Source organism: Pseudomonas sp. sp1636 (assembly GCF_030376615.1).
Taxonomy (GTDB): Bacteria; Pseudomonadota; Gammaproteobacteria; order Pseudomonadales; family Pseudomonadaceae; genus Aquipseudomonas.
This window is the reverse complement of record NZ_JARRAB010000006.1, coordinates 1-225,798: the sequence shown is the minus strand read 5'-3', so window position 1 is coordinate 225,798 and position 225,798 is coordinate 1. Positions and strand designations below refer to the sequence as shown.

General features: G+C 65.3%; 196 protein-coding genes, 5 pseudogenes and 2 riboswitches (1 of these 203 only partly in view). Of the genes and pseudogenes, 105 read left to right on the top strand and 96 right to left on the bottom strand.

The genetic code is table 11. The annotated features are described in order from the left end of the window. The 9 genes from P8H27_RS08735 to glyQ form a co-directional block, all read right to left on the bottom strand. Positions 1–558, bottom strand: the 5' portion of a protein-coding gene (locus P8H27_RS08735) for a 1-acyl-sn-glycerol-3-phosphate acyltransferase (protein ID WP_289636815.1). 63 nt of this gene lie to the left of the window's left edge; the window shows 558 of its 621 coding nt (coding positions 1–558); its start codon is at positions 556–558; the stop codon falls past the left edge of the window. Between the two features lie 10 nt (positions 559–568). Then, a complete protein-coding gene (locus tag P8H27_RS08730; RefSeq protein ID WP_289636813.1) occupies positions 569–1,024 on the bottom strand; it encodes a hypothetical protein in 456 nt (151 codons plus the stop codon). Further along, a complete protein-coding gene (locus P8H27_RS08725; RefSeq protein WP_289636811.1) occupies positions 1,014–2,372 on the bottom strand; it encodes a phosphatase PAP2/dual specificity phosphatase family protein in 1,359 nt (452 codons plus the stop codon). Before P8H27_RS08725 ends, P8H27_RS08730 begins: the two co-directional genes overlap by 11 nt. After that, positions 2,372–4,126, bottom strand: coding sequence for a bifunctional alpha/beta hydrolase/class I SAM-dependent methyltransferase (locus P8H27_RS08720; RefSeq protein ID WP_289636810.1), 1,755 nt, complete (start codon positions 4,124–4,126; stop codon positions 2,372–2,374). Before P8H27_RS08720 ends, P8H27_RS08725 begins: the two co-directional genes overlap by 1 nt. Before the next feature lie 13 nt (positions 4,127–4,139). Continuing rightward, a complete protein-coding gene (locus P8H27_RS08715) occupies positions 4,140–4,754 on the bottom strand; it encodes a CDP-alcohol phosphatidyltransferase family protein (protein WP_289636809.1) in 615 nt (204 codons plus the stop codon). Between the two features lie 268 nt (positions 4,755–5,022). Next, on the bottom strand, positions 5,023–5,796 hold the full coding sequence (locus P8H27_RS08710) for a 1-acyl-sn-glycerol-3-phosphate acyltransferase (protein ID WP_289636808.1): 774 nt from the start codon (positions 5,794–5,796) through the stop codon (positions 5,023–5,025). 26 nt (positions 5,797–5,822) lie between these two features. Then, positions 5,823–6,353: a D-glycero-beta-D-manno-heptose 1,7-bisphosphate 7-phosphatase gene (gene gmhB / locus P8H27_RS08705; RefSeq protein WP_289636807.1), complete on the bottom strand. Its 531-nt coding sequence runs from the start codon at positions 6,351–6,353 to the stop codon at positions 5,823–5,825. 95 nt (positions 6,354–6,448) lie between these two features. After that, positions 6,449–8,503, bottom strand: a complete 2,055-nt coding sequence (gene glyS / locus P8H27_RS08700; protein ID WP_289636806.1) for a glycine--tRNA ligase subunit beta — start codon at positions 8,501–8,503, stop codon at positions 6,449–6,451. Then, entirely contained in the window at positions 8,500–9,447 is a 948-nt protein-coding gene (gene glyQ, locus P8H27_RS08695) for a glycine--tRNA ligase subunit alpha (protein WP_289636805.1), read from the bottom strand. Before glyQ ends, glyS begins: the two co-directional genes overlap by 4 nt. An 83-nt stretch (positions 9,448–9,530) precedes the next feature. Between glyQ and P8H27_RS08690 the strand changes: the two genes are divergently transcribed. The 4 genes from P8H27_RS08690 (at position 9,531) to P8H27_RS08675 (ending at position 12,284) form a co-directional block, all read left to right on the top strand. Next, entirely contained in the window at positions 9,531–10,094 is a 564-nt protein-coding gene (locus tag P8H27_RS08690; RefSeq protein WP_289636804.1) for a DNA-3-methyladenine glycosylase I, read from the top strand. 151 nt (positions 10,095–10,245) lie between these two features. After that, the gene (locus tag P8H27_RS08685; RefSeq protein WP_289636802.1) at positions 10,246–11,133 is read left to right on the top strand and encodes a lysophospholipid acyltransferase; all 888 of its coding nucleotides are present in this window, start codon (positions 10,246–10,248) and stop codon (positions 11,131–11,133) included. A 99-nt stretch (positions 11,134–11,232) separates the two neighbouring features. Further along, positions 11,233–11,496: a PilZ domain-containing protein gene (locus P8H27_RS08680; RefSeq protein WP_289636800.1), complete on the top strand. Its 264-nt coding sequence runs from the start codon at positions 11,233–11,235 to the stop codon at positions 11,494–11,496. 128 nt (positions 11,497–11,624) lie between these two features. Then, positions 11,625–12,284, top strand: a complete 660-nt coding sequence (locus P8H27_RS08675) for a 7-cyano-7-deazaguanine/7-aminomethyl-7-deazaguanine transporter (protein ID WP_289636798.1) — start codon at positions 11,625–11,627, stop codon at positions 12,282–12,284. Between the two features lie 26 nt (positions 12,285–12,310). Here P8H27_RS08675 and P8H27_RS08670 read toward each other — a convergent pair whose 3' ends face one another. The 5 genes from P8H27_RS08670 to def are packed head-to-tail and all read right to left on the bottom strand — an operon-like array spanning position 12,311 to position 16,862. After that, a complete protein-coding gene (locus P8H27_RS08670; RefSeq protein ID WP_289636796.1) occupies positions 12,311–12,634 on the bottom strand; it encodes a tetratricopeptide repeat protein in 324 nt (107 codons plus the stop codon). A 14-nt stretch (positions 12,635–12,648) separates the two neighbouring features. Further along, positions 12,649–14,022, bottom strand: a complete 1,374-nt coding sequence (gene trkA, locus P8H27_RS08665) for a Trk system potassium transporter TrkA (protein WP_289636795.1) — start codon at positions 14,020–14,022, stop codon at positions 12,649–12,651. A gap of 10 nt (positions 14,023–14,032) precedes the next feature. Then, positions 14,033–15,355 (bottom strand): 16S rRNA (cytosine(967)-C(5))-methyltransferase RsmB, encoded by a 1,323-nt coding sequence (rsmB, locus tag P8H27_RS08660; RefSeq protein ID WP_289636793.1) that lies wholly within the window; start codon positions 15,353–15,355, stop codon positions 14,033–14,035. Beyond that, on the bottom strand, positions 15,352–16,296 hold the full coding sequence (gene fmt, locus P8H27_RS08655) for a methionyl-tRNA formyltransferase (protein WP_289636791.1): 945 nt from the start codon (positions 16,294–16,296) through the stop codon (positions 15,352–15,354). The genes rsmB and fmt overlap by 4 nt, the downstream gene beginning before the upstream one ends. 59 nt (positions 16,297–16,355) lie before the next feature. Continuing rightward, complete coding sequence (def, locus tag P8H27_RS08650; protein WP_289636790.1) at positions 16,356–16,862, bottom strand: peptide deformylase; 507 nt, start codon at positions 16,860–16,862, stop codon at positions 16,356–16,358. Positions 16,863–17,014: 152 nt separating this feature from the next. On the opposite strand from def, the gene P8H27_RS08645 reads away from it, so the two are divergent. The 3 genes from P8H27_RS08645 to P8H27_RS08635 all read left to right on the top strand — a co-directional run bounded on the left by P8H27_RS08645 (position 17,015) and on the right by P8H27_RS08635 (position 19,867). Beyond that, positions 17,015–18,040, top strand: coding sequence for a LysM peptidoglycan-binding domain-containing protein (locus tag P8H27_RS08645; protein WP_289636788.1), 1,026 nt, complete (start codon positions 17,015–17,017; stop codon positions 18,038–18,040). Positions 18,041–18,153: 113 nt separating this feature from the next. Continuing rightward, positions 18,154–19,266, top strand: coding sequence for a DNA-processing protein DprA (dprA, locus tag P8H27_RS08640; protein WP_289636787.1), 1,113 nt, complete (start codon positions 18,154–18,156; stop codon positions 19,264–19,266). A gap of 43 nt (positions 19,267–19,309) precedes the next feature. Beyond that, positions 19,310–19,867 carry an L-threonylcarbamoyladenylate synthase gene (locus tag P8H27_RS08635; RefSeq protein ID WP_289636785.1) on the top strand — a complete coding sequence of 186 codons (558 nt, stop codon included), beginning with the start codon at positions 19,310–19,312 and terminating at the stop codon, positions 19,865–19,867. Positions 19,868–19,948: 81 nt separating this feature from the next. On the opposite strand, the gene P8H27_RS08630 is transcribed toward P8H27_RS08635, so the two are convergent. Next, complete coding sequence (locus P8H27_RS08630; RefSeq protein WP_289636784.1) at positions 19,949–20,926, bottom strand: NADPH:quinone reductase; 978 nt, start codon at positions 20,924–20,926, stop codon at positions 19,949–19,951. A 188-nt stretch (positions 20,927–21,114) separates the two neighbouring features. On the opposite strand from P8H27_RS08630, the gene hemF reads away from it, so the two are divergent. Together hemF and aroE are read left to right on the top strand one after the other, a co-directional pair. Beyond that, positions 21,115–22,032, top strand: a complete 918-nt coding sequence (gene hemF / locus P8H27_RS08625) for an oxygen-dependent coproporphyrinogen oxidase (RefSeq protein ID WP_289636783.1) — start codon at positions 21,115–21,117, stop codon at positions 22,030–22,032. A 142-nt stretch (positions 22,033–22,174) separates the two neighbouring features. Next, positions 22,175–22,993 (top strand): shikimate dehydrogenase, encoded by an 819-nt coding sequence (aroE, locus tag P8H27_RS08620; RefSeq protein WP_289636781.1) that lies wholly within the window; start codon positions 22,175–22,177, stop codon positions 22,991–22,993. Positions 22,994–23,012: 19 nt separating this feature from the next. Here aroE and P8H27_RS08615 read toward each other — a convergent pair whose 3' ends face one another. The 4 genes from P8H27_RS08615 to betC form a co-directional block, all read right to left on the bottom strand. Then, a complete protein-coding gene (locus tag P8H27_RS08615) occupies positions 23,013–24,581 on the bottom strand; it encodes a SulP family inorganic anion transporter (RefSeq protein WP_289636827.1) in 1,569 nt (522 codons plus the stop codon). 182 nt (positions 24,582–24,763) lie between these two features. Then, the gene (locus P8H27_RS08610) at positions 24,764–26,119 is read right to left on the bottom strand and encodes an anaerobic sulfatase maturase (RefSeq protein ID WP_289636779.1); all 1,356 of its coding nucleotides are present in this window, start codon (positions 26,117–26,119) and stop codon (positions 24,764–24,766) included. Positions 26,120–26,209: 90 nt separating this feature from the next. Further along, the gene (gene choX / locus P8H27_RS08605; protein ID WP_289636778.1) at positions 26,210–27,136 is read right to left on the bottom strand and encodes a choline ABC transporter substrate-binding protein; all 927 of its coding nucleotides are present in this window, start codon (positions 27,134–27,136) and stop codon (positions 26,210–26,212) included. Positions 27,137–27,202: 66 nt separating this feature from the next. Further along, positions 27,203–28,711, bottom strand: a complete 1,509-nt coding sequence (gene betC, locus P8H27_RS08600; RefSeq protein ID WP_289636776.1) for a choline-sulfatase — start codon at positions 28,709–28,711, stop codon at positions 27,203–27,205. Between the two features lie 110 nt (positions 28,712–28,821). On the opposite strand from betC, the gene P8H27_RS08595 reads away from it, so the two are divergent. Next, the gene (locus P8H27_RS08595) at positions 28,822–29,742 is read left to right on the top strand and encodes a choline sulfate utilization transcriptional regulator (RefSeq protein ID WP_289636774.1); all 921 of its coding nucleotides are present in this window, start codon (positions 28,822–28,824) and stop codon (positions 29,740–29,742) included. 134 nt (positions 29,743–29,876) lie between these two features. Continuing rightward, positions 29,877–30,788 carry a D-alanyl-D-alanine endopeptidase gene (gene pbpG, locus P8H27_RS08590; protein WP_289636773.1) on the top strand — a complete coding sequence of 304 codons (912 nt, stop codon included), beginning with the start codon at positions 29,877–29,879 and terminating at the stop codon, positions 30,786–30,788. Between the two features lie 67 nt (positions 30,789–30,855). Here the strand turns inward: pbpG and trpA are convergent, their stop codons facing one another. Together trpA and trpB are read right to left on the bottom strand one after the other, a co-directional pair. Beyond that, the gene (gene trpA / locus P8H27_RS08585; protein ID WP_289636771.1) at positions 30,856–31,665 is read right to left on the bottom strand and encodes a tryptophan synthase subunit alpha; all 810 of its coding nucleotides are present in this window, start codon (positions 31,663–31,665) and stop codon (positions 30,856–30,858) included. Then, positions 31,662–32,873 carry a tryptophan synthase subunit beta gene (gene trpB / locus P8H27_RS08580; protein ID WP_289636769.1) on the bottom strand — a complete coding sequence of 404 codons (1,212 nt, stop codon included), beginning with the start codon at positions 32,871–32,873 and terminating at the stop codon, positions 31,662–31,664. Before trpB ends, trpA begins: the two co-directional genes overlap by 4 nt. Before the next feature lie 132 nt (positions 32,874–33,005). On the opposite strand from trpB, the gene P8H27_RS08575 reads away from it, so the two are divergent. Both P8H27_RS08575 and P8H27_RS08570 read left to right on the top strand, forming a co-directional pair. After that, positions 33,006–33,893 carry a LysR family transcriptional regulator gene (locus P8H27_RS08575; RefSeq protein ID WP_289636767.1) on the top strand — a complete coding sequence of 296 codons (888 nt, stop codon included), beginning with the start codon at positions 33,006–33,008 and terminating at the stop codon, positions 33,891–33,893. A 300-nt stretch (positions 33,894–34,193) separates the two neighbouring features. Further along, positions 34,194–34,409: a dodecin gene (locus P8H27_RS08570; protein WP_289636765.1), complete on the top strand. Its 216-nt coding sequence runs from the start codon at positions 34,194–34,196 to the stop codon at positions 34,407–34,409. A 158-nt stretch (positions 34,410–34,567) separates the two neighbouring features. Here P8H27_RS08570 and P8H27_RS08565 read toward each other — a convergent pair whose 3' ends face one another. After that, complete coding sequence (locus P8H27_RS08565; protein WP_289636764.1) at positions 34,568–34,981, bottom strand: hypothetical protein; 414 nt, start codon at positions 34,979–34,981, stop codon at positions 34,568–34,570. A gap of 63 nt (positions 34,982–35,044) precedes the next feature. On the opposite strand from P8H27_RS08565, the gene P8H27_RS08560 reads away from it, so the two are divergent. Beyond that, on the top strand, positions 35,045–36,124 hold the full coding sequence (locus P8H27_RS08560) for an aminopeptidase (protein WP_289636763.1): 1,080 nt from the start codon (positions 35,045–35,047) through the stop codon (positions 36,122–36,124). Between the two features lie 60 nt (positions 36,125–36,184). Continuing rightward, positions 36,185–36,415: a DUF1161 domain-containing protein gene (locus tag P8H27_RS08555; RefSeq protein ID WP_289636762.1), complete on the top strand. Its 231-nt coding sequence runs from the start codon at positions 36,185–36,187 to the stop codon at positions 36,413–36,415. 32 nt (positions 36,416–36,447) lie between these two features. Here P8H27_RS08555 and P8H27_RS08550 read toward each other — a convergent pair. The 3 genes and pseudogenes from P8H27_RS08550 to P8H27_RS08545 all read right to left on the bottom strand — a co-directional run. After that, positions 36,448–36,881: pseudogene (locus tag P8H27_RS08550) on the bottom strand (HAD hydrolase-like protein); the annotation flags it as partial. A gap of 15 nt (positions 36,882–36,896) precedes the next feature. Continuing rightward, positions 36,897–37,028, bottom strand: a pseudogene (locus tag P8H27_RS20635) (HAD hydrolase-like protein); the annotation flags it as partial. Continuing rightward, a complete protein-coding gene (locus P8H27_RS08545) occupies positions 37,025–37,570 on the bottom strand; it encodes a gamma carbonic anhydrase family protein (protein ID WP_289636761.1) in 546 nt (181 codons plus the stop codon). The gene P8H27_RS08545 and the pseudogene P8H27_RS20635, both read right to left, overlap by 4 nt. 88 nt (positions 37,571–37,658) lie before the next feature. Between P8H27_RS08545 and prlC the strand changes: the two genes are divergently transcribed. After that, entirely contained in the window at positions 37,659–39,743 is a 2,085-nt protein-coding gene (prlC, locus tag P8H27_RS08540; protein WP_289636760.1) for an oligopeptidase A, read from the top strand. Continuing rightward, positions 39,740–40,027, top strand: coding sequence for a YheV family putative zinc ribbon protein (locus tag P8H27_RS08535; RefSeq protein ID WP_289636759.1), 288 nt, complete (start codon positions 39,740–39,742; stop codon positions 40,025–40,027). The genes prlC and P8H27_RS08535 overlap by 4 nt, the downstream gene beginning before the upstream one ends. 220 nt (positions 40,028–40,247) lie before the next feature. Here the strand turns inward: P8H27_RS08535 and P8H27_RS08530 are convergent, their stop codons facing one another. Together P8H27_RS08530 and P8H27_RS08525 are read right to left on the bottom strand one after the other, a co-directional pair. Next, on the bottom strand, positions 40,248–40,583 hold the full coding sequence (locus P8H27_RS08530; protein ID WP_289636758.1) for a hypothetical protein: 336 nt from the start codon (positions 40,581–40,583) through the stop codon (positions 40,248–40,250). A 441-nt stretch (positions 40,584–41,024) separates the two neighbouring features. Then, positions 41,025–41,099: pseudogene (locus tag P8H27_RS08525) on the bottom strand (hypothetical protein); the annotation flags it as partial. 771 nt (positions 41,100–41,870) lie between these two features. Between P8H27_RS08525 and P8H27_RS08520 the strand changes: the two are divergent. The 8 genes from P8H27_RS08520 (at position 41,871) to pgi (ending at position 51,509) form a co-directional block, all read left to right on the top strand. Then, entirely contained in the window at positions 41,871–42,776 is a 906-nt protein-coding gene (locus P8H27_RS08520; protein ID WP_289636756.1) for an AraC family transcriptional regulator, read from the top strand. Positions 42,777–43,003: 227 nt separating this feature from the next. Next, positions 43,004–44,314 (top strand): sugar ABC transporter substrate-binding protein, encoded by a 1,311-nt coding sequence (locus P8H27_RS08515; protein ID WP_289636755.1) that lies wholly within the window; start codon positions 43,004–43,006, stop codon positions 44,312–44,314. Positions 44,315–44,406: 92 nt separating this feature from the next. Beyond that, positions 44,407–45,339 (top strand): carbohydrate ABC transporter permease, encoded by a 933-nt coding sequence (locus P8H27_RS08510; protein ID WP_289636753.1) that lies wholly within the window; start codon positions 44,407–44,409, stop codon positions 45,337–45,339. 10 nt (positions 45,340–45,349) lie between these two features. Then, on the top strand, positions 45,350–46,183 hold the full coding sequence (locus P8H27_RS08505; protein WP_289636752.1) for a carbohydrate ABC transporter permease: 834 nt from the start codon (positions 45,350–45,352) through the stop codon (positions 46,181–46,183). 15 nt (positions 46,184–46,198) lie between these two features. Next, complete coding sequence (locus P8H27_RS08500; RefSeq protein ID WP_289636751.1) at positions 46,199–47,302, top strand: ABC transporter ATP-binding protein; 1,104 nt, start codon at positions 46,199–46,201, stop codon at positions 47,300–47,302. Between the two features lie 32 nt (positions 47,303–47,334). After that, on the top strand, positions 47,335–48,807 hold the full coding sequence (locus P8H27_RS08495) for a mannitol dehydrogenase family protein (RefSeq protein ID WP_289636750.1): 1,473 nt from the start codon (positions 47,335–47,337) through the stop codon (positions 48,805–48,807). A gap of 45 nt (positions 48,808–48,852) precedes the next feature. Continuing rightward, entirely contained in the window at positions 48,853–49,794 is a 942-nt protein-coding gene (locus P8H27_RS08490) for a carbohydrate kinase (RefSeq protein WP_289636748.1), read from the top strand. A gap of 50 nt (positions 49,795–49,844) precedes the next feature. Then, positions 49,845–51,509: a glucose-6-phosphate isomerase gene (gene pgi, locus P8H27_RS08485; protein ID WP_289636746.1), complete on the top strand. Its 1,665-nt coding sequence runs from the start codon at positions 49,845–49,847 to the stop codon at positions 51,507–51,509. A 391-nt stretch (positions 51,510–51,900) separates the two neighbouring features. Here pgi and P8H27_RS08480 read toward each other — a convergent pair whose 3' ends face one another. After that, complete coding sequence (locus P8H27_RS08480) at positions 51,901–52,557, bottom strand: hypothetical protein (RefSeq protein ID WP_289636744.1); 657 nt, start codon at positions 52,555–52,557, stop codon at positions 51,901–51,903. A gap of 353 nt (positions 52,558–52,910) precedes the next feature. Between P8H27_RS08480 and coxB the strand changes: the two genes are divergently transcribed. Genes coxB through P8H27_RS08460 form a run of 4 tightly spaced genes read left to right on the top strand, consistent with a single transcriptional unit; the run spans position 52,911 to position 57,086 of the window. Further along, positions 52,911–54,035, top strand: coding sequence for a cytochrome c oxidase subunit II (coxB, locus tag P8H27_RS08475; RefSeq protein ID WP_289636742.1), 1,125 nt, complete (start codon positions 52,911–52,913; stop codon positions 54,033–54,035). 4 nt (positions 54,036–54,039) lie between these two features. Further along, complete coding sequence (gene ctaD / locus P8H27_RS08470) at positions 54,040–55,623, top strand: cytochrome c oxidase subunit I (RefSeq protein WP_289636741.1); 1,584 nt, start codon at positions 54,040–54,042, stop codon at positions 55,621–55,623. 12 nt (positions 55,624–55,635) lie between these two features. Then, positions 55,636–56,187, top strand: coding sequence for a cytochrome c oxidase assembly protein (locus tag P8H27_RS08465; protein ID WP_289636740.1), 552 nt, complete (start codon positions 55,636–55,638; stop codon positions 56,185–56,187). Positions 56,188–56,198: 11 nt separating this feature from the next. Next, positions 56,199–57,086 carry a cytochrome c oxidase subunit 3 gene (locus tag P8H27_RS08460; RefSeq protein ID WP_289636739.1) on the top strand — a complete coding sequence of 296 codons (888 nt, stop codon included), beginning with the start codon at positions 56,199–56,201 and terminating at the stop codon, positions 57,084–57,086. Positions 57,087–57,104: 18 nt separating this feature from the next. Here P8H27_RS08460 and P8H27_RS08455 read toward each other — a convergent pair whose 3' ends face one another. Next, the gene (locus tag P8H27_RS08455; protein ID WP_289636737.1) at positions 57,105–57,308 is read right to left on the bottom strand and encodes a twin transmembrane helix small protein; all 204 of its coding nucleotides are present in this window, start codon (positions 57,306–57,308) and stop codon (positions 57,105–57,107) included. A 75-nt stretch (positions 57,309–57,383) separates the two neighbouring features. Here P8H27_RS08455 and P8H27_RS08450 point away from each other — a divergent pair, with 75 nt between their 5' ends. The 5 genes from P8H27_RS08450 to P8H27_RS08430 are packed head-to-tail and all read left to right on the top strand — an operon-like array spanning position 57,384 to position 61,312. Next, positions 57,384–58,115: an SURF1 family protein gene (locus P8H27_RS08450; protein WP_289636826.1), complete on the top strand. Its 732-nt coding sequence runs from the start codon at positions 57,384–57,386 to the stop codon at positions 58,113–58,115. Beyond that, entirely contained in the window at positions 58,090–58,674 is a 585-nt protein-coding gene (locus tag P8H27_RS08445; protein WP_289636735.1) for a hypothetical protein, read from the top strand. The genes P8H27_RS08450 and P8H27_RS08445 overlap by 26 nt, the downstream gene beginning before the upstream one ends. A gap of 27 nt (positions 58,675–58,701) precedes the next feature. Beyond that, positions 58,702–59,742: a heme A synthase gene (locus P8H27_RS08440; RefSeq protein ID WP_289636734.1), complete on the top strand. Its 1,041-nt coding sequence runs from the start codon at positions 58,702–58,704 to the stop codon at positions 59,740–59,742. Positions 59,743–59,767: 25 nt separating this feature from the next. Continuing rightward, complete coding sequence (gene cyoE, locus P8H27_RS08435; protein ID WP_289636732.1) at positions 59,768–60,667, top strand: heme o synthase; 900 nt, start codon at positions 59,768–59,770, stop codon at positions 60,665–60,667. Positions 60,668–60,679: 12 nt separating this feature from the next. Beyond that, positions 60,680–61,312 carry an SCO family protein gene (locus tag P8H27_RS08430; protein WP_289636731.1) on the top strand — a complete coding sequence of 211 codons (633 nt, stop codon included), beginning with the start codon at positions 60,680–60,682 and terminating at the stop codon, positions 61,310–61,312. Here the strand turns inward: P8H27_RS08430 and P8H27_RS08425 are convergent, their stop codons facing one another. Continuing rightward, entirely contained in the window at positions 61,313–62,692 is a 1,380-nt protein-coding gene (locus P8H27_RS08425; RefSeq protein ID WP_289636729.1) for a PLP-dependent aminotransferase family protein, read from the bottom strand. A gap of 125 nt (positions 62,693–62,817) precedes the next feature. Here P8H27_RS08425 and P8H27_RS08420 point away from each other — a divergent pair, with 125 nt between their 5' ends. The 6 genes from P8H27_RS08420 (at position 62,818) to P8H27_RS08395 (ending at position 67,252) form a co-directional block, all read left to right on the top strand. Then, positions 62,818–63,588 (top strand): transporter substrate-binding domain-containing protein, encoded by a 771-nt coding sequence (locus tag P8H27_RS08420; protein WP_289636728.1) that lies wholly within the window; start codon positions 62,818–62,820, stop codon positions 63,586–63,588. 61 nt (positions 63,589–63,649) lie between these two features. Then, positions 63,650–64,762, top strand: a complete 1,113-nt coding sequence (locus P8H27_RS08415; protein WP_289636726.1) for a succinylglutamate desuccinylase/aspartoacylase family protein — start codon at positions 63,650–63,652, stop codon at positions 64,760–64,762. A 90-nt stretch (positions 64,763–64,852) separates the two neighbouring features. Then, complete coding sequence (locus P8H27_RS08410) at positions 64,853–65,539, top strand: ABC transporter permease (RefSeq protein ID WP_289636724.1); 687 nt, start codon at positions 64,853–64,855, stop codon at positions 65,537–65,539. Positions 65,540–65,541: 2 nt separating this feature from the next. Then, on the top strand, positions 65,542–66,246 hold the full coding sequence (locus P8H27_RS08405) for an ABC transporter permease (RefSeq protein WP_289636722.1): 705 nt from the start codon (positions 65,542–65,544) through the stop codon (positions 66,244–66,246). Positions 66,247–66,278: 32 nt separating this feature from the next. Then, complete coding sequence (locus tag P8H27_RS08400; protein ID WP_289636720.1) at positions 66,279–67,043, top strand: ABC transporter ATP-binding protein; 765 nt, start codon at positions 66,279–66,281, stop codon at positions 67,041–67,043. A 53-nt stretch (positions 67,044–67,096) separates the two neighbouring features. Continuing rightward, positions 67,097–67,252 carry a hypothetical protein gene (locus P8H27_RS08395; protein ID WP_289636719.1) on the top strand — a complete coding sequence of 52 codons (156 nt, stop codon included), beginning with the start codon at positions 67,097–67,099 and terminating at the stop codon, positions 67,250–67,252. An 83-nt stretch (positions 67,253–67,335) separates the two neighbouring features. Here the strand turns inward: P8H27_RS08395 and P8H27_RS08390 are convergent, their stop codons facing one another. The 7 genes from P8H27_RS08390 to P8H27_RS08360 all read right to left on the bottom strand — a co-directional run bounded on the left by P8H27_RS08390 (position 67,336) and on the right by P8H27_RS08360 (position 73,072). Beyond that, positions 67,336–68,112, bottom strand: a complete 777-nt coding sequence (locus P8H27_RS08390; protein ID WP_289636717.1) for a MetQ/NlpA family ABC transporter substrate-binding protein — start codon at positions 68,110–68,112, stop codon at positions 67,336–67,338. 123 nt (positions 68,113–68,235) lie between these two features. Continuing rightward, positions 68,236–68,913, bottom strand: coding sequence for a methionine ABC transporter permease (locus tag P8H27_RS08385; protein WP_289636715.1), 678 nt, complete (start codon positions 68,911–68,913; stop codon positions 68,236–68,238). After that, positions 68,913–69,920 (bottom strand): methionine ABC transporter ATP-binding protein, encoded by a 1,008-nt coding sequence (locus P8H27_RS08380; RefSeq protein WP_289636713.1) that lies wholly within the window; start codon positions 69,918–69,920, stop codon positions 68,913–68,915. Before P8H27_RS08380 ends, P8H27_RS08385 begins: the two co-directional genes overlap by 1 nt. Positions 69,921–70,070: 150 nt before the next feature. Then, positions 70,071–70,904, bottom strand: coding sequence for a tetratricopeptide repeat protein (locus tag P8H27_RS08375; RefSeq protein WP_289636711.1), 834 nt, complete (start codon positions 70,902–70,904; stop codon positions 70,071–70,073). A gap of 98 nt (positions 70,905–71,002) precedes the next feature. Next, on the bottom strand, positions 71,003–71,791 hold the full coding sequence (gene znuB / locus P8H27_RS08370) for a zinc ABC transporter permease subunit ZnuB (protein WP_289636709.1): 789 nt from the start codon (positions 71,789–71,791) through the stop codon (positions 71,003–71,005). Beyond that, on the bottom strand, positions 71,784–72,590 hold the full coding sequence (gene znuC / locus P8H27_RS08365) for a zinc ABC transporter ATP-binding protein ZnuC (RefSeq protein ID WP_289636707.1): 807 nt from the start codon (positions 72,588–72,590) through the stop codon (positions 71,784–71,786). Before znuC ends, znuB begins: the two co-directional genes overlap by 8 nt. Next, positions 72,587–73,072: a Fur family transcriptional regulator gene (locus tag P8H27_RS08360; RefSeq protein ID WP_289636705.1), complete on the bottom strand. Its 486-nt coding sequence runs from the start codon at positions 73,070–73,072 to the stop codon at positions 72,587–72,589. Before P8H27_RS08360 ends, znuC begins: the two co-directional genes overlap by 4 nt. Positions 73,073–73,138: 66 nt before the next feature. Here P8H27_RS08360 and P8H27_RS08355 point away from each other — a divergent pair, with 66 nt between their 5' ends. From P8H27_RS08355 to P8H27_RS08345, 3 genes are all read left to right on the top strand, one after another. After that, on the top strand, positions 73,139–74,110 hold the full coding sequence (locus P8H27_RS08355) for a zinc ABC transporter substrate-binding protein (protein ID WP_289636703.1): 972 nt from the start codon (positions 73,139–73,141) through the stop codon (positions 74,108–74,110). Positions 74,111–74,496: 386 nt separating this feature from the next. After that, positions 74,497–74,859: a hypothetical protein gene (locus tag P8H27_RS08350; protein WP_289636701.1), complete on the top strand. Its 363-nt coding sequence runs from the start codon at positions 74,497–74,499 to the stop codon at positions 74,857–74,859. 15 nt (positions 74,860–74,874) lie between these two features. Beyond that, entirely contained in the window at positions 74,875–75,936 is a 1,062-nt protein-coding gene (locus P8H27_RS08345; RefSeq protein WP_289636699.1) for a DNA cytosine methyltransferase, read from the top strand. Here P8H27_RS08345 and P8H27_RS08340 read toward each other — a convergent pair. Together P8H27_RS08340 and P8H27_RS08335 are read right to left on the bottom strand one after the other, a co-directional pair. Then, positions 75,881–76,290 (bottom strand): annotated as a pseudogene (locus P8H27_RS08340) (very short patch repair endonuclease). The gene P8H27_RS08345 and the pseudogene P8H27_RS08340 overlap by 56 nt on opposite strands. Positions 76,291–76,321: 31 nt before the next feature. Next, the gene (locus tag P8H27_RS08335; RefSeq protein WP_289636697.1) at positions 76,322–78,370 is read right to left on the bottom strand and encodes an ATP-binding protein; all 2,049 of its coding nucleotides are present in this window, start codon (positions 78,368–78,370) and stop codon (positions 76,322–76,324) included. Positions 78,371–79,321: 951 nt separating this feature from the next. On the opposite strand from P8H27_RS08335, the gene P8H27_RS08330 reads away from it, so the two are divergent. Together P8H27_RS08330 and P8H27_RS08325 are read left to right on the top strand one after the other, a co-directional pair. Next, on the top strand, positions 79,322–81,472 hold the full coding sequence (locus P8H27_RS08330; protein WP_289636695.1) for an adenosylcobalamin-dependent ribonucleoside-diphosphate reductase: 2,151 nt from the start codon (positions 79,322–79,324) through the stop codon (positions 81,470–81,472). Positions 81,473–81,535: 63 nt separating this feature from the next. Then, positions 81,536–82,234: an NrdJb gene (locus P8H27_RS08325; RefSeq protein ID WP_289636693.1), complete on the top strand. Its 699-nt coding sequence runs from the start codon at positions 81,536–81,538 to the stop codon at positions 82,232–82,234. Positions 82,235–82,273: 39 nt separating this feature from the next. Here P8H27_RS08325 and P8H27_RS08320 read toward each other — a convergent pair whose 3' ends face one another. Together P8H27_RS08320 and P8H27_RS08315 are read right to left on the bottom strand one after the other, a co-directional pair. Further along, the gene (locus P8H27_RS08320; RefSeq protein ID WP_289636691.1) at positions 82,274–83,224 is read right to left on the bottom strand and encodes a homoserine kinase; all 951 of its coding nucleotides are present in this window, start codon (positions 83,222–83,224) and stop codon (positions 82,274–82,276) included. A 15-nt stretch (positions 83,225–83,239) separates the two neighbouring features. Beyond that, positions 83,240–83,524 (bottom strand): DUF2782 domain-containing protein, encoded by a 285-nt coding sequence (locus P8H27_RS08315; protein WP_289636689.1) that lies wholly within the window; start codon positions 83,522–83,524, stop codon positions 83,240–83,242. A gap of 205 nt (positions 83,525–83,729) precedes the next feature. On the opposite strand from P8H27_RS08315, the gene polA reads away from it, so the two are divergent. Beyond that, a complete protein-coding gene (gene polA, locus P8H27_RS08310; protein WP_289636687.1) occupies positions 83,730–86,543 on the top strand; it encodes a DNA polymerase I in 2,814 nt (937 codons plus the stop codon). Between the two features lie 301 nt (positions 86,544–86,844). On the opposite strand, the gene yihA is transcribed toward polA, so the two are convergent. Then, entirely contained in the window at positions 86,845–87,507 is a 663-nt protein-coding gene (yihA, locus tag P8H27_RS08305) for a ribosome biogenesis GTP-binding protein YihA/YsxC (protein ID WP_289636686.1), read from the bottom strand. Between the two features lie 248 nt (positions 87,508–87,755). Between yihA and P8H27_RS08300 the strand changes: the two genes are divergently transcribed. The 5 genes from P8H27_RS08300 to P8H27_RS08280 all read left to right on the top strand — a co-directional run bounded on the left by P8H27_RS08300 (position 87,756) and on the right by P8H27_RS08280 (position 92,088). Continuing rightward, positions 87,756–87,893, top strand: a complete 138-nt coding sequence (locus tag P8H27_RS08300; protein WP_289636685.1) for a hypothetical protein — start codon at positions 87,756–87,758, stop codon at positions 87,891–87,893. Positions 87,894–87,939: 46 nt separating this feature from the next. Further along, positions 87,940–88,545 carry a cytochrome c gene (locus P8H27_RS08295; protein WP_289636683.1) on the top strand — a complete coding sequence of 202 codons (606 nt, stop codon included), beginning with the start codon at positions 87,940–87,942 and terminating at the stop codon, positions 88,543–88,545. A gap of 159 nt (positions 88,546–88,704) precedes the next feature. Beyond that, the gene (locus P8H27_RS08290) at positions 88,705–89,331 is read left to right on the top strand and encodes a thiol:disulfide interchange protein DsbA/DsbL (RefSeq protein ID WP_289636681.1); all 627 of its coding nucleotides are present in this window, start codon (positions 88,705–88,707) and stop codon (positions 89,329–89,331) included. 19 nt (positions 89,332–89,350) lie between these two features. Continuing rightward, positions 89,351–90,232, top strand: coding sequence for an endonuclease/exonuclease/phosphatase family protein (locus P8H27_RS08285; RefSeq protein WP_289636679.1), 882 nt, complete (start codon positions 89,351–89,353; stop codon positions 90,230–90,232). Further along, positions 90,229–92,088 (top strand): GGDEF domain-containing protein, encoded by a 1,860-nt coding sequence (locus P8H27_RS08280; protein WP_289636677.1) that lies wholly within the window; start codon positions 90,229–90,231, stop codon positions 92,086–92,088. The genes P8H27_RS08285 and P8H27_RS08280 overlap by 4 nt, the downstream gene beginning before the upstream one ends. Positions 92,089–92,110: 22 nt before the next feature. On the opposite strand, the gene P8H27_RS08275 is transcribed toward P8H27_RS08280, so the two are convergent. Continuing rightward, the gene (locus P8H27_RS08275) at positions 92,111–93,529 is read right to left on the bottom strand and encodes a DASH family cryptochrome (protein ID WP_289636675.1); all 1,419 of its coding nucleotides are present in this window, start codon (positions 93,527–93,529) and stop codon (positions 92,111–92,113) included. A gap of 135 nt (positions 93,530–93,664) precedes the next feature. Between P8H27_RS08275 and P8H27_RS08270 the strand changes: the two genes are divergently transcribed. From P8H27_RS08270 to P8H27_RS08260, 3 genes are all read left to right on the top strand, one after another. Further along, positions 93,665–94,258 carry a MarC family protein gene (locus tag P8H27_RS08270; protein WP_289636673.1) on the top strand — a complete coding sequence of 198 codons (594 nt, stop codon included), beginning with the start codon at positions 93,665–93,667 and terminating at the stop codon, positions 94,256–94,258. Further along, positions 94,255–95,031 carry an N-acetylmuramoyl-L-alanine amidase gene (locus P8H27_RS08265; RefSeq protein ID WP_289636671.1) on the top strand — a complete coding sequence of 259 codons (777 nt, stop codon included), beginning with the start codon at positions 94,255–94,257 and terminating at the stop codon, positions 95,029–95,031. The genes P8H27_RS08270 and P8H27_RS08265 overlap by 4 nt, the downstream gene beginning before the upstream one ends. Positions 95,032–95,149: 118 nt before the next feature. Next, on the top strand, positions 95,150–96,379 hold the full coding sequence (locus tag P8H27_RS08260; protein ID WP_289636825.1) for a nucleoside recognition domain-containing protein: 1,230 nt from the start codon (positions 95,150–95,152) through the stop codon (positions 96,377–96,379). Here P8H27_RS08260 and P8H27_RS08255 read toward each other — a convergent pair. From P8H27_RS08255 to P8H27_RS08245, 4 genes and pseudogenes are all read right to left on the bottom strand, one after another. Then, the gene (locus tag P8H27_RS08255) at positions 96,361–97,461 is read right to left on the bottom strand and encodes a DUF5924 family protein (RefSeq protein ID WP_289636669.1); all 1,101 of its coding nucleotides are present in this window, start codon (positions 97,459–97,461) and stop codon (positions 96,361–96,363) included. The genes P8H27_RS08260 and P8H27_RS08255 overlap by 19 nt on opposite strands. 68 nt (positions 97,462–97,529) lie before the next feature. After that, positions 97,530–98,645, bottom strand: a complete 1,116-nt coding sequence (locus P8H27_RS08250) for a methyl-accepting chemotaxis protein (RefSeq protein ID WP_374761340.1) — start codon at positions 98,643–98,645, stop codon at positions 97,530–97,532. Between the two features lie 144 nt (positions 98,646–98,789). After that, positions 98,790–99,119 (bottom strand): annotated as a pseudogene (locus tag P8H27_RS20630) (PAS domain-containing protein); the annotation flags it as partial. Positions 99,120–99,145: 26 nt separating this feature from the next. Further along, positions 99,146–99,580: a hypothetical protein gene (locus tag P8H27_RS08245; protein ID WP_289636665.1), complete on the bottom strand. Its 435-nt coding sequence runs from the start codon at positions 99,578–99,580 to the stop codon at positions 99,146–99,148. 204 nt (positions 99,581–99,784) lie between these two features. On the opposite strand from P8H27_RS08245, the gene P8H27_RS08240 reads away from it, so the two are divergent. Together P8H27_RS08240 and P8H27_RS08235 are read left to right on the top strand one after the other, a co-directional pair. Next, positions 99,785–100,756 carry a TAXI family TRAP transporter solute-binding subunit gene (locus P8H27_RS08240; protein WP_289636664.1) on the top strand — a complete coding sequence of 324 codons (972 nt, stop codon included), beginning with the start codon at positions 99,785–99,787 and terminating at the stop codon, positions 100,754–100,756. 117 nt (positions 100,757–100,873) lie between these two features. Then, positions 100,874–103,447: a TRAP transporter permease gene (locus tag P8H27_RS08235; protein WP_289636662.1), complete on the top strand. Its 2,574-nt coding sequence runs from the start codon at positions 100,874–100,876 to the stop codon at positions 103,445–103,447. Positions 103,448–103,498: 51 nt separating this feature from the next. Here the strand turns inward: P8H27_RS08235 and P8H27_RS08230 are convergent, their stop codons facing one another. Together P8H27_RS08230 and P8H27_RS08225 are read right to left on the bottom strand one after the other, a co-directional pair. After that, a complete protein-coding gene (locus tag P8H27_RS08230) occupies positions 103,499–105,145 on the bottom strand; it encodes a Na/Pi cotransporter family protein (RefSeq protein WP_289636660.1) in 1,647 nt (548 codons plus the stop codon). A 170-nt stretch (positions 105,146–105,315) separates the two neighbouring features. Continuing rightward, on the bottom strand, positions 105,316–105,996 hold the full coding sequence (locus P8H27_RS08225) for a haloacid dehalogenase type II (protein WP_289636658.1): 681 nt from the start codon (positions 105,994–105,996) through the stop codon (positions 105,316–105,318). Between the two features lie 251 nt (positions 105,997–106,247). Between P8H27_RS08225 and recC the strand changes: the two genes are divergently transcribed. The 8 genes from recC (at position 106,248) to P8H27_RS08185 (ending at position 122,271) form a co-directional block, all read left to right on the top strand. Next, positions 106,248–109,514: an exodeoxyribonuclease V subunit gamma gene (gene recC, locus P8H27_RS08220; protein ID WP_289636656.1), complete on the top strand. Its 3,267-nt coding sequence runs from the start codon at positions 106,248–106,250 to the stop codon at positions 109,512–109,514. A 160-nt stretch (positions 109,515–109,674) separates the two neighbouring features. Then, the gene (locus P8H27_RS08215; protein WP_289636655.1) at positions 109,675–111,399 is read left to right on the top strand and encodes an RNA-binding domain-containing protein; all 1,725 of its coding nucleotides are present in this window, start codon (positions 109,675–109,677) and stop codon (positions 111,397–111,399) included. Between the two features lie 143 nt (positions 111,400–111,542). Further along, a complete protein-coding gene (recB, locus tag P8H27_RS08210; RefSeq protein ID WP_289636654.1) occupies positions 111,543–115,079 on the top strand; it encodes an exodeoxyribonuclease V subunit beta in 3,537 nt (1,178 codons plus the stop codon). Positions 115,080–115,185: 106 nt separating this feature from the next. Next, complete coding sequence (gene recD / locus P8H27_RS08205; protein WP_289636653.1) at positions 115,186–117,012, top strand: exodeoxyribonuclease V subunit alpha; 1,827 nt, start codon at positions 115,186–115,188, stop codon at positions 117,010–117,012. A 150-nt stretch (positions 117,013–117,162) separates the two neighbouring features. Next, positions 117,163–117,918 (top strand): PspA/IM30 family protein, encoded by a 756-nt coding sequence (locus P8H27_RS08200; protein WP_289636651.1) that lies wholly within the window; start codon positions 117,163–117,165, stop codon positions 117,916–117,918. A 3-nt stretch (positions 117,919–117,921) separates the two neighbouring features. After that, the gene (locus P8H27_RS08195) at positions 117,922–119,568 is read left to right on the top strand and encodes an ATP-binding protein (RefSeq protein ID WP_289636649.1); all 1,647 of its coding nucleotides are present in this window, start codon (positions 117,922–117,924) and stop codon (positions 119,566–119,568) included. Then, positions 119,565–120,422, top strand: coding sequence for a hypothetical protein (locus P8H27_RS08190; protein ID WP_289636648.1), 858 nt, complete (start codon positions 119,565–119,567; stop codon positions 120,420–120,422). Before P8H27_RS08195 ends, P8H27_RS08190 begins: the two co-directional genes overlap by 4 nt. Before the next feature lie 166 nt (positions 120,423–120,588). Then, the gene (locus P8H27_RS08185; RefSeq protein WP_289636647.1) at positions 120,589–122,271 is read left to right on the top strand and encodes a phosphate ABC transporter substrate-binding/OmpA family protein; all 1,683 of its coding nucleotides are present in this window, start codon (positions 120,589–120,591) and stop codon (positions 122,269–122,271) included. A gap of 75 nt (positions 122,272–122,346) precedes the next feature. Here P8H27_RS08185 and P8H27_RS08180 read toward each other — a convergent pair whose 3' ends face one another. Both P8H27_RS08180 and P8H27_RS08175 read right to left on the bottom strand, forming a co-directional pair. Next, positions 122,347–123,135, bottom strand: coding sequence for a gamma-glutamyl-gamma-aminobutyrate hydrolase family protein (locus P8H27_RS08180; protein WP_289636646.1), 789 nt, complete (start codon positions 123,133–123,135; stop codon positions 122,347–122,349). A gap of 355 nt (positions 123,136–123,490) precedes the next feature. Beyond that, complete coding sequence (locus tag P8H27_RS08175) at positions 123,491–124,429, bottom strand: AEC family transporter (protein ID WP_289636645.1); 939 nt, start codon at positions 124,427–124,429, stop codon at positions 123,491–123,493. 76 nt (positions 124,430–124,505) lie between these two features. Here P8H27_RS08175 and P8H27_RS08170 point away from each other — a divergent pair, with 76 nt between their 5' ends. After that, positions 124,506–124,910 (top strand): GFA family protein, encoded by a 405-nt coding sequence (locus P8H27_RS08170; protein WP_289636644.1) that lies wholly within the window; start codon positions 124,506–124,508, stop codon positions 124,908–124,910. A 96-nt stretch (positions 124,911–125,006) separates the two neighbouring features. On the opposite strand, the gene P8H27_RS08165 is transcribed toward P8H27_RS08170, so the two are convergent. The 9 genes from P8H27_RS08165 to P8H27_RS08125 form a co-directional block, all read right to left on the bottom strand. Further along, entirely contained in the window at positions 125,007–126,962 is a 1,956-nt protein-coding gene (locus tag P8H27_RS08165) for a DUF4105 domain-containing protein (protein WP_289636643.1), read from the bottom strand. Beyond that, positions 126,959–127,279 carry a DUF2388 domain-containing protein gene (locus P8H27_RS08160; RefSeq protein WP_289636642.1) on the bottom strand — a complete coding sequence of 107 codons (321 nt, stop codon included), beginning with the start codon at positions 127,277–127,279 and terminating at the stop codon, positions 126,959–126,961. Before P8H27_RS08160 ends, P8H27_RS08165 begins: the two co-directional genes overlap by 4 nt. 94 nt (positions 127,280–127,373) lie before the next feature. Beyond that, complete coding sequence (locus P8H27_RS08155; protein ID WP_289636640.1) at positions 127,374–127,691, bottom strand: DUF2388 domain-containing protein; 318 nt, start codon at positions 127,689–127,691, stop codon at positions 127,374–127,376. A 96-nt stretch (positions 127,692–127,787) separates the two neighbouring features. After that, positions 127,788–127,994: a DUF1127 domain-containing protein gene (locus tag P8H27_RS08150; protein WP_289636638.1), complete on the bottom strand. Its 207-nt coding sequence runs from the start codon at positions 127,992–127,994 to the stop codon at positions 127,788–127,790. Positions 127,995–128,238: 244 nt separating this feature from the next. Next, a complete protein-coding gene (locus P8H27_RS08145; RefSeq protein WP_289636636.1) occupies positions 128,239–128,454 on the bottom strand; it encodes a DUF1127 domain-containing protein in 216 nt (71 codons plus the stop codon). A gap of 528 nt (positions 128,455–128,982) precedes the next feature. Further along, a complete protein-coding gene (locus tag P8H27_RS08140) occupies positions 128,983–130,422 on the bottom strand; it encodes an NAD(P)(+) transhydrogenase (Re/Si-specific) subunit beta (protein WP_289636634.1) in 1,440 nt (479 codons plus the stop codon). Between the two features lie 2 nt (positions 130,423–130,424). Further along, positions 130,425–130,739: an NAD(P) transhydrogenase subunit alpha gene (locus P8H27_RS08135; RefSeq protein WP_289636632.1), complete on the bottom strand. Its 315-nt coding sequence runs from the start codon at positions 130,737–130,739 to the stop codon at positions 130,425–130,427. An 11-nt stretch (positions 130,740–130,750) separates the two neighbouring features. Then, positions 130,751–131,875, bottom strand: coding sequence for a Re/Si-specific NAD(P)(+) transhydrogenase subunit alpha (locus P8H27_RS08130; protein ID WP_289636631.1), 1,125 nt, complete (start codon positions 131,873–131,875; stop codon positions 130,751–130,753). Positions 131,876–132,420: 545 nt separating this feature from the next. After that, positions 132,421–133,329, bottom strand: a complete 909-nt coding sequence (locus P8H27_RS08125) for a LysR family transcriptional regulator (protein WP_289636630.1) — start codon at positions 133,327–133,329, stop codon at positions 132,421–132,423. Positions 133,330–133,521: 192 nt separating this feature from the next. On the opposite strand from P8H27_RS08125, the gene P8H27_RS08120 reads away from it, so the two are divergent. From P8H27_RS08120 to rpoS, 4 genes are all read left to right on the top strand, one after another. Next, positions 133,522–134,700 carry an acyl-CoA dehydrogenase gene (locus P8H27_RS08120; protein ID WP_289636629.1) on the top strand — a complete coding sequence of 393 codons (1,179 nt, stop codon included), beginning with the start codon at positions 133,522–133,524 and terminating at the stop codon, positions 134,698–134,700. Between the two features lie 213 nt (positions 134,701–134,913). Next, on the top strand, positions 134,914–135,663 hold the full coding sequence (locus P8H27_RS08115; protein ID WP_289636628.1) for an amidotransferase: 750 nt from the start codon (positions 134,914–134,916) through the stop codon (positions 135,661–135,663). 174 nt (positions 135,664–135,837) lie between these two features. Beyond that, positions 135,838–137,061: a CaiB/BaiF CoA-transferase family protein gene (locus P8H27_RS08110; protein WP_289636627.1), complete on the top strand. Its 1,224-nt coding sequence runs from the start codon at positions 135,838–135,840 to the stop codon at positions 137,059–137,061. Positions 137,062–137,274: 213 nt separating this feature from the next. Further along, positions 137,275–138,201 carry an RNA polymerase sigma factor RpoS gene (gene rpoS / locus P8H27_RS08105; protein ID WP_289636823.1) on the top strand — a complete coding sequence of 309 codons (927 nt, stop codon included), beginning with the start codon at positions 137,275–137,277 and terminating at the stop codon, positions 138,199–138,201. Positions 138,202–138,228: 27 nt separating this feature from the next. On the opposite strand, the gene betA is transcribed toward rpoS, so the two are convergent. From betA to betI, 3 genes are all read right to left on the bottom strand, one after another. After that, positions 138,229–139,914, bottom strand: a complete 1,686-nt coding sequence (betA, locus tag P8H27_RS08100; RefSeq protein ID WP_289636626.1) for a choline dehydrogenase — start codon at positions 139,912–139,914, stop codon at positions 138,229–138,231. A gap of 37 nt (positions 139,915–139,951) precedes the next feature. Beyond that, entirely contained in the window at positions 139,952–141,424 is a 1,473-nt protein-coding gene (gene betB / locus P8H27_RS08095) for a betaine-aldehyde dehydrogenase (protein ID WP_289636625.1), read from the bottom strand. Between the two features lie 286 nt (positions 141,425–141,710). Further along, positions 141,711–142,301: a transcriptional regulator BetI gene (gene betI / locus P8H27_RS08090; RefSeq protein ID WP_289636624.1), complete on the bottom strand. Its 591-nt coding sequence runs from the start codon at positions 142,299–142,301 to the stop codon at positions 141,711–141,713. 210 nt (positions 142,302–142,511) lie between these two features. Here betI and P8H27_RS08085 point away from each other — a divergent pair, with 210 nt between their 5' ends. Further along, positions 142,512–142,700 carry a CopG family transcriptional regulator gene (locus P8H27_RS08085; RefSeq protein WP_289636623.1) on the top strand — a complete coding sequence of 63 codons (189 nt, stop codon included), beginning with the start codon at positions 142,512–142,514 and terminating at the stop codon, positions 142,698–142,700. Positions 142,701–142,730: 30 nt separating this feature from the next. Here the strand turns inward: P8H27_RS08085 and P8H27_RS08080 are convergent, their stop codons facing one another. Further along, complete coding sequence (locus P8H27_RS08080) at positions 142,731–144,392, bottom strand: SulP family inorganic anion transporter (RefSeq protein WP_289636622.1); 1,662 nt, start codon at positions 144,390–144,392, stop codon at positions 142,731–142,733. Between the two features lie 113 nt (positions 144,393–144,505). On the opposite strand from P8H27_RS08080, the gene P8H27_RS08075 reads away from it, so the two are divergent. Further along, positions 144,506–144,736, top strand: coding sequence for a hypothetical protein (locus P8H27_RS08075; protein ID WP_289636621.1), 231 nt, complete (start codon positions 144,506–144,508; stop codon positions 144,734–144,736). A 98-nt stretch (positions 144,737–144,834) separates the two neighbouring features. On the opposite strand, the gene P8H27_RS08070 is transcribed toward P8H27_RS08075, so the two are convergent. The 5 genes from P8H27_RS08070 to choX (P8H27_RS08050) form a co-directional block, all read right to left on the bottom strand. Continuing rightward, complete coding sequence (locus P8H27_RS08070; protein WP_289636620.1) at positions 144,835–145,692, bottom strand: glycine betaine ABC transporter substrate-binding protein; 858 nt, start codon at positions 145,690–145,692, stop codon at positions 144,835–144,837. Between the two features lie 144 nt (positions 145,693–145,836). Next, positions 145,837–146,781: a choline ABC transporter substrate-binding protein gene (locus P8H27_RS08065; RefSeq protein ID WP_289636618.1), complete on the bottom strand. Its 945-nt coding sequence runs from the start codon at positions 146,779–146,781 to the stop codon at positions 145,837–145,839. Positions 146,782–146,817: 36 nt separating this feature from the next. Next, positions 146,818–147,699, bottom strand: coding sequence for a proline/glycine betaine ABC transporter permease (locus tag P8H27_RS08060; RefSeq protein WP_289636617.1), 882 nt, complete (start codon positions 147,697–147,699; stop codon positions 146,818–146,820). Position 147,700: 1 nt separating this feature from the next. Next, positions 147,701–148,897, bottom strand: a complete 1,197-nt coding sequence (locus P8H27_RS08055) for a glycine betaine/L-proline ABC transporter ATP-binding protein (RefSeq protein ID WP_289636616.1) — start codon at positions 148,895–148,897, stop codon at positions 147,701–147,703. A 660-nt stretch (positions 148,898–149,557) separates the two neighbouring features. Further along, entirely contained in the window at positions 149,558–150,496 is a 939-nt protein-coding gene (gene choX / locus P8H27_RS08050; RefSeq protein ID WP_289636615.1) for a choline ABC transporter substrate-binding protein, read from the bottom strand. Between the two features lie 347 nt (positions 150,497–150,843). Between choX (P8H27_RS08050) and P8H27_RS08045 the strand changes: the two genes are divergently transcribed. Together P8H27_RS08045 and P8H27_RS08040 are read left to right on the top strand one after the other, a co-directional pair. Beyond that, entirely contained in the window at positions 150,844–152,223 is a 1,380-nt protein-coding gene (locus P8H27_RS08045; RefSeq protein ID WP_289636614.1) for an L-serine ammonia-lyase, read from the top strand. A gap of 491 nt (positions 152,224–152,714) precedes the next feature. Then, positions 152,715–153,815, top strand: a complete 1,101-nt coding sequence (locus tag P8H27_RS08040) for a GlxA family transcriptional regulator (RefSeq protein WP_289636612.1) — start codon at positions 152,715–152,717, stop codon at positions 153,813–153,815. 52 nt (positions 153,816–153,867) lie between these two features. Here the strand turns inward: P8H27_RS08040 and P8H27_RS08035 are convergent, their stop codons facing one another. The 4 genes from P8H27_RS08035 to purU (P8H27_RS08020) form a co-directional block, all read right to left on the bottom strand. Continuing rightward, complete coding sequence (locus P8H27_RS08035) at positions 153,868–154,614, bottom strand: class I SAM-dependent methyltransferase (RefSeq protein WP_289636611.1); 747 nt, start codon at positions 154,612–154,614, stop codon at positions 153,868–153,870. 140 nt (positions 154,615–154,754) lie between these two features. Continuing rightward, the gene (locus P8H27_RS08030; RefSeq protein ID WP_289636610.1) at positions 154,755–156,311 is read right to left on the bottom strand and encodes a trimethylamine methyltransferase family protein; all 1,557 of its coding nucleotides are present in this window, start codon (positions 156,309–156,311) and stop codon (positions 154,755–154,757) included. 82 nt (positions 156,312–156,393) lie between these two features. Beyond that, on the bottom strand, positions 156,394–157,311 hold the full coding sequence (gene folD / locus P8H27_RS08025; protein WP_289636609.1) for a bifunctional methylenetetrahydrofolate dehydrogenase/methenyltetrahydrofolate cyclohydrolase FolD: 918 nt from the start codon (positions 157,309–157,311) through the stop codon (positions 156,394–156,396). A 71-nt stretch (positions 157,312–157,382) separates the two neighbouring features. Next, entirely contained in the window at positions 157,383–158,258 is an 876-nt protein-coding gene (purU, locus tag P8H27_RS08020; RefSeq protein ID WP_289636822.1) for a formyltetrahydrofolate deformylase, read from the bottom strand. A gap of 377 nt (positions 158,259–158,635) precedes the next feature. Here purU (P8H27_RS08020) and P8H27_RS08015 point away from each other — a divergent pair, with 377 nt between their 5' ends. From P8H27_RS08015 to P8H27_RS07980, 8 genes are all read left to right on the top strand, one after another. Beyond that, entirely contained in the window at positions 158,636–159,334 is a 699-nt protein-coding gene (locus P8H27_RS08015; protein ID WP_289636607.1) for a B12-binding domain-containing protein, read from the top strand. A 17-nt stretch (positions 159,335–159,351) separates the two neighbouring features. Further along, positions 159,352–159,960, top strand: a complete 609-nt coding sequence (locus tag P8H27_RS08010) for a DUF1638 domain-containing protein (protein ID WP_289636605.1) — start codon at positions 159,352–159,354, stop codon at positions 159,958–159,960. Beyond that, positions 159,948–160,259 carry a virulence factor gene (locus P8H27_RS08005; protein WP_289636604.1) on the top strand — a complete coding sequence of 104 codons (312 nt, stop codon included), beginning with the start codon at positions 159,948–159,950 and terminating at the stop codon, positions 160,257–160,259. Before P8H27_RS08010 ends, P8H27_RS08005 begins: the two co-directional genes overlap by 13 nt. A gap of 76 nt (positions 160,260–160,335) precedes the next feature. Beyond that, complete coding sequence (locus tag P8H27_RS08000) at positions 160,336–160,803, top strand: methylenetetrahydrofolate reductase C-terminal domain-containing protein (RefSeq protein ID WP_289636602.1); 468 nt, start codon at positions 160,336–160,338, stop codon at positions 160,801–160,803. Further along, entirely contained in the window at positions 160,800–161,861 is a 1,062-nt protein-coding gene (locus P8H27_RS07995; RefSeq protein ID WP_289636601.1) for a methylenetetrahydrofolate reductase, read from the top strand. Before P8H27_RS08000 ends, P8H27_RS07995 begins: the two co-directional genes overlap by 4 nt. A gap of 57 nt (positions 161,862–161,918) precedes the next feature. Continuing rightward, entirely contained in the window at positions 161,919–162,830 is a 912-nt protein-coding gene (locus P8H27_RS07990; protein WP_289636600.1) for a dihydropteroate synthase, read from the top strand. A gap of 87 nt (positions 162,831–162,917) precedes the next feature. Further along, positions 162,918–164,951 carry an ASKHA domain-containing protein gene (locus P8H27_RS07985; RefSeq protein ID WP_289636598.1) on the top strand — a complete coding sequence of 678 codons (2,034 nt, stop codon included), beginning with the start codon at positions 162,918–162,920 and terminating at the stop codon, positions 164,949–164,951. A 310-nt stretch (positions 164,952–165,261) separates the two neighbouring features. Continuing rightward, positions 165,262–167,379: a hydantoinase/oxoprolinase family protein gene (locus tag P8H27_RS07980; RefSeq protein WP_289636597.1), complete on the top strand. Its 2,118-nt coding sequence runs from the start codon at positions 165,262–165,264 to the stop codon at positions 167,377–167,379. Here P8H27_RS07980 and P8H27_RS07975 read toward each other — a convergent pair. From P8H27_RS07975 to P8H27_RS07965, 3 genes are all read right to left on the bottom strand, one after another. Then, positions 167,363–168,130 carry an ABC transporter ATP-binding protein gene (locus P8H27_RS07975; RefSeq protein WP_289636595.1) on the bottom strand — a complete coding sequence of 256 codons (768 nt, stop codon included), beginning with the start codon at positions 168,128–168,130 and terminating at the stop codon, positions 167,363–167,365. The genes P8H27_RS07980 and P8H27_RS07975 overlap by 17 nt on opposite strands. After that, positions 168,130–169,044 (bottom strand): iron ABC transporter permease, encoded by a 915-nt coding sequence (locus tag P8H27_RS07970; RefSeq protein WP_308446819.1) that lies wholly within the window; start codon positions 169,042–169,044, stop codon positions 168,130–168,132. Before P8H27_RS07970 ends, P8H27_RS07975 begins: the two co-directional genes overlap by 1 nt. 85 nt (positions 169,045–169,129) lie before the next feature. Beyond that, positions 169,130–170,032 carry a cobalamin-binding protein gene (locus P8H27_RS07965; protein WP_289636592.1) on the bottom strand — a complete coding sequence of 301 codons (903 nt, stop codon included), beginning with the start codon at positions 170,030–170,032 and terminating at the stop codon, positions 169,130–169,132. A 282-nt stretch (positions 170,033–170,314) separates the two neighbouring features. Then, a riboswitch (cobalamin riboswitch) is annotated at positions 170,315–170,712 on the top strand. Between the two features lie 117 nt (positions 170,713–170,829). Between P8H27_RS07965 and P8H27_RS07960 the strand changes: the two genes are divergently transcribed. The 14 genes from P8H27_RS07960 to P8H27_RS07895 all read left to right on the top strand — a co-directional run bounded on the left by P8H27_RS07960 (position 170,830) and on the right by P8H27_RS07895 (position 187,386). Continuing rightward, entirely contained in the window at positions 170,830–175,155 is a 4,326-nt protein-coding gene (locus P8H27_RS07960; RefSeq protein ID WP_289636590.1) for a cobaltochelatase subunit CobN, read from the top strand. 2 nt (positions 175,156–175,157) lie between these two features. After that, positions 175,158–175,634: a MotA/TolQ/ExbB proton channel family protein gene (locus P8H27_RS07955; protein ID WP_289636589.1), complete on the top strand. Its 477-nt coding sequence runs from the start codon at positions 175,158–175,160 to the stop codon at positions 175,632–175,634. Then, positions 175,612–175,911, top strand: a complete 300-nt coding sequence (locus P8H27_RS07950) for a DUF2149 domain-containing protein (RefSeq protein WP_289636588.1) — start codon at positions 175,612–175,614, stop codon at positions 175,909–175,911. Before P8H27_RS07955 ends, P8H27_RS07950 begins: the two co-directional genes overlap by 23 nt. A gap of 81 nt (positions 175,912–175,992) precedes the next feature. Continuing rightward, positions 175,993–176,285, top strand: a riboswitch (cobalamin riboswitch). A gap of 118 nt (positions 176,286–176,403) precedes the next feature. Beyond that, complete coding sequence (gene btuB, locus P8H27_RS07945; RefSeq protein WP_289636587.1) at positions 176,404–178,254, top strand: TonB-dependent vitamin B12 receptor; 1,851 nt, start codon at positions 176,404–176,406, stop codon at positions 178,252–178,254. A gap of 126 nt (positions 178,255–178,380) precedes the next feature. Beyond that, entirely contained in the window at positions 178,381–178,992 is a 612-nt protein-coding gene (cobO, locus tag P8H27_RS07940; RefSeq protein WP_289636586.1) for a cob(I)yrinic acid a,c-diamide adenosyltransferase, read from the top strand. A 52-nt stretch (positions 178,993–179,044) separates the two neighbouring features. Continuing rightward, a complete protein-coding gene (locus P8H27_RS07935) occupies positions 179,045–180,352 on the top strand; it encodes a cobyrinate a,c-diamide synthase (protein ID WP_289636585.1) in 1,308 nt (435 codons plus the stop codon). After that, a complete protein-coding gene (gene bluB / locus P8H27_RS07930) occupies positions 180,349–180,999 on the top strand; it encodes a 5,6-dimethylbenzimidazole synthase (protein ID WP_289636584.1) in 651 nt (216 codons plus the stop codon). Before P8H27_RS07935 ends, bluB begins: the two co-directional genes overlap by 4 nt. 33 nt (positions 181,000–181,032) lie before the next feature. Further along, a complete protein-coding gene (gene cbiB, locus P8H27_RS07925; RefSeq protein WP_289636583.1) occupies positions 181,033–181,941 on the top strand; it encodes an adenosylcobinamide-phosphate synthase CbiB in 909 nt (302 codons plus the stop codon). Beyond that, a complete protein-coding gene (gene cobD, locus P8H27_RS07920) occupies positions 181,934–182,926 on the top strand; it encodes a threonine-phosphate decarboxylase CobD (RefSeq protein ID WP_289636582.1) in 993 nt (330 codons plus the stop codon). The genes cbiB and cobD overlap by 8 nt, the downstream gene beginning before the upstream one ends. Next, the gene (locus P8H27_RS07915) at positions 182,923–184,374 is read left to right on the top strand and encodes a cobyric acid synthase (RefSeq protein WP_289636581.1); all 1,452 of its coding nucleotides are present in this window, start codon (positions 182,923–182,925) and stop codon (positions 184,372–184,374) included. Before cobD ends, P8H27_RS07915 begins: the two co-directional genes overlap by 4 nt. 107 nt (positions 184,375–184,481) lie before the next feature. Beyond that, entirely contained in the window at positions 184,482–185,003 is a 522-nt protein-coding gene (gene cobU / locus P8H27_RS07910; RefSeq protein ID WP_289636579.1) for a bifunctional adenosylcobinamide kinase/adenosylcobinamide-phosphate guanylyltransferase, read from the top strand. Then, positions 185,000–186,061 carry a nicotinate-nucleotide--dimethylbenzimidazole phosphoribosyltransferase gene (gene cobT / locus P8H27_RS07905; protein WP_289636577.1) on the top strand — a complete coding sequence of 354 codons (1,062 nt, stop codon included), beginning with the start codon at positions 185,000–185,002 and terminating at the stop codon, positions 186,059–186,061. Before cobU ends, cobT begins: the two co-directional genes overlap by 4 nt. Further along, positions 186,058–186,645, top strand: a complete 588-nt coding sequence (cobC, locus tag P8H27_RS07900) for an alpha-ribazole phosphatase family protein (protein WP_289636575.1) — start codon at positions 186,058–186,060, stop codon at positions 186,643–186,645. Before cobT ends, cobC begins: the two co-directional genes overlap by 4 nt. 12 nt (positions 186,646–186,657) lie before the next feature. Then, positions 186,658–187,386 (top strand): adenosylcobinamide-GDP ribazoletransferase, encoded by a 729-nt coding sequence (locus P8H27_RS07895; RefSeq protein ID WP_289636821.1) that lies wholly within the window; start codon positions 186,658–186,660, stop codon positions 187,384–187,386. 226 nt (positions 187,387–187,612) lie between these two features. Here the strand turns inward: P8H27_RS07895 and P8H27_RS07890 are convergent, their stop codons facing one another. The 8 genes from P8H27_RS07890 to P8H27_RS07855 all read right to left on the bottom strand — a co-directional run bounded on the left by P8H27_RS07890 (position 187,613) and on the right by P8H27_RS07855 (position 196,896). Then, complete coding sequence (locus P8H27_RS07890; protein WP_289636573.1) at positions 187,613–187,858, bottom strand: hypothetical protein; 246 nt, start codon at positions 187,856–187,858, stop codon at positions 187,613–187,615. A gap of 31 nt (positions 187,859–187,889) precedes the next feature. Beyond that, entirely contained in the window at positions 187,890–188,669 is a 780-nt protein-coding gene (locus tag P8H27_RS07885; RefSeq protein WP_289636571.1) for an electron transfer flavoprotein subunit beta, read from the bottom strand. Further along, positions 188,659–189,882 carry an electron transfer flavoprotein subunit alpha/FixB family protein gene (locus P8H27_RS07880; RefSeq protein ID WP_289636569.1) on the bottom strand — a complete coding sequence of 408 codons (1,224 nt, stop codon included), beginning with the start codon at positions 189,880–189,882 and terminating at the stop codon, positions 188,659–188,661. The genes P8H27_RS07885 and P8H27_RS07880 overlap by 11 nt, the downstream gene beginning before the upstream one ends. Next, positions 189,882–191,843 (bottom strand): dimethylglycine demethylation protein DgcB, encoded by a 1,962-nt coding sequence (dgcB, locus tag P8H27_RS07875; RefSeq protein WP_289636819.1) that lies wholly within the window; start codon positions 191,841–191,843, stop codon positions 189,882–189,884. The genes P8H27_RS07880 and dgcB overlap by 1 nt, the downstream gene beginning before the upstream one ends. 160 nt (positions 191,844–192,003) lie before the next feature. Then, positions 192,004–194,064, bottom strand: coding sequence for a dimethylglycine demethylation protein DgcA (gene dgcA, locus P8H27_RS07870; protein WP_289636567.1), 2,061 nt, complete (start codon positions 194,062–194,064; stop codon positions 192,004–192,006). Positions 194,065–194,079: 15 nt separating this feature from the next. After that, positions 194,080–194,610 (bottom strand): 4-vinyl reductase, encoded by a 531-nt coding sequence (locus tag P8H27_RS07865; RefSeq protein ID WP_289636566.1) that lies wholly within the window; start codon positions 194,608–194,610, stop codon positions 194,080–194,082. 169 nt (positions 194,611–194,779) lie between these two features. Beyond that, positions 194,780–195,757: a dipeptidase gene (locus tag P8H27_RS07860; RefSeq protein WP_289636565.1), complete on the bottom strand. Its 978-nt coding sequence runs from the start codon at positions 195,755–195,757 to the stop codon at positions 194,780–194,782. A gap of 182 nt (positions 195,758–195,939) precedes the next feature. After that, positions 195,940–196,896 carry a GlxA family transcriptional regulator gene (locus P8H27_RS07855; protein WP_289636563.1) on the bottom strand — a complete coding sequence of 319 codons (957 nt, stop codon included), beginning with the start codon at positions 196,894–196,896 and terminating at the stop codon, positions 195,940–195,942. A gap of 217 nt (positions 196,897–197,113) precedes the next feature. On the opposite strand from P8H27_RS07855, the gene choX (P8H27_RS07850) reads away from it, so the two are divergent. The 4 genes from choX (P8H27_RS07850) (at position 197,114) to P8H27_RS07835 (ending at position 200,733) form a co-directional block, all read left to right on the top strand. Continuing rightward, entirely contained in the window at positions 197,114–198,049 is a 936-nt protein-coding gene (choX, locus tag P8H27_RS07850; protein ID WP_289636562.1) for a choline ABC transporter substrate-binding protein, read from the top strand. A gap of 66 nt (positions 198,050–198,115) precedes the next feature. Then, positions 198,116–199,003: a 3-keto-5-aminohexanoate cleavage protein gene (locus tag P8H27_RS07845; protein ID WP_289636561.1), complete on the top strand. Its 888-nt coding sequence runs from the start codon at positions 198,116–198,118 to the stop codon at positions 199,001–199,003. 109 nt (positions 199,004–199,112) lie between these two features. Further along, entirely contained in the window at positions 199,113–200,078 is a 966-nt protein-coding gene (locus P8H27_RS07840) for an L-carnitine dehydrogenase (RefSeq protein ID WP_289636560.1), read from the top strand. A gap of 190 nt (positions 200,079–200,268) precedes the next feature. After that, entirely contained in the window at positions 200,269–200,733 is a 465-nt protein-coding gene (locus tag P8H27_RS07835; protein ID WP_289636559.1) for a thioesterase family protein, read from the top strand. A 111-nt stretch (positions 200,734–200,844) separates the two neighbouring features. Here the strand turns inward: P8H27_RS07835 and fdhA are convergent, their stop codons facing one another. The 8 genes from fdhA to P8H27_RS07795 form a co-directional block, all read right to left on the bottom strand. Beyond that, positions 200,845–202,044, bottom strand: coding sequence for a formaldehyde dehydrogenase, glutathione-independent (fdhA, locus tag P8H27_RS07830; RefSeq protein WP_289636558.1), 1,200 nt, complete (start codon positions 202,042–202,044; stop codon positions 200,845–200,847). A gap of 164 nt (positions 202,045–202,208) precedes the next feature. After that, positions 202,209–203,072 (bottom strand): formyltetrahydrofolate deformylase, encoded by an 864-nt coding sequence (gene purU, locus P8H27_RS07825; protein ID WP_289636556.1) that lies wholly within the window; start codon positions 203,070–203,072, stop codon positions 202,209–202,211. A gap of 80 nt (positions 203,073–203,152) precedes the next feature. Beyond that, the gene (locus tag P8H27_RS07820; protein WP_289636555.1) at positions 203,153–203,782 is read right to left on the bottom strand and encodes a sarcosine oxidase subunit gamma; all 630 of its coding nucleotides are present in this window, start codon (positions 203,780–203,782) and stop codon (positions 203,153–203,155) included. An 86-nt stretch (positions 203,783–203,868) separates the two neighbouring features. Then, positions 203,869–206,886: a sarcosine oxidase subunit alpha gene (locus P8H27_RS07815; protein ID WP_289636554.1), complete on the bottom strand. Its 3,018-nt coding sequence runs from the start codon at positions 206,884–206,886 to the stop codon at positions 203,869–203,871. Further along, entirely contained in the window at positions 206,883–207,212 is a 330-nt protein-coding gene (locus P8H27_RS07810; RefSeq protein ID WP_289636553.1) for a sarcosine oxidase subunit delta, read from the bottom strand. Before P8H27_RS07810 ends, P8H27_RS07815 begins: the two co-directional genes overlap by 4 nt. 15 nt (positions 207,213–207,227) lie before the next feature. Next, positions 207,228–208,478 (bottom strand): sarcosine oxidase subunit beta family protein, encoded by a 1,251-nt coding sequence (locus P8H27_RS07805; RefSeq protein ID WP_289636551.1) that lies wholly within the window; start codon positions 208,476–208,478, stop codon positions 207,228–207,230. A gap of 33 nt (positions 208,479–208,511) precedes the next feature. Next, positions 208,512–209,765, bottom strand: coding sequence for a serine hydroxymethyltransferase (gene glyA, locus P8H27_RS07800; RefSeq protein WP_289636550.1), 1,254 nt, complete (start codon positions 209,763–209,765; stop codon positions 208,512–208,514). Positions 209,766–209,947: 182 nt separating this feature from the next. Next, positions 209,948–210,691 carry a TraX family protein gene (locus tag P8H27_RS07795; RefSeq protein ID WP_289636548.1) on the bottom strand — a complete coding sequence of 248 codons (744 nt, stop codon included), beginning with the start codon at positions 210,689–210,691 and terminating at the stop codon, positions 209,948–209,950. 188 nt (positions 210,692–210,879) lie between these two features. Here P8H27_RS07795 and P8H27_RS07790 point away from each other — a divergent pair, with 188 nt between their 5' ends. Next, a complete protein-coding gene (locus tag P8H27_RS07790; protein WP_289636547.1) occupies positions 210,880–211,923 on the top strand; it encodes a low specificity L-threonine aldolase in 1,044 nt (347 codons plus the stop codon). Positions 211,924–211,977: 54 nt separating this feature from the next. Here P8H27_RS07790 and P8H27_RS07785 read toward each other — a convergent pair whose 3' ends face one another. The 3 genes from P8H27_RS07785 to P8H27_RS07775 are packed head-to-tail and all read right to left on the bottom strand — an operon-like array spanning position 211,978 to position 217,851. Further along, positions 211,978–213,870: a bifunctional diguanylate cyclase/phosphodiesterase gene (locus P8H27_RS07785; RefSeq protein WP_289636546.1), complete on the bottom strand. Its 1,893-nt coding sequence runs from the start codon at positions 213,868–213,870 to the stop codon at positions 211,978–211,980. Then, complete coding sequence (locus P8H27_RS07780) at positions 213,863–216,169, bottom strand: EAL domain-containing protein (protein WP_289636545.1); 2,307 nt, start codon at positions 216,167–216,169, stop codon at positions 213,863–213,865. The genes P8H27_RS07785 and P8H27_RS07780 overlap by 8 nt, the downstream gene beginning before the upstream one ends. Continuing rightward, positions 216,166–217,851: a sensor histidine kinase gene (locus tag P8H27_RS07775; RefSeq protein WP_289636544.1), complete on the bottom strand. Its 1,686-nt coding sequence runs from the start codon at positions 217,849–217,851 to the stop codon at positions 216,166–216,168. Before P8H27_RS07775 ends, P8H27_RS07780 begins: the two co-directional genes overlap by 4 nt. A 363-nt stretch (positions 217,852–218,214) precedes the next feature. Between P8H27_RS07775 and fusA the strand changes: the two genes are divergently transcribed. The 4 genes from fusA (at position 218,215) to P8H27_RS07755 (ending at position 222,573) form a co-directional block, all read left to right on the top strand. After that, positions 218,215–220,260 (top strand): elongation factor G, encoded by a 2,046-nt coding sequence (gene fusA / locus P8H27_RS07770; RefSeq protein WP_289636543.1) that lies wholly within the window; start codon positions 218,215–218,217, stop codon positions 220,258–220,260. A gap of 206 nt (positions 220,261–220,466) precedes the next feature. Continuing rightward, positions 220,467–221,654, top strand: a complete 1,188-nt coding sequence (locus P8H27_RS07765) for a hypothetical protein (RefSeq protein ID WP_289636542.1) — start codon at positions 220,467–220,469, stop codon at positions 221,652–221,654. Positions 221,655–221,720: 66 nt separating this feature from the next. Next, on the top strand, positions 221,721–221,900 hold the full coding sequence (locus P8H27_RS07760; protein WP_289636540.1) for a hypothetical protein: 180 nt from the start codon (positions 221,721–221,723) through the stop codon (positions 221,898–221,900). A 73-nt stretch (positions 221,901–221,973) separates the two neighbouring features. After that, positions 221,974–222,573: a pyridoxal 5'-phosphate synthase gene (locus P8H27_RS07755; protein WP_289636539.1), complete on the top strand. Its 600-nt coding sequence runs from the start codon at positions 221,974–221,976 to the stop codon at positions 222,571–222,573. A gap of 160 nt (positions 222,574–222,733) precedes the next feature. Here P8H27_RS07755 and gbcB read toward each other — a convergent pair whose 3' ends face one another. Then, the gene (gbcB, locus tag P8H27_RS07750; RefSeq protein WP_289636537.1) at positions 222,734–223,834 is read right to left on the bottom strand and encodes a glycine-betaine demethylase subunit GbcB; all 1,101 of its coding nucleotides are present in this window, start codon (positions 223,832–223,834) and stop codon (positions 222,734–222,736) included. 366 nt (positions 223,835–224,200) lie between these two features. Here gbcB and gbcA point away from each other — a divergent pair, with 366 nt between their 5' ends. Then, positions 224,201–225,490, top strand: coding sequence for a glycine-betaine demethylase subunit GbcA (gene gbcA, locus P8H27_RS07745; RefSeq protein ID WP_289636536.1), 1,290 nt, complete (start codon positions 224,201–224,203; stop codon positions 225,488–225,490). The last annotated feature ends 308 nt before the right edge of the window (positions 225,491–225,798 follow it).

Genomic DNA, 225,798 nt, shown 5'->3' with positions numbered 1-225,798 from the left:
GCTTTCGCTTTCGAGCCACGGCAGCGGGGCACCGAAACTCAGGGTGCACAGCAGTGGCAACGGCAGCGCCCTGCCCTTGGGCATGACCCGGTTGAGGTTGGCGATCCAGACCGGAATCAGCTCGACCTGGGGGCGCGCCTTGGCCAGGTGGTACAGGCCGCTTTTGAATGGCAGCAGGCCGTCTTCCAGATTGCGCGTGCCCTCGGGAAACAGAATCAGCGAGTCGCCGTTATCCAGGGCATCGAGCATGGGCTGCAAGGGGTTGCCCCCCGGCGAACTGCGCTCGCGGTCGATCAAGACACCGTTGAACACCTTGTCGATCAGATAGCGCCGCAGCTTGTCGCGCCGCCAGTAGTCGGCACCGGCTACCGGGCGGGTCGTGCGCCGTAGCTCCTCGGGTAGCGAAGCCCAGAGCAGGACGAAATCGCCATGGCTGCTGTGATTGGCGTAGTACAGCCGTTGCACCGGCTGCGCCGTGCAGCCGAGCCAGAGGGCGCGGGCACCGGTGAGCAGGCGTGCCGTTGAGGTAATGGCAAAAGCGGTCAGGGAAGCGAGCATGGACGGTTCCTTATCCGGTGATGGAAAGCCAGGGCAGGCTGAGCATGATCAGCACAGCCAACAGCAGTTGAGCCAGCAGCCAGACAGCTTGCATGCGCAAGAGTCGCAGCGCGCCGCGGCAGCGTTGATCCCAGGCGCGTGCAGCCTGGTTTGCCGGTTGCAGACCAAGCTGGCCGAGGGCCCGATCGAGATCGAGGGTGCGGCCGTGCAGTTGCGCAACGGAGTCGCCCAGATGCTGAAACAGCTCGGCATCCAGGGCGACACGCACGGCCCAGTACTTCTCGATCAGACCGAGGATGACCAGCAAGGCGCAGAGCAAGGCGCTTAACGGATGTGCTGCTGTGTTCAGCAGCGGGGCCAGGCCGATCAGCAAGGCGAGCAGGGTCAGCCCAGCGGACAGCCAATCCAGCGTTCGCCCCCGGCGCAGGAGGCTGGCCATCAGCTGAAGCTGCATTTCAGTAGCCATGGGTTACCGCCAGTTGATCCTGCGACTGTTGGCGGCTTAGCAGCAGCATGTCGTCGAGTGCTTGCTGGTGGGGCTCGCCCAGGACTAACTGTGGACGCGCCAGACGCAAGCGTTCGATTGCCCCGGGCACATCCTGGCAGCGTCCGCTATGCAGCAGCCAGGCCGCCACTGCAGTAGCGCTGCGCGAATAGCCGAGGGCGCAATAGACCAGCAATGGGCCGTGCTGGCGCAGGGTTTCGATGGCTTGCGCGGCGGCAAGGCAGGTTTGCGCACTGGGCGCAGTCAGGTCGAGCACCGGTAGCGCGCGATAAACCTTGGCTCGAACGGTTGCCGGCAGTTCGGCGCAGAGATCGAGCAGGGCGTTGAACTGGTCAGCCTGCCCGGCGGTGGGAATGCGTCCGAGCCAGACGCCCTCGGCCACTTCATTGGCGTGCGCATGGCGGCCGGTCCACAGCCGCGAGTTGAGCCAGGCGGCGGCCAGATAAGGTGCGAACAACCAGCAGGCGGCGCTGCTCAGGCGGCCTTCGGCATCCTTCTGGAAGCCTTCGGCACCGAACAGGGCATAGTTCAGCGCGACCAGCAGCAAGGAGACGCTCGGCCATAACAACCATAGCCAGGCGCCCGCGAGATTGACCGCCAGCGCCGTAGCCAGGGCAGCGGCAACGCCATAGCACAAAGCCAGCCGCCAGCGTTTGGGGGCGCGTGCCAATTGCCAGCGCTGCAGCGGTTCAGGGCCATCGATGGGCCACAGCCAGACGCATAACCAGCCGACCAGCACCCCGGAGGGGACATCAATGAAATGATGTTGCCAGGTGGTCAGCACCGACAGGCCGATGAGGAAAAACCAGGCATGCAACAGCACTCGCCAGAGCCCGCTGGCGTAGCGGGCGAAGCACACCCAGAGCACCACCAGCAGGGCGATATGCAGGGACGGCGCCTGGTTGAACGGTTTGTCGAAGCCCATCAGCACATCGAACAGACCGCCGAACAGGCCATCCAGCTCGGGGCGCTCGAAGGTGAAGCGCAGCGGCCAGAGCAGGAAAGCCGTGATGCACAGCAGCTGTACGCTCAGCAGGCGCAGGCCATGGCGATCCATTTCCCGCCGTGTAGCCGGCAGCAGAAAGGACAAACCATATAGCAGATCAATCGACCAATAAGGCACGATAGTCCACGGCCATAGCGGTATTTGGCGTTCCCAGGCGAACACCAGGCTACCGACATCCGCCCGCTGCGCGCTTAGCCAGTTGGCCAAGCCGTAACTGGCGAAGAACAGCGGGGCCAATAGCAGCAGCCATAACAGGCCGCGCTGCCACAGCCCCGCTTCGCGACCAAGCGCAACGCCTGCCATCAGGACACCCGTTGCGCCAGGGAGACGCTGAAAATGCCCCATTCATCGATGCGTTGGGTCAATTTGCGAAAACCCGCAGCTTCGACCAGTTGATCCATCTCTGCCTGGCTGCGCCGGCGCATCACCCAGGCTTCGCCGCCGCGGTGGCTGGTCAGGGCGCGGGCGATCAACGCCAACTGCGGGTGCCAGGGTTGTCCGGTGTACAGCAGATAGCCGCCCTCTTCCACGGCGGCCGCCAGCCCGGCCAGGGAGTCGCCGACCAGTTGGTTGCTGGCGAACAGTTCATACAGGCCGGAGACCACCGCCAGGGTCGGCTTGGGCTCGAGTGCGGCCAGGTCGTCGCGGTCGAAGGCGTCGCCTTGGACGAAGCGGGCAATCCCGCCCAGGCCTTTCTGCTCGATCAGCGCGGCACCGTCACGCACGTTGATATCGCTGTAATCGCGCAGCAGGATCGAGTCCGGTTGCTGTTCCATGCCTTCCAGGGCGTCGAGGATGTAGCGGCCATGGCCGGCGGCGATATCGACAATACGCACGGCGCGGCCTTGGGTGCGCAGTTTGCCCATGGCCAGGCGCAGCAGTTCTTCGGCATGCAGTTTGCGCTGGCGGATGCCGCGCCAGCCGATCGAGTTCAGGTAGTTCCGGTCGATCAACCTGCCGATAGCCGACTTGCCGCCGGGTCGATTGCGGTAGACGTAATCGAGGGTACTGCCGGAGTCGAAGCCCGTGCTGAAGCCCAGCTTGAGCCCATCGGCCAGGCGGCTGCCGAATTTGAGGCCGGCACGGGTGGCGCGCCAGTAGAGGTCGCGCAGCGAATTAGGCGGCAGCGGCGCGGCCAGGCTCTCGGCCTCGGCGCAGGTCGCGCCCAGGCGATCGGCATCCAGCAACGAGGGACGCAGAACCGGTTCGGCGAAACAGTGCAGAAGAAAGCGCCGGGCCCGGCTCAGGGCATGGCTACGCTCGCGTTCGCCGAGGGTGTCGTGAAAGAAGCCGGGCAGGATGTGGATTTCCTTGCGCAAACTGCCGAGGCGCTCGAAGAACTGCTGCTGCGGCTGGCGCTGTACCACGAAATCGGCGCCGGAGATCAGCACTTGGGTGGGAATCTGGATCGCCTGGGCGTCGGCCACCACGCGCTCGGCGGCGGCGTACAGGCCGAGCAGCATATTCACCGAGATCGGCCGGGCAATCAGCGGGTCGCCGTCGAACGAGGCGATGCGCTCGGGGTCGTGGCTGAGGTACTTGGCTTTCACATAGCTGTTGACGAAGAAATTGCCGCGCCAGGCGCGCAGCAGTTTCAGCCCGGTTCGGGCAAAGGGCACGTAGAGCTTGACCTTGAACGCCGGTGAGGCCAGTACCAGGGCGCGGATCTGCGGTGCGTAGTCATGGGCCCAGGTGGCAACCAGCACGGCGCCGACGCTCTGCGCGAGCACGGCGAGGTCTTGCTCGAGCAGCCCGTGGCTGGCGACGATGTGTTCGATGAAGGTCTGCACGTCGCGCACGCTGGTGGCGAAACTCGGGCTGTCGCCGCGCGCGCCCGGCGATTGGCCATGACCGCGGGCATCCCAGGCGAAGAAGTCGAAATCGGCCAGATCCAGCTCATCGACCAGATGAGCCATGCGCCCGCCATGCTCGTGACCGCGGTGGAACATCACGATGGCGCGTCGTGCTGCGGTGCTGTCGGTGGCGGCGGGCCAGTGGCGGTAGCGCAGTTCCACGCCGTCATGGGTGGTAAAGCTGAGTTCAAGGGCTTCGCGCATCGAAATGTCCTTATTACGCAACAGAGGTTGCCGCTTCGGCCAGGCCTTGGCGCACGCGGTTATACAGGGTGTAGAGCAGCAGGACGGCCATCAGCGCGAACAGGCCGTTGCTCCAGCTGGCGGGCAGCAGGCCGCTGACCACCCCGGCAGCGACTACGCCGAAGCAGAAGGCGCGGTCGCTCTTGCCCATGGGCCCGTCGTAACGCCGTGACGCTCCGACCATGGGGCCGAGTACGCCGGCGTATTCGCTGATCAGGGCCAGCAGCACCAGCAATACCACCAGCAGAGGCGAGACGCCGGGCAACAGGGCGAAGGGCAGATACAGGGCGCTGTCGGCGATCAGGTCGCAGAGTTCGTTGAGGTAGGCGCCGAGTTTCGATTGCTGGCCGAACTCGCGGGCGAGCATGCCGTCCACCGCGTTGAGCGCCATGCGCAGCAGCATCCACAGGGGGATCAGGGCAAACAGCCAGCGCTGCTGGAAGAGCGCCAGCATGACGCCGAGCAACACGGAAACCACGGCCGCCGCCAGGGTCACCTGATTGGCGCTCACGCCTCTGGCGTAGAGGCGCTTTACGCCGGGGCGCAGCAGGTTCTGGAAGTGTGGTTTGAGTTGGTAAATGGACGGCATCGGCCTGAATTCCCTTTCAGCGCGCTGGAGTGGCCTAGCTTAGCCGCTTTGCCCGCCCCGTTGGCGGCGAAGACTGTGCGCCAGTGCCGGATTAGCTCAACGGGTAAAACTTATACCCAGTCGCCGAGCGTTCCATGCTCAAGACAAAGTGTTTAATAATCAGTTGGTTATATCGAATAAATGGACTTTCTCGATATTTCGCGCACAGGTTATCCACAATTTATGAAAAAACGGCTGGGCTCGGCACGCTGCCAAATCCAGCCGTGTTCTAGACGCTTTCGTGGACGTCGCAGGCGGTATCCTCGGCGGCCAGCGCACCGATGTCGCGTTGTGCCTGGCTGATCCAGGCGAAGGCGCGCTCATTCAACTCGGCAATCGCCCGTGGCCCCGTGCCTTCGGCGTGCATGACCGGGCCTATCACCACCTGAACGGTGCCGGGAGTCTTGCTCCAGCCCTGCTTGGGCCAGAACTCGCCGGCATTGTGCGCAATGGGCAGCACCGGCAGGTCGGCGTTGACCGCCAGGGAGGCGCCGCCACGGGAGAACTTGCCGATCTGGCCGCTGGCAATCCGCGTGCCTTCCGGGAAGATCAGCACCCAGGCGCCCTGCCTCAGGCGCTCGTGACCTTGCTTGGCCAGTTGCTTGAGGGCGGCTTTCGGGTTGCTGCGGTCGATGGCGATGGGTTTGAGCATGGCCATGGCCCAGCCGAAGAACGGCACATAGAGCAGTTCGCGTTTGATCACCTGGCTCAGCGGCTCGAACAGCGCCGAGAGGAAGAAGGTTTCCCAGGTGCTCTGGTGCTTGGCGAGGATCACGCAGGGGCGCCGCGGAATGTTTTCCAGGCCTTTGACCTCGTAGCGGATGCCCAGCACCACCTTGGCCAGCCACACGGCGCAACGGCACCAGGTCTGGTTGACGAAACGGTAGCGCGCCCGAAACGGCAGGAAGGGCGCGACGAACACGCTGAGGATGCACCAGAAACAGGCGCTGACAGACAGCAACAGGTAGAAGAGGAAGGTTCTGATGGTCTGCATTGTCGACATGGGAGCGTTTACCGTCCTGCTGTATTTCAGTGGATAAGTTGGCTGGCGAGCGCCGCCAGATCATCGAACACCAGGGTGCCTGCCGGCAATGCCTGAGCCAGGGTCCGCAGGCCTTTGCCGGTCTTGACCAATACCGGCTGACAATCGACGGCCAGCGCGGCGTTCAGGTCACCGCGGCTGTCACCGACGAACCATACCCCGGCCAGGCTGACGCCGTAATGCGCGGCTATCTGCCGGAGCATACCGGGCTTTGGCTTGCGGCAGTCGCAGCCGTCGTCCGGGCCATGCGGACAATGCACGATCAGGCCCAGTTCGCCGCCCTGCTCGGCCACCAGTTGGCGCAAGCGCGCGTGCATCGCCTCGAGCGCGGCCCGATCGTAATAACCGCGCGCCAGGCCGGACTGGTTGGTGGCCACCGCGACCGTCCAGCCGGCCTTGGACAAGCGCGCGATGGCTTCGATGGCACCGGGCAGCGGAATCCACTCGTCGAGGGTCTTGATATAGGCGTCGGAGTCGTAATTGATCACGCCGTCGCGGTCGAGAATCAGCAGTTTCATGGGACGTCCGTGGCCGGGTGGCGGTGGTGGCCGCCACCCGGCGAAGGTGATGATGGGTGTCGCTAGGCTCAACCCATTTTACGATCAGGCAAGCCTCAGCCCAGCACCGAGATATCGGCGACGCCGAGGAACAGGCCGCGCAGTTTGGCCAGCAACGCATAGCGGTTGGCCCGTACTGCAGGGTCTTCGGCGTTGACCAGCACCGCCTCGAAGAAGGCGTCCACCGGTGCGCGCAAGCCGGCCAGTTGCGCCAGGGCGGCGCTGTACTGACGCGCCTGCGCCAGAGGTTGCACCGCCTGCTCGGCCTGCTGGATGGCGGCGTTGAGGGTGAACTCGCTCGGCGTATCGAACAGGTGCGCCTCGATGCTCGCGGCGACCTGACCCTCGGCCTTGCCCAGCAGATTCGACACGCGCTTGTTGGCGGCGGCCAGGGCCGCAGCTTCAGGCAGGCTGCGGAAGACCTGTACGGCCTGCACGCGCTGGTCGAAGTCCAGCGGCGAGACCGGATTGACCGCCCGCACCGCCTGATAGACGGCGACATCGACGCCTTCGTCTTCATAGCGCGCGCGCAGGCGGTCGAAGATGAAGTCCTGCACCTGGGAGGCCAGATCGCCGGCTTTGACCTTGCCCTCGAACTGTTCGATGGCGAAGGCGATGGTCGCCGCCAGATCCAGCTCCAGGTGTTTCTCGATCAGGATGCGCAGCACGCCCAGGGCGGCCCGGCGCAGGGCATAGGGATCCTTGCTGCCGGTGGGCAGCATGCCGATACCGAAGATGCCGACCAGGGTATCCAGCTTGTCGGCCAGGGCCACCGCGGCGCCGGTCAGGGTGCTCGGCAATTCGGCGCCGGCACCGCGCGGCATGTATTGCTCGTTCAGCGCCAGGGCGACGTCTTGCGCTTCGCCGTCGTGCTTGGCGTAGTAATAGCCGGCGATGCCCTGCATCTCCGGGAACTCGCCGACCATCTCGCTGGCCAGGTCGCACTTGCACAGCAGGCCGGCGCGCGCGGCGCGAGTAGCGTCGCCGCCGATGCGCTGGGCAATGAAGCCGGCCAGGGCGGAAACCCGCTTAGCCTTGTCATAGACCGAGCCGAGCTGGGCCTGGAACACCACGTTGGCCAGGCGCTGGTTGAAGGTCTCGAGCTTGTGCTTCTGATCCTGCTTGAAGAAGAACTCGGCGTCGGTCAGGCGTGGGCGCACCACCTTCTCGTTGCCGGAAATGATCTGCTGCGGATCCTTGCTTTCGATGTTGGCCACGGTGATGAAGCGCGGCAGCAACTTGCCGTCGGCATCGAGCAGGCAGAAGTACTTCTGGTTGTCCTGCATGGTGATGATCAGCGCTTCCTGGGGCACCTCGAGGAAGCGCTCCTCGAAGGAGCAAACCAGCGGCACCGGCCATTCGACCAGGGCGCTGACTTCATCCAGCAGCGCCGGCGGCACTATCGCGCGGCCCTGCTGTTCGACGGCCAGTTGCTCGATGCGCGCGGCGATCTGCGCGCGGCGCTCGGCGAAGTCGGCGATCACATAGGCGCTGCGCAGGTCTTCGGCGTAGTTGGCCGGCGTCGAGATGCGCACTTCCTGGTTGGCGTGGAAGCGGTGGCCGCGCGAGACCCGGCCGGACCTCTGGGCGAGGATTTCGCAATCGATCACCGCATCGCCGAACAACATCACCAGCCACTGGCTCGGGCGGACGAACTCGGTCTTGCGTGCGCCCCAGCGCATGCGCTTGGGAATCGGCAGCTCGTTCAGCGAGGTTTCGACGATGCACGGCAACAGGCCGGCGGCGGCCTGGCCGGGAATGCGCTGGCTGAATCTCAGCTTCGGCCCGCTGCGGTCGATCTCGGCCAGCTCGACGCCACATTTCTTGGCGAAGCCCAGGGCCGCCTGGGTCGGTTTGCCCTCGGCGTCGAACGCCGCTTGCAGCGGCGGCCCGTCGAGGTTCTGGGTGCGATCGGCTTGTTGCTCCTGCAGTTGCTCGATCAACACCGCGAGGCGCCGCGGCGCGGCGTAGTAGCGCACCTGGCCATAGCTCAGGCCGGCGGCCTTCAGGCCTTTTTCGATACCGGCGAGAAAGGCCTCGCCCAGGCTGTTCAGGGATTTCGGCGGCAGCTCTTCGGTGCCCAGTTCTACCAGGAAATCGTGCGCACTCATTCTGCTGCCTCCAGCTTGGCTAAAACTTCATCACGCAGGTCGGGGGCGGCGAGCGGGAAGCCGAGTTTGCGTCGCGCTTGCAGGTAGCTCTGCGCCACCGAACGGGCCAGGGCGCGCACGCGCAGGATGTACTGCTGACGGGCGGTCACCGAGATGGCGCGGCGCGCATCCAGCAGGTTGAAGGTGTGCGAGGCCTTGAGCACCATCTCGTAGGTCGGCAGCGGCAGCTCCAGTTCGATCAGGCGGTTGGCTTCCGACTCGTAGAAATCGAACAGCTCGAACAGCTTGTCGACGTTGGCGTGCTCGAAGTTGTAGGTCGACTGCTCCACCTCGTTCTGGTGGAACACGTCGCCGTAGGTGACCTTGCCGAACTGGCCGTCGGTCCACACCAGGTCGTAGACCGAGTCGACGCCCTGGATGTACATGGCCAGGCGTTCCAGGCCGTAGGTGATCTCGCCGGTCACCGGGTAGCACTCGATGCCGCCGACCTGCTGGAAGTAGGTGAACTGGGTGACTTCCATGCCGTTCAGCCAGATTTCCCAGCCCAGACCCCAGGCGCCGAGGGTCGGCGATTCCCAGTTGTCTTCGACGAAGCGAATGTCGTGCACCAGCGGATCGATGCCGATGGCCTGCAGCGAGCCGAGGTACAGCTCCTGGAAGTTTTCCGGGTTCGGCTTCAAGACTACCTGGAACTGGTAGTAATGCTGCAGGCGGTTGGGGTTCTCGCCATAGCGGCCGTCGGTGGGGCGACGCGAAGGTTGCACGTAGGCGGCGTTCCAGGTCTCCGGACCGATGGCACGCAGGAAAGTGGCAGTGTGGAAGGTGCCGGCGCCCACTTCCATATCGTAAGGCTGCAACACCACACAACCCTGTTCGGCCCAGTATTGTTGCAGGGCGAGGATCAAGTCTTGGAAGGTGCGCACGGCAGGCGTAGTCTGGCTCACGGAAAATTCACCTGTTGGGGCTGCGACAGAAAGGGCGGGAGTATACCCCAATCGACGCGGCCTCCACCGCCCTGGAAGGCCCTATGCCGCGCTGCTTTTGGTGTACCGACGACCCGCTCTATCAGGCCTATCACGATCGGGAATGGGGCGTGCCGCAGCGCGATCCCCAGGCCCTGTTCGAGCTGTTGCTGCTGGAGGGCTTCCAGGCCGGCCTGTCCTGGATCACCGTGCTGAAGAAGCGCGAACGCTACCGCGAGGTGCTGTTCGGCTTCGATCCCCGGCGCCTGGCGGTGATCAGCGATGAGTACCTGGAAGGCCTGATGCAAGACCCCGGCATCATCCGCAATCGCCTGAAACTCAAGGCCGCGCGGCAGAACGCCCAGGCCTGGCTGCGGCTGGAGGATCCAGTGGCGCTGCTCTGGTCGTTCGTCGGCGGCGCGCCCAAGATCAACCACTTCAGCGAGCGCAGCCAGGTGCCGGCCATCACCGAGGAGGCCGAAGCGATGAGCCGCGCGCTGAAGAAGGCCGGCTTCACCTTCGTCGGCCCGACCATCTGCTATGCCTATATGCAGGCCGCGGGCATGGTCATGGATCACACCACCGATTGCGAACGCTATGCCGTGCTGGCCGGGCGTAGGTTGGTCTGACGCTGGACTGTATGCCGGGCCGGCGCTTGGCGCAGGATCAGGGTTACCGCTCGGCGCCTGTGCGATCCGCCAGCCGCGATCTTGGGGGGCGTTGTTCAGCCCAAGCCACTCTTGGTTACACTAGGCGCCTTTTGGCCTTATGGAGTTGCCTGTGGAAAAGCTCAAAGGTGCCTTGGTGGTGGGTTTCTTGCGATTGTTCGCCCTGCTCCCCTGGCGTGCGGTGCAAGGCTTGGGCACGGCCATCGGCTGGTTGATGTGGAAGCTGCCCAATAGCTCGCGCGCGGTGGTACGGATCAATCTGGCCAAGTGCTTCCCCGAACTGAGCGAGGCCGAGCGCGAGCGCCTGGTCGGGCAGAGCCTCAAGGGCATCGGCAAGACATTCACCGAAAGCGCCTGCGCCTGGATCTGGCCGGCACACAAATCCATCGCTCTGATCCGCGAGGTCGAGGGTCTGGAAGTCCTCGAGCAAGCCCTGGCCAGCGGCAAGGGCGTGGTCGGCATCACCAGCCACCTGGGCAACTGGGAAGTGCTCAATCACTTCTACTGCGCGCAGTGCCAACCGATCATTTTCTACCGACCGCCCAAGCTCAAGGCGGTCGACGAGTTGCTGCGCAAGCAGCGGGTGCAGCTGGGCAACCGGGTGGCACCCTCGACCCGCGAAGGCATCCTCAGCGTCATCAAGGAAGTGCGCAAAGGCGGCGTCGTGGGTATTCCCGCCGACCCCGAGCCGAGCCTGTCTTCCGGGGTGTTCGTGCCCTTCCTCGCCACCCAGGCGCTGACCAGCAAGTTCGTCGCCGGCATGCTCGCCGGCGGCAAGGCCCGCGGCGTGTTTCTGCATGCCTTGCGTCTGCAAGATGGCAGCGGTTTCAAGGTGATATTCGAGGCCGTACCGGAGGAGATGTACAGCGAGGATGTGGAGACCGCGGTGGCGGCCATGAGTGCGGTCATCGAAAAATACGTGCGGGCCTACCCGAGCCAGTACATGTGGAGCATGAAGCGCTTCAAGAAGCGCCCGCCAGGCGAGCCGAAGTGGTATTGAGTCGAGGCGCCCAGCCGGCGTCTTTTGCGGATTATTGCCCGGTGGTTAGAGGAATTTGCGCTATTAATCGCAGCTCGCCTGCTAAGGACGATCACGTTTATGCCCAGTCAGCGTCAACATCCACGTACCTTGATGAAGTGCCGGATCAAGATCTGCCACCCGAGTTTCGCTGAAGTGGTGGCGCAGACCCGTGATCTCTCCGATGGCGGCGTCTATGTCAAACACCCGGATCTGCTGGCCCTGTCCCAGGGCACGATAGTCACCGGCCAGGTGCAGGATCTGCCGATCGAGGCGCCGGTGCTGCACATGGAAGTGGTGCGGGTGGATGCCGAGGGGGTCGGGCTGCGCTTTATCGAGCGCTGAGCAGCGCTCCTGACCCGAGAGGAAACCCACCCTGTCGGTCAAGAAATCGCTAAAATGCCGCGTGCGCTGAATTTCCCCCGCCGCCGCAATGGGTTCCCTAACCCCATCTCATTCAAAAAGGACAGGCCATGCCAACGCTCTCCCCGCTGATCCGGCGCCCGGCCCTGGCCGGCCTGATCGCCTTTCACCTGCTGATCATCATTGCCAGCAATTACCTGGTGCAGCTGCCCATGACCCTGTTCGGCTGGCAGACCACCTGGGGGGCGTTCAGCTTTCCGTTTATTTTCCTGGCCACCGACCTCACCGTGCGCCTGCTGGGCAAGGCGTCCGCGCGTCAGGTAATCGCGCGGGTCATGCTGCCCGCCTTGGTCGCCTCTTATGGGGTGTCGGTGCTGTTCCAGAGCGGCAGTTTCGCCGGTGTCAGCGCGCTGCTGGCGTTCAACCTGTTCGTCGCGCGCATCGCTCTGGCCAGCTTTATCGCTTATGGCCTCGGGCAACTGCTGGATATCCAGGTATTCGAGCGCCTGCGCGGCTTGCGTCAATGGTGGGTGGCCCCGGCCGCCTCGACGGTAGTGGGCAACCTGCTGGATACCTTGGCCTTCTTTTCCATCGCCTTCTGGCACAGCAGCGACCCGTTCATGGCCGCGCACTGGGTCGAGATCGCCAGCGTGGATTACGCGATCAAGCTGGCGGTCAGCCTGCTGCTCTTCGTGCCGCTCTACGGCATGCTGCTCAACGCCATCGCCCGGGCCGTGCCCAGGCGCGAGGTGCTGTCTGGCCGGGTTTGATGGGGAGCAGGCCGGGCGATCGACTGCTAGTCGGGCTGCGGCTGGTGTTTGTCCAGCTTGCGCAAAAATACCGTCATTTCCTTTTCCGCCTGCTTGTCGCCATGCGCGCGCGCGGCCTGCAGGCCCTGCTCCCAGGCCTGGCGCGCCGCCAAGGGTTGCGCGGCGGCCAGCCATGCTTTGCCGAGCAGCTTCCAGGCGGCCGAATACTTGGGATCGAACTCGACGCAGCGCTGCAGGTGTTCGGCGGCGCGCGCCGGCTCGCCGGCATCCAGGTAGCCCTTGCCCAGGCCGAAGCGCAACAGGGCGTTGTCCATGCCTTGGGCCAGCATTTTTTCCAGGGATTCGAGCATAAAACCTCCTCCGCTCAGAAAAACGTCAGGCCGACCTGGAACAGCCGCTCGACATCGCGGATGTACTTCTTGTCGACCAGGAACAGGATCACGTGGTCGCCGGATTCGATCACGGTGGTGTCGTGGGCGATCAGCACTTCCTCGGCACGGATGATCGCGCCTATGGTGGTGCCCGGCGGCAGCGGAATGTCCTGGATGGCGCGGCCGACCACCTTGCTCGACTTGGCGTCGCCGTGGGCGATGGCCTCGATCGCTTCGGCGGCGCCGCGGCGCAGCGAGTGCACGCTGACGATATCGCCGCGGCGCACGTGGGTCAGCAGGGCGCCGATGGTGGTCAGCTGCGGGCTGATGGCGATGTCGATCTCGCCGCCCTGAACCAGGTCGACGTAGGCCGGGTTGTTGATGATGCTCATCACCTTGCGTGCGCCGAGGCGCTTGGCCAGCAGCGAAGCCATGATATTGGCCTCGTCGTCGTTGGTCAGGGCGAGGAAGATGTCGGCATCGTTGATGTTCTCCTCGACCAGCAGATCCTTGTCCGAGGCGCTGCCTTGCAGTACCACGGTGCTGTCGAGATTCTCCGACAGGTAACGGCAGCGCGCCGGGTTCATTTCGATGATTTTGACCTGGTAGCGGCTCTCGATGGCCTCGGCCAGGCGCTCGCCGACATGCCCGCCGCCGGCGATGACGATGCGCTTGTAGCTGTCTTCCAGGCGGCGCATTTCGCTCATCACCGCGCGGATATGGCCCTTGGCGGCGATGAAGAACACCTCGTCATCGGCCTCGATCACCGTATCGCCATGGGGAATGATCGGCCGGTTGCGCCGGTAGATCGCCGCCACCCGGGTATCGACGTTGGGCATGTGCTCGCGCAGCTGGCGCAGTTGCTGGCCGACCAGCGGGCCGCCGTAGTAGGCGCGCACGGCCACCAGCTGGGCCTTGCCTTCGGCGAAGTCGATCACCTGCAGGGCGCCGGGGTATTCGATCAGGCGCTTGATGTAGTTGGTCACCAGCTGTTCCGGGCTGATCAGCACGTCGATCGGGATGGCTTCGTTGGTGAACAGGCCGGAGCGGGTCAGGTAAGCCGGCTCGCGCACCCGGGCGATCTTGGTCGGGGTGTGGAACAGGGTGTAGGCCACCTGACAGCCGATCATGTTGACTTCGTCGCTGTTGGTCACCGCGATCAGCATGTCGGCATCGTCCGCGCCGGCCTGGCGCAGGACGGTGGGGAAGGAGCCGCGGCCCTGCACGGTGCGGATGTCCAGGCGGTCGCCGAGGTCGCGCAGGCGGTCGCCGTCGGTGTCGACCACGGTGATGTCGTTGGCCTCGCTGGCCAGGTGTTCGGCCAGGGTGCCGCCGACCTGGCCGGCGCCGAGAATGATGATTTTCAAGCAATCACTCCTACAAACCTGATTTAGGGGAAGACGCGGCGATCTTGCTCAGCTTGGCATAGTAGAAACCATCGTGGCCGTCGATTTGTGGCAGCAACTGGCGACCATGGGCCGGTTTGAGGCCAAAGTCGGCGCTGATCTCCAGCTCGCGTGCGCTTGGCGTGCGGGCGAGGAAGGCGGCGATGGTGTCACTGTTTTCCATGGGCAGCACCGAGCAGGTGGCGTAGAGCAGGATGCCGCCGACTTCCAGGGTCGGCCACAGGGCATCCAGCAACTCGCCCTGGAGCTGGGCCAAGGCGGGAATATCGGCGGCCTGACGGGTCAGCTTGATGTCCGGGTGGCGGCGAATCACCCCGGTGGCCGAGCACGGCGCGTCGAGCAGAATCCGCTGGAACGGTTGGCCATCCCACCAGGTCGCGGTATCACGGCCATCGGCGGCGATCAGCTCGGCGTCGAGATTGAGGCGTTTGAGGTTTTCGCGCACCCGCAGCAGGCGCTTTGCTTCCAGATCCAGCGCCACCACGCCGGCCAGTGCGGGCTCGGCCTCGAGCACATGACAGGTCTTGCCGCCCGGTGCGCAGCAGGCATCCAGCAGGCGTTGCCCGGGGGCCAGTTCGAGCAGGTCGGCGGCCAGTTGCGCGGCTTCGTCCTGCACGCTGAGGCGGCCTGCGGCGAAGCCCGGCAAGCTGGTGACATCGCAGGCCTGGAGTAAACGGATGCCGTCGCGGCTGAAGGCGCAGGGCTCGGCCTCGAAGCCGCTGCGGCGCAGCTCGGCCAGGTAGTCCGCACGGCTGCCGAGGCGGCGATTGACCCGTAGGATCAGTGGTGGGTGGGCGTTGTTGGCCGCGCAGATGGCTTGCCAGTGTTCCGGCCACTGGGCCTTCAGGGTTTTTTGCAGCCAGCGCGGATGGGCGCTGTGCAGCACCGGATCGCGATCCAGGCTGGCAATGATGCTTTCGCTGTCGCGCTGGGCATTGCGCAGCACGGCGTTGAGCAGGCCCTTGAGCGACGGCTTCTTCAGCTTGTCGACACAGGCCACCGTCTCGCCGATGGCGGCGTGGGCCGGGATGCGGGTGTAGAACAACTGGTACAGGCCGACCAGCAGTAGCGCTTCGACATCCTTGTCCGCCGCCTTGAACGGCTTTTGCAGGAGTTTTTCTGCCAACAGCGCCAAGCGCGGTTGCCAGCGCGCGGTGCCGAAGGCCAGCTCCTGAGTCAGACCACGGTCGCGCGCCTCGACCCTGTCCAGTAGCGGCGGCAGGCTGCTGCCCAGCGAGGCCTTGCCATTGAGCACGGCGGCTAGGGCGCGGGCGGCGGCGAGACGCGGGTTCATTGATCCAATACCGTGCCGACGGCGAACTGCTCGCGGCGGCTGTTGTACACATCGGCGAAGGCCAAGGCTTTGCCGCCGGGCAGTTGCAGGCGGGTCAAGCGCAGCGCGCCCTGGCCGCAGGCAACCGTCAGACCCTGTTTGTCGGCCGACAATATGCTGCCAGGTGCCCCACTGCCCTCGCCCAGCTCGGCGGCATGGATCTTCAGGGTTTCGCCACTCAGCGTGCTGTGGCAGATCGGCCAGGGGTTGAAGGCACGGATCAGCCGCTCCAGCTCAACGGCCGGACGCGCCCAGTCGAGACGGGCTTCTGGCTTGTTCAATTTGTGCGCGTAAGTCGCCAGGCGGTCGTCCTGCGCTTCGCCGACCAGGCTGCCCGCAGCCAGGCCGGCGATGGCTTCGATCACCGCCTGCGGGCCGAGCTGGGCCAGACGGTCATGCAGGCTGCCGCCGCTGTCGTCGGCAGCAATCGGCGTGCTGACTTTCAGTAGCATCGGCCCGGTGTCCAGGCCCGCCTCCATCTGCATCACGGTGACCCCGGATTCAGGGTCGCCGGCTTCGATGGCGCGCTGGATCGGCGCGGCGCCGCGCCAACGCGGCAGCAAGGAGGCGTGGCTGTTGATGCAGCCCAGGCGCGGGGTATCCAGCACCTGCTGCGGCAGAATCAGGCCGTAGGCCACCACCAGCATCAGGTCGGCTTCGAGTGCGGCCAGTTCGGCCTGAGCGGCCGGGTCGCGCAGGGTTTGCGGCTGATACACCGGGATCGCGTGTTGCAGGGCCAACTGCTTGACCGGGCTCGGCGTGAGTTTCTGCCCGCGGCCGGCCGGGCGATCCGGCTGGCTATACACCGCAATGACCTGGTGCGGGCTATCGAGCAGGGCCTTGAGGTGTTCGGCGGCAAACTCGGGGGTGCCGGCGAAGACGATGCGCAAAGACTCGGACATGGGTTCTCGCTGCTAAAAAGAAAAAGGCTTGCCGCAGCAAGCCTTTGTAAAGGTGTGGCTCAAGCCTGCTGGCGATGGAGCTTTTCCAGCTTCTTCTTGATGCGGTCACGCTTGAGGGTGGACAGGTAGTCGACGAACAACTTGCCGTTGAGGTGGTCGCATTCGTGCTGAATGCACACCGCGAGCAGGCCTTCGGCGATCAGCTCAAAGGGCTGGCCATCGCGATCCAGGGCCTTGATCCGAACCTTCTGCGGGCGCTCGACGGTTTCGTAGAAGCCCGGCACCGACAGGCAGCCTTCCTGGTATTGCTCGACCTCATCGGTCAGCGTCTCGAACTCGGGGTTGATAAACACCCGGGGTTCGCTTCTGTCTTCCGACAGATCCATCACTACCAGGCGCTTGTGCACGTTGATCTGGGTCGCGGCCAAACCGATGCCTGGGGCTTCGTACATGGTTTCAAACATGTCGTCGATCAGTTGACGCAAGGCGTCGTCGACCGTGTCCACCGGCTTGGCGATGGTGCGCAAGCGTGGATCGGGAAATTCGAGGATGTTCAAGATAGCCATATGCGTTTGTGATGCACTTGTGGAATAAAGTCAAAATCCGCTGCTAAGATGATGAGCAGCATTGAAAAACGGCTTCACGCCGCAGCACAACTGGGTTTCGTCGCGGCGCTAGGGCGCTCCACGTGAAGGCACATAATAAAGGGATTCACCGCATGAGGAAATCACTACTCGCCCTGCTGCTGCTTGCCGCTAGCGGCTTGGCCCAGGCCGAAGTGCAACTCAAGGACGGTCACCCAGACCGTTATACCGTGGTCAAGGGCGATACCCTGTGGGATATTTCCGGGCGGTTTCTCCGCCAACCGTGGAAGTGGCCGGAAATCTGGCACGCCAACCCGCAAGTGGCCAACCCCCACCTGATTTACCCCGGCGATCAACTCAGTCTGGTCTACATCGACGGCCAGCCACGCCTGATGCTCAACCGTGGCGAATCGCGCGGCACCATCAAACTGTCGCCGCAGGTTCGCAGCACGCCGATGGCCGAAGCCATTCCGACCATTCCGCTGGGGGCGATCAACAGCTTCCTGCTGAGTAACCGTATCGTCGATACCCCTGAACAGTTCGCCGGCGCGCCCTATATAGTCGCCGGCAACGCCGAGCGCGTGGTCAGTGGTGCCGGGGATCGCATCTACGCGCGTGGAGCCTTTGACGCGGCCGCGCCGGTGTACGGCATCTTCCGTCAGGGCAAGACATACGTCGACCCGGATACCCAGGAATTTCTCGGGATCAACGCCGATGACATCGGCGGCGGTGAGATCGTGGCCGAAGAAGGCGATATCGGCACCATGAGCCTGACCCGCTCGACCCAGGAAGTGCGCCTCGGCGATCGCCTGTTCGCCACCGAAGAACGGGCGATTAACTCGACCTTCATGCCCAGCGAGCCGAGCCGCGAAATCAACGGCCTGATCCTCGACGTCCCGCGTGGCGTGACCCAAATCGGCCAGTTCGACGTGGTCACCCTGAACAAGGGCGCGCGCGATGGCCTGGCCGAGGGCAACGTGCTGGCGGTGTACAAGACCGGCGAAACCGTGCGCGACCGGGTCACCGGCGAGTCGGTGAAGATCCCCGATGAGCGGGCCGGTCTGCTGATGGTGTTCCGCACCTATGAAAAGCTCAGTTATGGCCTGATTCTTAGTGCTAACCGCCAGCTCGCGGTGATGGACAAAGTACGTAACCCGTAACGACCCGGACGCCAGCCTTGCGCGTGCATGGCTGGCGTTTTCTGCTTCATCGCAAGCTGCCGCCCGCCAAGCCTGCCCCGGTTGTTGGGCGCGACCGATCAAGGATGATCGCCATGGCGCAATGCCCCCGCTACAGCATTTCCCCTGCCGAACTCGAAGCCCGCCTGCGCCTGCACAGCCTGCCGGAGCTTGGGCCGCGGCGTTTTCGCAAATTGCTCAGCGCCTTCGACAGCGCCTCCGCCGCCCTCAGCGCGCCCGCCAGCGCCTGGCGTGCGCTGGGGTTGCCGGCCGCTTGTGCCGAGCCCCGGCGCAGCAGCGCGGTGCGTGAGCGCGCCGCTGCCGCCCTGGCCTGGCTGGAGGCCGAGCGCCATCATCTGTTGATGTGGGACGACCCCGGTTATCCGGGCTTGCTCGCCGAACTCGGCGATGCGCCGCCCTTGCTCTACGTGGCCGGCGATCCCGGGTTACTGGAACAGCCGCAACTGGCCATGGTCGGCAGTCGCCGCGCCTCACGGCCCGGGCTGGATACCGCGCACAGCTTCGCCCGCAGCCTGGCTGCCGGTGGCTTCGTCATCACCAGCGGCCTGGCGTTGGGCATCGATGGCGCCGCCCATCGAGGCGCACTGGATGCGGCCGGGAAAACCATCGCGGTACTCGGCACCGGTTTGCAGCGCCTGTATCCGGCGCGGCACCGGCAACTGGCCGCGGACATCGTCGAGCACGGCGGCGCGCTGGTCTCCGAGTTGCCGCTGGATTGCCCGCCGCAGGCGAGCAATTTCCCCCGGCGCAACCGCATCATCAGTGGCCTGTCCCTCGGCGTGCTGGTGGTCGAGGCCAGTCCGTCCAGCGGCTCGCTGATCACCGCGCGGCTGGCGGCCGAGCAAGGCCGCGAGGTCTATGCCATTCCCGGCTCGATCCACCACCCCGGGGCGCGCGGCTGTCATCAATTGATCCGCGATGGCGCCGTGCTGGTGGAAAGCATCGCGCATATTCTCGAAGCGCTGCGCGGCTGGCAGCTGCAGCCGCCGTTGGCGAGCGAGGCGAGTCCGGCTCAATCCTTCGCGCATCCCCTGCTCGACTTGCTGCATGCGGCGCCACACAGCAGCGAAGCCCTGGCGGCGGCCAGCGGCTGGCCGTTGTCGGCGGTGCTGGCGGCCCTCACCGAGCTGGAGCTGGACGGCCGTATCGCCTGCGAAGCCGGGCGCTGGGTGGGCCGCGCCCGCTAGCTTGGGTACACTGCGCGGCATTCCTTCAGCGGGAGAGCAGTGAATGGTCAGCAGTTGGCAGGTACAGCAGGCAGCGCGGGTGGTGCGTCAGGGCGGGGTCATCGCTTACCCGACCGAGGCGGTGTGGGGCCTGGGTTGCGACCCGTGGAACGACATCGCGGTGGAGCGCTTGCTGGCGCTGAAAGAGCGGCCGATGGGCAAGGGCCTGATTCTGGTGGCGGACTGCATTGAGCAGTTCGATTTTCTCCTCGAAGATCTGCCGGATATCTGGCAAGAGCGCCTGGCCAGCACCTGGCCGGGCCCCAATACCTGGCTGGTACCGCATCAGCAGCGCCTGCCCGAGTGGATCACCGGCGAGCACCGCAGCGTCGCTTTGCGCGTCAGCGATCACCCGCTGGTGCGCGAGCTCTGTGCCCTCACCGGCCCACTGGTGTCGACCTCGGCCAACCCGGCCGGGCGCCCGGCGGCGCGATCCCGGCTGCGGGTCGAGCAGTACTTCCCGCGGCAACTGGACAAGGTGCTCGGCGGCGCCCTGGGTGGGCGCAAGAATCCTAGTCTGATTCGTGACCTGGTCACGGGCGATGTGATCAGGCCGTCCTGACGCTTTCCGCTTTGCTAGGGTGGGCGGCGCATTGTCACGAAATCGATAGCGGTGCGGGGTGTGAGCGCCGCCTAACCCACCCTACGGCAGCAGAATGGTCGAGCCGGTGGTCTGCCGGGCGCTCAGGGCGGCCTGCGCTGCGGCGGCGTCCTGGAGTGCGTAGCGATTGCCGATATCGACCTTGAGCTGACCGCTTTCGATCATCTTGAACAACTCGTCGGCCATCGCTTGCAGGCGCTCGGGGGTGTCGGCGTAGCCGGCCAGGGTCGGCCGGGTGACGAACAGCGAGCCCTTCTGCGCGAGGATGCCCAGGTTGACCCCGCTGACCGCTCCCGAGGCGTTGCCGAAGCTGACCAGCAGACCGCGCGGGGCAACGCAGTCCAGCGAGGTTTCCCAGGTGTCCTTGCCGACGCCGTCGTAGACCACCGGGCACTTGTGCCCATCGGTCAGCTCCAGCACGCGCTGGGCCACGTTCTCATGGCTGTAGTCGATGGTCGCCCAGGCGCCCTGCTCCTTGGCCCGCGCGGCTTTCTCGGCCGAGCTGACGGTGCCGATCAGCTTGACCCCCAGGGCTTTGGCCCACTGGCAGGCGAAGGAGCCGACGCCGCCGGCGGCGGCATGGAACAGGATGGTTTCGCCGCCCTTGAGGGCGAACACCTGGCGCAGCAGGTATTGCACGGTCAGGCCCTTGAGCATTACCGCCGCGGCCTGCTCGAAGCCGATCGCATCCGGCAGCTTGACCAGCTTGTCGGCCGGCAGCACGTGCAGTTCGCTGTAAGCCCCCAGCGGCCCGGTGGCGTAGGCCACACGGTCGCCGACCTGGAACTGGCTGACCTGTGCGCCCAGCGCTTCGACGATGCCGGCGCCTTCATTGCCCAGGCTCGACGGCAATGCCGGCGGCGGGTACAGACCGCTGCGAAAGTAGGTGTCGATAAAATTCAGGCCGATTGCCCGATTCTGCACGCGCACCTCATGGGGCCCGGGCGTGGCGGGTTGGTAGTCGCGGTACTCGAGCACTTCGGGGCCGCCGTGACGGCTGAACTGGATACGCTTGGCCATCTCAGGCTCCTTGCTGCAGGGGGGCGATCAAGCCGCCGCCGATGACGGCGGCGGGCTGGGCTATCCATCCAATCGCTTTGCTTGCGCGGCGTCAACTGCGGGCACGCATTGGCAAATGTTATGCTGGCGCCGATTGCGCCGGCTGGCCAAAGCCGCCGGCTGGCCTGACTGTTTTTCAAGGTGCCGCCGTGAGTGACCGTACTGAGGCCGTGAAGGCCTACCTGCTCGACCTGCAAGACCGTATCTGTAGCGCCCTGCAAGCCGAGGACGGTGGCGCCGAGTTTTTCGAGGATGCCTGGCAGCGCCCGGCCGGCGGTGGCGGGCGCACGCGGGTGATCGAGAATGGCGCGCTGATCGAGAAGGGCGGGGTGAACTTCTCCCATGTGTTTGGCGCCGGCCTGCCGCCTTCGGCCAGCGCCCATCGGCCGGAGCTGGCCGGACGTGGTTTCGAGGCGCTCGGCGTGTCCCTGGTGATCCACCCGGAAAACCCCTACGTGCCCACCTCGCATGCCAACGTGCGCTTCTTCAGCGCCGAGAAGCCAGGCGAGGAGCCGGTCTGGTGGTTTGGCGGCGGTTTCGACCTGACCCCCTATTACGCCAATGAAGAAGACTGCGTGCACTGGCACCGCGTCGCCCGTGATGCCTGTGCGCCCTTCGGTGCCGAGGTCTACCCGCGCTTCAAGGCCTGGTGCGACCGCTACTTCCAGATCAAGCACCGCAATGAACCGCGCGGCATCGGCGGCTTGTTCTTCGATGATTTGAACCAGTGGGACTTCGCCACCAGTTTCGCCTTTATCCGCGCGATCGGCGATGCCTACCTCGGCGCTTACCTGCCCATCGTGCAGCGCCGTAAGCTGACCCCCTACGGCGAGCGCGAGCGCGAGTTCCAGGCGTTCCGTCGCGGTCGTTACGTCGAGTTCAACCTGGTCTACGACCGTGGCACCCTGTTCGGCCTGCAGTCCGGTGGGCGTACCGAGTCGATTCTGATGTCGCTGCCGCCGCAGGTGCGCTGGGGCTACGACTGGAAGGCCGAGCCGGGCAGCGAGGAAGCGCGCCTGACCGAGTATTTTCTAACGGATCGCGACTGGCTGGAAAATTTACCCTGAACGCTGTTGCGTTCGGCCATGCTGCGTTGAAAGCGAACTCGGAATGCTCATTTACCTGGGTAAACTCCGCTTCCTCGCCCGCTTTCGCCTTGCCTTCACTCACGACGCGTTCAGCGCAAATTTTGACGCGAGGAATTTTCACATGGATCGCTACGGCGTATTCGGCAACCCCATCGGCCACAGCAAGTCGCCGCTGATCCACCGCCTGTTCGCCCAGCAGACCGGCCAGCAGTTGAGCTACGAGGCCTTGCTGGCGCCGCTGGAGGACTTCCCCGGGTTTGCCAAGGCGTTCTTCAGCGCCGGCAGGGGCGCCAACGTCACGGTGCCGTTCAAGGAACAGGCCGTTCAACTGGCCGACCGCCTGACCGCCCGTGCCCAGCGTGCCGGCGCGGTGAACACTTTGAAGAAGCTGGAGGACGGCAGCCTGCTCGGCGACAACACCGACGGCGCCGGCCTGGTGCGCGACCTGAGCGTTAATGCCGGCTGCGCCCTGCGCGGCAAGCGCATCCTCCTGCTCGGCGCCGGCGGGGCCGTGCGTGGCGTGCTCGAGCCGTTGCTGGCCGAGCAGCCGGCGGCGCTGGTGATTGCCAACCGCACGGTGCAGAAGGCCGAACAGCTGGCCCGCGAGTTCAGCGACCTCGGCCCGGTGGCGGCCAGCGGCTTCGACTGGCTCGATGCGCCGGTCGACCTGATCGTCAACGGCACCTCGGCCAGCCTGGCCGGCGAGCGGCCGCCGATCGCCGCGAGCCTGATCGCGCCGGGTCATACCCTGTGCTACGACATGATGTACGCCAAGCAGCCGACCGCGTTCAACCGCTGGGCTGCCGAGCAGGGCGCGGCGCGCACCCTGGATGGTCTGGGCATGCTGGTCGAGCAGGCCGCCGAGGCCTTCTACCTGTGGCGCGGCGTGCGTCCGGACAGCGCGCCGGTGCTGGCCGAGTTGCGCCGTCAGTTGGCCTGACGCGGCAGCCGCCAAGGTTTCAATCCTCGAACTGCACCGGGCAGCGCTCGGCGCCTTCGAGCTTGTGGATTTCCTCGATCACCTGGGGCCGGGCGCGGCGCAGGATCAGGCAGCGGTTTTGCGCCAGCAGCCGGCGGGCTTCCTGGTGGAGCATGGCCACCCCGGCGTAGTCGATGAAATTGACGTGGTGGGCATCGATGATCACCCGCTCGCCTTTGCTGCGCTGGATCAGCTGCTGCAGGTAATGGCAGGCGCCGAAAAAGATCGACCCTTCAACGCGCAGCAACTCCTCCTCGCCCTCCTGCCAGAACTTCACCCGTGGCTGCGAGGTGCGCTTGAGGTAGAAGAACAGCGAAACCAGTACCCCGGCGTAAATCGCCGTTTGCAGCTCCAGCAGCAGGGTGGCCAGCAGGGTCAGCAACATCACCAGGAACTCCGAGCGACTGACCCGGAACAGCGCACGCACCCCGGCCATATCGACCAACCCCCAGCAGATCAGGAGGATGCCGGCGGCCATGCTCGGCAGCGGGATATGCGCGATCAGGCGGGCGCCAAGCAGGGCGAACAACGCCACCAGCAGCGCGGAAAATACCCCGGCCAGGGGCGAGCGCGCACCGGCCTGCAGGTTCAACGCCGAGCGGGTGAAGGAACCGGCCGACAGCGAGGCGGAGAACCAGGGGCCGAGCAAGTTGGACAGGCCCTGGGCGCGGACTTCCTGGTTGGCGTCGAGAAACTGCTGGGATTGGCTGGCCAGGGCGCGGGCGATCGACAGGCTGGTGACCAGGCCGAGCATGCCGCAGGCCACTGCGGCGGGCAGCAGCTGGAGAATGCTCGACAGTTTGAAGGTCAGTGGGCTGAACGGCGGCAAACGGCCCTCGAAGGCGCTGACCAGGGCGATGCCGCCAAGCTGAGCCGGCCACGCCAGCACCGCCAGGCTGGCGGCGACGATGCCGATCAGCAGGGCCGGCAAGCGCGGCCACAGGCGTCTGACCAGCAGGCTGACGCCGAGGGTGAAGCCGGCCAGGGCCAGGGCGCGCCAGTCGCTTTCCAGCAGGTGCTGACCGATATTGAGGACGGTCGCCAGCGCCGTGGCCTGACTGGGCACGCTGAGGCCGAGCAGGTTGGGCAGTTGGCCGAGGGCGATGACCACGGCCGCGCCCAGGGTGAAGCCGAGCACCACCGAGTGGGAGACGAAATTCACCAGGGCGCCGAAGCGCAGCAGGCCGAGCAGCCACTGGAACAGCCCGGCGAGAAAGCTCAGCAACAGGATCAACGCGATAAAGTCGTCGCTGCCCGGCGTGGCCAGAGGGCTGACGCTGGTGAACAGGACGATGGAAATCGCCGCGGTCGGCCCGCAGATCAGGTGCCAGGACGAGCCCCATAGGCAGGCGATGATCACCGGCACTATCGCCGCGTACAGGCCATATTCGGCCGGCAGCCCGGCGATCAGGGCGTAGGCGATGGATTGCGGCAGCGCCAGGATGGCGCCGCTGAGCCCCACCAACAGGTCGTTGGCGAGGCTGCGCTTGCTGGTGCTGGGCAGCCAGCGCAGGAACGGCAGCAGGGTCTGGCGGCTGGGTAGCGGCATGCGGTGTCGCTCTTCGGTGGCGTGGACAGTGCTCATGCGATGCTCGCGAGGGCGCCCGCTGCGGGCGAGATCCGTGCGCAGCGGTGGGATCAACCCTACGCAATCCAGGCGGTTAATTCAAAGCCGGTTCGGCTGGCCGATGTCTTCGCGGGTGGCATCAAGCCCGGCAAGGCAGCGGCCGCTCATCCTGGCGATCCCCTGCAGGGGGCTGCCGGCGCAGGAGCGCAGCACTGCCTGAGCGCCCGCCCGCTGCCGCAAGGGCAGGTTCGGTTGAGGGCGGATGCCGAGCGGCCCCGGCGGGCGGCCAGTAGCGGCATGATCGCGGCTGCGGGGCGGCCATGGCGAACGAGGTGTGCCATCGCATCGAGAAAGGGGCCGGCGTGGGCGAAGAAACGGCGGTAGGCGGCACAGAAATAGTTGAGCCCTTGCTCGCCGTCGGCGTCGCTCGCCAGGAACCGATGTTTGGGGCAGCCGCCGTTGCACGCGAAGCGGTATGGGCATTCGCGGCACTGGCGCGGCAGGCTCGCGCGCTTGTCCTCGCCGAAGCGGCGCAATGCCGCGCTGGCGGCCAGCTGGCCAAGCGGCTGCTGCATGATGTTGCCCAGGCGGTACTCGGGGTAGACGTAGTGGTCGCAGGCGTAGAGGTCGCCATTGTGCTCAAGCGCCAGGCCCCGCCCGCAGGTTTGCGCGAAGATGCACAGCGCGGCGGGCCTGCCCAGCCACAGGCCCAGTTGCACCTCGAAGTGTTGCACGAAGACCCGCCCGACGTCATGGCGAACCCATTCGTCGAAAATGGCGCAGAGAAAATCGCCGTACGCCAGGGCGGACACGCTCCAGGGCGTCACCTGCATGGAAGCGCTGTCCATCGCGCCCTCCGTCGGGCCGGCGAGGCATCCCTGCGGGTCGCGGCGTTCGACCAGCGGAATAAATTGCATGAAAGTGACGCCGCACTCGCGTAGGAAGCGGTAGACCTCGAGCGGCCGACTCACGTTGTCGTGGTTGACCACCGCCAGCACGTTGAACTCGACCTGCTGGGCGCGCAGCAGCTCGAGCGCCGCCATCACCCGGCTCGAGGTCGGCTGGCCGCGCCGGTCGCGGCGATGGCGGTCGTGCAGGCTGGGCGGCCCGTCGATGCTGAGACCGACCAGAAAATTATGTTGGCGCAGGAAGCTCGCCCATTGCACGGTCAGCAGCGTGCCATTGGTCTGGATGCTGTTGCGCACCGTGGTTCCCGCGGGCTTGTACTTTTCTTGCAGCGTCACGATGCGGGCGAAGTAGCCGAGCCCCAGCAGGCTGGGTTCGCCGCCCTGCCAGGCAAACCAGATCTCGGCAACCCCGGCGGCGGCCTGGGAGGCGATGTAATCGGCAATGAAGCGTTCGAGCACGGCGTCGTCCATCCGGAACTTCTGCTCCTGCGGATAGAGGCGTTCCTTCTCCAGGTAATAGCAATAAGTACAGGCGAGGTTGCAACGCGGGCCGATCGGTTTGCTCATGACATGAAAGGGCCCGGCCGCGGGCTGCCCGGCAATGGATGACATCAGGCTTTCCTCGCTCTGTTGTGCTTGTCGCAAATGCCCCGTGCCCGTCCCGGGCGGCGGACGCCGCAGGGGAGCCTGGCGGTGGTTGCTTCAAAACCGCGCCTTCACCGCCGCCAGAGCGTCGCCGCCATCGCGGGTGGTGACTCCTTGCAGCCAGCCGTCGATGACCGTCGGGTTGGCTTGCAGCCAGTTCTTGACGGCTTGTTGGTTGCTCGCCTGCTTGCTCAGTACCTGGTTCATGATGGCGTTCTCCATCTCCAGGGTGAAGCTCAGGTTGCTCAGCAGCTTGCCGACGTTCGGGCACTGGCTGGCGTAGCCCTTGCGCGCCAGGCTGTTGACGTGACCGCTGGCGCCGAAGTACTGCTCGCCGCCCTTGAGGTAGCGCATGTCGTGCTGCACGTTCATCGGATGCGGGGTCCAGCCGAGGAACACCACGAACTTGTCGCGCTTCACCGCGCGCCCGACCTGAACCAGCATGGCCTGCTCGCTGGACTCCACCAGTTGCCAGTCGCCGAGGCCGAACTCGTCGGCTGCGATCATCTTCCTGATCGATTCGTTGGCCGGTGAGCCGGCGGCAATGCCGTAGAGTTTTCTGTCGAACTGCTCGGCGAACTTGTCCAGATCGGCGAAGGTTTTCACCCCGGCCGCATAGGCGTAGCTGGGCACGGCCAGGGTGTATTCGGTGCCGCTGAGGTTTTCGGCCAGCTTGTCGACGATGCCGCTGGCGACGAACTTGTCGTAGTTATCCTGCTGTGCCGGCATCCAGTTGCCGAGGAAGGCATCGACCTGACCCTTCTGCAGTCCGGCATAGATGATCGGCACGGCGAGGATCTGCGTCTCGGTCTTGTAGCCCAGACCGTCGAGGAGGAACTGGGCGATGCCGTTGGTCACGGCGATGTCGCTCCAACCGGGATCGCCCAGCCTGACCGTCGCGCAACTGGCGTCTTCGGCTTGGGCGGTGAGTGCGACTGTGCTCAGCAGCAGGCTGGCGGCGCAGGCGTGTTTAATTGTTTTCATGGCACTTTCCTCGGAGTTTGGTTCGGCGCGGGCAGGGCGCGCGCCGAATAATGGAGTGGCTCAGGATCAGGGCTGCGGAAAGCGTGCACGGCGCTCCAGATCATCCAGGTCGATGTGGTTGCGCATGTACTGCTGGCTGGCATCGACCATGGGTTGATGGTCCCAGCTCTTCAGTTTGCCCTTGCTCAGCGACTCGGCGACGAAACGCCGGCGGCGCTGGCTGGCCAGGGTGGCCTGATGGATCGCCGGGATATCCCAGCGTGCGCGGGCGTCCGCGAGGAACTCGGCGAGCACGGCCTGGTGCTCGGGCGACTGGGCCAGGTTCTCCAGTTCCTGCGGGTCATCGCTCAGGTTGAACAACAGCAACGGATCGACTTCGGAGTAGATGAACTTCCACTCGCCGCGGCGGATCATCATCAGCGGGCTGTTGCTGCCTTCGGCCATGTACTCGCCGAACACTTGGTCGTGGCCGCCGCTGCCTTGCAAGTGGGGCAGCAGGGAGCGGCCATCGAGCGGCAGGCTCGGGTCTAGCGCGCCGCCGGCCAGCTCCACCAGGGTCGGCAGCAGGTCGGCGGTGGACATCGACTGGCTGACCCGATGGGCGGCGAATTGGCTCGGCGCATGCACCACGAAGGGCACCCGTGCGGCCATCTCGAACCAGTGCATCTTGTACCAGAGGCCGCGCTCGCCGAGCATGTCGCCGTGGTCGCCGGAGAAGACGATGATGGTGTCGTCGGCCAGGCCGCAGTCGCCCAGGGTTTTCAGCAGTTTGCCGATGTTCGCGTCGACGTAGCTGCAGGCGCCGAAGTAGGCGCGCCGCGCGTCCCTGATTTTCTCCTCGGGCAGCTCCTTGCCCCACAGGTCGACGACCTTGAGGATGCGTTGCGAGTGCGGGTCGAGATCCTGTTGCTCGATCTTGACCCCGGGCAGCGGGACGTCCTCATCGCGGTACAGGTTCCAGAACTCTTCCGGGATGCAATAGGGGTCGTGCGGGTGAGTCATCGACACGGTCAGGCAGAACGGCTGCGCGGCGTTCTCGCGGACATGGTCGTAGAGGTATTGCTGGGCCTTGAACACCACCTCCTCGTCGAAGTCCAGCTGGTTGGTGCGCACGGTGGGGCCGGCCTGCAGCACCGAAGACATGTTGTGGTACCAGGAGAGGCGCTCCTCGGGTGCGTCCCAGTTCACCGCCCAGCCGTAGTCGGCCGGGTAGATGTCGCTGGTCAGGCGCTCCTCGTAGCCATGCAGCTGATCCGGGCCGCAGAAGTGCATCTTGCCCGACAGCGCGGTGTGATAACCGAGCTTGCGCAGGTAGTGGGCATAGGTCGGCACGTCGCCGGGGAAGTCGGCGGCGTTGTCGTAGGCGCCGATCTTGCTCGGCAACTGGCCGCTGACCAGGGTGAAGCGCGACGGTGCACAGAGCGGGCTGTTGCAATAGGCGGAATCGAATACCACGCCGGTTTCGGCCAGGCGCACCAGGTTGGGCATCTTGATCGGCGACGCCGGGTCATGGATCGGCAGGAGCGGCGCGGCCATCTGGTCGGCCATGATGAACAGAATGTTGGGGCGCTTCATGGCGGCTATTCCATATGAAAGATTTATGCGACAGTGCTGGCACCATCATCAGGCCGAAACAAAACCACGGTAAACCCGGCAGGAACACATAGCTTGGATAAGTACAGCTTATGCTAAGGGCAACCGAAGGCATCTCTCTGGATGCTTTGCGGGTGTTCGCGTCCGCCGCCCGCCAGCTGAGTTTCACCGCGGCGGCCGCCGAGTTGGGCAGCAGTCAGCCGGCGATCAGCCAGCAGATCAAGCGCCTGGAACAGCAACTGGCGACCCGCCTGTTCGACCGGGTGTATCGCGGCATCGTCCTCACCGAAGCCGGTGAGTTGCTGCTGCGCCATGTGCAGGAAGGCCTCGAGGTGCTCGATGCCGGCCTGGCTGCGGTGACCGCCGGCCAGCAGCATGAAGTGCTGCAGGTGGCCACCGATTTCGCCGTGGCCGCCTATTGGCTGATGCCGCGCCTGCACCGTTTTCACCAGGCCCACCCGGATGTGGACGTCAGCCTGATCACCAGCGAGCGCGACTTCGGCAGCATGCCCCCGGAGATCGACGTGGCCATCGCCTTCGGTGATGGCCGCTTCAAGCACGGCGAGGCCCACCTGTTGTTTGCCGAAGCGGCCTTCCCGGTGTGCAGCCCGCAACTGCTCAAGGGCCAGACATTGCCGCTGCCAGCGGCGGCATTGGCGCAGCTGCCCCTGCTGCATCTGCGGCCCGAGGTGCACACCCGCTGGTTCGACTGGAAGGGCCTGTTCCGCGCCTTGGACATCGCCGAGGCGCCCAGCTCGGGCAGCCTGCGCTTCGACAACTACACCCTGTTGATTCAGGCCGCCATCGCCGGGCAAGGGGTGGCGATCGGCTGGCGCCATCTGGTCGATGACCTGCTGGCGCAGAACCTGCTGTGCCGCGTCTGCACCCAGGAGGCCCGCTCCGAGCTCGGCTATTACGTGGTGCTGCCCGAACGTAAGCGTCGCCAGCGCTTGACCCAGCGTTTCGTCGACTGGTTGCAGGTCGAACTGAGGGATGCCGGCGCCCCCGTCTGACGCCTTCCGCCGAACGGACAAAATGCGGCGCCATAGGCGCCCTACACTCTAAGAGCGCTAGCCGTTTTTCGTATACTACGGCGGCTAGAACGCACAGTTCTGCCCTTCCCTCACCTAATCTTGTGAAGCATCCCGTGAAAATTCGTCATTCGATAGTAAGTCTGTTGCTGCTGTGCAGCGCGGCTGTAGTTGCGTCGAACCTCTCCGCCGCCGAGAAGGCGCCGGCGCGGCAGGAGCTGGCCTCGGGCAGCGCCCTGCTGGTCGACCTGCAAACCGACCAGGTGCTGTACTCCAGCAACCCCGATGTGGTGGTGCCGATCGCCTCGGTGACCAAGCTGATGACCGCCATGGTCGCCCTGGATGCCCAGCTGCCGCTGGATCAGCAGTTGCCGATCGTGATCCGCGACACCGCAGAGATGCGCGGGGTGTTCTCGCGGGTGCGGGTGGGCAGCGAAATCAGCCGTCGCGAGATGTTGCTGCTGGCGCTGATGTCCTCGGAAAACCGCGCGGCCGCCAGTCTGGCCCATCACTATCCGGGGGGCCACGCGGCCTTCGTCGCGGCGATGAACGCCAAGGCCCGCGCCTTGGGTATGAGCCGCAGCCACTTCGTCGAGCCGACCGGCTTGTCGGAGCGCAACGTCTCCAGCGCCAACGACCTGGTCAAGCTGCTCAAGGCCAGTCAGCAGTACCCGCTGATCGAGCAGTTCAGCACCACCCGCGAGCGCAGCGTGACCTTCCGCAAGCCCAATTACAGCCTGGGTTTTCGCAATACCAATCGCCTGGTGCACAAGGCCGATTGGAGTATTCAGTTGACTAAGACCGGTTTCACCGACGAGGCCGGCCACTGCCTGGTGATGCGCACGGTGATGGCCAAGCGCCAAGTGGCGTTCGTGGTGCTCGATGCCTTCGGCAAATACACCCACATGGCCGATGCCAACCGCCTGCGCCGCTGGCTGGAAACCGGCAAGGTCAGCGCCGTGCCGGCGGCGGCGCTGAGCTACAAGAAGCAGAAACTGGCGCAGCGCCAGTTGCAGGCGGTGCAGTGAGCGGGGCAAGCCAACCCGCACCCATTCCGTAGGGTGGGCCGAAGCCCACCCTACGCGCGGTGTGGCCTCAAAGGCGCGCGTTGCGCACCCCGTCGGCCAGGTCGCGGCACAGGCTCAGCACGCCCTGCACGGCCTGCTCGCTGTCCTCGGCATGGGCGATCTGGTCGATCAGCGCCGAGCCGACCACCACGCCGTCGGCCAGGCGGGCGATGGAGGCGGCCTGTTCCGGGGTGCGGATGCCGAAGCCGATGCTGATCGGCAGGTCGGTGTGGCGGCGCAGGCGCGCCACCGCCTGCTCGACGTGTTCCAGGGTAGCCGCGCCGGCACCGGTGACGCCGGCCACCGAGACGTAGTAGACGAAGCCGGAGCTGCCGCCCAGCACCTTGGGCAGGCGCGCATCGTCGGTGGTCGGGGTGGTCAGACGGATGAAGTCCAGGCCCGCCGCTTGCGCCGGGTCACAGAGGTCGGCGTTATGTTCCGGCGGCAGGTCGACCACGATCAGGCCGTCGACGCCCGCTGCTTTCGCGTCGGCGATAAAGCGCGGCACGCCGTAGTGATGGATCGGGTTGAAATAGCCCATCAGCACCAGCGGCGTGTCCTGCTCGCCTTCGCGGAATTCGCGAACCATCTGCAGGGTCTTGGCCAGGTTCTGCTTGGCGGCCAGGGCGCGGATGTTGGCCAGCTGGATCGCCGGGCCGTCGGCCATCGGGTCGGTAAAGGGCATGCCCAGCTCGATCACGTCGGCGCCGGCGTGCGGCAAACCTTTGAGGATCGCCAGGGAGGCATCGTAGTTGGGGTCGCCGGCGGTGACGAAGGTCACCAGGGCGGCGCGGTTCTGTTGCTTCAGCTCGGCAAAGCGGCTCTGCAGGCGGCTCATGCTTGGTTCTCCAGTTCGCCCATATGGTGCATCACGGTTTGCATGTCCTTGTCGCCGCGGCCGGACAGGTTGACCACCATCAGGTGTTCCTTGGGCAGCGTCGGCGCGCGCTTGAACACTTCGGCCAGGGCGTGGGCGCTTTCCAGCGCCGGGATGATGCCTTCCAGGCGGCAGCACTGGTGGAAGGCGTCGAGCGCCTCCTGGTCGGTCACCGAGGTGTATTCGACCCGGCCGATGTCGTGCAACCAGGCGTGTTCCGGGCCGATGCCGGGATAGTCGAGGCCGGCGGAGATCGAGTGGGCGTCGATGATCTGGCCGTCGTCGTCCTGCAGCAGGAAGGTGCGGTTGCCGTGCAGCACGCCCGGTACGCCGCCGTTGAGGCTGGCCGCGTGCTTGCCGGTGTCGATGCCGTAACCGGCCGCTTCGACGCCGACGATCTGTACGTCTTTATCGTCGAGGAACGGATGGAACAGGCCCATGGCATTGGAGCCGCCGCCGATGCAGGCGACCAGGCTGTCCGGCAGGCGGCCTTCTTGCGCCATGATCTGCTCGCGGGTTTCCTTGCCGATCACCGCCTGGAAGTCGCGCACCATCGCCGGGTAGGGGTGCGGGCCGGCCACGGTGCCGATCAGGTAGAAGGTGTTGTCGACGTTGGTCACCCAGTCGCGCAGGGCCTCGTTCATCGCATCCTTGAGGGTGCCGGTGCCGGCAACCACCGGAATCACGGTGGCGCCGAGCAGCTTCATGCGGAACACGTTGGCTTGCTGGCGCTCGATGTCGGTGGTGCCCATGTAGATCACGCAGTCCAGGCCGAAGCGCGCCGCTACTGTGGCGGTGGCCACGCCGTGCATGCCGGCGCCGGTCTCGGCGATGATGCGTTGTTTACCCATGCGCCGGGCCAGGAGGATCTGGCCGATGCAGTTGTTGATCTTGTGCGCGCCGGTGTGGTTGAGCTCTTCGCGCTTCAGATAGATCTTCGCCCCGCCGCAGTGCTCGCTCAGGCGTTCGGCGAAGTACAGCGGGCTGGGCCGGCCGACGTAGTCGCGCTGGAAGTAGGCCAGCTCCTTGGCAAACTCCGGATCGAGCTTGGCCTTTGCGTACTCGGCGGCCAGGTCGTGGATCAGCGGCATCAGGGTTTCGGCGACGTACTGGCCGCCGAACGAGCCGAACAGGCCGTTGGCGTCGGGGCCGCTGCACAAAGAGGTCATGGCGTTCTCCTGCGGGTGTTGGGCATGTAGGCGCCAGCGTGCGGGCTGCCTACGACAATGGCCACAGGATAAGGCTGTGTGGCTCGGGACAAAAGCGATAAGATCGCCGCAACCTGTCAGGAAATCTCACAGATGACTCAGGAGCTACCCCCGCTCAATGCCCTGCGTGCGTTCGAGGCGGCGGCCCGTTTACAGAGCGTCAGCCAGGCCGCCGAGCAGCTGAATGTCACCCATGGCGCGGTCAGCCGGCAGATACGGATGCTGGAAGAGCACCTCGGCCTGGCCTTGTTCGTCAAGGACGGACGCGGCGTTAAACTCACAGACGCGGGCAGCCGGTTGCGCGATGTCAGCAGCGAGGCCTTCGCGCGTCTGCGCGCGGTGTGCAGCGAGTTGCAGCGGGGCCAGGCCGAGGCACCGTTCGTCCTCGCTTGTCCCGGCAGCCTGCTGGCGCGCTGGTTCATCCCGCGCCTGGATCGGCTCAACCGTGAGCTGCCGGAGTTGCGCCTGCAGCTGTCGGCCAGCGAAGGCGAGCTGAACCCGCGCCGCGCCGGGGTCGACGCCACCCTGTGGTTTGCCGAACCGCCCTGGCCGGCGGACATGCGGGTGTTCGAGCTGGCCGCCGAGCGCATCGGCCCGGTGCTGAGCCCGCGCTACGCCCGGTTCGCCGAGCTGCATCGGGCACCGGCCGCGGCGTTGCTGGGCGAACCCTTGCTGCACACCAGCTCGCGGCCGCAGGCCTGGCCGAGTTGGGCGACCGGCAATGGCCTGGACGCCGAGGGGCTCAGGCTGGGCCAGGGTTTCGAGCATCTTTACTACCTGCTGGAGGCCGCTGCCGCCGGCCTCGGGGTGGCCATCGCGCCGCAACAGCTGGTCGCCGATGACCTGGCGGCGGGCCGCCTGGTGGCGCCCTGGGGCTTCGTCGCAACCCCGGCACGCCTGGCCTTATGGGTGCCGGCGCGGCACCTGGATCAGCGCGCGCAACGCTTGGCCGAGTGGCTGCGCGGCGAGTTGGCGGGTTGAGCCGGGGTTGGACATCGCCTTTAGTTTGGCTGGAGAGGGCGAATACAGGTCGCAAAAATCTCGTGCTCGACTAGCGTTTCATTAGGCTCTGTACCTGTTAGGTGTTGTATCACCAGGCGCGAACTGCCTGCGGTTCGTAGGAGGCCCGACCTCGGGGCGAGCTTTGGCTATATCCGCGAAACGATGAGCAGGCAGCCCTGCGGGCTGCATTCGCCGCGGGGTCGCGCCTCCTACAAGAGATCGCGCATGCAACACATAATTGGGACATAGCCTTTCATTACCCCTCGTGGAGAAACCGCCATGTCTGACCATCACACCTACAAGAAAGTCGAAGTAGTCGGGTCGTCGAAAAACAGCATCGATGAAGCGATCAACAATGCCCTGACCGAGTGCGCCAAGTCGATCCGCAACCTCGACTGGTTCGAGGTTCTGGAAACCCGCGGGCATATCGAGGGCGGCAGGGTCGGCCACTACCAGGTGACCCTCAAGGTCGGTTTCCGCATCAGCGAAAGCTGAGAGCCCCTCGGCTGCTTGGTTCCGGCTGCTGTTGCCTGCTGGTCGCTTGCCCATGGCAACCGTAGCCTGAAGCCTGCTCGATTGCGCCGCCCGTTTGCGCGTCGGCGAGACCCTCGCGCAGTTGCGTGCCGGGCCGCTCGCGGCGCACTGGTGCCGCCTCAGAAGACGCCGCAGCGCAGCACCTTGGCGCGCGCCAGGACATTGCGCTGCTCATCGTAGAGCCACGCCTGGGCGCTCATCGCCAGCTCCCGGGCTTCAAACAGGTAACGTTGGCCGGCGGCGAAGTCGTCGTAGCGCACGCGAACCTCGCAGGTGCGTTGCACCGGTTCGGCCATCAGGCTCCCGCCGCCCTGCACTTCGAACCGATAGCGCGCGATCAGCTCGTGGGCGCCAGGCGTCACCTGGAAGTAACGGCCATCGGTGAGGCGCTTGCCGTCGAGTTCTTCGGCCATCAGCAAATCGCTGGCGGTGGTGTACAGCTCGACCCAAGCCATGCCGGAGTCGCGCGGCGGCAACGGCGAGGCACAGGCGCTGAGAATCAACAAGCTGACGATCAGAACCAGGTGACGCATGGCAGCCTCCGGAATTGACGCCGATAGTGCGGGCACTAGCGCCAATGCGCTAGTTTGGTGGGCATGACATTATGCCTTGCTCGCTTCTCTATCGACTTCCTCTACCGGCGCGGAGTTCCGCTGCTGGCCGCGCTGCTATTGCTCGGCGGTTGCAGCAGCCTGGATTACTACAGCCATCTGGCCCGAGGGCAGCTGCAGGTGTTGCACGCGAGCCAGCCGGTCGATGCCTTGCTGCGCGATCCGCGGGTGGATGCCGGGCTCAAGCAACGCCTGGGCCTGAGCCAGCAGGCGCGCGACTTCGCCAGTGCCCGGCTGGGCCTGCCGGATAACCGCAGCTACCGCCGCTATGCCGACATCCAGCGGCCCTTCGTGGTGTGGAACCTGTTCGCCACGGCGGAGTTTTCCGTCAAGCCGGAGCTGCACTGCTTTCCCATCGCCGGCTGTGTGGCCTATCGCGGTTACTACAGCCAGGGCCGTGCCCGTGGCGCGGCGGCGCGGCTCCAGCTGCGCGGCTTCGACACCTACCTGGGCGGGGTCGAGGCCTATTCCACCCTGGGCTGGTTCGACGACCCGTTGCTCAACAGCATGCTGCGCTGGAACGATGAACGCCTGGTGGCGGTACTCTTCCACGAACTGGCCCACCAGCAGCTGTATGTGGCCGATGACACCGCGTTCAACGAGTCCTTCGCCACCTTTGTCGAGCGTGAAGGTCTGCGCCAGTGGCAACAGGCGCACGGCGTAACGCTCGTCGATGGGGGTGAAGCCAAACAGCGTGAGCAGTTCACCGCGCTGGTGCTGGCCAGTCGTGCGCGGCTGGAGCAGTTGTATGCCAGCGACCTGGCGGCGGATGCCATGCGCGTGGCCAAGCAGGCCGAGTTCGAGCGCTTGCGCCGGGAGTACCGGGCTCTGCGTGAGCGCGAGTGGGGCGGCCGTGGCCGCTACGATGGCTGGATCGAGGCGCCACTGAACAACGCCAAACTGCTGCCGTTCGGTCTCTACGATCACTGGGTGCCGGCGTTCGCCGCCTTGTTCGCCGAAGCCGGAGGGGATTGGCCACGCTTCTATCGCCGCGCCGCCGCGCTGGGGCGACTGCCGAGCGTGGCACGAGCCGCGGCGCTGGACGCCTTGCAGAATGCCGGCTAGAACTTGCCGGGGAAATTATCAGTCCAACTTACTGGGCTAACGAGACAGAGGCGGTGTGCAATGACCAGATGGACAGTGGCTGTGTTGCTCGGGATCCTCGGTAGTGCTGCATGGGCGGCGCCCAAACCCTGCGAAGAACTGAAGCAGGAAATCGAAGTGAAGATCCAGGCCGCTGGCGTGTCCAGCTACACCCTGGAGATCGTGGCCAACGACGAAGTGCAAGATCAGAGCATGGTGGTCGGCAGCTGCGACGGCGGCAGCCGCAAGATCATCTACCAGAACAACGGCTGAACCCTGCCGCATGGGCCGGGGCGGGCCGCGACTCAGCCCCCGAAGGCTTGATGCAGCTCGGCCAGGGTCGGGAAGTGATAGGTCGGCGCCGCGCCTGCAATTCTGCGTGGCTGCCGAAACCATAACCCACCGCCGCCGCATCCAGGCCATTGCGCCGCGCGCCGATCAGGTCGTGCTTGCGGTCGCCGGTCATCAGGGTGCTGGCCACCTCGAGGTTTTCCCGCTCAAACAGATAGCCGATCAGCTCGACCTTGTCGGTGCGCGTGCTGTCCAGTTCGCTGCCATAGATCCGCTGGAAGTGTCGGGCGAAATCGAAATGCCGGGCGATCTCCACGGCGAACACCGCCGGTTTGCTGGTGGCTATATACAGGGTGCGGTTCTGCGCCAGCAACAGCTCGAGCAGATCGCCGACACCTGCGAACATGCAATTCTCATACAGCCCGAGCGTGGCGAAGCGCTCGCGATAATGCTTCACCGCCTACCGATCCGGCTCGTCGATGTCCAGTCTGGCTAGCGCATGCTGCACCGAACGGGTGATGCCCTCACGCGGATCGGTGAGGGTGCCATCGAGGTCGAAAAGGATGTTCTGGTAGTGCCTGCCGCAATAACTCATCGGCTGGTATAGCCCTCCATCAAATGTTGATCCTTCAGGCGCACGTAGTTGTCGGCGCTGTAGCGGAAGTAGCTGCGCTCCTGCTCGGTCAGCTCGCGGGCTTTTTTCGCCGGACTGCCGACGTACAGGTAGCCGCTCTCCAGATGGCTGCCAGGCGGAACCAGGCTGCCGGCGCCGAGCACCACTTCCTCGTCGATCACCACGCCATCCATGATGATGCTGCCCATGCCGACCAGCACCCGGTTGCCGATGCTGCAACCGTGCAGGGTGACGTTGTGGCCGATGGTCACATCGTCGCCGATGTTCAGCGGGTAGCCGCGCGGGTTGAATGGCCCGGCGTGGGTGATGTGCAGCACACAGCCATCCTGAATGCTGGTGCGTTCGCCGATGCGGATGCTGTGCATGTCGCCGCGGATCACCACCAGCGGCCAGATCGAACTGTCGTCGCCGATTTCCACATCGCCGAGCACCACGGCGGAAGCATCGACAAATGCCCGCTCGCCGAGCAAGGGGGTGAACTGTTGGTATGTACGTATCGCCACGATAGAAACCTCTTAGGCTGCGGTGAGCTGTGATTGTAATTATGATGACGGGCATATGTGCCGAGTCCAGCCTGCCGAAGGCAGGTTCATGGCTTCAAACCCATTTCGTTACAGGTGCCCCATCGTGACCGCCAACAACCCGTTGCTGCAAGCCTTCGACCTGCCACCCTATTCCGTCATCCGCCCGGAGCATGTCGAGCCGGCGGTGGATACGCGTCTCGCCGAGAATCGTGCCGCCATTGTCGAACTGCTTCAGCAACAGTCTGGCACACCAAGCTGGAATGGGCTGGTGCGGGCGCTCGACGAATTGAATGAGCGCCTGGGCCGCGCCTGGAGTCCGGTCAGCCATCTCAATGCGGTGTGCAACAACGCCGAGCTGCGCGCGGCCTACGAGGCCTGCCTGCCCAAGCTGTCCGAGTACTCGACCGAGCTGGGCCATAATCGTGCGCTGTACGAGGCCTATCACGCCCTGGCCGCCAGCCCCGAGGCGGCCGCTTTCGACGTCGCCCAGCAGACCATCCTCAAGCACAGCCTGCGTGACTTCCACCTGTCCGGCATCGACCTGGCGGAAGCCGAGAAGCAGCGTTTCGGTGTGATCCAGAGCCGGCTCTCCGAGCTGGGCAGTCGTTTCTCCAATCAGTTGCTCGATGCCACCCAAGCCTGGAGCAAGCAGGTTACCGAGGAGGCGGCGCTGGCTGGCCTGACCGATTCGGCCAAGGCACAGATGCAGCAAGTCGCCGCGGCCAAGGGCCTGGACGGCTGGCTGATCAGCCTGGAATTCCCCAGCTACTTCGCGGTGCTGACCTACGCCGACGACCGCGCCCTGCGCGAAGAGGTCTATGCCGCCTACTGCACCCGCGCCTCCGATCAGGGGCCGAATGCCGGCCAGCACGACAACGGCCCGGTGATGCTGGAAATCCTCGGCCTGCGCCAGGAATTGGCGCAGTTGCTCGGCTTCGCCAACTACGCCGAGCTGAGCCTGGCCAGCAAGATGGCCGAGTCCACCGAACAGGTGCTGCATTTCTTGCGCGACCTGGCGCTGCGCAGCAAACCTTTCGCCGTGCGGGATCTGGCCGAACTGCAAGCCTTCGCCGCCGAGCAAGGCTGCCACGACCTGCAAAGCTGGGATCTCGGCTACTACGGCGAGAAACTGCGCGAGCAGCGCTACAGCATTTCCCAGGAAATCCTCCGTGCCTACTTCCCCATCGACAAGGTGCTGAGCGGCCTGTTCGCCATCGTCGAGAAGCTCTACGGCATCCAGATCGAGGAGTTGTCGGGTTTCGACAGCTGGCACCCGGACGTGCGTCTGTTCGAGATCAAGGAGCACGGCGAGCATGTCGGACGCTTCTTCTTCGACCTCTACGCCCGCGCCAACAAGCGTGGCGGCGCCTGGATGGACGGCGCCCGCGACAAGCGTCGTGACGCCGCTGGCCGGCTGATCAGCCCGGTGGCCAACCTGGTGTGCAACTTCACCCCGGCGGTCGGCGAGCAGCCGGCGCTGCTGACCCACGACGAAGTCACCACCCTGTTCCACGAGTTCGGCCATGGCCTGCACCACCTGCTGACCCGCGTCGAGCATGCCGGCGCTTCGGGGATCAACGGCGTGGCCTGGGACGCGGTCGAGCTGCCGAGCCAGTTTATGGAGAACTGGTGCTGGGAGCCCGAAGGCCTGGCGCTGATTTCCGGCCACTATAAAACCGGCGAAGCCCTGCCGCAGAGCCTGCTGGACAAGATGTTGGCGGCGAAGAATTTCCAGTCCGGCTTGATGATGGTGCGCCAGCTGGAGTTCAGCCTGTTCGACTTCGAGCTGCACGCCAGCCACGGCGACGGCCGCGGCGTGCTGGAGGTGCTCGAAGGCATCCGCGACCAGGTCTCGGTACTGCGTCCGCCGGCTTACAACCGCTTTCCCAACAGTTTCGCGCACATCTTTTCCGGCGGTTACGCGGCCGGTTACTACAGTTACAAATGGGCCGAAGTGCTTTCGGCGGACGCCTTCTCGCGCTTCGAGGAAGAAGGCGTGTTTAACAGTGAAACCGGCCGTGCCTTCCGTGAGGCGATCCTCGCCCGCGGCGGCTCACAAGAACCCATGGCGCTGTTCGTCGACTTCCGTGGCCGCGAGCCCTCCATCGACGCCCTGCTGCGCCATCTCGGCCTGAGCCAGGAGGCCGCATGAACGATCTGCCGATGAATGCCAGCAAGCGCCGCTTTATCGCCGGCGCCGTGTGCCCGGCGTGTAGCGCAATGGACAAGATCCAGATGTGGGACGAAGACGCTGTGCCGCACCGCGAATGCGTGGCCTGCGGCTACGCCGACACCCTCGACGAGCGCGGCAATTCGGTGCCCAGGGAGCTGGCGACCCGGGTCAACGTCAGCGCCCTCAAGCCCAAGGCCGCCGACCCCAAGGTGCAGGCGGTGCAGTTCTTCCCCAACCCCAAGCTGAAGAAGCCGCCGCAATAGGCTGGTCGCGGAAGAACTCGCCGGCCGTACAGCCGAATGGCTGACGGCAGGCGGCGATAAAGGCCGAGCTCGGCTCGTAGGCGCCAGCCTGTGCCGCATCGCGGGCCACGATCAGAAGGTCGCCGCAGACTGCTCCTGCCGACCCCGGCTGCAGTGCTTGGAACGGCTGCCGGGGTGGATAGGCGAACTCATCATGCGTGCAGGCTGGCCCACTGCCGGATCAGATGGGCACCGAGACCAGGTCGAGGTGCCCGAGGAACAGGAAGCCGGATACCAGCACGGCATTGAGAGCCCAGGCGACGGTGAGGTAGCGCGCGATGTGGCCGTAAGTCTCGTTACCGACGTTGAACGCGTTAACCCACACCGAGCGCATGATCCAGGCGGTGTATAGAACGAAGCCCGCCAGTAACGCACCTAATACCGGCGTTCCCAATGTCCGGTAAGAATAGATAATCGCACCGAAGTAAAGGTGGCTGACGAGCACGCCATAGATCCAGAAAACGATCCAGAGCGGCTTATTGCCTCGCGTATCCGGGGAAAGCAATGTCGTATTCATTAACCTACTTCCTTGAACCAAGTCTGTCGGATTGGCTGTTGACCGACCGCGCCGAAGCACGGATCCGCTGCTAGCCTCGTTGTGCGGAGCGGTGTGCTAGGAAGCCTCCCGATCCGTATTGTCCGGCTGTGCCGGTGCTGCTTCCCTCCTGCGCTGGATGACGTGTAACTGCGCCTTCACCTGATCGAGCGATTGCGCCATTGGAGGCCCAGGCGATTGACTCGTATGGCCTCTAAAACTGCTCGCGCCTTAGCAGGCTGACTGCGTCCATTCGCTCATACCTGGATGGTTAGAAACGGGTCAAATGCCAGCTTTTCCGGGATATCCCCGCGTGCATAACCGCGGGGGGTTGCTTACATGATAGTCACGGCTGTTAGGGGTGTGGCCGTGAACCCACAATGTTGGCGCCCAGCGCGCAATTCGATCGTCGAGGTCAGGCACAAAGAGTTTCGGCATCATGCGATACGGCGTGCCGATGCCGATCATGGCCACCCAACCCAGTGCGCCGGCATGTACAGACGAGCGTTCTCTTTGTGCGGGCAAACGCTCAATTCTGGCTGAACATGCCCGTTAAACGTGGCATGGCACTTTGGCGCAAGAGAGGAGCAGTCTGTCGCTCAAGCCGACCCTTGGCAAAGTCATAATAATGATAGTTAGGTACATTTATTTTCATGGGAAAGGTGAGTGTGTTCTCAGCGGCCTACTGAGTTGGTTGCCCAGTATTCTCGCGGCCTTTGGGGGGGGCAACAGGTGAGTCGTCATTGGCTGCGAGATGAGCCGTGGGAGTCAAGGATCTACGGCCAGGCAAAGTCAGCGATCCAGGCGTGACGGCCGAGATAACCGTCGGGTTGTTGAGGTCGCCCGAACCGCGTTGCCCTGCTGCGATCTCCCTGAGAACCATGGCCACTGGCACCGCGTCTATGGGCGTTATGGCTGCGGGCCAGGCACAGGCGTCTGGTTGCAAATCATGGCATTGCTGCGGCCGACGCTGATCTGGAGCATCGGCTGCTGGACGGCCCATCGTCCGGGGCATCGGCACGGCGCTTCCGCCCGCCGGGCGGGCAGCTGGCCTTGTTATGAGCGCAGCGGAGCATTCGGCACGTGCCTGCCTGCCGGTGAGGGGGATGTGCTTAAATTAATACCTGAGGCTGACAAACTGCGCTGCACGCAGGCCTACCATCCGCCGCCGCCCGGCCTGGCCAAGATGCAGTGTTCCGCCGCGAGCTGCGAGCCAGTGCCGGCGCGGTCTGCTGCGCCACCTGGGCCACCCAAAATTGACCGCGAACCATGACCCGTACAGTCCGTGTACCCGACCCCTCCTTCGAGTTGATGGATGATCACGAAGGCCACTCGCTGATCTATCGTCAGCATGGTTTTCCGTCGCCGCTGGTGCGCTGGCATTTCCACAAGGAGTACGAGCTGCACCTGATAGTCGCCAGTTCCGGCAAGGTCTTCATCGGCGATTACATCGGCAATTTTTCCCCCGATAGCCTGTTCCTCACCGGGCCCAACCTGCCGCACAACTGGATCAGCCAGGTCGAAGAGGGCGAGCACTTCGCCACGCGCGACATGCTGGTGAACTTCACCGACGAGGTGCTCGATCGCGGCACGGCGGTATTTTCCGAGTTGAAGGGGCTGGCGCCGTTGCTGGAGCATGCCCAGTTCGGTATCGAGTTTCGCGACCCACGCTGCATCCGCGAGGCCAGGGGCCTGCTGCAGAAGATCGCCGACTCCCAGGGCATCGCCCGCCTCGGGCATTTCTTCATCCTCCTCGAGCTGCTGGCCGCCAGCGAGGACTACCAGCTGCTCTCCGGCAGTGTCGCCGCGCAACTGGCCGACGAGCATCACGTCGAGCGCATCAACCGGGCGGTGGACTACATCTTTCAGCGCTATGCCCAGGAGCTGAGCCAGGAAGAGGTCGCGCACTACCTGGGCATGACCCCGACCTACTTCTCGCGCGTCTTCAAGCAGGCCACCGGACGCGGCTTCGTCGAGTTCGTCAACCGGCTGCGGGTGAGCAAGTCCTGCGAGTTGCTGAGCAAGAGCGACATGCCGGTGACCGAGATCTGTTTCGAGTCCGGCTTCAGCAACATTTCCAACTTCAACCGGCGCTTCCTGCAGCTCAAGGGAGTGACTCCGTCCGACTACCGCAAGCTGGTGGTTCAGCGTTTGACCGAGCAAAACCTGTACTGATCCGGTCAGTCGCTTAGCGCGGCTATCCCTTCTAGAGGCCTGGACCCACTGGCGTTGAGTCGCGTGGAGGTGTTTGCGTTCGCTTTCAAGAGTGCAAAAAAGTATTAGTTGCAGTGCAGTCGCGGCGTTGTTCGAGGTTTTGCGCAGAGGTGTAATGCAGGTCGACTAATACAAAAACAATATCGATCTCCGGTCGCCGTGGCGACGCAGGAGAGGAGTTCAAACCAATGAACCATGCAGCTAAAGCCTTAGTTACTGTTTCCTGCCTGTCCTTGTCGGCGTTTGCCTACGCCGCCGAAAACCTGACCATCGCCACCGTCAACAACAGCGACATGATCCGCATGCAGCGGCTGTCGAAAACCTTCGAAGCACAGCACCCGGAGATCGACCTGAAGTGGGTGGTGCTCGAAGAGAATGTCCTGCGCCAGCGCCTGACCACCGATATCGCCACCCAGGGTGGTCAGTTCGACGTGCTGACCATCGGCATGTACGAAGCCTCGCTGTGGGGCGAGAAGGGCTGGCTCGAACCCATGACCGACCTGCCGGCCGACTATGCGCTCGATGATGTCTTCCCCTCCGTGCGCGAAGGCCTGTCGGTCAAGGGCACGCTGTACGCCCTGCCGTTCTACGCCGAAAGCTCGATAACCTACTACCGCACCGACCTGTTCGAGCAGGCCGGCCTGCGCATGCCCGACTACCCGACCTGGGAGCAGATGGGCGAGTTCGCCGCCAAGCTGCACAAGCCGGAGCAGGAGCAATACGGTATCTGCCTGCGCGGCAAGGCCGGTTGGGGCGAGAACATGGCGCTGATCGGTACCCTGGCCAACGCTTACGGCGCGCGCTGGTTCGACGAGCAATGGCAGCCCGAATTCAGCGGCAGCGAATGGAAGCAGGCGCTCAACTTCTACGTCGACACCCTCAAGCAGTACGGCCCGCCGGGCGCCTCCAGCAACGGCTTCAACGAGAACCTGGCGCTGTTCAACAGCGGCAAGTGTGCGCTCTGGGTGGATGCCAGCGTGGCGGGTTCCTTCGTCACCGACAGCCGCCAGAGCAAGATCGCCGACCAGGTGGGCTTCAGCCATGCGCCGCAGCAGGTCACCGCCAAGGGCTCGGCCTGGTTGTATTCCTGGGCGCTGGGGATTCCCACCAGCTCCAAGTCCAAGGCCGCGGCCAAGCTCTTCAGTGCCTGGGCCACGTCCCAGGCGTACGCCAAGCTGGTCGCCGAGACCGATGGCGTGAGCAACGTGCCGCCGGGCACCCGCGCCTCGACCTATAGCGACGCCTACATGGCCGCCGCGCCGTTCGCCAAGGTCACCCTGGAATCCCTGCAGCAGGCCGACCCGGCGAATCCGACGCTCAAGCCGGTGCCCTATGTCGGTATTCAGTTGGTCACCATCCCCGAGTTCCAGGCCATCGGCACCCAGGTCGGCATGCAGTTCACCGCCGCGCTCACCGGCCACATGTCGGTCGACCAGGCGCTCATGGCGGCCCAGCAGTCCACGGCGCGTGAGATGAAACGCGCGGGCTATCCGAAGTAGCCCACTTGCCATAGACCGTCCTGACACCACGCCTGCAGCCCCCTAGGCCGGTGTCCGACCGCCTGTTCTCGCCGAATCAACACGGAGTCGCCATGACTACTTCGACCCTCGACACGCACCTGAAAAGTGCGCCCGCGACTGCCGGCGCTAAGCGCCGTCCGCTCAAGCCCGGCTGGTTTCTGGTCAGCCCCTCGGTGGCCCTGCTGCTGCTGTGGATGATCGTCCCCCTGGGCATGACCATCTATTTCTCGCTGATTCGCTACAACCTGCTGTACCCCGGCGAGAACCAGTTCGTCGGTCTGGAGAACTTCGAGTACTTCCTCAGCGACGCCGGCTTCATCCCCGGCGCGACCAATACCCTGTTGCTGGTCGGCAGCGTGCTGCTGATCAGCGTGGTGTTCGGCGTGCTGATCGCCGCGCTGCTGGAAGCCTGCGAGTTCTGGGGCCGGGGCATCGTGCGGGTGCTGCTGATTTCGCCCTTCTTCATCATGCCGACGGTCAGTGCGCTGGTGTGGAAGAACCTGATCCTGCATCCGGTCTCCGGGATCCTCGCCGCCATCTGGAAGTTCTTCGGCGCGCAACCGGTGGACTGGCTGGCCCAGTACCCGTTGCTGTCGATCATTTTCATCGTCTCCTGGCAGTGGCTGCCGTTCGCCATCCTGATCCTGATGACCGCCATGCAGTCGCTGGATCAGGATCAGAAGGAGGCCGCGCGCCTCGACGGTGCCGGGCCCATCGCGATCTTCTGGCACCTGACCCTGCCGCACCTGGCCCGGCCGATCGCCGTGGTGGTGATGATCGAGACCATCTTCCTGCTCTCGGTGTTCGCCGAAATCTTCACCACCACCAGCGGCGGCCCCGGTTTCGAGTCCACCAACCTGGCCTACCTGATCTACAACCATGCGCTGCTGCAGTTCGACGTCGGCATGGCATCCGCGGGCGGCTTGATCGCGGTGGTCATCGCCAATCTGGCGGCGATAGTGCTGATCCGGATGATCGGCAAGAACCTCACCAACCAGCAATGAGGCCTTGATCATGCTCACGCTTAAACAATCCCGTCGCCTGCAGAGTGTGCTGGTCGGCACTTCATCCTGGGCCATCGCCGCGCTGATTTTCTTCCCGATCCTGTGGATGATCCTCACCAGCTTCAAGACCGAGATCGACGCCTTCGCCACGCCGCCGCAGTTCGTCTTCATGCCGACGCTGGAGAACTACCTGCTGATCAACGAGCGCAGCGACTACTTCAGCTTCGCCTGGAATTCGCTGCTGATTTCCTCCGTGGCGACCCTGCTGTGCATGCTCATCGCGGTGCCGGCGGCTTACTCCATGGCGTTCTTCGAGAGCCGCCACACCAAGCGCACGCTGCTGTGGATGCTGTCGACCAAGATGCTGCCGCCGGTGGGCGTGCTGATGCCGATCTACCTGATCTGCCAGAGCCTGGGCCTGCTCGATTCACGCATCGCGCTGATCGTCATCTACACCCTGATCAACCTGCCGATCGTGGTCTGGATGATTTACACCTACTTCAAGGACATCCCCGTCGACATCCTCGAAGCCGCACGCCTGGACGGCGCCACCACCCTGCAGGAGATCGGCCGCGTGCTGCTGCCGATCGCCCGCGGTGGCCTGGCCTCGACCATGTTGCTGTCGTTGATCCTGTGCTGGAACGAGGCGTTCTGGTCGCTCAACCTGACCTCCTCGGCCGCCGCCCCGCTCACCGCGCTGGTCGCTTCCTACTCCAGTCCAGAAGGCCTGTTCTGGGCCAAGCTCTCGGCGGTCTCGACCCTGGCCTGTGCGCCCATCCTGATCTTCGGCTGGATCAGCCAAAAACAACTCGTACGCGGCCTGTCCTTCGGCGCAGTCAAGTAACAAGAGGATTTCCCCATGGCAGATTTGAAGATTCGTAACCTGAAAAAAGGCTTCGACGGCACCGCCATCATCAAGGGCATCGACCTGGACGTACGCGACCGCGAGTTCGTCGTGTTCGTCGGTCCGTCCGGCTGCGGCAAGTCCACCCTGCTGCGGCTGATCGCCGGGCTGGAAGAAGTCACCAGCGGCACCATCGAGCTGGACGGCAAGGACATCACCGACATGGCCCCGGCCAAGCGCGACCTGGCCATGGTGTTCCAGACCTACGCCCTGTACCCGCACATGACCGTGGGCAAGAACCTGTCCTTCGCCCTCGACCTGGCCGGCGTGGCCAAGAGCGAGGTCAAGGAAAAGGTGCAGAACGCCGCGCGCATCCTCGAACTGGAGCCGCTGCTCGAGCGCAAGCCCAAGCAGCTCTCCGGCGGCCAGCGCCAGCGCGTGGCCATCGGCCGCGCCATCGTGCGCAACCCGAAGATCTTCCTGTTCGACGAGCCGCTGTCCAACCTCGACGCCGCCCTGCGCGTGCAGACTCGCCTGGAGCTGGCGCGCCTGCACCAGGAGCTGCAGGCGACCATGATCTACGTGACCCACGACCAGGTCGAGGCCATGACCCTGGCCGACAAGGTGGTGGTGCTCAACGGCGGGCGGGTCGAGCAGGTCGGCTCGCCGATGGAGCTGTACCACCACCCGGCCAACCTGTTCGTCGCCGGCTTCCTCGGTACGCCGAAGATGGGCTTCCTGCAGGGCCAGGTCGCCAAGGCCGACGGCGCCGCCTGCGAGGTGAAGCTGGAGTGCGGCGCGCAACTGAGCCTGCCGTTGGCCGCTGGCGGCCTCGCCGCGGGTAGCCCGGTGACCCTGGGCGTGCGTCCCGAGCACTTCAATATAGTGCCGGCAGGCCAAGGCCAGCTGCGGGTCACCGCCGATGTCAGCGAGCGTCTGGGCAGCGACACCTACTGTCACGTGCGCACGGCCTCCAAGGAGATGCTGACCATCCGCGTACGTGGCGATTTCGCCCCGCGCGCTGGCGAAGTCCTGGAGCTGGCGTTCGACCCGGCCCACTGCCACCTGTTCGACGCCGATGGCCAGGCCATTGCCAAACGACTCCAGCAGGCGGCCTGAGGCCGCCCGTCAGACCCGCTTAGGAAGCTCAGATGAAACTCAATCGCCAGCATCTCGACCAGCTGGCGGCGCCTATCGCGCTGCCCGCCTACCGTGCCGACACCACCCAGCAGGGCATCGCCCACATCGGCGTCGGTGGTTTCCACCGCGCCCATCAGGCGGCCTACACCGAGGCCCTGATGAACCGGGGCGAAGCCCTCGACTGGAGCATCTGCGGCGTCGGCCTGCGCGGCGCCGACCGCGCCATGCGCGATGCCCTGGTCGGGCAGGACTACCTCTACACCCTGGTCGAGCTGGGCGACGACGCGGGCAACGCGGTGCAAGTGATCGGCGCCATCAGTGGCATGCTGCTGGCCGAGGATTCGCCCCAGGCGCTGATCGACAAACTGGCCGATCCGGCGATCCGTATCGTCTCGCTGACCATCACCGAAGGCGGCTACTGCATGGACGACAGCAGCGGCGAGTTTCTCGCCGAGCTGCCGGACATCCAGCACGACCTGGCCCATCCCGAGGCGCCGCGCAGCGTCTTCGGCTTCCTCTGCGCGGCCCTGGCCCGGCGCCGCGCCGCCGGCACCCCGGCCTTCACCCTGATGTCCTGCGATAACCTGCCGCACAACGGCAGGGTGACGCGCAAGGCGCTGCTCAGTTTCGCCAATCTGGCCGACCCCGAGCTGGCCGCCTGGATCCAGGCCAATGTCAGCTTCCCCAATGCCATGGTCGACCGCATCACCCCCATGACCAGCGATGCGCACCGCCAGCAACTGGCCGAGCGCCACGGTATCGAGGACGCCTGGCCGGTGGTCTGCGAGCCCTTCGCGCAGTGGGTGCTGGAGGACAAGTTCGTCAACGGCCGGCCGGCCTGGGAAAAGGTCGGGGTGCAGTTCACCGACGACGTCACGCCTTACGAGGAGATGAAGATCAAGCTGCTCAACGGCAGCCATCTGGCGCTGACCTACCTGGGCTTTCTCAAGGGCTATCGCTTCGTCCACGAGGCCATGAACGACCGGCTGCTGCGCCGTTTCGTGCGCACCTTCATGGACCAGGACGTGACCCCGCAACTGGCGCCGGTGCCGGGCATCGACCTGGAGCTGTACAAGGACACCCTGATCGAGCGTTTCTGCAACCAGGCCATCGCCGATCAGCTGGAGCGGATCTGCTCCGACGGCTCGTCGAAGCTGCCCAAGTTCATCGTGCCGACCCTCAACCGACTGATCGAAGGCGGCTGTGCGCTGGAGCGTGGCGCCCTGGTGGTGGCGGCCTGGGCGCTGTACCTCAAGGGCGTCGACGAGAACGGCGAGCAGTACCGGATAGTCGACCCGCGCGCCGAACACTGCCAGGCGCTGATCGATGACGACCAGCAGCTGACCGCGCGGGTGCTGGGCGAGGAGACGATCTTCGGCGGCGCGCTGGCCGCCTCCCCGGCCTTCGTCGCCGCCTTCGAGCGCAATCTCGAGAGCCTGCGCGGCCAGGGGGTGAGCGCCACCCTGCAGGCTTTGCTCGCTTAAACCCCCATGCCCGCCAAGGCGCCTTCCCCTGATAAGGAGTCAGTTATGTATCTGGTATGTGGTGAAGCCCTGTTCGATGTCTTCAGCCTGGACGAAGGCGCGCGCAGCAGTCAGCTGGAGTTGCAGGCGATTGCCGGCGGTTCGCCGTTCAGCGTGGCGGTCGGTTTGCGCCGTCTGGGCATTGACTCGGCGCTGTTCGCCGGTATTTCCACGGACTTTCTCGGTGAGCGGTTGCGCCGGGTGTTGCACGAGGAAGGCGTGAGCGACGCCTACCTGGTGTCCAGCGACGCACCGACCACCCTGGCGATGGTCGCGGTCGACGCCCAGGGCGTGCCGCACTACAGCTTTCGCGGCGAGGGCTGTGCCGATCGGCTGCTGGGCCTCGAGCATCTGCCGACGCTCGATGCACGGGTGCGCGGCATTCATGTCGGCTCCTATTCCCTGGTGGTGACGCCCATCGCCGATACCCTGCTGGAACTGGTGCGGCGCGAGGGCGAGCGGCGCCTGATCAGCCTCGACCCCAATGTGCGCCTCGGGGTCGAGCCCAGCATCGAGCTGTGGCGCCAGCGCATCGAGGCCTTCGCCGCCCAGGCCCACCTGATCAAGGTCAGCGAGGAAGACCTGGCCCTGCTCTACCCGCAGCGTGATCCCGAGGACGTGGTCAGCCAGTGGCTCACTCAGCGCTGTCAGCTGCTGTTCCTCACCCACGGCAGCGACGGCGCCAGCGTGCACAGCCGCCAGCACGGGCATTGGGCGGTGCCGGCGCAGGCGGTGGACACCCGCGATACCGTCGGCGCCGGCGACACCTTCCAGGCCGCGCTCCTGGCCTACCTGAGCCGGCATGGGCTGGACAGTCCGGCGGCCCTGGCCGAGCTGCCGCGCGGGCACATCGAGGCGATGCTCGGCTACGCCGTGCGCGCCGCCGCGGTGACCTGCTCGCGGGTCGGGCCGGATCTGCCCTACGCCCATGAGCTGGAACAGCCATGAGCCAGGCCACGGCCGCAACCTTTTTTGCATCCACGTCCGCAGGAGTCGTTATGCAGTACCCCCAGTCACCGTTCGATGTTACCCAGTTGCCCAGTTGGCGGGCCCTCGCCGCGCACCGTGAGAGCCTTGGCGGTTTCAGCATGCGCGAGGCATTCGCCGAGCAGCCTGAGCGTTTCGACGAATTCTCCCTTAACGACTGCGGGCTGTTCCTCGATTACTCGAAAAACCTGATCACCAGCCAGACCCGCGAGTTGCTGCTCGGCCTGGCGCGCGAGGCGGGCCTGCAGCAGGCGATTCACGCGCTGTACGACGGTGCGCTGGTCAACGCATCCGAGCGCCGCCCGGCCCTGCATACGGCTCTACGCCGGCCGATCGGCGACAAGGTGCTGGTCGATGGGGTGGATGTGATGCCCGAGGTGCATCGCGTGCTCAATCAAATGACCGAGCTGGTGGGACGGGTGCATGACGGCCTGTGGCGTGGCTACAGCGAGAAGCCGATCACCGATGTGGTCAACATCGGCATCGGCGGCTCCTTCCTCGGCCCACAGCTGGTTTCCGAAGCCCTGCTGCCCTTCGCCCAGCGCGGTGTGCGTTGCCATTATCTGGCCAATATCGATGGCAGTGAGTTCCACGAGTTGTCGGCCAAGCTGCGCGCGGAAACCACCCTGTTCATTGTCTCGTCGAAAACCTTCAACACCCTGGAAACCCTGAAGAACGCCCAGGCGGCGCGCGGCTGGTACCTGGCCCAGGGCGGCAGCGAGGGCGAGCTGCACCGCCACTTCATCGCGGTGTCGAGCAATACGCCCGCGGCAGTGGCCTTCGGCATTCGCGAGGAGAACATTCTGCCGATGTGGGACTGGGTCGGTGGTCGCTACTCGCTGTGGTCGGCAATCGGCATGCCGATCGCCATGTCGATCGGCATGTCCAACTTCAAGGAGCTGCTGTCCGGCGCCTACCGCATGGACCAGCACTTCCAGAACGCGCCCTTCGAACGCAACATGCCGGTGCTGCTGGCCTTGCTGGGCATCTGGTATGGCAATTTCTGGGGCGCGCAGAGCCAGGCGATCCTGCCGTACGACCACTATCTGCGCAATATCACCAAGCACCTGCAGCAACTGGACATGGAGTCCAACGGCAAGCGCGTGCGCCAGGATGGCAGCGCCGTGGATTTCCCTACCGGTCCGGTGATCTGGGGCGGGGTCGGCTGCAACGGCCAGCACGCCTATCACCAGTTACTGCACCAGGGCACCCAGTTGATTCCGGCGGATTTCATCGTGCCGGTGAGCAGCTACAACCCGGTCGCCGATCACCACCAGTGGCTGTTCGCCAACTGCCTGTCGCAGAGCCAGGCATTGATGCTCGGCAAGACCCTGAAGGAGGCCGAGGGGGAACTGCGTGGCCAGGGCCTGGACGAAGACGAGGTGCAGCGTCTGGCCGCGCACAAGGTGGTCCCGGGCAACCGGCCGAGCAACACCCTGGTGATGGAGCGGGTCAGTCCGCGCCGCCTGGGCGCCTTGATTGCGCTCTATGAGCACAAGGTGTTCGCCCAGAGCGTGATCTGGGGCACCAACGCCTTCGATCAGTGGGGCGTGGAACTGGGCAAGCAGCTGGGCAAGGGCGTGTATTCACGTCTGGTCGGCAGCGCGGCAGGCGCCGCCGAAGATGGCTCGACCCAGGGTTTGATCGACTTCTTCCGCGGCCGTCATCGTGGCTGATAGGACGCCGAGTCATGTTGTAGCCTGTTTTTGCCAGGCTAGGCGCGAGTCGGGCGCCGCTGTGACCAGGTGGCCTGAGAACTTGTGAAAAAACGTCCGCCAGCTGCGACAACTTTAAGCTCCACAGCCCGCCCAGCTCGGGTGGCGATCCGTTCGGAGGTAGGGCGGCTTCGGAGCGCAGCGACAACCCGCCAAGGTTGGTGCCGCGGAGATAAACCACGGTGCACTGACTGCGGCGAGTGACACCCGGATCGCCAAAACGCCCACCGCGGCGTTGCGCTCGATATTTTTACAACCTCTGATAACAGGCCGCGTGCCTTCGGGTGGGGCGGGCGGCGATCCGTTTCCGCCCGAGGCCGACGCTACCTAGGTCTGTCGAACGAGCCGCGCATCAGCCCGCCGCGCGCGCCTCATCCAGTTGCAGCTCCACCCCCAGTTGGCCTGACAGGCAGGGCCAGCGCTTCCAGGCGGCTTCGGTGTGCGGGTCGCTCAAGCGCTCGCGATAGGCGCGCACGGAGGCCTGGTCGAAGCTGGCCTCGTCGAGCATGCCATTCACCGCGTGATGCACGGCTTCGTCCAGCTGATTGGCAAACGGCTCGCCGATCAACTGGTGGGCGATCAGGTTGGCCACCGTGGTGTCCAGTGGAATCAACGGCTGGCCGAGATGAGCGATGTAGCGGTCGTTGACCTCTTCGACCAAGCGATGGGCCAGGTAGGCTTCGTCGAGCAGGCTGTCGAGACCTTCAAGCCCGGTAAGCAATGCGGGAGGTTGCATAAAGAACTGCTCGGCGATTTTCAACACCGGTTTGATCTGCGCCTCGATCCCGGCTTCCCGTGCCACTTGCTGAGCCGCGTCCAAAACGTCCGGTACCTGTTCGATATAGGCGCTGACAAAACGGTTGAGCACCCCCAGGGTATCGGTGCTTGGCAGACGGATGGCAGGGTGCAGGCGCTCCAGTTGCGCGCTCAGTTGCGCAGAGAGTTGCTGGTTGCTGGCTTCGTGGCGGTGGGCGCGCTGAATCAGTTCGCGCAGTGCGGGGGTGTTCATGACTACTCCTGAAGTGAGGACATGGGCGTGAACCATAGCTGGCTGGGCGCGGCAGCTAAGACGCAATTGTCATAATTTTTTCATACTTATGCGAGGGCGCTATAACTCCGTGCCGACGCGTTTGTTTGGCCCACACCCTGCTTGGCGTTTTGGACAGGTCTTGCGCGGTTTTGGCCATTTCCGTGTTGACGTTGTCAGGTCGAAGTCGCCGTCTATACTCGAACTCGACAGGCAGTAGCTGATTACACCGGATGAGCTTCGGCACGGAGAGGTTTCGGCAATGGTCATGACCGTCGATCCCTTTGCTGCAAGCCCCGCCGGCGGGATAACAAGAACGATAAGGGGAACCCGCAATGATGCGACATCCACGCGTTTGGATGAGTCTCCTGATGTGCTCGGCATTCAGCTCGGCGCAGGCCAGTTGGACGGTCAATATGGCACCCGGGGCTACCGAGGTCAGCCGCTCGGTGTTTGACTTGCACATGACCATTTTCTGGATCTGCGTCGTGATCGGCCTGGTGGTATTCGGCGCGATGTTCTGGTCGATGCTGGTTCACCGCCGCTCAACGGGACAGCAGCCCGCGCACTTTCATGAAAGCACCACGGTGGAGATTCTCTGGACCGTGGTGCCGTTGGTGATTCTGGTGCTGATGGCGATTCCGGCGACCAAGACCCTGATCGACATCTACGACAGCTCGGAATCCGAACTGGATATCCAGGTCACCGGTTATCAGTGGAAGTGGCACTACAAGTACCTGGGGCAGGACGTTGCGTTCTTCAGCAACCTGACCACGCCGCAAGAGCAGATCAACAATCAGGCCAGCAAAGGCGAGCATTACCTGCTCGAGGTCGACGAGCCGCTGGTGGTGCCGGTCGGTGCCAAGGTGCGCTTCCTCATCACCTCGGCCGACGTCATCCATTCCTGGTGGGTGCCGGCCCTGGCGGTGAAGAAGGATGCCATCCCCGGCTTCGTCAACGAGTCCTGGACCCGCATCGACCAGCCCGGAATTTTCCGCGGCCAGTGCACCGAGCTGTGCGGCAAGGATCATGGCTTCATGCCGATCGTGGTCGAGGCCAAATCGAAACAGGACTTCGCCGTCTGGCTGGCCGAGCGCAAACAGCTCGCGGCCGCCGAGAAGGAGCTGACCAGCAAGCAGTGGACCCGGGAAGAACTCCTGGCCCGCGGCGAAAAAGCCTACGCCACCACCTGCGCCGCCTGTCACCAGCCTAGCGGCGAAGGCTTGCCACCGATGTTCCCGGCGCTCAAAGGCTCGGCCATCGCCACCGGCCCCGCCGCAGGCCATATCGGCATTGTGGTCAACGGTAAGCCCGGTACCTCCATGGCCGCCTTCGGCAAGCAACTGTCGGAAGTCGATATCGCTGCAATCATTACCTACGAGCGCAACGCCTGGGGCAACCAGGTGGGTGACATGGTCACGCCACAAGAGGTTCTCGCGTTCAAACAGGCTCAGGAGTAAGGACATGAGTGCAGTAATCGACCACGCTCATACGGATCGCCACCATGGCCCGGCCAAGGGCCTGATGCGCTGGGTGCTGACCACCAACCACAAAGACATCGGCACCATGTACCTGTGGTTCAGCTTTGCCATGTTTCTGCTGGGCGGCACCATGGCCATGGTGATTCGCGCCGAATTGTTCCAGCCGGGCCTGCAGATTGTGCAGCCGGAGTTTTTCAACCAGATGACCACCATGCATGGCCTGATCATGGTCTTTGGCGCGGTGATGCCGGCCTTTGTCGGCCTGGCCAACTGGATGATTCCGCTGATGATAGGCGCGCCGGACATGGCCTTGCCAAGGATGAACAACTTCAGCTTCTGGCTGCTGCCGGCGGCCTTCAGCATGCTGGTCAGCACCCTGTTCATGGAAGGCGGCGGCCCGAACTTCGGCTGGACCTTCTACGCGCCGCTGTCTACCACCTACGCGCCGGAGAGCGTGACCTTCTTCATCTTCGCCGTGCACCTGATGGGGATCAGCTCGATCATGGGCGCGATCAACGTGGTCGCCACCATCCTCAACCTGCGCGCCCCCGGCATGACCCTGATGAAGATGCCGTTGTTCGTCTGGACCTGGCTGATCACCGCCTTCCTGCTGATCGCGGTGATGCCGGTATTGGCCGGGGTGGTGACCATGATGCTGATGGACATCCACTTCGGCACCAGCTTCTTCAGTGCCGCCGGCGGCGGCGATCCGGTGCTGTTCCAGCATGTGTTCTGGTTTTTCGGCCACCCCGAGGTGTACATCATGATCCTGCCGGCATTCGGCGCGGTCAGTGCGATCATCCCGGCTTTCGCCCGCAAGCCGCTGTTCGGCTACACCTCGATGGTCTACGCCACCGCCTCGATTGCCTTTCTGTCGTTCATCGTCTGGGCGCACCACATGTTCACCGTCGGCATCCCGCTGACCGGCGAGCTGTTCTTCATGTACGCCACCATGCTGATCGCCGTGCCCACCGGAGTAAAAGTGTTCAACTGGGCCAGCACCATGTGGCGCGGCTCGATGACCTTCGAGACGCCGATGCTGTTCTCGGTGGCCTTCGTCATCCTGTTCACCATCGGCGGTTTCTCCGGATTGATGCTGGCCATCGCCCCGGCGGACTTCCAGTACCACGACACCTACTTCGTGGTCGCCCACTTCCACTACGTGCTGGTGCCGGGGGCAATCTTCGGCATCTTCGCCTCGGCCTATTTCTGGCTGCCGAAGTGGACCGGCCATATGTACGACGAGACCCTGGCCAAGCTGCACTTCTGGTTGAGCTTCGTCGGCATGAACCTGGCGTTCTTCCCCATGCACTTCGTCGGCCTGGCCGGCATGCCGCGGCGCATTCCGGACTACAACATGATGTTCGCCAACTTCAACATGGTCTCGAGCATCGGTGCCTTCATGTTCGGCGCCACCCAGTTGCTGTTCCTGTTCATCGTCATCAAGTGCATCCGCGGCGGCACGCCGGCCGCGGCCAAGCCCTGGGACGGTGCCGAGGGGCTGGAGTGGACGGTGCCGTCGCCGGCGCCTTACCACACCTTCCAGACCCCGCCGGACGTGAAGTAAGGACATGCACCCATGAACGAAACCCTGCCGATTCGCCGCCTGGTTATCCGCCTGTCATTGGTGGTGGTGGCGATGTTCGGCTTTGGTTTCGCCCTGGTGCCGATCTACGACGTGATGTGCCAGGCCTTCGGCATCAACGGCAAAACCGCCGGGGCCTATGAGGCCGGCCTGCAAAGCGTGGACGCATCGCGTCAGGTGCGCGTGCAGTTTCTCGCCACCAATGCGGTCGATATGGCCTGGGAGTTCCGCCCGTTGGCCGATGAAGTGACGGTGCATCCGGGTGACAGCGCCCAGATGCTGTTCGTCGCGCGCAACCCCACGGACAAGCCGATGACCGCTCAGGCGATTCCCAGTGTGGCGCCCTCCAAGGCGGCGGCGTATTTCCACAAGACCGAGTGTTTCTGCTTTACCCAGCAGGTGCTGCAACCCGGCGAACGTATCGAAATGCCGGTGCGTTTTATCGTCGACCGAGAGTTACCGGCGGATGTACGCCACCTGACCCTGGCCTACACCCTGTTCGATATCACCACGAGTAAACCGCCTGTAGCCCAGGTGGGCCAATAAGGAGAACAAAGATGGCCGCTCATGAGCAGTACTACGTACCGGCCCAGAGCAAGTGGCCGATTATCGCCACCCTCGGCTTGCTGACCACCGTCTATGGGCTTGGCACCTGGTTCAACGACCTCAAGGCCGAGCGGGCCGACTCCAACGGTCCGCTGATCTTCTTCGTCGGCGGGCTGTTCCTCGCCTACATGCTGTTCGGCTGGTTCGGCGCCGTGATCAAGGAAGGCCGTTCCGGTCTGTACAGCGCGCAGATGGATCGCTCGTTCCGCTGGGGCATGAGCTGGTTCATCTTCTCCGAGGTGATGTTCTTCGCCGCGTTCTTCGGCGTGCTGTTCTACGTGCGTACCTGGGCCGGACCCTGGCTGGGCGGCGAAGGCGACAAGGGCATTGCCAACATGCTCTGGCCGGGCTTCGAGTACAGCTGGCCGCTGCTCGACACCCCGGATCCCAAGCTCTATCCGGCGCCCAGCGGGATCATCGGCGCCTGGGGCTTGCCGTTGCTCAACACCGTGCTGCTGGTGAGTTCCAGCTTCACCCTGACCTTCGCCCACCATGCCTTGCGCAAGAGCCGGCGCAAACCGCTGACCCTCTGGCTGGCGCTGACCCTGGTGCTCGGCTTGGCGTTCCTGACGTTCCAGGCCCAAGAGTACATCCATGCCTATACCGAACTGGGCCTGACCCTAGGTTCGGGCATCTACGGCGCGACCTTCTTCATGCTCACCGGTTTTCACGGCGCCCACGTGACCTTTGGCGCCATCATGCTGACGGTGATGCTGATCCGCGTCATGCGCGGGCACTTCAGCCCCGAGCAGCATTTCGGCTTCGAGGCCGCCGCCTGGTACTGGCACTTCGTCGATGTGGTGTGGATCGGCTTGTTCACCTTCGTCTATGTGCTCTGACACTCGCGACACAGCTACTTACCAGGTCACCTGGGGCACCAGTTGGCCGCTGTAGAAGCCCCAGGCAATCAGGGCTACGGTCAGGGCGGTGAGCGTGACCCGAACGGTCAGGGAGTTGACCAGCCGAGAGGAGCGGCCCGCGTCCTTGACCAGAAAGAACAGGCCGCTGAACAGACTGACCGTGGTGGCCAATAGCAAGAGGACGATTGCGACCTTGAGCATGCGTAACTCCGGGGGGAGGGGAATGTCTTGCATATGCAGTATAACCAGCTTGGCCCGGGCTTCGGCGCGTACGCGATGAGCGCCTTTCGCCCCGGCTGGCTGCCCAGTCTGCTGGTGCTGCTGCTGTTGCCCGGGCTGATCGGCCTGGGTTTCTGGCAACTGGCGCGTGCCGAGGAAAAGCGCCAATTGCTGGCCGTCCATCAGGCTCGGCAACTGGCCGCACCTATCGCTATCGCCGAGCTGGCAAAGCTTGCCGATCCTGCCTATGTACGGGTCCAGCTGCAGGGCTACTTCGATGCGCGGCACAGTTTCCTGCTGGATAACCGCACCCGCGATGGCCAGGCCGGAGTTGAAGTGCTGCAACCCTTTTATGACCAGAGCAGCGGCCTCTGGCTGCTGCTCAATCGCGGCTGGCTGGCCTGGCCGGATCGCCGGATCACCCCGACTTTCGCCACGCCCGCCACGCCGCTGCGCCTGCAGGCCTCGGTGTACGTGTCCTTGGGCGATGGCTTGCAACTGCAGCAAGGGCCGCAGGCCAGTGGCTGGCCGCGGGTGATCGGCGTGCTCAAGCTGGACGAAATCTGGTCGCAGCTGGGCCGCGCTGGCCTGCCGCATGAGTTGCGCCTGCAGCCCGGCCCCGGGTCTTTGCGGGTCGACTGGCCGGTAGTCGCCATGAGCCCGGATAAACACCTGGGCTATGCTGTTCAATGGTTCGCTTTGGCAACGGCCTTGCTCGGCCTGTTCATCTATTTAGGTTTGCATCACGCGCGGGAGACTCGCCATGAACCCAGTCATCGTTCTGCCTGATGCATCGCCCAGCCGCCGTCGGCGCGGCCGCCTGCAGCTGATCATGCTGCTCGCCGTGGTGATCGGCCCGATGATTCTGGCCAGCGCCATGTACCAGTGGCGTTTTTGGGTGCCGGAAACCCGCAGCTACCACGGCGAGTTGATCGGCAATGGTCAGACCCGGGCGGATCTCGGTGTGAGCGGCGCCCAGGAAGTGCGCTGGCAGTTGCTGGTGACAGTGGCGGATGTCTGCGACACGGATTGCAAGCAGCTGGTGTTTCTCGCCCGGCAGATTCATATCGGTCTCAATCGGGATGCCGCACGGGCCTCCCATGCCCTGGCCAGCGCCCAGCCATTGGCCGATGACTATGACGCCCTGCTGCGCCGCGAGTATCCGCAGTTGGGCCGCTATCGCCTGGAGCCCAGGGTCTATGGCGAAGTCGCCGGCAAGGCCGCAGGCACGCAGCTGTGGATAATCGATCCGCGCGGCAATCTGGTGCTGCGCTACGACAGCCGCAGCAAGGGCAAGGCGATTCTCAACGACCTGCGGCATTTGCTGAAGATTTCCCAGATCGGCTGACTCGACGAAGGCACAAGGAGTACCCCGATGGCCAAACCCGGATACCGCCTGGCCTTGTTCGCCACCTTCCTGGCCGTGGTGGTGGTGCTGCTCGGCGCCTATACCCGGCTGACCCACGCCGGCTTGGGTTGCCCGGATTGGCCTGGCTGCTATGGCTTTCTTGCGGTGCCCATGAGCGAGGACAAACAGGCGCTGGCCGAGGTGCGTTTCCCCGCGGTGCCGGTGGAAGTGGCCAAGGGTTGGTACGAGATGGTGCATCGCTATTTCGCCGGCAGTCTCGGCCTGGTGATCCTGTGCCTGGCGACACAGGCACTGCGCCGTCGCGGCGAATCTGGGCAACCGCTGAAATTGCCACTGCTGCTGCTCGCCCTGGTGATCCTGCAAGGCGCCTTCGGCATGTGGACGGTGACCCTGAAACTCTGGCCGCAAGTGGTTACCGCCCATTTGCTCGGCGGCTTTGCCACCCTCAGCCTGCTGTTCCTGCTGAGCTTGCGCCTGTCCGGCGCTGGCGCCGTGTTACCTCCGCTTTCCGCCCGCCTGCGCAGTCTGGCCGCGCTCGGTCTGCTGCTGGTGATCGTCCAGATCGCCCTCGGCGGCTGGGTCAGCAGCAATTACGCGGCCTTTGCCTGCGTGGATCTGCCGACCTGTCACGGCCAGTGGTGGCCGGCGATGGATTTCGCCAACGGCTTTCACCTGACCCAGCACATCGGCCCCAACTACCTCGGCGGCCAGCTCGACAGCGACGCCCGTACGGCCATCCACATGACCCATCGCCTGGGCGCTCTGGTGCTGACCCTGGTGCTGTCGCTACTGGCCTGGCGACTGCGCCGCGCCGGCTTGGCGCGCCTGGCCGGCCTGCTGCTGCTGGCGCTGGCCGTACAGGTCGGCCTGGGCCTCAGCAACGTGGTGTTCCATCTGCCGCTGCTGGTGGCGGTGGCGCATAACGCCGGTGGAGCGCTATTGCTGCTGACGCTGGTGTTGGTCAATTACCGCGTGCGCTGTGCCGCTGCTCTGGCATCCCGTGCGCGGCGCGAGCCGGCTGGATTGGCCGCGTTACCGGGCAAATGAGCAGAACAATCAAGGAGAGACCCCTATGGCTACTCTACTGCGCGAACACCATGGCCACGCCAGCTGGCACGACTACCTGGAGCTGACCAAGCCGCGGGTGGTGGTGCTGATGCTGATCACATCCTTGGTCGGCATGTTCCTCGCCACTCGCGCTGGCGTGCCCTGGACGGTGCTGGTGTTCGGCAACCTGGGGATCGGCCTGTGTGCCGGTGCGGCCGCGGCGGTTAACCATGTGGTGGACAGGCGCATCGACTCGATCATGGCGCGCACCCATAAACGGCCGCTGGCCGAAGGCCGGATTACTCCGCGGGCGGCACTGAGCTTCGCCCTGTTGCTGGCGGTGGCCGGCCTCAGCCTGCTGCTGACCTTCACCAACCAACTGGCGGCCTGGCTGACCCTGGCCTCGCTGCTCGGCTATGCGGTGATCTATACCGGCTTTCTCAAGCGCGCCACACCGCAGAACATCGTCATCGGCGGGTTGGCCGGCGCCGCCCCGCCGCTGCTGGGCTGGGTCGCGGTGACCGGCCAGCTGACTGCCGAGCCACTGTTGCTGGTGCTGATCATCTTCGCCTGGACCCCACCGCACTTCTGGGCCCTGGCCATCCACCGCAAGGCCGAATACGCCAAGGCCAACATCCCGATGTTGCCGGTGACCCACGGCGAGCATTACACCAAGGTGCACATCCTGCTCTACACCCTGGTGATGTTTGCCGTCAGCCTGCTGCCCTACGCCATCCACATGAGCGGCCTGCTCTACCTGGTCTGTGCCATCGGCCTGGGCGCGCGCTTTTTGCACTGGGCCTGGGTGCTGTACCGTGACAGCCAGCCGCACGCGGCGATCAACACCTTCAAGTACAGCATCTGGTATCTTTTCTCGCTGTTTATCGCCCTGCTGGTCGATCACTATCTGCTGCTCAACCTGTAAACCGTTGGTGCCATGACCCGAACCCAGAAAACCGTTTTTATTCTCGTTGCCCTCGTCGCGCTGGTGCTTGGCCTGACCGTCAACAAGGTGCTGACCAGCAAGGGCCAGGCCGACCCGACCGCGCTGCTCGATGCCGGCATCGTGCTGCTGCCGCAGAGCCGTACGCTGCCCGAGCTGAGCCTGATCGATCAGAATGGCCAGAGCTTTGCCGTCAGTCAGCTCAAGGAGCAGTGGAGCCTGCTGTTTTTCGGTTACACCTTCTGCCCGGACATCTGCCCGGCGACCCTCGCCCAACTGCGCCAGCTGCAAGGCCAGTTGCCGGAAGAGACACGCGCCAAGCTGCGCGTGGTGCTGGTCAGCGTCGACCCCAACCGCGATACCCCGGCGCAGCTGAACAAATACCTGGCTTACTTCGATGCCGGATTTATCGGCCTGACCGGTGAAGAGGCCACCCTGCAAAAACTCGCCAATGCAGTGAGCATCCCCTATATCCCGGCCGATACCAGCAAGGAAAACTACACCGTCGACCACAGCGGCAACCTGGTGATCATCGGCCCGGACGGCACCCAGCGCGGCTTTATCCGCGCGCCCTTGAACAACCAGAAGCTCAAGGCGCAGTTGCCGGGGTTGCTCGGCGGCAGTTGATCAGCCAAGGTTGGCTTCGGCGAGAAAACGCCAGACTGACGGATCCTCGCCGAAGGCCACGTTGAAGCGCAGCCAGGGCGTGGCCTCCAGGCCGGGGCGGAAGATGCAGCCGGGCGACAGCAGGATGTTCTGCTTGAGCCCGGCGCGGGTCAGCGCCACCGGGTCGAAGTCGGCGCGCCCGCTGCCGATCCACAGGTAGGGCGTTGGCGCCGCAGGCGCCCAGCATTGCCAGCCGAGCCGCTGCAGGCGCTGGCGCGCGTCCAGTTGCGCCTGCAGCAGGCGCTCGCGCAGGCGTTGGCAGCGTTTGCGCTGGGTGCCGTCGTTGAGCATCTGCAGCGCCAGTTGCTCGCACAGCTGCGAGCTGTACAGCCCGGTGGTCATCTTGTAGTGCTGCAGGGCTTCGGCCACGGCCGGTTCGGCGGTGACGAAACCAACCCGCAGCGAGGCCGCCAGGCTCTTGGAAAAACTGCCGATATGGATTACCCGCTGCAGGTTGTCCAGTGCCGCCAGCGGCGGTTGGTTGTCCGGCGCCAACTGGCCGGACACGTCATCCTCAACAATCCAGCAATCATGGCTATCGGCCAATTGCAGTACGCGGTGGGCCACTGCCGGGCTGTAACTGGCACCGGTGGGGTTCTGTAGCCAAGGATTGGTGAAGAAGGCTTTGGGCCGATGCTGTTCGAGTAATTGGCCGAGTTGCTCCACATCCGGCCCCTGCGACGTCCAGGGTACCCCGACGATCTTGATCTTGTGGTCGCGCAGGTTGGCCAGCAGATTGATATAGCCGGGGTCGTCCACCAGCACGCAGTCGCCGGGCTGCAGCAGGGCGCGGATCACCAGATTGAGCGCCTGGCTGGCGCCGTTGGTAAGCACTATATGCTCGGTCTGTGCGGGCACGCCGCGATCGTTCAGGTAGCGCTGTATCCAGTTGCGCAAGCCGAGGCTGCCGCGCGATTCGCCGTATTCGGCAATCGGCCCGGAGGCACGGCCCAGGCTGCGCAGTGCCCGGTGCAGGCCGGGTTCATCCAGCCAGGCATCCGGCAGGCCGCCGCTGCCCGGTTGCAGGGCGTCGGCATCCGGATGAAAGGCGTCATCCAACAGCCAATAAACGTCCCCCAGCGGCGCCGTGCTGCGCTGCTGCTCGGTGCTCGGCGAGGTCTGGGCGACGAAGAAACCGTCGCCCTTGCGCGCCTCGAGGTAACCCAGCGCGACCAGTCGGTCGTAGGCCTGGACCACGGTGAAGGTGCTCACCTCGAACTCCTTGGCGGCCGCCCGGATAGAGGGCAACCGGGCGCCCTGGGCCAGTTGCGCGCGCTCGATCAGCTGCGAGAAGTGTTCGACCAGCCGGCCGATACGCGATGTCTTGCGAGCAGCTTCCATGGGGGTGTACAGCCTTTTCGACCATTACAGGTGCGGTCATTTTAGGGACTGCTGTGTATGGAAAGAAAGTTTATATCCCGTAGTTTGACCCGGCGGTCACCGCATTCTTAACAGGAGCCATGCAGATGCGCAGAATAAAAAAATTACTCCTTGGCGTGATGATACTGGGTAGCTGCGCCACCGCGCAGGCCGAGCAAGGGATGCTGCGGATAGCCACCGAGGGCGCCTATCCCCCCTACAACTTCGTCAATCCGGACGGCAGCCTGGGCGGCTTCGACGTCGACATCGCCAACGCCCTGTGCGCGCAGATGCAGGTGCAATGCAAGCTGGTCAAGCAAGACTGGGACGGCATCATCCCCGGCCTGCTGGCGAAGAAGTACGACGCCATAGTCGCCTCCATGGCGATCACCCCGGAGCGTCAGCAGAAGGTCGCCTTCTCGGACAAATACGAGGGCGGCTACTCCATGCTCTACGGCGCCAAGGAGCTGAGCGACAGCAGCCCGCAGGCCCTGCGGGGCAAGGTCATCGCCGTGCAGTCCGGTTCGATCCAGGAAGACTTCGCCGAAGCCTATTACGGCAAAGCCGGGGTCAGCGTGCGCCGCTATCCCGACACCCAGACCGCGATGATGGACCTCACCGCCAGCCGCGTGGATGCCGTGATGCTGGAAGTCGGCCTGGTCTATGAGGCGAAGAAGGACCCGAGCCTGGACGCTTACCAGGGCTTCGGTGAGAAGTTCAAGGATCCCAAATACTTCGGTAGCGGTTCCGGGATTGCCGTGCGCAAGCAGGATCAAGCACTGCTGGCCGAGCTGAACCAGGCGCTCGCCAGCATCCTTGCCGACGGCACCTACAAGCAGATCAACGACAAGTACTTCCCCTACAACCAGTACGACTAACCAGCCTCCGTCGGGTGTCGGCAGAGCCGCGCCCGGCGGATCATCCAGCACGGACATCCCCATGTATCAACAGCATCCACTCCTGGCGCAGTCCCTCGGTGCGCAGCGGGAGATCGTCAGCCTGCACTTCGGTCAGCCTGGCCGTGGCAAGAAAGTCTATCTGCAGGCCGGCCTGCACGCCGATGAACACCCCGGCATGCTGACCCTGCATTACCTGAAGAGCCGTCTGCAGGCATTGGAGGGCGCTGGCCGCCTGTGCGGCGAGATCGTCCTGGTGCCGATCGCCAACCCGATTGGCCTGGGCAACTTCGTCCTCGGCCGGCAGCTGGGGCGCTTCGAGCTTTCCAGCCGGGAGAACTTCAACCGCCACTACCTCGACCTCGCCGAGCTGATCCGCGAGCAGGTCGCCGCTGAGCTGGGCGCGGATGCCGAGGCCAATGTGCAACTGGTTCGGCGCTGCCTGCGCGAGCGTTTGCACGCCCTGCAGCCGCGTACCGAGCTGGAATCGCTGCGCCTGACCTTGATGCGCCTGGCCTGCGACGCCGATGTCGTGCTCGATGTGCATTGCGACAGCGAGGCCATGGTGCACCTCTATGTGCACAGCACGCAGCAGGCGCAGGGTCGCGTGCTGGCCGGCTACACCGGTGCCCATGCCACCCTGCATGCCACCGAACAGGGCGGCAATTCCTTCGACGAGGCCTTCACCTCGGTCTGGTATGCCCTGCAGCAGGCCTTCCCCCAGCGGCCGATGCCCATGGCGACCTTTGCCGCCACCGTCGAACTGCGCGGCATCAACGACGTCAGCCATGAACTGGCCAGTGCCGACGCCGAAGCGCTGCTCGCCTACCTGACCCACCTCGGCATCATCGCCGGCGAGGCGCCCCCCGTACCGGCGCCGGTCTGCGAGCCGACTCCGCTGTCCGGGGTTGAAGTGCTCAATGCCCCGCATGCAGGCCTCGTTGCTTATCGTGTCGCCGTCGGTGAATGGGTCGAGCCAGGCACCGCGCTGGCCGATGTGATCAACCCCCTGAGCGGGCAGGTCAGCACCCTCTGCAGCAGTATCGCCGGGATGTTCTACGCCCGGGTGATCGAACGCTTCACCGAAGCCAACACCGAGCTGACCTTCGTCGCCGGCCGTGAGCCGCTGCGCAACGGCTGCCTACTGGGCGCTTAGCCCTTTGCTCCGGCGCCGCGCCGGAGCGCCACATCAGGATAATAACAATGAGCATGAACTTACGTTTCCCGCCGCTGCGCAGGAGGTTCCATGTTTAACGGCTACCTGCCGGCCATCCTGGCCGGCGTCGTCACCACCCTGGAGGTGGCGCTGCTGGCGCTGCTGCTGGCGATCCTGCTGGGGTTGCTGGGCGCCGCCCTCAAGCTCTCGCCGTTCGCCTGGTTGCGCTGGCCGGCGGAGCTGTACACCACCCTGATGCGCGGCGTACCCGACTTGGTGGCCATGCTGCTGCTGTTCTACGGCATGCAGATTTTCTTCAACGCCTTTACCGAAGCCTACGGCCTGCGGCAATGGGATATCGACCCCTTCGTCGCCGGGGTCGGCACCCTGGCGTTGATCTACGGCGCCTACTTCTCCGAGACCTTTCGCGGCGCCTTCCTGGCCGTGCCCGGGGGCCAACTGGAGGCCGGTTACGCCTATGGCATGAGTCGCGCTCAGGTGTTTCGCCGGGTGCTGTTCCCGCAAATGATGCGCTTCGCCCTGCCGGGCCTGAGCAACAACTGGCTGGTACTGCTCAAGAGCACCGCGATCGTCACCATGATCGGCCTGCAGGACATGACCTGGATGGCCGACCAGGCCGGCCGCGCCACGCGCCAGCCGTTCCTCTTCTACATGCTGGTGTGCCTGCTCTATCTGGCCATGACGGGCTGCTCGCAGGTGGTTCTTGAGCGCCTGAACCGGCGCTACTCCATTGGCGTACGGCACGCGGAGCTCTAAGCATGATCGATCTACAGCCGCAAATTATCCTGCACAACCTGCCCCTGTTCCTCCAGGGCCTGCTGCTGACCCTGCAGCTCACCGGTTACGCCCTGCTGATCGGCCTGCTCCTGGCCATGCCGCTGGCGCGCCTGCGGGTGTCGCGCAACCGCTGGCTCAGCCAGCCGGTCTGGGCCTTCACCTACTTCTTCCGCGGCACGCCGCTGCTGCTGCAGTTGCTGGTGCTCTATTACGGCTTGTCGCAGTTCGAGGCGGTGCGCCACAGCCCGTTCTGGGAATACCTGCGCGAGCCCTACTGGTGTGCGTTGATCGCTTTCAGCCTGAACACCTGCGCCTACACCACCGAGATATTCGCCGGCGCCATGCGCAACATTCCCCATGGCGAGATCGAGGCGGCGCGCGCCTACGGCATGGGCCCGCTGACCCTGCTGCGACGGATCGTGTTGCCTTCGGCGCTGCGCCGCGCCATTCCGTCCTACAGCAACGAAGTCATCCTGATGCTGCAGGGCTCGTCGATCGCCAGCGCGGTGACCCTGATGGACCTCACAGGCGCGGGCCGGCGCATCTACTCGGATTACTACGCGCCCTTCGAGGCCTTCCTCTTCGTCGGCCTGGTCTATCTGCTGCTGACCTTCGCCCTGGTCGGCCTGTTCAAGCTGTTGGAGCGCCGTTACCTGGCCTATCTGGCCCCCCGTTCACAGCGCTGATGGCGGCGCCTAGCGAATTGAGAGAAATCCCCATGCAAACCCTGGTTGTTGAAAATATCCACAAGCAATACGGCAGCAAGGCAGTGCTCAAGGGCGTGTCGCTGAGCGCCGAGAAGGGCGATGTGATCAGCATCATCGGCTCCTCCGGTTCGGGTAAGAGCACCTTCCTGCGCTGCATCAACTTTCTGGAAAAGCCCAATGCCGGCGCCATCCGCGTCAGCGGCGAAGACCTCCGCCTCGGCCGCGATCGCCTGGGCGATCTGAAAGTGCTCGAGCAGAAGCAGTTGCAGCGCCTGCGCAGCAAGCTGGCCATGGTGTTCCAGCACTTCAACCTGTGGTCGCACCTGACGGTGCTGCAGAACGTCATGGAGGCGCCCCTGCGGGTGCTCGGCCTGAGCCGCAGCGACGCCCTCGAGCGCGCCGAAAAATATCTGGCCAAGGTCGGCCTGGCCGATTTCACCGACGTCTATCCCGCGCACCTGTCCGGTGGTCAGCAGCAGCGCGTGGCCATCGCCCGGGCCTTGGCCATGGAACCGGAAGTCCTGCTGTTCGATGAACCGACCTCGGCGCTGGATCCGGAGCTGGTCGGCGAAGTGCTCAAGGTGATGCAGGCCCTGGCTGCCGAGGGCCGCACCATGATCGTGGTGACCCATGAAATGGCCTTCGCCCGCGAGGTCTCGAGCCAGGTGATCTTCCTGCACAACGGCCAGATCGAAGAGCAGGGGCCGCCCAGCGAAGTCTTCGGCCAGACCAAGAGCGAACGCCTGCGTCAGTTCCTCAGCGGCGCCCTCAAGTAACCCACGCGTGCCTCCGGGATTTGCCCATAACAACAAGCAAATGGAGTGGATCGATGCACATGATTAAATGCAGCGCCCTGGCCTTAGCGATCGGCGCGGTGAGTCAGGCCGCTTGGGCCGACGCCCAGGTGCCGGCGGCGCAAAGCCGCCAAGCGCAGGCCAATGGCCTGGTCGAGGACAGCAGGCTAAATATCCTGGCGCGTGAATAACTGAACCGCCCCCCTTGCCGCCCTCAGCAAAAAGCCCGCGTTCATTGAGCGGGCTTTTGCGTGGCGGCATCAGCGTCGGCGACTCAGAACGCCGGGACTACCGCGCCCTGGTATTTCTCGTTGATGAAGGCCTTCACTTCGGCGCTGTTCAGTGCCTTGGCCAGCTTGTGCATGGCGGCGCTGTGCTGGTTGTCCGGGCGGGCGACCAGGATGTTGACGTAGGGCGAGTCGCTGCCTTCGATGGCCAGGGCGTCCTGGGTCGGGTTGAGGCCGGCTTCCAGGGCGTAGTTGGTGTTGATCAGCGCCAGGTCGACCTGATTGAGCACCCGCGGCAGGGTCGCGGCTTCCAGTTCACGCACCTTGATGCCTTTGGGGTTTTCGGCGATGTCCTTGACCGTGGCGGTGATGCCGGCGCCGTCCTTGAGGCCGATCACCCCGGTCTTGGCCAGCAGCAGCAGGGCGCGGCCGCCGTTGGTGGCATCGTTGGGGATCACCACCTGGGCACCTTCTGGCAGCTGCTCCAGGCTCTTGTGCTTGCTGGAGTAGGCGCCGAAGGGCTCGACGTGCACGCCGGCGACGCTGATCAGGTCGCTGCCGCGGCTGCTGTTGAACTCGTCGAGGTACGGCTGGTGCTGGAAGAAGTTGGCGTCCAGGCGCTGCTCGGCGACCTGCACGTTGGGCTGCACGTAGTCGGTGAACACCTTGATGTTCAGCTCTACGCCCTCGGCGGCCAGGGTTGGTTTGACGAATTCGAGGATTTCCGCGTGGGGCACGGCGGTGGCCGCGACATTCAGGGTGTCGGCCTGGGCGGCGCTGGAGAACGCCGCGACGGCGGCGATGGCGGCTAGCAATTTTTTCATCATGAAGCTCCTTGTGGGATAGAGGCGGGAGCGGCGGATAGCCGCTATGCAATTGGGTAGGAGCCGGCTTGCCGGCGATCCGGGTTAGAACCGATCGCCGGCAAGCCGGCTCCTACAAAAAATTCATTTGCGTGAAAAGTGCACCACCAGCTTGTCGCCGACGCTTTGCAGGATCTGCACCAGCACCAGCAGCAGGATCACCGTCACCGCCATCACGTCGGGTTGATACCGCTGGTAGCCATAGCGCACCGCCAAGTCGCCGAGGCCGCCGCCGCCGATCAGGCCGCTCATGGCGGTGTAGGACACCAGGGTAATGGCGGTCACCGTCACGGCGGCAAAGATGCCCGGCAGCGCTTCGGGCAGCAGGGCGTTGAGCACGATCTGGCGGGTGGTCGCGCCCATCGCCTGGGTCGCCTCGATGATGCCGCGATCCACCTCGCGCAGCGCGGTCTCCACCAGGCGGGCGAAGAACGGCGTGGCCCCCACCACCAGCGGCGGGATGGCCCCGGCCACGCCCAGCGAGGTGCCGGTGACCAGCACGGTGAAGGGAATCATCACGATCAGCAAGATGACGAAGGGCACCGAGCGCAGGATATTCACCAGCAGCGACAGAAAGCCGTAGAAGGCTTTGTGTTCGAACATCTGCCGCGGGCTGGTGAGGAACAGCAGCACGCCGAGCGGCAGGCCGAGCAGCACGGTGAACAGCATCGAACCGCCGAGCATGCTCAGGGTATCCAGGCTGGCCTGCCAGATTTCCGCCCAGTCGACGTTGGGTAGCAGAGAGGCCATCAGGCTTTCCATCAGCGCAGCACCTCCAGGTGTACGTCGGCGGCTTTGAAGCGCGCCAGCGCGGCGTCCAGGTCGCCGCCGGTCAGGGCCAGGGTCAGTTGGCCATAGGGGGTGTCCTTGATGTGGTCGATGCGCCCGGCGAGGATGCTGTAATCCACCCCGGTTTCGCGCGCCACGGTGCCGAGCAGCGGCGCGTAGGTCGCCTGGCCCTGGAAGGTCAGGCGCAGGATGCTGCCGGCGACATGGGCGAAGTCGTCGTGCAACTCGTCTTCGTCGACCTGCTCGGCTTCCTGGACGAAGCGTTTGCTGGTGGCGTGCTGCGGATGCAGGAACACCTCGGCCACCGTGCCCTGTTCGACGATCACGCCGGCGTCCATCACCGCGACGCGGTCGCAGACCCGGCGGATCACGTCCATCTCGTGGGTGATCAGCACTATGGTCAGGTTCAGCTCGCGGTTGATCTGCGCCAGCAGTTGCAACACCGAGGCCGTGGTCTGCGGGTCGAGGGCGCTGGTGGCCTCGTCGCACAGCAGGATCTTCGGCTCGGTGGCCAGGGCACGGGCGATGCCCACCCGTTGCTTCTGCCCGCCGGAGAGTTGCGCCGGGTATTTGTTGGCATGCTCGCTGAGACCGACCCGCGCCAGCAGTTCGGCCACCCGCGCCTCCATGGCGCTGCGCGACAGCCCCCCGGCCAGCTTCAGCGGCAGGGCGACGTTGGCGGCGACGGTCTTCGACGACAGCAGATTGAAGTGCTGGAAGATCATCCCGACCCGCTGGCGGAAACGCCGCAGGCCATCCGCGTCCAGCGCGGTGACGTCTTCGCCGTCGATCTCGATGCGCCCGCCGGAAGGTTCTTCCAGGCGGTTGATCAGGCGCAGCAGGGTGCTCTTGCCGGCACCGGAATGACCGATGATGCCGAACACTTCGCCACGGGCGATCTGCAGGTCGCTCGGCTGCAGGGCCGGAATTTGTTGGCCCGCGACGCGATACGCCTTGTGCACCTGATGAAAGTTGATCACGGATTAAACCTTTTGGGTTCGTCGAGCGGCCGGGTAGGCTAAAAGCCGCTTAGTCTACCCGCCACTGTTTAGGCCGCAAAAATCTTTGTAGGCCTATGGTTATAGCTAGATCGCCTTAATCGGCACGCTGCTCGGCACCTACGGCTGTCGTTAGCGCTGCGGGCTAAGCACCAGTTGCGGGATCTGTTCGGGTTCGAGCAGCTGGCTCATGCTGGGGCTGAAGCTCGGATCGAGACGCTTGATCCGGGCGTCGAGCAGCGGGGCGAGCCATAGGTAGTCCTTGGCCTGGCGCACCTGGATGCGCACCGTGCAGCGGCAATTGACCACCTCCGCGGCGACCGCATCGAGCAGGCGGTACAGGCCTGGGTTGTCCCGGCTGTCCAGCATCGGCAGGGCAATCACGCGGTTGGCCGCCGCCGCCGGCTCGCTCGGTTTGGCTGGCGCCTGCGCGGCCTGCGGCAATTGGCTTGCCCTGAGCGCAGCCGCCTGGCGTTCGGCCGCCTGGCGCAGTTGTCGGGCCTGCTCGCCCCGTGCGGCCTGGGCTTGGGCGGCGGCCTGTTCGGCCGCGTTGCTGGCCAGATCGGCCGCATCCAGCTCGGTTTGCCGGGCCTGGGCGATGGCGCCACCCAGTCCGGTGGTCAGTGCGGGCGCCTGTGGCATCAATTGGCGGGCCTGGCTGAGCGCCTTGGCCGCACGATCCAGATCGCCGGTCTGCAGGGCCGCTTGCCCTTGCAGCAGGTAGGCCTCGGCCAACTGGCGTTGATACGGCTCCAGGCGGTCGTCGTCGCCGGCGCGCAATTGCAGGGACTTGAGCCGGCTTTCGGCCTCGCTCAACTGGCCGCTGGCCAGGCTCTGTTCGAGCAGGCGCACGTCGCCGAGCGGGTCGTCGGTGGCCGGCTCGGTTCCTGGCGGCGCGCTCTGGCACGCGGCCAACAGCAGCGAAATGGCGAGGATGGAAAGACAACGTGAGGCGAACGAGATCATTACTGCGAGTCTCATGTTGGGCAAAAAACGGGCAATTCTACACCGCCGGATCGAGCGCAACCAAACCGCAGTCGGTAATTCTGCGCCAACGTCGTGTCTCAGGCACTGCGCCGCGGCAAGGCGAAGCTGAGCAGAAACAGGCTGGCTGCGCAGATCACTATCGACGGTCCGGCCGGGGTGTCCTGGAACCACGACAGGCTGAGGCCGCCACACACCGCGATTATGCCCAGCAGGCTGGCGCCCAGGGCCATCTGCTCCGGGGTGCGCGCGTGGCGCTGGGCGGCGGCGGCGGGGATGATCAGCAAGGAGGTGATCAGCAGCACGCCGACGATCTTCATCGCCACGGCGATCACCACGGCGATCAGCAGCATCAGGCTCAGGCGGATCGCCGCCACCGGCAGACCTTCGACCCGCGCCAGCTCCTCGTGCACGGTGATCGCCAGCAGCGGCCGCCAGAGCAGGCTCAACAGCAGCAGCACCAGCGCGCTGCCGCCGAGAATCCAGGCCAGATCGCCGGGGCCGACGGCGAGCAGGTCGCCGAACAGGTAGCCCATCAGGTCGATGCGGACGTCCTGCATAAAGCTCAGCACGACGAGCCCCAAGGACAGGGTGCTGTGGGCGAGGATCCCGAGCAGGGTATCCGAGGCCAGCGGTTGGCGGGTCTGCAGGGTCACCAGCAGCACCGCCAGCAGCACGCAGCCGACCGTCACCGCCAGGGTCGGGCTGACGTCGAGCATCAGGCCCAGGGCCACGCCGAGCAGGGCGGCGTGGGACAGGGTGTCGCCGAAATAGGCCATGCGCCGCCACACCACGAAGGAGCCGAGCGGGCCGGCGACCAGGGCCAGGGCCAGGCCGGCGAGCAGGGCGTTGAGGAGAAAATCAGCCATGCTTGCAGCCATCTCCGTGGACGTGGGGGGTTACCGGGCCCGTGATGCTCAGGCCGGCGTTGGCTTCCTTGACCACGGCGCCGTGCAGGTCGTGCTCGTGGTCGTGATGGTGGTGATAGATCGCCAGGCTCTTGGCGTCCTGGCCGAACAGCTCGACGAATGCAGGGTCACCGCTGACCTGCTCGGGGTGACCGGAACAGCAGACATGCCGATTGAGGCAGACCACCTGATCGGTGGTGCTCATCACCAGGTGCAGGTCGTGGGAGACCATCAGCACGCCGCAGCCATGGCGGTCGCGCAGCTGGGTGATCAGGCGGTACAGCTCGGCCTGACCGCTGACGTCGACGCCCTGCACCGGCTCGTCGAGCACCAGCAACTCGGGTTTGCGCAGCAGGGCGCGGGCCAGCAGCACGCGCTGCAGTTCGCCGCCGGAAATGCTCTGCAGCGGGCTGTCGAGCACCTGGCTGGCGCCGACTTCGAGCAGCGCCGCCTGGGCGCTGGCGCGCTCGACGCCGGGCACCAGGCGCAGAAAGCGCAGCACGCTGAGCGGCAGGGTGGCATCGACATGGAGTTTTTGCGGCATATAGCCGATGCGCAGTTTCGGCTTGCGCCAGACGCTGCCGCTGTCGGGCTTGAGCAGGCCGAGCACGGTGCGCACCAGGGTGGTCTTGCCGGCGCCGTTGGGGCCGATCAGGGTGACGATCTCGCCAGGCTTGACGCTCAGCTGCACATCCTGCAGCACGCTCTGCCCGCGGAAGTTGACGCCAACCCCGGCGAGGCGAATCAGGCTAGCGCTCATGCGGCCTCCTGGCAGCCCGCGCAGAGGCCGACCACTTCCACGGTCTGCCCTTCGACCAGGAAACCGACGCTCTGCGCAGCGCTGACGATGGCGTCGCTGATCGTCGCGTGCTCCAGTTCGATGGCGGCATGACAGCTGCGGCAGATCAGAAACTGGCCCTGATGGGCATGCGCCGGGTGACTGCAGCCGACGAAGGCGTTGAGCGAGGCGATGCGGTGCACCAAGCCGTTTTCCAGGAGAAAATCCAGCGCCCGATACACCGTCGGCGGCGCGGCGCGGCGGCCATCCTGCTCGCTCAACACGGCGAGTATGTCGTAGGCGCCGAGCGGCTTGTGGCTCTGCCAGACCAGCTCCAGCACCCGCTTGCGCAGGGCGGTCAGGCGCAGAGCCTGGCGCGCGCAGATGCTTTCGGCCTCGGCCAGGGCATGGCTGACGCAGCGGGAATGGTCGTGGGGACGCGAGGCGAGCGGTGGCTGAGTCATGGGCGGGGACGGCAGAGGCTGGAGACGTTATTATATTACCCGTTCCTTCCACTCCGAGTGTTCTCCGTGTTGCGTCTTTTTTCTACTGTCAGCCTGCTCTGTGGCGTTTTCCTCGCCAGTCCTGTTGCCCTTGCCGAGGTGCGCGTGCTGGCCAGCATCAAGCCCTTGCAGCTGATCGCCGCAGCCGTGCAGGACGGTGTCGGCAGCCCCGAGGTGCTGCTGCCGCCCGGCGCCTCGCCGCACCACTATGCGCTGCGGCCCTCCGATGTGCGGCGCGTGCGCGAGGTGGCGCTGCTGTACTGGATCGGTGCCGACCTGGAAAGCTTCCTGCCGCGGGTACTGACCGGGCGCGGCCAGCCGAGCGTGGCGGTGCAGGATCTGCCCGGCATGCACCTGCGCCACTTCGGCGAGGGTCACGACGCGCATGATGACCATGATGAACACGACCAAGCCCATGACCAGCACGATGAGCATGAGCAAGAGGCCGCCGAGCAGCACGATCACGCGCATCGCCCCGGCAGCCTGGATGCGCATTTGTGGTTGCTGCCGGCCAACGCCCGGGTGATCGCCGCACGCATGGCCGCCGACCTGGCCCTCGCCGACCCGGCCAACGCCCCGCGTTATCAGGCCAATGCCAAGGCCTTCGGCGAACGCCTGACGGCCCTCGACCAGCGCCTGCAAACCCGCCTGAGTGGCCTGGCCGGCAAGCCCTATTTCGTCTTCCACGAGGCCTACGATTACTTCGAAGCCGCCTACGGCCTCCAGCATGCCGGGGTGTTCAGCGTGCTCGGCGAAGTGCAGCCCGGCGCCCGCCACGTCGCGGCCATGCGCACCCGCCTGCAACAGGCCGGGCCGAGCTGCGTATTCAGCGAGCCGCCGTTGCGTCCGCGTCTGGCCGAAACCCTGATCGCCGGCCTGCCGGTAACCCTGGCCGAACTGGACACCATGGGCGCAAGCCTGGCAGTGGACGGCAGCGGCTACGAGGCCCTGCTGGATAACCTGGGCAATGGCTTGGTCGAGTGCCTGAGCGCCTTGTAAGGCCGCGCAAACAACCACGGAAACCTAATAGGGGCGAGACCAGGATTTACCCGGCAAAACGCTACGGAAACTCCGTGGCCTACCCCCTGCTTCTGTTGAACAGCGGAAATGGGGAGGGGGTAGTGAATGGCCGGAACCGAGCCGTGGCTGCAGTTGGCGAAAGGTAGCAACCGAGCCATAGCTGCCGGTGTCGACAGGCAGAAATCGGCCAAAAGCGGACTGTTCTGCAGTGGCTTAGAAGACGTCTATTGAGGCTTGAAGGTATCTACGAAACTAGGGGCGATTCAGTCAGCTCAATCTGTCAATAGCTGGGATGGAGGAGATGATTGACGTGATGCGCCGCGTGATCGATGATCTCGTATAACGAATGCCATGGATGACTATAAATGTACTGGATTGAAATCTGCACTGACGGCAGCTATGTGATTGACGGCCAGGAGTATCCGCTGCTCGCTGAGAGCATCGAACAGCAAGAGCCTGTCTACGACGAGCGCTCCAGGAGCGATTCGCTAGAAATCAGCATCCCGTTCGAGCTCGAAACCGAACATGGCCTATTCGCCTGGGAAGTGGACGTGATCGAGTATAGAGAGTTGGGTGTCGCCAGCTTCTTGGGCTACCGGATCGCCGAGTATCCAAGCACTGTGCTCCTGAAAGACGAAGTCATGTTCCGCATACAGGATGGGTGGGCCAACCCAAGGCAACCATCGCTGGACTTGAAGCCTCGCATGACTAAAATGCGCCTCGCTTGAAAGAAGACCTACCCCATGATTGATGCAGTTGACCTCTTCTGTGGCGCTGGCGGCTTGACCGCCGGCATGCGTAACGCTGGAATCGAAGTCCACGCCGGCTACGACATTGAGTCCCAGTGCAGACATGCATACGAAGTCAATAATCAGGCGGCGTTCATAGCGCAGGATGTCAAGAGCCTTGCCAAGGAACAGCTTGAAGTCTGGTACCCGCGAGTTGAAGGCCGCTACCGCCTCCTCGCAGGCTGCGCACCCTGTCAGCCCTTCTCGACCTACAACCAAGGCCGAGATACCAGTACCGACAGCAAATGGCCCCTGCTGTACCACTTCGCTCGCTTGATTCGAGAGGTGCAGCCCGAGCTGGTAACGATGGAGAACGTACCTGATGTAACCAAGCATCAGGTCTATCTGGATTTTGTCGCCAACCTGGAGTCACAGGGGTACAAGGTATGGGCTAACCGAGTCGCGTGCGTCGAGTACGGTCTACCCCAGCGCCGCCGCCGACACGTTCTATTAGCCTCCAAGTTAGGCCCTATTGAGCTCATCGCACCCACTCACCGCAATGCTCCCGTCACAGTCATGGACATGATTCATGATCTGCCTCGCATCGCTGCGGGCGAATGTGATCCCAACGATCCGATGCATCGCGCCGCCACGCTAACGCCAGTTAATCTGGAGCGCATCATGTACTCTCGCGAAGGAGGCACATGGCGGGATTGGCCGCCTCACCTTATTGCAGAGTGCCACCGGAAAGCCAGCGGTAGGACTTACCCCAGCGTCTACGGACGCATGAAGCGGGACGAACCGAGCCCCACCATGACTACGCTCTGTTACGGTTTCGGTAACGGACGTTTCGGTCACTATGAGCAAGCTCGAGCACTCTCACTTCGTGAGGCCGCCATTCTCCAGTCGTTCCCGCGGGACTACGAGTTCCTGCCCCCAGATCAGATCACTTTCAAGGCAGTAGGGCGAATGATCGGCAATGCCGTGCCGGTTCGCCTTGGTGAGGTGATTGGTGAAAGCCTCATGCGTCATGTTGAAGGGTACGAACAGATTCGGCGCCAGGGAATTCCCGCCTAAGCCGTTCTTTTAGCTCGTCAGGTCTACGAGTCTCACACTCCCATACCACTAAGATCCGCCAGCCCAGCCCAGCTCACGCAGCTGAGCTTCTTTTTTTGCATCACGCTTTACGTTGGCATCGAACTTGGGGAGCCAGAATTCTTGGCGAGTTTTGGGCGTGCTTGCATAGCGGCAGCTGGGATGTCGATGCCAAAAGCAACCATGCACAAAAATCACAGTGTGATGTTTGGGCAGAACGATATCAGGCGTGCCAGGTAAGGACTTTTTATGGAGACGAAAGCGGAGCCCGAGAGAGTGCAGAGCACTGCGGACAATCCTCTCTGGCTTAGTATTTGCCCTCCCAACGCGCTTCATGATGAGCGATTGAGAGGGCAAGGTAGAGTTTCTAGATATTATCAATTATCTCTCTGATACGACCAACCTTCCTTGAAGCCTGCAAATAATCCTCATACGCCGAATTAGCCTGTACGACTAGGTCTTTATATGTGGTAATTCGACCATTCATGTTTCTCAAGCGCCCCTGGTGTAGCTCGTGAAGCCTTGGGCACTTATCCACAATAAAAACAACATCAATTGATGGAGACTGGCCCGCAATTGGTGAGGAGTCAGGATTCTTATCGAAGTAATCGCTGAGAGCCATGACGTACTTCTCTCCTTGATCCAAGAGCGCGCCAGCGCTCACAGAAAGTCCTGGCTTCTTGAGCTCAATAACTATATATCGACCCGCAGTGGTTCTGTAGCCTATATCAAGGCGTGCGCCTTCCGTTGTGTCGGGGCAAACTGCTTTCAAATGAGCGGTGAGGCGCAGCTCCCAATCTGTAGGATTCTCCTTATACTCCCACTTTGAATCAACAAGCCAAAGGTGATTGTAAATGTGCTCTTGAACAACCACTTCTTTAACTTTGCTCTTCTGATCCTCATCAAGTTTTTTAATGACTGCCAAGCGCTGGGAGATTATGTCTCGATGCAGTGATGCCTCAAGATCTTCAACAGTGATCATTATCTCGCGAAACTCAGCGACGTTTTTCTCCACATCAATACTGGCGATTGCATCCAGGTTATCCTGAAGTCGCAGTTTCTCAAAGGCTAGAACTTGTGCCTTCACTACCTCTCGCCTTTGCGCTCGCTGGTATTCTTCCGTCCCACTAAAGCGAATAGTATTGATTTTATTTATGAGCTGCTGCGCCTTGGGTCGATGGCGAGGCGTTAAAGATTCTATCCATTCTTTAAGCTTAGGGAACTCGGCAACCATTTGAGCTCCGCCAACCTCTCTACGCCAAGCATCCCAGAAATTCGCGATTTCACCGAGGCGCGATTTGATATATGCAAGAAAGTCTTGATAGCGCGGGTCATCCTCCTGAACCCCTTGTCGACTGCTCACTGCGATGTCAGGTTGGTCATTCAGGTCTAATCCATTTACCTCTAGCTCGCCAACCAGGTAGCTATTGAAGACCTTGGAGTCATCAATTCGCTTTTGAAGGTCTTCTTCAAATAGTCGACCATTAGCCAAAAGAGTAATGGTGTTATTGTTGTCACCTTCTTTCTTTAGTTGCTCGGGCTTGACGACGCTACCAATGAAACCATCAACAGCCATTCCGCCAGATGTCCGACCATCAAAATGATGGTGATATTTGGAGTTCACATTCACACAGGCCGCCAGAGTCGACTCCGCCTTGGCGCAATCGCCAAATGTCCATAAAAACTGAACATCACGATAGAAGGCTCGATCACTAAGGCCAATTCCTTGCCCGTTAACATAGACCTGGAAATTATTGGCTGCACCAATTACGCTAAATCGGCGGGCGATTCTTTTGCGGAGGAACGACTCCGTTTTGTTAACGCGCTGCTGCAAATCAACTAACTTTATTACCGTGCCCGTTTCTGGGAGCGCATAAGATGAGAAGTCCTCAATCCGCCGAGGGACGTAATCTTTTTTATTTTTAATTTTTTCTTTCAGTTCTTCTACAGAGAAGATCAAGCCATAGGGGCTAGCCCCCGCCTTGCGCGTAATAACAACAATACTTTTTGCCAGGGAGAACATGGCAAGCTTGCCAATCCCCTTGCGCCCCATGCACTGGCGGCCGCTCGGAGTGGATACTTCGCCATTGTCCCTGCGTGGGTACCCTACCGTTAGGAACTTACCTCTTAAGTCGGAGTAATTCATTCCAATACCATCATCGGTGATGGTAATGGTGTTGGCGGAGCTATTGATTTCGACATCAACACGTGAAGCATCAGCATCCCATGCATTAGCAACTATTTCGGTAAGCACCGCTGGCGTATTGCTATAAAGATTGATACCTAAGTGATTTAATACATTTAAATCAAGCTCAAGCTTAAGAGGCTCAGCTGGGTCAGCAACACCACAGCGCGGGCAAATATCTGTAGAGTCTTCGACTTGTTCTTCGCAAGAGTTACAGGTAACAAGCAACATGTCTTCCCCTTATCCATCCATTGAAATGCCAGCTTTATGCTGGCGGGCGCAAGGTGTGTGAGTGATCTTTTGTCGCTTTACTAAAATGCTTTTTCCTACTTGCATTTCTATTGCGGCTACAAGAGTGATGCCCATACGAAACCACTCCCATCTCGGCCGCTTGGTAAGCGGGTGACGCCTAGGCGCAACCGCCATTCCTGAGTCGTTCGCCGATGGTCATTTTTTGAGCCAGTACCGGAACCACGTCACATGTGATTGAACTATGCCGAACTGGGCCCCTGACGAGCAAGCTCGTGCGATTACCCAGCCCATGTCCAAGGGGAGCTCAGATTCTGGGAAGATAACCAGTTGGGGCCACTTGTCTATAGGAGGTCAGGAGGGAGGCACTGTCCCCATTCATCAGCCTGTATGCATTCTCAACCCCATTTGCGCTGATTACCGGCACGACGATGTGCGTCAATCACTTCAGAAGGTATCTCACCACCGCCAGAATCAAGCTCGAAATGGACGTCTTCTAAGCCACTGCAGGACAGTCCGTTTTTGGCCGAAACCAGCCCTATCTGCTGCTCTCGATCACGTCTCAAGCATCGCGCAAGAGGTCGTGGGCGTTGAGCGGTGTGTAGGTAATCTCCGAGCACTTTTCCAGCCCGCAGCGGATGGCCGTCTGTCCGAGCAAGACCGCACGGCGGGTTGCCTGATGACCGTTCTTCGTTGTCTGCAGCCTCCCTTGCCCTCTATACCCACGCCCACCGAGACGCCCACGATAGCTGGTGCGCCACCCTGGAACGGCTACGAGCCCCCGCTGGATAACCTCGGCGCGCAACTGGCTGGTTGCCTGCAATCGCGCTAACTCGCAACGCGCTAATTGATGCCGGTTAAGACGTACCAGGGTCAGTTGGTTTATCCTGTTGCGCTTTGATTTCTTAGCATCGACACGAAGGTACGCAAGGTATGGCGAAGACGGGCGGATCCATCGCGGCAGGTATTGACAACACTTCCGGCATCGTTTTGCAGGCGGCCTCCGAGGATATCTGGGCACAAAAATACCGCCTCACCCGCAAGGACGGCACGCCGGTCGACGACAGCGTCGACGACACCTGGCAGCGGGTCGCCCGGGCGCTGGCGGATGTCGAGCCGCAAGAAGGACGCGAACACTGGTACCAGCAATTCCTCTGGGCGCTGCGCAACGGCGCGATTCCCGCCGGGCGGATCATCTCCAACGCCGGCGCGCAGGACTACAAGCCGGCCACCTCGACCATCAACTGCACGGTCTCCGGCTCCATCACCGATTCGATGGACGACATCCTCGACAAGGTCCACGAGGCCGGGTTGACGCTCAAGGCCGGCTGCGGCATCGGCTATGAGTTCAGCACCCTGCGCCCGCGTGGCTCCTTCGTTTCCGGTGCCGGCGCGCACACCAGCGGGCCGCTGTCGTTCATGGATATCTTCGACAAGATGTGCTTCACCGTCAGTTCCGCCGGCGGTCGTCGCGGCGCGCAGATGGGCACCTTCGACGTCGGCCATCCCGATGTGCGCGAATTCATCCGCGCCAAGCGCGAGGACGGCCGCCTGCGTCAGTTCAACCTCAGCCTGTTGATCACCGACGAGTTCATGCAGGCGGTGGAGAACGACGGCGAGTGGCCGCTGATTTTCCCGCTGCACCACAAGGAAAAGGCCGAGCTGGAGCTGGACGATTCGGAGCAGGTGCTCTGGCGCGAATGGCCGGTGCACGACGGCTATATCGTCCGCGAGGACGGCCTGGTCGCCTGCCGTATCTACGGCCGGGTCAAGGCGCGGCATCTGTGGGACATGATCATGGTCTCCACTTACGATTACGCCGAGCCGGGCTTCATCCTCATCGACCGGGTCAACCAGCTGAACAACAACTGGTGGTGCGAGGCGATCCGCGCCACCAACCCCTGCGGCGAGCAGCCGCTGCCGCCCTATGGCTCCTGCCTGCTGGGCTCGATCAATCTGACCTGCTTCGTGATCGATCCGTTCGGTGCCGACGCGCGTTTCGACTGGGACAAGTACCGCCAAGTGGTGCGCATCTTCACCCGCATGCTGGACAACGTGGTGGAGATCAACGGCCTGCCGCTGGAGCAGCAGCGGCACGAGATCCTCAGCAAGCGCCGGCACGGCATGGGTTTCCTCGGCCTCGGCTCGACCCTGACCCTGCTCAAGCTGCGCTACGGCAGCCCGGAATCCTGCGTGTTCACCGAAGAAGTCGCCCGCGAAATGGCGTTGGTCGGCTGGGAAGAGGCGCTCGAGTTGGCCAAGGAGAAAGGCCCGGCCCCGCTGCTGCTGGAAGACTTCGCCGTCACCGCCGAGATGCTGCGCAAACGTCCGGAGATGAAGAAGGATGGCTACAAGGTCGGCGACCAGATCCCCGGTCGCGTGCTGCACGCCAAGTATTCGCGCTACATGCAGAAGCTGGCGGAATTCGCCCCGCAGCTGATCGAAGATCTGGCCGCGCTGGGCGCGCGCTTCACCCACCACAGCTCGATTGCGCCCACCGGCACCATCAGCCTGAGCCTGGCCAACAACGCCTCCAACGGTATCGAGCCGAGCTTCGCCCACCATTACTCGCGCAACCTGATCCGTCCCGGGCGCAAGGCCAAGGAGAAGATCGAGGTATTCAGCTACGAGCTGCTGGCCTACCGCACCCTGATCAACCAGCGGGCCACGCCGGGTTCGATCGAGCCCGGCGAGAAGCTGCCGGACTACTTCATCACCGCCGACGACGTCAGTCCGACCCAGCATGTGGATATCCAGGCCGCGGCGCAGAAATGGGTCGACTCGTCGATCTCCAAAACCGCCAATGTGCCGACCGACTACCCCTTCGAGGCGTTCAAGGACATCTACCGCTACGCCTGGCGCCAGGGCCTCAAGGGCTGCACCACCTTCCGCTTCAACCCGGCGGCCTTCCAGGGCGTGCTGGTCAAGGAAGCCGACTTGGAGAAGACCCTCTACCGCTTCATCCTCGAGGATGGCAGCGCGGTCGAGCTCAAGGGTAACCAGGAGGTCGAATACGATGGCGAGGTGAACTCCGCCGCCAACCTGTTCGACGCACTCAAAGAAGGCTACTACGGCAAGTACTAAGCCGGGCGCCGCCACCGTTCAAGACTCGGGCCGCCGCCGCGGCCCGACAGGAGAGATTGCACCATGACCGTCAAGATCAGCCAGCGTATCAAGGGTTTCAAAGTCGTCGACGAGGCCCTCGAACGCTCCGCCGCCAGCACCACCGCCGACAAGGCCAGCAAGGTCAACGTGGTGGAAATGGACGAAAGCCTACAGCGTCCGGAGACCCTGATTGGCATGACCTACAAGATCAAGTCGCCGCTGTTCGAGCACGCGCTCTATGTCACCGTTAACGACATCGTGCTCAATGCCGGCACGCCCCACGAGCAGCGCCGGCCGTTCGAGATCTTCATCAACTCGAAGAACATGGATCATTTCCAATGGATAGTCGCGCTCACCCGGATCATGTCCGCGGTGTTCCGCAAGGGCGGCGACTGCACCTTCCTGGTCGAGGAGCTGAGGGCGGTGTTCGATCCGCGCGGCGGCTACCTGAAGAAGGGCGGGGTGTACATGCCCTCCATCGTCGCCGAGATCGGTGCAGTGCTGGAGCGCCACCTGATCGCCATCGGCATGCTCGAGGGGCAGGCGCTGGACGAAACCCAGCTCCAATACCTGGCCGAGAAACGCGCCGCCTACGAGGCCAGTCAGGGTGCCGTGACGCTGGAGCCGGGCGACGGCTTCCCGGCCGGTGCGCAGCTGTGCGGCAAGTGCAACACCCAGGCAGTGGTGCAGATGGACGGTTGCGCGACCTGCCTCAACTGCGGCCACTCCAAATGCGGCTAACCCGCGGGTAACGGCAGCGCCCGCAGCAGGGCGCCGCCGTTACAGGGCGAACGGCAGCGCCACCTCGACCTGCTGGCGATGCAGCAGGCGGTGTTGGAACTCGCCCGGGTCATGGATCAGCACTTCCTGGCCGGCGAAGGAGTCGGCGGCGATCAGGCGCGACAGCCAGAAGCGCACGCAGGCGATGCGCAGCATGGCCGGCCACAGCTCGGCCTCGGCCGGAGTGAAGGGACGCAGGGCCGCATAGGCGCCGAGCAGAGCCTGGGCGCGATGCGCATCGAGACTGCCATCGGCCTCCGAGCACCAGTCGTTGAGGGCGATCGCCAAGTCGTAGAGCATCGGGCCGGCACAGGCGTTGTAGAAGTCGATCACCCCGGCCAGGTGGTTGCCGTCGAACAGCACGTTATCGCGGAACAGGTCGGCGTGCAGGTTGGCCCGCGGCAAGGCGAGGATGCGCGGCTTGAGCGCATGGATTTCCGCCAGGGCGTCGCGCAGCAACGGCAATTGCGCCTCCGGTAGCCTCAGCGCCAGGCTCGGCCCCTCCTCGAGCATCCAGTCCAGGCCGCGATCGCTGCGCCGCTCCAGCACGTGCGCGCGGGTGGCCAGGTGCAGATGCGCCAGCAGCGTGCCGACTTCCTGGCAATGGTGCGGGTTGGGCCAGGCCACGTGCTTGCCCGGCAGGCGCGGCTGCAGCAGCGCCGGTTTTTCCGCCAGGCTGCGCAGCGCTTCGCCGCTCTCGGTGCGCAGGGCATAGGGCACCGGCAGGCCGGCCTCATGCAGCACATCGAGCAGCTCGATAAAGAACGGCAGGTCGGCGCTGGGGCCGCGTTCGATCAGGGTCAGGACGTACTCGCCCTGCTCCAGGCTGACGAAGAAGTTGCTGTTCTCGCTGCCCGCAGCGATGCCCTGGAAGTCGTGCAGGCGACCCAGGCCATAAGGCGCGAGAAAGGCTTCCAGCTCGTGACGCTCTAGGGGGGTGAATACCGACATATCAGAACCGCCGATTTACCATTTAAAGATTTCCCAGGATGGAATCAGCATGTCCGGATAGTCCGAACGGACGAAGTTGCCGTCACTGCCGTCGGCGCGTACCAGGAAGTAAGGTTTGCCAGTCTTGGGGGTGATTTTGATTGCATAGAGGAAACCATTGACCCGGTATTCCTGAATGGTGCGGTCGCCTTCCTGGCGGATCGTGATATCCGGCTCGGCAGACGGGGCATCATCGGCATAGGCCGTGAGTGAAGTGACGGCCAGTAGACCGGCCAGCAACAAGCGATTGAGTATGCGCATGGTAACCTTGTCTCTTTGTGTTCAATGGTGCGCTCATTCTAACAGGCTGTTGCAAACTACTGCGCTCGACTATGCGGCGTTGGATCCAGGCTAACAATGTGCATTTACCGACGTAAACTGCGCGTTCTCGCCTGGCTTCGCCATCGCGCGCTACTTTTCAACCCTCTGTTAACGCCGCACTCCGCCGAAAAGGTTGATCCTGCTCATGAGTCAAGCTCCTCTCGTTCTGGTCGACGGTTCTTCGTACCTGTACCGCGCCTTCCATGCCCTGCCGCCGCTGACCACCTCCAAGGGCTTGCCCACCGGTGCGGTGAAGGGCGTGCTGAACATGCTCAAGAGCCTGCGCAAGCAATACCCGGACAGTCCCTTCGCGGTGGTCTTCGATGCCAAGGGCGGAACCTTCCGCGACGAACTCTATGCCGAGTACAAGGCCAATCGGCCCTCGATGCCCGATGATCTGCGCGTGCAGGTCGAACCGCTGCACGCCAGCGTCAAGGCGCTGGGCTTCCCGCTGCTGTGCGTCGACAACGTCGAAGCCGATGACGTGATCGGCACCCTGGCCCGGCAATGCGCCGGCGAAGGCCGCGACGTGGTGATTTCCACCGGCGACAAGGACATGGCCCAGCTGGTCTGCCCGCACGTTACCCTGGTCAACACCATGACCGGTAGCGTCTACGACATCGATGGCGTGAAAGCGAAGTTCGGTGTCGCTCCCGAGCTGATCATCGATTACCTGGCGCTGATGGGCGACAAGGTCGACAACATCCCCGGGGTGCCGGGGGTCGGCGAGAAAACCGCACTGGGCCTGCTGGTCGGCCTCGGCGGCGGCCTCGACATAATCTACGCCAACCTCGACCAGGTGGCCGGGCTGCCGATTCGCGGCGCCAAGACCCTGGCCGCCAAACTCAGCGAACACCGCGACATGGCGTACCTGTCCTACGAGCTGGCGACCATCAAGCTGGACGTACCCTTGAACCTGGCCATCGACGCGCTGCATCCCGGCCCTGCCGATGTACCGACGTTGCTCGAGCTGTACGACGAGCTGGAATTCAAGAGCTGGCGCGACGAGTTGTTGCGCCAGAACAAGGGCCAGGTGGCCCAAGGCGCCAAGGTCGCCAGCGTCGCACCAGCCGCCGATGAGCTGTTTAGCCTGGCCGCCAGTGCTGCGCCGCCAGCCGAGCCGGCCGCGCTGATTCCCGCCTCGAGCGGCTACCAAACGATCCTCGAGCAGGCGCAGTTCGACCGCTGGCTGGAGAAGCTCGAAAGCGCCGAGCTGATCGCCTTCGACAGCGAAACCACCGGCCTGGATGCCCAGCGGGCGCAGCTGGTCGGCCTGTCCTTCGCGGTCGCCGCCAACCAGGCCGCCTATATCCCGCTGGCCCACTCCTATATGGGCGTGCCGGCGCAGCTCGATCGCGACCGGGTGCTGGCGGCGCTCAAGCCGATCCTCGAAGACCCGCACAAGGCCAAGGTCGGCCAGCACGCCAAGTACGACATCAATATCCTCGCCAACGCCTCGACGCCGATCCAGGTGCGCGGCGTGGCCTTCGACACCATGCTCGAGTCCTATGTGCTCGACTCCACGGCGACCCGCCACGACATGGACAGCCTGGCGCTGAAATACCTCGACCACAGCACCATCCGTTTCGAGGACATCGCCGGCAAAGGCGCCAAGCAGCTGACCTTCGACCAGATCGCCCTGGAACTGGCAGGTCCCTACGCGGCGGAAGACGCCGATGTGACCCTGCGCCTGCACCAGTGCTTGTGGGCCAAGCTCGAAGCCGAACCGAGCCTGGCCAAGGTTCTGCGCGAGATCGAGATGCCGCTGGTGCCGGTGCTGGCGCGCATCGAGCGCCAGGGCGCGCTGGTCGATGCCAAGCTGCTCGGCGAGCAGAGCGTCGAGCTGGGCGATAAATTGGTGGCGCTGGAGCGTCAGGCCTTCGACATCGCCGGCGAGGAATTCAACCTGTCATCGCCCAAGCAACTCGGGGTGATCCTCTATGACAAGCTCGGCCTGCCGATTCTCAGCAAGACCGCCAAGGGCCAGGCCTCCACGGCTGAGGCGGTGCTCGCCGAGCTGGCCGAGCAGGACTACGAATTGCCCAAGGTGCTGATGCAGTACCGCAGCCTGAGCAAGCTCAAGAGCACCTACACCGACCGCCTGCCGGAGCAGATCAACCCGCGCACCGGGCGTATCCACACCTCTTATCATCAGGCGGTGGCGGCCACCGGGCGGCTGTCCTCCAGCGATCCGAACCTGCAGAACATCCCGATCCGCAGTGCCGAGGGCCGGCGCATTCGCCAGGCGTTCGTCGCGCCCAAGGGCTACCAGCTGCTGGCGGCGGACTACTCGCAGATCGAGCTGCGCATCATGGCCCATCTGGCCCAGGATGAAGGGCTGCTGGATGCCTTCCGCCATGGCCGCGACGTGCACCGCGCCACCGCCGCCGAGGTGTTCGGCGTCGCCCTGGACGAGGTCAGCGCCGATCAGCGGCGCAGCGCCAAGGCGATCAACTTCGGCCTGATCTACGGCATGAGCGCCTTCGGCCTGGCCAAGCAGATCGGCGTCGACCGCAAGCAGGCGCAGGCCTATATCGACGTCTACTTTGCCCGTTACCCGGGGGTGCTCGCCTATATGGAGCGCACCCGCGCACAGGCCGCCGAGCAGGGCTATGTCGAGACTCTGTTCGGCCGTCGCCTGCACCTGCCGGAAATCAACGCGAAGAACCAGGGCCTGCGCAAGGGCGCCGAACGCACCGCGATCAACGCGCCCATGCAGGGCACTGCCGCGGACATCATCAAGCGCGCGATGATCGCAGTGGACAACTGGCTGAGCGAATCCGGGCTGGATGCCAAGGTGATCTTGCAGGTGCACGATGAACTGGTGCTGGAAGTGCGCGAAGACCTGATCGAACAGGTGCGCGAGCAGATCAAGCAGCTGATGAGCGGCGCGGCCGAACTGGATGTGCCGCTGCTGGTGGACGTGGGCGTGGGCGATAACTGGGACGAAGCGCACTGATGCTGCGGCTGGCCGGCGTGAACCCGGCCGCTGCCTGGCTTGTCAGCTTTAAATCCGTCAGGCATTAAGCGTAGGCGTTTTATTGCCAATAGATTCTAAGAGGCGGCTGAACTTTGCGTTTGCACCAGTAGTCAGAACTTACGAATGGCCCAGAAAGCCGTTCAATGCTCCTTGTTGTGTTAAGTGTTGGCAGATATCTGAACCCCGCCCTAGCGGTTCAGACCCTTAAACCCCGAGTCTCTCCCTCCCCATATGAGCCTCGGGGTTTTTTTTGCCCGCGGAACACTGGCCGGCCTGCGCCTCAGGCTTCGCTTTGCGGTTCACTTTCTGCTTCGTTCACCGCGAACTCGCCCAGTCGCAGCCACTCGGCGAGCACCGCCTGGGCTTCTTCGATTCCTTGGCGCTTGGGTGCGGAAAACAACTGGATGCTCACCCGGTCGCCCCAGCGCTTGCGGATATCTTGCTGCACCTTGAGCAGCGTGGTCTTGGCGGCGCCGAAGGCCAGCTTGTCGGACTTGGTCAGGAGAATATGCATAGGCATCTCGCTGGCCGTCGACCAATCCAGCATCAACAGGTCGAACTCGGTCAGCGGGTGACGAATGTCCATCATCAATATCAGCCCGCGCAGGCTCTCGCGGCTGCCCAGGTAAGCCTCCAGGTGCTTTTGCCAGTGCAGCTTCAGCGGGATCGGCACCTTGGCGTAGCCGTAACCGGGCAGGTCGACCAGGCGCCGCTCATCGTCCAGGCGGAAGAAGTTGAGCAACTGGGTGCGTCCCGGAGTTTTCGAGGTGCGCGCCAGGCTGGCGTGAGTCAGGGTGTTCAGCGCGCTGGACTTGCCGGCGTTGGAGCGGCCGGCAAAGGCGACTTCGTGGCCCAGGTCGTCCGGGCATTGGTCGACCTTGGCGGCGCTTATCTGAAAGCTGGCTTGTTGGCACAGGCCGATAATGGGGTTTTTTGCTTGCATCGGGGTATCCGGTGAGGGCGGGCATAATGGAAGTTGCAGGTGCGCAGCCCTTGCGACATTTACGCACATCCTGCCGGGCGCTACGCGGCGCGACAAGCAGCGTCGTTTCCGTTTCAGTGACGCCAGTATATAATGCCGCAGATTTTGTGTGCGCTTTGTCCCGTCCGCTGGATGAGTATTATGGAGACGCGTTAGACCTTCGTGCCCATAGGGCGCGGTGCGTTTCTCTCCCTGATGAGGCTGATTTGATGGATAAAATGCTGCTGGCAGCTGCTATGTTGCCCTTTGCCTACAATAGCCAGGCCGCTCAAGATCCAGAAGCGGTGTTCAACTGTGCATGCACCGCCGAGGCTTACCAAGCCGTCATACAGTGGATGACCGAGTAAATCCGGCCCATAACTCTTTCTCTCTTAGCCGTAGTTGGATTAGTTGATGAACAAAATACTCGTGAGTCTGCTGTTGACCCTGGGCATCACCGGTTTGGCCCAAGCCGCTGGTGACGCTGCCGCCGGTCAGGACAAGGTCGTCATGTGTGGCGCTTGCCACGGCACCGATGGCAACAGTGCTGCCCCAAACTTCCCGAAACTGGCCGGTCAGGGCGAGCGTTACCTGCTCAAACAACTGAACGACATCAAGTCGGGTGCCCGCTCTGTCGTGGAGATGACCGGTCTGTTGAATCACCTCAGCGATCAGGATCTGGCCGATATCTCCGCCTACTACGCCAGCCAGACAGTAAGCGTGGGCGCTGCCGACCCGAAACTGGTCGCGCGCGGCGAAGCGCTGTTCCGCGGCGGCAAGCTGAAAGAAGGCATGCCGGCCTGCACCGGTTGCCATTCGCCGAACGGCGCGGGCCTCGACGCGGCCGGCTTCCCGCAAATCGGTGGCCAGCATGCCGCCTATGTGGCCAAGCAGTTGACCGATTTCCGTGAAGGCAACCGCACCAACGACGGCGACAGCAAGATCATGCGCGGTATCGCCGCCAAGCTGAGCAATCAGGATATCGAGGCGGTATCCAGTTTCATCCAGGGCCTGCACTGAGCCCAGCCGCCCGGGACGTAAGATCCGGCAAAGAAAAGGGTGGCTGCGGCCACCCTTTTTCGTTTATCAGCCCGCTACAATGGCGGGAACCAGGCCCGCAGCAAAGGGTCTCACTAGCGACTCGTCGCTGGACGACGCTTAACATCCCAGGAGTACTCCATGCGTAAACTGATCCTCGGCGCCGCCCTGGCCATCAGCAGCCTGTTCGCGTTGGCTGTCCAGGCTGAACCCGTAGCCGGTAAGAACTATGTCGAACTCGCCAGCCCTGTGGCGGTATCCAAGCCTGGGCAGATCGAGGTGGTCGAGTTGTTCTGGTACGGCTGTGGGCATTGCTATCAGTTCGAGTCGACCATCAACCCGTGGATCGAACAGTTGCCGGAAGACGTCAATTTCGTGCGTGTCCCGGCGTTGTTCGGCGGCCTGTGGAATGTGCATGGCCAGGGCTTCATTACCCTGGAAGCGATGAAGGCGGCGCCGGCGGTGCATGCCTCCGTATTCGACGCTATTCACAAGCAAGGCAAGAAGCTGGCGACGGCGGAAGAAATGGCCGAATTCCTTGCCACGCAGGGGATCGACAAGGACGCCTTTCTCAAGACCTATAATTCCTTCGGCGTGAAGAGTCAGATGGAAAAGGCCAAGAAACTGGCCATGGCCTACCAGATCAGCGGGGTGCCGGTGATGATCGTCAACGGCAAATACCGTTTCGACATTGGCAGCTCAGGTGGTCCCAAACAGGCCCTGCAAGTGGCCGATTACCTGATCGACAAAGAGCGCGCTGCGCAGTAGGCGGCCGCGAGCGTCGAGCATGCTGCGTCGCTGGTCGGGCGGCCGCCAGGTTGGCCTGTGTGATCCACAGGTCAACCCGCAGTGCGCGGCTGTCGGCGATTGGCCCTGTGGCGGGCGCCTGCGCTTGCTCAGCTTCAATATCCAGGTGGGCATCAAAACCCAGCGTTACCATCACTACCTGACGCGCAGCTGGCAGCACCTGCTGCCCCACCACGGTCGCGCGGGGAACTTGCAGCGCATCGGCAATCTGCTCGCGGATTACGATCTGGTCGCCCTGCAGGAAGCGGATGGTGGCAGCCTGCGCTCCGGTTACGTCAACCAGGTCGAACACCTGGCTCACCTCGGTGCCTTCCCCTATTGGTACCAGCAGCTCAATCGCAATCTTGGCCGCTTGGCCCAGCATAGCAATGGCCTGCTCAGCCGCTTGCCCCCCAGTCTGCTGGAGGATCACCCGCTACCTGGCCCGCCCGGCCGCGGCGCGATGCTGCTGCGCATTGGCGAAGGCGAGGACGCTATCGTGGTGGTGATGATGCACCTGGCGCTGGGGGCACGTACCCGCACTCTCCAGTTGGCCTATATCCGCGATTTGATCGGCGGCTACCGGCACCAAATATTGATGGGTGACATGAATACCCATGCCAGCGACCTGCTGCTGAGCTCGCCCTTGCGCGACCTCGGTCTGGTGGCGCCGCAGATCGAGGCAACCTTCCCCAGCTGGCGGCCGCAGCGCTGTCTCGACCACATCCTGCTCAGCCCTGGCCTGCTGCTGGAACGATTCGAAGTACTGGCGCTGCCGATTTCCGACCATCTGCCGGTGGCCGTGGAAATTCGCTTGCCCCAGACGTTGGCAGGCTCGCCGCAGCCTGTGCTGAAACCGCCAGCCGGTGGAAACCCGCCATGAGCAACGATGTCCAGCGCTGGAAAGACAAGTACCTGGCCAGCCTCGAACAGCAGGAAGCCCACGAACGGCGCTGGGATGCCCGGGTCGACCTGCTGCGGCGTGGCCTGGTGCGCAGCAGCCTGGCTGCCGAGGGGGCCGATAAAGCAGTCGATCAGTGCATGCAGGAGCTGCGCGAAATCCTCCGTCGCGACGACATGGACGCCGGGCTTGCGGCATTGATTCCACGCCTGGAAAAGGCCGTTCTGGATTCCGAGCAACGGCGTCAGCAGCGGGTCGAGCACGTCTCCAGCGCTCTGCTGGCGTTGGTTGGCCAGCTGCTCGAGCTGGATCTGCCGCGCGAAGTGCGCAGGCCGCTGAAAGACTATGCCAAGCAGCTCGATAAGCGCTCCGGGCAGGTGCGCGAGTTGCCGCTGTTGCTGGCCGAGCTGAGTGCCTTGCAGCAACAGGCCCTGGCGGTGTTGGGCCACGAGCCGGTCGAGCGTCCGGGCTTGCTCCGGCGCCTGTTTGCCGGTCGCCCCCCGGCCATCGGCGGCATGCCGAGCGAGCCCGACTCCGCACTTGTGTCGTGCTCACCGGAGCAAGTGCCCGCGCGCCCCGCCATCGCCGCAGTGGCGGTTGCCGTTAGCCATACCGCTTCGCTTGCCGCTCGCGCGCCAACCCCACTGGCGACTGTGCTCGACAGCCTGCCGCTGCCGGCCGGCTTGTTGCCGCCGGCAGCGTCCCAGGCGGCGGAGCCTGGCCCCGGCGAGGGGCCGCTTGACAGCTCCGAGGCTGATCCCGAATACGCCCTGCCGGCGTTGCCCGAGCCCGGTTACAGCGCCATCGCCAAGCACGTCGAGGCCAGCCTGCTCGGTCTGTTGAACGAGTTGGCGTTGCCGGCACACCACCAGGATCAGGCCGACCTGCTGCGCGAGCGCATTCTGGCTGGCTTGAACCTGTATGAACTGGTGCCGGTGCTGGATGATCTGGCCGTGCTGATGCTGGCCGTTGCCGATGTCGGCCAGCGCGAGTTCGAGGGTTATCTCAAGCAGCTGAATGACCGTCTGGCGACCTTCCAGGGCGGCTTGCAAGACGCCCACGATGGCTACGCCGATTCGCTCAGCGCCGCGCGCGAACTGGATAGCGAGCTGCGCCAGCAGGTCGACGGCCTGCACAGCAGCGTGCAACAGGCCACCGATCTGCCCAGCCTCAAGGGGCTGGTGGAGAGTCGGCTGAACGATTTGCTGGGCACCATGGAGCAATACCGGCACCAGCGTGACGAGCGCGAGCAACGGGTCGCCGGGCGCCTGCAAACCCTGGTCGAACGCGTGGCCAACATGGAGCAGGAAGCCAAGGGCTTTCGTCAGCATCTGGAAGAGCAACGGCAGAAAGCCTTGCTCGATCCGCTCACCGGCCTGGCCAATCGTGCGGCCTGGAACGAGCGCCTGGCGCTGGAGGTGGCGCGCTGGCAACGCTACGGCGGCGAACTGCTGCTGGCGGTGGTCGATATCGACCACTTCAAGCGAATCAATGACGGCTACGGTCACCTGGCGGGCGACAAGGTGCTGAAGATCATCGCTGGCGAACTGCACAAACGCCTGCGCACGACCGACTTCATCGCCCGCTTCGGCGGTGAGGAGTTCGCCCTGCTGATCCCGGCGACCCCCTTGGCGGGTGGCTTGCAGCTGCTGGAGACCCTGCGTGCCGGCATCGAAGCCTGCCCGTTCCACTTCAAGGGCGAGCGGGTGACCATCACCCTGTCAGGCGGAGTCAGTGCATTCGCCGCCGCCGAACGCGGCGAACAGGTGTTCGAGCGCGCCGACCAGGCGCTGTACCGGGCCAAGCGCGGTGGCCGCAACCGTATCGAGCCGGGCTAGCAGGCCCAGACGGGTGTTGGCCTCAGGCCGCCCTCGGCAGATAGGGCCACCAGGTCGCGGGAATCCGTTCCAGGCGGGGGTAGTCGAGGGTTTCCAGTTGCAACGACGAGAGCAGGAACGGGGTGTGGCGCAAATGCGGCGGCACATGGCGCAGTTCCGGCAGCCAGAGGCTGACGTAGCGGGCGTCTGGATCGTATTCGCGGGCCTGGCGCAGGACGTTGAATGTCCGCTGGTACCGCGGGTCGCGGCCGACGCCGGCCAGGTAGGCCCAGTTGCCCCAGTTGCTCGCCGGATCGTAGTCGATCAGGTGTTCCTCGAACCAGGCTGCGCCGTATCGCCAAGCCTGTTGCAAGTCGTTGATCAGGTAACTGGCGACGACCTGACGGCCACGGTTGGAGATAAAGCCGGTATCGGCCAGTTCACGCATGTTGGCGTCCACCAGTGGCATGCCGGTACGGCCCTGACACCAGCGCTCGAAGTCTTGATCGAGGCGTTGCGGGGCGTGCTCCGTGGCTTTCAACGCGCCGGCCTGGAACAGTGCGCCGGCGTGACGGCGCAGGATCCCGCGGAAGAAGTCGCGCCAGAGCAGCGCCAGCCACAAGCAATAGGTCGAGTCGTTGCGTCCGTATTGCGCCTCATGGCGGCGCAACTCGGCCACCACTCGCCGCGCCGAGAGGCTGCCGTTGGCCAGCCAGGGTGAGAATTTCGACGAGTACTCGCTGCCGAGCATGCCGTTGCGGGTGTCTTGGTAGTGGCGCACGCTCTGGCTGTTCCACAGGTAATCGCGCAGGCGGGCCTGCGCCGCGGGTTCGCCGCCGGAGAACGGGAAGGCACTGGCCGGCACGCTGAGCGGCTCGCCGAGGCCCAGCCGCGACAGGCTTGGCAGCGCTTGCAGCAATGCCTGCGCGCCGTCCGGCAAGGGCGGCAGCCGCTGTGGCGCGGGGCGTGGCTGGAACACGTGCAGGCGTTGCTCGACCAGGTTCTTGAACTGGCTGAACACCTGCGGCAGCTGTTCGAGTGGACAGGGCAGTTCCTCGGCATGCAACAGGTCGTTGCCGGGCACTTGCTGCAGCGCGACGCCGGCAAGCTGGTCTTGCACGCGGACGAGTTGTGCGCGTTCGTCCGGGGCGATTTCTTCCAGGGTCAGCACCTGCTGCAGGCCGAGTTGAACGACCAGCCGGGGGATTACCTGCTCTGGCGCACCGGGCAGCACCAGCAGGTGCGAACCGCGTTGGCGCAAGGCGCCATCCAGCGCCATCAGGCTCTCCAGGAGAAAGCGCGCGCGGTGCACGCCGAGCGGGCGGGTGCCGAACGCTCCGGTCTGCAACTGCGCCGGGTCGAAGACGAATACCGGCAGCAGGCGCTCGGCACTCAGTCCGGCCTGTAAGGCCGGGTGGTCGTCGAGGCGTAGATCCTGTTTGAGCCACAGCAGTGCGCGCATGGGGCAATCCTCAAGCGTCGGTCTGGCCACGCCGGAAAAATGCGCTTGCCGCCGATTCGCCTTTCGAAGGCGTTTTGCCGACAGACGCACGCCTCCTACAACATTAGACTGTCGCGATCTGTCGAGGAGTGCTACATGGATATTTTCGGGATTGCGGTGTTGATCTTCTTGGTTACCGACCCGTTCGGCAATATCGCCATCTTTATCGCCGCGTTGAAGAACGTCGCGCCCAAGCGCCGGCTGTGGGTGGCGGGGCGCGAGTTGCTCTGTGCGCTGGCCTTTCTCCTGCTGTTTCTTACCTTTGGCGACAAAGTGCTCAGTGCCCTCGGCCTGTCGCGCGAGGCAACCGCGATTGCCGGCGGTATTATTCTGTTCGTGATTGCCATGCGTCTGATCTTCCCCGGCCCGCAAGGTGTGCTCGGCGATGTGCCGGATGGCGAGCCGATGCTGGTGCCGCTGGCTACCCCGGCGGTGGCCGGGCCCTCGGCCCTGGCGGTGTTGATGACTTTGCGCAATACCCATGAAGGGCCGCTCTGGGAACTTTACCTGGCGGTTATGCTGGCCTGGGCGGCGACCGCCTTTATCCTGTTGCAGGCCTCGTTCCTGCAGCGTTTCCTCGGCCCTCGCGGGCTGACCGCAGTGGAGCGACTGATGGGTATGCTGTTGATCATGCTCAGCGTCGACATGCTGCTGGATAACCTGCAAAGCGTGTTGCATATCCGTCCATGAGAATCCTCGGCCTTGCGCTGTCGATTGCCCTGCTCGCCGGTTGCGCCAGCGGCCCGCGGATTGACAGCCGTTACGCGGCGAACGGCCAGAACAGTCGGGTGCAGTACATCGTCCTGCACTACACCTCGACCGATCTGCCGCGCTCCTTACGCCTGCTCACCGAGGAAGACGTCAGCAGCCATTACCTGATCGGCGATGCCCCGGCGACCATCTTCCGTCTGGTCGATGAGAACCGCCGTGCCTGGCACGCCGGCGATAGCCAGTGGCAGGGGCGCACCTGGCTCAATGGCACTTCGATCGGCATCGAGCTGGTTAACCGTGGTTATTCCGACGGGCCCGACGGGCGTCACTGGCAACCCTATGCCCCGGCGCAGATCGAGGCGCTGGTCGAACTGCTCAAGGACATCGTGCAACGCCACCAGTTGGCGCCGGGCAGCATCCTCGCTCACAGCGACGTGGCGCCGCAGCGCAAAGTCGATCCGGGGCCGCTGTTCCCCTGGAAGCGCCTGGCCGATGCCGGCCTGCTGCCCTGGCCGGATGCCCAAGCGGTGGCGCAGCAGCAGGCCTTGTTCAGCCAGAGCCTGCCTACGGTGGCCTGGTTTCAGCAGCAGCTGCAGCGCCAGGGCTATCTAGTGCCCGCGCATGGCGAGCTGGATCAGGCCACACGCAATGTGCTGGCCGCCTTCCAGATGAAATACCGCCAGGCGCGCTACGACGGCGAACCGGATGCCGAGACGGCGGCGCTGTTGCTGGTGCTCAACGGCCAGCCCTAAGCGGCGCTGAACAAAGGCTCGGCGGCGGCGGCCGTCTGCAAGCACTTCGCGACGGCGCCCCGGCCAACAACCTGGACTCGAGCCGCGTTATCATCCGCGCATCGATCGGGGGTGGATGATGCTGAACGGCTTGTGGCTGGGGTTTTTCGTGGTGGCGGCAGTGGCGGGGTTGTCGCGCTGGTTGTTGGGCGACGATCCGGCGGTATTCGCCGCCATGGTCGAGAGCCTGTTCGCCATGGCCAAACTGGCGGTCGAGGTGATGGTGGTGCTGTTCGGCACCCTGACCCTGTGGCTGGGCTTTCTGCGCATCGCCGAGAAGGCCGGCCTGGTCGACCTCCTGGGCCGCGCCCTGGGGCCGTTGTTTGTGCGGCTGATGCCCGAGGTGCCGCGCGGCCATCCGGCGCTGGGCTTCATCACCCTCAACTTCGCCGCCAACGGCCTGGGTCTGGACAACGCCGCCACCCCGATCGGCCTGAAAGCCATGAAGGCGCTGCAGGAGCTGAACCCGAGCCAGCTGGTGGCGAGCAACGCGCAGATCCTCTTCCTGGTGCTCAACACCTCCTCCCTGACCCTGCTGCCGGTGTCGATCTTCATGTACCGGGTGCAGCAGGGCGCCGACGACCCGACCCTGGTGTTTCTACCGATCCTCCTGGCCACCAGCGCCTCGACCCTGGCCGGCCTGCTGGCGGTGGCCCTGGTGCAGCGCCTGCGCCTGTGGGATCCGCTGGTACTGGCCTACCTGATTCCCGGAGCGCTGCTGCTCGGCGGCTTCATGGCGCTGCTCGCCGGGCTCTCGGCCACGGCGCTGGCGGCGCTGTCCTCGCTGCTCGGCAACCTCACCCTGTTCGGCCTGATCCTGTTGTTCCTGCTGGTCGGCGCGCTACGCCGGGTGCCGGTCTACGAGAGCTTCATCGAAGGCGCCAGGGAAGGCTTCGACGTGGCCAAGAGCCTGCTGCCCTACCTGGTCGCCATGCTCTGCGCGATTGGCGTGCTGCGCGCCTCCGGCGCCCTGGACTTCGGCCTGGATGGCGTGCGCGCGCTGGTGCAATGGCTGGGTTGGGACACCCGTTTCATCGACGCCCTGCCCACCGCGCTGATGAAGCCGTTCTCCGGCAGCGCGGCGCGGGCCATGCTGATCGAGACCATGCAGAACTTCGGCGTGGACAGTTTTCCGGCCCTGCTGGCGGCCACGGTGCAGGGCAGTACCGAGACCACCTTCTACGTGCTGGCGGTGTACTTCGGCGCGGTCGGCATCCAGCGCGCCCGGCATGCCGTGGCCTGCGCGCTGTTCGCCGACCTGGCCGGGATCCTTGCCGCCATCGGCGTGTGCTACTGGTTCTTCGGCTGAGGCGGTGTTTCGCCTGCGCCGTTCGGCTCGGGAGCCGGGGCGCCCGCTGACTCCAGCACCTGGAAGCGCAACACGCCAATCATCTGCCCGGCCTCGGTGAGCACCTGGATCTGCCAGCTACCCAGCGCGTCGTTCGGGAAGTTCTGCTTATGGGTCCAGGCGCGGTAGCCTTCCTTGCGCCCACCGGAAATGTCCAGGGCGATGCGCTCGACTTCCTCGCCGTTGTGCCGCCAGACATGCTGGATGCGCTCGTTCAAACCCTGTGGCGCATTGATCGCGGTGTAGGCGAACAGCCCCTGGGCACGCAATTCGGCGATGCCGAGCTGCTTGAGTCCAGCGCCTGGCGAGCGGTTGCGGTCGTTGAATTCCTGGCTCACCGCCACCTCGGTCAGCCACAGGGTGGCTGGTGGCACCCAGGCCCGGGCCAGCCAGCCGGTCGCACCCAGCGCCAGGGTCAAGCCGACCAGCAGCACGCCGCGCCACCAGCGCTGCACGGTGATGACCCCGATCAGGCTGGGAACCGACAGGATCACCGCGGTGGCCAGGGCCAACTGATAGCTCTGCGGGGTGGTCAGCTTGAAGATGATCGGCAAGGCGGTGAGCATGACCGCGAACAGCGCCAGGGAGTGATAGGCGAGGAACAGCCAGCGCCGCGGCGCCAGCCACTTGTAGTACAGCGGGTCGATGATCGAGACCAGCGCCGCCAGCGCCAACACGCCGCTGAACAGCGCCTGGCCGCTGTTCCAGGTGGTGGTGATGAAGAAGAACGGCAAGACGAAAAACAGGCTTTCCTGGTGGATCAGCTGGGTCGCGTAGCGCAGCAGCGGCGGTGGCAACTCGAAGCCGAACCAGCGGGCGATGTGCGCGCGCAGGGTATTTTCCAGAGTCAGCCACAGCCAGCTGATCAGCATCAGCGTGGCCAGCCCCTGGGCCAGTTCGGCCTGGCGCTCGACCAGCAGGAAGCTCGCCAGCCCCGAGGCAAAACCGAAAATCGCCACCAGCCCCGGATTGCGCTGGATCAAGGCGAATAGACGGAGCAGCTGGATTTTTCCACGCGCGAATAGGGTCAAGGGCAGGCTCATGGCAGTGGCCGAATGGTCGAGAATACGCCTTGTGCCCGCGGCCCGTATCCAGAGCCGCCCGCGGCTCTTCAGTGCTTACGCTTCTGCCCCCAGAAATGCTCGACCAGCGACTGCAAGCGTTCGGCCAGGGCGGCGACCTGACTGGCGCTGCTGCGGCTCTGGCTGCCGGCCACGACATTGCTCTCGCTGGCCTGGCGGATGCCGCTGAGGTTGCGCTGGATGTCGTCGCCGACCGCGCTCTGCTGCTCCACGGCGGCAGCGATTTGCAGGTTCATGTCGCTGATCTGGCTGACCCGCTGGTTGATCCCCTCGAGCGCATGGGCGGCTTGCAGCGCCTGGGCAACGCTGGCTTCGGCCTGCTGCTGACTGCGGCTCATGGCCGTCACGGCGTTGCCGGTGCCGTGCTGCAGGTTATTGATGATGCTGTGGATTTCCGCCGTGGACTGTTGTGTGCGCGAGGCCAGGCCGCGCACTTCGTCGGCGACCACGGCGAAGCCGCGCCCGGCCTCGCCAGCGCGCGCGGCTTCGATCGCGGCGTTGAGGGCGAGCAGGTTGGTCTGTTCGGCAATGCTCTGGATGACCTCCAGGGCGCGGTTGATCTGCTGGCTGTGCAGCTCCAGCTGGCGGATCACCTGGCCGCTCTGCTGCACTTCGCTGGCCAGATCGGCAATCGACTGGCGGGTCTGTTCGACCAGCTGCAGCCCGCTGCCGGTTTCCATATCGGCGGCGCTGGCAGCGCTGGCGCTGAGCTGGGCATGCCGCGCCACCTCCTGCACGCTGCTGGCCATCTGGCTGATGGCGCTGGCGACCTGATCGGTTTCGCCCTGTTGTTGCAGGGTGGCCTGACTGCTGCTGTCGACGGCGGCAACCAACTGTCCGGCTTCGACACTCAGCTGTCGGGCCGAGTCGGCAATCCGCCCGACGACGGCCCCCGCCTCGGCTTGCAGGCTGTGCAGGGCGAAGGCAATTTGGCCGAAACAGTCGTTGCGGCCGCTATACACCAGCTGGCTCAGCGGGTTGTCGGCAATCGTCTGGGCCTGCCGGGTGAGTGCCGTCAGCGGGCGCAGACCAAGGTGCAACACGCTGGCCAGCAGCGCGGCGAGCAATAGGGCGCCGCCAAGGGCGGGCAGCAGCGGCAGCGCACCGCTGGCCCCGAGCAACGTCGCGACACCCAGGCCGGGCACGGCACACAGCAGGCTGAGGCGTTGCGCCAGGCTCAGCCGCGGCGGCCGTAGCGACCGCGGGCGGTGTCCGGCACGCAGTTCGCCGTAGAGCCGCTCGGCGCGCGTGACCTCTTGGTTAGCCGGCTGGGTACGCACCGATTGGTATTCCACCACCTGGCCATTGCGCAGCACCGGGGTGACATAGGCACTGACCCAGTAGTGGTCGCCGTTCTTGCAGCGATTCTTCACCAGGCCCATCCATGAGCGGCCGGCCTTGAGCGTGGCCCAGAGCTCGGCGAAGGCGGCCGGTGGCATGTCCGGATGGCGCACGATGTTGTGGTTGTGGCCGAGCAGTTCGGCTTCAGTGAAGCCGCTGATGGCGATGAAGTCCGGATTGACGTAGGTCAGCGCGCCCTTGAGGTCGGTGGTGGAGAGGATATTGGCCTGGGCGTCGACCGCGATGGCGCGGCCGCTGACGGGCAAGTTGAGCTTCATGGGGGCGGTTCTCTCTCGCGTAGTTGTTAAGGGCATTCGCCGCGGCGTCGGTAGCGTTGGTCGCGGAAGCTGGCGTGGAGCGGGGGCATGCCTGCGCTGTGCCGATTGAGCTGTTCGACATCGGCGGTGCTCCAGTCGAGAAAGCGCAGGCGCTGGCTGATTTCCTCGTGGTCGAGGCCGGCATCCTGGAGCAGATCCTGCGGTAATTGGTGTTCGCTATCCATGGCGCTCTGTCTTACCGACCCATACGCCCTGTCCGGCAAACCACTGCTTGCGTAGGGTTTACCCGATTCGGAATTATCCGACAAGCCCTCCGGCAGGCAGGTCTGATGCAGTTGCAGGCCGTTCTCCAGCGCATCGCCCTCAACCTGGAGGCGGTCTTCGGCCTGGACGCCGCCGTTCGGCAGCAGGTTGAGAACCAGGCAAAACGGGAGCAGGAGGCGCAGGCGAGGCTTGCGCACGGTCACGCCCCGAGCACAGCGGTTGCGGCTGACACTTGCGCTGGGCGCCTGCCGCCTGTTGCGTGGCACTAGGTCGCACGTTCGGTTACCCGAAAACCGCGCATTGCGCGTGCAAATGTTGTCCGATCGGTTAGACTTTCCGGCTTTCGGCCGCAACCCACAAGGTTAGCGCGGCTTAACCACAAGCAGAAATGGAGCACTCCCATGAAAGGCAAATCCTTGGCATGGGCTCTGTCGGCGGCACTCGCGGGTATCACCCTGAGTGGCGCGGTACAGGCCGAAGAACAATTCGTCACCATCGGTACCGGTGGTCAGACCGGGGTTTACTACGTGGCGGGGCAGTCGATCTGCCGCTTCGTCAACCGGGGTGCCAGCGCGCACGGCATCAAGTGTAACGCCCCGGCCAGTGGCGGCGGCGTGGCCAACGTCAATGGCCTGCGCAGCGGCGAGTTCAACATCGGCATCATGCAGTCGGATCACCAGTTCAAGGCGCTCAAGGGCCTGGCGCCGTTCGAGGCGGAAGGCGCGATGGGCGATATCCGTGCACTGTTCTCCTTGCAGAGCGAAGTCTTCACCATTCTTGCCCGCCGCGACGCCAATATCGCCAGCTTCGACGACCTCAAGGGTAAGCGCGTCAACGTCGGCAACCCGGGCTCCGGGCAGCGCGACACCCTCGATGAAATCATGCGGGTCAAGGGCTGGGACAAATCGCTGTTCGCCCTGTCCGCCGAGCTCAAGCCGGCCGAGCAGGCCAGCGCCCTCGGCGACAACAACATCGACGCCATGACCTACTTCGTCGGCCACCCCAATGGCGCGATCCAGGAAGCCACCACCACCGTCGATGCGCTGCTGGTGCCGGTAACCGGCGCGGAGATCGACAAGCTGCTGGCCGAGAAGAGCTACTACACCAAGGCCGAAATCCCGGGTGGCGTGTACAAGGGCAACGATGCGCCTACCCCGTCGATTGGCGGCAAGGCCGTACTCTCCACGACCAGCAATGCCGACCCGGAAGTGGTCTATCAGCTGGTCAAGTCGGTGTTCGACAACCTCGAGCGCTTCAAGCGTCTGCACCCGGCGTTCGCCGATCTCAAGGAAGCCGACATGATCAAGGCCGGCCTGACCGCGCCGCTGCATGACGGCGCGGTGCGTTATTACAAGGAACGCGGCTGGATGTAAGCCCCCATTCCTCGCCCGGGCTTATCCGGGCTACTCGCACTGCGCTGAAACAAGCCCGCGTGCCGCAAGGCTGCGGGCTTTGCCGTTTTCCGTATTCCCGAATGCAGGTTCGACCCCATGCATGACAAGCAACTGTCCACCGAAGAACTGATCGCCCAGGACGTCGGCGCACGTACCCCGGCGGGCGCCATGGCCCAGGTGATCGCCGGCCTGGCGCTGCTCTGGTCGCTGTTCCAGCTGTGGATCGCCTCGCCGCTGCCGTTCGTCTTCGGCGTCGGCGTGTTCAACGACACCGAGACCCGCGCCATCCATCTGGCCTTCGCCCTGCTCCTGGCCTTTCTCGCCTTCCCGGCGTTCAAGCGTTCGCCGCGCGAGCGGGTGCCGCTGCTGGATGTCGCCCTCGGTCTGGTGGCGGCGGCCAGTGCCGCTTATCTGTTCATCTTCTACCAGGATCTGGCGCAGCGCCCCGGCAGCCTGACCACGGCCGACCTGGTCACCGCCTGCATCGGCATTCCGCTGCTGCTCGAGGCGACGCGGCGAGCGCTCGGCCCGCCGTTGGCGATCATCGCCCTGATCTTCCTCGTCTACAGCCTGGCCGGGCCCTATATGCCGGGCCTGTTGTCGCACCGCGGGGTGAGTTTCAGCGCCCTGGCCAATCACCAGTGGATCACCACCGAGGGGGTGTTCGGCATCGCCCTCGGCGTGTCCACCAGTTTCGTGTTTCTCTTCGTGCTGTTCGGCGCCCTGCTCGAACGCGCTGGCGCCGGCCACTACTTCATCCAGTTGGCCTTCAGCCTGCTCGGGCATTATCGCGGCGGCCCGGCCAAGGCGGCGGTAGTCGCCTCGGGCATGACCGGGCTGATTTCCGGCTCCTCGATCGCCAACGTGGTGACCACCGGCACCTTCACCATCCCGATGATGAAGCGCACCGGCTTCTCCGCGGAGAAGGCCGGGGCGGTGGAAGTGGCGTCCTCGGTCAATGGCCAGATCATGCCGCCGGTGATGGGCGCCGCGGCCTTCCTGATGGTCGAATACGTCGGCATCCCCTATGTCGACGTGGTCAAGCACGCCTTTTTACCGGCGCTGATCTCCTATATCGCACTGGTCTACATCGTCCACCTGGAAGCGCTCAAGCTCGGCCTCACCGCCCTGCCGCGCAACCGCCCGGCGCAGCCCTGGCTGCGCCGGCTGACCGGCCTGGCCTTCGGCGCGGCGCTGATCAGCGGGACTTCCCTGGGCGTCTACTACGGCCTCGGTTGGCTCAAGCCGGCCCTCGGCGAGGGCTTCGGCTGGGTGCTCGGCGTGCTGCTCGGCGCGCTCTATCTCGGCCTGTTGAAGATCGCCGCCAGTGTGCCGCCGCTGCCGGCGGAAGACCCCGATGCGCCGCTGGACAAGCTGCCCGAGACTCGTGCGGTGCTGCTCAGCGGCCTGCACTTTCTGCTGCCGGTGGTGGTGCTGGTCTGGTGCCTGATGGTCGAGCGCCTGTCCCCCGGCCTGTCGGCCTTCTGGGGCAGCGTGATGCTGGTGTTTATCCTGCTCACCCAGCGCCCGCTGCTGAGCTGGCTGCGCACCGACGGCAGCCATGCGCACGGTAACTTCATCGATGGCCTGGTCGACCTGCGCGAGGGCATGACCGCCGGGGCGCGCAACATGATCGGCATCGGCATCGCCACCGCGGCCGCCGGCGTCATCGTCGGTGCGGTGTCGCAGACCGGGGTCGGCCTGGTGCTGGCCGACGTGGTCGAGCTGCTGTCGATGGGCAACCTGCTGCTGATGCTGCTGCTCACCGCGCTGCTCAGCCTGATCCTCGGCATGGGCTTGCCGACCACCGCCAACTACATCGTGGTGTCCAGCCTGCTGGCCCCGGTGGTGGTTGCCCTCGGCCAGCAGAACGGCCTGATCGTGCCGCTGATCGCGGTGCACCTGTTCGTCTTCTACTTCGGCATCATGGCCGACGTCACCCCGCCGGTGGGCCTGGCCTCGTTCGCCGCGGCGGCGGTGTCCAAGGGCGACCCGATCAAGACCGGGGTGATGGCCTTCTACTACAGCCTGCGCACCGCCGCGCTGCCGTTCCTGTTTATCTTCAACACCGACCTGCTGCTGATCGACGTGGATTTCTGGCACGGCGTGCTGATCTTTATCGTCGCCAGCGTCGCCATGCTGATCTTCGCCGCCGGCACCCAGGGTTATTTCCTGGTCAGGAGCCGCTGGCATGAGAGTCTGCTGTTGCTGCTGGTCGCCTTCACCCTGTTCCGCCCGGGCTTCTGGATGGACATCCTGCACGATCCTTACCGCGACATCGCCCCGGCGCAGCTGGTGCAGGCGCTGGGCGAAGTCGAGCCAGGCAGCCAGTTGCGTCTGCGCATCAGGGGCGAGGACGCGGTGGGCGATGCGCGCGAGTTCGTCCTGCTGCTACCGGTGCCGAAGGGCGCCACAGGCGAGCAGCGCATGGAAACACTGGGCCTGCTGACCTACGAGGAAGACGGCAAGCTGCTGGTCGACAGCGTCACCTTCGGCAGCCCGGCGGCCGAAGCCGGCCTGGAGTTCGACCAGCAGATCCTCGTCGTGCGTGCCCCGACCGAACGCTGGCTCAAGGAGCTGATGTGGCTGCCGGGCTTCCTGCTGTTCGCCCTGGTGGTCTGGCTGCAGCGGCGCCGACGCGAGCCTGAGGCCGTTGCCGTAAGCGGCTGATTGGCGCAGCGCCACAGCCAAGGGCAGCTGCGGCTGCCTTTGGCTTATCGGCTATTCACCACCCACTTCCTCGGCGTGCAGGGCGCCGGTTTCGCCGGCCTCGAGCACCGCATAGGCACTGCTGCAGAACAGCGAGTTGAGGCGTTTCATGTCGCCGATCAGCTCCAGGTGCAGGGCGCTGGTTTCGATGCTCTGCACCACCTGGCGGTGCAGGCGGCCGACGTGGGCGTGGGCCAGGCGCCGTTCCTGGGCGCGGAAGCGGCGTTTCTCATGGAGCAGCTGGCGCGCACTCTCGGTGTCGCCGGAGAGCAACACGTTGAGCCCCAGGCGCAGGTTGGCCATCAGTTGCCCGTGCAGGCCGGCCAGTTCCTCCAAGCCGCTGTCGGAGAAGGCATGGCGCTGCGCGGTCTTCTCGTCCTGCACCTTGCCGAGCATGCGTTCGATGATGTCGCCGGCCTGTTCCAGGTTGACCGCCCACTCGAGAATTTCCGCCCAGCGCCGGCTGTCCCGCTCGCTGAGCACGTCGCGCGGCACCTGGGCCAGGTACAGCTTGACCGCGTTGTACAAGGCGTCGACATCGTCATCCAGGCGGCGCAGCTCCTTGCTCAGGGCCGGCTGGTTGCTGCGCAGCACCTCCAGCAGGTGGCGCAGCATGGTTTCGATCAGGTCGCCGATGCGCAGGGTCTCGCGCACCGCGTTGGCCAGGGCCAGGCTCGGCGTGTCCAGCGCCGTGCGGTCGAGGTGGCGCGGGCGGGCGACGCCGCTGTCGTCGGCGCGATCCGGCAGCAACCAGTTGCAGAAGCGCGCCATCGGCCCGACGCTGGGCAGCATCAGCAGACAGCGCAGGCTGTTGTAGAGCAGGTGAAAGCCGATCACCAGCTCGGCCGGGCGCCAGTTGAGGCTGTCCAGCCAATTTACCAACGGGCCGAGCAGGGGGATCACCAGGAGCAGGCCGATCAGTTTGTACAGCAGGCTGCCGAGCGCCACCCGGCGGCCGGCCGGGGTCTGCAGGCTGGCGGTGAGGAAGGCCAGCAGGCCGCTGCCGATATTGGCGCCGATCACCAGGCCGATGGCCACCGGCAGGCTGATCAGGCCGGCGCCGGCCAGGGTCGCGGTGAGCAGCACGGCGGCCAGGCTGGAGTAGGAGATCAGGGCGAACAGCGCGCCGACCAGGGCGTCCAGCAGCAGGTCGCCGGTCAGCGAGGCGAACAGCACCTTGATCCCCTGGGCCTGGGTAATGGGGGTGGCGGCGGCGACGATCAGCTCCAGGGCCAGCAGGATCAGGCCCAGGCCGATGCCCACCCGGCCCAGCTGGCCGGCGCGGGTCTGCCGGCGGGAGAGGAAGAAGATCACCCCGACGGTAATCAGCAACGGCGACAACCAGCCCAGGTCGAGGGTCAGCACCCGCGCCATCAGCGCCGTGCCGACGTCGGCGCCGAGCATGATGGCCAGGGCCGGGGTCAGCGCCATCAGGCCCTGACCGACGAAGGAGGTGACCAGCAGCGCGGTGGCGTTGCTGCTCTGCACCAGGGCGGTGACGCCGATGCCGGCGGCGAAGGCCAGCGGCAGTTTGCTGATGTTGTGGCTGAGCACCTTGCGCAGGTTGGAGCCGTACACCCGCAGAATGCCGGTACGCACGATATGGGTGCCCCAGATCAGCAGGGCGATGGCGGAAAGTAGATTGAGCAGGGTCAGCATCGTGCATCTCCCTGATAGGTGTCGCCCAAGCGTGGGCAACGAGCGGATTTGTTGCGGTTCGTCGGCGAGGCCGGAGCCGGACAGGCGAACCAGACCCAAGATTAACGGTTTTCTGCCGGGCCTGTCTTAAGCTGTAGTCGGCGATTGGCCTTCGCGCCAGGCGCCAGGGCCTACGCGGGTGCTCGGCCGGGCAGGCGTTCGGCCAGTTGTAGCAGGCTGGCGACCCGCAGATCCGGCTCGATGCCCCAGGGGTCGAACGGGGTCTGCTCGCTGCGTCTGACCCAGGCGCTGCGCAGGCCGGCGTGGTTCGCGCCGAGCACGTCGAAGGGGTTGCTGGAGACCAGCCAGGTGGTTTCGGCGGGGCTGCCGGTGCGGCTCAGCAGGTGCTGGTAGACCTGCGGTGCCGGCTTGAAACTGCGCACCGCCTCGACGCTGACGATTGCGTCGAAGAAGTGCGCCAGACCGGCCTGCTCGAGCAGGGCGCCGACCGCCGCCTGGCTGCCATTGGAGAAGGCATAGAGGCGCAGCCCGCGCTGCTGCAGGGCGACCAATCCGGGGGCGCTGTCGGCGAAGGCCGGCAGCTGGCTCCAGGCATCCAGCAAACCTTGTTGCGCCGCGGCATCGAACGGCGCCCGGGTCTGCGCACAAACAAACGCCAGGGCCTCGCGGGTGCACTGGGCGAAATCCACGTAGGCGCCCATCAGGCCGCGCCGGAAGCTGTACTCCAGCTGCTTGTCGCGCCAGCTTTGGTAGAAGGCCGCGGCGCCCTCGCCGAGGGTCGTGCGCAGCTGGCGGGCGATGTCGCTGGGGTCGATCAGGGTGCCGTAAACATCGAAGGCTAGGGTGGGCATTGCGCTTTCCTCGTTGGGTTGCCGGCCGCCAGGGTGGCAGAAGCGGTTTCTGCCGGCACTTGCACCTAAGTGGCATGGCGCGGCAACCCCGCGATGCCATCGTCGCCTTGGCCGAAGCCGCGCTCCAGCTTGACCTTGAAGCTCGGATCCTAGCGTTCATCGCGCCTGCTACGCACTCGGCCGACACTGGCTGTCGCCCCGCGCCGCCAGACTGGTTAACCTAGCGCTTCGCCACGGATGCAGTGCCCACCATGCTCAACCTTTATCACGCTCCCGACCTGGAAACCCTCGGCGAACTGGCCACCAGCCTGCTCGCCCAGCCGCTGCGCGAGCCATTCGCCCCAGCGCTGGTGGTGGTGCCGAGCCAGGGCATGGGCCGTTGGCTGACCCTGCAGCTGGCGCGCAAGCAGGGCATCGCCATGCAGTTGGAGGTGCAGCTGCCGGCCAAGTTCGTCTGGGATCTGTCGCGTCTGGTGCTCGGCCGGTTGCCCGAGCAATCGGCGTTCGCCCCGACCACCCTGGCCTGGCGCCTGTACGACTGGTTGTGCGAGCCGGCCCAACTGGCTGAAGCGCCGCGCCTGGCGCATTACCTGGAGGGCGGCGACGAACGCCGCCGGCTGTCGCTGGCCAGCAAGATCGCCGACGTATTCGACCAATACCTGCTGTATCGCGACGACTGGCTGGCCACCTGGGAGCGTAACGAGCTGCAGGGCCTCGGCCCCGATGAAGCCTGGCAGGCGCTGCTCTGGCGCGAGTTGACCAAGGACGGCCACCCGCACCGCGCGCGCCTGCTCGACGAGCTGCTGTGCCGCCTGTACGACGCGGCGCCCATCGCCGCTCTGCCCGAGCGCCTGCTGGTGTTCGGCATCAGCAGCCTGCCGACCCACCATCTGCGCGTGCTCGAAGGCCTGGCGCGGCACACCGAGGTGGTGATCTTCGCCCTCAACCCCTGCCGCGAGGCCTGGGGCGAGATTCGCGATATCCGCGAACTGGCCCGGCAACCCGAGCTGAGTCCGGACGACTGGTACCTGGATGTCGGCCATCCGCTATTGGCGAGTCTGGGCAAGCAGGGCCGCGACTTCTTCGACAGCCTGTTCGCCCTGGCTTCGAGCGAAGGCAGCCAGGAAACCGGGCTGTACTCCGAGGATGAGGCTCTGCACGACAGCAGCCTGCTGCAGGCACTGCAGAACGACATCCTGCGCCTGCGCACCCGCCAGGCCGACGAGCGTCTGCTGTTGCGCGAGGACGACCGTTCGCTGGAGCTGCATATCGCCCACTCGCCGCTGCGCGAGGTGGAAATCCTGCATGACCAGCTGCTCGCCCGTTTTGCCGCCGATCCCGAGCTGAGCCCCGATCAGGTGGTGGTGCTGACCCCGGATATCGAGCGTTATGCGCCCTATATCGAGGCGATTTTCGCGGCCAAAAGCGGCGCTCCGAGGATTCCCTTCAGCCTGGCCGACCGCAGCCTGCGCGCGGAAATTCCGCTGATCGAGGCCTTCCTCAACCTGCTCGCCCTGCCGGACAGCCGCTTCGCCGCCGAGGAAATCCTCGCCTGGCTGGAGCAGCCGGCCATCGCTCGCCGCGCCGGCATCGAAGCCGAAGACCTGCCGCTGTTGCGCGACTGGCTGCGCGAGGCGGGGGTGCGCTGGGGCCGCGACGGCAGCCATCGCCAGCAATTGGGCCTGCCGGCGGATGCCGCCTTTACCTGGCGCCAGGGCCTCGACCGCCTGCTGCTGGGCTTCGCCGCGCCGCCACAACTGGCCGGCGACCAGGCTCCCTTGCTCGGCGACAGCTGGCCGCTGGATGCCCTGGAAGGTGGCCGCGCGCAGCTGCTCGGCCGTCTGGCCGCCTTCGTCGAGCGCCTGGCCGCCCTGGCGCAGAGCCTGCAACGGCCACGCAGCCTGAGCGACTGGGCCGCGACCCTGCTCGAGCTGATCGACGGCCTGTTCGACGAGCGCGAGGCCGGCGACACCCTGTTGCTGCTATCCAGAGCCTGCGCGGCGCTACACGAGCAGGCGCTGGCCGCCGGCATCGAACGCCCGCTGGAACTGGCGCTGATCCGTCAGCAGCTGAGCGCGGCGCTGGAGCAGGGCAGCGGTGCCTCGGGCTTTCTCACCGGCGCGGTGACCTTCTGCACCATGGTGCCGATGCGCAGCCTGCCGTTTCGCCTGGTCTGCCTGCTCGGCCTGGATGACGGCGCGCTGCCAAGGCGTACCCCGGCCGCCGGCTTCGACCTGATCGGCCAGAAGCCCCGGCGTGGCGACCGCGCCCGGCGCCTCGACGACCGTTACCTGCTGCTGGAAACCCTGCTCTCGGCACGCGGCGGCCTGTACCTCAGCTACGTCGGCCGCGACCCGCGCAGTAACGCCGATCTGCCGCCCTCGGTGCTGGTCAGCGAACTGCTGGAGGCCATCGACCTGACCGCGGTCTGCGCCGAGCCACAGACGCAAACAGCCAGCGCGCGTATCACCCGGCAGCATCCGCTGCAGCCCTTCGCCCCCGGCAATTTCGCCGGCGGGCAACAGGCCGGTTTCGCCGCGCCCTGGTTTCACGCCGGCCAACGCCTGAGCCAGGCAGTCGAAGCGCCGCAGCCCTTCGCCAGCGTCCTGGCCGCGCCGGATCAGGATTGGCTGTGCCTGGAGCCCAGCCGGCTGATCCACTGCTTCAAGCACCCGGCGCGCTACCTGCTGGAACAGCGTCTCGGCCTGCGCCTGGCGCAGAGCGAGGAAGCCCTGGCCGGCGACGAACCCTTCAGCGTCGAATGGACCAGCCTGCACGGCCTGCGCCAGCTGGCGCTGCAGGCCATCGAGTGTGGCTGGAGCGAGGGCGAGGAGCGCGCGGTGGCTGCCGCCTCCGGCTGGTTGCCGGTGGGCGAACTGGGCCAGGCCCACTGGGGCCAGATTCGCGGGCCGATCCGCGCCTTCGCCCCGACCCTGTTCGACGAGCGCCCGCGCGATGTGGCGCAGCCGCTGCTGGTGGACATTCAACTGGCCGGCGTGCGCATCCACGGCTGGCTGGATGGGGTCAGCGCCAGCGGCCTGTTCGACTACCGCCTGCGCGACCTCGGCGCCTGGGAGCTGGCGCCGTTCTGGCTGCGCCACCTGCTGCTCAACGCCGCCGCCACCCCGGGCATCGCCCGCGACAGCCGCCTGCTGTCGCCGAACAGCGAGTGGCGCCTGGGGCCGTTGGCCAGCCCGCTGCAACTGCTCGAACCCTGGCTCGAAGCCTACAAGAGCGCGCTGTGCGAACCGCTGCCGCTGCTGGCCAAATGCAGCCACGGTTTCGCCAGCAAATGGCGCAAGCCCGGGCGCAAGGAACCGCTCGACGCCGCGCGCAGCGAGGCGCGGCTGATGTGGCAAGGCAACGACTACATGAGCGGCGAAGGCCAGGATCCCTGGAACGCCCTGGCCTTCCGCGACCGCGAGCCGCTGGACGAGCGCTTCGAGGCCCTCGCCGAACAACTCTACGGCCCGGCGCTGGATGCGTTGGCGCAGAGTGGGTGTGAAGAGGAAGGATGAAGGTCTGGCTCTATGATCCTGACTTTCAAAAGTCTATATCCCCTGGCATGCATGTCTTTCTGACTATGGAGCGTGATCTGATGAGGCAAGGTATTTTGCTATCGCATGGAGTTGCCGAGCCAATACCTCTACTGGCAGCGATAGGTGGAGACGAACGCCAATGAGTATTCCAGACCGTCAGCAAATACTCGCCTTACTGGATCAGCTGGAATGGGTGCCGGGGGATGCGTTGGAAAGTCATTACCTGGACTTCAAACGCTCCCAGAGCCCCAAGGAAGACCTCAAAGTTGCATGTGAGTACGCCTGCTGTTTCGCTAACGCCGATGGTGGCGTACTGGTCTTTGGCATCGATGACAAGGTAGTTGGGCGCGGACATGCGATCCATGGCGTAAAAGGGCATGAGCCGGACAAGTTCCGACGCGGAATCTACAGCGATACTCGGCCCAACATTGATGCTGAGGTCGAGTTGCTGGAGGTGCAGGAAGGGACTGGTCGGCTCCTTTTAATCCGCGTCCACCCCGGCTCCAGTAAACCCTATGGCACGGCGGGCGGTCTGTATAAACAGCGTGTGGACAAACATTGCGTTCCGCTCGATCGCAACAGTTTCCTGCGCGCACAAGTCAACACCGGTGCGCTGGACTGGAGCGGAGAGCCGGCCATGGGACTTTCCCTTGCTGACTTGGATCCCTTGCAGATTGAGCGTGCTCGGCAGGTACTGCGTAGGAAGGCACCATCGTCGGAGCTGATTGGTCTATCCGACCCCGAGTTTCTGCAAGGTCTCGAAGCCATACGCAATGGCCGGGTGACTCACACCGGTATGCTGCTGTTTGCTCGGCGCGAAGTGCTTGCGCAGCATTGCCCGCAAGCGCAGTTCCACTACGTGTTGCATGACAGTGAAACCAGCGTGGCTCGCAACGATCAAGAGCGCTGGCCGCTTTTAGAGGTTGTCGAACGCATCGAGCAGATCTTCGAAGGCCCATTGAACCCGGAGACCGAGATTGAGGTCGGCCTGTTTAAGCTACGTGTTCCCCAGTTTCCGCTCGAAGGCGTACGTGAGGCGGTTCTAAATGCCTTGACCCACCGCGACTATCTGAATCCTGGAGAGGTTCTGGTTCGCCACTCCAAGAAGGAGCTGGTGGTGACCAGCCCGGGCGGATTCGTCGCTGGCATCACACCGCAGAACATCCTGCGCCATGAGGCCGTGGCACGTAACCGCACATTGGCCAATGCCCTACTCAAGCTCAGACTTGTGGAGTCCTCCGGTATCGGACGCAAACGGATCTTTAGGTCGGCGCTTATCTACGGCAAGCGCCGACCTGAATACACGACTGATGGGCATTCGGTGACGCTGCGCATCTTCAATCAGGGGGCGCATGACCTCCTGGCAAAGCTGATCGTCCGGCTTGATGAGCAAGGTGCAGAAATTGGTCTTGACCAGTTACTGATTCTGGATGCCTTGCGTTCACAGGAATTCATTGATGTAGCGGGAGCTGCCGACATTCTCCAGCTCAACCGAGATGAAGCTCGGCGGATACTTGATGGCATGTGCCTGCCACCCTTGCATGTTCTCGAACGGCGAGGCCACACCGCGGCAGCGACCTTTCATCTAGCCAAAGGCATCGCCAAGGAGTTGAAGGGAAAGGCGGCCTACACCAAGGCGCGTGGCTTGAACCCGCTACGCTATGCGGAGCTGGCACGAGAGTATCTGCGCGATCATCAGCGCATCAGCAACGAGGAGCTTCGGCAGCTTCTGGGGCTAGGTGATTCTCCTTCCGCGAAGGTTGAAGCATCCAGATATCTGAAGAAATGGAGTCAGGCCGATGGGTTCTTGGAGCGCAAGGGTGGCGGCAACCGCGTCTATTACACCTCACGTAGCACTGTTTAGCAGTTGTTTAGCATTTGCTAAACAACTGCTAGTTTCTCGATTAAGACCAATGAATCAAGGGCCTGCGCCGTTTAACAACAGTTCCGTTGTTAAACGGCGCAGGGTCTAACCAACCCATGAAAATGCCCTGAAGCTGGGATGATATGAACCTCGATCTGCTGCAGGACAGCTTCGCCGGTCGCTCGCTGATCGAAGCCAGCGCCGGCACCGGCAAGACCTGGACCCTGACCGCCCTGTATGCCCGCCTGCTGCTGGAGCGGCGGCTGTCGGTGGCGCAGATTCTGGTGGTGACCTTTACCACCGCCGCCACCGCCGAATTGCGCGAGCGCATCCGCAGGCGCCTGGCCGAGCTGCTGGCGGTCTACGACAACGGCCCAGGCGCGGACGAGCTGCTCAATCGCCTGCACGCCCAGTACCCGGATGCGGCCAGTCATCGGCGTCTGCTGCTGGCGGTGCACGGCTTCGACGAGGCGGCGATCTTCACCATCCACGGTTTCTGCCAGCGCGCCCTGCAGGATGCCGCGTTCGAGGCCGGCGGCGACTTCGACAACGAGCTGACCCACGACGACCGCGAAATTCTCGACGCCCTGCTCGCCGACCTCTGGCGCCACGAGCTGGCCGCCGCCGAGCCGGAGTGGGCGGCCTTCCTGGTGCAGCAAAAAATCACCCCGCAGAGCCTGCGCCAGCGTCTGCGCAACCACCTGGGCAAGCCCTACCTGCGCATCGAACCGCAGCCCGGGGCCGGCAGCGAGCTGAGCGCCCTGCGCGGCGCCTGGCAGCACGCGCAGTGCCTCTGGCAGCAGCTGAGCGGTGAATGGCTGCAGCAGCTCAAGGCCTTCGCCGGCTTCAAGAGCAATATGTGCAACCCGGCCAAACTCGGCCTCTGGCAGGCCGAGCTGAACGGTTACTTCAGCGATGCCGCCGCGCTGTTCGGCAAGACCGAGGCGCACCAGCGCCTGGCGCGCGACGGCCTGGCCAAGGCCAGCAAGAAGGGCAGCAAGGCGCCGGACAGTCCGCTGGCCGATGCCCTGCAAGGCCTGTGCGAGGCCCTGCAGGCGGCGCAGCCCGAGGTCGAGCAACGCCTGATCGATTTGCAGGTACGCCTGATCGACCAGCTCAACCGGCAACTGCCGCAGCGCAAGGCGGCGCAGCGTTTGCTGGCCTTCGACGACCTGCTCAACCAGCTGCAGCAGGCGCTCTACGGCGAGGGCGGCGACCACCTGGCCGGCACCCTGCGCGAGCAATACCCGGTGGCGCTGATCGACGAATTCCAGGACACCGATCCGGTGCAGTACCAGGTGTTCCGGCGCATCTACGAAAACCAGGGCGACCTGTGTTTCGTCGGCGACCCCAAGCAGGCCATCTATGCGTTTCGCGGTGCCGATCTGGCCACCTACCTCAAGGCCCGCGACGAAGCGGCGCGCCAGTACAGCCTGAGCACCAACCACCGCTCCACGCCCGAGCTGATCGCCGCGCTCAACCAGTTGTTCGACCGGCCCATGCCCTTCGCCGAACAGGGCCTAACGTATCCGCAGGTCGGCGCCAGCCCGCGGGCGCGGGCGCAGCTGGTGCTGCCCGTTGTCGATGACGAGCAGGACGCGCCTGTGGCGCTGGTCTGGCTGGCCGACGATTACCTCGGCAAGGGTGAGGCCGGCGTCCTGGTGGCCCGCGACACGGCCCGGCGCATCGCCGCCCTGCTGGCGGCCAGCGGCCGCGGCGAGGCCTATTTCGAGGCGCAGGGCGAGCATACGCCGCTCAAGGGCGGCGATATTGCGGTGTTGGTCGCCAGCCACCGCCAGGCCGGCGAAGTGGCGGCCGAGTTGGCGGCGCGCGGCGTGCCCAGCGTGCGCCGCGGCAAGGAGAACGTCTGGCACAGCGAGGAAGCCGAGGAACTGGCCGCGGTGCTCGCCGCCTATGCCGAACCGGGCCGCGAAGGCGCGCTGCGCTATGCCCTGGCCAGCCGCCTGCTCGGCCGCAGTGCGGCGGATCTGGCCGCCTGCGCGGACGATGCCCAGGCTTGGGATGCCGAGCGCGAAGCCGCCGAGCGCTACCATCAGCTCTGGCAGCAACAGGGCTTTATGCGCGCCTTCCGCGCCTGGCTCGATGAGCAGCAGGTGGCGCCGCGGCTGCTCGCCCTGGTCGATGGCGAACGCCGCCTGACCAACCTGCTGCACCTGGCCGAACTGCTGCAGGGCGAGAGCCTGCAACGCCCCGGGCTGGAACAGCTGCTGAGCTGGTTCAACGCCCAGCGCAGCGCCGAGGCCCACGGCGAAGAAGCCCTGCTGCGCCTGGAAAGCGATGCCGAGCGGGTGCAGATCGTCACCATCCACACTTCCAAGGGCCTGGAATACCCCCTGGTGTTCTGCCCCTACCTGTGGGACGGCGCGCTGCTGCGTCAGCGCGAAGACATCAGCTGCCACGCCGACGACGGCACGCCATTGCTCGATCTGGGTGGCGAGCAGCTCGACAGCCACCGCGAGCGCGCCCGCCACGAACGCTTCGCCGAGCGCCTGCGCCTGGCCTACGTGGCCCTGACCCGGGCCCACGACCGCCTGTGGTTGCACTGGGGGCCGGTGGACTGCAAGCCGAAAAAGGACGGCACCCTCGGCGAGGCCGGCCTGCACAGCAGCGCCCTGGCCTGGCTGCTGCACGGTCGCCAGCTGCCGGGCGAGGATGCCCTGGGCGAACTCGCCGGCCATCTGCAAAGCCTCGGCCCTGCCGGCCTGCGCGGCGAGATCGAGCAGCTGGTCGGCGCAAGCCATGGCCATATGGCCGTGCAGGCGCTGCGCGAGAGCGAAGCCAGTGCCGCCGGCGAGCGGCGCGCCCCGGCGCCCCGGCAACTGGCCATCCTGCAGCGCAGCCTGCACAGCGCCTGGCGCATCGGCAGCTTCTCCGGCCTGGCCGCCGGCCTGCACATGGAAGCGCCGGATCGCGACGGTCTGGTGCTGCCCGCCGCCAGCGAGCCGGGCAGCGGCTTCTTCGCCTTCCCCCGCGGCGCTCGCGCCGGCACCTGCCTGCACGCGATCCTGGAGGACTGGGCGCGCGGCAAGGCGCCGTTGGCCGAGCTGGTCGAACCGGCCCTGCGCGGCCACGGCATCGACGGCGACTGGAGCGAGGTGGCGCTGAGCCAGTTGCAGCAGGTGCTCGACACCGACCTCAATGGCCAGGGCCTGACCCTGGCCGGGCTGAACCCGGCGCGACGCCTGCCCGAGCTGGGCTTTACCTTCCCGGTGGCCGGGCTGGAGGTGTCGCGTCTGCGCGCGCTCCTCAGCGATCCGGTTCATGGCCTGGCCGCACCGATGCGCGAGGCGGCGGCACGCCTGGAGTTCGACAGCCTCAAGGGCTTTCTCAAGGGCTTTATCGACCTGACCTTCGAGCACGACGGGCGCTGGTATATCGCCGACTACAAATCCAACTGGCTCGGCCCGGACGTCGGCTACTACGACGGCGAACGTCTGCTCCAGGCCCTGGCCGGCGAGCATTACTACCTGCAATACCTGATCTATCTGGTGGCGCTGCGGCGCTTCCTGCGCCAGCGTCTGGCCGATTTCGACGACCGCCAGCTGGGCGGCGCCTATTACCTGTTCCTGCGCGGCATGCCGGGCGCCGGGGTGTACTTTTCGCGCCCGGAGGATGGTTTGCTGGATGCGCTGGATAACCTGTTCGAGGGCAACGAGTGATGCGCGTTTTCTGTAGCCCGGATGCAAGCCGGGAGCGCTCTTCGCGGCGCCTGACGAATTCCCCGGATTGCATCCGGGCCACGGGCGCACCCTACGGCGGTGGTCGATGAACCTGGCCGACCTGCCCCTTGGCCCCCTGGAACGCGCCCTGGTCGCCAGCCTGCAGCGCCTCGACCCGGGCGCCGAACCGCTGCTGCTGGCCTCGGCCGCGCTGCTCTGCGCGGCGCTGGATAACGGCGACGTCTGCCTGCCGTTGGCGCGTATGGCCGGGCAACGGCCCTGGCCGGATCACGGCTTCTGCCTGCCGCACCTCCAGCAGTGGCAAGCACTGCTGGAGGCCTCGCCGCTGGTCGGTACGGCTGGCGACTTCAGCCCGCTGATTCTCGAGCATGGGCGGCTCTATCTGGCGCGCTATCACGCTTACGAGCGGCGCCTGGCCGACCAGCTGTTGGTTCGCAGCGCCGACCTGCCGCCGGTCGATGAAGCCCAGTTAAGCGAAAGCCTGAGCCGTTTGTTTGCCTTCAATCGGCAGCAACCCGACTGGCAGCGTCTGGCTGCCGCCCAGGCGGTGCGGCGCCGGCTGGCGGTGATCTCCGGCGGCCCCGGCACCGGCAAGACCACCACCGTGGTGCGCCTGCTCGCCGCCCTACTCGAGCAGCCCGGCGGCGAGCGTCTGGCCATCGGCCTGGCCGCCCCGACCGGCAAGGCCGCGGCCCGCATGGCCGAGGCGATCCGCAATGCCAAGGCCGAGCTGCCGGTCGACGAGGCGATCAAGGCGGCGCTGCCGGACGAGGCGCGCACCCTGCACCGCCTGCTCGGCAGCTGTGGCGATAGCCCGCAGATGCGTCATCACGCGGCCAACCCGCTGGCGCTGGACGTGCTGGTGGTCGACGAAGCCTCGATGGTCGACCTGGCGCTGATGGCCAAGCTGGTCGACGCCCTGCCGCCGAGCGCCCGGCTGATCCTGCTCGGCGACAAGGATCAATTGTGCGCGGTGGAGGCCGGCGCGGTGTTCGCCGAGCTCTGCGCGGGCCGCGGCTTCGACGCCCAAGCCGCCAGCGACCTGCAACGCCTTAGCGGCCAGCAGGTGCCGCTCGCCCAGCCGACTTCACGCCTGGGCGATGCGGTGGTGCTGCTGACTCACAGCCACCGCTTCGCCGGCGACAGCGGCATCGGCGAGCTGGCGCGGCGGATCAACGGCGGCAATGTGCCGGGCACCCTCGCGCTGTTGCAGGAGTCGCGCGACGACCTGGCCTGGAATGCCCAGCCGACCCCCGCCGATCTGCTCGAACGGCTGGATCGGGGCTACGCGCCCTTTCTCGCCGCGGCGAAAAGCGCCGATCCGGCTGCGGCCTTCGCCGCCTTCAACGCCTTTCGCGCGCTCTGCGCCCAGCGCGAGGGCGCCTGGGGCGTGGCCGGGATCAACGAGGCGCTGGAAGCTCGGGTGAAAAGACGCAGCCAGGTCGCCAGCCGCGAGCGCTGGTATGTCGGCCGGCCGGTGATGGTGCGGCAGAACGACTACGCCCTGGGCCTGTTCAATGGCGACATCGGCATCTGCCTGGCCAGCGAATACGGTCTGCGGGTGTTCTTTGAAGGCGAGGACGGCTACCGCCCCTTCGCCCCGGCGCGCCTGCCCAGCCACGACAGCGCCTTCGCCATGACCGTGCACAAGAGCCAGGGCTCGGAGTTCGGCGAGGTGCTGCTGGCGCTGCCCGAGCAGCCCAGCCCGCTGCTGAGCCGCAGCCTGTTCTACACCGGCATCACCCGGGCCAAGCACAAGGTCGAGATCTGGGGCCTGCCGGCGCGCCTGGGCGAGGCGGTCAGCACCCGCGCCGAGCGCGCGGCGGGATTGGCCGAGCGCCTGCAACGGGCCGGCATGCCGCGCCTGCCCGCGCACGATGACAACCCGGCCGGGCAACTCGATCTATTCTGACAGTTCACAAAATGGCCAACGGACTCACGTCTGCTGGCGCAATAGCCGACCGACGGTTGCATCCCGGCGCGCGCTCGCCAAGAATGCGCCAAGCCTGCCCGGCATTGCGCCGGTAACCGATGGATTGCCCGCTTAGCGCAAGGAGACACCATGTTCTATCGCCTGACCAATATCTTCAAAGGCATCCTCTCCCTGTTCATCAAGGATCTCGAGCGCAAGAACCCGGAGGCCTTGCTGGAGCTGGAGCAGGAAAACCTGCGCAAACAGATCGCCAACTTCAACCAGGGTCTGGCCGCCCATGCCGGCCTGGCCGAGCGCCTGATGAGCCAGGTGCGCAAGCAGGAGGCCGAGGAACGCGAGCTGCACGCGCGCACCACCGCCCACCTGCGCGCCGGCAACCAGGCGGCCGCCGCACAGAACGCCCTGCGCCTGCAGAACCTCGGTCGCGAGCTGGAAGAGAATCGCCGCCAGCTGGCCCAGGCCGAGGAGACCTACCAGAACCTGACCCGCGCCCGCGAGGTGGCGGTGGCCGCCGCGCGCAGCAAGATCGAGGCGCTCAAGGGCGCGATCAACGACCTGCGCATGAAGACCGCCATGGCCGAGATGAACGAGATGGCCGCCGGCATGGTCAGCAACCTCGGTGGCTCGGGCGACACCCTCAACCGCCTGCACGAGATGGTCGAGGAGGAGCGCACCCAGGCCGCCGGCCGCGCGCGCATGGCCCGCGACGCCATGGACATGAGCGAAGTCAACCTCAAGGAAGCCGAGATGGACGCCCTGGCCGACCAGGCCCTGGCCGAGTTCGCCGCCAAGGAGGGCATCAGCCTGCCGGGCCAGCAAACCAGTGAGGCAGCGGCGACCAGCCGCAGCATGGGCGGCAGCAACCCGCAGTCGGAAAACCAGTAGCTGATGGCCGAGTCAGCAGTCGCGGCCTGGGTCGCCGAGCTACGCCTGGCCTACGAGAGCGGCGCCCACGGCCAGTTCGTGCTCTATGGCAACGTCGCCGACCGCTTCCCCCTGGACGGTCGCCTGGTCAGCCTGACCCGCTACCTGGAGGCCAAGCTGCTCGGCACCTTCGATATCGTCTTTGTCTACGATCCGGGCAACGGCCTCAGCCTGCTGCGCGGCGGCGAGCGTTTCGCCCAGTGGCCGGCCGCCGAGCAGGTGCGGCCCTGGCCCCATGACCCGCGCGAAGCGGTCGAGCTGATCAGCCGCTACCTGCGTTACCGCGCCAACCTGACGGCCCTGGGTCGTGGCGACAACGAGCATGTGGCGGTGATCCTGCGCGGCGCCGAGCTGGTGCTGCCGGCCAGCCGCCAGGGCGATTTCGCCAGCGCCAGCCTGGCCAGCCTGGTGCGCGACTGGGCCGCCGAGCCGCCGTTCAGCGACATGGCCTTCGCCAGCCTGCTACTGGCCGACAACCTCAACGACCTGCACCCGCTGGTGGCCAATAACCCGCGCATCGACCGGGTGCAGGTGCCGCTGCCGGATGCCGCCAGCCTCGGCCAGTGCCTGGCGCAGCTGCGCATCGATCATCCCGCCGCCTTCGCCGCCGAAAACGGCGCAACGGTGGCGGCCCTGGCCGGAGTCAGCCTCAGCGCCCTGGCCAGCCTGGTCAAGCGCCGTGCCCACCAGGGCCAGGTGCTCGGCGCCCAGGACTGGATCGAGGCGAAGAAGGAGCTGGTGGAAAACGACAGCGCCGGGCTGGTGGAATTCATCGAATCCAAGCGCACGCTGGACGACTACCACGCCCAGGAGGCGCTGAAAGTCTGGCTGCGCCAGGACATGGCGCTGTGGCAGGCCAGTGATCTGCGTGCGCTGCCCAAGGGCTATATCTTTTGCGGCCCGGTCGGCACCGGCAAGACCTACCTGGTCGAGTGCCTGGCCGGCGAGGCCGGGGTGCCGGTGGTCAAGCTGAAGAACTTCCGCGACCGCTGGGTCGGCTCCAGCGAGGGCAACCTGGAGAAGATCTTCCGCCTGATCCGTGGCCTGGGCCGTTGCATCGTGTTTATCGACGAAGCCGACCAGAGCCTCGGCAAGCGCGACGGCGGCAGCGGCGACAGCGGCCTGTCCGGGCGCCTCTACTCGATGATCGCCCAGGAGATGGGCGATGCCGACAACCGCGGCAAGGTGATCTGGATCCTCGCCTCCTCGCGCCCCGACCTGATCGAGGTCGACCTCAAACGGCCGGGCCGGGTCGACGTGAAGATTCCGCTGCTGCCGACCACCACGCGGGCAGAAAGCGCGGCGCTGCTCAAGGCCCTGCTGGGGCGCTTCGAGCTCAAGCTGGAGAGCAAAGCGCTGGTCAAACTGGCGCTGCCCTTGCTGCTTACCCCGGGTGCCGCCGAGGCGCTGGCGGTCAAGGTCTACCGCCAGGTGCGCACCGCGCAGATGCAGCCCCTGGCGGCGCTCGAGCACTGTCTGCAGGGCTATCAGCCGCCGGTGCCCGAGCAGGTGCTGCGTCTGCAGATGAGCATCGCCATCCGCGAAGCCACCGACATGGCCTTCGTCCCCGAGTCCCTGCGCCACCTCGCTGAGGAGAACCTCAGTCCATGAGTGCCGGACGTTACTTCTGGGCCGCCTTCAACGCCCGCCCGCTGGGCATGCCGATTCCGCCGAACTGGTTCGCCCTGGCGGCTTGCGGTTTGTTAGGTGCCTTCATCAGCCCCGGCTTCTGGCTGCTGGGTGCCGGCCTGGAGCTGGGCTATCTGATCTTGCTGGCGCGCAGCGCGCGTTTCCGCCGCACGGTGGATGCCCAGCAGGTGCCGCCGAGCGATCCGGCCAGCCAACGTTACGAAACCACCCTGGCGTTGCTCGACGCGGCGCAACGCACCCGCCAACAGGCGGTCGAGGCGCGCGCCCGCGAGGTGCTGCAGCTGCTCTCGCGCTCGCCGTTGATGGCTTCCCATGCCTCCAGCCTGGAACAACTGGTATGGCTCAATCTGCGCCTGCTGGCGGCCGGCCAGGCGCTGAGCGTGGTGGTGGACACCGCCGCCCGGGACAGCGCCGAGTTGCAGCAGCAGGAAGCGCAGATCGACGCACGCCTGGGCGCCAGCGAGCTGAACGACGAACTGCGGCGCAGCCTGGAGCAGCAGAAGCAGGTGATCGATGCGCGCCAGGCGGCCCATGCCGAAGGCCTGCGGCGCAAGGAGCATGTGGATGCCGAGTTGCAGCGCATCGAGCAGCAGATCGCCTTGATCCGCGAGCAGACCCTGCTGGCCACCGACGAGGAGCAGATCGGCATGGCGCTGAATGCCCTGACCTCCTCGTTCAACGAGGCCAGCCGCTGGCTGAATAGCCAACGCGACCTGCTCGGCGTGCTCGAACTCAACGAACCCCAGGCCCTGCCGCGTTATGTCTTGCAAGGCCAGGCTGATAAGCCGGCGCAAGGCGAATCGGTGCGCCAGTGATGGGCGGGAGATAGCGAATGCCGCTGTCCCGGATTGCGCTAAGGCTTATCCGGGCTACGAGGATGGCAAGGCTGTAGCCCGGATAAGCGCAGCGCAATCCGCGAAGCGGTTAAGTAGAACTTTTGATTGGCGGGCCGCTGGCTCGCCTCCGACAGGGAGACAGGTCATGCATTCACGTTCATTCAGGCCGCGCCAACGCGGTAACGCCGCCGGCAAGCTGCTGACCATCCTGCTGGTGCTCGGCCTGCTCGGCCTCGGCGCCTGGCTGGTGGGCAAGGACATGCTCAAGGAAGGCGGCGACAGCCTGATCGGTGGCTTGCCGGCCAGCCTCGGGGTGGTCGGCGCGCCGGCGCCGGTCGAGCCGGTGCCGGGTACGCCGACCCTGCAGTCGGCCGCGCCCTACGAGATGAAGAACCAGATCATCGACGTCGACATGAGCGAGTACGCCGGTTATGGCGGCCTGATCGTCGCCAACGGCGGTTTGCAGCCCAATCCGGAATCGTTCTTCGCCAAGCAGTACGGCTTCCAGCTGCGCCTGAGCAAGGGCGAGAGCGAGGAGTGGTCGGCGCTGAACAACGGTCAGCTGGCGGCGGTGGCCACCACCGCCGACGTGCTGGCGGTGCTCGGCCGCCAGTTCGAGGTCACGGTGCCGGCGCAGATCGCCTTCTCCCGCGGCGCCGACCAGGTGGTGGTGGACAGCGGCATCGCCAGCGTCAACCAGCTCAAGGGCAAGGTGCTCGGCGCCACCCAGTTCAACGAGAGCGAGTTCTTTATCCGCTACCTGGCCTCCGAGGCCGGCGTGCCGGTGAAAGTCCTGCGCGACCTGGACAGCCGGCCGGGGCCGAACGAACTGGGCCTGGTGTTCTACGAGGATGCCTTTCTCGCCTGCGATGCTTACGCCGCCGAACTGGCCGGCCAGCAGCGCCTGAACGGCTGCGTCGGCTGGTCGCCGCGCACCGACGAGGTGGTTGCCGAGTCCGCCGGCGCGGCGAAGATGCTGGTGTCCAACCGCAACCTGCTGGTGGTGGCCGATATCCTGGCGGTCAACAAGGGCTTCGCCACGGCCCATCCGCAGATCGTCAAGGGCTTGGTGCATGGCCTGCTGGAAGGCAACCGTCTGCTGCGCGACGATCCGAAGGCCCATGCCGGCGTGGTGGCCAAAGCCTTTGGCTGGACCCAGGAAGAAACCCTCGACGAGCTGAGCAAGGTGCACCTGAGCAACCTGCCGGAGAACCTGGCCTTCTTCGACGGCAGCATCGACTCGGCCGGCTCCTTCCAGGGCATCTTCCAGTCCTCGGTGCTGGCCTATGGCGCGCTGATCCGCAACCCGGCCGATCCGGCGCGCTTCGCCGATTTGCAACACCTCAAGGCGCTGGACGAGAGCGCTCAGTTCAAGGGCCAGAGCATCGCCATCGCGCCGATTCGCACCAGCGGCAAGGTCGCCCTGGAAGGCGACGCGCTGCTGAGCAAGGACATCCGTTTCTTCTTCGAGCCGAACTCGGCGGCGCTGGACAAGCAGGCCCAGGACAACCAGGCCTACCTGGACACCATCAAACAGTTCCTCCAGGTCAGCCCCGGCTCCATCGTGTTGCTGCGCGGCCATGTGGATAACGCCATGGTCGGCGAGTTCGAGCGTCAGGGCGGCCCGGCGCTGCTGCGCAAGATGGCGTTGAAGGCCATGGAGCTGTCGCGCCAACGCACCCAGGCGGTCAAGGAGGCGCTGCTGGCCCGCCATCCGGGAATCGGCGAGGATCGCATCGAACTGGTCGGCCGCGGTTGGGAAGAGCCGCAGGGCCAGGACAGCGAGCAGAACCGCCGAGTCGAGGTGCAGTGGTTCACCCTCGAATAGCCCGCCAGCGGCTGTACCTGCGGCCGAGCGCCTGCGCGCAGCAGCTCGGCCGTGCCGGTGCTGTCCGGCAGGCGGCTACGCCGCGGTCTGCGCCACGCGCTGGCGGCAGGCCGCGCCGAAGGCCTGGAAGAGTTTCACCGAGTCGGGATTTGCGCTGGCTTGCCATTCCGGGTGCCACTGCACCGCGAGGGTGAACTGCGCCAGTGCGGGGGCATGGATGGCTTCGATCAGGCCGTCTTCGGCGTAGGCCAGCGCTTCAAGGCCTTCGCCCAGGGTGGCGATACCCTGGCCATGCAGCGAGTTGATGCGGATCTCATCCTTGCCCAGCAAGTCGGCCAGCCAGCTGCCGGGAACCAGCCGCACCTTGTGGCTTTCGCCATACTGCACCTCCACCGGGTCGTTGGAATCCTCGCGGTGGTCGTCGAAGTCGCCGACGGCATAGAGTTTCTGGTGGATGTCGCCGCCCAGGGCCACGTTGATTTCCTGCATGCCGCGGCAGATGCCGAAGAGCGGCAGACCGCGGGCGATGGCGGCGCGGATCAGCGGCAGGTCGAACAGGTCGCGATCGCGATCCTGGGCCTTGTCCGGGGTCAGGTTTTCCTGGTGGTAGAGCGCCGGGTCGATGTTGCTGCCGGCGCCGGTGAGGTACACGCCGTCGACCATGTCGAGGTATTGCTCGAGGTCGTCGGTGCCGCAGCAGGTCGGTGCCAGCAGCGGTACGCAGCCGGAGAGCTCGACGAGGGGAGCGATGTATTTGTGGGTCATCACCTGATAGGCATGCCCTTTGCGTTCCTGGGCGCCCATGGACATGAGGATCACGGGCTTGCGTTTGGCGTTGGGGGGAGTGCCGCTGTTGTTGGACATAGATCACCTTGGGGCAGGGAGAACCTGCCGTTGCTGTGCAGGAAGGGCCGTCGCGGCGGCACTGCTTCCTGTTTTTGTTGCCGGTGTCGACGGGTGCCGGCGCAGGCGCGACAGGCTTGCCGGAGGGCGGCGGTTGAGCCTGTTCGCGGTGCTCTCTGGCCGTCGAAACACCGGCCCAGTCTGCCAAAGCCGTAAAATATGTCAAACGAATGGTGCGCTATTCGTGGGGAAAACCAAGCGACCGATATGCTGATTATTGAGAAATATTGTCTTATATGACTGTTTTTAAACGGATATATTTTGTTTTCAATATCTGTGGCAGTCCAATATTTTTAACGCCTGGCGGATCGGTCTTTCAGCCCGCCAGTAGCATCAGCAACAAGGGCAGGCTGGCGGCCGCCAACAGCGTCTGCAGGGTGATGATGCCGGCCATCAGGTGGCTGTCGCCGCCCAGTTGGCGGGTCAGCACATAGGCGGTCGGCGCCGTCGGCAGGGCGAAGAACAGCACCAGCACGCTGCTTTCCAGCGCGGGCAATTGCAGGCCGTAAGCCACGGCCCAGGCCAGCAGCGGCATGATCAGCAGGCGCAAGCCGCTGTTCCAGGCCATGGCGGGGATTTCGCCGCCGAGTTGCTCGGGCTTGAGTGCGGCGCCGACGCAGAGCAGGCCGAGCGGCAGGCTGGCGGCGGCGAGCAGGCCGAGCAGGCGTTCGCTGCCGCCAGGCAGACCGATTCCGCCGAGGTTGATCAGGACGCCGCCGAGACAGGCGAGGATCAGCGGGTTCTTCAGAATCGGCAGGAGCAGGCTGCGCGCGCTGACGCCGCGCTCGGCAGTCAGCGACCAGACCGACAGCACATTCACCGTCGGCACCAGCAAGGCCAGCATCAAGGCGGCCAGACTCAGGCCTGGCTGGCCGTACAGGCTGCCCACGGCGGCCAGCCCCAGGTAGGTGTTGAAGCGCAGCGCGCCCTGGCTGAAGGCGCCGAAGCGCCCGGCCGGCCAGCCACGCACACGGCGGATCAACACTAACGCCAGCCAGGCCAGCCCCAGTCCAAGCATCACCGCCAGGGCCAGGCGTGGCAGCGCCGGATTGTCCAAGGGAGCCCTGGCCAGGCTGCTCAGCAACAGGGCGGGAAACAGGATGAAGTAATTCAGCCGCTCGGCGCCGGGCCAGAAGGCTTCGTTGGGAAACTCCCCGCGGCGCAGGTAAAAGCCGGCGACGATCAGGGCGAACAGAGGCCACAAGGCCAACAACAACTCCAGCACGGCAACCCCCGCCATCGAACCAGCGCTCATCTTGGTCAGCGTCACCTCGTGACGCAAGGGGGGCAGCAGGATTAGGCTGGCGGTGACAGGCTTGCCAGGAGGGGTTATGAGCGACGTTCACTGCGGTGGCTGCCAGTGCGGCGCCTTGCGTTATCAATTCAGGGCGCCGTTGCGCGACATCGCCCATTGTCACTGTTCGATCTGTCGGCGCAGCAGCGGCGGCATCGTCACCACCTGGATCACGGTGCCGCGGGCGAGCTTTGCATGGCTGGCCGGCACGCCGCGCGAATACGCCTCCTCGGCCAGTTGCACGCGCAGCTTCTGCCCGACTTGCGGCGCGCAGCTGACATTGTTCACCACGCTCAGTCCGCAGACCCTGGATGTCACCGTCGCCACCCTGGATCAGCCGCAGCTGGCGCCGGCGGAGCGGCATATCTGGGTGCAGAGCCGTCTGCCCTGGCTGCAGCTGGACGAGCAGTTGCCGCAAGAGCAGCAGGAACAGATTCCGTAGGGCGCGCAAGACTTCGCACTCCGGTAGCCCGGATGCAATCCGGGAGCGCTGCAGGCGGCGCAATATTTCCCCGGATTTCATCCGGGCTACGACTGGTTACGGCAGGATCAAGCCGCCGCTGGCCTGGTGCAGCGCGCGCAGGTGGTCGCCGAGCTGCACCAGATTGGCTTCGTTGGCCTCCAGTTCGGCCAGACGTGCCGGCGCCAGCAGCTGGCGCACGGCCTGGTCGAGGTCGTCGCTGAGCTGGCGCAATTGCTGCTGGCGGCCCCGGCTCTCGGCTTCCAGGCGTTGCCATTCGGCGGGTTGCGGCAGGCCGTAACCGCCTTCGAGCAGTTCCGCCGGGCGGCTGAGGAAGCCGCTGTTGGCGAGGATCTGCTCCAGCGCACCGCCGGCTTTGTCCAGACTCGGATCCTTGACGGTGCGACCGCTGAGGTAGCGGTGCTTGAGTTCGTCCTGGGCCAGCAGCAATTGCCGGCGCAGCGCGGCCTGCTCCAGTAGCAACAACGCGGCGCTGGCGCGCAGATCGGCCTTGGCGAACCAGGGCCGGCGGGCTTCCGCGTTCTGCTCCAGCCAGTCTTCGACGTTGTTCTGCTCGATCGGCAGGCGCTGTTGCAGCACGGCGAACATGGCCTGGTAACGGTCGCGGAAGGAGTCGAAGCGATAGCCCAGGCGCAGGGCCTCGCGCGGGTCGTCGAGCACGCTGCGGTCGGCCAGGTCGCGTGCTATCAGGCTGGCGAGCAGGCCGTTGGGCAGGATGCTGTCGAGCGCCTGCAGGCGCGGGTGCTGGCTGCCGCTACGGAGCAGCTTGAGGGTTTCCACCGCGCAGTTGTTGGAGATGAAGTAGTAGTCGCCGTCGTAGCTCCAGTGCTGTTCGGCGGCGCGGCTGAGCAACTGTTCCAGCTGCGCGCGCTCCAGCTTGAGCGGCACCGAGGCCAGGCTGCGCAGCTCGACCTTGGTGTATTCCTCGATCACCTGGGCCAGCGGCAAGACGAACAGCCGCGAGGGGTAGGCGCCGGTCAGGCCGTCCCAGCTGGACAGCTGCAGGTCGCCGACGAAGGCGCGGAAGGACAGCACCAGGTGCTCGTCCAGATCCAGGCGGCAATCCGCTCCGCGCGGCCGGCCGGGGGCGCAGATCACCAGGCGCAACATGCTGTGGCCCCAGCGGCTGGCCCACTCCTGGTTGGCCTCGGCGAGCAGGTAATCGACTTGATAGACCCGCTCGGGGTCGAGCGTCCCGAGCGGCTGGCGGGCGAAATCGCGGCCGGCGTTGAGGTAGGCGTAGCCGTCGGTACAGGGCTCCTGCTCGGCCGCTGTCCAGCCGGCGAAATGCTCGCGCCAGTAGCGTGCCAGCGAGGGCCGGCGACAGGCGTAGCTGGGGTCGAGGAGGAAGTACTCCATATTCACCGCGACGAATTCGCGCGGATTGCTCAGTTCGTAGACATCCGGGCTGCGCGCCACCTGGCCGTTGGCCTGCTCGCGTGCGCCACGGCGGCCGACCTGTTGCGGCCAGCCGGCCAGATCGAGCAGGCGCGGGTCGTCGCTGAGGGTGAAGCGGCGTGCGGTCTGGCCGCGGCAGGCATCGGGCAAACCGACCGGGCCGAGGCTGGCGAAGCGTTGTCGGCAGCGTTGCAGCAGGCGTTTTTCGTCCTGCGGCCAGAGCTGCGCACGGTCATACAGGTGGGTCAACTCATGCAGCACGGTGGCCAGCAACTCGCGGCGCACGTTGCCGTGCGGGCGCCGGGTCGGCGTAGTGGCGGCGCTGCCATCGCTGAGCGAAGGCAACAGCCGGCTGTTCAGTTCGATGCCGCTGAAGCGTCCGGCGCGGCCATAGACCTCGGCCGGCATCGTCCGCCAGCGCACCTTGACGCGCCGATCCAGGTTCTGCCTGAACGGCGCAGGCAAGGCCGCGAGCGCCTCGTCCAGCAGCGCCTGGCTGGCCTGTTGTTCGCGGCTGCTGAGCGCGGCGCTATCCAGCACCAAACGCAGTTCGGCCTGACTGGCGCTGCTGGTCAACAGCGCCAGTAGCAGCAGCCAGGTGCGGGGCGGACTCACCTGGCGAGAATGGCTTCGGCCAGTAGCTGGTCGGAGGCGTGCTGCGCTTCCGGCACGCGACGGCGGATGGCGGCGAGGGCGGCTTCCAGCTGCGCGCCGCGAATCGCCCCCTGGCTGGCGATGAAACTGGCGGCGTCGTCACGCGCGGCGAGGACGACTTTCGAGTCGCGTACCGAGGTGGTGGTGTCCGAACTGAAGTCGAGCGTGCGGTCAAGCGCGCGCACGATGATATTGCTGGTGGCGACCAGGGTTTGCGCCTGGGCACTGCCGGCGCACAAGGCCAGCACGGCGACAGTGACGAGCAAGGGACGATGCATGGCAATCTCCGAGAAACGACATGATGCGGGTTGGACGAGTATGACGGCAGTCAGTTCCTCGGCGCAGGCTGCTAGTGGCCCAGGTGCGGGTGTCTCAGCGGCTGAGGATGGCCTGCGCCAGTTGTTCGTCGTCGGCGCCCAGAGTCGGGGCTTGCTGGCGGATATGTTGCAGCGCCGCTTCCAGCCGTACGCCACGGATGGCGCCCTGGCTGGCGATGAAGCTGGCCGCGTCGCTACGGGCGGCCAATACGATCTTGTCGTCGCGCAGCGAAGAGCTGGCGTCGGACGTCGCGTCCGAGGTGGCCATGACGGCACCGCCCAGGGTGTCGGTGGTGGCGACGAAACTGGACGCCGAGGCGCTGGTGGCCAGCACCCACAAAGCGGAAATACCCAATGCACGCAAAGCGACCATCTTGAAGCTCCTGAGCCATTTTTCAAAGGCGTGGCAGGCGGCCACGCCATGTTGTTACAAGCCTAGCTCAGGGGCCGCTCGGCACACCATGCTGGCTTAACGCCAGAACGGTTTTTCCAGTTCTGCCAGGCGTTCGCCGGGGCTGATGCCGGCGTCGGCCAGCAGGCGTGAATCCAGCCTGGCCAGTTGGCGGCGGGTGCGGGTATTGAACTGCCAGCGCCTGAGGGTGTCGCGCAGGCGGGCGAGCGGGTCGATGCGTGGCTGCTCGAGTGTTGCGGGGATGTCGCTGAGAATGCGCTCCATGGCAAGGATCCTTCCCGTACAGGGCGGGCGTGGCGGTATGGGTAGCCATGGTCGCGCGAGACTGGCTAGCCTGGCAGTCACAGTCAGGGAAAAGTGTACTGGGTCAGTTGCTATTTTTATAAAACTGTTCTGCTCGTGAGCGCAGCAAGCTGTGCTGTTCGGCCTGGAGCATAACGACAAAACCCGCCGACGCAGGGCGTGGGCGGGTTTGTCAGGGCGTGCGGAGCGGCTTGCGCCGCCAGCTTTAGCGCCAGAACGGCTTGCTCAACTCGGCGTAGCGCTGGGTCTCGCTGATACCGGCGTCGGCCAGCAGGCGGGCATCCAGGCGTGCCAGCTGGCGGCGGCTGACCATGCGGCGCTGCCAGGTCAGCAGGGTGGCGACGATGCGCAGCGGCAGGTTGCCGGTGGCGTTGGAGGAGCTGGACTCGAAGAGCAGATCGGAACTGAGTGTACGTTCCATGGTGGGTCATCCTTCCGCTTGTGGCGGGTTTAGAGAGTGTTTTGCCTGGTGCCAATGTTCCGCTTCTGGCGATCGGTGCAATAGTCACAGCTGAGGTAAATTGTCAGGCTATTAGATAGCATGCTTAGCAACTGTTTCGATATTTTTAGCGGCAGCTGTACCTGTCATAAGTTAATTACCGTGTGATGGCAAATAATGCAGTGATTTATCTTGTGTATATGAAAATATTCAGTGATTGACTATAGGTACAGTTGTAAATTGATTGACCTTAATCCTTGATCTGTCGTTCAGTTTTTTAGCGAAACCTGTGGCCTGGCGGAGGCTATCTGTATCGCTGGCGGACTGTCGTGAAGGTCACCCGGGAATACTCTCCCGAGCGGCATTCTGGGCGACGGTTTGTCCGGGAAAACCGGTTAAACCGCGATGAAGCTCGCGGCGGGAGTCGCTACGGGCAGATCCTCAGCTTGCAACAGAGAGCCCAAAAAAACCCGGCACGCAGTGGCCGGGTTGTTTGTCACGCGGGGCGGGTCAGTCGACGGCTTTGACCATGTCCTCGATGACCTTCTTGGCATCGCCGAACACCATCATGGTCTTGTCCAGGTAGAACAGTTCGTTGTCCAGACCGGCGTAGCCGCTGGCCATCGAGCGCTTGTTGACGATCACGGTCTTGGCCTTGTAGGCCTCGAGGATCGGCATGCCGGCGATCGGCGACTTCGGGTCGTTTTTCGCCGCCGGGTTGACCACGTCGTTGGCGCCGAGCACCAGCACCACGTCGGCCTGGCCGAACTCGGAGTTGATGTCGTCCATTTCGAACACTTGCTCGTAAGGCACCTCGGCCTCGGCCAGCAGCACGTTCATGTGCCCCGGCATACGCCCGGCCACCGGGTGGATCGCGTACTTCACGTTGACTCCGCGATGGGTCAGCTTCTCCGCCAATTCCATCAGCGCGTGCTGGGCGCGGGCCACCGCCAGGCCGTAGCCGGGGACGATGATCACCGTGTCGGCGTTGGTCAGGAGGAAGGCGGCGTCGTCGCTGGAGCCGGACTTCACCGGACGCTGCTCCTGGCTGCCCGCTGCCGGGCCGGCAGCCGCCGCGCCGCCGAAGCCGCCGAGGATGACGTTGAAGAACGAGCGGTTCATCGCCTTGCACATGATGTAGGAGAGGATCGCGCCCGAAGAACCGACCAGCGAACCGGCGATGATCAGCATCGAGTTGTTCAGCGAGAAGCCGATCCCGGCGGCCGCCCAGCCCGAGTAGCTGTTGAGCATCGACACCACCACCGGCATGTCGGCGCCGCCGATCGGAATGATGATCAGCACGCCGATGACGAAGGCCAGTACGACCAGCAGGGCGAAGGCGCCGAGGTTGCCGGTCAGGCTGAACAGCAGGCCGAGGCCGATGATCGCCAGACCGACCGCCAGGTTGAGCTTGTGCTGGCCGGCGAACTGTACCGGTGCGCCCTGGAACAGGCGGAACCGGTACTTGCCGGACAGCTTGCCGAAGGCGATCACCGAGCCGGAGAAGGTGATGGCGCCGATGGCCGCACCGAGGAACAGCTCCAGGCGGTTACCGGCCGGAATCGCATCGCCCAGCGCCGCGACTATGCCCAGCGACTGCGGTTCGACCACGGCGGCGATGGCGATAAACACCGCGGCCAGACCGATCATGCTGTGCATGAAGGCCACCAGCTCGGGCATCTTGGTCATTTCCACGCGCTTGGCCATCAGGGTGCCGACGCTGCCGCCGACCAGCAGGCCGATGATCACGTAGCCGATGCCGGCGCCGCTGCCCATCTGCGCGCCGAGCTTGTAGATCAGGCCGATGGTGGTGACGATGGCCAGGGCCATGCCGAGCATGCCGAACAGGTTGCCGCGCCGCGACGAGGTCGGGTGCGACAGGCCCTTGAGCGCCTGGATAAAGCAGATCGAGGCGATCAGATAGAGAACGGTGATCAGGTTCATGCTCATGGTCAGTGCTTCTCCGCGGCCGCTTTCGGCGCCTTCTTCTTGAACATTTCCAGCATCCGCCGGGTGACCAGGAAGCCGCCGAACACGTTGACCGCGGCCAGCGCCACGGCCAGGGTGCCCATCAGCTTGCCCAGCGGGGTCACGGTCAGGGCGGCGGCCAGCATGGCGCCGACGATGACGATCGCCGAAATCGCGTTGGTCACCGCCATCAGCGGGGTGTGCAGGGCCGGGGTGACGTTCCACACCACGTGGTAGCCGACGTAAATCGCCAGCACGAAGATGATCAGGTTGTAGATACCGTCGGAAATCAGATCCATGTCCCTACTCCTTATTGGCCGTTGGTTCGGACGACTTGGCCGCCCGTGCACATCAGGCACGCGGCGACGATGTCGTCTTCGCGGTTGAGGTGGAGCTGGCCATCCTTGTCGATGATCAGCTTGAGGAAGTCCAGCAGGTTGCGCGCGTACAGGGCCGAGGCATCGGCCGGCACCAGGGCGGCCAGGTTGCTGTGGCCGACGATGGTCACGCCGTGCTGGATCACCACCTGTTCGGCGACCGTCAGCGGGCAGTTGCCGCCTTGCGCTGCGGCCAGGTCGATGACCACCGAGCCCGGTTTCATTTCGGCCACTGTGTTCTCATGGAGAAGCGTCGGTGCCTTGCGCCCCGGAATGAGGGCAGTCGTAATGACGATATCGGCCAGCTTGGCGCGTTCGTGCACTGCCTTGGCCTGACGCGCCATCCAGGAAGCCGGCATCGGCCGCGCATAGCCGCCGACGCCTTCGGCGCACTCGCGCTCTTCATCGGTCTCGCACGGCACATCGACGAACTTGGCGCCGAGCGATTCGATCTGCTCCTTCACCGCCGGACGCACGTCCGAGGCCTCGATCACTGCGCCCAGGCGTTTGGCCGTGGCGATGGCCTGCAGGCCGGCGACGCCGGCACCGAGGATCAGGATGCGTGCCGCCTTCACCGTGCCGGCAGCGGTCATCAGCATCGGCATGAAGCGCGGATAGTGGTGCGCGGCCAGCAGCACGGCCTTGTAACCGGCGATGTTGGCCTGCGACGAGAGCACGTCGAGGCTCTGCGCGCGCGAGGTGCGCGGCGCGGCCTCGAGGGCGAAGGCGGTGATGCCGCGGGCATTCATCCGCGCGATGGTCTCGTTGCTGAACGGGTTGAGCATGCCGACCAGCACCGCGCCGGTCTGCATCTGGGCCAGTTCGGCGTCGGTCGGGGCCACGACTTTCAGCACCAGGTCGGCGCCGAAGGCGGTGGCGGCACTGCCGATGGTTGCCCCGGCGGCCTCATAGGCGCTGTCCGGAATGCTGGCGCTGATGCCGGCTCCGTTCTGTACGGTGACCTGATGGCCTTGGCTGACCAGTTTCTTGATGGTTTCTGGCGTGGCGGCTACCCGCGTCTCGCCGACATGGGTTTCGAGAGGAACACCGATGTGCACGTCAAATCTCCTGCGTGATCTTTTTGGTGAACCGGCGCGCTGCGGATGGCACGTCGGCGAAGGGGGGGATCAGCACAAATCACCCTAGCAGAAGCTGCGCTGAGGGCGGGGGCGGCATTTTGCAGGCGCAGCATAAGTCCTTCAAGGCGTTATGGAGTAAAACCTTGCGACAACTACAAGTCACGCTGCGACTTATGAACCATTATTTCCGGCAAAGTCTTGTTAGGCGTGGCCGCGACGGCCATTGGCGGGGTTTTTTCGCGGCAATCCGATGGGCGCCATGACTGGCCGCCGATCGGATTGCCGCTGCGCGGACGAAGGGGGCGCCAAGCGCCGCTATTCAGGGCGTTTACGCGCTTTTTTGTGCAATAAATTGGACGCTTGTGCGCGACGCCAAGCGTGTAAATGTAGTTACCGGTATTTTTGACTACGCGGTCAGCTCGTCCTGTGTGCGCCGTGCTGAAAGGCCCGGCCATCGGTGACGGACAAATGGAGTGGGCGCCTAGGCGGCTGTCCGGGGGAGTAGTTGCTTCGCTTGCTGTCGTTTATTCCAGACTGCTCGCCTGGGCATAGTCGCGCGCTTGCTGCACCAACCAGTCGCGAAAGCTTTGCAGCGCCGCGGACTCCACCTTGCGCTCGGGAATCATCAGGTAATAGGCCTTGTCGCTGTGGCAGGCATGTTCCAGCGCCAGCACCAGGCGACCCTCGCCCAGTTCCCGCTGAATCAGGAAGGGTGGAATCAAGGCCACGCCCATCTCGTGCATAGCGGCCTGGGCGAGCATGGAGAACAGTTCATAACGCGGCCCGCTCATGTCCCGGGCAACATTCAGCCCCAGAGAGCCGAACCACTGACGCCAGGCGTAGGGGCGGGTGGTCTGCTGCAGCAGCGGCAGGCCGGCGATACGTTCGGCGCTGAGGCCGCTGTGCCCTTCGAGCAACGCCGGGCTGCACACCGGCATCGAGTTCTCGCGCATCAGCAGGTGTGAGGCGGTGCCCGACCAGTCGCCGTCGCCAAAATAGATCGCCGCATCGAATTCGGTGTCGGCGAACAAAAACGGCCGGGTGCGGTTGGTCAGGTTGACCGTGACCTGTGGGTGCAGACCCTGGAAATTTTTTAGCCGCGGCAGCAACCATTGAGTGCCGAAGGTCGGCACCACCGCCAGCTCGATGCTCATGGCACCTTGCTGGCCCATCACTGCCAGGGTGTCGCGTTCCACGGCATCGAGTTGCGCGGCGACCCGGCGCGCGTAGGACAGGCCGGCCTCGGTCAGCTTGACCCCGCGCCGTGAGCGGCGAAACAGTTCGACGTTGAGAAACTCTTCCAGCCCGGCGATCTGCCGGCAAATGGCGCTCTGGGTCAATGCCAGCTCCTCGGCCGCACGGGTGAAGCTCTGGTGGCGGGCGGCCGACTCGAAGGCGATCAGGGCGGTGGTGCTGGGGATTTTGCGACGCATCTGTGCGGCACTCTCACTCGATTTTGGGGAAAGTCGGGGCCAAAGTTACTCCGGAGTGAGTAAAAAGCACAATAGTATGCAAAATCCTCGTTTGCCCCGAGTGCTGGGGCGGCCTAGGATCAACCCCATCTACCCTGTGGACGCGGCCCTGGCTGCGATGATTCTCCTCCGTATCAACTCGAGGTTTTCACGATGGCCAAGGCAAGCTTCAACTGGATCGACCCACTGCTGCTCGATCAACAACTGAGCGAAGAAGAGCGCATGGTGCGCGACAGCGCCCAGCAATTCGCCGCCGACAAGCTGGCGCCGCGGGTGCTGGAAGCCTTCCGCCATGAACAGACCGACCCGGCGATCTTCCGCGAAATGGGCGAGACCGGCCTGCTCGGTGCGACCATTCCCGAAGCCTACGGCGGCAGCGGCCTCAACTACGTGTGTTACGGCCTGATCGCCCGCGAAGTGGAGCGGGTCGACTCCGGCTACCGTTCGATGATGAGCGTGCAGTCGTCGCTGGTGATGGTGCCGATCAACGAGTTCGGCAACGAAGCGACCAAGCAGAAATACCTGCCCAAGCTGGCCAGCGGCGAATACATCGGCTGCTTCGGCCTGACCGAACCGGATCATGGCTCCGACCCGGGCTCGATGATCACCCGGGCGAAGAAGGTCGACGGCGGCTACCGCCTGACCGGCGCCAAGATGTGGATCACCAACTCGCCGATTGCCGATGTGTTCGTGGTCTGGGCCAAGGACGACGCCGGCGAGATTCGCGGCTTCGTCCTGGAAAAAGGCTGGCAGGGTCTGAGTGCCCCGGCGATTCACGGCAAGGTCGGCCTGCGCGCCTCGATCACCGGCGAAATCGTCATGGACAACGTGTTCTGCCCGGAAGAAAACGCCTTCCCCGATGTGCGTGGCCTCAAGGGTCCGTTCACCTGTCTCAACTCGGCCCGTTACGGCATCAGCTGGGGCGCCCTGGGCGCCGCCGAAGACTGCTGGCACACCGCGCGCCAGTACTGCCTGGATCGCAAGCAATTCGGCCGGCCGCTGGCGGCCAATCAGCTGATCCAGAAGAAGCTGGCCGACATGCAGACCGAAATCACCCTGGCCCTGCAAGGCTGCCTGCGCCTCGGCCGGATGAAGGACGAGGGCAGCGCGGCGGTGGAGATCACCTCGATCATGAAGCGCAACAGCTGCGGCAAGTCGCTGGACATCGCCCGTATGGCCCGCGACATGCTCGGCGGCAATGGTATCAGCGACGAGTTCGGCGTGGCCCGGCACCTGGTCAACCTGGAAGTGGTCAACACCTACGAGGGCACCCACGACGTGCATGCGCTGATCCTCGGTCGCGCCCAGACCGGCATCCAAGCCTTCTACTGAGCCAGTCGCGACCACGGGCGGGTAGCCAGGCTGCCCGCCCGTTGTAGTTTCTGCGCCCTGACCCCGATTGAGGGCGGCAATGACGCCTGATGTTCTGGCCCTCGCCGCGACCGGCCCCTGATCCCGTTCAACGGCCGGCAAGGCGAGCCCCGTGGCGACGGCTCATCAGCCGAATCCAGTTTTCCCTTTATTCCCCGCGCCAGGAATCCGTTAATGGCATTGAGCATTTGCATTCTCGAAACCGATCACATCCGCCCCGAACTGGTCGCGCAGTATCGCGGTTATGGCTGGATGTTCCAGCAGCTGTTCGCCCAGCAACCGATCGCCGCCGAGTTTGAGGTGTTCAATGTGGTGCAGGGGCACTACCCGGACGATGCGCGGCGCTACGATGCCTACCTGATCACCGGCAGCAAGTACGACTCCTTCGGCGCCGAACCCTGGATCCAGACCCTGCGCGACTACGTGCTGGCGCGTTTTGCGGCCGGCGACAAGTTGCTCGGCATCTGCTTCGGCCACCAGTTGCTGGCCCTGCTGCTGGGCGGCAAGACCGAGCGCGCCGAGCAGGGCTGGGGGCTCGGCGTGCAGCAGTACCAAGTGCTCGAGCAGCGGGCCTGGATGCAGCCGCGCGCCGAGGCGCTGTCGATGCTGATCATCCACCAGGATCAGGTCACCCAGGCGCCGGCCAACGCCACCGTCCTGGCGGCCAGCGCCTTCTGCCCGATCGCCGCCTACCAGGTTGGCGACCAGGTGCTGTGCTGGCAGGGCCACCCGGAGCTGGTGGCGGACTATTCGCGGGCGATCCTCGACATCCGCAAGGCGCACTGGGGCGAGCAGGTCTACCGGCAGGCCATGGATAGCCTGGGGCAGGCGCACCAGGGGGCGGTGGTGGCCGAGTGGATGATGCGCTTCGTCGCCCAGGGCCAGCCGGCCGGCCTTGCGGCCGCTCAGGCAGGCGTCGAGTAGGCGTATTACGCACAGTAACAAGGGGTTGCTGCAGCAAAAAAGGCCTTGTCCGTCGTTGTGGAGTGAGGATATGGCACAGCAGCGTGCGAAATCCTCGTTTGCCGGGGCGCTCCCGGCCTCCTAGGATGAACCCACGCGTGCCGCTGCACGCGGCCATTTCCTGGAGTTGAAGCTATGTCCGGCGCCCTGTCGCATATCCGCGTTCTCGACCTGTCCCGCGTGCTCGCCGGCCCCTGGGCCGGGCAGATCCTCGCCGACCTCGGCGCCGAGGTGATCAAGGTCGAGCGCCCAGGTTCCGGCGACGACACCCGCCATTGGGGCCCGCCCTACGTCAAGGATGGCGAGGGCAACGACTCGCGCGAGGCGGCCTATTTCCAGAGCGCCAACCGCAACAAGCAATCGGTCACCCTGGACTTCACCCAGGCCGAAGGCCAGCGCCTGATCCGCGAACTGGTGCAGAACTGCGACGTGCTGCTGGAGAACTTCAAGGTCGGCGGCCTGGCCGCCTATGGCCTCGACTACGCCTCGCTGAAGGCGCTCAACCCACGGCTGATCTACTGCTCGATCACCGGCTTCGGCCAGGACGGGCCCTACGCCAAGCGCGCTGGTTACGACTTCATGATCCAGGGCCTGGGCGGCCTGATGAGCCTGACCGGGCGCCCGGAAGGCGAGGAGGGCGCCGGTCCGGTCAAGGTCGGCGTGGCCCTCACCGATATCCTCACCGGCCTGTATGCCACGGTCGGCGTGCTCGCCGCGCTGAATCAGCGCGAGCAGTCGGGCATCGGCCAACATATCGACGTGGCCCTGCTCGACGTGCAGGTCGCCTGCCTGGCCAACCAGGCGATGAACTACCTGACCACCGGGGTCGCGCCCAAGCGCCTGGGCAATGCCCACCCGAATATCGTGCCCTACCAGGATTTCCCCTCGGCCGATGGCGACTTCATCATCGCCGTGGGCAACGACGGGCAGTTCCGCAAGCTTTGCGAGGTTGCCGGCCTTCCGGCTTTGGCCGACGACTCGCGTTTTTCCACCAACCGGGCGCGGGTCGCCAACCGCGCCGAGCTGATCCCGTTGCTGCGCCAGGCCACGGTGTTCAAGACCACCGCCGAATGGATCGCCCAGCTGGAACGGGCCGGCGTGCCCTGCGGGCCGATCAACGACCTGGCCCAGGTGTTTGAGGATCCCCAGGTCAAGGCCCGCGGCCTGCGCATCGAGTTGCCCAACGGCCTGGGCAGCCGCACGCCGCTGGTGGCCAGCCCGCTGCGCCTGTCGCAAACGCCGGTGGAGTACCGCAACGCGCCGCCGCTGCTCGGCGAACACACCGAGCAGGTGCTGCAAAAGCATCTGGGACTGACGGCGCAGCAGATCGCCGCCTTGCGCGCGGCCGGGGTGCTCTGAGCGGCGGTGAAAAACGCTCGCCTGCCGCCGCCGCCGGGGCGCAACCGCGCGCGAACTGGAGGTGATTGCACCGGCCTGGCCCGGCGCCTGGGCGTGCAGCCGTGGCGCCGAGTGCCCGGGGCGCAGGCGTTGACACACATCAATACCCGCTTGCCGCCGATGTGTCAGCTTGATGCCATAGCTGCCGTCGGGGGAGTGATCACTATGCCACGGATGCAGTCGTACCGCGTTGAACAGGACGAATGCGCTCAGCGTCAAACGAAGCCGTCAGCCTCACGCAAGCAATCCAGGGCGGTCGACTACAAGCGGGCGTTGACCGCGACCCAGCTGTATCTGAGCGAAATCGGTTTCAGCCCCTTGCTCTCCGCGGAGCAGGAGCTGCACTTCGCACGCCTGGTGCGGCAGGGCGATCCGGCGGCGCGTAAACGCATGATCGAGAGCAATTTGCGTCTGGTGGTGAGGATTGCCCGCGCTTATGTCAACCGTGGCCTGATGCTGCTGGATCTGATCGAGGAGGGCAATCTGGGCTTGATCCGGGCGGTGAGCAAGTTCGACCCTGAGCTGGGCTGCCGCTTTTCGACCTACGCCACCTGGTGGATTCGCCAACACATCGAGTGGGCCGTCATGACTCAGGGCCGTACCATCCGCCTGCCGGTTCATGTGGCCAAGCGGCTCAATGCCTATCTGCACGCCGCCCATGTGCTGGCTGCCCGGCTCGAGCGCACTCCGACTGCCGAGGACATCGCCGAGCTGCTGGCCACGTCGCTGGACGAGGTCAAACGCATATTGCTGCTGGGTGAGCGGGTCGGCTCGATAGATGCCGTGCTCGGCTCCGATTCGGCCACCACCCTGCTTGAGACCTTGAGCGCCGAACAACCCAGCGATCCCTGCACGTTGCTGCAGGACGACCAGTTGCCGCATAGCATCGACAAGTGGCTGGCGGCGCTGAGTGACAGGCAGCGCGCGGTTGTGGTGCGCCATTTCGGTCTGCGTGGCCACGACAGCTGCACGTTGGAGGCGATCGGTCAGGAATTCGGCCTGACCCGCGAGCGGGTCAGGCAGATACAGGTCGAAGCACTCAGGCGCCTGCGCGTGATTCTGCAGGAGGATGGCCAGTCCAGCGACACCTTGCTCGAGTGACCCTGCTCGGGTGCGCCGTGCGGCCTGCTAGCTGCGTTGCGGGGTGTTGCGCAGCGCCGCGCCGCCCGCCACGTAGTAAGGCGCGGTGCTGCGCGGCAGCGGGGCGCGGCCGCGGATTTTATCGGCGATCTTCTCGGCCATCATGATGGTCGGCGCGTTGAGGTTGCCGGTGGTGATCAGCGGCATGATCGAGGCGTCGACCACCCGCAGCCCTTCGAGGCCGTGCACGCGGCCCTGGCCGTCGACCACCGCCATCTCATCGAAGCCCATCTTGCACGAGCAGGACGGGTGGAAGGCGGTTTCCGCATGCTCGCGGACGAAGGCGTCCAGCTCGGCGTCGCTCTGTACGTCCAGGCCGGGGCTGAGCTCGCGGCCGCGGAAGGGGTCGAGCGCCGCCTGGCGCATGATCTCGCGGGTGATGCGGATGCCGTCGCGGAACTCCTGCCAGTCCTGCGGGCTGGACATGTAGTTGAACAGGATGCTCGGGTGTTGGCGCGGGTCTTTCGACTTGGCCTGGACGCGGCCGCGGCTCGGCGAGCGCATGGAGCCGACGTGGGCCTGGAAACCGTGTTCCTTGACGGCGTTGCTGCCGTTGTAATTGATCGCCACCGGCAGGAAGTGGTACTGGATGTTCGGCCACTCGAACTCGGCGCTGGTGCGGATGAAACCACCGGCCTCGAACTGGTTGCTGGCGCCGGTGCCCTTGCCGAGGAGCAGCCATTTGGCGCCGATCGGCGGCTGGTTCCACCATTGCAGCGCCGGATACAGCGACACCGGCTCCTTGCAGGCGTATTGCAGGTACATCTCCAGGTGATCCTGGAGGTTCTCGCCGACCCCGGGCAGTTCGTGCACCAGGGGGATGTCGAGGTCGCGCAGTAACGCGGCCGGGCCGACCCCGGAGCGCTGGAGGATCTGCGGCGAGGCAATGGCACCGCTGCACAGCAGCACCTCGCGGCGCGCCCTGACGGTGGTCGGGGTGTCGCTGTCGCCGTGCAGGTAGTCGACGCCGATGGCGCGCTTGCCGCTGAACAGGATGCGCTCGGTCAGGGCATGGGTGACGATGCTCAGGTTCGGCCGGCCCTTGGCCAGGTCGAGATAGCCGCGCGCGGTGCTGGCGCGGCGGCCCTGCGGGGTCACGGTGCGATCCATCGGGCCGAAGCCTTCCTGCTGGTAGCCGTTGAGGTCGTCGGTGCGCGGGTAACCGGCCTGTACGCCGGCTTCGATCATGGCCTGGAACAGCGGGTTGTTGCCGGCCTTCGGCGTGGCCACGCTGAGCGGGCCGTCGCCGCCGTGGTAGGCGTTGGCGCCGCTGTCGCGGCTCTCCGCTTTCCTGAAATACGGCAGGCAGTCGAGGTAGCTCCAGTCTTCCAGGCCTTTTTCCTTGGCCCAGCCGTCGTAGTCGAGGGCGTTGCCGCGGATGTAGCACATGCCGTTGATCAGCGATGAGCCACCCAGGCCCTTGCCGCGCCCGCACTCCATGCGGCGGTTGTTCATAAAGGGTTCCGGCTCGGTCTCGTAGGCCCAGTTGTAGCGCCGGCCCTGCAGCGGGAAGGCCAGGGCGGCGGGCATCTGGGTGCGGAAATCCTGGCGGTGATCCGGGCCGCCGGCTTCCAGCAGCAGCACGCTGACCTCGGCGTCCTCGCTCAGGCGGGCGGCCAGCACGTTGCCGGCCGAGCCGGCGCCGATGATGATGTAGTCGAATTCTTGGGACATGGACGTCACCTGTAATAACGGGGCTGCGAGTGGTGGATCAAAACACCGAGGCGTAGTCGCCCAGTTCCACCTGTACCGACTTGATTCGGGTGTAATGCTCCAGGGTGCTCAGGCCGTTTTCGCGGCCGACGCCGGACTGCTTGTAACCGCCCACCGGCATTTGCGCGGGCGACTCGCCCCAGGTGTTGATCCAGCAGATGCCGGCCTCCAACCGGTGGATCATCCGGTGCGCGCGCGCCAGGTCGCGGGTCACCACGCCGGCGGCCAGGCCGTAGTCGGTGGCGTTGGCGCGGCGGAGCACCTCGTCTTCGCTGTCGTAGACCAGGATGCTCATCACCGGGCCGAAGATTTCTTCGCGCACTATGCTCATCTCGTCGTTGCAGTCGGTGAACACGGTCGGCGCGACATAGGCGCCCTGGGCGTATTCGCCGGCAGTGATGCGCTCACCGCCGATCAGCAGGCGTGCGCCTTCGCGGCGGCCTGTTTCGATGTAGTCGAGCACGCTCTGCATATGGGCGAAGCTGACCAGCGGGCCGAAGTTGACGTTGGCGTCCTGCGGGTTGCCCAAGCGGATGCGCCCCACCCGCTCCAGCACCTTGCTCTCGAAGCGCGCCTGCAGCATGCGCGGTACGAACACGCGGGTGCCGTTGGTGCAGACCTGGCCGGAACTGTAGAAGTTGGCCATCACCGCGATGTCGGCGGCGCGGTCGAGGTCGGCGTCTTCGCAGATGATCAGCGGCGACTTGCCGCCCAGTTCCATGGTCACTTCCTTCAGCGAGGAGCTGGAGGCGCTGGCCATGACCTTCTTGCCGGTGACGGTGCCGCCGGTGAAGGAAATCTTCTCGATGCCGGGGTGCTCGGTGAGCCACTGGCCGACCTCGCGGCCGCTGCCGGTGAGCACGTTGAACACGCCATCGGGCAGGCCGGCTTGGCTGTAGATCTCGGCCAGTTTGAGGGTGGTCAGCGAGGTGACTTCGCTGGGCTTGAAGATCATCGCGTTGCCGGCGGCCAGGGCCGGGGCGGATTTCCACAGGGCGATCTGGATCGGGTAGTTCCAGGCGCCGATGCCGGCGACCACCCCGAGTGGCTCGCGGCGGGTGTAGACGAAACTGCTGTCGCGCAGCGGAATCTGCTGGCCCTCGATGGCGGGCACCAGGCCGGCGTAATACTCGAGCACGTCGGCGCCGGTGACGATGTCGACGTAGCGGGTTTCCGACAGCGGCTTGCCGGTGTCGAGGGTTTCCAGTTCGGCCAGTTCGTCGTTGCGTTCGCGCAGGATCTCTACCGCGCGGCGCAGGATGCGCGAGCGCTGCATGGCGGTCATCGCCGCCCAGACTTTCTGCCCGGCGGCGGCGCTGGCCACCGCGCGCTCGACGTCGGCCTGGCTGGCGCGCTGGACGTTGGCGAGCACCTCGCCGGTGGCCGGGTCGATGCTTTCGAAGGTGGCGCCGCTGGTCGAATCGACATAGCGACCATCGATGTAGAGCTTCTGTTCGTCGAATCGGGCCAAGGCGGAATCCTCTCTTGTCTGTGGTCTTCGCAAGACTGGCTGGCTGCGGTGCGCCTCGGCCAGCTGGGTCGGCCGGGCAATGTCCAGGCCGGAAGGGTGAAAGCCAGCCTACGTTATTTTTATTGAACGATCAAACAACAAAAATAATCGAGAGCGACTCGCGGCGGTCTGGATGCGACAGGCCGCGTGTCCAGGGTCGGGCGAGAGGGAATTGTGGGCGGTACGACCTCGCGGCCTACACGGCGATCGGCATCGCCCCATCGCCATGTATAGACGCGCGTTGCGTTCAGCCAGCCTTGCCCAGCTGCTGGTCGAGGTAGTCGTAGGCGATCTGCAGAGCTTGCTGGGTGTCGAAGTTGCCGCCGGACAGCGCGCCGCGTAGCCACAGGCCGTCGATCAGCGCGGCCAGGCCGCGCGAGGCGGCGCGGGCTTGCGCCACGGGCAGGAGGCGGCGGAACTGGCAGCACAGGTTGGAATCCAGACGGTGGTCGTTGACCCGCTGCAAGCGGCGCAAGGCCGGCTGGTGCATGCTGCTGGCCCAGAATGCCAGCCAGGTCTTGATCGCCGGGCCGTTGACCTGGCTGTCGTCGAAGTTGCCGGCGATCATCGCGCGCAGGTGAGCCCGTGGGCTGTCGTCCTCGAGCGCGGCGCGCCGGCTGCGCACCGCATTGCTCAAGGCCAGCATCAGGTGGCGCATGGTGGCGTCGAGCAGACCGTTCTTGTCCTTGAAGTAGTGGCTGATGATGCCGTTGGACACCCCCGCCAGGCGGGCGATATAGGCGATGCTGGCATCGCTCATGCCAACCTGATCGACGGCTTCGAGGGTGGCCGCAATCAGTTGTGCGCGGCGGATCGGTTGCATTCCGACCTTGGGCATCGGTATCTCCGTGGTTTGAGGAATATCCCTGGGCGGGCGGCAGTCTAGGACGGTTTTTATTGGACGATCAATCAAATATGCCGTTTTATCCAGACCCTGGCGGCGCATACCGCTTCTGCTCGGCGGGCCGGCAAGCCGCCGCTGCCGTGACAGCACAGGGCTGCAGCATTATAATTTGATTAACATTAATCTTGAGCGATTGGCGATTTTATGGAAAGCAAGACCGCGCGCCTCACCGTGCTGATTGATCCGGTCAAGAAGAAGGCGTTCGAGGAGCTGTGCGCCGGGCAGGATCTGACGCCTTCTCAAGTCGTGCGCCAACTGATCCGCGATTACCTCGACAGCCACGGCGTTACCTACGCCACCCAGAACAAGCGTGGCCCAGGCGCCAAGGCATGAGCCACCGCGCCGGGTAGCGCGGCGAACGACTCAGCTGTGCTCCGGGACGTGCGCGCGCTCCTCGGCGGCGCTCAGCGCGGCGCCGAAGTTGGGGTGGTAATGCGCGCTGCCGATCTCCTGCAGAATGCCCGCCTTGCCCAGCTTGCTCAGCACCTTGTGGTTGGCCTCGCAGAGTTTCACCACGATGTTGCGCTTATGCAGTTGCTGAATGACGGCCTCCAGCGTTTGCAGGCCGGTGATATCCATGAACGGCACGCGGTGCAGGCGAATCACCAGCATCCGTGGGTCGGTATGGGTTTGTGCCAGCGCGCGCTCGAAGGTCTCGGCCGCGGCAAAGAACAGCGGCCCCTCGATCACGTACACCAGCACCCCAGGCGGCAGGCGGGTATGGCCGCCACCCCGTAGCTCCGCTTCCAGTTCCTGTTCGACGACCTGCTGCACCTCCACCGAGGAGGCCATGCGCCGCATGAAATTCAGCATCGCCAGAATCACCCCGATGTTCACGGCGATCACCAGGTCGCTGAACACCGTGAGGCCGAAGGTGATCAGCAGAATCGCCACGTCCGCCCGCGGTGCCCGCAGGATCATGCGCTTGAAGTGGCGCAGTTCGCTCATGTTGTAGGCGACCACGAACAGGATCGCCGCCAGCGCGCACAGTGGAATGTCCGAGGCCAGTGGGGCCAGGAACAGGATGATCAGCAGCAAGGTGATCGCGTGCATGATGCCGGCCAGTGGGCTGGTGCCGCCGTTACGGAGATTGGTTGCGGTGCGCGCAATCGCGCCGGTGACGGCGAAGCCGCCGAACAATGGCGTGGCCAGGTTGGCGATGCCCTGACCGATCAGCTCCTGATTGGAGTCATGCTTGCTGCCCGCCATGCCGTCGGCCACCACCGCCGACAACAGCGACTCGATCGCCCCCAGCATGGCAATCGCAAAGGCCGGGCCGATCAGTTCGATGATCCGCGACAGGCTAACGGCCGGCAGGCCGAACTCGGGCAGGCCCTGGGGAATGCCGCCAAAGGCGCTGCCGATGGTGGCCACCCCATCGAACTGAAACAGGGCCTGGAGCAGGGTGACCACCAGCATCGCCACCAATGGGCCAGGCACGCGCTGGAGCCCCGGCAGCTTTGGCGACAGCAGCACCAGGGCCAGGCTGAGCATGGCCAGCAGGGTGGTGGCCGGGTGCAGCTGCGGCAGCAGGTGCACCAAATGCCAGACCTTTTCGTGGAAATGCTCGCCGCCGACCCTGGGCAAGCCGAAGAAGTCCTGCCATTGGCCGACCCAGATGATCACCCCGATCCCGGCAGTGAAGCCGACGATCACCGGGGCGGGAATGAACTTGATCACGGCTCCCAGCCGGGTAATCCCGAGCGCCAGCAGCATGGCGCCGGCCATCATGGTGGCGATCTGCAGGCCATCGATGCCGTGCTCGGCGGTGATGCTCGCCAGAATCACGATGAACGCGCCGGTCGGCCCGGCGATTTGCAGGCGGCTGCCACCAAACACGGATACCAGCACGCCGCCAACGATCGCCGAGTAGATGCCTTGCTCCGGTTTGACTCCCGAGGCCATCGCAAAGGCCATGGCCAGCGGCAATGCGACTATTCCGACGATCACCCCGGAGACCAGGTTGTTCAGCCAGTGTTGGCGCCCCAGTAAACCGGCTTTCCACGCTTCATGTAGCGCAATCATGGTGAACTCCTCGGCGAGTACATGTGCATGATATTATCATGTGGTGATAACAAAGTGCCTCTTTGCCACTGAGCGCACAGTTGTGCGCGAGCACCACCAAGCGGGTGACCGAAATGAACCGTAACGACGTTAAAACCAAGCATGCCGAGGGCGTCAGCTTTGACACCCATGTGATCGCCAACCCGACCCATATCAAAGAATGGATCGTGTTTTTCAAGAAGGATGCGGGGAGAAGTTATTTTCTGGTCGATGACGGCGAGGAAGTCGAGTCATTCGTCCGTCTGGATGACTTGATCGACGAGTTGCGCGAGCTGGGGATCAAGAACGCCGAGATCCACCTCTAACAGTCTGTTGAACAAGACGCTGTCCCAGTGAGAGCGCACTGCCAGGCAGAAACGAGAAAGCGGGCCGTAGCCCGCTTTTTCGTGTTGCTGACGCTGGCTTACTTCAACCAGCCCGCCACGCGCTCGGGGTTGGCGGCGACCCAATCCTTGGCGGCCTGTTCCGGCTTGGCGCCTTCGCTGACGGCCAACATCACCGCGCCCACTTCTTCTGGGCCCCAGGAGAATTTCTTCAGGAAAGCGGCGGCTTCCGGAGCCTTGGCTTCCATCCCCATGCTGGCCACGGTGTCGATATGCTCGGCTTCGCCGAAGACATTCTGCGGGTCTTCGAGGAAGCGCAGTTTCCACTTGGCGAACATCCAGTGCGGAATCCAGCCGGGAACCACGATGGCTTCCTGCTTCTTCTCGGCGCGGGCCAGGGCGATGGCCATGGCCGGGCCGGAACTCGGCATCAGTTTGAAGTCCAGTTTGTATTTCTCTATGGCTTCTTCGGTGCGGCGCATCACGCCGGCGCCGGCGTCGATGCCGGTGATCTTGCCGTCGTAGGCTGCTTTGCTCTTGTTCAGGTCTTCGATGCTCTTGGCCTCGACGTAATCCGGCACCACCAGGCCGATCTTGGCGCCTGCGTAGTTGGTGCCGAGCACCGCTACCTTGTCTTTCATCTTGGCGTAGTACTCGCCGTGGGTGACCGGCAGCCAGGCGGAGAGGGTGACGTCGAGGTCGCCGCGGGCCACGCCCTGCCACATGATGGCCGGTTCGACCGGCATCAATTTGACCGGGTAGCCGAGCTTGCTGGTGAGGATTTCGCCGGCGACATGGGTGGCGGCGACGCTGTCGTCCCAGCCGTTGACGTAGCCGATGGTCAGGGCAGGCTTGTCCGCCGCCATGGCGGTGGTCATGCCCAGCGCGAGTGCGGCGACGCCCAGGCTTTTCAGGCAGAAGGTGGATAGTTTGCGCATAAATTTGGTGCTCCATCAGTGAGAGTGGCAGTTCAACTGTGTTACTGGCTCGTGCTGATTGCGGGTGTTGCGCTGGCCGGTTAGCCCATGCCAGGTATATGTGTCCCTGCCCGTCTGGCGCGAACGCCAGGCGGGCCAGAGCTTTTACAGGCCGACGAATTTCTTCACGGCGGCGGCGCCATCCTGGCCGTCATAGGTGGTGACGCCAGCCAGCCACTTGTCCAGGGCTTGCGGGTTGGCCTTGATCCAATTCTTCGCCACCTCGGCCGGGTCTTCCTTCTCCAGCACTTTTTCCATCAGCTGGCTTTCGATCTCGACGCTGAATTGCAGATTGTTCAGCAGCTTGCCGACGTTGGGGCAGCGCGCTTCGTAATCCGGCGTGACCACGGTGTAGACCTTGGCCGCGCCGTAATCCGGACCGAACACGTCATCGCCGCCCGACAGGTAGGTGAGGTCGAACTGGGTGTTCATCGGGTGCGGTGCCCAGCCGAGGAACACCACCGGCTTCTGCTTCTTCACCGCGCGTTGCACCTGCACCAGCATGCCGGCTTCGCTGGACTCGACCATGCGGAAACTGCCCATGCCGAACTGGTCGCTCTTGATCATGTTTTCGATCAGCAGGTTGCCGTCGTTACCGGGCTCGATGCCGTAGATCTTGCCGTCGAGTTCTTTCTTGAACTTGGCGATGTCCTGGAAGCTTTTCAGGCCAGCCTCAGCCAGATAGGTCGGCACGGCGAGGGTGTACTTGGCACCCTCCAGGTTGGCGGTCGGCAGCACTTTGACGCCGCCATTCTTGGTGAAGGGTTCGATCACCGCGTCCATCGAGGGTGCCCAGTAGCCGAGAAATACATCGATCTGGCCCTTTTGCACCCCGGTGAAGGCAATCGGTACCGAGGCCATGATCTTGCGCGTCTGGTAGCCCAAGCCTTCGCTCAGGGTCATGGCCACGCCGGTGGTGGCGGCGATGTCGGCCCAGCCGATCTCGGCGAAGCGCACCTGTTTGCAGCTTTCCGGCTCCTGGGCCCAGGCGCTTTGCAGCAGGGTGCAGGACAGCAGGCCAACTCCAGCAATAGTTTTCAACTTGTTCATGTATGACTCCCTGTGTGAATGGATAAGGTGAAGGTCTTACTGGCGCTGCAATTTCGCGCTCACCCAGCTAATCAGGGTGCTGCGTTTCTCGCTTTGTTTGGTGCCGAAGCTTTCGGTAATGCGGTCGAGGATGATCGCCAGCAGCACCACGGCCATGCCGCTTTCGAAGCCTAGACCGATATCCAGACGCTGGATGCTCGCGAGTACGTCGTTACCCAGGCCGCCGGCGCCGACCATCGAGGCAATGATCACCATCGACAGGGCCATCATGATGGTCTGGTTGACCCCGGCCATGATCGACGGCATGGCGCTGGGCAGCTGCACCTTGAGCAGCAGTTGGGCCTTGCTGCAGCCGAAGGATTGGCCGGCTTCGATGATTTCCTTGTTGACCTGGCGAATGCCCAGGTTGGTCAGGCGCACCGCCGGTGGCATGGCGAAAATTACCGTGGCGATGATCCCCGGCACCCGGCCGAGGCCGAACAGCATGGCGGCCGGAATCAGATAGACGAACGCCGGCATGGTCTGCATGAAGTCGAGAATGGGGCGGATGATGGTCGCCACGCGCTCGCTCTTGGCCGCCCAGATGCCCAGGGGGATGCCCCACAAGAGGCTGATCAGCGTCGCGGAGAAGGTCAGGCCGAGGGTCACCACGGTCTGTTCCCAGAAACCGGTGAGGACGATCAGAATAAAGGACACGGCGGTAAAGGCGGCGAAGCGCGCACCGATACGCCAGAGGCCGAGGCCGACGAAGATGGCGATCAGCAGCCACGCGGGAGGCAGCATGAGGATGGCCTCGATGCCTTCGGAAAACGTACTGACCACGCTGCCGATGCTGTCGAAACCGTTGCTGTAGTTGTCCAGCAGGTGCTGCACGCCGTCGTTGACCCAGCTGCCCAGGTCGAGCTTCTTGTCACTCATGTCATTCTCCCTGCATGCGGGTCAGCAGGCGACCCTTGCTAATGGCGCCAGAGTATTGGCCATTGCCGCCGACAACCGGGATTGGCCCTTCATTGATTACCAGGCGCTCGATCACCTTATCCAGGGGCATATCTTCCGGCACCGGGGTGATCTGCTTCACCACGTTTTGGTCGAGTCTGCAGGACTGACCTCCTTCGACCAGCAGGGCGATCTTCTCCAGGCTGATCGAACCGTAGAAGCGGTTGTTCTCATCGACAATGAAGGCGTAGTGCTTGTCCAGTTCCTGCAGTTTTTGCGAGACCATCTGGGCGTCCGGGGCCACTCCGTTGTGCACGAAGATCGGCACGCTGTTGGCCATCAGCTGGCCGGCGGTGAGGTAGCGGTTGGTGTCGACGGTGTCGAAGAAGTTGCGCACGTAGTCATTGGCCGGATTGTCGACCAGCTCTTGCGGAGTGCCGACCTGCACCAGCTTGCCGCCTTCCATGATGGCGATGCGGTTGCCGATGCGCATGGCCTCCTCAATGTCGTGGGAGACGAAGATGATGGTGCGGCGGTGGGTCTTCTGCAGCTCGAGCAGCAAGTCCTGCATTTCGCGGCGCTTGAGCGGATCGAGGGCGGAAAACGCCTCGTCCATGATCATCATCGAGGGGTCGACGGCCAAGGCGCGGGCCAGGCCGACGCGCTGCTGCATGCCGCCGGAAAGTTCATGGGGGTGCATCTGCGCGAAGGTTTCCAGGCCGACCTCCTTGAGCACCTCCATGGCGCGCTTCTCCCGCTCCTTGCGGCCTATGCCTGCCACTTCCAGGCCGAAGGCGGCATTGTCCAGCACGGTGCGCGAAGGCATCAGGGCGAAGGACTGGAAGACCATGCTCATGTCGCGGCGACGCAGGTCGATGAGTTCCTTGCTGCTCATCTTGGCGACGTTATGGCCGTCGATGAACACATTGCCGCCGGAGGGCTCTATCAGTCGGTTGATCAAACGAATCAGGGTCGATTTGCCTGAGCCGGAAAGGCCCATGAGGACGAAGATTTCGCCCTCTTCGACACTGAACGACACGTCGCTTACACCAATCACCGCGCCGGTTTCGGCGAGGACTTTATCCTTGCTCCAACCTTGCTTGCTCTGGGCGATGGCTTCTTGAGGCTTGTTGCCAAAAACCTTATACAGATTTTCGACCACGATTTTTCCGGCTTTCATGGGAGGTTCCCCTTCAGTAGACATCCAGATCAGTTACACGGAACCTGGCGCGCGGCGATCGCGCTCTCCTGGTGATGTCGACTGTTCTTGCCTGTGTGAGTGTGGGTGGTTCCAAGTTTTGGACAGCGTTCTGGGGCGCGGCCAGCTGCTGCGCATTCAGGCGCACACTAAGTGGCGCACCATGAGCTCGAGAGGTCAGGGGCGTTACTTGGTCATGCCGATGAATGAACTTTGCTGTGCCGTGTCGCAAACTGCTTTCCAAACCCTCTGGCAGAGTAACGAAGGCCAATCCGTTGGGATTTAACAGCCCTTCCTGAGCTGCGCGTACATCCGAAATTTCTTGTTGGGCTGGCACCCACTTGAGATGGCCAGCGCTATCTAATATTCGGTCCAGAGTGTGGGAACTCTGGTCTGTCGACCCTGTTAAGAGTCCACAGCGACGAAATCGGCTGGCTCAACAATATAGTCTTCGAATCGCGGCAATTGTCGGTTTGCGACTCTGACGTATTGGGCGGCGACATGGCCGACCTATAAAAACCATAACAGAGTTTTTTAGCCCTTGGCCAAGGCTGAAACCCGCGCCAGCCGTGGTTTTCAGCTATTGACATGAGTGTAGCCAGCGTATGCCGGGGGCTGCGCCGGAATGAAAAAAAATCTAGTTCAGGGCATTTTTTTGCTGTCCGATGGCAAATCTGCCGCGCTGCCGTCGCGCCGAGTGACGCCCCGCAGCCATTGTTTGACCGTCTGCGGATTGGCCTGCAGCCAGGCCTTGGCTTCGCGCCGGCGGTTGGTGCTCTGGTTGAGGATGGCCTCCATCAGGTGGTTTTCCATCTGCAGGCTGAAGCGCAGGTTTTGCAGCAACCGGCCGAGGTTCGGGCACTGCTCGGTATAGCCTTTGCGCACGCTGGTATAGACGGTGGCACCGCCGAAGTTGGGGCCGAAGAAATCGTCGCCGCCTCCCAGGTAGTGCATCTGTACTTGATTGTTCATCGGGTGCGGCTCCCAGCCGAGAAACACCACCCACTGTTTGAGGTGCTCGGCGCGTTTGACCTGGGCGAGCATGCCCGATTCGCTGGACTCCACCAGGCTGAAACCGGCCAAGCCGAAGGCATTGCTGTCGATCATCTTGCGGATCAGTTTGTTGCCGTCGTTGCCGGGTTCTATGCCATAGAGTTTGCCGTCAAGTTCCGTCTTGTAACGCGCGATATCGGCGAAGTTCTTCAGGCCGCCGTCGTACGCGGCCTGGTTCACCGCGAGGGTGTATTTGGCGCCTTCCAGGTTGGCGATTACGGTTTCCACCGCCCCGCTGTCCAGGTAAGGCCTGATGTGAGCCTCCGAGGTCGGCATCCAGGTGCCGAGGAACACATCGATTTTGTTGTCCTGCAGGGCCTTGTAGGTGTCTGGTACCGACAGGCGCTTGACCTGGGTGCGGTAGCCCAGGTCATTCAGCAGCAGACGGGTGACGGCGGTGGTGACGGTGATGTCGGTCCAGCCGACGTCGGCGAAGCGCACCAGATCGCAGGTCGCGGGTTCGGCGGCGTGGGCCAGTAACGGGGTGCTCAACGCGAGCGTCAGCAGGCAGTGCGCGGGCAATTTCATGGGCATCTCCAATAGCCGGGTGAGGGATCCCTCGGGGTTCCTGAGCATGCCCTGGCGAGACGGGCGGCGGCTGGCCGGTGCATGGGCGGCTGGATCATTACGCCAGAGCCGGATGGCTGCCTATGTGCCAGGTCGCAGGTGGGATGCTGCTGTCGCATACGGCAATGCGGCGCCCTGAAACTGTGCGCCAGATCACTGGCGAGCCTGGCGAATGCGGCCCCGCATAATTCGGCTCCGCGCGAGTCATGCTGACGGCTTTGGACATGAACGCGTCGGTGTGGGACGTCTGCGGTTCGCGCAAATCCCGATGATGGCCGCAAAGCTGGAATGCGACCGGGAGATTAGTTGTGGCTATCAGTGTGTTCGACTTGTTCAAGATCGGTATCGGGCCTTCCAGCTCGCATACCGTCGGCCCCATGCGCGCCGCCGCGCTGTTTCTCGGCGCGCTGCGCGAACGGCGCATGCTGGAGCGGGTGCAGCGCGTGGAAGTACGCCTGTATGGCTCGTTGGCGGCCACCGGCGTCGGTCACGGCAGCGACCGTGCGGTGATCATGGGCCTGATGGGCGACTGGCCGGATCAGATCGACCCGGCGCAGATCGAGCCGCGCATCGCGGCGCTGCTCGAGAGCGGCCAATTGCTGCTCGACGGCGATGTGCCGGTGGTTTTCGACTGGGCGCGCGACATGCGGCTGCTCGACGAAAACCTGCCTTACCACCCCAATGCCATGACCCTGACGGCCTTCGCGGTCGACGGCGGCGTGCTGCACGGCGACACCTATTATTCGGTCGGCGGCGGCTTCGTGATCGACGCCGAGCAGGCCGCCAGCGGCCAACTGGACCAGGATCACACCGCGCTGCCCTACGACTTCTCCAGCGCCGAGGAGCTGTTGCGCCTGTGCAAGGCGCACGGCCTGCGCGTGTCCGAATTGATGATGGCCAACGAGAAGGCCTGGCGCAGCGAGGCGCAGATCCGTAGCGGCCTGATGCGCCTGTGGCAGGCCATGCGCGACTGCGTCGAGCAGGGCCTCAAGCACGAGGGCATCCTGCCCGGCGGGCTCAACGTCAAGCGCCGCGCGGCCAAGCTGCACCGCAGCCTGCAGGAAATGAGCAAGCCCAACGTGATCGGCTCGACCCTCAGCGGCATGGAGTGGGTCAACCTGTTCGCCCTGGCGGTCAACGAGGAAAATGCCGCCGGCGGGCGCATGGTGACCGCGCCGACCAACGGCGCGGCCGGGATCATTCCGGCGGTACTGCACTACTACGTGCGCTTCAGCCCGGCCGTCAGCGAAGCCGACGTGGTCGACTACCTGCTGGCCGCCGCCGCGGTGGGCATCCTGTGCAAGAAGAACGCCTCGATCTCCGGTGCCGAAGTCGGCTGCCAGGGCGAGGTCGGTTCGGCCTGCGCGATGGCCGCCGCCGGCCTGGCGGAGATCCTCGGGGCTACCCCGGAGCAGCTGGAAAACGCCGCCGAGATCGGCCTGGAGCACAACCTCGGGCTGACCTGCGATCCGGTCGGCGGGCTGGTACAGGTGCCCTGTATCGAGCGCAACGCGATCGCCGCGGTGAAGGCGATCAACGCCGCGCAGATGGCCCTGCGCGGCGACGGCCAGCACTTCATCTCGCTCGACCGGGTGATCCGCACCATGCGCGACACCGGCGCCGACATGCACGACAAGTACAAGGAAACCTCGCGCGGCGGCCTGGCCGTGAGTGCCATCGAATGCTGAAGGCGCCAGCGTGGCGTCTTTTTGAGCCGGTTGTGAGGCGTCAGTGCGCTTGCTGACGCTCGCCAGCGGCTCATTTTGGTGCCGGTTGCTAAGGGTTCCTGGCAACTATTGCTGCAGCGCCGAGCGCGCCGCTCGGGCGACCCTGGTGACCGTCCGGTCAGGTGCAGTTACCCTGTCCGTTACTGCCACCATGGCCTTTCGTAACGACGCTGGCATTGGCCTGCTCGGAGGGTGCTACCGAAATGCTCAAGCTCCCGTATGCCGGGGCTTGTGGTCGTAAACGGAATGTTTTGTCGCTCCTGGCAAAGCCTTGCGGTTGGGGGGGTGTCTGCACCCCGTCAGGTTTGTTGAACAAGTAATCAATTTAGGCATGACCTTTGCGTTGTTATCCACGCCGATCTGGGGTTGTGGCCTACCAGAATCACAAAAAATAGAGCCCCGCCGTGATGCGGGCTCAACACCGTGTTTAGCTTTGCGCGAGGGTCTTATCAATGTCACAGTTCAGCCAAGGGGCGCAGCCCCACAACCCTCCCCAGGCCATCGGCTTTCTGCTGCTGGACAACTTCACCCTGATTTCCCTGGCCTCGGCGGTGGAGCCCCTGCGCATGGCCAATCAGCTCTCCGGCAAGGAGCTGTATCGTTGGTACACCTTGACCCAGAACGGTTGCCCGGTAAGCGCCAGCGATGGTCTGCAGATCACCCCGGACGCCGGCCTGGACAACGCCCCGATGCTGAACTCGGTGGTCGTCTGCGGCGGCGTGGATATCCAGCACAGCGTCACCCGCGAGCACCTGCACTGGCTGCAGAGCCAGGCGCGCCATGGCCGCCTGATGGGCTCGGTGTGCACCGGCGGCTGGGCCCTGGCCAAGGCCGGCCTGCTCGACGGTTACGAATGCAGCGTGCACTGGGAAGTTCTCGCGGCGATGCAGGAAGCCTTCCCCCGTGCGGCCATCACCACCCGTCTGTTTTCCATCGATCGCAACCGTTACACCAGCTCCGGCGGTACCGCGCCGATGGACATGATGCTGCACCTGATCGGCCGCGAGCATGGCCGCGAATTGGCGGCGGCGATCTCCGACATGTTCATCTACGAGCGCATTCGCAACGAGCAGGATCACCAGCGCGTGCCGCTCAAGCACATGCTCGGCACCAACCAGCCGAAACTGCAGGAAATAGTCGTGTTGATGGAGGCCAACCTGGAGGAGCCGATCGACCTCGATGGCCTGGCCAGCTACGTCGATGTCTCGCGTCGCCAGCTCGAGCGCCTGTTCCAGAAATACCTGCACTGCTCGCCGTCGCGCTATTACCTCAAGCTGCGCCTGATCCGCGCCCGCCAGTTGCTCAAGCAGACCTCGATGTCGATCATCGAGGTGGCCTCGGTGTGCGGTTTCGTCTCCACCCCGCACTTCTCCAAGTGCTACCGCGAATACTTCGGCATTCCGCCGCGCGACGAGCGTAGCGGGCAGAACCTGGTGAGCATGAGGGCTTTGGTGCCGTTGCCGGAAGACCTGCTGCGGCCGTCCTCGACCTCGGCCCTGGCCGCGCTGACCCGCGCCCAAGGCGAGTCGACCTTCGCCAGCGTGCGGCTCTAACAGGCCCGCGTGCGGCTAAGCGCCGGTCGGACTTTTTCGCAGTAGAACCACGTTAAGTCCGACAGGCTCCCAGGCAGATGAAATTCGGTTCGCGCAGGAAGTCGCGCCAGAATTCATCGCCATGTTGTTCCAGGCCTTGTTGCGAAACCGTGGGCGATTGCCAACGGCAGGCGCCGAAGCCGGCCTCGCGCAAGGCCCACTCGTAGGTTGCGCGGCTCCAGTGGACATTGAACAGGCGGATTGCGTGGCTGCCGGTGAAGAACGCGTATTCCACGGCGTCGCCTTCGTGCAGCGGCGAGGGGCTGTGCACCAGGTAGCCATACTTGCGCGTGGCCTGGTCATTCCGCGGCGGGAACAAGGGGGTCGCATTGATGCTGGCGACCAGTTGCCCACCCGCTTTGAGGTTGTTGTAGGCCGTGCGGCAGAGCGCCAGCAGCGCCTCCTTAGACGCGGCGTAGTTGAACAGAAACGCCGCACTCACCATGTCGAAGCTGCCAATGGTGCCGAGGGCGGCCACATCGCTGTGGATATAGCTGATCCCCAGAGGCCGTTGCTTTTCCGCCTGTCGAGCCAGTTCGATCATGCCCGCCGAGATGTCCACGCCGACGACCTGGCGTGCGCCTTGGCGTTTTATCGTTCGGCTGAAACGCCCTTCGCCGCAGGCCAGATCCAACACCGTTTTGCCCTGCACATCGCCGAGCAGATTGAGGTAGGTGAACTCCTCGGCGTGTTTCTTCACCGTCAGTTCGCCATGCACGACTTGGTAGGCGAGAGAAATATCATCGTAGGCGGTGGGCATAGGTATTCCTTGCGGGTGCGGCCGATCCGGGCCGCGAATTGGGTTGGCGACGATTCCGGCCGTGCCCCGCGAGCCGGGTGAAAATAGCGAGCGCCGCCGCTGGACCGCCTGACGGTGGTCTGGCGACGGCGCTCGATGCATCACACGCTCGAGTCGGGCATGCTCGCTTTACGCTGCTCGATGTAGGCCAGCAAGGCCGCGTCGATGGCCGGATCCAGCTCCGGTGCCTGGTACTCGGCCAGCAGCTTCTTCCAGCGCGCATTGGCGCGCTGGGCCATGTCCAGCCGGCCGTCGGCATCCCATTGCTCGAAGCTGTTGTTGTCGGTGATCGGCGACAGGTAGAAGGCGGTCTTGAAGTTCGCCTGGGTGTGGTTGCAGCCGAGGAAGTGCTTGCCCGGGCCCACTTCGCGAATCGCATCCATGGCCTGGCCGTTCTCCGACAGGTCGACGCCCTTGAGCAGGGTCTGCATCATACCGGCCTGGTCGGCATCCATGATGAACTTCTCGTAACCCATGGCCAGCCCCCCCTCCAGCCAGCCGGCGGTGTGCAGGGCGAAGTTGACCCCGCCCAGGGTGGTCGGCAACAGGGTGTTGGCGCTCTCGCTGGCGGCCTGGGCATCGGGCACCTTAGACGCGGTAAAGGAGCCGCCGGAACGGAACGGCACCCCCAGGCGTCGGGCCAGGTTGGCCATCACGTAGAGCACCAGCGCCGGTTCCGGGGTGCCGAAGGTCGGCGCGCCGGACTGCATGGACATGGAGCTGGCGAAGCTGCCGAACACCACGGGCGCGCCCGGGTTGACCAGTTGCACGAACGCCATCCCGGCCATGGCCTCGGCCAGGGTCTGGGCGGCAGTGCCGGCGATGGTCACCGGCGACATGGCGCCGGCCAGGATGAACGGGGTGACGATGCAGGCCTGGTTGGCGCGGGCATAGACCTTGGCGGCGCCGAGCATGGTGTCGTCGAAGGTCATCGGCGAGTTGGCGTTGATCAGGTTGACCACGCAGGTCTTGGGTTTGCCGGTGTCCGGGTCGAGCCAGGCGTCGCCGAACAGGATCTTGGCCATTTCGACCGTGTCCTGAGCGCGTTCCGGGTGGGTGACCGAGCCCATGAAGCACTTGTCGGAGTACTTCATGTGGCTGTAGATCATGTCCAGGTGGCGCTTGTTCACCGGCAGGTCGACCGGTTCGCAAATGGTGCCGCCGGAGTGGTGAATGCTCGGCGACAGGTAGGCCAGTTTGACGAAGTTGCGGAAGTCCTCGATGGTTCCGTAGCGCCGTCCGCGGTCGATGTCATGGACGAAGGGGCAGCCGTAGGCGGGCACGAACACGGTGTTGGCGCCGCCGATGCGTACGCTGCGCGCCGGGTTGCGCGCATGCTGGGTGAACTCGCGTGGGGCATTGTCCTGGATCAGCTTGCGGCACATGCCGCGCGGCATGCGCACCCGCTCGCCCTGGACATCGGCGCCGGCGTCGCGCCAGATCTGCAACGCCTCGGGGTCATCGCGAAAATCGATGCCGATTTCCTCGAGGATGGTGTCGGCGTTGGCCTCGATGATGGCCAGGCCTTCATCGCCGAGCACCTCGTAATACGGAATGTTGCGTGTGCTGTAGGCAGGCTGCGAGGACTGGGCGTCCGCGCGGCTGGCGCGGCGTGCGTCACTGCCACCCGAGCGTCGGCGTGTGGGGGTTGAGCTCATGCTGGGGTACTCCCTCGGTGGTGGTCGATCATGGTGGCGTCACCGGGACGCCGCGGTATGGCGGTGCAGTGCAGCGGTTGGGTTAGTCGAGACATGCTTCGTTACCCCAGGCGGATTGCATGATGCCGGCGGGAAAGACAATCCCGTGTTGGCGACAGGTCGCCTCCAGGGTGTTGAGCAGCAGGCAGGCGATGGTCATCGGACCGACGCCGCCGGGAACCGGGGTGATGGCGCCGGCGACCGTGCTGGCGCTGGCGAAATCCACGTCGCCGACCAGGCGCGCCTGGCCGTCCTCTTCGATGCGATTGATGCCGACGTCGATGACGGTCGCCCCGGGTTTCAGCCAGTCTCCGGGAACCAGTCGCGCTCGCCCGACCGCGGCCACCAGGATGTCCGCGCGCCGGCACTCGGCTTGCAGATCGCGGCTGCGCGAGTGGGCGATGGTCACCGTGCAGTGCTCGTTGAGCAGCAGGCTGGCCATGGGCTTGCCGACGATGTTCGAGCGCCCCAGCACCAGGGCATGCAGGCCGCTCATGTCGCCCAGGTGGTGCTTGAGCAGCATCAGACAGCCCAGTGGCGTGCAGGGCACTATGCCCTGGCCGCCGGTGGCCAGCGCGCCGACGTTGAGCGGATGAAAACCGTCGATGTCCTTGTCCGGGCGGATCGCGTTGATCACCCGCTCGGCGTCCACCTGCGGCGGCAGCGGCAGCTGCACCAGAATGCCATGCACCGCCGGATCCTGATTCAGGCGCTCGATCAGCTCGAGCAACTGCGCCTGCGGCACGCTGTACGCCAGGCGGTACTCGAAGGATGCCATCTCGGCCTCGCGGGCCTGGTTGGCCTTGTTGCGCACGTAGATCTGGCTGGCCGGGTCTTCGCCGACCAGGATCACGGCCAGGCCGGGGGTCACCAGATCATGCTCGCGCAGCTTGCGTACCTGGCGGCCGATTTCTTCGCGCAGGCGGGCCGCATACGCCTTGCCATCGATGATGTGTGCCATGGGGGAAATCCTGTGTTGGTCGGCATGCACCCGGCCTGCGGCCGAGCATGGGGGCGGCGGCTGGCGTCGGCTCAGCGGAACACCACGGTGGTATTGCCGTTGGTGAAGACCCGGTGCTCCAGATGGAAGCGCACCGCGCGGGACAACGCCATGTTTTCCGCATCGCGACCGACGGCGGCGAGCTGCTCGGCGTTGTAGGTGTGATCCACGCGCTCGACGATCTGCTCGATGATCGGACCCTCGTCGAGATCGGAGGTCACGTAGTGGGCGGTCGCGCCGATCAGCTTGACCCCGCGGGCATAGGCCTGGTGATAAGGCTTGGCACCCTTGAAGCCGGGCAGGAACGAGTGGTGGATATTGATCGCCCGGCCGCACAGCTTGTCGCACAGATCCTCGGAAAGGATCTGCATGTAGCGCGCCAGCACCACCAGCTCGGCGCCGCTCTCGTCGACGATCTCCAGCAGCCGTGCCTCTTGCTCGGCCTTGTTCTCCGGGGTCACCGGCAGGTGGTAGAAGGGAATCCCGTGCCAGTCGGCCAGGGGCTTGAGATCCGGATGGTTGGAGACGATGGCCGCAACCTCCATCTTGATCTCGCCGGTGCGCTGGCGATACAGCAGGTCGTCCAGGCAGTGGTCGAACTTGGAGACCGCGATCAGCACCTTGGGCGGGGTCAGGGTGTCATGCATCTGCCACTCCAGGCCGTCGACCTCGGCCACCGCGGCAAAGGTCTCCTGCAGCACCTGGAAGGGCGGGGTTTCGCCGGGAGTCGTGGAGAACACCGCGCGGACATAGAAGTTGCCGCTGGAGATCTGGTCGAACTGGGCCATCTCCATGATGTAACAGCGGTTTTGCGCGAGAAAGGTGGAGATTCTGGAGATTGTGCCGATGGCGCCAGGGCAGCTGGCCTTCAGCACATAGATGTTCTTTCCTTCGGTCGTGGCAGACATTGTGGGCATTTCGATCTCCGGGCAACTAGACGTTCTTGTTAGGCGTTCGGACGTGGCGACGCGTTGGGTGACCGGGGCGACGCATGATTCGGACTGCTCGAAATGTACTCGCGTAACCCGCGGTCACTTATCCTTGGGCGACATCCGGCATCGTTCGGACGACACCGCGAAAATTCCGTCGCTTTCGAAAAAATTGATCTAGATCAATATTTTACCGAGCAAGTAAAAATTCTTTTGACGCCTCGTTGGTTTGGTCGCGCATCGACATGTCCGCGTCGTCTGTGTGGTTACTGGCAGGGCGGCCTGTGCCTAATCTGCGAACTCAACAGCGCCGCCAGGCGCCACTCAGATGTCGTGTTTTCGGGGAGTCAACCGCCATGACCGAACAGTTCAATGAAGATGATTTCGACCTCAACGACCTGCCCGACGACGAGCTCGTCGAGCAGGTGCATGACGACCTCTATAACGGCCTGCGCGAGGAGGTGGTGGAAAGCACCGAGATCCTCCTGGCGCGCGGCTGGAGCGCCAGCAAGGTGCTGGACGAGGCGCTGGTCGGCGGCATGGGCATCGTCGGCGTCGACTTCCGCGACGGCATCCTGTTCGTGCCGGAAGTGCTGATGGCGGCCAATGCCATGAAGGGCGGCATGGAAGTGCTGCGCCCGCTGCTCAGCCAGGCCGGCGCCGAATCGGTCGGCAAGATCGTGATCGGCACGGTCAAGGGCGACATCCACGACATCGGCAAGAACCTGGTGTGCATGATGATGGAAGGCGCCGGCTTCGAGGTCATCGACATCGGCATCAACATTCCGGTCGAGGAATATATTGCGGCACTGGAAAAACACAAACCGGACATCCTCGGCCTGTCGGCGTTGCTGACCACCACCATGTCCTACATGAAGGTGGTGATCGACACCCTGGTGGAAAAAGGCATGCGCGACGACTACATCGTGATGGTCGGCGGCGCGCCGCTCAACGAGGAGTTCGGCAAGGCGGTCGGCGCCGATGTCTATTGCCGCGATGCCGGGGTCGCCGTGGACATGGCCAAAGAGCTGATCGCTCGCCGTCGCGCGGCCTGAGTCGGGAGCCGGCGGCCATGCAACCCATGCTGATCATCGCCTGCGGCGCGCTGGCCCGGGAGATCACGGCCCTGGCCAGGGCCAATGCCTGGGCGCAGGTGCGGGTGGAGTGTCTGCCCGCGGAGCTGCACAACCATCCCGAGCGCATCCCCGAGGCCGTGCGGCGCAAGCTCGAGCAGGTCGACCGGACGCGCGAGCGGGTGTTCGTCGCCTATGCCGACTGCGGCACCGGCGGCCGGCTCGACCAGGTGCTCGAGGCCTATGGCGTGCAGCGATTGGCCGGCGCGCATTGCTACGAGTTCTATGCCGGCGCGCAGCTGTTCGCCGAGCTGGCCGAGGCCGAGCCCGGGACGTTTTACCTGACCGATTTTCTGGCGCGGCATTTTGAGCGGCTGGTCGTGAGCGAACTGGGCCTCGACCGACACCCGCAACTGGCGGCGCTGTACTTCGGCAACTACCGGCGCCTGGTTTACCTGGCGCAGCGCGAAGACCCGCTGCTGCTGGAGCGCGCCCGGCACGCCGCGGCACGCCTCGGCCTGGCCTTCGAACAACGCTTTTGCGGCTATGGCGGCCTGCAAAGCGAACTGCTGCGCTTCATCGACGGGGAACGGGCATGGCCAAACTGATCATCGTCTCCTGGCGCGACATCCCGGCGCAGGTCATCGTCAAGCAGGGCCGCGAGAGTGCCCGGTTGCAGCTGTCCCAGCGTTTTCAGGAGGCCGTCGACCGGGCGGCCATGCGCGCCGGCAAGGGCGGTTCGGATGCCTATCTGGCCGACTGGAAGCGCTCCGAACCGGTCGCCTGCGGCGACGATCTGCAGGCCGCCGCCGAGGCCGAAGCGGCCCGGATAGAACACTGCTTCAGCGATGACGACCTGGATCGGCTGATCAGGAATAAGGGCCTGAGTGCCCAGGCGGATGACTGAAGGGCGCCGTTGCCAGGCACGTCATCCCACCACCACGCATCATCACATTGCCCGGCCACGGGCCAGGATAGATCCCATGTACAAGGTTCGTCGTTGGGTGGTTCGCCACTCAAGAGTGTTTGAAACCCTCTACCGCAACTTCGAGCCGATTCTGGTGAAGCTGCACCCGCTATGGCGGCGGCTGGGTTATGCCCGGGTCGAGGCGCCCATGCGGGCCGTCGAGAAGCGCGTCAAGGGCTTGCTGTTCGACTGCCAGATGTGCGGCCAGTGCGTGTTGAGCTCGACCGGCATGTCGTGCCCGATGAACTGTCCGAAGAACTTGCGTAACGGCCCCTGCGGCGGAGTGCGCAGCAACGGCCACTGCGAAGTGAAGCCGGAGATGAAATGCGTCTGGGTCGAGGCCTGGGCCGGCAGCCGCAACATGCAGGCGGGCGAGCGCATCCAGGTGCTGCAGAAGCCGGTCGATTTCCGCCTCAAGGGCACGTCTTCCTGGCTGAGTGTGGTGCGTCAACAAGCACAGAAAAATGAGGAGCGGGCGCAATGAAATTCGACGACGAGCCGGTTCCCGGCTATTCCCTGCCGATCCTGCCGGGCCACGTGTCGCCCGGCCGACTGGAGCGGGTACTGCGTGCCGGCAAATTCGCCATCACCTCGGAAATCGACCCGCCGGACTCCGCCGATCCGGGCGAGGTGCTCAAGCGTGCGGCGATCTTCGACGGCTACGTCGACGCCATCAACGCCACCGACGGTTCGGGGGCCAACTGCCACATGTCCAGCGTCGGCGTCTGCTCGCTGCTGACCCGGGTCGGCTACGCCACCATCATGCAGATCTCCTGCCGCGACCGTAACCGTATCGCCATCCAGGGCGAGATCCTCGGCGGCGCCGCGATGGGCGCCGCCAACATCCTCTGCCTGACCGGCGACGGCGTGCAGGCCGGCGATCACCCGCAGGCCAAGCCGGTGTTCGACCTGGACTCGATGTCGCTGCTGGAAATCGCCCGCGGCATGCGCGACGACTGCCGTTTCCAGAGCGGACGCAAGATAGTCACGCCGCCGCGGGTGTTCCTCGGCGCCGCCGAGAACCCCTTCGTGCCGCCCTATGACTGGCGCCCGCACCGCCTGGCGAAGAAGGTGGCGGCCGGCGCGCAGTTCATCCAGACCCAGTACTGCTTCGATATCGACCTGCTCAAGCAGTTCATGGCCAAGGTCGGCGATCTCGGCCTGCTGGAAGGGCCGAACCGGGTTTATATCCTGGTCGGCGTCGGCCCGCTGGCCTCGGCCAAGAGCGCCCTGTGGATCCGCGAGAACGTACCGGGCGTGCACATTCCGGATGCGGTGATCAAGCGCCTGCAGGGCGCCACTAAACAGAAGGAGGAGGGCAAGCGCCTGTGCATGGACCTGCTGCAGCAGATCCGCGAGATCAAGGGCGTCAGCGGCGCACACATCATGGCCTACCGGCAGGAGGAATCCGTCGCGGAAATCATCCAGGCCACCGGTGTGCTCGAGGGCCGCGTGCCCTGGTACCCGGGCCGCGACGACCCCGCCCAACTCAATCCGCAATCGCCGCGGGCGATCCCGCAGGCGGAAGCCGTACACCCGTAGTTCGCTGCACCTGATTCCGGGTCACCGACCCCCCAACCCATAATTCGAGGAAGTGTCATGACAGATACCATCATCAGCTCACACCGGCGGGAAGTAGTGCTCGGCTTCGAACGTCCCTTCGTGGTCATCGGCGAGCGCATCAACCCCACCGGGCGCAAGCTGCTCGCCGCCGAAATGGCCGCCGGCGACTTCTCCCGGGTGATCCTCGACGTCGAGGCGCAGTTGGCGGCCGGCGCGCACATGCTCGACGTCAACGCCGGCATTCCGCTGGCCGACGAACCGGCGATCCTGGCCAAGACCATCCAGTTGGTGCAGTCGCTGACCGACGTGCCGCTGTGCATCGACTCCTCGATCATCGCCGCCCTGGAAGCGGGTCTGGCGGTGTACCAGGGCAAGCCCCTGGTCAACTCGGTGACCGGCGAGGACGAAAGCCTGGAGCGGGTGTTGCCGCTGGTGAAGAAATACGGCGCCGCCGTGGTCGCCATCAGCAACGACGAAACCGGCATCTCCCACGACCCCGACGTGCGCTTCGCCATCGCCAAGAAGATCGTCGAGCGCGCCGCCGACCACGGCATCCCCGCCTGCGACGTGGTGGTCGACCCGCTGGTGATGCCCATCGGCGCGGTGGGCAGCGCCGGTCGCCAGGTCTTCGCGCTGTGCCATCGGCTGCAGCGCGAACTGAAGGTCAACACCACCTGCGGCGCGTCCAACGTCAGCTTCGGCCTGCCCAACCGCAACGGCGTCAATGCGGCGTTCATGAGCATGGCCATCGCCTCGGGCATGACCTCGGCGATCACCAACCCGCTGCACGGCGAGATCATGGCCGCGATCATGGGCGCCGACGTGATGATGGGGCATGACCCGGACTGCATGCGCTGGATCAAGAAATTCCGCGAGGCGCCGGCGGCTTCCGCCGATGGCACTGAAGCCCGCGGCCGGCGCGAGACCCGTCGGCGCAGCGCCTCCTGAGGCGCGCCAGCGCCACTGCGTCGAATCAGCCAAGAGCCTCGACCCGGGGCTCTTTTTCGTCTGCGCCAGAATAATCGAGGAACCGCCGTGTCCGAACCTGAGGATGCACTCGTCGTATTCACCCCATCCGGTCGCCGCGGCCGCTTTCCCCTGGGCACCCCGGTGCTGGAAGCCGCCCGGGCGCTGGGGGTCGACATCGACTCGGTGTGCGGCGGCCGCGGCCTCTGCGGACGCTGCCAGGTCGACCTGTGCGAGGGCAGCTTCGCCAAGCACGGAGTCGAGTCCGCCGCCAGCCACCTGAGCGGCAAGAGCGCCACCGAGTACGCCTGGGAATTGCGCCGCGGCCCGCTCAATCCGGGTCGCCGGCTGAGCTGCTCGACCCAGTTGCTGGGCGATGCGGTGATCGATGTGCCGTCCTCCAGCCAGGTGCACCGCCAGGTCGTGCGCAAGCGCGCGGAAGTGATCAATATCGAGCTGGATCCGGTCGTTCGCCTGTACTTCGTCGAGGTGCAACAGCCGGACATGCACGTGCCGGCCTCCGATCTGCGGCGGCTCAAGGATGCCCTCAACTACCAATGGCACCTGGCCCACCTGGAAAGCGATATCCGCGTGGTCCAGCACCTGCAGCAGGCCCTGCGCCAGGGCCAGTGGCAGGTCACGGTGGCGGTGTACAACGACGAGCGGATCATCGCCGTCTGGCCCGGCCTGCACGAGAAGGTCTACGGCATGGCGGTGGACGTCGGTTCGACCACCATCGCCGCCCATCTGTGCGACCTGCAGAGCGGCGAGGTGGTGGCCAGTGCCGGGCGGATGAACCCGCAGATCCGCTTCGGCGAGGATCTGATGAGCCGGGTCTCCTACATCATGATGAACCCGGGCGGCGAGGTGGAGATGACCCTCGCCGTGCGCGAGGCGCTCAACCATCTGGCCGAGGAGCTGGCGCAGGAGGCGGGGATCGGTTTGCAGACGATCCTCGAGGCGACCCTGGTCGGCAACCCGATCATGCACAACCTGGTGTTCGGCATCAATCCGGTCGAACTGGGCGGCGCGCCCTTCGCCCTGGCTTCCGACGAAGCCATCGACGGCCTCTGGGCCACCGAGATCGACCTGCGCATCCACCCCAACGCGCGGGTCTACGGGCTGCCGTGCATCGCCGGGCATGTCGGCGCCGACGCCGCCGCGGTGATCCTCTCCGAAACGCCCTACCTGAGTGAAGAACTGATGCTGCTGGTGGACGTCGGCACCAACGCCGAGATCGTCCTAGGCAATCGCGAACGCCTGCTGGCCGCCTCCAGCCCGACCGGGCCGGCCTTCGAGGGCGCGCAGATCAGCTGCGGCCAGCGCGCCGCACCGGGCGCCATCGAGCGCGTGCGCATCGACCCCGAGACCCTCGAGCCGCGCTTCAAGGTGATCGGCTGCGAACTCTGGTCGAGCGAGCCCGATTTCAGCGAGGCGGTCGCCGCGCATGGCGTCACCGGGGTCTGTGGTTCGGGCATCATCGAGGTGATTGTCGAGCTGTTCCTGGCCGGCGTGATCAACCACGAGGGCGTGGTCAACGGCGCCCTGGCCGAGCGCTGCCCGCGAGTGGTGGCCGACGGCCGAACCTTCGCCTATGTGCTGTATCAGGACGCCAGCCGCAGCCTGCGCATCACCCAGAACGACATCCGTGCCATCCAACTGGCCAAGGCCGCGCTCTATGCCGGGATCAAGTTGTTGATGGAGCAATTCGGCGCCGATCACGTCGAGCGCATCCGCCTGGCCGGGGCGTTCGGCGCGCATATCGACGTCAAGTACGCGATGATTCTCGGCTTGATCCCGGACTGCGACCTGGCGCACGTCACCTCGGCCGGCAACGCCGCCGGCACCGGAGCGCGCATCGCCCTGCTCAGTCGCAAGTCGCGCAAGGACATCGAGGAGGTGGTGCGCCGCGTGGAGAAGGTGGAAACCGCCGTCGAGCCGCGCTTTCAGGAGCACTTCATCGAGGCCATGGCGATTCCGCACAAGAGCGATGACTTTCCCCGCTTGCAGCGCGAGGTGAGGTTGCCGCCGCCGCAGCCGAGCCAGAACAGCCTCAACCGCGGCACGGGACGGCGCCAGCGTCCGCAGCGCCAACCGAGCTGACTCAGCGCGCCGGAATGAACGCCGGTCGGCCGTCGATTTCGCCGGTCAGCAGGCGCTGACCCCCGGCAGGCCTCGCCGCCGGGGTAGCGCAGGAGGATCTGGTCGCATCAGCGCGCGGCCAGGTTGAGGTCGTGCAGGCCCATGAACAGCGCGCGATCCAGGCGATTGCCGGTCGGCGATCCGCCCCGGGGTCTGAAAGCGCCCGTTCGCTGTCGGTTTTCAGTGCAACGATGCCGTTGGCGGAGCAGGGGCGAGCCTCGCCGGGTGCTATTACTGCGCTCCATCTACACCTACAAGAACGAGACCTGGCATGGCGTACTTCCTCGGAATCGATACCGGTGGCACCTTCACCGATGCCGTGTTGCTGGACGAGCAGCGCCAGGTCGTGGCCTCGGCCAAGCGGCTGACCACGCGCCTGGACTTGAGTGTCGGCATCGGCCAGTCGCTGGCGGCGCTGCCCCAGCAGTGGCTGCCCGAGGTCGCCATGGTCTCGCTGTCTTCGACCCTGACCACCAACTCGGCCGTGGAAGGCAAGGGCTCGCCGGTGTGCGTGTTGCTGATCGGCTACGACGCCCAGCAGCTCAAGGCCAGCGGCTTGCCCGAGTTGCTCGGGCCGGAAGGCATCGTCATGTTGGCCGGCGGCCACGATGCCGGCGGGCGGGAACAGACGGCGCTGGACGAGGGCGCGGCACGCCAGGCGATCCTGGCCTACCGCGAGCGGGTTTCGGCCTTCGCCATTTCGGCCAGCTTCAGCGTGCGCAACCCTTGCCACGAGCTGCGCGTGCAGGAACTGGTCAACCGCCTGGCCGGCAAGCCGGTCAGCTGCGGCCATGAGCTGGCGTCGTCGCTGGGCGCGCCGCGGCGAGCGATGACCGCGGCGCTGAATGCGCGCATGATCGCCCAGGTCAGCCAGTTGATCGACTCGGTTCGGAGCCTGCTGGCGGCGCAGAACATCCAGGCGCCGCTGATGATCGTCAAGGGCGACGGTTCGCTGGTCAATGCCGGCAGCGCCATGTTGCGCCCGATCAGTACCGTGCTCTCGGGCCCCGCCGCCAGCGTCAACGGGGCCTGCGCCCTGAGCGGCTATCGCGACCTGATCGTGGCCGACATGGGCGGTACCACCACCGACATCGCGGTGGTGCGCAACGGTCGCCCGGAGTTGTCCTTCGATGGCGCCCGGGTCGGCGACTGGCGACCGATGGTCGAAGCCATCCGCCTGTACTCCATCGGCCTGGGCGGAGACAGCGAGCTGAGCTTCGACAGCGGCCTGGGCATCGTCATCGGCCCGCGCCGGGTGGTGCCGCTGAGCCTGCTGGCCAGCCAGTATCCGGCGGTGATCGCGGCGCTGGAGCGCCAGTTGCAGTCGTATCCATGCAGCAGCCATAACCGTTTCGCCCTGCGTCTGCAGCGCGATGAGGCCTTGTTGCGGCATCTGAGCGCCGACGAACAGGCGGCCTGGGAACGCCTGGAAGCCGGGCCCGTGGACATCGAGCAGGCGACCATGGACGAGCGCTGGCTGGCGCGCGCCCTGGCCCGCCTGGAACGCAAGGGGCTGGTCATCTACAGCGGCTTCACCCCGACTGACGCCGCCCACGTGCTGGGTCTTTCCCAGCACTGGAGCACCCCGGCGGCCAGCCTGGCGGCGCGTATCTGGGCACGCCGGATGCGCCGTCAGTACGGCTTCGGCAGTTGGCCGGAAGGCGATGCCGAGGCGCCCGCCCGGGACGTGTTCCAGCGGGTGATCCGGATCATCTGCGCCAAGCTGGTCGAGGCCGGGCTGCACGATGCCGGCCAGGACGGCGACGTCGGCCGGCTGGCACGGCTGCTCAGCGAGTTGATCATGACCCCCCAGGGCGGGCGCGATGCCCGCTCGGTGTTCAGCATGCATTTCGCCGATGACCTGCCGGTGGTGGCCGTCGGCGGGCCGGCCTCGAGTTACTACCCGATGGTGGCCGAGGCCCTGGGCGTGCGCCTGTGCCTGCCGCAGCACGGCGAGGTCGCCAACGCCGTGGGCACGCTGTTTGGCGAGGTGGTGCAGCGCGTGCATATCACCGTGCTGCAACCGGTGCTCGGGGTGTTTCGCGTGTTTACCCGCCACGGGCCGGTGGATCATGGCAACCTCGAGGCGGCACTCGCCCTGGCGCGTGCGCAAGCCGCCGAGGAAGCCGAGCAGATGGCCCGGCAGGCCGGCGCCGACAGCCCGCGCATCGAGTACCAACTGGAGGAAAACCGCGTGCGCAACGACATCGACGGCGAGATATTCTTCGAGGCCCGGGTCACCGCACTGGCGTCCGGGATGCCGGCGCTACGGCTTGCCGAGTTGAAAAGCCAAGAGCACCTGCCTGCTCAAGGCACGGGGCCTGCTAGCGGCGCCGCGCCAGCGCTGGATCTTTTCACAACCCTGAGCGGCCTCAGCGCGCCGGAATGAACACCGGCCGGCCGTCGATCTCGCCGGTCAGCAGGCGCTGGCCGTACAGGCGCTCCAGCGCCGCCGGCTGCAGCATGCTGGCGGCCGACCCCCAGCAGGCCTCGCCGTCGGGGTAGAGCAGGAGGATCTGATCGCACCAGCGCGCGGCCAGGTTGAGGTCGTGCAGGCACATGAACACCGCGCGCCCCGCGCTCGCCTGGGCGGCGAACAGCTCGAGCACGGCCACCTGATGGTGCAGATCCAGATGGTTGGTCGGCTCGTCGGCCAGCCACAGCGCCGGCGCCTGGGTCAGCACGGTGGCGATGGCCACGCGCTGGCGTTCGCCGCCGGACAGGGTGCTGACCAACCGCTCGCTCAGGTGCGCCACATCCAGGCGCGCCAGCGCCTGCTCGGCGGCGCGCAGATCCGCGGCGCCTTCCATCTGCCAGGCCGGCAGGAACGGATGGCGGCCGATCAGCGCGGTCTCCAGCACCGTGGCCGGAAAGCCGTCCTGGCGCTCCTGGAACACCAGGCCCAGGTGCTGGGCGATCTGCCGCCGGCTGAGGCGTTCGAGCGGCTGCTCGTCGAGCAGCACCGTGCCGCCGCGCGGCGCCCGTAGCCCGGCCAGGGTATGCAGCAGGGTGGTCTTGCCGGCGCCGTTGGGCCCCAGCACGCCCCACACCTGGCCGGGCAGCAGGCTGAAATTCAGCGCCCGGCCGGCGCTGCGCCCGGGCACGTCGATCAGCAAATCACGCACGTGCAGGCGGCTCATCAGCGGCTCCGGTGCAGCAGGTAGAGGAAGGTCGGCACCCCGAGCAGCGCGGTGATCACCCCCACCGGCAGCTGCTCCGGCGCGATCAGGGTGCGCGCCAGGGTATCGGCCAGCACCAGCAGGATGCCGCCGCTCAGGGCGCAGGCCGGCAGCACCAGACGCTGGTCGTTGCCCAGCAGCAGACGCAGTATGTGCGGCACCACCAGGCCGACGAAGCCGATGCTGCCGGCGCTGGTGACCGCCAGCGCGGTCAGCAGGCTGGCGATCACGTAGATGCTCCACTCCAGCGGGCGCACCGCCACCCCCAGCGCCGCCGCCTGCAGCGGGCCGCGCGCCAGCACGTTGAGGCTGCGCCCCAGCGGCAGCAGCAGCAGGCTCACGCCGAGCAGCAGGCCGAGCGCCGGCCAGGGCGTGCGCGCATAGGACAGGTCGCCCATCAGCCAATAGAGCATGCCGGGCAGGCGCTCGGCCGGGCTGATCGCCAGCATCAGGGTGATGATCGCGCCCCAGCCGGAGGCCACCACCACCCCGGTCAGCAGCAGGCGCGACGGCGTCCAGCTGCCGCTGCCGTGAGCCAGGCCGAACACCAGCAGGGTGGCGAGGAACGCCCCGGCGAAGGCCGAGCCGGAGACCAGCACGCCCCCCAGGCCCGCCAGCATGGCGAACAGTGCGCCCACCGCGGCGCCGCCGGACAGGCCGAGCACGTAGGGGTCGGCCAGCGGGTTGCGCAGCAGCACCTGCATCAGCGCCCCGGCCAGCGCCAGCAGGCCGCCGGTGGCGAAGGCCGAGAGGGTGCGCGGCAGGCGCAGTTCGAAGATCAGGGTGCGCTGCAGCTCGCTGCCCTGGCCGCTCAGCGTCAGCAGCGCGTCGCTCAGACTCAGGGCGCTGCTGCCGACGCAGACCGACAACAGCATGGCGGCCAGCGCGACCAGTGCGAGCAGCCCCAGCAACCAGCCGAGCGAGCGCAGGGGGCCGAGGCGGTGCTTGCCGACGGCGGATTCAGCGCCGTGCACGGCTGGTCTCCAGGCTTTCGCAGAGCAAGCGGGCGCCCTCCAGCAGGCGCGGCGTGGGGCGCTGCACCAGCGACGGCGGGATGAAGAACAGATTGTCCTGCTGCACCGCCTGCAGGCCGGGATAGGCCCGCCACTCGGTCAGCCAGTAGCGGTTCTCCTCGCCCATGCCGCCGGCCAGGATGGCCTGCGGGTTGGCGGCCAGTACCGCCTCGATATCGATGCGCGGAATCTGCCGCGGCAGCTCGGCGAACACGTTGCGCCCGCCACACAGGCGGATCACCTGGCCGATCAGATGGCTGTCGTTGACCGTCATCAACGGCTTGTTCCAGACCTGATAGAACACCGTCACCGGCTCGGCCTCGCGGTATTGTTCGGCCAGTGCGGCGATGCCGCGGCGCAGTTTATCGGCGGCCTGCTGGCCCACCGCCTGGCTGTCGGTCAGCCGCGCCAGGCGCTCGATGGCGCGGGCGATGCCTTCGATGTTTTCCGGTTCGAGATAGAACACCGGCACGCCGAAATCTTCCAGGGCGTCTAGCTGCTCGGCGGGGTTGCCGCTGCCCCAGACGATCGCCAGATCCGGCTGCAGGGTCAGCAGCCGTTCCATGTCCAGGCGGCTGTGGCTGCCCACCGACGGCAGCGCCCGCGCCTCGGGCGGATAGTCGCTGAAGGCCACCACGGCCACCACGCGCTCGCCGCCGCCCGCCGCGAAGACCAGCTCGGTGGCCCCCGGCGACAGGCTCGCGATGCGCTGCGCGGGCGCCGGCAGGCAGACCTCGCGCTGCGCGTCGTCGACCACGCAGATCGGTGCCGCCAGCAGCGCGGGCGCCAGCCCCAACAACGCGGCTGCCAGGCCGACGCGGCCGCGTAGACGGGCGAATGATAGATCCATGCTCTCCCCTGATGACGCGCAGATTCTCGCGCCGATGCCAGCACTGGGCCCGCGAGTGAGCGCACGCTAACAACCGGCCGGGACAGGGTCAACGTCGATCTGCCGGCCGACGCCACTATTCAAAGGCGCGCGCGCGAAAGCGACCTCCAACCAACCAAGTGCGACGCCGCGCCCCGGCAAAACCCTGGGGCATGAGCGTGAACGGGCCATTGCCGGACGGCGTCGTTGCCTGATTGGCCGGTGTCGCTCGGCGCATAGACGTTGCCGGCGCGAGTCTCTAGACTCGCGCCTCTTGCTTCAGGTGAGCCACGGCCACGGCCATGGCTAAACAGGGAAGTCGGTGCGTTGCGCGTGTTTACGCCAACCATTCCGACGCTGCCCCCGCAACGGTAGACGAGTCAAACCAGCGCTTTTTCAACCACTGTGCTTTAGGAGCCTGTCGGACTTAACACTGTTCTACTGCGGAAAAGCCGGATTCGGCCAGTTTTGCCGCTCTTTCTCGTTAAATAGCTAGCTATTCGCCTCGAAAGATCAACAAAAACTGACTCGAACCGGACTTTCCCTCGCTACGAACGGTCAAGCCCGACAGGCTCCTCGCATGGGAAGGTGCGCTGGCCGGCGACCCCAATGTGGATCGCCGCTCGTGAGCCCGGAGACCGGCCTGTCGCAGTCCATGGCATCGCGGAGGGCGCTGTCTGGCGTGCGGGCTGCGTCTTCCTGCGGTTCGTGCGTTGTCCCTCTGCGTCTGCCTTTCCCTGCCTGGGTCGCACGGGTGAGCGCGACAGGAGCACGACAACATGAGCAAATCCCTTCCGCCGTCGGCAGCGTTCGCGCTGCGCGGTGTTGCCCTGATCCGCCGGCTGGCGCTGGCCGCGCTGCTGGCGCTGACCGCGCCGCTGGCCGGCGCCGCGCAGATCAACGCCATCGTCTCGCCCTACAGCGCCGCCGAATTCGCCGCGGCGGTCGCCCAGTTCCAGCGCCAGCACCCCGGTCAGCGGGTCAGCGCGCGCACCCCCGAACAACTGGGCGAACTGGACGATGCCGCGCTGGCCGAGTGGCTGGACGCCGGCCAGGTGTTGTTCGGCGCCGGCCTGTTCGGCGCCGAGGTGGAGCGCCTGCGGCCGATGCTGGCCGCGGCGGCGCCGGTCGAGCTGTACATCCTGCACAGCGAGCAGGATCTGGTGCAGCTCAGCCGCAGCCGCGGCCAGGCGCTGTTCGCCTCCCGCGAGCAGGCCGAGCGCCTGGGCGCGGCCAAACCGGCGGACGACCTGGCGCAGTGGCTGGCGCAGCAACAGCAGGCCCACCCGCAGCAGGCCGACTGGCTCAGCGCGCGCAGCTACTGGCTGGCCGGCGGCAGCGAGAACATCGCCGCGCTGCTCGCCTGGCTGGCGGCGCGGGTGGATGCGACGGTAACGGCCGAGCCGGCCAAGGCCCGGCCGCCGCTGCGTTTCTATCAGGACGGGCAGATCCGCGCGGCCGAGCAGCTGCGCTGGCAGGGCCAGGCGCTGGTGGCCATCGTCGATCACGGCCGCGCCGACCGTGCCGGCGACCGGGCGCTCAACGACGCCCTGTGCCAGGCGCTGGGCGAGGCCGGGCTGGCCTGCGTCAGCCTGTTCGGCAACTGGGGGGCGGGTTCCTTGCAGGCGGTGCGCTGGCTGCAGGAGGCCGAGCACCCGCCGCTGGCGGCGATCATCGCCCTGCAGGATTTCGTCATCGGCGGCGGCGAGCACCGCGAGCAGGTCAGCCAGCTGTTCGCCCAGCTGGATGTGCCGGTACTCAAAGGCCTGCGCCTGGAAGGGCGCGACGAGGCGACCTGGCAGTTGTCCAGCGACGGCCTGGCGCGCGACAAGCTGCACTACCAGATCGCCATGCCGGAGTTGCAAGGCACCAGCCAGGCCATGGTGCTGGCCGCTTGGCACGAGCAGCAGCTCGACCCGCTGTCGGGCATCCGCTTCGGCATCGGCGAGCCGCTGCCGCAGCAGGTCGCCGCCCTCAGCGCGCGCATCCAGCGCTGGTGGCACCTGCAGCGCACGGCCAATGCCGACAAGCGCCTGGCGATCGTCTACTACAACCACCCGCCGGGCCGCCACAACATAGGCGCGGACAACCTCGACGTGCCGCAGTCGCTGCTGCAGATCCTCCGTCGTTTGCAGGCCGAGGGCTACGACACCGGTTCGTTGCCGCAAAGCCCGGCGGCGCTGCTCGACCTGCTGCAGGAGCGCGGCATCAACCTGCCGGAGCAGGGCGATGCCCTGGCCGAGATGGCCGGCAAGGTGCAGAGCCTGGGCGGCCAGGAATACCGCGACTGGTTCGCCACCCTGCCGGCGGCGCTGCAGGCGGAGATGCGCCAGGGCCCGCTGGGCTACTGGAACGCCCAGCTGCACCGGGCGCTGCAGGCCTCGCAACTGGAAATCGCCACAGAGATTCTGAACAACGGTTCCAGCGAGTTGCACCATGTGCTGGATGGCGTCGAGCACCCGGCGCGGGCCCGTGCCCTGGATCTGCTGGCGCAGCTGGAGAGCCTCTACCGAGCGGCGCTGGCGCAGCCGGCCCAGGCCGATTGGGCGCAGGCGCAGCGGCTGATCGCCGCCCTGGCGGCCACCGGCATCGAAGGCCTGCGCGGCTGGGGCGAAGGCCCCGGCTATGTGATGGTGCACGACGGCCGCCTGCTGCTGCCGGGGCTGCAGTTCGGCAAGGTATTCGTCGGCCCGCAGCCGCCGCGCGGCTGGGAAGTGGACGAGGAACTGCTGCACGCTAACCTGGTGTTCCCGCCGCCGCATCAGTACCTGGCCTTCTATCACTGGCTGCGCGACGGCTTCAAGGCCGACGCGCTGATCCACCTGGGCCGCCATTCCACCTACGAATTCCTGCCGCGGCGGCGGATCGGCCTGAGCGACGAGGACTACCCGACGCAGATCCTCGGCGACCTGCCGAGCATCTACCCCTACATCGTCGACGGCGTCGGCGAGGGCATCCAGGCCAAGCGCCGCGGCCTGGCGGTGATGATCGATCACCTGACCCCGCCGCTGGTGGCCACGCCGCTGTACGACGATCTGCTGCAGCTGCGCCAGCTGATCGAGAGCTTCGAGGCCGGCGCCGGCCAGGGCGAGGGGCCGGCGCGCCGCGCGACCATCGCCGAGATCAAACGCCTGGTCGGCAGTGCCGGGCTGGAAGCGGAGCTGCGCGAGTCGATGGCCGAGGTCCTGGCCTTGCGCGGCATCGGTTTCGAACAGGTCGACGACGACCTGCTGGTGCACGAGGTCGGCCACTACCTGACCAATATCCAGGAACGCTTCATGCCCATGGGCCTGCACGTGTTCGGCAAGCCCTGGCAGGCGGAGGCGGTGGACACCCTGCTGACCTCCATGGGCACCGGCCAGGCGCAGCACCGGCAGGCGCTGATCGACTCGCCGGACGCCGAGATGAACGCGCTGCTGCATGCCCTGGACGGCGGCTTCGTCGCCCCCGGCAAGGGCAACGACCCGATCCGCACCCCGGAAGCGCTGCCCACCGGGCGCAACTTCCACGCCCTCGACAGCAGCCTGCTGCCCAGCCGCATCGGCTGGGGCATCGGCCGCCAGATGGCGCTGCAGGCGCGCCAGCGACCGATCGCCGCCGACGGCCGCGAGGCGGTGATCCTCTGGGCCTCGGACACGGTGCGCGACGAGGGCGCGATGATCGCCTTCGGCCTCGAGCTGCTCGGCGTCGAGCCGCAATGGAACGCCCGCGGCATCGTCCAGGGCCTGCAACGCCGGGCGCTGGCGGCGGACGAGCAGCGCCGCGACCTGCTGTTCACCACCTCCGGGCTGTTCCGCGATCTGTATGCCGACCAACTGGCACTGCTGGAACGCGCCGTGCTGCTGGCCCTGGACGGCGCCAGTGACACCATCCGCCGCGACTACCCGGCGCTGCGCCCGGCGCTGGCCGCCGCCCTGGCGCCGCTCGGCGAGCAGGCCAGCGGCGGCGCGGAGAGCCTGACGGACAACCGGGTCGCCGCGCACTGGGTGGAAGATGCCGCGCGCCGCCTGGATGCCGGCCTGGGTGCCGAGCAGGCCGGCGAACTGGCGGCGCTGCGCCTGTTCGGCGTGGCGCCGGGAGCCTATGGTGTCGGCATCAACAGCCTGGTGGAACGCTCCGGCAGTTGGCAGCAACGCGGCGAGCTGGCCCAGGCCTATATCGGCCGCATGGGCCATGCCTACGGCCTGGCTCACCAGGGCGAACCGGTGCAGGAGGTGTTCCGCGACAACCTCAAACAGGTTCGCCGCACCTACCTCGGGCGCTCCAGCAACCTCTACGGCCTGCTGGACAACAACGACGCCTTCGATTACCTGGGCGGCCTGAGCCTGGCGGTGGAACAGGTCGCCGGCGCCGCCCCGGAAAACTTCGTCAGCTGGCACAATGACCCTACCCGTGTGCGCCTGGAACCCTTGCAGCAGGCGCTGCTCGGCGAGCTGCGCGGGCGCTTCCTCAACCCGGCCTGGATCGAGGCGCTGATGCAGCACGACTATGCCGGCGCGCGCACCATGGGCAGCGAGTTCCTCGAGTACCTCTGGGGCTGGCAGGTGACCAACCCCGAGATCATCAAGGACAGCGCCTGGGAGGAGGTCAAGGCGGTGTATATCGACGACCGCTACGAGATCGGCCTCGACCGTTTCCTCGAACAGGGACATAACGTCCATGTGAAGAGCAACATGCTGGCGATCATGCTGGTGGCGATTCACAAGGAGTTCTGGCAGGCCGATCAGGCCACCGTGCAGCAGCTCGGCGAGCAGTTCGCCCGCCTGGTGGTCGAGCACGGCCTGCCCGGCAGCGGCCATACCCGCCCGGATCACCCGATGTTGCAATGGCTGCTGCCGCAACTGCCGGCCGAGCTGCGCGCGGCGCTGCAGCAACGTCTGCAGGCGGCGCAGATCGAGGCCCGGGCGCAGCAGGCACCCAGCACGCTCAGCGAAATCCAGGCGGAACAGCCGCCGCCAGCGCCACCGCCGGCCGCCGCCGAGGCGGCAGAAGGTGCCGGGCAGGTGTCGGATCGGCAACTCTGGCTCGGCATCCTGCTGCTGGCCGGCCTGCTGGGGCTGGGCATCCGCCGCGGCCGCGGCCATCATCTCCGTGGAGGGCACTGAGTATGTTCGACAGTCAAGTATTCGCCTGGCTGCACCTGTTGGTCGGCTGGTTGCTGCAACCGGTGACCCTCGGCCTGTTCGGCCTGCTGACGCTGGCGGTGTGGGATTGCGGGGTGGCGGTAGGCGAACGCTGCGGCGGCCTGGCGCGTTGGCAGCGCTTGCCGCTGGCGGAAATCGAGCGGCGTGCGCGCAAGCGCCTGGAACGCGCCGACCTGATCGCGCGGATCGGCCCGATGCTCGGCCTGATGGGTACCCTGATCCCGCTCGGCCCCGGGCTGGCGGCGCTCGGCGAGGGCAATGTGCAGATTCTCAGTGTGGCCATGCGGGTGGCCTTCGACACCACGGTGTTCGGCCTGCTCGCCGGGGTGATCGGCTTCGGCCTCGGCCGCCTGCGCCGGCGCTGGTACGACGAACTGCTGGATCGACGCGAGGCCATGGCGGCCGGGGAGCAGGCCGATGAGCCGGCGCTGGCGCTCTAGCCGTTTTGCCGAGGGCGACGACGATCCGCTCGGGCCGCTGGCCAACCTGGTCGACGTGGTGCTGGTGTTCGCCTGCGGCCTGATCGCCGCCCTGGTGGCGCAGACCGACCTGCTGCAGCGGCTCGAGGCGCAGCGCCAGCCGCTGCCGGTGGAGCGCGGGCGGGAACTGCCGAGCCTGCCGGACAGCCTCAAGGGCCAGGACGGCAGCGGGCTGGAGAGCGTCGGCCAGGTTTACCGCGATCCGCAGACCGGCAAACTGATCCTGATCGGCCAATGAGCGACCGATTTGCCGCCGCGGTCGCGGCCGGAACGCCCGGTGTCGCTCGGCGCATAGACGTTGCCGACATGAGTCTCTACACTCGCGCCTCTTGCTTCAGGTGACCCACGGCCAAGGCCGTGGGTAAACAGGGAAGTCGGTGCGTTGCGCGTGTTTACGCCAACTATTCCGACGCTGCCCCCGCAACGGTAGACGAGTCAAGCCAGCGCTTTTTCAACCACTGTGCTTTAGGCGTCTGTCGGACTAAACACTGTTCTGCTACGAACGGTTAGGCCCGACAGGCTCTTCGCATGGGAAGGTGCGTCTGGTGGCATTGCGCATGTTCTGCGCGCCGCTCGTAAGCCCGGAGACCGGCCTGTCGCAGTCCATGGCATCGCGGAGGGCGTTGTCTGGCGTGTGGGCTGCGCCTTTGTGCAGTGCATTCGCCGCTGGTTCTCCGCGTGTCTTACTCAGCCAAGATCGCCCGGGTGGGGCGGCGGAGCCTAGAACGCGATGAGCAATTCCCTTCCAGCCAAGCCGGCAGCCCTGCTGCTGTGCGCCGTTTCCTGCGTGTCCCTGGCCCAGGCCGACGAACATCTGCTCCTGAAAGACCAACTGGTGACCGCCACCCGTACCGCGCAGACCGCCGAGCAGAGCCTGGCGGCGGTGACGGTGTTCGACCGTGGGCAGATCGAGCAGAGCCAGGCGACTTCCGTGCCCGAACTGCTGAAGAAAGTGCCGGGCGTGTCCTTCGCCAACAACGGCGGGCCGGGCAAGAGCACCTCGCTGTTTATGCGCGGCAGCGAATCCGATCACGTGCTGGTGCTGATCGACGGCATCAAGATCGGCTCGGTGACCAGCGGCGGCGCGGCCTTGCAGGATCTGCCGCTGGAGCTGATCGAGCGGATCGAGGTGGTGCGCGGCCCGCGTTCCAGCCTGTACGGCTCGGAAGCCATCGGCGGGGTGATCCAGATCTTCACCCGCAGGGGCGCCGGCGCGGGCATCAAGCCGTTTTTCTCCGCAGGCGCCGGCACCCACGACAGCTACAGCGGCAGCGCCGGGGTCAGCGGCGGCAGCGACAACGCTTGGTACAGCCTGGGCCTCAGCGGCCTGGACAGCGACGGCATCAACGTCAAGCAGACCGCCACCAGCGGCTATGAAGACGACGCCGACGGCTACCGTAATTTGTCCGCCGCGCTCAGTGCCGGCTACCGCTTCGCCAATGGCCTGGAGCTGGACGCCAACCTGCTGCAGGCCAAATCGCACAACGACTACGACCAGGTCAACCGCAAGCGTACCGGCGGTTTCCACGCCCATGCCGATGGCGAGTCGCGGGTGATAGGCAGCCGCGCCCGTTTCGCCCCGCTCGAGCCCTGGCAGGTGACCCTGCAGGTCGGCCGCAGCGAGGACAAGTCCGATGCCGATCAGGACGGCGCCTTCTACTCGCGCTTCGACAGCCGGCGCGACAGCGCCAGCTGGCAGAACGACCTGAGCCTGGCGCCCGGCCATACCCTGACCCTGGGCGCCGACTACCAGCACGACGAGGTCAACGGCAATACCGCCTACGCCGAGGATTCGCGGGATAACAAAGGCGCCTTCGTGCAGTACCTCGGCGAGGAGGGCGCGCACGACTGGCAACTGTCGCTGCGCCGCGACAACAACCAGCAGTTCGGTAAGCACGACACCGGCAACCTCGGCTATGGCTATGCCCTCACCGACTGGCTGCGCGCGACCCTCAGCTACGGCACCGCGTTCAAGGCGCCGACTTTCAACGAGTTGTACTACCCCGGCTACGGCAATCCGGATCTGGATGCGGAAACCTCCCAGAGCCTGGAGGCCGGTTTGCTCGGCCAGCATGCCTGGGGCCATTGGTCGGTCAACGCCTTCCGCACCGAGATCGACGACCTGATCGCCTACGACGCCAGCATCATGGCGCCGGCCAACGTCGCCGAGGCGCGTATTCGCGGCGTCGAACTGGTACTCGCCAGCCAACTGCTCGGCTGGGACTGGAACGCCAACTACACGCTGATGGAGCCGGAGAATCGTTCCTCCGGGGCCAACGACGGCAACGAACTGGCGCGGCGCGCCAAGCAGCTGTTCAATCTGGATCTGGATCGCCGACTCGGCGATTTCAGTGTCGGCGCCAGTCTGCACGCCGAGGGCCAGCGCTTCGACGATCTGGCCAACACCAAGGAGCTGTCCGGCTACGCCACCCTGGATCTGCGCGGCGAGTACCGCATCGACCCCGAGTGGCGCCTGCAGACCCGCATCGCCAACCTGCTGGACGCCGACTACGAGACCGCCCAGGGCTATAACCAGCCCGGCCAGGCGGTCTACCTGACCGTGCGCTACCAGGCGCTCTGAGCCTGGCCCGCTCGGCGAATATGATTCGCGTTACCTGGGTCGCCTGGCGCTTGTCGGCCTGGCGGCCATTGTTTATATCGGCGCCCGCTCCCGGCTGGGTGCGCAACCGCAACTGGAGGTGAAGTAATGAGCGAATCGAGCGAACGCGACGCGCGGCACAAGGTGCGCATGGAGCGCAAGAAGGCGCTGATCGACCAGAAGATCGCCCAGGCCCAGGACGAGTACGGCCTGCTGCTGGTGCACAGCGGCAATGGCAAGGGCAAGAGCAGCAGCGCCTTCGGCATGGTCGCTCGCGCCCTCGGCCACGGGATGAAGGTGGGGGTGGTGCAATTTATCAAGGGCGCGGCCAGCACCGGCGAGGAGAACTTTTTCCGCCGTTTCCCCGAGGAGGTCAGTTACCACGTGATGGGCGAGGGCTTCACCTGGGAGACCCAGGATCGCCAGCGCGACATCGAAAAAGCCCAGCAAGCCTGGCAGGTGGCGCGCCAACTGCTGAATGACCCGGCCATCGGCCTGGTGGTGCTGGACGAGCTGAATATCGCCCTGAAATTGGGCTATCTGGAGCTGGACGCGGTGCTCGCCGACATCGAGGCGCGGCCGTTGCTGCAGCACGTGGTGGCGACCGGCCGCGGCGCCTTGCCGGGGCTGATCGAGGCGGCGGATACCGTCACCGAGATGAACCTGGTCAAGCATGCGTTCAAGGCCGGGGTCAAGGCGCAGCAAGGCGTGGAGTTCTGATGCCGTTGCTTTGGGTATCCGTAGTCCGTAGCCCGGATCGGCGGGGGGCGGCATGAGCGCGCCACGCCACTGCCCGGCGCTGTTGATTGCCGCGCCGGCCTCGGGCCAGGGCAAGACCACGGTCACCGCCGCCCTGGCGCGCCTGCATGCGCGCCAGGGCAAACGGGTGCGGGTGTTCAAGTGCGGACCGGATTTTCTCGACCCGATGATCCTCGCCCGCGCCAGCGGCGCGCCTGTGTACCAGCTGGACCTGTGGATGGTCGGCGCGGCCGAGAGCCGCCGGCTGTTGTGGCAGGCGGCCGGCGAGGCCGACCTGATCCTGATCGAAGGGGTGATGGGGCTGTTCGACGGCACGCCCTCGGCCGCCGACCTGGCGCGCCAGTTCGGCGTGCCGGTGCTGGCGGTGATCGACGCCGCGGCCATGGCCCAGACCTTCGCCGCCCTGGCCCACGGCCTGGCGACCTTCCAGCCCGACCTGCCGTTCTCCGGGGTGCTCGGCAACCGAGTAGGCAGCGTGCGGCATGGCGAGATCCTGCGCGACGCCCTGCCCGAATCGATTCGCTGGTACGGCGCCTTGCCGCGCAGCGCCGCGGTGGAGCTGCCCAGCCGCCACCTGGGCCTGATCCAGGCCGAGGAGTTGGCCGATCTGGATGCGCGCCTGGACGCGGCGGCCGATGCCCTGGCCGCCAGCGCCGACGTGGCCTTGCCGCCTGCGGTCGAGTTCGCCGCGGCCGAACCGCGCAGGGTCGAGCCGCTGCTGGCCGGGGTGCGCATCGGCGTGGCCCTGGATGCCGCCTTCGCCTTCGTCTACCAGGCCAACCTCGATCTGCTGCGCGAACTGGGCGCCGAGTTGCGCTTCTTCTCGCCGCTGGCCGACAGCCAGTTGCCCGAGGTCGACAGCCTCTATCTGCCGGGCGGCTACCCCGAACTGCACCTGGCCCGGCTGGAAGCCAACCAGGCCATGGCCGCGGCGATCCGCGCCCACCATGACGCCGGCAAGCCGATCCACGCCGAATGCGGCGGCATGCTCTACCTGTTCGAGCGGCTGACCGACCAAGCCGGCAGCAGTGCTCGCATGCTCGGCTTGCTGCCAGGCGAGGCGACCCTGCAGCCGCGCCTGACCGCCCTGGCCCTGCAGGAGGTCGAATTGCCGGAGGGGCGTTTGCGCGGCCACAGCTTCCACCATTCGGCGTTGACCAGTTCGCTCGAACCCATCGCCCGCGGCGAGTGCCCGAACTACAAGCGCACGGCCGAGGCGGTTTTTCGCCAGGGCCGCCTGAGCGCCTCCTATATCCACTTCTATCTGCCCTCCGACCCGTCGGCGGCGGCGCAGTTGTTCGTTCCGGGGGAGCAGCCATGAATCCGCATGCCTTCAGCGCCGAGGAACGCGCGGCGGTCTATCGGGCCATCGCCGAGCGGCGCGACATGCGCCACTTCTGTGGCGGCGAGGTGGCCCCCGAGCTGCTGGCGCGCCTGCTCGAGGCGGCGCATCAGGCGCCCAGCGTCGGCCTGATGCAGCCCTGGCGTTTTATCCGCATCGGCCGCCCGGCACTGCGCGAGGCGATCCATGGTCTGGTGGAAGAGGAGCGGCTGCGCACCGCCGCGGCCCTGGGCGAGCGCGGCGAGGAATTCATGCGGCTCAAGGTCGAGGGCATCCGCGACTGCGCCGAATTGCTGGTGGTGGCCCTGATGGACGGCCGCGAGGCCCATGTGTTCGGCCGGCGCACCCTGCCGGAAATGGATCTGGCCTCGATGGCCTGCGCCATCCAGAACCTCTGGCTGGCCGCCCGCGCCGAAGGCCTGGGGCTCGGCTGGGTGTCGCTGTTCGAACCTCAAGCCCTGGCCGAACTGCTGGCCATGCCGCCGGGCAGCAAGCCGCTGGCGGTGCTCTGCCTGGGGCCGGTGACCGAGTTCTATCCGGCGCCGATGCTGGTGCAACAGGGCTGGGTCGAGCCGCGGCCGTTGCGCGAGTTGCTGTTCGAGGATCAATGGGGGACACATGCCTAGCAGGCCGTTGAACAATCTGCGCGAGGTTCGGCCATGAGCCTGGTATTCAGTGCGCTGGCCGGGGTGGCCCTGGACGCCGTGCTCGGCGAGCCGAAACGCTGGCATCCGTTGGTGGCCTTCGGTCGCCTGGCCGAGCGTATCGAACAGCGCCTCAACCCGGCCGGGCGTGGCTGGCGCAGCCATGGCGTCAGCGCCTGGTGCCTGGCGGTGTTGCCCTTGACCCTGCTGGCCGGGGTGCTGGCCCAGGTCTCGGCATTCGGCTGGGCGGTGGAGATTCTCGCCCTGTATGCCGCCCTCGGTCTGAAAAGCCTCGGCCAGCACGCCCTGCCGGTGGCCCAGGCCCTGCGTCTGGGCGACTTGCCGCTGGCGCGCGTGCGGGTCGGTTACCTGGTCAGCCGCAACACCCGCGAACTGGATGCCAGCGGCGTGGCCCGTGCCGGCACCGAGTCGGTGCTGGAAAACGGTTCGGATGCGGTGTTCGCCGCCTTGTTCTGGTTCTTCGTCGGCGGTGCGCCGGGGGTGGTGCTGTATCGCCTGAGCAATACCCTGGACGCCATGTGGGGCTACCGCAATGCGCGTTTCGAACGTTTCGGCTGGGCCGCGGCGAAGATCGACGACGCGCTCAACTATGTCCCCGCCCGCCTGGTGGCGCTGAGCTATGCGCTGCTCGGCAAGACTGCCCTGGCGTTGCGCTGCTGGCGGCAGCAGGCGCCGCAGTGGGACAGCCCCAATGCCGGTCCGGTGATGGCCGCCGGTGCCGGCGCCCTGGGCGTCAGCCTCGGCGGCGCGGCCGAGTACCATGGAGAACTGCATCAGCGCCCGCAACTGGGCCAGGGCCCGCAAGCCAAGGCGCAGGACATCGAACGGGCGCTCAATCTGGTCTACGCCGGGGTGCTGCTGTGGCTGGCGTTGCTGCTGTCATGGGAGGTATATCGTGCTTGAACATGGCGGCCGCCTGCGCGCGGCAGCGCAGCGCTTCGGCATCCCCCTGGGCGACTGGCTCGACCTGTCCACCGGCCTGGCGCCTTACGGCTGGCCTCTGCCGGCGATTCCCGCGGCGGCCTGGACGCGCCTGCCCGAGCTGGACGACGGCCTGGAAAGCGCCGCCCGCGACTACTACGGGGTGACCCGCCTGCTGCCGGTGGCCGGTTCCCAGGCGGCGATCCAGGCCTTGCCGCGTCTACGCCAGCATGCCCGGGTCGGTCTGCTCGCGCCGGCCTATGCCGAACACGCGGCGGCCTGGCAGCGCGAGGGCCACCAGTTGCTGACGATAGACGCGGCGGACATCGAGCAGCAGTTGGAGCGCCTCGACGTGCTGCTGCTGGTCAACCCGAACAACCCGACCGGGCGGCGCTTCGCCCCCGCGCAATTGCTCGCCTGGCACGCCCGCCTGGCCGCGCGCGGCGGTTGGCTGGTGGTCGACGAGGCCTTTATCGACTGCACCCCCGAGGACAGCCTGGCGGCGCACAGCCAGCTGCCGGGGCTGATCGTGCTGCGTTCGTTCGGCAAGTTCTTCGGCCTGGCCGGCATCCGCCTGGGCTTCGTCCTGGCGCCGCCGGCGCTGCTCGAGCAGTTGGCCGAGCTGCTCGGGCCCTGGACCGTCAGCGGGCCGAGCCGGGCGGTGGCCACGGCGTTGCTGCACGACCGGCGCGGCCAGCAGGCGCAGCGCCAGCGCCTGCTGAGCGACGGCAGGCGCCTCGGCGAACTGTTGCGCGAGCATGGCCTGCAACCGAGCGGCGGCTGCGCGCTGTTCCACTGGGTCGCCTGCGAGCGGGCGGCCGAGTTGCATGAGTTTCTCGCCGGCCACGGCATCCTCACCCGTCTGTTCGCCAGCCCACCCAGCCTGCGTTTCGGCCTGCCCGCCGACGAGCCGGGCTGGCTGCGCCTGGAGCAGGCTTTACAACTATTCGCCCAGGAGTTCGCATGACCACTTTGATGGTGCAGGGCACCACCTCCGACGCCGGCAAGAGCACCCTGGTGACCGCGCTGTGCCGCTGGCTCAAGCGCCAGGGCGTGGCCGTGGTGCCGTTCAAACCGCAGAACATGGCGCTCAACTCGGCCGTGACCCAGGATGGCGGCGAGATCGGCCGCGCCCAGGCGGTGCAGGCCCAGGCCGCCGGGCTGGCGCCGCACAGCGACATGAATCCGGTGCTGCTCAAGCCCAACAGCGACATCGGTGCCCAGGTGATCATCCATGGCCGCGCCCTGACCAGCATGGATGCGGCGGCCTATCACGACTACAAGCAGGTGGCGATGAGCGCGGTGCTGCAGTCGCACCAGCGCCTGTCAGCCGCCTATCCGGTGGTGATGGTCGAGGGCGCCGGCTCGCCGGCGGAGATCAACCTGCGCGCCGGCGATATCGCCAACATGGGCTTCGCCGAGGCGGTCGATTGCCCGGTGATCCTGATCGCCGATATCGACAAGGGCGGGGTGTTCGCCCATCTGATCGGCACCCTGGCGTTGCTGTCGGAGAGCGAGCAGGCGCGCATCCAGGGTTTCGTGATCAACCGTTTTCGCGGCGATATCGCCCTGTTGCAACCGGGCCTGGACTGGCTGGAGGCGCGCACCGGCAAGCCGGTACTGGGGGTGTTGCCCTACCTGATGGATTTCCACCTGGAGGCCGAGGACGCCATCGACACCCGGCAGACCGTCAAGGCGGCCGAGACGCTCAGGGTGGCGGTGCCGGTGCTGCCGCGGATCAGCAACCACACCGACTTCGATCCGCTGCGCCTGCACCCGCAGGTGGAGCTGACGTTCGTCGGCCCCGGCCAGCCGATCCCGGCTGCCGACCTGATCATCCTGCCCGGCTCGAAGAGCGTGCGCGCCGACCTGGCCTTCCTCCGCGCCCAGGGCTGGGAAGCGGCCATTCACAAGCACCTGCGCTATGGCGGCAAGCTGCTCGGCATCTGCGGCGGCCTGCAGATGCTCGGCCGCTGCATCGCCGACCCGCTCGGCCTGGAAGGCGAACCGGGGCGCAGCACGGGCCTCGGCCTGCTCGATTTCGCCACCGAACTGGCCGCCGACAAGCAGCTGCGCAACGTCAGCGGCCGCCTGTGTCTGGAGAACGCGCCTGTGTCCGGCTACGAGATCCATGCCGGGGTCAGCAGCGGCGTTGGCCTGGAGAGGGTCGCCGTGCAGCTGGATGACGGCCGTTGCGATGGCGCCTTGAGCGCCGACGGCCAGGTGCTCGGCACCTACCTGCATGGCCTGTTCGAGTCGAGCCAGGCCTGCAGCGCGCTGCTGCGCTGGGCCGGGCTGCGCGAGGTGCAGACGGTCGACTACCACGCCCTGCGCGAGCGCGATATCGAGCGCCTGGCCGATCTGGTCGAGGCGCATCTGGATACCCGGAAGTTGCAAGCGTTGTGTGGTCTGTAGGGTGGATGTCGCCTTTTACATCCACCTTGGCGGCGCTATTGCTGGAATGGTGGATCGGTGGAGCGTGATCCACCCTACGTTGGCCCGAACCCTGGAAGAGTCTAAATATGATTGAACTGATCTTCGGCGGCGCCCGTTCCGGCAAGAGCCGCCTGGCCGAGAAGCTGGCCGACGAGTCCGGCCTGGCGGTGACTTATATCGCCACCGGCCAGGCGCTGGACGCCGAGATGAGCGCGCGCATCGAGCAGCACCAGCAACGCCGCCCGGCGCACTGGGGCCTGCTGGAAGAGCCGCTGCAACTGGCGCGGGTGCTGCGCGAACAGGCGGCGCCGGACAAGTGCCTGCTGGTCGACTGCCTGACCCTGTGGCTGAGCAACCTGTTACTACTCGACGATCAGGCGCGCCTGGAGGCCGAGCGCGACGCCCTGCTGGCGTGCCTGGGCACGCTGCCGGGACGCATCCTGCTGGTCAGCAACGAGACCGGGCTCGGCGTGGTGCCGCTGGGCGAGCTGAGCCGACGTTACGTCGACCAGGCCGGCTGGCTGCACCAGGCACTGGCCGAACGCTGCCAGCGGGTGATCTTCACCCTGGCTGGCTTACCCATGCTGTTGAAGGGAGACCCCTTATGAACAACGATGCACGCTGGTGGCAGCAACCTTGCCGGCAACCCGACGCGGCCAGCGAGGCCGCCGCCCGCGCCCGCCAGGCGCAGCTGACCAAGCCGGCCGGCGCGCTCGGCCAACTGGAGGAACTGGCGATTCGCCTGGCCAGCCTGCAGGGCCGCGAATGCCCGTGGATCGACCGTCCGCGCCTGTGCCTGTTCGCCGGCGACCATGGCGTGGTCGAGGAAAACATCTCGCTGTTCCCCCAGTCCGTCACCGCACAGATGCTGCGCACCTTCGTCGCCGGCGGCGCGGCCATCAGCGTGCTGGCCAGGGTGCAGGGCCTGCCGTTCGAGCTGGTCGACCTGGGCACGGTCGACCTCAGCCTCAACCTGCCGGGCGTGCGCCACCTGCGGATTGCCCCCGGCACCGCCAATTTCAGCCGCACCGCGGCGATGACCGCCGAACAATGCCAGGCCGCCCTGCAGGCCGGCCGCGAAGTGTTGCAGCGCGCCAGCCGGCGCGGCTGCGACCTGTTTCTCGCCGGCGAGATGGGCATCGGCAACACCACCGCCGCCAGCGCCCTGGCCTGCGCCCTGAGCGGTCTGCCGCCGGCGCGCCTGGTCGGCCGCGGCACCGGCCTGGATCAGGCCGGCGTGGCGCGCAAACAGGAGGTGCTGGAACGCAGCCTGGCGCTGCATGGCGCGGCCCTGGACGATCCCTTCGAGGCGCTGCGCCGGGTCGGCGGGCTGGAACTGGCGGCGCTGACCGGCAGCTACCTGGCCTGCGCCCAGCTGGGCATTCCGGCGCTGGTCGATGGCTTCATCTGCAGCGCCGCCGCGCTCTGTGCGGTGCACCTGAACCCGGCCTGCCGGCCCTGGTTGCTGTTCGCCCATGCCAGCGCCGAGAGCGGCCATGTCGCCTTGCTCGAATTGTTGCAGGCTACGCCTTTGATCGGCCTGGGCCTGCGCCTGGGCGAGGGCAGCGGCGCGGCGCTGGCGCTGCCGTTGGTGCGTCTGGCCTGCGAGCTGCACGGCGGCATGGCGACCTTCGCCGAGGCGCAGGTCGAGGAAGGCCGCGGATGAGCGTGCAGCTGGATCTGCTGCGCCATGGCGTGACCGAACGCGGCGGCGGCTTGCGCGGCAGCCTGGACGACGACTTGACCGCCGAGGGCTGGGCGCAGATGCGTGCCGCCGTGGCGCTGGGCGGGCCATGGGACGCACTGGTCAGTTCGCCGCTGCGCCGCTGCGCCGCCTTCGCCGAAGAGCTGGCGGCCCGCCTGGGTCTGCCGCTGCAGCTGGAGGCGGATCTGCGCGAGCTGCATTTCGGCGCCTGGGAGGGGCGCAGCGCGGCCGACCTGATGCACGACCAGGCCGCCGAGCTGGGCCGTTTCTGGGCCGATCCCTACGCCTTCACCCCGCCGCAAGGCGAGCCGATGCAGCACTTCGAGGCGCGCATCGACGCCGCCCTGCAGCGCTTGCGCCAGCGCCATGCCGGCCGCCGCGTGCTGCTGGTCGGCCACGGCGGGGTGATCCGCCTGCTGCTGGCGCGCGCCCGCGGCTTGCCGCGCAGCCAACTGCTGGCGGTGGAGGTCGCCCATGCCTCGCTGCACGGCCTGAGCCTCGGCGCCGCCGCCCTGCACGAACGCAGCCTGAACGGGGAGGGTTGAGCCATGTCCGCCCTGCAACCGTTGTGGATTGCCCTGCAGTTTCTCACCCGCATCCCGATCCGGCTGGCGGGCGTGCCGACGGCCGAGCAGCAGGGCCGCTCGCTGCTCTACTATCCGCTGGTCGGCCTGCTGCTCGGCGGCCTGTTGTGGCTGTTGCAGCGCTTGCTGGCCGACGCCGCGCCGCTGCTCCAGGCGGCGCTGCTGCTGAGCGCCTGGGTGGCGCTGAGCGGCGCGCTGCACCTGGACGGCCTGGCCGACAGCGTCGATGCCTGGGTCGGCGGGATGGGCGACCGCGAGCGCACCCTGGCACTGATGAAGGATCCCTGTTGCGGGCCGATGGGGGTGGTGGCGCTGCTGCTGGTGCTGCTGCTCAAGTGCGCGGCGCTGCTGGCGCTGCTCGACAGCGGGTCGCTGCTGGCGTTGCTGCTGGCGCCGTTGCTGGGGCGTAGCGCCGTGCTGGCGCTGTTCATCGGCACGCCCTATGTGCGCCCGGGCGGCATCGCCCAGCTGCTGGCCAGCCATCTGCCACGGCCGGCGGCCAAGGCGGTGCTGCTGGCGGTGGCGGCCGGCTGTCTGCTGCTGTTCGGCGCCAGCGGGCTGGCGGCGCTGTTGCTGGCCGGGGTGACCCTGTTCGGCGTGCGCCAGGCGCTGATGCGCCGGCTGCAGGGCACCACCGGCGATACCGCCGGCGCCCTGCAGGAACTGGTGGAGTGCGTGGTGCTGGTCGGCCTGGCGCTTTGAGAGGGTGTTGGCAAATGACTGCGCTCGGCCATGCGGCGTTGAAGTCAGCCTCCGAGCGCCGGTGAAAAAACGCTGGCCTACTGCGCCAGTGCTGTTCGCCTAGGCCGGGCGAGCAGCATTGCCAAGCGAGCAGCATTTTTGTGGCCCGGATTGCATCCGGGCTGCGTCTTGGGCGCCTGGCTACGACAAGTGCCGGAGCTGGCGCCCGAGGTCTTCACTCCTGCGATTAGCGCGGCACCAGCGCCGGCAACAGGGTGCGCGAGATCGCCTCGCGCACGGTCGGCAGCAGGGTGGCGCTGCCGCCCAGCAGTTGCTCGACCAGCCGGCGCAGGGCCAGTGCCCGCTCCGGGTTGAGGCCGCTCACCGCTTGTTCGCAGGCCTGCTCGGCGCTGGCGCCGGGCGGGATGGGGAAACCCAGGGCCACCAGGCGTTCGCGGAAGTCTTCCTGGTCGATCAGATCGGCATGCATCATTGGCGAGTTCTCCCTTTATATGGCGCTGCGCCTAGCGCAGCACACCTTCATCCAGCAGTAATTTGAAGATAGCCTCGGCGCCGGCCTGCGGCGAGACATCCTTGAGCACCTGGCCACCGCCGCCAGAGGCTTTCGCGGTGGCCGCTTTCATCCGTTCGGCGCCGGTCTTGGCCTTGATCACCTTGAGCCGTTTCGGTCGCGGCCGTGCCGGTTGAAAGCGCGCTTCGGCGAGCAGGCTATCGTCGACGATGGCCACCTGGTGGCCTTGCAGCTGGCCACGTCGGGCCGGGCCGAAGGCGCTCTGGCGAGCGGCCGGCGCGGCGTTGTCGACGCAGGCAATAAACGGCAGGCGCACCCGCAGGCGACGGCGTTGGCCACGGGGCAGGGCTTGCAGCACCTCGGCCATGCCGTTCTCGATCTTCTCCACTGCGGCCAGGCCGACCACCAGGGGCCAGCCCAGTTGTTCGGCCAGGAGGAAGGGCAGGAGCCCTGAGCCTTCGCCGGTTTCCGCCTGGCTGCCGGTGAGCACCAATTGGACACCGGCATCCTTCAGGTAGTGGCTCAGCAGCGGCAGCGCATCGCCTTGCTTGGGCTGCTCGAGCACGGTCATTTCGCTCAGGCCCATGCCCAGGTAGGCGCGCAGGGCCTCTTCCTGGGGGTCGCCGGCGTGCAGCAGTTGCAAGCGCTCGCCGGCCAGGCGCAGGCCCAGCTCGACCGCGCGCGCATCCTGCTCGGCGCGGCGGGGGCGGCCGGAGCTCGGGTGGGCGCCGATGGAAACCAGGGTGATGATGTTCAGGTTGTTAGGCAGCATCGCGTGCGCCTCCTTGGCGATAGGCGGTAACCCGCTCGATCAGGGCGGCGAGGATCGCCGCCGAATCGCCGATCACCGAGAGGTCGGCCCGTTTGATCATGTCGCAGCCCGGATCCAGGTTGAGCGCGATTACCTTGTCGCAGGCGCCGATGCCTTGCAGGTGCTGGATCGCCCCGGAGATGCCCACGGCCAGGTAGACCCGCGCGGTAACCCAGGTGCCGGTGGCACCGACCTGGCGGTTGCGTGGCATGAAACCGTCGTCGACCGCCACCCGCGACGCGCCTTCGGTGGCGCCGAGGGCGACGGCGGCGCGGTGGAACTGCGCCCAGTCCTTGACCCCGTTGCCGCCGGAGAGGATGAACTCGGCTTCGGCCATGGGGATCGCGGCCGGGTCGACCGCCACGGCGCCGAGATCCTCGATGCGCGGCAGGTTGCGCGCGATCTGCTCTCGCAGTTCGAGCGCGCGCGCCTCATGGCGGCTCTCGCCGACCGGCTCGGCGCACTCGACGGCGGCCAGGATCAGCCGCGGTGCGCGGCGCAGCAGGTCTTGCTGGCCGGCGCCGGCGCGACCGATGCACTGGCCCTCGGCGACCTGCCAGACCCGCGTGGCCGGGCGTTCGCCGAGCTTGGCGGCCAGGCGCCGACCCAGCTCGCCGCCGCCGGTGCGGCTGTCCGGCAGCAACCAGTGGCGCGGTGCCAGTTGGCTTTCCACCGCACTGAGGGCCAGCACCCGTTGTTCGGGGGCATAGCCATCGTACAGCTCGCCTTCGAGGTGCAGCAGGCGGTCGACGCCGGCCGTGTCGAAGGCGTTTTCCTTATGCTCGCCGAACACCACCGCGACCACCGCGCCCTCGCTGCCGGCCAGCTTGTGGGCCAGGCCGAGCAGATCCTTGTCGTGGCTGCTCAGGCGGCCGCCGATCATGTCCGGCACCACGGCGATATAGAACGCCGGTTGCTCGACGATGTGCAACGGCAGTTGCACCGCCACAGTGGCGGTGGTGCGTTTGCCGCTGCCGCCCTGCTGGGCGCCGCTACGGTCGATGCGCTTGAGGCCGTTGGGGCCGATAAAACCGACCGCGTGGGGGTTCTTGCGGACGAGGCCGTTAGGCCCCATCCAGCTGGCCTCAACCTTTTGCATGGCCGCGTGCAGCGGGTGCAGGCGGTTGCGCGCGATCCATTCGGCGCGCGGGTCGCGGCGGATGATGTCGCTCATCAGTGCACCTCCAGGGCTTTAGGCTTGGTCGGAGTGGGCTTTTTTGCCGGGGCGGGCGCCTCGATCAGCACGTCGGCCACCAGCTCGGCGATGTCCTTGACCTGCGGCCGCGGTTCGACCACGCCTTCGAGCATCGCGGTGCACTGCGGGCAGCCCACGGCGACCAGTTCGGCGCCGGTTTCCTGGATGTCGAGCATGCGCATGTCGGGAATCCGCTGCTTGCCGGGGATGTCGGTGATCGGCGCACCGCCGCCACCGCCGCAGCAGCGCGAGCGGAAGCCCGAGCGCTCCATCTCCTTGACCTCGATGCCAATGGCCTTGAGCACCGCGCGCGGGGCTTCGTACTCGCCGTTGTAGCGGCCCAGGTAGCAGGGGTCGTGATAGGTCACGCTGCCGCCCTTGTGCTTACCCAGACTCAGTTTTTCTCCGCTGATCAGCTCTTCCATATAGGTGCTGTGGTGCAGCACCTGATAGTGGCCGCCGAGTTCGCCGTATTCGTTCTTCAGCACGTGGAAGCTGTGCGGGTCGCAGCTGACGATCTTGTTGAAGCGGTACTGGCTCATGCTGGCGATGTTGCGTTTGGCCAGGGTCTGGAAGGTCGCCTCGTCGCCCAGGCGGCGGGCCACGTCGCCGCTGTCGCGTTCTTCCAGGCCGAGCACGGCGAAGTCGACGTTGGCTGCTTTGAGTACCTTGACGAAGGCGCGCAGGGTGCGCTGGTTGCGCATGTCGAAGGCACCGTCGCCGACCCAGAACAGCACATCGACCGACTTCTTCTCGCTCAGCAGCGGCAGGTTGAGGTCTGCCGCCCAGTTCAGCCGCCCGCCGGGGGCGAAGCCGCCGGGGTTGTCGGTGGCGATCAGGTTGTCCAGCACCTCGGCGCCCTTGTTCGGCGTGGCGCCCTTTTCCAGGGTCAGGTGGCGGCGCATGTCGACGATGGCGTCGACGTGCTCGATCATCATCGGGCACTCCTCGACGCAGGCGCGGCAGGTGGTGCACGACCACAGGGTCTCGGCATCCACCAGCGCCTTGCCGCCCAGGTCGACGATCGGCAGGTGCGGGCCGCCGCCGTGTTCGCCCAGCGGGATGCCCGGATAGGGAGAGCCGGCGAACTTGGCGTCGGTGCCGCCGGCCAGGCCGATGACCATGTCCTGGATCAGCTTCTTCGGATTGAGCGGCTGGCCGGCGGCGAAGGCCGGGCAGACCGCCTCGCACTTGCCGCACTGCACGCAGGCGTCGAAGCCGAGCAACTGGTTCCAGGTGAAATCGCTGGGTTTTTCCACCCCCAGCGAGGCGTTCGGGTCGTTCAGATCCAGGGCCTTGAGGCCGGTCGAGCGTCCGCCGCCGAAGCGTTCCGCACGGCGGTGCCAGGCCAGGTGCAGGGCGCCGGCGAAGGCGTGCTTCATCGGCCCGCCCCAGGTCATGCCGAAGAACAGCTCGGACACGCCCCAGGCCACGCCGACGGCGAGGATCAGCGCGAGGATCCAGCCGCCGAAGTCGGCGGGCAGTATCCCGGCCACCGGCAGGGTGGCGATAAAGAAGCTCGCGGCGAACATCAGCAGGCTCTTCGGCAGGCGATTCCACGGGCCTTTCGACAGCCGCGCCGGCGGGTTGCGCCGGCGTTTGGCGACGAACAAGGCGCCGGTGAACATCAGCACGCAGGCCGCCAGCAGGGCGAAGCCGAGGATCCGGTGGTGCAGGCCGAAGCCGTGTACCAGGATCGCCAGCGCGGCAGCCAGGACGAAGCCGCCGGCGGTGGCCACGTGGGTCTTGGACATGTACTTGTCGCGCTCGACCACGTGGTGCAGGTCGACCAGGTAGCGGCGCGGCATGGCCAGCAGGCCTTTGATCCAGTCGACCTGGGCCGGCTTGCCGCGCCGCCACATGAGGAAGCGCTTGCCGGCGCCGAGCACGGCCAGGCCGAGTGCGGCGAACAGCAGAATGGGGAGTAGGGTGTTCAACATCATCTGGTCTCCTTGGAGGGACCGTATAACCACGTAGGGTGGGTGCGCCTGCGGCGTAACCCACCATCGATGCGTCAGGCGCTAGCTCGGCCTGTCTGGTGATCCGCCAGGTGGGTTACGCCGCTACGCGACTCGCCCACCTTACGGGGTGTCTCCCGCCTTAAAAGTCCTTGCACAGACGCAGCGCGTCGTAGATCGCCGCGTGGGTGTTGCGCTGGGCCACGCAGTCGCCGATGCGGAACAGCAGGTAGCCGTCGCCGGTCTCGGACAGGCAAGGCTGCGGCTTGATCGCGAACAGCGCCTCGACGTCGACCTGGCCCTTGTTACGCGAGCCTTCCTTGAGTGCGTAGTAAAGGGTTTCGTCCGGACGCACGCCGTTCTCCACCACCACCTGGTCGACCACGCGCTCTTCCTGGGCGCCGGTGTATTCGTTCTCCAGCAGCGCCACCAGCTTGTCGCCCTCGCGGTAGACCTTTTCCAGCATCAGGTCGCTGGTCATGATCACGCCCTTGGGGTACATGCTGCGGTAGGCCGTGGGGAACGAGGTGCCGCCCATGCCGACGCCCGGCTTGATGTCGTCGGTGACGATCTCGACCTGACTGCCCTTGTCGGCGATGAAGTCGGCGACCGACATGCCGGTGAATTCGCAGATGGTGTCGTACACCAGCACGTTCTTGCCCGGGGCGACCTTGCCGTCGAGGACGTCCCAGCTGCTCACCACCAGGCCTTCGGCCGCGCCCCAGTGCTCGTTCTGTTCGAGGAACGGATGGCCGCCGTTGGCCAGCACCACCACGTCCGGACGCAGGTCCATGATGGACTCGGGATCGGCGCCGGTGCCCAGGCGCAGGTCGATTTTCAGGCGCGCCAGTTCCAGCTGGTACCAACGGGTGATGCCGGCGATCTGGTCACGCTGCGGCGCCTTGGCGGCCGTGGTGATCTGCCCGCCAAGCTGATCCTTCTTCTCGAACAGGGTGACGTCGTGGCCGCGTTCGGCGGCGACGCGCGCCGCTTCCATGCCGGCCGGACCGCCGCCGACCACCACCACCTTGCGCTTGACGCCGGTGGTCTTCTCGATGATGTGCGGCAAGCCCATGTATTCACGGGAGGTCGCGGCGTTCTGGATGCACAGCACGTCCAGGCCCTGGTACTGGCGGTCGATGCAATAGTTGGCGCCGACGCACTGCTTGATCTGGTCGACCTGGCCCATCTTGACCTTGGCGATCAGGTGCGGGTCGGCGATGAAGGCGCGGGTCATGCCGACCATGTCGACGTAACCGCCTTCGAGGATGCGGGTGGCCTGGTTCGGATCCTTGATGTTCTGCGCGTGCAGCACCGGTACCTTGACCACTTCCTTGATCCCGGCCGCCAGATGGAGGAAGGGCTCGGGCGGGAAGCTCATGTTGGGGATGACGTTGGCCAGGGTGTTGTGGGTATCGGCGCCGGAGCCGACCACGCCGATGAAGTCGAGCAGGCCGGTGTCGTCGTAGTACTTGGCGATCTGCTTCATGTCCTCGTGGGACAGGCCGTCCGGGTGGAACTCGTCGCCGGAGATGCGCAGGCCCACGCAGAAGTCGTCGCCGACTTCCTTGCGCACGGCCTTGAGCACTTCCAGGCCGAATTTCATCCGGCCCTCGAAGCTGCCGCCCCATTCGTCGGTACGCTTGTTGACCCGTGGCGACCAGAACTGGTCGATCATGTGCTGGTGCACGGCCGACAGCTCGACGCCGTCCAGGCCGCCGGCCTTGGCCCGGGCCGCCGCCTTGGCGAAGTCGCCGATGATGCGCCACATCTCCTCCGGCTCGATGGTCTTGCAGGTGGCGCGGTGTACCGGTTCGCGGATGCCGGACGGCGACATCAGGGTCGGCCAGTCGAAACCGTCCCAGCGCGAGCGCCGACCCATGTGGGTAATCTGGATCATGATCTTGGCGCCATGCTTGTGCATGGCGTCGGCCAGGTTCTGGAAGTGCGGGATGATGCGGTCGGTGGACAGGTTGACCGAGCTCCACCAGCCATGCGGGCTGTCGATGGAGACCACCGAGGAGCCGCCGCAGATGGCCAGGCCGATGCCGCCCTTGGCCTTCTCTTCGTAGTACTTGACGTAACGCTCGGTGGTCATGCCGCCGTCGGTGGCCATGACCTCGGCGTGGGCGGTGGACACGATACGGTTACGGATGGTCAGTTTGCCGATCTGGATCGGCTGGAACATTGCTTCAAAGGCCATGGCGATAGGCTCCGCTTACAACGGCTTGACGATGAACAGGCCGTGGTCGTGGCCTGCTTGCGAAGCACCGTAGACCTGTTCGGCCACCGTGCGGATCGGGCTGCCCTGGGCGGCCAGGATCTGATCCATGGCGCCGGCGAACCAGCCAGTGAACATGTAGTCGACCATGCGTCCGCACTGGCCGTAGACGTAGACGAAGGCGGAGTGATCCAGGCGCACCTCGCAGGTGCCCTGGTCGAGGTCGATCGCCTGGATCTTGAACAGCCCCCAGCCACGCTGCGACAGGCGCTTCATGTAGTGCTCGAACACCGCCACGCCGGACAGGCCGTGGCATTCGGCTTCCTTCTCGCACCAGTGCCAGGCGGACTTGTAGCCGGCCTTGTAGAGGATCTCGGCATAGGCGTCGGCGCCCAGCACTTCCTCGATGCCGATGTGGTTGTTGACGAAGAAATGCCGCGGCACATAGAGCATCGGCAGGGCGTCGGTGGTCCAGACGCCGGTTTCGCTGTCGACTTCGATGGGCATTTCGGGGGCGTGGGTGGCCATGTGTTCGGTACTCCGGAATTCTGTAGTTATTGCTTGATTTGATCGCTCCCACGCTCTGCGTGGGAACGCCTCACTGGACGCTCTGCGTCCGCTTCTGTGACGCGGAGCGTCACGGGCTGCATTCCCACGCGGAGCATGGGAACGATCAGCCCTACGGATTGCGTTCGGCTTACTCGCCCCAGACGTCCTTCAGGACCCTTACCCAGTTCTCGCCCATCACCTTGCGCACCACGCGCTCGGGCATGCCGCGTTTGAGCAGGGTCTCGGTCAGGTTGGGGAATTCGCCGACGGTGCGGATGCCCAGCGGGTTGACGATCTTGCCGAAGCTGGTCAGGCGGCGGGCGTAGCCCTTGTCGTGGGTCAGGTATTCGAAGAAGTCCTGGCCGTGGCCCTGGGTGAAGTCGGTGCCGATGCCGATGGCGTCTTCGCCGACCAGGTTCATCACGTACTCGATGGCCTCGGCGTAGTCGTCGATGGTCGAGTCGATGCCCTTGGCCAGGAAGGGCGCGAACATGGTCACGCCGACGAAGCCGCCGTGGTCGGCGATGAACTTCAGTTCCTCGTCGGACTTGTTGCGCGGGTGCTCTTTCAGGCCGGACGGCAGGCAGTGCGAGTAGCACACCGGCTTCTGCGATTCGAGGATGACTTCCTCGCTGGTCTTGCTGCCGACGTGGGACAGGTCGCACATGATGCCGACCCGGTTCATCTCGGCGACTATTTCGCGGCCGAAACCGGACAGGCCGCCGTCGCGCTCGTAACAGCCGGTGCCGACCAGGTTCTGGGTGTTGTAGCACATCTGCACGATGCCGACGCCGAGCTGTTTGAACACCTCGACGTAGCCGATCTGGTCCTCGAAGGCGTGGGCGTTCTGGAAGCCGAAGAGGATGCCGGTCTTGCCCAGCTCCTTGGCCTTGCGGATGTCGGCGGTGCTGCGCACCGGCATCACCAGGTCGCTGTTGTCGCGGATCAGTTTCTGGCTGGCGGCGATGTTGTTGACCGTGGCCTGGAACCCTTCCCATACCGAGACCGTGCAATTGGCCGCGGTCAGGCCGCCCTTGCGCATGTCTTCGAACAGTTCGCGGTTCCACTTGGCGATGATCAGGCCGTCGATGACGATGCTGTCGGCGTGTACTTCTGCTGGGCTCATCAGGCTGTCCCCTTTGTTTGCTGTCGCCCAACCCGGTGTTGGCGCTTTGTGGTGAGCATATCCCTGGGGGGCGGGGCGACCCGGTGCAAAAACGACTGGGGTATTGCCGAAAACGTCAATGCCAGGTCGTCAACGGATAAGCCGTCGGCCAGGCCGCTTGTGTCGGGTGGGCTGCAGCCAGGCTACGGGAGTGAGGCCGCCGGGTGCTCGTGGCGATCCTGGCTGGGGCAGCTGGCGAAGCGGGTGCGGTAGCAGCGGGAGAAATACGAGGAGGACTCGAAGCCGCAGGCCAGGCCCACCTCCAACACGCTCATGTCGGTCTGGCGCAGCAGCTGGCGGGCCTTGTCCAGGCGCAGGGCCAGGTAGAAGTTGGACGGGGTCTCGTGCAGGTGCTGGCGGAACAGCCGTTCCAGCTGGCGCGGGGTGACCTTGACCAGCTCGGCCAGCGCCTGGGAGCCGAGCGGTTGCTCGCTGTGGCGCTGCATCTCGCCGATCACCTGCACCAGCTTCTTGTTGTGCAGGTTATAGCGGCTGGCGATCTGCATGCGCTGATGGTCCTGGCGCGAGCGGATGCGGCCGAGGACGAACTGCTCGGACACCGCCAGCGCCAGCTCCTCGCCGTGATCGCGACCGATCAGGGTGAGCATCAGGTCGAGGCTGGCGGTGCCGCCGGCGCTGGTGATGCGCCGGCCGTCTATTTCGAACAGCTCCTGGGTGACCGCTAGGCGCGGGTAGCGTTCCTGAAAGGCTTCGATGGCTTCCCAGTGCAGGGTCAGGCGCTGCTGGCCGAACAGGCCGGCTTCGGCGAGGACGAAGCTGCCGGTGTCGATGCCGCCGAGCAGCACGCCTTCACGCTCGCCCCGGTGCAGCCAGTGCGCCAGATGGCGATCGAAGTGGGCCAGCGGCTCGAAGCCGGCGACCACGAACAGGCAGTCGCCGGCGGCCGGCAGCGCCAGGGCGCTATCGACGTTCAGCGACATGCCGTTGCTCGCCGCGACTGCGGCGCCATCCAGGCTGAGCAGGTGCCAGCGATACAGCTCGCCACGGAAGCGATTGGCCACGCGCAAGGGTTCGATGGCCGACATCAGGCCCATCATGGAGAAACCGGGCAGCAGGAGAAACCACAAGGTCTGGGGCATGGCTGGGTTCCGCGAAGGCAGGTGGTTACTAAAAGGCAGGTGAGCCGTCGGTGCAAGCGATAAGGTCGTTGTTGTTCAACAGCTGGTCGTTCTAGTTCGTTTTTTGCCCCGCCGCGCTGCGTAATCTGGCTCCATCGGGCGCAGTCAAGTCCGAGTACGGAGGGGGTCGCCAGGCCCCATCACAATAAGCAAATTAACCGTAAGGCTGGGAGCATCAATGAAACGTCTCAACGCACTCGCCGGTTGCTGTTTACTCACCCTGTTCAGTTCCTCACTGCTGGCCGCGGATGACGCCAGCTGCCAGACCATTCGCATCGGTGCGGTCGGTTGGACCGATGTGGTCGCCACCACCGCGGTCGCCGCCGAACTGCTCGACGGCCTGGGCTACCAGACCACCCAGACCCAGGCGTCGCAGCAGATCATCTTCGCCGGCATCCAGCGCAAGCAGATCGACGTCTTCCTCGGCTATTGGAAGCCGATCATGGATGACAACATCAAGCCCTTCCTCGCCAAGGGTGCGGTCAGGGTCGCCGAGCAACCCTCGTTGAACGATGCCATCGCGGTACTCGCGGTGCCGACCTACAGCGCCGAAGCGGGGTTGAAAACCTTCGCCGACATCGCCAAGTTCAAGGAACAGCTGGACGGCAAGATCTACGGCATCGAGGCCGGTTCCGGGGCCAATACGGCGATCCAGCAGATGATCGACAGCAACCAGTTCGGCCTCGGCGAATTCAAGCTGATCGAATCCAGCGAGGCGGCGATGCTCACCGTGGTCAATCGCGCGGTGAAGAACAACAAGCCGGTGCTGTTCTTCGGCTGGAAGCCGCACCCGATGAATATCCAGATGCCGCTCACCTACCTGACCGGCAGCCAGGATGTGTTCGGCCCCAATGACGGCGCCGCCAGCGTGTCCACCGTCACTGCGCCGGACTTCGCCCAGCGCTGCCCGAATGCCGATCGGCTGCTCACCGGCCTGCGCTTCACCAGCGCCCAGGAGGCCGAGTTGATGCAGCCGATCATGGCGCGCGAGGCGCCGGATCAGGTCGCCCGCAGCTGGATCAAGGCCAACCCCGAGGTAGTCGAGGGCTGGCTGGCCGGGGTCACCACCTTCGCCGGCAGCTCCGCTGCCGCTGCCATCGCCGCGCTCAAGTAACGCCCGGTTAACCTGCGCGGTTCGCCGCGCAGGGCTCCCGCTCGCCTGCAGTTAGGATGTAAAACCATGAACTACGAAGTCATAGTCACCTGTGCGGTGACCGGCGCCGGCGACACCGTCGGTCGCCACCCGGCCATTCCGGTCACCCCCAAGCAGATCGCCGCCGCCGCCATCGAGGCCGCCAAGGCCGGCGCCACCGTCGCCCACTGCCATGTGCGCGACCCGCAGACCGGCAAGCCCAGTCGCGACGTGGCGCTGTACCGCGAGTTGGTCGAGCGGATCCGCGAGAGCGACACCGACGTGATCATCAACCTCACCGCCGGCATGGGCGGCGACCTGCAGATCGGCCCGGGCGAGCAACCGCTGGAGTTCGGCGCGGGTACCGACCTGGTCGGTCCGCTGGAGCGGCTCAAGCACATCGAGGAGCTGTTGCCGGAGATTTGCACCCTGGACTGCGGCACCCTGAATTTCGGCGACGGCGACTACATCTACGTCTCCACCCCGGCGCAGCTGCGTGCCGGCGCCAAACGCATCAGCGAACTGGGGGTCAAGGCCGAACTGGAGATCTTCGACACCGGCCACCTGTGGTTCGCCAAGCAGATGCTCAAGGAAGGCCTGCTGGAGGATCCGCTGTTTCAGCTGTGTCTGGGCATCCCCTGGGGCGCCCCGGCCGACACCGTCAGCATGAAGGCCATGGCCGACAACCTGCCGGCGGGCGCGACCTGGGCCGGCTTCGGCATCGGTCGCGCGCAAATGCCGATGGCGGCGCAAGCCATGCTGCTCGGCGGCAACGTGCGGGTCGGTCTGGAAGACAACCTCTGGCTGGACAAGGGCGTGCATGCCACTAACGGCCAGTTGGTCGAGCGCGTGGTCGAAATCATCCAGCGTCTGGGCGGTCGTGCCCTGAGCCCGGCCGAGGGCCGCGAGAAGATGAAGCTCAAGCGCCGCGGCTAACCCCTTTGCCCCTGTAGGAGCGGGCCATGCCCGCGATCAGCGATGGTTCGCGGGCATGGCCCGCTCCTACGAACAGTCGCCCACCTTCAATTATTGTTCAGGAGCCAGCATGGCCTTTATCACCGAATTGAAAACCTTCGCCGCCCTCGGCACCGGCGTGATCGGCGCCGGCTGGATCGCCCGCGCCCTGGCCCAGGGTCTCGACGTCGTCGCCTGGGATCCGGCGCCCGGTGCCGAGGCGGCGCTGCGCACACGCATCGCCAACGCCTGGCCGGCACTCAAGCAGCAGGGCCTGGTGCCCGGCGCTGCGCCCGAGCGCCTGCGCTTCGTCGACAGCATCGAGGAGTGCGTGAAGAACGCCGACTTCATCCAGGAAAGCGCGCCGGAGCGCCTCGAGCTCAAGTGCGAACTGCACGCCAGGATCAGCGCCGCCGCGCGGCCCAACGTGCTGATCGGCTCGAGCACCTCGGGCCTGCTGCCCAGCGAGTTCTACGAAGGTGCGGTGCACCCCGAACGTTGCCTGGTCGGCCATCCGTTCAACCCGGTGTACCTGCTGCCGCTGGTGGAAGTGGTCGGCGGCCAGAAGACCGCGTCCGAGGCGGTGCAGGCGGCGATCCAGGTCTACGAGTCGCTGGGCATGCGCCCGCTGCACGTGCGCAAGGAAGTGCCGGGCTTTATCGCCGACCGTCTGCTCGAGGCGCTGTGGCGCGAGGCGCTGCACCTGGTCAACGATGGCGTGGCGACCACCGGCGAAATCGACGACGCGATCCGCTTCGGCGCCGGCCTGCGCTGGTCGTTTATGGGCAGCTTCCTGACCTACACCCTGGCCGGCGGCGATGCCGGCATGCGCCACTTCATGGCCCAGTTCGGCCCGGCGCTGCAACTGCCCTGGACCTACCTGCAGGCGCCGGAGCTGACCGAGACGCTGATCGACAGCGTGGTCGAGGGCACCACCGAGCAGCAGGGCCAGCGCAGCATCGCCGAGCTGGAACGCTACCGCGACGACTGCCTGCTGGCGGTGCTCGGAGCGATCAAGCAGACCAAGGCCAAGCACGGCTTCGCCTTCGCCGACTAACCCAGGCGCGGCGCAGAACCTGTAGGAGCGGGGTGAGCGCCTAGTTCCATGCCCGCGAACAATCCAATCGCGGGCATGGCCCGCTCCTACGACAGCCCGCTCGCGCAGCAGTACGCCGTTCGCTGGCGGACTGTTCGCTACGCTCCTGAGTCCGCCCTACGGGTTTCATGCAACGCTGAGGACGACCGCCATGCTGACCACCTACCGCTCCGCCATCCCGCCTGAATGGGTCGACTACAACGGCCACCTGCGCGACGCCTTTTACCTGCTGATCTTCAGCTACGCCAGCGACGCGCTGATGGATCGGCTCGGCCTCGACGAGGCGGGGCGCGCACGCACGGGGCATACCCTGTACACCCTGGAGTGCCACCTCAACTACCTGGCCGAGGTCAAGCTCGGCGCCGAGGTCGAGGTGCGCAGCCAACTGCTGGCGCATGACCGCAAGCGCCTGCATATCCACCACGGCCTCTATTACCCGGGGGGCGCACAGTTGCTGGCGGCCAGCGAGCAGATGCTGATGAACGTCGACAGCCATGGCGCGCGCTCGGCGCCGTTCGACAGCGCGGTGCTGGCCGCCGTGCAGACGCTGCACGAGCGGCAGCGCGACCTGCCCAGGCCCGTCCATGTCGGCCGAGTCATTGGCCTGCCGGCGTGAAGGCGCAGGCTGCCACGCCTGCTAAAGCGCGCGCATAAAAAAGGGAGCCATAAGGCTCCCGCAAGACTGGCGCCGCTCACACGCGGGAGCGGCCCAGGTTAGGCATTGGTGTCAGGCGGCGCTGAACAGCTTGTGCGGATCCATGACGAATTTCTTCGGCACGCCGGCATCGAACTCGTGGTAGCCCTTGGGTGCGTCGTCCAGGCTGATCACCTCGACGCCGACCACTTCGGCGATGTTGATCCGATCCCACATGATCGCCTGCATCAACTGGCGGTTGTACTTCATCACCGGGGTCTGGCCGGTGTGGAAGCTGTGCGACTTGGCCCAGCCGAGGCCGAAGCGGATGTTCAGGCTGCCATGCTTGGCGGCCTTATTGACCGCACCCGGGTCTTCGGTGACGTAGAGGCCGGGAATCCCGATCTTGCCGGCGACCCGTACCACGCCCATCAGCGAGTTGAGCACGGTGGCCGGAGCCTCGTGCTGCACCCCTTCGTGACCATGGCCGCGGGCCTCGAAACCCACCGCGTCGACGGCGCAATCGACTTCCGGCTCACCGAGCAGGGCGGCGATCTGTTCGTGCAGCGGGGTGTCCAGCGACAGGTCGGCGATCTCGAAGCCCTGGGCCTTGGCATGCACCAGGCGCACCGGGTTGACGTCGCCGACGATGACCACGGCGGCGCCGAGCAGGCGCGCGGAGGCCGCAGCGGCCAGGCCGACCGGGCCGGCACCGGCGATGTATACCGTGCTGCCCGGGCCGACGCCGGCGGTGATCGCGCCGTGGTAACCGGTCGGCAGAATGTCGGACAGGCAGGTCAGGTCGCGGATCTTCTCCATCGCCTTGTCGCGATTCGGCAACTTCAGCAGGTTGAAGTCGGCGTAGGGCACCATGGCGTATTCGGCCTGGCCGCCGGTCCAGTCGCCCATGTCGACGTAACCGTAGGCGCCGCCGGGACGGGCCGGGTTGACCGACAGACAGACCCCGGTGTGTTGCTCCTTGCAGCTGCGGCAGCGGCCGCAGGCGACGTTGAACGGCACCGAGACCAGGTCGCCGATCTGCAGGTTCTCGACGTCGCGGCCCTTCTCGATCACCTCGCCGGTGATCTCGTGGCCCAGCACCAGGCCGGTTTGGGCGGTGGTGCGGCCGCGCACCATGTGCTGGTCGGAGCCGCAGATGTTGGTGGAGACCACGCGCAGGATCACCGCGTGCTCGATTTTCTTGCCGCGCGGATCCTGCATTTTTGGATAGTCGATCTTCTGTACTTCGACCTTGCCTGCGCCGAGATAGACGACACCACGATTACCGGACATTGGATGTTCTCCTTTGTTTTTATAAACATTGCTGTTGTGAATACAAAGGCGCGGCCAACGGCCACGCGGCCTTGCACTGGAGCTTTTGCGTCTGTTGCGGGTGGAGTCCTAGGACTGCGGCCACCTGTAGCCCGGATGCAACCCGGGCTACGACCTGGCTTTGCTTATGCGTGCAGCACCACGGTGCGATTGGCGTTGAGGAATACCCGCCGCTCGATATGCAGATCCACCGCCTTGGCCAGGGTCAGGCATTCGATGTCGCGGCCCTTGGCGACCAGGTCCTCGGGGTAGTGGGCATGGTCCACCGATTCCACGCCCTGGGCGATGATCGGCCCCTCGTCCAGATCGTTGTTGATGTAGTGGGCGGTGGCGCCGACCAGCTTGACGCCCTTCTGGTACGCCTGGTGGTAGGGCTTGGCGCCCTTGAAACCGGGCAGCAGCGAGTGGTGGATATTGATCGCCCAGCCGTCCAGCTTGCGGCACAGCTCCGGCGAGAGCACCTGCATATAGCGGGCGAGCACCACCAGTTCGGCGCCTGTGTCCTCGATCACCTGCAGCACCTGGCGCTCCTGCGCCGGCTTGTCGTTGGGGTCGAGGGGGAAGTGGTGATAGGGGATGCCGTGCCAGTCGGCCAACGGCTGCAGATCCGGGTGATTGGACACCACCGCCACCACGTCCATGGCCAACTGGCCGATGCGCTGGCGATAGAGCAGGTCGTTCAGGCAATGGTCGGACTTGGACACCATCAACAGCACCTTGACCCGGTAGCCGGGCGGGGTCAGTTCGATCTGCATCTGGAACGGCGCCAGGCGCTCGACCAGGCCGGCGCGAAAGGCCGGCTCGTCGAAGCCGTCGGGCTGGCGGAACTCGACGCGAATGAAGAAACGCGAGGACAGCCGGTCATCGAACGAATGGTGCTCGGTGACGTAGCAGCGCTGCTCGAACAGGAAGCGCGTCACCGCATCCACGGTGCCGAGCACGCTCGGGCAGTGGGCGGTGAGAATCCAGGTGTCGGGGGTGCGGCTCATGATGAAGCTCCCGGTGGTCGATGCCGTTGCCGGCAGCTGTGGCAGCGGCCAAGACCGCTGCCACAGGACGAGGCACGCTGTCAGGCCTTGACCGCCAGGCCGAACTCGGCGCTGGCATCCTGCAGCCACAGCCAGATGTAATCGGAGAAACTGCGGCGCACCAGCAGCTCCCAGGTCTCTTCGCCGGTGCGGCGAATCACCAGCTGAGTCTTGGCGAAGGTAGTGCCGACCGCCTTGCCGACCGGGAAGTTGCGCGGATGCACGTCGTAGGTCGACGACTTCATCAGCAGCTCGCGGACTTTCGGCCCGCTCAGTTCGAGGATGGTCTGCCCGCCGCTGACGTTGACCACCTGGTGGTGCTGGTCGGCCAGCGCTTGGCGCAGGCTCTTTTCGGCGGCGAACTCTTCGCCGCTCGGCACGATCAGCAGCCACTCGTCCGGGCCCAGCCACTGCAGCGAGGTCTCACCCTTGACCACCAGGCCCAACGCGCCCGGCAGTTCCAGGCCGGTGGCCTTGTGCACGGCGCCGGCAAAGGCGGCGTCATGGCCAGCGCCGCGCAGGGTCAGGTGACCCAGCAGTTTTCTCTCGCGCAGGCTGATGCCCGCGCTGCTCTTGCCCTTGCCCACCAGCTCATGCAGGCCGGCGTGAAACAGCGGGGACTCGGCGTGCGCCGCATCGGGGCGCTGCTTGTAAACGTTTACTGTGCTCATGTTGTTCCGCCTGTCGTAGGTACGTCAGCGCTAATTCGTGGCTCGCCAGGCTCCAGCCTGCTGGGGGCTGGCGAGCGGTCGTGGTCTCAGACGTTCTGCTGTTCGCCTTTCGGGTCGAAGAACACCGACGGGACTATCTCGGCCTCGATCAGGGTGCCGTCTGCCAGCGGGGCGAAAACCTTCTCGCCCATGCGCTTCAAGCCGCCCTTGACCAGGGCCAGGGCGAAGCTGTAGCCCATGCTGGTACTGAAGTAGCTGGAGGTCACGTGGCCGACCATGCTCATCGGCACCGCCTGCTTGGCGTCGAACACCAGCTGTGCGCCTTCCGGCAGCACCGCGCGGCTGTTGACCGGCTTGAGGCCGACCAGCTGCTTGCGGTTGTCCTTGACGCAGTCTTCACGGTTCATCCCGCGCCAGCCGATCCAGGAGAAAGGTTTAGTGCGACCGACGCACCAACCCATGTTCAGATCGTCCGGGGTCACCGAACCGTCGGTCTCCTGACCGACGATGATGAAGCCCTTCTCGGCCCGCAGCACGTGCATGGTTTCGGTGCCGTAGGGGGTCAGGTTGTACTTCTTGCCGGCCTCGGCGATCTTTTCCAGAACGCCCATGGCGTAGTCGGCCTGCACGTTGACCTCGTAGCTCAGCTCGCCGGTGAAGGAGATGCGGAACACCCGCGCCGGCACGCCGCCGACCTTGCCTTCCTTCCAGGTCATGAACGGGAAGGCGTCCTTGCCCAGGTCGATGTCGGTCACTTCCGCCAGCAGCTTGCGGCTGTTGGGACCGGACAGGGTCAGGGTCGCCCAGTGGTCGGTGACCGAGGTGAAGTACACCTTGAGCTCCGGCCATTCGGTCTGGTGATAGATTTCCAGCCACTGCATGACCCGTGCGGCGCCGCCGGTGGTGGTGGTCATCAGGAAGTGGTTATCGGCCAGACAGGCGGTCACGCCGTCGTCGAAGACCATGCCGTCTTCCTTGCACATCAGGCCGTAACGGGCCTTGCCCACGTCCAGCTTGGTCCAGGCATTGGTGTAGACGCGGTTGAGGAATTCGCGTGCATCCGGGCCCTGGATGTCGATCTTGCCCAGGGTCGAGGCATCGAGCAGGCCGACGCTGTCGCGTACCGCCTTGCACTCGCGGCCGACCGCGGCGTGCAGGTCTTCGCCGGCCTTGGGGAAGTACCAGGGACGCTTCCACTGACCGACGTCCTCGAACTCGGCACCGTTTTTCAGGTGCCAGCTGTGCAGCGCGGTGTAGCGCACCGGGTCGAACAGGGCGCCGCAGTTGCGCCCGGCCACGGCGCCGAAGGTCACCGGGGTGTAGTTCGGACGGAACATGGTGGTGCCCATCTGCGCGATGCTGATGCCCATGGAGCGGGCGGCGATGGCCAGACCGTTGATGTTGCCCAGCTTGCCCTGATCGGTGCCGAAGCCCAGCGCGGTGTAGCGCTTGACGTGCTCGACCGACTCGAAGCCCTCGCGGGTGGCCAGTTCGATACCGGCCGCGGTGACGTCGTTCTGCTGGTCGACGAATTGCTTCGGCGCCCGAGCGGTCGGCTTCTCGTGCGGCACCTGGAACAGCGCGATGCTCGGCTCTTCGTGACGGCCGAAGACTTTCGGCAGCTCGCCGGCGACCGGCTTGAAGCCCGCCTCGGTGGCGGCCTTGACGCCGGCTTCGAAGCCGTCGGCCAGCACATCGCCGAGGGCGAACACGCCGTTCATGGCACCGGCGCAGACGCGCTGCTGGAAACCTTCGCCCGGCACGAAACCGAGGATGTCTTCGCGCCACACCGGCTTGCCGCCCAGGTGCGAGGCCAGGTGCACCACCGGGCTGTAACCGCCGGAGCTGGCGACCAGGTCGCACTCCAGCCATTCGCCGGGGCTGGTGACTGTGTGCGCCTGCGGATCGATGGCGGCGACGCGCGCCGCGCTGACGCGCTTGCTGCCACGCACTTCGATCACCGCACTGCCGGTCAGGACGCGCAGGCCCTTGGCCCGTGCTTCCTCGACCCAGGCGCCCTTGGGATTGGAACGGGCGTCGGCGATGGCGACCACCTTGATCCCGGCTTCCAGACAGTCCAGGGCGACGCGGTAGGCGTAATCGTTGGTGGTCGACAGCACCAGCTGCTTGCCGGGGGCCACGCCGTAACGGCGCACGTAGGTGGACACCGCGCCGGCCAGCATGTTGCCGGGCACGTCGTTGTTGCCATACACCAGCGGCCGCTCGTGGGCGCCGGCGGCCAGCACCACGCGCTTGGCGCGTACCCGGTGCAGGCGTTGCCGCACCTGACCCAGCGGCGCGGCGTCGCCGAGGTGATCGGTGCGCCGCTCGTGGATGGTGAGGAAGTTGTGGTCGTGGTAACCGTGCACGGTCGAGCGCGGCAACAGGATTACTTCGGGCATCTTCTGCAGTTCGCCGATGGCCTTGGCCACCCAGTCGGCGGCCGGCTTGCCGTCGAGGCTTTCGCGGCTGTCGAGCAGATGCCCGCCGAACTCTTCCTGCTCGTCGGCCAGGATCACCCGCGCCCCGCTACGCCCGGCAGCCAATGCGGCGGCCAGACCGGCGGCGCCGCCACCGACCACCAGCACGTCGCAGTGCTGGTTCAGGTAGTCGTAGCTGTCCGGATCGTTTTCCTTCGGCGCGCGGCCCAGGCCGGCCGCCTTACGGATGTACTTCTCGTAGGTCAGCCAGAGGTTCTGCGGGTACATGAAGGTCTTGTAGTAGAAGCCGGGCGGCATCATGCCGCCGCCGACCTTGCCGAGAATGCCCATCAGGTCGGTGTTGACGTTCGGCCAGCCGTTCACGCTGTTGGCCACCAGGCCGCTGTACAGGGCCTGCTGGGTGGCGCGCACGTTGGGGATCTGGGTCGCTTCGCTGGCGCCGATCTGCAGCACCGCGTTGGGCTCCTCGGCGCCGGCGGCAACGATGCCGCGCGGACGCGAGTACTTGAAGCTGCGGCCGACGACGTCGACGCCGTTGGCCAGCAACGCGGCGGCCAGGGTGTCGCCGCTGAAACCCTGATAGCTTTCACCGTTGAAGGTGAAGGTCAAAGGCTGGTTGCGGTTGATCCGGCCACCCTTGCTCAGGCGATTGATCTGACTCATGCCTTTTCTCCTGCCGCACGGCTGGGCTGCTGCGCACTGTTCGGCTTAGCGGTCACGCTCGGCTTCTCGCCAATCTTGTAGGTTTCGAAAATTTCGTAGCTGATGGTGTCGCGGGTGGCATTGAAGTACTGCCGGCAACCGGCCGCGTGGATCCACAGCTCGTGGTGGATGCCGCGCGGGTTGTCGCGGAAGAACAGGTACTCGCCCCACTCCGCATCGGTGCAGGCATTCGGATCGAGCGGGCGCGGGATGTGCGCCTGGCCGGCCGAGTGGAATTCCTCTTCGGAGCGCAGCTCGCCACAATGGGGACAGAAGATGTTCAGCATGTCGGATTTCTCCTGTTAGTGGGCGACGCCGGCAGCGCCGTGCTCGTCGATCAGGGCGCCGTTGTAGAAACGGTCCATGGCGAAGGGTTTGGCCAGTTCATGCATCTCGCCTTTGGCCAGGCTGGCGGCGAACACGTGACCGGAACCCGGGGTGGCCTTGAAGCCGCCGGTGCCCCAACCGCAGTTGAAGAACAGGTTCTGCACCGGGGTCTTGCTGATGATCGGGCAGGCGTCCGGCGTGGTGTCGACGATGCCGCCCCACTGGCGGTTCATCCGTACCCGCGAGAGCACCGGGAACAGCTCGACGATGGCCTGCAGGGTGTGTTCGATGGTCGGGTAGGAGCCGCGCTGGCCGTAGCCGACGTAACCGTCGATGCCGGCACCGATGACCAGGTCGCCCTTGTCCGACTGGCTGATATAGCCGTGCACGGCGTTGGACATGATCACGCTGTCGATGATCGGTTTGATCGGCTCGGACACCAGCGCCTGCAGCGGGTGCGACTCGATCGGCAGGCGGAAGCCGGCGAGCTTGGCCATGTGCCCGGAGTTACCGGCGGTGACCACGCCGACGCGCTTGCCGCCGATGAAGCCCTTGTTGGTTTCCACGCCGATGACCACGCCGTTTTCCTTGCGGAAGCCGGTTACCTCGGTCTGCTGGATCAGGTCGACGCCCAGGGCGTCGGCGGCGCGGGCATAGCCCCAGGCCACGGCATCGTGACGGGCGACGCCGCCGCGCCGTTGCAGGGAAGCGCCCATCACCGGGTAGCGGGTGTTCTTGCTGCAATCCATGAACGGGATCAGTTCCTCGACCTGCTTGGCATTGAGCACCTCGCCGTCGATGCCGTTGAGGCGGTTGGCACTCACCCGGCGCTCGATGTCGCGCATGTCCTGCAGGGTGTGACCGAGGTTGAACACGCCGCGCTGGGAGAACATCACGTTGTAGTTGATGTCCTGCGACAGGCCTTCCCACAGTTTCATGGCGTGCTCGTAGAGCTGAGCCGACTCGTCCCACAGGTAGTTGGAACGCACGATGGTGGTGTTGCGCGCGGTGTTGCCGCCGCCCAGCCAGCCCTTCTCGACCACCGCGACGTTCTTCACGCCGAATTCCTTGGCCAGGTAATAGGCCGTGGCCAGGCCGTGGCCGCCGCCGCCGACGATGATCACGTCGTAGACCGGCTTGGGCGTCGGGTTGCGCCACATGCGCTGCCAGTTTTCGTGGTGGCTGAAGGAGTGCTTGAGCAGGCCGAAGCCGGAATAACGTTGCATCAGTGGGTACTCCTGATACGAAAGACTAAGACCTTAGCGGTAAACCGGATAATCCGCGCACAGGCCGGCGGCCAGGGTGGCGACCTGCGCCTCGACGTCGGCATCGCCGAGGTGGTCGAGGATGTCGCAAATCCAGCCGGCCAGCTCGATGCTCTGCTGCTCCTTGAAGCCGCGGGTGGTGATCGCCGGGGTGCCGATACGCAGGCCCGAGGTGACGAACGGCGACTGCGGGTCGTTGGGCACGGAATTCTTGTTCACCGTGATGCCGGCACGGCCGAGGGCGGCGTCGGCGTCCTTGCCGGTCAGGCCCTGACGGATCAGGCTGACCAGGAACAGGTGGTTATCGGTACCACCGGAGACCACGTCATAGCCGCGCTCGATGAACACCTTGGCCATGGCCTGGGCGTTCTTGATCACCTGTTGCTGGTACTCCTTGAAGCTCGGCTCCAGGGCTTCCTTGAAGCACACCGCCTTGGCCGCGATCACGTGCATCAGCGGGCCGCCCTGGGCGCCGGGGAACACCGCGGCGTTGAGCTTCTTCTCGATCTCGGGATTGCTCTTGGCCAGGATCAGGCCGCCACGCGGACCGCGCAGGGTCTTGTGGGTGGTGGTGGTGACCACGTCGGCGTAGGGCAGCGGGTTGGGGTACAGGCCGGCGGCGACCAGGCCGGCGACGTGGGCCATGTCGACGAACAGCAGCGCACCGACCTTGTCGGCGATGGCGCGGAAACGCGGGAAATCCAGGGTCTTGGAGTAGGCGGAGAAGCCGGCGACGATCATCTTCGGCTGGCACTCGACGGCCAGGCGCTCGACTTCGTCGTAATCGATCAGCCCGGTGGCGGTGTCGATGCCGTACTGCACGGCGTTGTACAGCTTGCCGGAAGAGCTGACCTTGGAACCGTGGGTCAGGTGGCCGCCGTGGGCCAAGCTCATGCCCAGAATGGTGTCACCGGCGTTGAGCAGCGCCAGGTAGACCGCGCCGTTGGCCGAGGAGCCGGAGTGCGGCTGGACGTTGGCGAAGTCGGCGCCGAACAGTTGCTTGGCCCGGTCGATGGCCAACTGCTCGACCACGTCGACATGCTCGCAGCCGCCGTAGTAACGCTTGCCCGGATAGCCTTCGGCGTACTTGTTGGTCAGGCCGCTGCCCTGAGCTTCCATTACCCGCGGGCTGGTGTAGTTCTCCGAGGCGATCAGCTCGATGTGATGCTCCTGACGCGCCTCTTCGGCGTTGATCGCCGCCAGCAGTTCGTCGTCGTAGCCCTGGATTTGGTCTTGTTTGCTGAACATCGCTGATCTCCTGCGGCGCCACGCTGTGGCGCCTTTGTGTCGGAATCGGGGTCGGAATCGGGGCTTGGCCCTTGTGCAATCGATGGTATGACTCGCCCTGCACGGCCAGATGCCTATGCACGCCACGGGAGGTTGCGTTTGCGACATGCGCGTCGGCGACTTGCCGCTATGGGGAATCCGTTTCAGCGTAGCCAGTATTCGCGCAGCGCTACGAGCAGCAGAAAGTGCCCGGGATAGAACAGATAGGCCCAGCGGCGTACCGGCGCAATGCGGATCTGCAGCGGCTGGCGCAACAGCCAGAGACCGAACAGCGGCGCCAGCGCGCAGCTGAGCAGCACCGCCCAGGCAAAGGGCTCGCCGCGCGCCGCTGCGGCATAGAAGGGTGGCCAGTAGTTGGCGATCAGGCTCAGCAGCAGCGGCCAGAGCCAGGCCGGATGGGGCCGGCTCAAGGCGTAGACGAAGGCCGCCGGCAACAAGGCCCCGGCGAGGCCGAACATCAGCCAGGGATGAGCGACCACGGCGAGCAGCAGGGCGCCCACGGCCAGCCAGCGCGCCTGGCCAGGGGGCTGCTGCACGCCGTGGGCGATCAGCAGGCCGAGGATCAGGGTCGGCAGCACATTGAGCGATTGCGGCGCCTGCACCAGCAACCGATACGGCCACTCGGCCAGCAGCGCAAACCCCAGCAGCAGGCCGAGGTAGCGCAGCGGCAGTGGCCTGCGCGGATCCGCCGAGGGACGTGCCAGGTTGGCGGCGATGGCCAGGCAGAACAGCGGGAAGGCCAGGCGACCGGGAATATACAGGGCGTACAGCGGCGGCCAGACATGCCGCAGGTGATCGACCAGCATGCTCAGCAGCGCCAGCCACTTGAGCAGATCCAGCGCGGCATCGCGCGGGCGGCTGGCCTGGGCGGGGGACGGGGTCGGCATGGCGGCGCTCATCGGTCGGCATTCAGGCGAAGGTACCCCATATGGCGTGGCATGGCCGCACGACTTGCGCGAATCCTGGCCCGCACAGCGCCTGGAATGAACAAGATGTCGCCGCGGCGTGCCCCCGCGCTTGACGCAGGGGGTAAAGTAGCGGCACGCGCCGATGACCAAACAATAAGGAACGTGCCATGTCCGACTCATCGCAACAGTTCGCCAGCGACAACTATGCCGGCATCTGCCCGGAAGCCTGGGCCGCCATGGCCGAGGCCAACCACGGCCACGAGCGCGCCTACGGCGACGACCAGTGGACGGTGCGCGCCGCCGATCATTTTCGCCAATTGTTCGAAACCGACTGCGAGGTGTTCTTCGCCTTCAACGGCACCGCGGCCAACTCGCTGGCCCTGGCCTCCCTGTGCCAGAGCTACCACAGCGTGATCTGCTCGGAAACCGCCCACGTCGAGACCGACGAATGCGGCGCCCCGGAGTTCTTCTCCAACGGCTCCAAACTGCTGCTGGCGCGTACCGAAAACGGCAAGCTGACCCCGGCGGCGATCCGCGAGATCGCCCTCAAGCGCCAGGACATCCACTACCCGAAACCGCGGGTGGTGACGCTGACCCAGGCCAGCGAGGTCGGCACCGTCTATCGCCCCGAAGAAGTCCGCGCGATCAGCGCCACCTGCCGCGAACTGGGCCTCAACCTGCACATGGATGGCGCACGCTTTTCCAACGCCTGCGCCTTTCTCGGTTGCTCGCCGGCCGAGCTGACCTGGCAGGCCGGGGTCGACGTGCTCTGCTTCGGCGGCACCAAGAACGGCATGGCGGTGGGCGAGGCGATCCTGTTCTTCAACAAGGCCCTGGCCGAGGACTTCGACTACCGCTGCAAGCAGGCCGGCCAGCTCGCCTCGAAGATGCGCTACCTGTCCGCGCCCTGGGTCGGCCTGCTGCAGAGCGACGCCTGGCTGAAATACGCCCGCCATGCCAACCGCTGCGCGCGCCTGCTCGCGGAGCTGGTCGGCGACGTGCCGGGCGTCAGTCTGATGTTTCCGGTGGAGGCCAACGGCGTGTTCCTGCAACTGTCCGAACCGGCCATCGATGCTTTGCGCGCCAAGGGCTGGCGCTTCTACACCTTTATCGGTGCCGGTGGCGCACGTTTCATGTGCTCCTGGGATACCGAAGAGGCGCGGGTGCGCGAGCTGGCGGCGGACATCCGCCAGGCGATGCAGGCGGGCTGAGCGGACGCCCCGGCCCACTCCGATAACCCGGCTGGCGCTGCGTCGCGGCGGGAGTCAACGACATGGCTGGCGTACTGAAGGGTGCACGCGCCCAGCCATACCCTCAGCCAGCAGCGTGGCGAACGCCTCGGCGGTAACCGCCCGGCTAAAATAAAACCCCTGGCCTTCTTCGCACCGATGGGCCTGCAGGAAGACCAGCTGTTCCCGGGTTTCCACGCCCTCGGCAATGACCCGCAGCTTGAGGCTATTACCCATGCCGATGATAGCGCTGACAATGGCGGCATCATTCTCATCGGTGCCGATGTCGCGCACGAACGACTGGTCGATTTTCAGTACGTCGACCGGAAACCGCCGAAGATAACTCAGGCTGGAATAGCCGGTGCCGAAGTCATCGATGGCCAGCCGTACGCCCATGTCCTTGAGCGCCTGAAAGACCGAGAGCGTCGACTCGACATCCTGAATGAGAACGCCCTCGGTGATTTCCAGCTCGAGGGCGTGCGGTGCCAACTGGGTTTCCTCCAATACCGCGCGAATGCCCTGGAGGAAGCCCCGCTGACGGAAGTCGAGGGCGGAGATATTGACCGCCATGGACAGCGGCGGCAGATGGGCATCCCGCCACACCCGGGCCTGCCGACAGGCTTCGCGCAGCACCCACTGGCTGAGCGGCACGATCAGGCCACTGTCCTCGGCAATCGGGATGAACTCAGCCGGGGAGATCATTCCTCGCTCGGGGTGCTGCCAGCGGATAAGCGCCTCGGCGCCGGTAATAGCGCCGGTCTGAAGATTCAGCTTCGGCTGGTAATGCAGGACAAACTCGTGCCGCGCCAGCGCCTGCCGCAGCCCAATTTCGATGGATTGCTGCGCGCGCGCGCACTGGTTCATGTCCGGTTTGAAAAAACGGAAATCATCGCGGCCATTTTCCTTGGCATTGTGCATCGCCGCTTCCGCTTTACTGATCAAGCTCTCCGCATCCTCGCCGTCATCCGGGTAGGTGCCGATCCCCAGACTCGCGGTGACGCTGAGATCGTGCCCCGCAATGCATTGCGGCACCCTGAGTGCCGCGAGCAGCTTCTGCGCAATGCCGATGCTCTGTTGCGGGTGGGTCACATCCGTCAGCAACAGCACGAATTCATCCGCCCCGTGGCGAAAAACCGAATCCGATTGGCGCACGGTCGCGACCAAGCGCCCGGCAACCGTCTTGAGCAATGCATCGCCGATGGGGTGGCCCATGCCGTTGTTGATGCGCTTGAAACGATCCAGGCCGAGGAACATCACCGCGAGCTGTTTGCGCTGACGCCGGGCGATGGCGATTGCCTGGGTCAGCCGATCCTGGAGCAGGGCGGCATTGGGCAACTCGGTGAGAGCGTCGTACTGCAGCAAATGGGACATGTTCAGCAGTTCCAGTGCGCGATCCTCAACGACTTGCTCCAGGTTGCTCATTTTTATGGCCGCATCTTGGGCCATCTGCCATTTCACGGTCAGCGCGCTGGCCATTTGGCGGATCTCGATGCTGTCGAAGGGCTTCTTCAGGATCAGCAGCCGGTCACCCAGGTCGAGGCGCTCGGCCATTTGCTCCCAGGAATAGTCGGAATAGGCGGTGCAGAGGGCGACCTGCAGCCGCGGATCGACCTGCCAGAGACGTTCGAGGGTCTCGACACCGTCCCATCCGGGGGGCATGCGCATGTCGATGAACGCCATGGCATAGGGTCTGTTCTGCTCCAGTGCGGCCATGACCATGGCCAGCGCTTCCTGGCCCTGATACGCGGAATCGAGCGCGAAGGCTTGACGCACCGGGACGCTATCGCCGAACAGGGCCGCCTCGACCGAGTTCAGGGCCGCTTCGCTGTTCAGGCCCGCGCCGAGAATTTTCTGGAAATCCTGGTGAATCGCTGGGTTGTCGTCGATCAGCAGGATGCGCCGGTTGCCGGTATTCGCGGATCTACTCACGCCAAGCCTCCGAAGGCTCTTGCGGTATGCCGCTGGCCGCACCCGCAGCGACACGCTGCGCGCTCGGTACGATGCGGCCCTGGCGCAGCAATTCGCCGGCGCGCCGGTTGTCCACCGCCTCGCTGAAGAAGAAGCCCTGGCCCTGCGTGGTGGAGCCCGTCGACATCAGCAGCGCTCGCTGCTCCTGGGTCTCCACGCCTTCGGCGACTATGCCGATACCGAGTTCGCGGGCGAAGTTGATGATGGCGCGGATGGTTGTGGCGCTGTCCGGATCTTCGGTAGCCGCATTGATGAAGGACTGGGCGATCTTCAGGTGGTTGACCCGATAAGTCTTGAGGTAGTCGAACGACGAATACTCGGTGCCGAAATCGTCGATGGCGATCTTCACGCCCAGCTCGCGCAGCTGTGGCAGCACGTCGCTGCGCGTCCACTTGGTCTGCGCCAGGGTGGCTTCGGTCACGTCGAACTCCAGGTCGGACGGCGCCAGCCCCCATTTGCCGAGGGTGTCGGCGACATCCCGTACCAGTTCGTCGCCGCTCTTGATCTGCGCGAGCGACAGGTTGACCGTAATCACCGGGGGCGCCATGCCCTTGTCGCGCCACAGGCGCATCTGCCGACACGCGTGTTCGAGCACCCAATGGCCGAGAGCCACTATGGTGCCGGTCTTTTCGGCAATGGGGATAAAGGCATCGGCGCCGAGCAGGCCTTGCTCCGGGTGGTTCCAGCGCGCCAACGCCTCCATGCCGAGGATTCTGCCGGACGCCAGTTCGACCTCTGGCAGGTAATACAGCTCCAGCTCGTCCCGCTCGATTGCCCTGCGCAGATCATTGGCCAGGGTTACCCGGTCGAGCACCTGTTGGTCGAGATCCTCGGAATGGAAGTGGTACTGGTTGCGCCCCTCGTCCTTGGAGCGGTAGAGCGCCAGGTCGGCCTGCGCCAGCATGGCATCCGCATTGGCGCTCGAGGGCGAATAGGGGCAGATGCCGATGCTGGCGGAAATGCGCACCTGGTTGCCGTTGAGCGAGTAGGGCAGCGCCAGGCTGGTCTGCAGCTTGGCCGCCAGGGCGCCGGCGTTGGCCGGCTCGGCCATGTCCATCTGCAGGATGGCGAACTCGTCGCCGCCGAGCCGGGCGAGCACATCGCTGGCGCGCGTACAGCGCTTGATGCGCTCGGACACTTGCTGCAGCAGCAGGTCGCCGACCGGGTGGCCCAGGGTGTCATTGACCTGCTTGAAGTGGTCGAGATCCAGGTAAAAGATCGCAAACGGGGTCGCCCCGCGCTGGCAGGCGGCAAAGGCTTGGCCCAGGCGTTCGCTAAAGGTCGCGCGGTTGGCCAGGCCGGTGAGTCCGTCGGTGCGGGCCAGCAGGGCGATTTTCTCCTCCGCCAGCTTGCGCTCGGTGATGTCGAGGATGATCCCTTCGATCTCGAACAGCCGGCCCTCCTTGTTGCGCACCGGGATATAGCGGTTCTCGACCCAGCGGTAGGCGCCATCGCCAGTGCGCAGGCGAAACTCGATCGAGGCGCCTTGCGCGTCCCTCTCCAGCACCCGCGCCATCGCCGCGTCGACCATGGCCTGGTCGTCGGGATGGATCAGCTCCTGCGCCCAGTTCGGCGATGCCAGCAGTTGCGCGGCGTCGTGGCCGAATTTAGTGATGTTGTGCGAGATATACATCAGCGGGAACGAAGGTTCGCCGCGCAGGCGGTAGAGGATGGTCGGGCTGTTCTGGACGATGATGTTGGCGTCGGACAGCTCCTGGGTGCGCGCCTCGACCGCTTGCTCCAGGTTGCTCATTCTCAACTCTGCGTCCCGGGTCATCTGCCACTTCACGGTCAGCGCGCTGGCCATTTGGCGGATCTCGATGGTGTCGAAGGGTTTCTTCAGGATCAGCAGCCGGTCACCCAGGTCGAGGCGCTCGGCCATTTGCTCCCAGGAATAATCGGAATGGGCGGTGCAGAGGGCGACCTGCAGCTGCGGGTCGACCTGCCACAGGCGCTCGATGGTCTCGAGGCCGTCCCAGCCGGGCGGCATGCGCATATCGATGAACGCCATGGCATAGGCTCTGTTCTGCTCCAGCGCGGCGATGACCAGGGCCAGGGCCTCCTGGCCCTGGTAGGCGGAGTCGAGCTCGAAGGCTTGGCGCTGCACCTGGGCGTCGCCGAACAGGGCCGCCTCGGCAGAGGCCAGGGCGGCTTCGCGGTCGAGACCCGTGCCGAGAATCTTGCAAAAGTCCTGGTGGATCGCCGGCGTGTCATCGACCACCAGGATGCGGCGGTTGCCGCTGTTGGACGGCCGGTTCATGCGAGCACCTCCAGGGGGGTAAGCGGCAGTTCGAGGGTGAAGGTCGCACCCAGGCCGACACCGTCACTCTGCGCCAGCAGCGATCCACCCAGCTCCTTGGCTGCCAGCGCGCCGCTGTGTAGGCCAAAGCCGTGTCCGCCCTTGCGGGTAGTGAAGCCATGATTGAAGATCCGCGTCAGGTTCTCCGCTGCAATTCCGGCGCCGTTGTCAGTGACCGACAGCCGGACTCGGCCATCAGCGCTGGTCAGGCGCAACGTCAAGCGCTTGTCGGTGCGCTCGGAGTCGTCGCAGGCGTGTCTGGCGTTGCTCACCAGGTTCACCAGGATCTGTAGAACCTTGTGCTTGTCGAGCATGATCGGCGGCACCGCGTCGATTTCGCGGATGACCTCCACGCCGTGACGGCTCAACGAACTCAGGTTCATGCGCAGGCTGTCTTCCAGCAATTCCCTGACATCGACGCTCTCTTCGACGCCGGACTCGCTGGCGAAGGATTGTTGCATCGCCACGATCTCCTTGATGTGGTCGATATTCTGGCGCAGGAACTCCAGCTCCTTGACGCTCGCCTCCTGATCGGCCTGCAGGTATTCGGCGAGTTGGCTCAGATAGGCCGGCAGCAGCCGGCCGCGGGGATCGCTACTGAGGTAAGTTCCGAGGTCGAGTTGGTGTTCTTGCAACAGGGCGACGGCCTTGAGCAGGCCCGAAACCTTGGATTTGCTGATGCTGTCCGCCACCAGCGTGGCGGAGACGTTGACGCTGTTGAGCACGTTGCCGACGTTATGCAGCACACCGGTGGCCACTTCCGCCATGCCCGCCTTGCGCGAAGCCTCGAGCAACTGCTTGTGCAGTTGTTCCAGTTGCTCGGTGCGCTCCTTGACGCGCTGTTCCAAATCGTCGTGGGCAATCTGCAGCGCCTCTTCCGCCTTGGCGAGCGCGGCGAAGTTGGCCGCTTGATCCGCGCGCCAGCGGTGCAACTTGCTCCAGACCAATAGCCAGGTGACTAACAACAAGACGATGGAAGCCATTGTCGCGCTGACAAAGAAAATCGCCTGGCGGCGCTTGTCGCGCTGGCTCGCGGCGAGGTGTTGCTGAATATCTTGCACGAGCCGAATGATCCCCTCGGCATAGATCAGTTTCTGCGCCTCATAGGCTTCGCTAAACAACACCTGTTTCGCTTGGTCGTGCTGTCCGGCCCGAACCAGCGCGAAGGCCTGATTCTCCATGGCCACTAATTTCAGATTGGCGGCGTCCGTCTGCGCGCTCGCCTCGGCGCTTTCGGACTGACGCGTGAGCTGCAGTGTTGTCTTGATGGCGGCATCCAGTTGCGGCTCGGACTGGCGGTAGCGCCGCTCCCACTGCAGGTCGCCCGTGGTGGCCGCCATGCGGGCGGACATGCTGAGCACCTCATCCAGGTGAACGATGCGTCCGCTCAGCTCCTGGAGGCGCAAATCGCGCAGTTGCACCGTGGTGACACTGCGCAACGAGTCGAACGCGAACCCTAGCATGGCGAGCAATACCACGACCGAGAGCAACAAGCCGCCGGCCAGCCAGGGAAGCGGAAACGGAGTCCCGGTGTCGGCTCCCGGGCGGCTCATGCTTTGCGCTGCACGCAGCCTGTCTTTTCGGCCAGCCGTGGCAGACGGCGATTCTTGCGGGCTGTTTTCTCTCTCGGGCAGCAGGTGCATGCGGGCTTCCTTTCCGGTTGACATGGTCGTTGCTGCACGCCGGCAGCCTGGTTTGAGCTTTAGCTGTGGCACGAACCGCAGAGGTTCTGCGAGACCGGCAGCACCTCGCTCAGGCTTGCCGGCGGCGTGCGCAATGGTTGGAAGCAGTTGATTTCGATGGGCGATAGACGCATGTCGGTATCCCTTCCCGCAGGCATGTTTGCAGATGAAGCCTTGCTGCAGAGCGGCGCTCCATGGGCGACGTCAGGTCAACGGCTCCAACGGCAGTGTAGACACTGTATTGAGGCTGGCAACGGACGGATCTTGCCGCCCCCTCTCCCGCGCTTGCCTATACTCAGAAACACCCCGCGTCCGGAGGTCGCCATGCCCAACTACTCGGTCGAAGCCATACGCACGATCGCCCTGGTCGGTCAGGCCGACAGCGGCAAGACCACCCTGACCGAGGCGCTGCTGCAGCGCAGCGGCGCCATCGCCAGCATGGGCACGCTGGAGCGCGGCGACACGGTCTGCGATTTCGACCCGCTGGAGCGCGAATACCGCCACTCCCTGGCCTCGGCGCTGGCCCATTGCAGCCACGCCGGCGCCGAGCTCAACCTGATCGACACCCCCGGTTATCCCGACTTCATCGGCCAGGCCATCGCCGCCCTGGCGGCGGTGGAAACCGCGCTGGTGGTGGTCAACGCGCAGAGCGGCATCGAACTCAGCACCCATCGGATGATGGGCCTGGCCGGCGAGCGCGGGCTGTGCCGCTTGCTGGTGGTGAACAAGATCGACGCCGAGCGGGTCGACCTGCCCGGCTTGCTCGCCGACCTGCGCGAGGCGTTCGGCAAGCAGGTGCTGCCGCTTAACCTGCCGGCCGCCGGCGCCAGCCAGGTGGTCGACTGCTTCTTCAATCCGGCTGGCGAAGCCGACTTCTCCTCGGTGGCAGAAGCGCATCAGGCCCTGGTCGACCAGGTGGTCGAGGTCGACGAGGCGCTGATGGCGCGCTACCTCGAGCAGGGCGAGATCGACCCTCATGAGCTGCACGCACCCTTCGAGCGTGCCCTGCGCGAGGGCCACCTGATTCCCCTGTGTTTCGTCTCGGCGCGCAGCGGCGCCGGGGTCGGCGAACTGCTGGAGATCCTCGCGCGGCTGGCACCCAGCCCGAACGAGGGTAACCCGCCGCTGTTCTTCAAGGGCGCAGGCGCCGCGGCCAAGCCTTTTCGCTCCCTCCCCGACCCGCAACGGCATGTGCTGGCGCATGTATTCAAGGTGATGATCGACCCCTTCGTCGGCAAACTCGGCATCTTCCGCGTGCACCAGGGCACGCTGCAGCGCGACATGCAGCTGCTGCTCGGCGAGGCCAAGAAACCGTTCAAGGTCGGCCACCTGCTGCGCCTGCAGGGCAAGCGCTACGACGAGGTGACCCAGCTGATCCCCGGCGATTTCGGCGCCGTGAGCAAGATCGAGGAGATCGAGTTCGACGCGGTGCTGCACGACTCCCATGACGAGGATCAGATCCACCTCAAGCCGCTGGCCTTTCCGGAACCGATGCAAGGCCTGGCTATCGAGGCCAAACGGCGTGGCGACGAACAGCGCATCGCCGAGGTGCTGCACCGTCTGCTCGCCGAAGACCCCTGCGTGAAACTCGATTACCAGGCCGACACCCAGGAGACCGTACTGCGCGGCATGGGCGAACTGCACCTGCGCTACCTGCTCGACCGCCTGACCAGCAGCTACAAACTCGAGGTACAGACCCAGCCGCCGCGCGTGCCCTACCGCGAGACCATCACCCGCACGGCCGAGGGCCACTGCCGGCACAAGAAGCAGAGCGGCGGCGCCGGCCAGTTCGGCGAGGTGTTCTTGCGGGTCGAACCCCTGCCGCGCGGCAGCGGCTTCAGTTTTGTCGACACGGTGAAAGGCGGAGTGATCCCGTCGCAGTTCATCCCCTCGGTGGAGAAAGGCGTGCGCTCGGTGCTGCAACGCGGGCCGCTGGCCGGCTATCCGGTCGAAGACCTGCAAGTCACTGTGTATGACGGCAAGAGCCATTCGGTCGACTCCAAGGACATCGCCTTCCAGGCCGCCGGACGCAAGGCCATGCTCGACGCCCTGAAGGCGGCCGGCGCTATCGTCCTGGAACCGATCGCCAGCATCGCCATCAGCACCCCCGAAGGCAAACTCGGCGACATCACCAGCGACCTGACCGGCCGCCGTGGCCAGGTGCTCGGCAGCGAGTCGCTGGCCCAGGGCATGGTGCAGATCCATGGCCAGGTGCCCATCGCCGAACTGGACGACTATGGCGGCCGCCTCAAGTCGATCACCGCCGGCCAGGGCGGTTTCAACCTGCAGCACAGCCACTACAGCGCGGTGCCGGCTGACGTCCAGCAACGCCTGGCCGGTGCCTACAAGGCCGTGCAGGAAGAGGATTGAGCCGCGGCGCGGGCAGCGCAAACGGCGCCGTACTTGGCAACCAGCCGCTGCCGCAGGCCAAGGGCAACGCTCGGCCCGTGGCGCCCATCCACGCTGGGCGGTGGACAAAAACAGCGCGGCTCAACGAAGAATATCCAGGCGAACTCGCTTCAACCGCCTGACCCCGGCGCGAGCCGAAAGCGTACCTGCGGAGCCATTAACCCCCTATGAGCAGCCTGTCGCGTTTGCTTGACGCATATCCGATGGCGCTTGGGCTACCACCGGCGAAGCTGTTGTGCCGAACTGCAAGGTTGAACCTGCGCGCCCTGACCGTCGCCTTGCTGGTGGCGCTGGCGGGCTGCGCTACGTCAGAGCGCACCAGCGACCCGCCGCCGGTTCTGATCGCGCAGAGCACCTGGCGGCAGGTCGACAGGGACTTGCTCGTCGCGTCGCGAGCGGCGACCGGGCCGGCCGAAAACTACGCCCGCGAGAGGATGGCGAGCTGGCGGATTCTCGTCCAGCAGCACACCGAGGCAGAGTTCATTCCGTGGTTTACCAGCTACTGGACTCGGCAATGGCTGACCATGAAGGTGGCTTGGTACAAGCTGAGCACCGGGAAAGAGACAGAGCCGGTCGAAAATCGACTGGCCATCTATCTGCAGAAGCAATACCACGGTCGCGTGTTGAGTCCCGTCGCCAAGCAAATCGATCCCGACGTGGTCATGCAGCAGGCGACGAAAACCTACGTCCAGCTCCTGGGCCAGCAACTTCAGGGCATTTCGCAGCGCTACGGCATACCTCGGGAGCAATTCGACCGGCGCCTCAAGGACATTCCAGCGATTGCGCTGACGTCTCCCGCCGTCCACCGCGCCTCGCTCTACCAGATTGTCCGCGCCGATCCGCTCGACCGGCTGCCGGCTTATGTGGCCCTGATCGATCGGCTCCGCAATGCCGAAGGTGGCGTTGAAAGAGGCTCGTCGGAGGCAGGCATATCGTCCTTGGCGCAGCGGACTAGCGAAAAACTGGCGGCCGATCTCGCCACCAGCGGCGCCGCAAGCGCGGTTTCAGCGGTGGTGGGCCGGGCAGCCGGTATGATGATTTCCCTGGGCGTGGCGGGGTTCACTGCCATCGCCCGCGAGAACGAACGGCCGGCGCTGGAAGCGCAACTGCGGGGAAACCTCAACGCGGCCTTTGACGAAGAGTGGCTTAGCCTGATGGAGAACCCCGCCACCGGGGTGCTGGCAGGCGTCTACCACATAGCGGGACAGCTCGAAGTTAGTCTTGCCGAAGCCGCTACACGGCCGGCCAAGTTCGAAGCGCTGCCGCGAGGCGTTCCCCGGCCAGGCGAACAACCGCAACGAGGCGGAGAAGCTGGCTACGATGCCCCTCCCGGCTACCCGCGCACGAATCGATAGGCTGAGCGAGAAGCGCGTGCAGTTATAGGTCGATAGGGGGCTGCGTTTTCGCGTCGAGCGCAAAGCATGCATGCTTCGGTTTGTGCCGGATTGTGCGCCTGGCGGCCGTTCGGGTTGATCGTCGAGTTCAAGCCCGACCGCTATACTCTGATCTGCCGAGCGAGCGCCAACGGCATCATCGGCACTGATCGGGATCGGCTCAAGCCGAGCGCTGAGCAGACCGTGGCGCGGATGGCCGGGCAGTGAGTCCAGTGCTTGGCCTTGGATGCCCGGGTAAGAACGCCCAGGGATCGGCGTCGGCAAAGGATGACTACTGAGCATGAAGAACAGCGAAGCAATTTATCGAGAAGCCCTGGAGCAGTTGCAGCAGCTGATCAGACAGGCCACCGCGCAGGGTGTGGACGAGGCCCATGCCGCCGCGCTGGCCACGGCGGATCGCTATGCCCAGCCGTCCGTGCGCATGGTCTATATCGCCGCCGTCGAGGAGGCGGGGCTGCTGTTCTTCGCCAATACCGAGAGCGGCAAGGGCCAGCAGCTCATCGACAATCCACGCGCGTCCTTGTGTTTCTTCTGGCGCGAGCTGCAGGAACAGGTGACGCTCGAAGGCGAGGTTATCCGGCAATCCATCGAAACCGCGGACAACTATTGGCGCAAGCGGGCCCGCGAGGCTCAATTGGCGGCCTGGGTGCTTCCGCAGGGGAGTCCTGTGACAGAAAAGGGCGAATCGCGTCGACAGGTGCGCCAGCTTGAACAGGCCCTGGGTTTCGAACCGGTGCCACGCAGTCCAAACTGGTGCGCTTTCCGTCTTCAGCCTGAGCGGATCGAGTTCTGGCCGTCCGGCTGGCAGCGCATGCGTGAGCGCGTCAGGTATCTGAAAGATGCGGATGGATTGTGGTCTGAGGAGGTGCTTAGCCCTTGAGCCGCCCTGCGAGAAAGGCGTCCTGATCGGTAACCGATGCAGGACGTCTTGCACAGCGGTGACTCATGCGCTTGGTCGGCCACGGACGGATAAACGCGTTACTCGCTCCGCCGCCGATCCAGCGGCAGCGGAGCGCTGAGGGTTGGCGTCGATCAAGCCATCAATAGTCGATGGTCACGTCGTTCTGGGGCACGCTACAGCAGGACAGGATATAACCTTCGGCAATATCCTCGTCGGTGATCCCGCCGTTATGTTCCATGCTCACCTCGCCAGCGGTTTTCATTACCTTGCAGGTACCGCAGATGCCCATGCCGCAGGCCTTGGGGATGTGCAGGCCGAGCTTGGCCGCGGCGGTGTGTACGGTTTCGCCCGGATCGATGCGAATACTCTTGCCGGTGGCGGCGAAGGCCACCTGGTGCTGATCGGCGAGCGGTACAGGCGGTGCATCGGCGGCTTCGGCGGCCAGTTCCTTGACCTCGGCGCGAACCTCCGGCGGCGTCGCGCCGAAGGACTCCTCGTGGTAGCGCGCCATGTCGAAACCGTTTTTCTCGAGCAGGTGCTTGATCGCACTCATGTAGGGCGTCGGCCCGCAGCAGAAGACTTCCCGCTCCATGAAGTCCGGGGCGATCAACTCCAGCATTTTCTGGTTCAGATAGCCGCGATAGCCGGCCCAGGGCTCGCCCAGACCAAACTTCTCGCAGATGATGTGCAGGTTGAAGTTGCTGATCCGCGAGGCCATGTGCTCCAGCTCGCGGTGGTAGATGATGTCTTTCGGCGAACGGGCACTGTGCACGAAGACCATGTCGACATTGCCGTTGGTGTCGAAGAACCAGCGGGCCATCGACATCACCGGGGTAATGCCGACGCCGCCGCTGAGGTAGAGCACCTTCTCCGCCGGAAAGTCCATCGCGTTGAACAGCCCGACCGGGCCATGCACCGCCAGCTCCTGGCCTTCCTGCAGGTTGTCGTGCAGCCAGTTGGAAACCTTGCCGCCGGGCACCCGCTTGATGGTGATGGAGAAGCTGTAGGGCACCGACGGTGAGCTGGCGATGGTGTACGAACGCATGATCGGCTGCCCGTCGATCTCCAGCTCCAGGGTGACGAACTGACCCGGTTTGAAGAAGAACAGCACCGGTTGTTCGGCCATGAAGCAGAAGGTGCGCACGTCCCAGGTTTCCTGGATTACCTTGACGCAGCGCATCAGGTGGCGACCGTTGCTCCAGGTCTGAGTAGTAACGGGATTGAGGAAGTCGTTCGACATGGTCGGATCTCTCGCGCGCAGCGGCCTGACGTCGGCCTGTTGCAGTGGATTGTGCGCAACGGCCCACCCACTCATTTATCCGTGAGCGACATTTACATGCTTATCGCGACCTGCCGCCTGGGGCGTGGCTTGTCGTGTCGGAAACGGATGTGGCCATGTCGCCCATGGATAAGGTTTGTGGCGCATCCATCGCCACACTCGAATCCAGCCGAAGCAAACGGATAAGAGCATCCGAGCCTAAATCCCACGCGAGAATCGCCATTCGGCAGGCGACTTGCGCAGAGGCAGTCATGCTGTCTTGTGTAATAACCGAAACAGCCACTTTTTGCGGCGCTCGCACGGCGAGCCGCCATTGAGGAGTTACCGATGGACGTCACTTCCACCCTGAGTCTGGGTGACCCCCTGGCGCCGGCACGCAAGGCGACCGCCGAGATGCTGCAGAGCCGCGAGCGCACCTTCTCGTTGCCGCAGCCGTTTTACAGCGACGAGCGTCTGTTCCAGATCGACATGCAGGAGATCTTCCACAAGGAATGGCTGATCGCCGGCATGACCTGCGAGATTCCGGCCAAGGGTAACTACCTGACCCTGCAGATCGGCGATAACCCGATCATCGTCATCCGCGGCGCCGAAGGCGTGGTGCATGCCTTTCACAACGTCTGTCGTCATCGCGGTTCGCGTTTATGCACCAGCGACAAGGGCAAAGTGGCCAAGCTGGTCTGCCCCTACCATCAGTGGACCTATGAAATTGATGGCCGCTTGCTGTTCGCCGGCACCGAGATGGGCGCCGACTTCGATATGAAGGAATACGGGCTCAAACCGGTTAACTGCAAAACTGCCGGCGGCTACATCTTCATCTCTCTGGCCGAAAATCCGCCAGAGATCGATGACTTCCTCGCCACCCTGGCTCATTACATGGAGCCTTACGACATGGAGAACACCAAGGTGGCGGTGCAGTCCACCTTGATGGAAAAGGCCAACTGGAAGCTGGTGCTGGAGAATAATCGCGAGTGCTACCACTGCAACGGTGCCCACCCGGAGTTGCTCAATACCCTGCTGGAGTGGGACGACGTCACCGACCCCCGCGCCAGTCAGGCGTTCAAGGATCACGTCGCCGACTCCGCGGCCAAGTGGGACGCCGAAAAAATCCCCTATGCCCACGCCAGCTTCGGCCTGCGCAACCGTATCGTGCGCATGCCGCTGCTCAAGGGCACGGTATCCATGACCATGGATGGCAAGCAAGGCAGCCAGAAACTCATGGGCCGGATCCAGAACCCGGATCTCGGCTCGATGCGCATCCTGCACCTGCCGCACTCGTGGAACCACTGCATGGGCGATCACATCATCGTCTTCACCGTCTGGCCGATCAGCGCCCAGGAAACCATGGTCACCACTAAGTGGCTGGTGCACAAGGATGCGGTGGAGGGCGTCGACTACGACGTTGCTCGCCTGCGTCAGGTGTGGGACGCGACCAATGCCCAGGATCGCCGTCTGGCCGAAGAGAATCAGCGTGGCATCAACTCCACCGCCTACCAGCCGGGCCCGTACTCGAAGACCTACGAGTTCGGTGTGGTCAACTTTATCGACTGGTACAGCGAGCGCCTGCTCAACAACCTCGGCGCCGCACCGACGGCCTACCTGCGTCAGGTCAATGACTGACTGTTACTGCCAGCCCGCATTGTGCGGGCTGGCGCACTGCTGGAGGTTGCCGGATGTCAATTGGTCTGGGGCTGGTCATTCTGCTGGCTTTATATAGTGGCTTCGCCAGTCGGCGCCTGTCTCAGGATTGCCCCTCTCGCCGCTGAGCGATGATTTGGCAACTGCCGCAGTAATGTTGTGTCGGGCGAGGCGTTCAATATCTCATTTCAATATATAGAAGGCGGCCATTGCGTAAGGACTTGAGCCTGGCGTGGGCCGTGCATTGCAGTGCGAGTGGAAAGGGTTGGCCAATAACTTCGAATAAAGGC

Excerpts from the sequence above, each read along its gene's own strand:
- P8H27_RS08730 (WP_289636813.1), bottom strand. The coding sequence starts at position 1,024 with ATGGCTACTGAAATGCAGCTTCAGCTGATGGCCAGCCTCCTGCGCCGG.
- P8H27_RS08725 (WP_289636811.1), bottom strand. The coding sequence starts at position 2,372 with ATGGCAGGCGTTGCGCTTGGTCGCGAAGCGGGGCTGTGGCAGCGCGGC.
- P8H27_RS08720 (WP_289636810.1), bottom strand. The coding sequence starts at position 4,126 with ATGCGCGAAGCCCTTGAACTCAGCTTTACCACCCATGACGGCGTGGAA.
- P8H27_RS08715 (WP_289636809.1), bottom strand. The coding sequence starts at position 4,754 with ATGCCGTCCATTTACCAACTCAAACCACACTTCCAGAACCTGCTGCGC.
- P8H27_RS08710 (WP_289636808.1), bottom strand. The coding sequence starts at position 5,796 with ATGTCGACAATGCAGACCATCAGAACCTTCCTCTTCTACCTGTTGCTG.
- gmhB (WP_289636807.1), bottom strand. The coding sequence starts at position 6,353 with ATGAAACTGCTGATTCTCGACCGCGACGGCGTGATCAATTACGACTCC.
- glyS (WP_289636806.1), bottom strand. The coding sequence starts at position 8,503 with ATGAGTGCGCACGATTTCCTGGTAGAACTGGGCACCGAAGAGCTGCCG.
- P8H27_RS08690 (WP_289636804.1), top strand. The coding sequence starts at position 9,531 with ATGCCGCGCTGCTTTTGGTGTACCGACGACCCGCTCTATCAGGCCTAT.
- P8H27_RS08680 (WP_289636800.1), top strand. The coding sequence starts at position 11,233 with ATGCCCAGTCAGCGTCAACATCCACGTACCTTGATGAAGTGCCGGATC.
- P8H27_RS08675 (WP_289636798.1), top strand. The coding sequence starts at position 11,625 with ATGCCAACGCTCTCCCCGCTGATCCGGCGCCCGGCCCTGGCCGGCCTG.
- P8H27_RS08670 (WP_289636796.1), bottom strand. The coding sequence starts at position 12,634 with ATGCTCGAATCCCTGGAAAAAATGCTGGCCCAAGGCATGGACAACGCC.
- rsmB (WP_289636793.1), bottom strand. The coding sequence starts at position 15,355 with ATGAACCCGCGTCTCGCCGCCGCCCGCGCCCTAGCCGCCGTGCTCAAT.
- fmt (WP_289636791.1), bottom strand. The coding sequence starts at position 16,296 with ATGTCCGAGTCTTTGCGCATCGTCTTCGCCGGCACCCCCGAGTTTGCC.
- def (WP_289636790.1), bottom strand. The coding sequence starts at position 16,862 with ATGGCTATCTTGAACATCCTCGAATTTCCCGATCCACGCTTGCGCACC.
- P8H27_RS08645 (WP_289636788.1), top strand. The coding sequence starts at position 17,015 with ATGAGGAAATCACTACTCGCCCTGCTGCTGCTTGCCGCTAGCGGCTTG.
- dprA (WP_289636787.1), top strand. The coding sequence starts at position 18,154 with ATGGCGCAATGCCCCCGCTACAGCATTTCCCCTGCCGAACTCGAAGCC.
- P8H27_RS08635 (WP_289636785.1), top strand. The coding sequence starts at position 19,310 with ATGGTCAGCAGTTGGCAGGTACAGCAGGCAGCGCGGGTGGTGCGTCAG.
- P8H27_RS08630 (WP_289636784.1), bottom strand. The coding sequence starts at position 20,926 with ATGGCCAAGCGTATCCAGTTCAGCCGTCACGGCGGCCCCGAAGTGCTC.
- aroE (WP_289636781.1), top strand. The coding sequence starts at position 22,175 with ATGGATCGCTACGGCGTATTCGGCAACCCCATCGGCCACAGCAAGTCG.
- P8H27_RS08615 (WP_289636827.1), bottom strand. The coding sequence starts at position 24,581 with ATGCCGCTACCCAGCCGCCAGACCCTGCTGCCGTTCCTGCGCTGGCTG.
- P8H27_RS08610 (WP_289636779.1), bottom strand. The coding sequence starts at position 26,119 with ATGTCATCCATTGCCGGGCAGCCCGCGGCCGGGCCCTTTCATGTCATG.
- choX (WP_289636778.1), bottom strand. The coding sequence starts at position 27,136 with ATGAAAACAATTAAACACGCCTGCGCCGCCAGCCTGCTGCTGAGCACA.
- betC (WP_289636776.1), bottom strand. The coding sequence starts at position 28,711 with ATGAAGCGCCCCAACATTCTGTTCATCATGGCCGACCAGATGGCCGCG.
- P8H27_RS08595 (WP_289636774.1), top strand. The coding sequence starts at position 28,822 with ATGCTAAGGGCAACCGAAGGCATCTCTCTGGATGCTTTGCGGGTGTTC.
- trpA (WP_289636771.1), bottom strand. The coding sequence starts at position 31,665 with ATGAGCCGCCTGCAGAGCCGCTTTGCCGAGCTGAAGCAACAGAACCGC.
- trpB (WP_289636769.1), bottom strand. The coding sequence starts at position 32,873 with ATGACCTCTTTGTGCAGCGGCCCCGACGCCAACGGCCTGTTCGGCTCG.
- P8H27_RS08575 (WP_289636767.1), top strand. The coding sequence starts at position 33,006 with ATGACTCAGGAGCTACCCCCGCTCAATGCCCTGCGTGCGTTCGAGGCG.
- P8H27_RS08570 (WP_289636765.1), top strand. The coding sequence starts at position 34,194 with ATGTCTGACCATCACACCTACAAGAAAGTCGAAGTAGTCGGGTCGTCG.
- P8H27_RS08565 (WP_289636764.1), bottom strand. The coding sequence starts at position 34,981 with ATGCGTCACCTGGTTCTGATCGTCAGCTTGTTGATTCTCAGCGCCTGT.
- P8H27_RS08560 (WP_289636763.1), top strand. The coding sequence starts at position 35,045 with ATGACATTATGCCTTGCTCGCTTCTCTATCGACTTCCTCTACCGGCGC.
- P8H27_RS08555 (WP_289636762.1), top strand. The coding sequence starts at position 36,185 with ATGACCAGATGGACAGTGGCTGTGTTGCTCGGGATCCTCGGTAGTGCT.
- prlC (WP_289636760.1), top strand. The coding sequence starts at position 37,659 with ATGGCTTCAAACCCATTTCGTTACAGGTGCCCCATCGTGACCGCCAAC.
- P8H27_RS08535 (WP_289636759.1), top strand. The coding sequence starts at position 39,740 with ATGAACGATCTGCCGATGAATGCCAGCAAGCGCCGCTTTATCGCCGGC.
- P8H27_RS08530 (WP_289636758.1), bottom strand. The coding sequence starts at position 40,583 with ATGAATACGACATTGCTTTCCCCGGATACGCGAGGCAATAAGCCGCTC.
- P8H27_RS08520 (WP_289636756.1), top strand. The coding sequence starts at position 41,871 with ATGACCCGTACAGTCCGTGTACCCGACCCCTCCTTCGAGTTGATGGAT.
- P8H27_RS08515 (WP_289636755.1), top strand. The coding sequence starts at position 43,004 with ATGAACCATGCAGCTAAAGCCTTAGTTACTGTTTCCTGCCTGTCCTTG.
- P8H27_RS08510 (WP_289636753.1), top strand. The coding sequence starts at position 44,407 with ATGACTACTTCGACCCTCGACACGCACCTGAAAAGTGCGCCCGCGACT.
- P8H27_RS08505 (WP_289636752.1), top strand. The coding sequence starts at position 45,350 with ATGCTCACGCTTAAACAATCCCGTCGCCTGCAGAGTGTGCTGGTCGGC.
- P8H27_RS08500 (WP_289636751.1), top strand. The coding sequence starts at position 46,199 with ATGGCAGATTTGAAGATTCGTAACCTGAAAAAAGGCTTCGACGGCACC.
- P8H27_RS08495 (WP_289636750.1), top strand. The coding sequence starts at position 47,335 with ATGAAACTCAATCGCCAGCATCTCGACCAGCTGGCGGCGCCTATCGCG.
- P8H27_RS08490 (WP_289636748.1), top strand. The coding sequence starts at position 48,853 with ATGTATCTGGTATGTGGTGAAGCCCTGTTCGATGTCTTCAGCCTGGAC.
- pgi (WP_289636746.1), top strand. The coding sequence starts at position 49,845 with ATGCAGTACCCCCAGTCACCGTTCGATGTTACCCAGTTGCCCAGTTGG.
- P8H27_RS08480 (WP_289636744.1), bottom strand. The coding sequence starts at position 52,557 with ATGAACACCCCCGCACTGCGCGAACTGATTCAGCGCGCCCACCGCCAC.
- coxB (WP_289636742.1), top strand. The coding sequence starts at position 52,911 with ATGATGCGACATCCACGCGTTTGGATGAGTCTCCTGATGTGCTCGGCA.
- ctaD (WP_289636741.1), top strand. The coding sequence starts at position 54,040 with ATGAGTGCAGTAATCGACCACGCTCATACGGATCGCCACCATGGCCCG.
- P8H27_RS08465 (WP_289636740.1), top strand. The coding sequence starts at position 55,636 with ATGAACGAAACCCTGCCGATTCGCCGCCTGGTTATCCGCCTGTCATTG.
- P8H27_RS08460 (WP_289636739.1), top strand. The coding sequence starts at position 56,199 with ATGGCCGCTCATGAGCAGTACTACGTACCGGCCCAGAGCAAGTGGCCG.
- P8H27_RS08455 (WP_289636737.1), bottom strand. The coding sequence starts at position 57,308 with ATGCTCAAGGTCGCAATCGTCCTCTTGCTATTGGCCACCACGGTCAGT.
- P8H27_RS08450 (WP_289636826.1), top strand. The coding sequence starts at position 57,384 with ATGAGCGCCTTTCGCCCCGGCTGGCTGCCCAGTCTGCTGGTGCTGCTG.
- P8H27_RS08445 (WP_289636735.1), top strand. The coding sequence starts at position 58,090 with ATGAACCCAGTCATCGTTCTGCCTGATGCATCGCCCAGCCGCCGTCGG.
- P8H27_RS08440 (WP_289636734.1), top strand. The coding sequence starts at position 58,702 with ATGGCCAAACCCGGATACCGCCTGGCCTTGTTCGCCACCTTCCTGGCC.
- cyoE (WP_289636732.1), top strand. The coding sequence starts at position 59,768 with ATGGCTACTCTACTGCGCGAACACCATGGCCACGCCAGCTGGCACGAC.
- P8H27_RS08430 (WP_289636731.1), top strand. The coding sequence starts at position 60,680 with ATGACCCGAACCCAGAAAACCGTTTTTATTCTCGTTGCCCTCGTCGCG.
- P8H27_RS08425 (WP_289636729.1), bottom strand. The coding sequence starts at position 62,692 with ATGGAAGCTGCTCGCAAGACATCGCGTATCGGCCGGCTGGTCGAACAC.
- P8H27_RS08420 (WP_289636728.1), top strand. The coding sequence starts at position 62,818 with ATGCGCAGAATAAAAAAATTACTCCTTGGCGTGATGATACTGGGTAGC.
- P8H27_RS08415 (WP_289636726.1), top strand. The coding sequence starts at position 63,650 with ATGTATCAACAGCATCCACTCCTGGCGCAGTCCCTCGGTGCGCAGCGG.
- P8H27_RS08410 (WP_289636724.1), top strand. The coding sequence starts at position 64,853 with ATGTTTAACGGCTACCTGCCGGCCATCCTGGCCGGCGTCGTCACCACC.
- P8H27_RS08405 (WP_289636722.1), top strand. The coding sequence starts at position 65,542 with ATGATCGATCTACAGCCGCAAATTATCCTGCACAACCTGCCCCTGTTC.
- P8H27_RS08400 (WP_289636720.1), top strand. The coding sequence starts at position 66,279 with ATGCAAACCCTGGTTGTTGAAAATATCCACAAGCAATACGGCAGCAAG.
- P8H27_RS08395 (WP_289636719.1), top strand. The coding sequence starts at position 67,097 with ATGCACATGATTAAATGCAGCGCCCTGGCCTTAGCGATCGGCGCGGTG.
- P8H27_RS08390 (WP_289636717.1), bottom strand. The coding sequence starts at position 68,112 with ATGAAAAAATTGCTAGCCGCCATCGCCGCCGTCGCGGCGTTCTCCAGC.
- P8H27_RS08385 (WP_289636715.1), bottom strand. The coding sequence starts at position 68,913 with ATGGAAAGCCTGATGGCCTCTCTGCTACCCAACGTCGACTGGGCGGAA.
- P8H27_RS08375 (WP_289636711.1), bottom strand. The coding sequence starts at position 70,904 with ATGATCTCGTTCGCCTCACGTTGTCTTTCCATCCTCGCCATTTCGCTG.
- znuB (WP_289636709.1), bottom strand. The coding sequence starts at position 71,791 with ATGGCTGATTTTCTCCTCAACGCCCTGCTCGCCGGCCTGGCCCTGGCC.
- znuC (WP_289636707.1), bottom strand. The coding sequence starts at position 72,590 with ATGAGCGCTAGCCTGATTCGCCTCGCCGGGGTTGGCGTCAACTTCCGC.
- P8H27_RS08360 (WP_289636705.1), bottom strand. The coding sequence starts at position 73,072 with ATGACTCAGCCACCGCTCGCCTCGCGTCCCCACGACCATTCCCGCTGC.
- P8H27_RS08350 (WP_289636701.1), top strand. The coding sequence starts at position 74,497 with ATGTACTGGATTGAAATCTGCACTGACGGCAGCTATGTGATTGACGGC.
- P8H27_RS08345 (WP_289636699.1), top strand. The coding sequence starts at position 74,875 with ATGATTGATGCAGTTGACCTCTTCTGTGGCGCTGGCGGCTTGACCGCC.
- P8H27_RS08335 (WP_289636697.1), bottom strand. The coding sequence starts at position 78,370 with ATGTTGCTTGTTACCTGTAACTCTTGCGAAGAACAAGTCGAAGACTCT.
- P8H27_RS08330 (WP_289636695.1), top strand. The coding sequence starts at position 79,322 with ATGGCGAAGACGGGCGGATCCATCGCGGCAGGTATTGACAACACTTCC.
- P8H27_RS08325 (WP_289636693.1), top strand. The coding sequence starts at position 81,536 with ATGACCGTCAAGATCAGCCAGCGTATCAAGGGTTTCAAAGTCGTCGAC.
- P8H27_RS08320 (WP_289636691.1), bottom strand. The coding sequence starts at position 83,224 with ATGTCGGTATTCACCCCCCTAGAGCGTCACGAGCTGGAAGCCTTTCTC.
- P8H27_RS08315 (WP_289636689.1), bottom strand. The coding sequence starts at position 83,524 with ATGCGCATACTCAATCGCTTGTTGCTGGCCGGTCTACTGGCCGTCACT.
- polA (WP_289636687.1), top strand. The coding sequence starts at position 83,730 with ATGAGTCAAGCTCCTCTCGTTCTGGTCGACGGTTCTTCGTACCTGTAC.
- yihA (WP_289636686.1), bottom strand. The coding sequence starts at position 87,507 with ATGCAAGCAAAAAACCCCATTATCGGCCTGTGCCAACAAGCCAGCTTT.
- P8H27_RS08300 (WP_289636685.1), top strand. The coding sequence starts at position 87,756 with ATGGATAAAATGCTGCTGGCAGCTGCTATGTTGCCCTTTGCCTACAAT.
- P8H27_RS08295 (WP_289636683.1), top strand. The coding sequence starts at position 87,940 with ATGAACAAAATACTCGTGAGTCTGCTGTTGACCCTGGGCATCACCGGT.
- P8H27_RS08290 (WP_289636681.1), top strand. The coding sequence starts at position 88,705 with ATGCGTAAACTGATCCTCGGCGCCGCCCTGGCCATCAGCAGCCTGTTC.
- P8H27_RS08285 (WP_289636679.1), top strand. The coding sequence starts at position 89,351 with ATGCTGCGTCGCTGGTCGGGCGGCCGCCAGGTTGGCCTGTGTGATCCA.
- P8H27_RS08280 (WP_289636677.1), top strand. The coding sequence starts at position 90,229 with ATGAGCAACGATGTCCAGCGCTGGAAAGACAAGTACCTGGCCAGCCTC.
- P8H27_RS08275 (WP_289636675.1), bottom strand. The coding sequence starts at position 93,529 with ATGCGCGCACTGCTGTGGCTCAAACAGGATCTACGCCTCGACGACCAC.
- P8H27_RS08270 (WP_289636673.1), top strand. The coding sequence starts at position 93,665 with ATGGATATTTTCGGGATTGCGGTGTTGATCTTCTTGGTTACCGACCCG.
- P8H27_RS08265 (WP_289636671.1), top strand. The coding sequence starts at position 94,255 with ATGAGAATCCTCGGCCTTGCGCTGTCGATTGCCCTGCTCGCCGGTTGC.
- P8H27_RS08260 (WP_289636825.1), top strand. The coding sequence starts at position 95,150 with ATGCTGAACGGCTTGTGGCTGGGGTTTTTCGTGGTGGCGGCAGTGGCG.
- P8H27_RS08255 (WP_289636669.1), bottom strand. The coding sequence starts at position 97,461 with ATGAGCCTGCCCTTGACCCTATTCGCGCGTGGAAAAATCCAGCTGCTC.
- P8H27_RS08240 (WP_289636664.1), top strand. The coding sequence starts at position 99,785 with ATGAAAGGCAAATCCTTGGCATGGGCTCTGTCGGCGGCACTCGCGGGT.
- P8H27_RS08235 (WP_289636662.1), top strand. The coding sequence starts at position 100,874 with ATGCATGACAAGCAACTGTCCACCGAAGAACTGATCGCCCAGGACGTC.
- P8H27_RS08230 (WP_289636660.1), bottom strand. The coding sequence starts at position 105,145 with ATGCTGACCCTGCTCAATCTACTTTCCGCCATCGCCCTGCTGATCTGG.
- P8H27_RS08225 (WP_289636658.1), bottom strand. The coding sequence starts at position 105,996 with ATGCCCACCCTAGCCTTCGATGTTTACGGCACCCTGATCGACCCCAGC.
- recC (WP_289636656.1), top strand. The coding sequence starts at position 106,248 with ATGCTCAACCTTTATCACGCTCCCGACCTGGAAACCCTCGGCGAACTG.
- P8H27_RS08215 (WP_289636655.1), top strand. The coding sequence starts at position 109,675 with ATGAGTATTCCAGACCGTCAGCAAATACTCGCCTTACTGGATCAGCTG.
- recB (WP_289636654.1), top strand. The coding sequence starts at position 111,543 with ATGAACCTCGATCTGCTGCAGGACAGCTTCGCCGGTCGCTCGCTGATC.
- recD (WP_289636653.1), top strand. The coding sequence starts at position 115,186 with ATGAACCTGGCCGACCTGCCCCTTGGCCCCCTGGAACGCGCCCTGGTC.
- P8H27_RS08200 (WP_289636651.1), top strand. The coding sequence starts at position 117,163 with ATGTTCTATCGCCTGACCAATATCTTCAAAGGCATCCTCTCCCTGTTC.
- P8H27_RS08195 (WP_289636649.1), top strand. The coding sequence starts at position 117,922 with ATGGCCGAGTCAGCAGTCGCGGCCTGGGTCGCCGAGCTACGCCTGGCC.
- P8H27_RS08190 (WP_289636648.1), top strand. The coding sequence starts at position 119,565 with ATGAGTGCCGGACGTTACTTCTGGGCCGCCTTCAACGCCCGCCCGCTG.
- P8H27_RS08185 (WP_289636647.1), top strand. The coding sequence starts at position 120,589 with ATGCATTCACGTTCATTCAGGCCGCGCCAACGCGGTAACGCCGCCGGC.
- P8H27_RS08180 (WP_289636646.1), bottom strand. The coding sequence starts at position 123,135 with ATGTCCAACAACAGCGGCACTCCCCCCAACGCCAAACGCAAGCCCGTG.
- P8H27_RS08175 (WP_289636645.1), bottom strand. The coding sequence starts at position 124,429 with ATGAGCGCTGGTTCGATGGCGGGGGTTGCCGTGCTGGAGTTGTTGTTG.
- P8H27_RS08170 (WP_289636644.1), top strand. The coding sequence starts at position 124,506 with ATGAGCGACGTTCACTGCGGTGGCTGCCAGTGCGGCGCCTTGCGTTAT.
- P8H27_RS08160 (WP_289636642.1), bottom strand. The coding sequence starts at position 127,279 with ATGCATCGTCCCTTGCTCGTCACTGTCGCCGTGCTGGCCTTGTGCGCC.
- P8H27_RS08155 (WP_289636640.1), bottom strand. The coding sequence starts at position 127,691 with ATGGTCGCTTTGCGTGCATTGGGTATTTCCGCTTTGTGGGTGCTGGCC.
- P8H27_RS08150 (WP_289636638.1), bottom strand. The coding sequence starts at position 127,994 with ATGGAGCGCATTCTCAGCGACATCCCCGCAACACTCGAGCAGCCACGC.
- P8H27_RS08145 (WP_289636636.1), bottom strand. The coding sequence starts at position 128,454 with ATGGAACGTACACTCAGTTCCGATCTGCTCTTCGAGTCCAGCTCCTCC.
- P8H27_RS08140 (WP_289636634.1), bottom strand. The coding sequence starts at position 130,422 with ATGAGCATGAACCTGATCACCGTTCTCTATCTGATCGCCTCGATCTGC.
- P8H27_RS08135 (WP_289636632.1), bottom strand. The coding sequence starts at position 130,739 with ATGGATCTGATTTCCGACGGTATCTACAACCTGATCATCTTCGTGCTG.
- P8H27_RS08125 (WP_289636630.1), bottom strand. The coding sequence starts at position 133,329 with ATGCGTCGCAAAATCCCCAGCACCACCGCCCTGATCGCCTTCGAGTCG.
- P8H27_RS08120 (WP_289636629.1), top strand. The coding sequence starts at position 133,522 with ATGGCCAAGGCAAGCTTCAACTGGATCGACCCACTGCTGCTCGATCAA.
- P8H27_RS08115 (WP_289636628.1), top strand. The coding sequence starts at position 134,914 with ATGGCATTGAGCATTTGCATTCTCGAAACCGATCACATCCGCCCCGAA.
- P8H27_RS08110 (WP_289636627.1), top strand. The coding sequence starts at position 135,838 with ATGTCCGGCGCCCTGTCGCATATCCGCGTTCTCGACCTGTCCCGCGTG.
- rpoS (WP_289636823.1), top strand. The coding sequence starts at position 137,275 with ATGCAGTCGTACCGCGTTGAACAGGACGAATGCGCTCAGCGTCAAACG.
- betA (WP_289636626.1), bottom strand. The coding sequence starts at position 139,914 with ATGTCCCAAGAATTCGACTACATCATCATCGGCGCCGGCTCGGCCGGC.
- betI (WP_289636624.1), bottom strand. The coding sequence starts at position 142,301 with ATGCCCAAGGTCGGAATGCAACCGATCCGCCGCGCACAACTGATTGCG.
- P8H27_RS08085 (WP_289636623.1), top strand. The coding sequence starts at position 142,512 with ATGGAAAGCAAGACCGCGCGCCTCACCGTGCTGATTGATCCGGTCAAG.
- P8H27_RS08080 (WP_289636622.1), bottom strand. The coding sequence starts at position 144,392 with ATGATTGCGCTACATGAAGCGTGGAAAGCCGGTTTACTGGGGCGCCAA.
- P8H27_RS08075 (WP_289636621.1), top strand. The coding sequence starts at position 144,506 with ATGAACCGTAACGACGTTAAAACCAAGCATGCCGAGGGCGTCAGCTTT.
- P8H27_RS08070 (WP_289636620.1), bottom strand. The coding sequence starts at position 145,692 with ATGCGCAAACTATCCACCTTCTGCCTGAAAAGCCTGGGCGTCGCCGCA.
- P8H27_RS08065 (WP_289636618.1), bottom strand. The coding sequence starts at position 146,781 with ATGAACAAGTTGAAAACTATTGCTGGAGTTGGCCTGCTGTCCTGCACC.
- P8H27_RS08060 (WP_289636617.1), bottom strand. The coding sequence starts at position 147,699 with ATGAGTGACAAGAAGCTCGACCTGGGCAGCTGGGTCAACGACGGCGTG.
- P8H27_RS08055 (WP_289636616.1), bottom strand. The coding sequence starts at position 148,897 with ATGAAAGCCGGAAAAATCGTGGTCGAAAATCTGTATAAGGTTTTTGGC.
- choX (WP_289636615.1), bottom strand. The coding sequence starts at position 150,496 with ATGAAATTGCCCGCGCACTGCCTGCTGACGCTCGCGTTGAGCACCCCG.
- P8H27_RS08040 (WP_289636612.1), top strand. The coding sequence starts at position 152,715 with ATGTCACAGTTCAGCCAAGGGGCGCAGCCCCACAACCCTCCCCAGGCC.
- P8H27_RS08035 (WP_289636611.1), bottom strand. The coding sequence starts at position 154,614 with ATGCCCACCGCCTACGATGATATTTCTCTCGCCTACCAAGTCGTGCAT.
- P8H27_RS08030 (WP_289636610.1), bottom strand. The coding sequence starts at position 156,311 with ATGAGCTCAACCCCCACACGCCGACGCTCGGGTGGCAGTGACGCACGC.
- folD (WP_289636609.1), bottom strand. The coding sequence starts at position 157,311 with ATGGCACACATCATCGATGGCAAGGCGTATGCGGCCCGCCTGCGCGAA.
- purU (WP_289636822.1), bottom strand. The coding sequence starts at position 158,258 with ATGTCTGCCACGACCGAAGGAAAGAACATCTATGTGCTGAAGGCCAGC.
- P8H27_RS08015 (WP_289636607.1), top strand. The coding sequence starts at position 158,636 with ATGACCGAACAGTTCAATGAAGATGATTTCGACCTCAACGACCTGCCC.
- P8H27_RS08010 (WP_289636605.1), top strand. The coding sequence starts at position 159,352 with ATGCAACCCATGCTGATCATCGCCTGCGGCGCGCTGGCCCGGGAGATC.
- P8H27_RS08005 (WP_289636604.1), top strand. The coding sequence starts at position 159,948 with ATGGCCAAACTGATCATCGTCTCCTGGCGCGACATCCCGGCGCAGGTC.
- P8H27_RS08000 (WP_289636602.1), top strand. The coding sequence starts at position 160,336 with ATGTACAAGGTTCGTCGTTGGGTGGTTCGCCACTCAAGAGTGTTTGAA.
- P8H27_RS07995 (WP_289636601.1), top strand. The coding sequence starts at position 160,800 with ATGAAATTCGACGACGAGCCGGTTCCCGGCTATTCCCTGCCGATCCTG.
- P8H27_RS07990 (WP_289636600.1), top strand. The coding sequence starts at position 161,919 with ATGACAGATACCATCATCAGCTCACACCGGCGGGAAGTAGTGCTCGGC.
- P8H27_RS07980 (WP_289636597.1), top strand. The coding sequence starts at position 165,262 with ATGGCGTACTTCCTCGGAATCGATACCGGTGGCACCTTCACCGATGCC.
- P8H27_RS07975 (WP_289636595.1), bottom strand. The coding sequence starts at position 168,130 with ATGAGCCGCCTGCACGTGCGTGATTTGCTGATCGACGTGCCCGGGCGC.
- P8H27_RS07970 (WP_308446819.1), bottom strand. The coding sequence starts at position 169,044 with ATGCTGTTGTCGGTCTGCGTCGGCAGCAGCGCCCTGAGTCTGAGCGAC.
- P8H27_RS07965 (WP_289636592.1), bottom strand. The coding sequence starts at position 170,032 with ATGGATCTATCATTCGCCCGTCTACGCGGCCGCGTCGGCCTGGCAGCC.
- P8H27_RS07960 (WP_289636590.1), top strand. The coding sequence starts at position 170,830 with ATGAGCAAATCCCTTCCGCCGTCGGCAGCGTTCGCGCTGCGCGGTGTT.
- P8H27_RS07955 (WP_289636589.1), top strand. The coding sequence starts at position 175,158 with ATGTTCGACAGTCAAGTATTCGCCTGGCTGCACCTGTTGGTCGGCTGG.
- P8H27_RS07950 (WP_289636588.1), top strand. The coding sequence starts at position 175,612 with ATGAGCCGGCGCTGGCGCTCTAGCCGTTTTGCCGAGGGCGACGACGAT.
- btuB (WP_289636587.1), top strand. The coding sequence starts at position 176,404 with ATGAGCAATTCCCTTCCAGCCAAGCCGGCAGCCCTGCTGCTGTGCGCC.
- cobO (WP_289636586.1), top strand. The coding sequence starts at position 178,381 with ATGAGCGAATCGAGCGAACGCGACGCGCGGCACAAGGTGCGCATGGAG.
- P8H27_RS07935 (WP_289636585.1), top strand. The coding sequence starts at position 179,045 with ATGAGCGCGCCACGCCACTGCCCGGCGCTGTTGATTGCCGCGCCGGCC.
- bluB (WP_289636584.1), top strand. The coding sequence starts at position 180,349 with ATGAATCCGCATGCCTTCAGCGCCGAGGAACGCGCGGCGGTCTATCGG.
- cbiB (WP_289636583.1), top strand. The coding sequence starts at position 181,033 with ATGAGCCTGGTATTCAGTGCGCTGGCCGGGGTGGCCCTGGACGCCGTG.
- P8H27_RS07915 (WP_289636581.1), top strand. The coding sequence starts at position 182,923 with ATGACCACTTTGATGGTGCAGGGCACCACCTCCGACGCCGGCAAGAGC.
- cobU (WP_289636579.1), top strand. The coding sequence starts at position 184,482 with ATGATTGAACTGATCTTCGGCGGCGCCCGTTCCGGCAAGAGCCGCCTG.
- cobT (WP_289636577.1), top strand. The coding sequence starts at position 185,000 with ATGAACAACGATGCACGCTGGTGGCAGCAACCTTGCCGGCAACCCGAC.
- cobC (WP_289636575.1), top strand. The coding sequence starts at position 186,058 with ATGAGCGTGCAGCTGGATCTGCTGCGCCATGGCGTGACCGAACGCGGC.
- P8H27_RS07890 (WP_289636573.1), bottom strand. The coding sequence starts at position 187,858 with ATGATGCATGCCGATCTGATCGACCAGGAAGACTTCCGCGAACGCCTG.
- P8H27_RS07885 (WP_289636571.1), bottom strand. The coding sequence starts at position 188,669 with ATGCTGCCTAACAACCTGAACATCATCACCCTGGTTTCCATCGGCGCC.
- P8H27_RS07880 (WP_289636569.1), bottom strand. The coding sequence starts at position 189,882 with ATGAGCGACATCATCCGCCGCGACCCGCGCGCCGAATGGATCGCGCGC.
- dgcB (WP_289636819.1), bottom strand. The coding sequence starts at position 191,843 with ATGTTGAACACCCTACTCCCCATTCTGCTGTTCGCCGCACTCGGCCTG.
- dgcA (WP_289636567.1), bottom strand. The coding sequence starts at position 194,064 with ATGGCCTTTGAAGCAATGTTCCAGCCGATCCAGATCGGCAAACTGACC.
- P8H27_RS07865 (WP_289636566.1), bottom strand. The coding sequence starts at position 194,610 with ATGGCCACCCACGCCCCCGAAATGCCCATCGAAGTCGACAGCGAAACC.
- P8H27_RS07860 (WP_289636565.1), bottom strand. The coding sequence starts at position 195,757 with ATGAGCCCAGCAGAAGTACACGCCGACAGCATCGTCATCGACGGCCTG.
- P8H27_RS07855 (WP_289636563.1), bottom strand. The coding sequence starts at position 196,896 with ATGCCCCAGACCTTGTGGTTTCTCCTGCTGCCCGGTTTCTCCATGATG.
- choX (WP_289636562.1), top strand. The coding sequence starts at position 197,114 with ATGAAACGTCTCAACGCACTCGCCGGTTGCTGTTTACTCACCCTGTTC.
- P8H27_RS07845 (WP_289636561.1), top strand. The coding sequence starts at position 198,116 with ATGAACTACGAAGTCATAGTCACCTGTGCGGTGACCGGCGCCGGCGAC.
- P8H27_RS07840 (WP_289636560.1), top strand. The coding sequence starts at position 199,113 with ATGGCCTTTATCACCGAATTGAAAACCTTCGCCGCCCTCGGCACCGGC.
- P8H27_RS07835 (WP_289636559.1), top strand. The coding sequence starts at position 200,269 with ATGCTGACCACCTACCGCTCCGCCATCCCGCCTGAATGGGTCGACTAC.
- fdhA (WP_289636558.1), bottom strand. The coding sequence starts at position 202,044 with ATGTCCGGTAATCGTGGTGTCGTCTATCTCGGCGCAGGCAAGGTCGAA.
- purU (WP_289636556.1), bottom strand. The coding sequence starts at position 203,072 with ATGAGCCGCACCCCCGACACCTGGATTCTCACCGCCCACTGCCCGAGC.
- P8H27_RS07820 (WP_289636555.1), bottom strand. The coding sequence starts at position 203,782 with ATGAGCACAGTAAACGTTTACAAGCAGCGCCCCGATGCGGCGCACGCC.
- P8H27_RS07815 (WP_289636554.1), bottom strand. The coding sequence starts at position 206,886 with ATGAGTCAGATCAATCGCCTGAGCAAGGGTGGCCGGATCAACCGCAAC.
- P8H27_RS07810 (WP_289636553.1), bottom strand. The coding sequence starts at position 207,212 with ATGCTGAACATCTTCTGTCCCCATTGTGGCGAGCTGCGCTCCGAAGAG.
- P8H27_RS07805 (WP_289636551.1), bottom strand. The coding sequence starts at position 208,478 with ATGCAACGTTATTCCGGCTTCGGCCTGCTCAAGCACTCCTTCAGCCAC.
- glyA (WP_289636550.1), bottom strand. The coding sequence starts at position 209,765 with ATGTTCAGCAAACAAGACCAAATCCAGGGCTACGACGACGAACTGCTG.
- P8H27_RS07795 (WP_289636548.1), bottom strand. The coding sequence starts at position 210,691 with ATGCCGACCCCGTCCCCCGCCCAGGCCAGCCGCCCGCGCGATGCCGCG.
- P8H27_RS07790 (WP_289636547.1), top strand. The coding sequence starts at position 210,880 with ATGTCCGACTCATCGCAACAGTTCGCCAGCGACAACTATGCCGGCATC.
- P8H27_RS07780 (WP_289636545.1), bottom strand. The coding sequence starts at position 216,169 with ATGAACCGGCCGTCCAACAGCGGCAACCGCCGCATCCTGGTGGTCGAT.
- P8H27_RS07775 (WP_289636544.1), bottom strand. The coding sequence starts at position 217,851 with ATGCACCTGCTGCCCGAGAGAGAAAACAGCCCGCAAGAATCGCCGTCT.
- fusA (WP_289636543.1), top strand. The coding sequence starts at position 218,215 with ATGCCCAACTACTCGGTCGAAGCCATACGCACGATCGCCCTGGTCGGT.
- P8H27_RS07765 (WP_289636542.1), top strand. The coding sequence starts at position 220,467 with ATGAGCAGCCTGTCGCGTTTGCTTGACGCATATCCGATGGCGCTTGGG.
- P8H27_RS07760 (WP_289636540.1), top strand. The coding sequence starts at position 221,721 with ATGCATGCTTCGGTTTGTGCCGGATTGTGCGCCTGGCGGCCGTTCGGG.
- P8H27_RS07755 (WP_289636539.1), top strand. The coding sequence starts at position 221,974 with ATGAAGAACAGCGAAGCAATTTATCGAGAAGCCCTGGAGCAGTTGCAG.
- gbcB (WP_289636537.1), bottom strand. The coding sequence starts at position 223,834 with ATGTCGAACGACTTCCTCAATCCCGTTACTACTCAGACCTGGAGCAAC.
- gbcA (WP_289636536.1), top strand. The coding sequence starts at position 224,201 with ATGGACGTCACTTCCACCCTGAGTCTGGGTGACCCCCTGGCGCCGGCA.